Source organism: Candidatus Phytoplasma solani, assembly GCF_041729705.1.
Lineage (GTDB): Bacteria > Bacillota_I > Bacilli_A > Acholeplasmatales > Acholeplasmataceae > Phytoplasma > Phytoplasma solani.
The window spans coordinates 115344-346029 of the sequence record NZ_CP103788.1 but is presented as its reverse complement, the minus strand read 5'-3'; the positions used below and the strand labels follow the sequence as shown (position 1 = coordinate 346029).

Annotated in this window: 199 protein-coding genes, 16 tRNA genes, 3 rRNA genes and 8 pseudogenes (2 of these 226 only partly in view); 94 read left to right on the top strand and 132 right to left on the bottom strand. The window is 28.0% G+C overall.

Features of this window, described 5'->3' with window-relative positions; translation table 11 throughout:
• Nucleotides 1–280, top strand: partial view of a type I DNA topoisomerase gene (gene topA / locus psc1_RS01725; protein WP_373375757.1) — the final stretch only. It extends 1835 nt beyond the left edge of the window; the window shows 280 of its 2115 coding nt (coding positions 1836–2115); the start codon falls outside the window, past its left edge; its stop codon occupies nucleotides 278–280.
• An 88-nt stretch (nucleotides 281–368) separates the two neighbouring features.
• Here topA and psc1_RS01720 read toward each other — a convergent pair whose 3' ends face one another.
• On the bottom strand, nucleotides 369–1919 hold the full coding sequence (locus tag psc1_RS01720; protein WP_122225309.1) for a multidrug transporter: 1551 nt from the start codon (nucleotides 1917–1919) through the stop codon (nucleotides 369–371).
• A gap of 689 nt (nucleotides 1920–2608) precedes the next feature.
• On the opposite strand from psc1_RS01720, the gene psc1_RS01715 reads away from it, so the two are divergent.
• The 13 genes from psc1_RS01715 to psc1_RS01655 all read left to right on the top strand — a co-directional run bounded on the left by psc1_RS01715 (nucleotide 2609) and on the right by psc1_RS01655 (nucleotide 20351).
• Nucleotides 2609–3541, top strand: coding sequence for an ATP-dependent 6-phosphofructokinase (locus psc1_RS01715; RefSeq protein WP_122225310.1), 933 nt, complete (start codon nucleotides 2609–2611; stop codon nucleotides 3539–3541).
• Nucleotides 3542–3640: 99 nt separating this feature from the next.
• Nucleotides 3641–5086, top strand: a complete 1446-nt coding sequence (locus tag psc1_RS01710) for an MATE family efflux transporter (RefSeq protein ID WP_122225311.1) — start codon at nucleotides 3641–3643, stop codon at nucleotides 5084–5086.
• 35 nt (nucleotides 5087–5121) lie between these two features.
• The gene (locus tag psc1_RS01705; RefSeq protein ID WP_122225312.1) at nucleotides 5122–6405 is read left to right on the top strand and encodes a glucose-6-phosphate isomerase; all 1284 of its coding nucleotides are present in this window, start codon (nucleotides 5122–5124) and stop codon (nucleotides 6403–6405) included.
• Between the two features lie 256 nt (nucleotides 6406–6661).
• On the top strand, nucleotides 6662–8371 hold the full coding sequence (locus tag psc1_RS01700; protein ID WP_373375756.1) for a hypothetical protein: 1710 nt from the start codon (nucleotides 6662–6664) through the stop codon (nucleotides 8369–8371).
• 557 nt (nucleotides 8372–8928) lie between these two features.
• Nucleotides 8929–9069, top strand: a complete 141-nt coding sequence (locus tag psc1_RS01695) for a hypothetical protein (RefSeq protein ID WP_373400993.1) — start codon at nucleotides 8929–8931, stop codon at nucleotides 9067–9069.
• Complete coding sequence (locus psc1_RS01690; RefSeq protein WP_373400992.1) at nucleotides 9066–9257, top strand: hypothetical protein; 192 nt, start codon at nucleotides 9066–9068, stop codon at nucleotides 9255–9257. Before psc1_RS01695 ends, psc1_RS01690 begins: the two co-directional genes overlap by 4 nt.
• 557 nt (nucleotides 9258–9814) lie before the next feature.
• Nucleotides 9815–13396, top strand: a complete 3582-nt coding sequence (locus tag psc1_RS01685) for an AAA family ATPase (protein ID WP_373400991.1) — start codon at nucleotides 9815–9817, stop codon at nucleotides 13394–13396.
• An 831-nt stretch (nucleotides 13397–14227) separates the two neighbouring features.
• Nucleotides 14228–16042 (top strand): DNA polymerase III subunit gamma/tau, encoded by a 1815-nt coding sequence (dnaX, locus tag psc1_RS01680; RefSeq protein WP_373375754.1) that lies wholly within the window; start codon nucleotides 14228–14230, stop codon nucleotides 16040–16042.
• Between the two features lie 26 nt (nucleotides 16043–16068).
• Nucleotides 16069–16353 (top strand): YbaB/EbfC family nucleoid-associated protein, encoded by a 285-nt coding sequence (locus tag psc1_RS01675; protein WP_023161411.1) that lies wholly within the window; start codon nucleotides 16069–16071, stop codon nucleotides 16351–16353.
• A gap of 49 nt (nucleotides 16354–16402) precedes the next feature.
• A complete protein-coding gene (locus tag psc1_RS01670; protein ID WP_023161412.1) occupies nucleotides 16403–16912 on the top strand; it encodes a DNA-directed RNA polymerase subunit delta in 510 nt (169 codons plus the stop codon).
• Nucleotides 16913–17073: 161 nt separating this feature from the next.
• On the top strand, nucleotides 17074–17778 hold the full coding sequence (locus tag psc1_RS01665; protein WP_373375753.1) for a phosphatidylcholine/phosphatidylserine synthase: 705 nt from the start codon (nucleotides 17074–17076) through the stop codon (nucleotides 17776–17778).
• An 11-nt stretch (nucleotides 17779–17789) separates the two neighbouring features.
• Nucleotides 17790–18659, top strand: a complete 870-nt coding sequence (locus psc1_RS01660; RefSeq protein WP_373375752.1) for a phosphatidylserine decarboxylase — start codon at nucleotides 17790–17792, stop codon at nucleotides 18657–18659.
• Between the two features lie 66 nt (nucleotides 18660–18725).
• Nucleotides 18726–20351 carry a CTP synthase gene (locus psc1_RS01655; RefSeq protein ID WP_023161415.1) on the top strand — a complete coding sequence of 542 codons (1626 nt, stop codon included), beginning with the start codon at nucleotides 18726–18728 and terminating at the stop codon, nucleotides 20349–20351.
• Nucleotides 20352–21464: 1113 nt separating this feature from the next.
• Here psc1_RS01655 and psc1_RS01650 read toward each other — a convergent pair.
• From psc1_RS01650 to plsX, 4 genes are all read right to left on the bottom strand, one after another.
• Nucleotides 21465–21884, bottom strand: coding sequence for a hypothetical protein (locus tag psc1_RS01650; protein ID WP_023161181.1), 420 nt, complete (start codon nucleotides 21882–21884; stop codon nucleotides 21465–21467).
• A 120-nt stretch (nucleotides 21885–22004) separates the two neighbouring features.
• Nucleotides 22005–22619 (bottom strand): DnaD domain protein, encoded by a 615-nt coding sequence (locus psc1_RS01645; protein ID WP_023161180.1) that lies wholly within the window; start codon nucleotides 22617–22619, stop codon nucleotides 22005–22007.
• A gap of 12 nt (nucleotides 22620–22631) precedes the next feature.
• A complete protein-coding gene (gene rnc / locus psc1_RS01640; protein ID WP_023161179.1) occupies nucleotides 22632–23300 on the bottom strand; it encodes a ribonuclease III in 669 nt (222 codons plus the stop codon).
• Nucleotides 23297–24310 carry a phosphate acyltransferase PlsX gene (plsX, locus tag psc1_RS01635; RefSeq protein ID WP_023161178.1) on the bottom strand — a complete coding sequence of 338 codons (1014 nt, stop codon included), beginning with the start codon at nucleotides 24308–24310 and terminating at the stop codon, nucleotides 23297–23299. The genes rnc and plsX overlap by 4 nt, the downstream gene beginning before the upstream one ends.
• Nucleotides 24311–24608: 298 nt before the next feature.
• Between plsX and psc1_RS01630 the strand changes: the two genes are divergently transcribed.
• A complete protein-coding gene (locus tag psc1_RS01630) occupies nucleotides 24609–24935 on the top strand; it encodes a hypothetical protein (protein ID WP_023161177.1) in 327 nt (108 codons plus the stop codon).
• A gap of 212 nt (nucleotides 24936–25147) precedes the next feature.
• Here psc1_RS01630 and psc1_RS01625 read toward each other — a convergent pair whose 3' ends face one another.
• The 6 genes from psc1_RS01625 to pdhA form a co-directional block, all read right to left on the bottom strand.
• Entirely contained in the window at nucleotides 25148–25918 is a 771-nt protein-coding gene (locus psc1_RS01625; protein WP_023161176.1) for a TatD family hydrolase, read from the bottom strand.
• A gap of 155 nt (nucleotides 25919–26073) precedes the next feature.
• On the bottom strand, nucleotides 26074–26415 hold the full coding sequence (locus psc1_RS01620; RefSeq protein WP_122225317.1) for a thiamine pyrophosphate-dependent enzyme: 342 nt from the start codon (nucleotides 26413–26415) through the stop codon (nucleotides 26074–26076).
• 769 nt (nucleotides 26416–27184) lie between these two features.
• The gene (lpdA, locus tag psc1_RS01615) at nucleotides 27185–28561 is read right to left on the bottom strand and encodes a dihydrolipoyl dehydrogenase (RefSeq protein WP_023161174.1); all 1377 of its coding nucleotides are present in this window, start codon (nucleotides 28559–28561) and stop codon (nucleotides 27185–27187) included.
• A 21-nt stretch (nucleotides 28562–28582) separates the two neighbouring features.
• On the bottom strand, nucleotides 28583–29833 hold the full coding sequence (locus psc1_RS01610; RefSeq protein ID WP_373375751.1) for a dihydrolipoamide acetyltransferase family protein: 1251 nt from the start codon (nucleotides 29831–29833) through the stop codon (nucleotides 28583–28585).
• Nucleotides 29834–29854: 21 nt separating this feature from the next.
• The gene (locus psc1_RS01605) at nucleotides 29855–30832 is read right to left on the bottom strand and encodes an alpha-ketoacid dehydrogenase subunit beta (RefSeq protein ID WP_023161172.1); all 978 of its coding nucleotides are present in this window, start codon (nucleotides 30830–30832) and stop codon (nucleotides 29855–29857) included.
• A gap of 2 nt (nucleotides 30833–30834) precedes the next feature.
• Nucleotides 30835–31926 carry a pyruvate dehydrogenase (acetyl-transferring) E1 component subunit alpha gene (gene pdhA, locus psc1_RS01600; RefSeq protein WP_023161171.1) on the bottom strand — a complete coding sequence of 364 codons (1092 nt, stop codon included), beginning with the start codon at nucleotides 31924–31926 and terminating at the stop codon, nucleotides 30835–30837.
• A 1592-nt stretch (nucleotides 31927–33518) separates the two neighbouring features.
• Between pdhA and psc1_RS01595 the strand changes: the two genes are divergently transcribed.
• The 4 genes from psc1_RS01595 to psc1_RS01580 are packed head-to-tail and all read left to right on the top strand — an operon-like array spanning nucleotide 33519 to nucleotide 35241.
• On the top strand, nucleotides 33519–33776 hold the full coding sequence (locus tag psc1_RS01595; RefSeq protein ID WP_373375750.1) for a hypothetical protein: 258 nt from the start codon (nucleotides 33519–33521) through the stop codon (nucleotides 33774–33776).
• On the top strand, nucleotides 33776–34105 hold the full coding sequence (locus psc1_RS01590; RefSeq protein ID WP_373375749.1) for a transporter substrate-binding domain-containing protein: 330 nt from the start codon (nucleotides 33776–33778) through the stop codon (nucleotides 34103–34105). The genes psc1_RS01595 and psc1_RS01590 overlap by 1 nt, the downstream gene beginning before the upstream one ends.
• Nucleotides 34106–34112: 7 nt before the next feature.
• A complete protein-coding gene (locus psc1_RS01585; RefSeq protein WP_373375748.1) occupies nucleotides 34113–34355 on the top strand; it encodes a hypothetical protein in 243 nt (80 codons plus the stop codon).
• Nucleotides 34330–35241 (top strand): ABC transporter permease subunit, encoded by a 912-nt coding sequence (locus psc1_RS01580; protein WP_373375747.1) that lies wholly within the window; start codon nucleotides 34330–34332, stop codon nucleotides 35239–35241. Before psc1_RS01585 ends, psc1_RS01580 begins: the two co-directional genes overlap by 26 nt.
• A 635-nt stretch (nucleotides 35242–35876) precedes the next feature.
• Here the strand turns inward: psc1_RS01580 and psc1_RS01575 are convergent.
• From psc1_RS01575 to lysS, 7 genes are all read right to left on the bottom strand, one after another.
• Nucleotides 35877–37445, bottom strand: a complete 1569-nt coding sequence (locus tag psc1_RS01575) for an ATP-binding cassette domain-containing protein (protein ID WP_373375746.1) — start codon at nucleotides 37443–37445, stop codon at nucleotides 35877–35879.
• 135 nt (nucleotides 37446–37580) lie between these two features.
• Complete coding sequence (gene pheT / locus psc1_RS01570; RefSeq protein WP_122225324.1) at nucleotides 37581–39992, bottom strand: phenylalanine--tRNA ligase subunit beta; 2412 nt, start codon at nucleotides 39990–39992, stop codon at nucleotides 37581–37583.
• The gene (gene pheS, locus psc1_RS01565; protein ID WP_373375745.1) at nucleotides 39979–41010 is read right to left on the bottom strand and encodes a phenylalanine--tRNA ligase subunit alpha; all 1032 of its coding nucleotides are present in this window, start codon (nucleotides 41008–41010) and stop codon (nucleotides 39979–39981) included. The genes pheT and pheS overlap by 14 nt, the downstream gene beginning before the upstream one ends.
• Before the next feature lie 26 nt (nucleotides 41011–41036).
• The gene (locus psc1_RS01560) at nucleotides 41037–41399 is read right to left on the bottom strand and encodes a hypothetical protein (protein ID WP_023161152.1); all 363 of its coding nucleotides are present in this window, start codon (nucleotides 41397–41399) and stop codon (nucleotides 41037–41039) included.
• Nucleotides 41400–41455: 56 nt separating this feature from the next.
• On the bottom strand, nucleotides 41456–42226 hold the full coding sequence (locus psc1_RS01555) for an HAD-IIB family hydrolase (protein ID WP_023161151.1): 771 nt from the start codon (nucleotides 42224–42226) through the stop codon (nucleotides 41456–41458).
• A gap of 58 nt (nucleotides 42227–42284) precedes the next feature.
• Nucleotides 42285–44999, bottom strand: a complete 2715-nt coding sequence (gene dnaE / locus psc1_RS01550; RefSeq protein WP_373375744.1) for a DNA polymerase III subunit alpha — start codon at nucleotides 44997–44999, stop codon at nucleotides 42285–42287.
• 21 nt (nucleotides 45000–45020) lie between these two features.
• Nucleotides 45021–46526 (bottom strand): lysine--tRNA ligase, encoded by a 1506-nt coding sequence (gene lysS, locus psc1_RS01545; RefSeq protein ID WP_023161149.1) that lies wholly within the window; start codon nucleotides 46524–46526, stop codon nucleotides 45021–45023.
• A gap of 147 nt (nucleotides 46527–46673) precedes the next feature.
• Here lysS and psc1_RS01540 point away from each other — a divergent pair, with 147 nt between their 5' ends.
• Nucleotides 46674–46943, top strand: coding sequence for a hypothetical protein (locus psc1_RS01540; RefSeq protein ID WP_373375743.1), 270 nt, complete (start codon nucleotides 46674–46676; stop codon nucleotides 46941–46943).
• Nucleotides 46944–47591: 648 nt separating this feature from the next.
• Here psc1_RS01540 and psc1_RS01535 read toward each other — a convergent pair.
• The 4 genes from psc1_RS01535 to psc1_RS01520 all read right to left on the bottom strand — a co-directional run bounded on the left by psc1_RS01535 (nucleotide 47592) and on the right by psc1_RS01520 (nucleotide 50866).
• Complete coding sequence (locus psc1_RS01535; RefSeq protein ID WP_122225337.1) at nucleotides 47592–47831, bottom strand: hypothetical protein; 240 nt, start codon at nucleotides 47829–47831, stop codon at nucleotides 47592–47594.
• An 89-nt stretch (nucleotides 47832–47920) separates the two neighbouring features.
• On the bottom strand, nucleotides 47921–48256 hold the full coding sequence (locus psc1_RS01530; RefSeq protein WP_023161246.1) for an SVM family protein: 336 nt from the start codon (nucleotides 48254–48256) through the stop codon (nucleotides 47921–47923).
• A 21-nt stretch (nucleotides 48257–48277) separates the two neighbouring features.
• Nucleotides 48278–49123, bottom strand: coding sequence for a hypothetical protein (locus psc1_RS01525; RefSeq protein WP_373375742.1), 846 nt, complete (start codon nucleotides 49121–49123; stop codon nucleotides 48278–48280).
• A 129-nt stretch (nucleotides 49124–49252) separates the two neighbouring features.
• Complete coding sequence (locus psc1_RS01520) at nucleotides 49253–50866, bottom strand: DNA double-strand break repair protein Rad50 (RefSeq protein WP_373375741.1); 1614 nt, start codon at nucleotides 50864–50866, stop codon at nucleotides 49253–49255.
• A 383-nt stretch (nucleotides 50867–51249) separates the two neighbouring features.
• Between psc1_RS01520 and psc1_RS01515 the strand changes: the two genes are divergently transcribed.
• The 15 genes and pseudogenes from psc1_RS01515 to psc1_RS01445 all read left to right on the top strand — a co-directional run bounded on the left by psc1_RS01515 (nucleotide 51250) and on the right by psc1_RS01445 (nucleotide 58154).
• Nucleotides 51250–51894, top strand: a complete 645-nt coding sequence (locus psc1_RS01515; protein WP_373375740.1) for a sigma-70 family RNA polymerase sigma factor — start codon at nucleotides 51250–51252, stop codon at nucleotides 51892–51894.
• Nucleotides 51884–52078: pseudogene (locus psc1_RS01510) on the top strand (single-stranded DNA-binding protein); the annotation flags it as partial. The gene psc1_RS01515 and the pseudogene psc1_RS01510, both read left to right, overlap by 11 nt.
• Nucleotides 52079–52899: 821 nt before the next feature.
• The gene (locus psc1_RS01505; RefSeq protein ID WP_373375761.1) at nucleotides 52900–53028 is read left to right on the top strand and encodes a single-stranded DNA-binding protein; all 129 of its coding nucleotides are present in this window, start codon (nucleotides 52900–52902) and stop codon (nucleotides 53026–53028) included.
• A gap of 89 nt (nucleotides 53029–53117) precedes the next feature.
• Nucleotides 53118–53309: a hypothetical protein gene (locus psc1_RS01500; protein WP_023161295.1), complete on the top strand. Its 192-nt coding sequence runs from the start codon at nucleotides 53118–53120 to the stop codon at nucleotides 53307–53309.
• Nucleotides 53299–53460 carry a DNA adenine methylase gene (locus tag psc1_RS01495; RefSeq protein ID WP_373375739.1) on the top strand — a complete coding sequence of 54 codons (162 nt, stop codon included), beginning with the start codon at nucleotides 53299–53301 and terminating at the stop codon, nucleotides 53458–53460. The genes psc1_RS01500 and psc1_RS01495 overlap by 11 nt, the downstream gene beginning before the upstream one ends.
• A 9-nt stretch (nucleotides 53461–53469) precedes the next feature.
• A complete protein-coding gene (locus psc1_RS01490; protein WP_373400990.1) occupies nucleotides 53470–53628 on the top strand; it encodes a hypothetical protein in 159 nt (52 codons plus the stop codon).
• A gap of 11 nt (nucleotides 53629–53639) precedes the next feature.
• A complete protein-coding gene (locus tag psc1_RS01485; RefSeq protein ID WP_373375760.1) occupies nucleotides 53640–54128 on the top strand; it encodes a DNA adenine methylase in 489 nt (162 codons plus the stop codon).
• Between the two features lie 514 nt (nucleotides 54129–54642).
• Nucleotides 54643–55248, top strand: coding sequence for a hypothetical protein (locus psc1_RS01480; RefSeq protein WP_373400989.1), 606 nt, complete (start codon nucleotides 54643–54645; stop codon nucleotides 55246–55248).
• On the top strand, nucleotides 55226–55516 hold the full coding sequence (locus tag psc1_RS01475; RefSeq protein WP_122225508.1) for an HU family DNA-binding protein: 291 nt from the start codon (nucleotides 55226–55228) through the stop codon (nucleotides 55514–55516). The genes psc1_RS01480 and psc1_RS01475 overlap by 23 nt, the downstream gene beginning before the upstream one ends.
• Nucleotides 55517–55700: 184 nt before the next feature.
• Nucleotides 55701–55913 carry a hypothetical protein gene (locus tag psc1_RS01470; protein ID WP_122225509.1) on the top strand — a complete coding sequence of 71 codons (213 nt, stop codon included), beginning with the start codon at nucleotides 55701–55703 and terminating at the stop codon, nucleotides 55911–55913.
• Entirely contained in the window at nucleotides 55906–56226 is a 321-nt protein-coding gene (locus psc1_RS01465; protein ID WP_373375737.1) for a hypothetical protein, read from the top strand. Before psc1_RS01470 ends, psc1_RS01465 begins: the two co-directional genes overlap by 8 nt.
• Before the next feature lie 32 nt (nucleotides 56227–56258).
• Complete coding sequence (locus psc1_RS01460) at nucleotides 56259–56642, top strand: DUF2963 domain-containing protein (RefSeq protein WP_373375736.1); 384 nt, start codon at nucleotides 56259–56261, stop codon at nucleotides 56640–56642.
• 151 nt (nucleotides 56643–56793) lie between these two features.
• A complete protein-coding gene (locus psc1_RS01455; protein WP_373375735.1) occupies nucleotides 56794–56982 on the top strand; it encodes a hypothetical protein in 189 nt (62 codons plus the stop codon).
• 42 nt (nucleotides 56983–57024) lie between these two features.
• A complete protein-coding gene (locus tag psc1_RS01450) occupies nucleotides 57025–57501 on the top strand; it encodes a hypothetical protein (protein WP_373375622.1) in 477 nt (158 codons plus the stop codon).
• Nucleotides 57502–57659: 158 nt separating this feature from the next.
• Complete coding sequence (locus psc1_RS01445) at nucleotides 57660–58154, top strand: hypothetical protein (protein WP_373375733.1); 495 nt, start codon at nucleotides 57660–57662, stop codon at nucleotides 58152–58154.
• A gap of 510 nt (nucleotides 58155–58664) precedes the next feature.
• On the opposite strand, the gene psc1_RS01440 is transcribed toward psc1_RS01445, so the two are convergent.
• The 6 genes from psc1_RS01440 to psc1_RS01415 form a co-directional block, all read right to left on the bottom strand.
• Nucleotides 58665–59006: a hypothetical protein gene (locus tag psc1_RS01440; protein ID WP_023161225.1), complete on the bottom strand. Its 342-nt coding sequence runs from the start codon at nucleotides 59004–59006 to the stop codon at nucleotides 58665–58667.
• A gap of 4 nt (nucleotides 59007–59010) precedes the next feature.
• Nucleotides 59011–59478, bottom strand: coding sequence for a Panacea domain-containing protein (locus psc1_RS01435; protein ID WP_122225589.1), 468 nt, complete (start codon nucleotides 59476–59478; stop codon nucleotides 59011–59013).
• A gap of 284 nt (nucleotides 59479–59762) precedes the next feature.
• Nucleotides 59763–60944, bottom strand: coding sequence for an IS3 family transposase (locus psc1_RS01430; protein WP_122225588.1), 1182 nt, complete (start codon nucleotides 60942–60944; stop codon nucleotides 59763–59765).
• A 242-nt stretch (nucleotides 60945–61186) separates the two neighbouring features.
• Complete coding sequence (locus tag psc1_RS01425) at nucleotides 61187–61564, bottom strand: SVM family protein (RefSeq protein WP_373375731.1); 378 nt, start codon at nucleotides 61562–61564, stop codon at nucleotides 61187–61189.
• A 19-nt stretch (nucleotides 61565–61583) separates the two neighbouring features.
• Nucleotides 61584–62429: a hypothetical protein gene (locus psc1_RS01420; RefSeq protein ID WP_373375730.1), complete on the bottom strand. Its 846-nt coding sequence runs from the start codon at nucleotides 62427–62429 to the stop codon at nucleotides 61584–61586.
• 87 nt (nucleotides 62430–62516) lie between these two features.
• Nucleotides 62517–64133, bottom strand: a complete 1617-nt coding sequence (locus tag psc1_RS01415; RefSeq protein WP_373400996.1) for a hypothetical protein — start codon at nucleotides 64131–64133, stop codon at nucleotides 62517–62519.
• Between the two features lie 121 nt (nucleotides 64134–64254).
• Here psc1_RS01415 and psc1_RS01410 point away from each other — a divergent pair.
• The 23 genes and pseudogenes from psc1_RS01410 to psc1_RS01300 all read left to right on the top strand — a co-directional run.
• A pseudogene (locus psc1_RS01410) lies at nucleotides 64255–64905 on the top strand (group II intron reverse transcriptase/maturase); the annotation flags it as partial.
• Nucleotides 64906–65251: 346 nt separating this feature from the next.
• Nucleotides 65252–66424 (top strand): hypothetical protein, encoded by a 1173-nt coding sequence (locus tag psc1_RS01405; RefSeq protein ID WP_373375728.1) that lies wholly within the window; start codon nucleotides 65252–65254, stop codon nucleotides 66422–66424.
• Nucleotides 66425–66811: 387 nt separating this feature from the next.
• Nucleotides 66812–67375, top strand: coding sequence for a hypothetical protein (locus psc1_RS01400; RefSeq protein WP_373375727.1), 564 nt, complete (start codon nucleotides 66812–66814; stop codon nucleotides 67373–67375).
• Between the two features lie 115 nt (nucleotides 67376–67490).
• Complete coding sequence (locus psc1_RS01395; protein WP_122225651.1) at nucleotides 67491–67706, top strand: hypothetical protein; 216 nt, start codon at nucleotides 67491–67493, stop codon at nucleotides 67704–67706.
• Between the two features lie 6 nt (nucleotides 67707–67712).
• The gene (locus psc1_RS01390) at nucleotides 67713–68606 is read left to right on the top strand and encodes a hypothetical protein (protein ID WP_122225650.1); all 894 of its coding nucleotides are present in this window, start codon (nucleotides 67713–67715) and stop codon (nucleotides 68604–68606) included.
• Nucleotides 68593–69726, top strand: coding sequence for a hypothetical protein (locus psc1_RS01385; protein ID WP_373375726.1), 1134 nt, complete (start codon nucleotides 68593–68595; stop codon nucleotides 69724–69726). The genes psc1_RS01390 and psc1_RS01385 overlap by 14 nt, the downstream gene beginning before the upstream one ends.
• A 76-nt stretch (nucleotides 69727–69802) precedes the next feature.
• Nucleotides 69803–70513 carry an effector gene (locus tag psc1_RS01380; protein WP_373375725.1) on the top strand — a complete coding sequence of 237 codons (711 nt, stop codon included), beginning with the start codon at nucleotides 69803–69805 and terminating at the stop codon, nucleotides 70511–70513.
• Between the two features lie 157 nt (nucleotides 70514–70670).
• On the top strand, nucleotides 70671–71030 hold the full coding sequence (locus tag psc1_RS01375; RefSeq protein ID WP_373375724.1) for an effector protein: 360 nt from the start codon (nucleotides 70671–70673) through the stop codon (nucleotides 71028–71030).
• Nucleotides 71031–71165: 135 nt separating this feature from the next.
• Nucleotides 71166–71384, top strand: a complete 219-nt coding sequence (locus psc1_RS01370) for a hypothetical protein (protein WP_122225648.1) — start codon at nucleotides 71166–71168, stop codon at nucleotides 71382–71384.
• 237 nt (nucleotides 71385–71621) lie between these two features.
• Nucleotides 71622–72215: a YqaJ viral recombinase family protein gene (locus psc1_RS01365; RefSeq protein WP_373375723.1), complete on the top strand. Its 594-nt coding sequence runs from the start codon at nucleotides 71622–71624 to the stop codon at nucleotides 72213–72215.
• Between the two features lie 118 nt (nucleotides 72216–72333).
• Nucleotides 72334–72888 (top strand): hypothetical protein, encoded by a 555-nt coding sequence (locus psc1_RS01360; protein ID WP_373375722.1) that lies wholly within the window; start codon nucleotides 72334–72336, stop codon nucleotides 72886–72888.
• Nucleotides 72889–72963: 75 nt separating this feature from the next.
• Nucleotides 72964–73596 carry a dTMP kinase gene (tmk, locus tag psc1_RS01355; RefSeq protein WP_373375721.1) on the top strand — a complete coding sequence of 211 codons (633 nt, stop codon included), beginning with the start codon at nucleotides 72964–72966 and terminating at the stop codon, nucleotides 73594–73596.
• 166 nt (nucleotides 73597–73762) lie between these two features.
• Nucleotides 73763–74380 carry a hypothetical protein gene (locus psc1_RS01350; protein ID WP_122225644.1) on the top strand — a complete coding sequence of 206 codons (618 nt, stop codon included), beginning with the start codon at nucleotides 73763–73765 and terminating at the stop codon, nucleotides 74378–74380.
• Between the two features lie 14 nt (nucleotides 74381–74394).
• Complete coding sequence (locus psc1_RS01345) at nucleotides 74395–75888, top strand: replicative DNA helicase (protein WP_373375720.1); 1494 nt, start codon at nucleotides 74395–74397, stop codon at nucleotides 75886–75888.
• Nucleotides 75889–75911: 23 nt separating this feature from the next.
• The gene (locus psc1_RS01340) at nucleotides 75912–76529 is read left to right on the top strand and encodes a Panacea domain-containing protein (RefSeq protein WP_373375719.1); all 618 of its coding nucleotides are present in this window, start codon (nucleotides 75912–75914) and stop codon (nucleotides 76527–76529) included.
• 19 nt (nucleotides 76530–76548) lie between these two features.
• On the top strand, nucleotides 76549–77151 hold the full coding sequence (locus psc1_RS01335; RefSeq protein ID WP_373375718.1) for a hypothetical protein: 603 nt from the start codon (nucleotides 76549–76551) through the stop codon (nucleotides 77149–77151).
• A gap of 184 nt (nucleotides 77152–77335) precedes the next feature.
• Complete coding sequence (locus psc1_RS01330; RefSeq protein ID WP_023161169.1) at nucleotides 77336–77977, top strand: Panacea domain-containing protein; 642 nt, start codon at nucleotides 77336–77338, stop codon at nucleotides 77975–77977.
• 7 nt (nucleotides 77978–77984) lie between these two features.
• Nucleotides 77985–78776 carry a hypothetical protein gene (locus tag psc1_RS01325; protein ID WP_373375717.1) on the top strand — a complete coding sequence of 264 codons (792 nt, stop codon included), beginning with the start codon at nucleotides 77985–77987 and terminating at the stop codon, nucleotides 78774–78776.
• Between the two features lie 458 nt (nucleotides 78777–79234).
• Nucleotides 79235–80560 carry a toprim domain-containing protein gene (locus psc1_RS01320; protein WP_373375716.1) on the top strand — a complete coding sequence of 442 codons (1326 nt, stop codon included), beginning with the start codon at nucleotides 79235–79237 and terminating at the stop codon, nucleotides 80558–80560.
• A gap of 155 nt (nucleotides 80561–80715) precedes the next feature.
• On the top strand, nucleotides 80716–81351 hold the full coding sequence (locus psc1_RS01315; protein ID WP_373375715.1) for a hypothetical protein: 636 nt from the start codon (nucleotides 80716–80718) through the stop codon (nucleotides 81349–81351).
• A gap of 472 nt (nucleotides 81352–81823) precedes the next feature.
• Entirely contained in the window at nucleotides 81824–82420 is a 597-nt protein-coding gene (locus tag psc1_RS01310) for a hypothetical protein (RefSeq protein ID WP_373375714.1), read from the top strand.
• A gap of 199 nt (nucleotides 82421–82619) precedes the next feature.
• Nucleotides 82620–83569, top strand: a pseudogene (locus psc1_RS01305) (IS3 family transposase).
• A gap of 238 nt (nucleotides 83570–83807) precedes the next feature.
• Nucleotides 83808–84335, top strand: a complete 528-nt coding sequence (locus psc1_RS01300; protein ID WP_373375712.1) for a hypothetical protein — start codon at nucleotides 83808–83810, stop codon at nucleotides 84333–84335.
• A gap of 48 nt (nucleotides 84336–84383) precedes the next feature.
• Here psc1_RS01300 and psc1_RS01295 read toward each other — a convergent pair whose 3' ends face one another.
• The 37 genes and pseudogenes from psc1_RS01295 to infC form a co-directional block, all read right to left on the bottom strand.
• On the bottom strand, nucleotides 84384–86177 hold the full coding sequence (locus tag psc1_RS01295; RefSeq protein WP_373375711.1) for an ABC transporter ATP-binding protein: 1794 nt from the start codon (nucleotides 86175–86177) through the stop codon (nucleotides 84384–84386).
• Nucleotides 86174–87898, bottom strand: a complete 1725-nt coding sequence (locus tag psc1_RS01290; RefSeq protein ID WP_373375710.1) for an ABC transporter ATP-binding protein — start codon at nucleotides 87896–87898, stop codon at nucleotides 86174–86176. The genes psc1_RS01295 and psc1_RS01290 overlap by 4 nt, the downstream gene beginning before the upstream one ends.
• Nucleotides 87899–88083: 185 nt before the next feature.
• Nucleotides 88084–88530 carry a large conductance mechanosensitive channel protein MscL gene (gene mscL / locus psc1_RS01285; protein WP_023161369.1) on the bottom strand — a complete coding sequence of 149 codons (447 nt, stop codon included), beginning with the start codon at nucleotides 88528–88530 and terminating at the stop codon, nucleotides 88084–88086.
• Nucleotides 88531–88741: 211 nt separating this feature from the next.
• Nucleotides 88742–89773 carry a class 1b ribonucleoside-diphosphate reductase subunit beta gene (gene nrdF, locus psc1_RS01280; RefSeq protein ID WP_023161368.1) on the bottom strand — a complete coding sequence of 344 codons (1032 nt, stop codon included), beginning with the start codon at nucleotides 89771–89773 and terminating at the stop codon, nucleotides 88742–88744.
• A 758-nt stretch (nucleotides 89774–90531) separates the two neighbouring features.
• Nucleotides 90532–90828 carry a restriction endonuclease subunit S gene (locus psc1_RS01275; protein WP_238603330.1) on the bottom strand — a complete coding sequence of 99 codons (297 nt, stop codon included), beginning with the start codon at nucleotides 90826–90828 and terminating at the stop codon, nucleotides 90532–90534.
• A 144-nt stretch (nucleotides 90829–90972) separates the two neighbouring features.
• Nucleotides 90973–91048, bottom strand: a tRNA-Phe gene (locus psc1_RS01270).
• Nucleotides 91049–91066: 18 nt separating this feature from the next.
• A tRNA-Asp gene (locus tag psc1_RS01265) sits at nucleotides 91067–91142 on the bottom strand.
• A gap of 31 nt (nucleotides 91143–91173) precedes the next feature.
• A tRNA-Met gene (locus psc1_RS01260) sits at nucleotides 91174–91250 on the bottom strand.
• Between the two features lie 18 nt (nucleotides 91251–91268).
• Nucleotides 91269–91359, bottom strand: a tRNA-Ser gene (locus tag psc1_RS01255).
• A 5-nt stretch (nucleotides 91360–91364) separates the two neighbouring features.
• Nucleotides 91365–91440: transfer RNA gene (locus psc1_RS01250), tRNA-Ile, on the bottom strand.
• A gap of 2 nt (nucleotides 91441–91442) precedes the next feature.
• Nucleotides 91443–91519, bottom strand: a tRNA-Met gene (locus psc1_RS01245).
• Between the two features lie 39 nt (nucleotides 91520–91558).
• A tRNA-Ala gene (locus psc1_RS01240) sits at nucleotides 91559–91634 on the bottom strand.
• A gap of 3 nt (nucleotides 91635–91637) precedes the next feature.
• Nucleotides 91638–91723, bottom strand: a tRNA-Leu gene (locus tag psc1_RS01235).
• Nucleotides 91724–91740: 17 nt separating this feature from the next.
• Nucleotides 91741–91816 (bottom strand) — tRNA-Lys (locus psc1_RS01230).
• A gap of 3 nt (nucleotides 91817–91819) precedes the next feature.
• Nucleotides 91820–91895, bottom strand: a tRNA-Thr gene (locus tag psc1_RS01225).
• A gap of 20 nt (nucleotides 91896–91915) precedes the next feature.
• Nucleotides 91916–91991 (bottom strand) — tRNA-Val (locus tag psc1_RS01220).
• A gap of 30 nt (nucleotides 91992–92021) precedes the next feature.
• Nucleotides 92022–92128, bottom strand: a 5S ribosomal RNA gene (rrf, locus tag psc1_RS01215).
• Between the two features lie 34 nt (nucleotides 92129–92162).
• Nucleotides 92163–95008, bottom strand: a 23S ribosomal RNA gene (locus tag psc1_RS01210).
• 56 nt (nucleotides 95009–95064) lie between these two features.
• Nucleotides 95065–95141, bottom strand: a tRNA-Ile gene (locus psc1_RS01205).
• A 65-nt stretch (nucleotides 95142–95206) separates the two neighbouring features.
• A 16S ribosomal RNA gene (locus psc1_RS01200) occupies nucleotides 95207–96739 on the bottom strand.
• The 16S, 23S and 5S rRNA genes sit together here with 12 tRNA genes alongside, the layout of an rRNA operon.
• 640 nt (nucleotides 96740–97379) lie before the next feature.
• A complete protein-coding gene (gene ltrA, locus psc1_RS01195; protein WP_373375530.1) occupies nucleotides 97380–99125 on the bottom strand; it encodes a group II intron reverse transcriptase/maturase in 1746 nt (581 codons plus the stop codon).
• A 616-nt stretch (nucleotides 99126–99741) separates the two neighbouring features.
• A pseudogene (locus psc1_RS01190) lies at nucleotides 99742–99828 on the bottom strand (single-stranded DNA-binding protein); the annotation flags it as partial.
• A 14-nt stretch (nucleotides 99829–99842) separates the two neighbouring features.
• A complete protein-coding gene (locus psc1_RS01185) occupies nucleotides 99843–100460 on the bottom strand; it encodes a sigma-70 family RNA polymerase sigma factor (RefSeq protein ID WP_373375708.1) in 618 nt (205 codons plus the stop codon).
• 141 nt (nucleotides 100461–100601) lie between these two features.
• A pseudogene (locus psc1_RS01180) lies at nucleotides 100602–100994 on the bottom strand (sigma-70 family RNA polymerase sigma factor); the annotation flags it as partial.
• Between the two features lie 88 nt (nucleotides 100995–101082).
• Nucleotides 101083–101454, bottom strand: a complete 372-nt coding sequence (locus psc1_RS01175) for a hypothetical protein (protein WP_122225400.1) — start codon at nucleotides 101452–101454, stop codon at nucleotides 101083–101085.
• A 214-nt stretch (nucleotides 101455–101668) separates the two neighbouring features.
• Nucleotides 101669–102031: a hypothetical protein gene (locus tag psc1_RS01170; protein WP_122225399.1), complete on the bottom strand. Its 363-nt coding sequence runs from the start codon at nucleotides 102029–102031 to the stop codon at nucleotides 101669–101671.
• A gap of 28 nt (nucleotides 102032–102059) precedes the next feature.
• A complete protein-coding gene (locus tag psc1_RS01165) occupies nucleotides 102060–102740 on the bottom strand; it encodes a DnaB-like helicase C-terminal domain-containing protein (protein ID WP_373375766.1) in 681 nt (226 codons plus the stop codon).
• Nucleotides 102741–103129: 389 nt separating this feature from the next.
• Entirely contained in the window at nucleotides 103130–104044 is a 915-nt protein-coding gene (gene rsmH, locus psc1_RS01160; protein ID WP_122225396.1) for a 16S rRNA (cytosine(1402)-N(4))-methyltransferase RsmH, read from the bottom strand.
• Between the two features lie 127 nt (nucleotides 104045–104171).
• Nucleotides 104172–104402, bottom strand: a complete 231-nt coding sequence (gene rpoZ, locus psc1_RS01155; RefSeq protein ID WP_023161628.1) for a DNA-directed RNA polymerase subunit omega — start codon at nucleotides 104400–104402, stop codon at nucleotides 104172–104174.
• The gene (gene gmk, locus psc1_RS01150) at nucleotides 104389–105027 is read right to left on the bottom strand and encodes a guanylate kinase (protein WP_023161629.1); all 639 of its coding nucleotides are present in this window, start codon (nucleotides 105025–105027) and stop codon (nucleotides 104389–104391) included. Before gmk ends, rpoZ begins: the two co-directional genes overlap by 14 nt.
• A 118-nt stretch (nucleotides 105028–105145) precedes the next feature.
• Nucleotides 105146–107578, bottom strand: a complete 2433-nt coding sequence (leuS, locus tag psc1_RS01145; RefSeq protein WP_373375707.1) for a leucine--tRNA ligase — start codon at nucleotides 107576–107578, stop codon at nucleotides 105146–105148.
• Nucleotides 107579–107659: 81 nt separating this feature from the next.
• Nucleotides 107660–107890, bottom strand: a complete 231-nt coding sequence (gene acpP, locus psc1_RS01140; RefSeq protein ID WP_023161631.1) for an acyl carrier protein — start codon at nucleotides 107888–107890, stop codon at nucleotides 107660–107662.
• A 221-nt stretch (nucleotides 107891–108111) separates the two neighbouring features.
• Nucleotides 108112–109128, bottom strand: coding sequence for a M42 family metallopeptidase (locus psc1_RS01135; RefSeq protein WP_023161632.1), 1017 nt, complete (start codon nucleotides 109126–109128; stop codon nucleotides 108112–108114).
• A gap of 43 nt (nucleotides 109129–109171) precedes the next feature.
• Nucleotides 109172–109795, bottom strand: coding sequence for a hypothetical protein (locus psc1_RS01130; protein WP_023161633.1), 624 nt, complete (start codon nucleotides 109793–109795; stop codon nucleotides 109172–109174).
• Nucleotides 109796–109872: 77 nt separating this feature from the next.
• A complete protein-coding gene (rplT, locus tag psc1_RS01125; RefSeq protein ID WP_373375706.1) occupies nucleotides 109873–110817 on the bottom strand; it encodes a 50S ribosomal protein L20 in 945 nt (314 codons plus the stop codon).
• Nucleotides 110818–110831: 14 nt separating this feature from the next.
• Nucleotides 110832–111029 carry a 50S ribosomal protein L35 gene (rpmI, locus tag psc1_RS01120; protein ID WP_023161637.1) on the bottom strand — a complete coding sequence of 66 codons (198 nt, stop codon included), beginning with the start codon at nucleotides 111027–111029 and terminating at the stop codon, nucleotides 110832–110834.
• Nucleotides 111030–111138: 109 nt separating this feature from the next.
• Nucleotides 111139–111741, bottom strand: a complete 603-nt coding sequence (gene infC, locus psc1_RS01115; RefSeq protein ID WP_023161636.1) for a translation initiation factor IF-3 — start codon at nucleotides 111739–111741, stop codon at nucleotides 111139–111141.
• A gap of 360 nt (nucleotides 111742–112101) precedes the next feature.
• On the opposite strand from infC, the pseudogene psc1_RS01110 reads away from it, so the two are divergent.
• The 4 genes and pseudogenes from psc1_RS01110 to psc1_RS01095 all read left to right on the top strand — a co-directional run.
• Nucleotides 112102–112332 (top strand): annotated as a pseudogene (locus psc1_RS01110) (sigma-70 family RNA polymerase sigma factor); the annotation flags it as partial.
• A 144-nt stretch (nucleotides 112333–112476) separates the two neighbouring features.
• A pseudogene (locus psc1_RS01105) lies at nucleotides 112477–113120 on the top strand (sigma-70 family RNA polymerase sigma factor).
• Nucleotides 113121–114146: 1026 nt separating this feature from the next.
• On the top strand, nucleotides 114147–114290 hold the full coding sequence (locus psc1_RS01100; RefSeq protein WP_161954756.1) for a hypothetical protein: 144 nt from the start codon (nucleotides 114147–114149) through the stop codon (nucleotides 114288–114290).
• Nucleotides 114291–114417: 127 nt separating this feature from the next.
• Nucleotides 114418–114669: a CHC2 zinc finger domain-containing protein gene (locus tag psc1_RS01095; protein ID WP_373375705.1), complete on the top strand. Its 252-nt coding sequence runs from the start codon at nucleotides 114418–114420 to the stop codon at nucleotides 114667–114669.
• Nucleotides 114670–114780: 111 nt separating this feature from the next.
• Here psc1_RS01095 and psc1_RS01090 read toward each other — a convergent pair whose 3' ends face one another.
• From psc1_RS01090 to psc1_RS01050, 9 genes are all read right to left on the bottom strand, one after another.
• The gene (locus psc1_RS01090; protein WP_147442435.1) at nucleotides 114781–115560 is read right to left on the bottom strand and encodes a hypothetical protein; all 780 of its coding nucleotides are present in this window, start codon (nucleotides 115558–115560) and stop codon (nucleotides 114781–114783) included.
• Nucleotides 115561–116123: 563 nt separating this feature from the next.
• On the bottom strand, nucleotides 116124–116729 hold the full coding sequence (locus psc1_RS01085; RefSeq protein WP_373375704.1) for a sigma-70 family RNA polymerase sigma factor: 606 nt from the start codon (nucleotides 116727–116729) through the stop codon (nucleotides 116124–116126).
• A gap of 156 nt (nucleotides 116730–116885) precedes the next feature.
• On the bottom strand, nucleotides 116886–118925 hold the full coding sequence (locus psc1_RS01080; RefSeq protein WP_023161407.1) for a heavy metal translocating P-type ATPase: 2040 nt from the start codon (nucleotides 118923–118925) through the stop codon (nucleotides 116886–116888).
• Nucleotides 118926–119055: 130 nt separating this feature from the next.
• Nucleotides 119056–119340 carry a septation regulator SpoVG gene (gene spoVG, locus psc1_RS01075; RefSeq protein WP_023161406.1) on the bottom strand — a complete coding sequence of 95 codons (285 nt, stop codon included), beginning with the start codon at nucleotides 119338–119340 and terminating at the stop codon, nucleotides 119056–119058.
• 158 nt (nucleotides 119341–119498) lie between these two features.
• Nucleotides 119499–120326, bottom strand: coding sequence for a 16S rRNA (adenine(1518)-N(6)/adenine(1519)-N(6))-dimethyltransferase RsmA (gene rsmA, locus psc1_RS01070; RefSeq protein ID WP_023161405.1), 828 nt, complete (start codon nucleotides 120324–120326; stop codon nucleotides 119499–119501).
• A 24-nt stretch (nucleotides 120327–120350) separates the two neighbouring features.
• Nucleotides 120351–121619 carry an HD domain-containing protein gene (locus psc1_RS01065; protein ID WP_122225402.1) on the bottom strand — a complete coding sequence of 423 codons (1269 nt, stop codon included), beginning with the start codon at nucleotides 121617–121619 and terminating at the stop codon, nucleotides 120351–120353.
• A 193-nt stretch (nucleotides 121620–121812) separates the two neighbouring features.
• Nucleotides 121813–122388: a phosphate propanoyltransferase gene (locus psc1_RS01060; RefSeq protein WP_023161403.1), complete on the bottom strand. Its 576-nt coding sequence runs from the start codon at nucleotides 122386–122388 to the stop codon at nucleotides 121813–121815.
• 285 nt (nucleotides 122389–122673) lie between these two features.
• A complete protein-coding gene (spx, locus tag psc1_RS01055; protein WP_023161402.1) occupies nucleotides 122674–123126 on the bottom strand; it encodes a transcriptional regulator Spx in 453 nt (150 codons plus the stop codon).
• 1387 nt (nucleotides 123127–124513) lie between these two features.
• Nucleotides 124514–126202 (bottom strand): ribonuclease J, encoded by a 1689-nt coding sequence (locus tag psc1_RS01050; protein ID WP_023161625.1) that lies wholly within the window; start codon nucleotides 126200–126202, stop codon nucleotides 124514–124516.
• 185 nt (nucleotides 126203–126387) lie between these two features.
• Between psc1_RS01050 and psc1_RS01045 the strand changes: the two genes are divergently transcribed.
• Nucleotides 126388–127185, top strand: a complete 798-nt coding sequence (locus psc1_RS01045) for an HAD family hydrolase (protein ID WP_373375703.1) — start codon at nucleotides 126388–126390, stop codon at nucleotides 127183–127185.
• 128 nt (nucleotides 127186–127313) lie between these two features.
• Here the strand turns inward: psc1_RS01045 and psc1_RS01040 are convergent.
• From psc1_RS01040 to uvrA, 15 genes are all read right to left on the bottom strand, one after another.
• Nucleotides 127314–127388: transfer RNA gene (locus psc1_RS01040), tRNA-Gly, on the bottom strand.
• Nucleotides 127389–127393: 5 nt separating this feature from the next.
• A tRNA-Pro gene (locus tag psc1_RS01035) sits at nucleotides 127394–127470 on the bottom strand.
• A 21-nt stretch (nucleotides 127471–127491) separates the two neighbouring features.
• A tRNA-Arg gene (locus psc1_RS01030) sits at nucleotides 127492–127568 on the bottom strand.
• Between the two features lie 8 nt (nucleotides 127569–127576).
• A tRNA-Glu gene (locus psc1_RS01025) sits at nucleotides 127577–127652 on the bottom strand.
• Between the two features lie 220 nt (nucleotides 127653–127872).
• Nucleotides 127873–128727, bottom strand: a complete 855-nt coding sequence (locus psc1_RS01020) for a DegV family protein (protein WP_023161623.1) — start codon at nucleotides 128725–128727, stop codon at nucleotides 127873–127875.
• A gap of 46 nt (nucleotides 128728–128773) precedes the next feature.
• Complete coding sequence (locus tag psc1_RS01015) at nucleotides 128774–130459, bottom strand: ribonuclease J (protein WP_023161622.1); 1686 nt, start codon at nucleotides 130457–130459, stop codon at nucleotides 128774–128776.
• A 522-nt stretch (nucleotides 130460–130981) separates the two neighbouring features.
• Nucleotides 130982–131143, bottom strand: coding sequence for a hypothetical protein (locus psc1_RS01010; RefSeq protein ID WP_373375702.1), 162 nt, complete (start codon nucleotides 131141–131143; stop codon nucleotides 130982–130984).
• 560 nt (nucleotides 131144–131703) lie between these two features.
• Complete coding sequence (locus tag psc1_RS01005; RefSeq protein ID WP_373375701.1) at nucleotides 131704–132582, bottom strand: hypothetical protein; 879 nt, start codon at nucleotides 132580–132582, stop codon at nucleotides 131704–131706.
• A gap of 592 nt (nucleotides 132583–133174) precedes the next feature.
• Nucleotides 133175–134050, bottom strand: coding sequence for a DUF2963 domain-containing protein (locus tag psc1_RS01000; RefSeq protein ID WP_373375700.1), 876 nt, complete (start codon nucleotides 134048–134050; stop codon nucleotides 133175–133177).
• Nucleotides 133986–134303: a hypothetical protein gene (locus psc1_RS00995; protein ID WP_373375699.1), complete on the bottom strand. Its 318-nt coding sequence runs from the start codon at nucleotides 134301–134303 to the stop codon at nucleotides 133986–133988. The genes psc1_RS01000 and psc1_RS00995 overlap by 65 nt, the downstream gene beginning before the upstream one ends.
• A 488-nt stretch (nucleotides 134304–134791) precedes the next feature.
• Entirely contained in the window at nucleotides 134792–135466 is a 675-nt protein-coding gene (locus psc1_RS00990; RefSeq protein ID WP_122225382.1) for a hypothetical protein, read from the bottom strand.
• A gap of 887 nt (nucleotides 135467–136353) precedes the next feature.
• A complete protein-coding gene (plsY, locus tag psc1_RS00985; RefSeq protein WP_122225381.1) occupies nucleotides 136354–137031 on the bottom strand; it encodes a glycerol-3-phosphate 1-O-acyltransferase PlsY in 678 nt (225 codons plus the stop codon).
• Nucleotides 137032–137226: 195 nt separating this feature from the next.
• Complete coding sequence (gene lon / locus psc1_RS00980) at nucleotides 137227–139605, bottom strand: endopeptidase La (protein ID WP_023161569.1); 2379 nt, start codon at nucleotides 139603–139605, stop codon at nucleotides 137227–137229.
• 42 nt (nucleotides 139606–139647) lie between these two features.
• Complete coding sequence (gene tig / locus psc1_RS00975; RefSeq protein ID WP_122225379.1) at nucleotides 139648–140937, bottom strand: trigger factor; 1290 nt, start codon at nucleotides 140935–140937, stop codon at nucleotides 139648–139650.
• Between the two features lie 283 nt (nucleotides 140938–141220).
• Complete coding sequence (gene uvrA, locus psc1_RS00970; RefSeq protein ID WP_023161492.1) at nucleotides 141221–144091, bottom strand: excinuclease ABC subunit UvrA; 2871 nt, start codon at nucleotides 144089–144091, stop codon at nucleotides 141221–141223.
• Between the two features lie 1479 nt (nucleotides 144092–145570).
• Between uvrA and psc1_RS00965 the strand changes: the two genes are divergently transcribed.
• The 9 genes from psc1_RS00965 (at nucleotide 145571) to psc1_RS00925 (ending at nucleotide 154131) form a co-directional block, all read left to right on the top strand.
• Nucleotides 145571–147487, top strand: a complete 1917-nt coding sequence (locus tag psc1_RS00965; protein ID WP_373375698.1) for a hypothetical protein — start codon at nucleotides 145571–145573, stop codon at nucleotides 147485–147487.
• A 503-nt stretch (nucleotides 147488–147990) separates the two neighbouring features.
• Nucleotides 147991–148152, top strand: coding sequence for a hypothetical protein (locus psc1_RS00960; RefSeq protein ID WP_161954754.1), 162 nt, complete (start codon nucleotides 147991–147993; stop codon nucleotides 148150–148152).
• Nucleotides 148153–148208: 56 nt separating this feature from the next.
• A complete protein-coding gene (ligA, locus tag psc1_RS00955) occupies nucleotides 148209–150206 on the top strand; it encodes an NAD-dependent DNA ligase LigA (RefSeq protein ID WP_023161449.1) in 1998 nt (665 codons plus the stop codon).
• Nucleotides 150207–150236: 30 nt separating this feature from the next.
• Nucleotides 150237–151166, top strand: coding sequence for a DNA-binding protein WhiA (gene whiA, locus psc1_RS00950; RefSeq protein WP_122225376.1), 930 nt, complete (start codon nucleotides 150237–150239; stop codon nucleotides 151164–151166).
• A 414-nt stretch (nucleotides 151167–151580) separates the two neighbouring features.
• On the top strand, nucleotides 151581–152036 hold the full coding sequence (locus psc1_RS00945; RefSeq protein ID WP_373375697.1) for a hypothetical protein: 456 nt from the start codon (nucleotides 151581–151583) through the stop codon (nucleotides 152034–152036).
• A complete protein-coding gene (locus tag psc1_RS00940) occupies nucleotides 152036–152575 on the top strand; it encodes a hypothetical protein (protein WP_373375696.1) in 540 nt (179 codons plus the stop codon). The genes psc1_RS00945 and psc1_RS00940 overlap by 1 nt, the downstream gene beginning before the upstream one ends.
• Nucleotides 152576–152946: 371 nt before the next feature.
• Complete coding sequence (locus psc1_RS00935) at nucleotides 152947–153264, top strand: hypothetical protein (RefSeq protein WP_373375695.1); 318 nt, start codon at nucleotides 152947–152949, stop codon at nucleotides 153262–153264.
• Between the two features lie 11 nt (nucleotides 153265–153275).
• On the top strand, nucleotides 153276–153476 hold the full coding sequence (locus psc1_RS00930; RefSeq protein ID WP_023161346.1) for a hypothetical protein: 201 nt from the start codon (nucleotides 153276–153278) through the stop codon (nucleotides 153474–153476).
• Nucleotides 153477–153828: 352 nt separating this feature from the next.
• The gene (locus psc1_RS00925; RefSeq protein WP_373375694.1) at nucleotides 153829–154131 is read left to right on the top strand and encodes a hypothetical protein; all 303 of its coding nucleotides are present in this window, start codon (nucleotides 153829–153831) and stop codon (nucleotides 154129–154131) included.
• A gap of 412 nt (nucleotides 154132–154543) precedes the next feature.
• On the opposite strand, the gene psc1_RS00920 is transcribed toward psc1_RS00925, so the two are convergent.
• From psc1_RS00920 to psc1_RS00910, 3 genes are all read right to left on the bottom strand, one after another.
• Nucleotides 154544–154909, bottom strand: coding sequence for a hypothetical protein (locus tag psc1_RS00920; RefSeq protein WP_373375693.1), 366 nt, complete (start codon nucleotides 154907–154909; stop codon nucleotides 154544–154546).
• A 110-nt stretch (nucleotides 154910–155019) separates the two neighbouring features.
• Nucleotides 155020–155472: a hypothetical protein gene (locus psc1_RS00915; protein ID WP_373375692.1), complete on the bottom strand. Its 453-nt coding sequence runs from the start codon at nucleotides 155470–155472 to the stop codon at nucleotides 155020–155022.
• On the bottom strand, nucleotides 155469–155906 hold the full coding sequence (locus psc1_RS00910; protein ID WP_023161349.1) for a hypothetical protein: 438 nt from the start codon (nucleotides 155904–155906) through the stop codon (nucleotides 155469–155471). Before psc1_RS00910 ends, psc1_RS00915 begins: the two co-directional genes overlap by 4 nt.
• A 355-nt stretch (nucleotides 155907–156261) precedes the next feature.
• Here psc1_RS00910 and acpS point away from each other — a divergent pair, with 355 nt between their 5' ends.
• The 6 genes from acpS to lepA all read left to right on the top strand — a co-directional run bounded on the left by acpS (nucleotide 156262) and on the right by lepA (nucleotide 162188).
• Nucleotides 156262–156639: a holo-ACP synthase gene (acpS, locus tag psc1_RS00905; protein WP_023161350.1), complete on the top strand. Its 378-nt coding sequence runs from the start codon at nucleotides 156262–156264 to the stop codon at nucleotides 156637–156639.
• Nucleotides 156640–156750: 111 nt separating this feature from the next.
• A complete protein-coding gene (locus tag psc1_RS00900) occupies nucleotides 156751–158106 on the top strand; it encodes an FAD-dependent oxidoreductase (protein ID WP_373375691.1) in 1356 nt (451 codons plus the stop codon).
• Between the two features lie 117 nt (nucleotides 158107–158223).
• Nucleotides 158224–158835, top strand: a complete 612-nt coding sequence (locus tag psc1_RS00895) for a superoxide dismutase (protein ID WP_023161352.1) — start codon at nucleotides 158224–158226, stop codon at nucleotides 158833–158835.
• Complete coding sequence (locus psc1_RS00890; RefSeq protein WP_023161353.1) at nucleotides 158828–159229, top strand: transcription antitermination protein NusB; 402 nt, start codon at nucleotides 158828–158830, stop codon at nucleotides 159227–159229. The genes psc1_RS00895 and psc1_RS00890 overlap by 8 nt, the downstream gene beginning before the upstream one ends.
• Before the next feature lie 326 nt (nucleotides 159230–159555).
• On the top strand, nucleotides 159556–159741 hold the full coding sequence (locus psc1_RS00885; protein ID WP_373375690.1) for a hypothetical protein: 186 nt from the start codon (nucleotides 159556–159558) through the stop codon (nucleotides 159739–159741).
• A gap of 629 nt (nucleotides 159742–160370) precedes the next feature.
• On the top strand, nucleotides 160371–162188 hold the full coding sequence (gene lepA, locus psc1_RS00880) for a translation elongation factor 4 (protein ID WP_023161355.1): 1818 nt from the start codon (nucleotides 160371–160373) through the stop codon (nucleotides 162186–162188).
• 254 nt (nucleotides 162189–162442) lie between these two features.
• Here the strand turns inward: lepA and psc1_RS00875 are convergent, their stop codons facing one another.
• The 4 genes from psc1_RS00875 to psc1_RS00860 all read right to left on the bottom strand — a co-directional run bounded on the left by psc1_RS00875 (nucleotide 162443) and on the right by psc1_RS00860 (nucleotide 166497).
• Nucleotides 162443–163135, bottom strand: coding sequence for a hypothetical protein (locus tag psc1_RS00875; protein ID WP_373375689.1), 693 nt, complete (start codon nucleotides 163133–163135; stop codon nucleotides 162443–162445).
• A gap of 128 nt (nucleotides 163136–163263) precedes the next feature.
• Nucleotides 163264–163479 carry a hypothetical protein gene (locus tag psc1_RS00870; protein WP_023161357.1) on the bottom strand — a complete coding sequence of 72 codons (216 nt, stop codon included), beginning with the start codon at nucleotides 163477–163479 and terminating at the stop codon, nucleotides 163264–163266.
• A 310-nt stretch (nucleotides 163480–163789) separates the two neighbouring features.
• Nucleotides 163790–165118 carry a TldD/PmbA family protein gene (locus psc1_RS00865; protein WP_122225371.1) on the bottom strand — a complete coding sequence of 443 codons (1329 nt, stop codon included), beginning with the start codon at nucleotides 165116–165118 and terminating at the stop codon, nucleotides 163790–163792.
• Nucleotides 165115–166497 (bottom strand): TldD/PmbA family protein, encoded by a 1383-nt coding sequence (locus psc1_RS00860; RefSeq protein WP_373375688.1) that lies wholly within the window; start codon nucleotides 166495–166497, stop codon nucleotides 165115–165117. Before psc1_RS00860 ends, psc1_RS00865 begins: the two co-directional genes overlap by 4 nt.
• A 622-nt stretch (nucleotides 166498–167119) precedes the next feature.
• Here psc1_RS00860 and psc1_RS00855 point away from each other — a divergent pair.
• From psc1_RS00855 to metG, 8 genes and pseudogenes are all read left to right on the top strand, one after another.
• Nucleotides 167120–167656 (top strand): annotated as a pseudogene (locus tag psc1_RS00855) (sucrose phosphorylase); the annotation flags it as partial.
• Between the two features lie 274 nt (nucleotides 167657–167930).
• On the top strand, nucleotides 167931–169472 hold the full coding sequence (locus psc1_RS00850) for an MATE family efflux transporter (protein WP_373375687.1): 1542 nt from the start codon (nucleotides 167931–167933) through the stop codon (nucleotides 169470–169472).
• 347 nt (nucleotides 169473–169819) lie between these two features.
• On the top strand, nucleotides 169820–170551 hold the full coding sequence (truA, locus tag psc1_RS00845; RefSeq protein ID WP_122225369.1) for a tRNA pseudouridine(38-40) synthase TruA: 732 nt from the start codon (nucleotides 169820–169822) through the stop codon (nucleotides 170549–170551).
• 85 nt (nucleotides 170552–170636) lie between these two features.
• Complete coding sequence (tmk, locus tag psc1_RS00840; protein ID WP_023161363.1) at nucleotides 170637–171266, top strand: dTMP kinase; 630 nt, start codon at nucleotides 170637–170639, stop codon at nucleotides 171264–171266.
• A complete protein-coding gene (locus tag psc1_RS00835; protein ID WP_122225368.1) occupies nucleotides 171245–172201 on the top strand; it encodes a DNA polymerase III subunit delta' in 957 nt (318 codons plus the stop codon). The genes tmk (psc1_RS00840) and psc1_RS00835 overlap by 22 nt, the downstream gene beginning before the upstream one ends.
• 55 nt (nucleotides 172202–172256) lie before the next feature.
• Nucleotides 172257–173126 (top strand): 16S rRNA (cytidine(1402)-2'-O)-methyltransferase, encoded by an 870-nt coding sequence (gene rsmI / locus psc1_RS00830; RefSeq protein ID WP_023161365.1) that lies wholly within the window; start codon nucleotides 172257–172259, stop codon nucleotides 173124–173126.
• Nucleotides 173127–173203: 77 nt separating this feature from the next.
• Nucleotides 173204–174688: a leucyl aminopeptidase gene (locus psc1_RS00825; protein ID WP_023161366.1), complete on the top strand. Its 1485-nt coding sequence runs from the start codon at nucleotides 173204–173206 to the stop codon at nucleotides 174686–174688.
• A 443-nt stretch (nucleotides 174689–175131) separates the two neighbouring features.
• Entirely contained in the window at nucleotides 175132–176676 is a 1545-nt protein-coding gene (metG, locus tag psc1_RS00820; RefSeq protein WP_023161473.1) for a methionine--tRNA ligase, read from the top strand.
• Nucleotides 176677–176806: 130 nt separating this feature from the next.
• Here metG and psc1_RS00815 read toward each other — a convergent pair whose 3' ends face one another.
• Nucleotides 176807–177142, bottom strand: a complete 336-nt coding sequence (locus psc1_RS00815; protein WP_023161474.1) for a hypothetical protein — start codon at nucleotides 177140–177142, stop codon at nucleotides 176807–176809.
• Between the two features lie 807 nt (nucleotides 177143–177949).
• Here psc1_RS00815 and rsgA point away from each other — a divergent pair.
• From rsgA to psc1_RS00790, 5 genes are all read left to right on the top strand, one after another.
• Nucleotides 177950–178870, top strand: coding sequence for a ribosome small subunit-dependent GTPase A (rsgA, locus tag psc1_RS00810; RefSeq protein ID WP_023161476.1), 921 nt, complete (start codon nucleotides 177950–177952; stop codon nucleotides 178868–178870).
• A gap of 195 nt (nucleotides 178871–179065) precedes the next feature.
• On the top strand, nucleotides 179066–180157 hold the full coding sequence (gene ychF / locus psc1_RS00805) for a redox-regulated ATPase YchF (protein ID WP_023161477.1): 1092 nt from the start codon (nucleotides 179066–179068) through the stop codon (nucleotides 180155–180157).
• 40 nt (nucleotides 180158–180197) lie between these two features.
• Nucleotides 180198–182933, top strand: a complete 2736-nt coding sequence (ileS, locus tag psc1_RS00800) for an isoleucine--tRNA ligase (protein WP_373375686.1) — start codon at nucleotides 180198–180200, stop codon at nucleotides 182931–182933.
• Nucleotides 182911–183696 (top strand): YitT family protein, encoded by a 786-nt coding sequence (locus psc1_RS00795; protein ID WP_373375685.1) that lies wholly within the window; start codon nucleotides 182911–182913, stop codon nucleotides 183694–183696. The genes ileS and psc1_RS00795 overlap by 23 nt, the downstream gene beginning before the upstream one ends.
• A 163-nt stretch (nucleotides 183697–183859) precedes the next feature.
• Entirely contained in the window at nucleotides 183860–186622 is a 2763-nt protein-coding gene (locus tag psc1_RS00790) for a cation-transporting P-type ATPase (protein ID WP_023161480.1), read from the top strand.
• Nucleotides 186623–188132: 1510 nt separating this feature from the next.
• On the opposite strand, the gene psc1_RS00785 is transcribed toward psc1_RS00790, so the two are convergent.
• From psc1_RS00785 to psc1_RS00750, 8 genes are all read right to left on the bottom strand, one after another.
• The gene (locus tag psc1_RS00785; protein ID WP_122225362.1) at nucleotides 188133–188312 is read right to left on the bottom strand and encodes a hypothetical protein; all 180 of its coding nucleotides are present in this window, start codon (nucleotides 188310–188312) and stop codon (nucleotides 188133–188135) included.
• Between the two features lie 585 nt (nucleotides 188313–188897).
• Nucleotides 188898–189149 carry a hypothetical protein gene (locus psc1_RS00780; protein ID WP_147442433.1) on the bottom strand — a complete coding sequence of 84 codons (252 nt, stop codon included), beginning with the start codon at nucleotides 189147–189149 and terminating at the stop codon, nucleotides 188898–188900.
• Between the two features lie 176 nt (nucleotides 189150–189325).
• A complete protein-coding gene (locus psc1_RS00775; RefSeq protein ID WP_373375684.1) occupies nucleotides 189326–189643 on the bottom strand; it encodes a DUF2963 domain-containing protein in 318 nt (105 codons plus the stop codon).
• A 92-nt stretch (nucleotides 189644–189735) separates the two neighbouring features.
• On the bottom strand, nucleotides 189736–190125 hold the full coding sequence (locus tag psc1_RS00770) for a hypothetical protein (protein ID WP_373375683.1): 390 nt from the start codon (nucleotides 190123–190125) through the stop codon (nucleotides 189736–189738).
• Between the two features lie 246 nt (nucleotides 190126–190371).
• Nucleotides 190372–191163, bottom strand: coding sequence for a YitT family protein (locus psc1_RS00765; RefSeq protein WP_373400988.1), 792 nt, complete (start codon nucleotides 191161–191163; stop codon nucleotides 190372–190374).
• Nucleotides 191141–192601: a class I tRNA ligase family protein gene (locus psc1_RS00760; RefSeq protein WP_373400987.1), complete on the bottom strand. Its 1461-nt coding sequence runs from the start codon at nucleotides 192599–192601 to the stop codon at nucleotides 191141–191143. The genes psc1_RS00765 and psc1_RS00760 overlap by 23 nt, the downstream gene beginning before the upstream one ends.
• Before the next feature lie 287 nt (nucleotides 192602–192888).
• Nucleotides 192889–193812, bottom strand: coding sequence for a hypothetical protein (locus psc1_RS00755; RefSeq protein ID WP_373375679.1), 924 nt, complete (start codon nucleotides 193810–193812; stop codon nucleotides 192889–192891).
• Nucleotides 193813–193830: 18 nt separating this feature from the next.
• Nucleotides 193831–194229 carry a hypothetical protein gene (locus psc1_RS00750; protein ID WP_023161384.1) on the bottom strand — a complete coding sequence of 133 codons (399 nt, stop codon included), beginning with the start codon at nucleotides 194227–194229 and terminating at the stop codon, nucleotides 193831–193833.
• Between the two features lie 886 nt (nucleotides 194230–195115).
• Between psc1_RS00750 and psc1_RS00745 the strand changes: the two genes are divergently transcribed.
• The gene (locus psc1_RS00745) at nucleotides 195116–196780 is read left to right on the top strand and encodes a DEAD/DEAH box helicase (protein WP_122225357.1); all 1665 of its coding nucleotides are present in this window, start codon (nucleotides 195116–195118) and stop codon (nucleotides 196778–196780) included.
• Between the two features lie 124 nt (nucleotides 196781–196904).
• Here psc1_RS00745 and psc1_RS00740 read toward each other — a convergent pair whose 3' ends face one another.
• Nucleotides 196905–197297, bottom strand: coding sequence for an Hsp20 family protein (locus psc1_RS00740; protein WP_023161386.1), 393 nt, complete (start codon nucleotides 197295–197297; stop codon nucleotides 196905–196907).
• Nucleotides 197298–197547: 250 nt separating this feature from the next.
• Between psc1_RS00740 and psc1_RS00735 the strand changes: the two genes are divergently transcribed.
• Nucleotides 197548–200418 (top strand): trypsin-like peptidase domain-containing protein, encoded by a 2871-nt coding sequence (locus psc1_RS00735; RefSeq protein ID WP_373375678.1) that lies wholly within the window; start codon nucleotides 197548–197550, stop codon nucleotides 200416–200418.
• A gap of 57 nt (nucleotides 200419–200475) precedes the next feature.
• Here psc1_RS00735 and psc1_RS00730 read toward each other — a convergent pair whose 3' ends face one another.
• The 5 genes from psc1_RS00730 to yihA form a co-directional block, all read right to left on the bottom strand.
• Nucleotides 200476–201312, bottom strand: a complete 837-nt coding sequence (locus psc1_RS00730; protein ID WP_373375677.1) for an energy-coupling factor transporter transmembrane protein EcfT — start codon at nucleotides 201310–201312, stop codon at nucleotides 200476–200478.
• Nucleotides 201309–203048: an ABC transporter ATP-binding protein gene (locus psc1_RS00725; RefSeq protein WP_023161389.1), complete on the bottom strand. Its 1740-nt coding sequence runs from the start codon at nucleotides 203046–203048 to the stop codon at nucleotides 201309–201311. The genes psc1_RS00730 and psc1_RS00725 overlap by 4 nt, the downstream gene beginning before the upstream one ends.
• Before the next feature lie 110 nt (nucleotides 203049–203158).
• The gene (locus psc1_RS00720; RefSeq protein WP_023161390.1) at nucleotides 203159–203704 is read right to left on the bottom strand and encodes an ECF-type riboflavin transporter substrate-binding protein; all 546 of its coding nucleotides are present in this window, start codon (nucleotides 203702–203704) and stop codon (nucleotides 203159–203161) included.
• 21 nt (nucleotides 203705–203725) lie between these two features.
• Nucleotides 203726–206329, bottom strand: a complete 2604-nt coding sequence (locus psc1_RS00715) for a valine--tRNA ligase (RefSeq protein WP_122225354.1) — start codon at nucleotides 206327–206329, stop codon at nucleotides 203726–203728.
• A 98-nt stretch (nucleotides 206330–206427) separates the two neighbouring features.
• A complete protein-coding gene (gene yihA / locus psc1_RS00710) occupies nucleotides 206428–207021 on the bottom strand; it encodes a ribosome biogenesis GTP-binding protein YihA/YsxC (protein WP_023161392.1) in 594 nt (197 codons plus the stop codon).
• A gap of 127 nt (nucleotides 207022–207148) precedes the next feature.
• Here yihA and holA point away from each other — a divergent pair, with 127 nt between their 5' ends.
• Nucleotides 207149–208135, top strand: a complete 987-nt coding sequence (gene holA, locus psc1_RS00705; RefSeq protein ID WP_023161393.1) for a DNA polymerase III subunit delta — start codon at nucleotides 207149–207151, stop codon at nucleotides 208133–208135.
• Here holA and psc1_RS00700 read toward each other — a convergent pair whose 3' ends face one another.
• The 21 genes from psc1_RS00700 to psc1_RS00600 form a co-directional block, all read right to left on the bottom strand.
• A complete protein-coding gene (locus psc1_RS00700; RefSeq protein ID WP_023161394.1) occupies nucleotides 208136–208714 on the bottom strand; it encodes an L-threonylcarbamoyladenylate synthase in 579 nt (192 codons plus the stop codon).
• Entirely contained in the window at nucleotides 208707–209771 is a 1065-nt protein-coding gene (prfA, locus tag psc1_RS00695; protein WP_023161395.1) for a peptide chain release factor 1, read from the bottom strand. The genes psc1_RS00700 and prfA overlap by 8 nt, the downstream gene beginning before the upstream one ends.
• A gap of 51 nt (nucleotides 209772–209822) precedes the next feature.
• The gene (gene dnaB, locus psc1_RS00690) at nucleotides 209823–211166 is read right to left on the bottom strand and encodes a replicative DNA helicase (RefSeq protein ID WP_122225353.1); all 1344 of its coding nucleotides are present in this window, start codon (nucleotides 211164–211166) and stop codon (nucleotides 209823–209825) included.
• Nucleotides 211163–213703 (bottom strand): 50S ribosomal protein L9, encoded by a 2541-nt coding sequence (gene rplI, locus psc1_RS00685; protein ID WP_193550444.1) that lies wholly within the window; start codon nucleotides 213701–213703, stop codon nucleotides 211163–211165. Before rplI ends, dnaB begins: the two co-directional genes overlap by 4 nt.
• A gap of 118 nt (nucleotides 213704–213821) precedes the next feature.
• Nucleotides 213822–214058, bottom strand: a complete 237-nt coding sequence (gene rpsR / locus psc1_RS00680) for a 30S ribosomal protein S18 (protein ID WP_023161398.1) — start codon at nucleotides 214056–214058, stop codon at nucleotides 213822–213824.
• Nucleotides 214059–214076: 18 nt separating this feature from the next.
• Nucleotides 214077–214475, bottom strand: coding sequence for a single-stranded DNA-binding protein (locus psc1_RS00675; protein ID WP_023161399.1), 399 nt, complete (start codon nucleotides 214473–214475; stop codon nucleotides 214077–214079).
• Nucleotides 214476–214513: 38 nt separating this feature from the next.
• Nucleotides 214514–214795, bottom strand: coding sequence for a 30S ribosomal protein S6 (gene rpsF, locus psc1_RS00670; protein WP_023161400.1), 282 nt, complete (start codon nucleotides 214793–214795; stop codon nucleotides 214514–214516).
• Between the two features lie 95 nt (nucleotides 214796–214890).
• Nucleotides 214891–216105, bottom strand: a complete 1215-nt coding sequence (locus psc1_RS00665; RefSeq protein WP_023161401.1) for a glycosyltransferase — start codon at nucleotides 216103–216105, stop codon at nucleotides 214891–214893.
• Between the two features lie 1286 nt (nucleotides 216106–217391).
• A complete protein-coding gene (locus psc1_RS00660) occupies nucleotides 217392–218057 on the bottom strand; it encodes a DUF2963 domain-containing protein (RefSeq protein ID WP_023161157.1) in 666 nt (221 codons plus the stop codon).
• A gap of 84 nt (nucleotides 218058–218141) precedes the next feature.
• The gene (locus tag psc1_RS00655) at nucleotides 218142–218600 is read right to left on the bottom strand and encodes an NUDIX hydrolase (protein ID WP_373375676.1); all 459 of its coding nucleotides are present in this window, start codon (nucleotides 218598–218600) and stop codon (nucleotides 218142–218144) included.
• Between the two features lie 798 nt (nucleotides 218601–219398).
• A complete protein-coding gene (locus tag psc1_RS00650; RefSeq protein WP_373375675.1) occupies nucleotides 219399–219911 on the bottom strand; it encodes a hypothetical protein in 513 nt (170 codons plus the stop codon).
• 43 nt (nucleotides 219912–219954) lie between these two features.
• Nucleotides 219955–220995 (bottom strand): hypothetical protein, encoded by a 1041-nt coding sequence (locus tag psc1_RS00645; RefSeq protein ID WP_373375674.1) that lies wholly within the window; start codon nucleotides 220993–220995, stop codon nucleotides 219955–219957.
• A gap of 390 nt (nucleotides 220996–221385) precedes the next feature.
• On the bottom strand, nucleotides 221386–221625 hold the full coding sequence (locus psc1_RS00640) for a hypothetical protein (RefSeq protein ID WP_373375673.1): 240 nt from the start codon (nucleotides 221623–221625) through the stop codon (nucleotides 221386–221388).
• A 219-nt stretch (nucleotides 221626–221844) separates the two neighbouring features.
• Nucleotides 221845–222279 carry a hypothetical protein gene (locus psc1_RS00635; protein WP_373400986.1) on the bottom strand — a complete coding sequence of 145 codons (435 nt, stop codon included), beginning with the start codon at nucleotides 222277–222279 and terminating at the stop codon, nucleotides 221845–221847.
• 1088 nt (nucleotides 222280–223367) lie between these two features.
• Entirely contained in the window at nucleotides 223368–223658 is a 291-nt protein-coding gene (locus psc1_RS00630; protein WP_373375671.1) for a hypothetical protein, read from the bottom strand.
• Between the two features lie 374 nt (nucleotides 223659–224032).
• Nucleotides 224033–225196 carry a hypothetical protein gene (locus psc1_RS00625; protein ID WP_373400983.1) on the bottom strand — a complete coding sequence of 388 codons (1164 nt, stop codon included), beginning with the start codon at nucleotides 225194–225196 and terminating at the stop codon, nucleotides 224033–224035.
• Entirely contained in the window at nucleotides 225193–225369 is a 177-nt protein-coding gene (locus tag psc1_RS00620) for a hypothetical protein (RefSeq protein WP_373400982.1), read from the bottom strand. Before psc1_RS00620 ends, psc1_RS00625 begins: the two co-directional genes overlap by 4 nt.
• The gene (locus tag psc1_RS00615) at nucleotides 225369–226427 is read right to left on the bottom strand and encodes a hypothetical protein (RefSeq protein WP_373375668.1); all 1059 of its coding nucleotides are present in this window, start codon (nucleotides 226425–226427) and stop codon (nucleotides 225369–225371) included. Before psc1_RS00615 ends, psc1_RS00620 begins: the two co-directional genes overlap by 1 nt.
• Before the next feature lie 592 nt (nucleotides 226428–227019).
• Nucleotides 227020–228348, bottom strand: coding sequence for a hypothetical protein (locus psc1_RS00610; protein WP_373375667.1), 1329 nt, complete (start codon nucleotides 228346–228348; stop codon nucleotides 227020–227022).
• A complete protein-coding gene (locus tag psc1_RS00605; protein ID WP_373375666.1) occupies nucleotides 228348–229505 on the bottom strand; it encodes a hypothetical protein in 1158 nt (385 codons plus the stop codon). Before psc1_RS00605 ends, psc1_RS00610 begins: the two co-directional genes overlap by 1 nt.
• 641 nt (nucleotides 229506–230146) lie before the next feature.
• Nucleotides 230147–230686 carry the final stretch of a hypothetical protein gene (locus psc1_RS00600; RefSeq protein ID WP_373375665.1) on the bottom strand. Its footprint extends 651 nt past the window's final position, so 540 of the gene's 1191 nt are visible here — the last part of the coding sequence; its start codon lies beyond the right edge, outside the window; its stop codon occupies nucleotides 230147–230149.

Genomic DNA, 230686 nt, shown 5'->3' with positions numbered 1-230686 from the left:
TCAAATATGTAATTTATGTCAAGCTCCTTTGATGATTAAAAAAAGTCGTTATGGACAATTCTTGGGTTGCAGTCGTTTCCCTGAATGCAAAAATACCGTCCCTTTGCAAACGCAAACAAACTCTCAATCAGAAAACAAAAAAGTAAAACCGATTGAAATTGATCAAATATGTAATTTATGTCAAGCTCCTTTGATGATTAAAAAAAGTCGTTATGGACAATTCTTGGGTTGCAGTCGTTTCCCTGAATGCAAAAATATTGTTAAAATGAAAAAAAAATAACCTTTGTTGCCATCGAGCCAAAAAAAAACGAAACCATCTTAAAACAAAAAAAGTCAAACCGATTATCAATTGATAAACAATTTAACTTTTAATTTATTATTCTAATGTTTTTTTGTTCTTTTTTAATTTTGATAATAAAGCGTAAGCATAAACAAAACATAAAAATTAACATAATGCAGTTTGAAAAGAAGTTAGCTGTACTATAAACATGATATTCATATTTTTCTCCAGGCTGGAATATAGAAAAAAAATTCCTAAACAAACAAAGAAAAGGGATTCTAAAAAGATAAACTCGTCCGAAATTTAAAAATAAATCATATTTTGGCTGTTTCGCTGCGATCAAAAAAGTAGATATAATTTCTAATTGAGTCGTTATTAAACTAGTTGTTAAAAGCCCTCCAATTAAAAATTCTGAAAAACCAGGAGGAATTTTTTTAGTAATTTGATTTTCTGCTTTTCCTAAATTTTTGAAAAATAAGTATATTTTATCTCCTAAACCAAAACCCATATAATTGTTAGGTGCACAAATTAAATATGTGAAAACGAAAACAAAAAAAACAAAAATAGAAGTAATAATTAAAGTTTTTATTGCTCTTTTAATGTTTTTGTTTCCTAAATTTTCTGAAACAATCATTAATTGCCCTTCTTTTAAGGAAAAAGAAATTTGCGTAAACAAACTAATTACTGCATCAGCGGCTCCTATTTTACTTAATGTTCCTTTTTCAAATCCTTGAAAAAATAAAAAAGGTTCGTCTTTACTGCTATCTATCATCCATAAAGTTAATAACCGACCAAATTCATAAAACATTTTCCCTAACATCAAAGGAAGAGCCAGTTTAAGGATATTTTTAATTATTTTTTTATTTTCCCAAAAGTTTTTCCAACAAAAATCTTTAATGCTTAAATAAAAAGGATTTTTTTGGTTCAAAAGGGTAATGAAAGCTACTATCGTAATACAAGCATAAGATAATATTGAAGCTATCTCCAATCCTAAAGGATTTTTTTGGTTGAATGTATAATAAATTAAACAACTTAAACCGATTTTAAAAGTCATCATTAGACAATTTAAAACTAATATTTTTTTGAGTTTTCCTAAAATTCTTTCAGTTCCTAAGAAAAACACGTTAATGGCTAACAAAATGACTCCCAACATTTTTAATCTAAAAGCCCAAATACAACTTTGATTAATTTCTTCCTCTAATGTGTTGTATTTTTTTAATCCCATGATGTTGTTGCAAAATGGTTCAGCCAAGATAATCATTATCAAAGCTACTAAAATACTGACACCAATCAATAAAACAAAAACCGAAGAAGCTATTTGACGAGCTTTTGGGTTATATATATCTTTGCTTTTGCCAATTTCTCTTGCAATTAAAGTAATCCCTGCAATCCCTAAACAAGCACCGATAGAATCAACAATGGTTTGAATAGACTTAGAATATTGAATAAAATCACCGATAACATCTTTATTAATACTAGAAACGGCGAATAAAGCATCAATGTTACCAAATAAAGCCTTAAAAATATTAAAAACAATAATAGGGAAAGAAACAATCAATAAAGATTTTAGCAAATTTCCTTCCAAAACCAAATTACTTAATTTTTCTTTTTTGCTAACGATGTGCTCCCTTTTGTTCATTGAATCATTTCCTTTCGCTTCTTTAATTAATTTGTTATTTTAAATAAATTTTTTAATATTATTATTTTAGCTACTTTAGTATAACATATAAAAAAATAATTGTCAATTTTCTTATTTACTATTTTCACCTGAAACACTAAATAAATTATTTTTTTATCCTTAACATTTTTTTGCGGTAAAAGAATGTTTTTTTGGTGAAAAAAAATAATAATAAATGCTTTTTGGTTGCAATATTGCTTTTTTTTTATAAAATTAGAATGTAGCCGGTTATTAACTTGAAATAGTCACATTAATTTTATTGAGCTTTTTTCAATTAAAAATGATTTTAAAACATATAAAAATATTAAATATTTTGTTTTTAATTAATCATAAATAAAACTAAATTTAGGAAATAACTTTTATGTTTTTAACAGTTATTTTAAGAAAATGTTATAATTGGAGGTGTTTGATATGTAAACATTTTATGTAAATTTGTTTTAATATGGTATTTTTTATTTTTATACAAATATGAAATTAATGTTTTTGCTCTAAATGATTATTTTGTTATTTAATTGCTATATTTAATTACTATTTTGATATTTAATAATTAAGTTTTAATGAACGAAAAATAAAAGTTATTTTTTGAACAATAATTTTTAAAGTTAATAAATAATTAATAAAATAATCATAAAAGAGGGTTTATATTGAAGATGAAAAACAAAAAAGAAATTAAAAAAATTGCTGTTTTAACTTCCGGAGGGGATGCTCCCGGCATGAATGCTGCCATTAGGGCAGTTGTTTTAGAAGGAAATAAACAAGGGTTTGAAGTTTATGGAGTTAAGGATGGCTATTTAGGGTTATATAAAAACGAAATTCAACTTTTAGAACCAAATTCCCTTCCTCGCATTATTAATATCTCAGGAACCTTTTTAGGGACTTCTCGTTTTATCCCCTTTCAACAAGATTTATCGATTCGTCAACAATGTGCAAATAATTTAAAAAAATTAGGTATTGAAAAATTAGTTGTTATTGGTGGCGATGGTTCTTATAGGGGGGCGATGAGGTTAGAAGAAATAGGAATTAAATGCGTTGGTTTACCAGCTACCATTGATAATGATATTAATGAGACCGATTTTACAATTGGTTTTAGTACTGCTTTAAGCAACGTTGTTGATGCAATTGAAAAATTACGTGATACTTCTATTTCTCATCGCAGATGTAGCATTATTGAAGTCATGGGACGTCACAAAGGGGATTTAGCTCTATATGGAGGAGTGGCTGCTGGAGTGGATTTAATTATAACTCCTGAAAACTTTTTAGACAAACAAAAAATCTTTGACAAAATTAAAGAACTAAACGAAAAAAAACAAAGACATGCAATTGTAGTTGTAACTGAGCATCTTTTTGATGTCTTTAGTTTGGCCAAAGAAGTTGAACTAAATAGCGGCTTTGAAACTAGAGCTCAAATTTTAGGACATATTCAAAGAGGCGGAAAACCAACTGCTGAAGATTTGGTATTAGCGGCTAGAATGGGTAGTTTTGCTGTTCAATTATTACAAAAAAATATTTCTAATTGCGGAGTTTGTTTAAAAGGATTAAAATTACTTGATGTTGATTTTAAAGAAATTTTTAACAGCAAATAAAAAAATATAATTTATTTTCCACAGTATCAAATTTATTATCTAATTTAATTTTAGATTTAGAGACAATATTTAAATATAATAAAAAGAAGGTCTTTTTCAATGAATATTCATCATACTCGTCAAATTGCAAAAAAAAATAATTTTTCTCATCCCCCAAAACCAAACACTTTTAAAGGTCCTATTTGGAAAAATCTAATTATTCTTACTTTCCCAATTGCTATTTATTTACTTTTTCAACATTTAAGCACTTCTATTGATTACTTCATTATTGGAAATCCAAAAAAAATAGCTAATGTAGATTCAACTATTACTTACATGAAACAAATCAAAAAGATACTGCAAAGCATAGCAATTTCTTTAGGAGGGGCTGGAGTAGTTTTAGTAGCGCGCGAATATAAAAAGGAAAATAAAGAAAAATCCAAACAATATGCTACTTTAGCTTTTTTATTGGCTGTAGGTATTTCTTTGTTTTTTTTAACTGTCTTAGCTTTAGGAGTATTTTTGCCTAAACCTTTAGGAGATTTGTTTTTAAAAGATAATTACCATGGAGATGGTGGTCTTTTATATTATCAACTTTCTTTAATAACTTTTGTTTTTATTACTATTAATTCTGTTTTTATTGGGTTAGAACGTTCTAAAGACAAAACTAAATTTATTTTAATCTTAAATGTTTTTTTAATCATTACAAGAATTATTATTTCTTTTATTTATAAATTTGCTAAAGAAAAAGATACAGTAACAGTTAATGATTTAGCTTTAGCCGATTTATTATCAAATTTATTAATTACTTTTATTGCTTTTTATTGTATGTTTAGTCCTAAAAACCCGTTTCAATTGCAATTTAAAGGGTTAACTTTCCCGAAAAAGATAATTTTGGAAATGCTTAAATTATCAGGGATTTTAATTATTGGAAAAGTTACTTATGAAATTGGTAAAAAAATTATCCTTGATATGGCTACTAATTATTATGGTAAAGAATTAGTCGCCATTTCAGGTTTGGTTGCAGTTGTTAATGGTATTTGTTATGCCATTTCTCAATCTTTTGAAGATTCACAATCTGCGATGGTAGCGCAAAGTGTTGCTTGCGAAAGTGACAAAAAAACTTTTCAAATCTTTAAAAATGTTTTTGTTATTACTTTAATTATTGGTATTATTGGTTTTTTAACTAATCATTTTTGTGGAGACAATTTGTTGCGCGCTTTAAAACCAGGTAAAACTTTTACTAATACGGAAAGTGAAAATTTTAAAATAATTTTATTTTGGGAAGGAACTTCTTTGTTTACTTCTATTTGGGCTTCAATGATGATGGGCTATATTTTATCTTACAAAAAAAGTGCTAACCTGATTTTTTGGATGAACCTTTTAAGAGTAACTTTAAGAATAGCTATTTTATTTTGTTTACATTATTGCAGCAAAATCTCTTCTGCTCAGCAATTTGGTTTAAGCACTTTCGGTAGCAATGTAACTGTTTTAATAGTAACAGCAATCATTTTTATTTCTTTTTTAAGAAAAAACAAAATACATTCACTTAAAACCCAAAAGTAATTAAATTAAAATATACAAAAAATAAGGAGCTCTAAATGAGTTTAAAATTAAATCTTAATGGAATTCAAACATTTTTAAATTGGGAGCAAGAAATACCCACTTATCTTCCTCAAATAAAGGCTATTCATCATAAATTACATCACGATGAAAACATCAAAAACCAATATTTAGGATGGTTAGATTTACCTTTGAATTATGATCGCCAAGAACTTGAAAGAATAAAACAATTGCGAAAACAAAATCTTGATTTAGATGTTTTAGTAGTTGTTGGAATTGGAGGTTCTTATTTAGGCGCTAAAGCTGGAATTGAATTTCTTCAAATTCCTTTTGCAAAAAATAAACCTGAAATAATTTTTGCAGGTCATCAAGTATCAGGAAATTATTTAACTAATCTTTTAAAATATTTAGAAAATAAAAATTGGGCTATCAATGTTATTTCTAAATCCGGAACAACTTTGGAACCAGCTTTAGCTTTTAGAATTCTTAAAGAAGCAATTGAAAAACAATACGGAAAAGAAAACTCCAAAAAACGTATTTTTGCTACCACAGATAAACAAAAAGGAAATTTATTTAATTTATCCAAAGAAGAAGGTTATGAAATGTTTGTAATTCCTGATTCTGTTGGTGGAAGGTTTAGTGTTTTAACTAGTGTAGGCCTTCTTCCTTTTGTTTTTGCTAACTTAGATGTAGATGCTATGTTTCAAGGGGCTTTACAGGCCTTAAAAGACACTTCTTCAGATAATTTGATTCAAAATCAAGCTTATCAATATGCTTTAGCTAGATATTTAATGTATACTAAAATGGATAAAAAAGTAGAGTTATTAGTTACTTATGAACCTAATTTAGTGTTTTTTTCCGAATGGTGGAAACAATTATTTGCTGAATCAGAAGGAAAAGACAACAAAGGACTTTTTGTAGGTTCTATCAGTAATTCTACTGATCTTCATTCCTTAGGACAATTCATTCAAGAAGGTAAAAAAATTATTTTTGAAACTATTTTAAATATAACTTCTACAAAAAATGATTGTTTTGTACCTAAAATAAGCAATGATTTAGACAATCTTAATTATATAGCTCATAAATCTTATTCAGAAATTAATCAAAAAATCCTTCAAGCAACTAAACAAGCTCACATCGAAGGTGAAGTTCCTAATTTAGAAATTGTTATTCCTAAATTAGATGAATTTTATTTTGGTTATTTAGCTTATTTTTTTCAAAAAGCTTGTGCTATGTCAGGGTATTTATTAGGAGTTAATCCTTTTAATCAACCTGGAGTAGAAATATACAAGAAAAAAATGTTTGCTTTGTTAAAAAAATAAAAAAAGAGAGAAATGATTAAATTTCTCTCTTTTTGTTTTATTTCTAATAAATTTAAATTTTTTTAACTACAAAATAATTTAATTATAATAAATCAAATTGATTTCAATTTATTTTTATGATACAATTTATACGATTTATAAAATAACATAATTATTCTTTTTTTCTAAATAATTTTATTTAGATTAAAAAAAAAAATTAAATTTTATATTTCAAATTTCATTGTTAGAAGGGTGTTTTAAAAAATTAATATACACAATGAAAAACAAAATAAAAAAAACCTTTTATTTTCTTTTTATTTTGTTATTTTTATTTGCAATTACAACTCAAATTTTTACTTTAAATGCTTTCAAAGAAAATAATGGAAATAATAAAGAAATCTATTTTAATGATTATGAATTTGTTAAAAAAATAAAAAAACTTTCTCCAAAATTTGAAAATAATAATCAATTATTAGAAAAAATATTAGAATACATTGTTGAAGAAATTAAATTTATTTTTGGTAATTTTATTAATCAACCTAATTTAAAAGAACAATTAGATTTTATAGAAAAATATAATATTATTAGTGAATTCAACTATTCAGTTCAACAAACTGTTTCTGATATAGATAAATTTATTTTAGTTTTACCCGGAAATACAACGGAATTTAGAAATTTTGACAATTATTTAATGGCTAAAAATAATAAATTTCATGGTTCAAAAAATTATTCATGGAGTATGTGGTCTCCTTCTAATTTTTTTTTCCTTTCTAAACATTATATTAGTTTTTTAATTGAAAACTTTTCAAAATTACAAGAACAAGAAAAAAAAATTAAAGAAAAAGAATTAGAAATTCAAAAATTAACTAATATCTCTCAAAGTGAAAAAGAAAAATTACAAAAAGAGATTAATCGACAAAAAAAATCACTAAAATTAGAACGAAATAAAATTTTGTCTCAAGCTAAAATAATTGAAAAACAAGAACATGAAATTCAGAGACAAAAAAACCAAATTAAAAGTCAAGAAGAAGAAATTGAAAAACAAATTAACGAAGTAAAAACATTAAAAAAAGATATTGAAAAAAAACAAAACGAATTAAATTCTAATCAAAAATTATCAGAGCAAGAAAAAGAAAAATTACAAAAAAAAATTTCTACTTTGCAAAGGCAATTTGAATCATATCGAAATAAAAACAATTTTTTACAAAAAGATATTGACCAAATTAAAAGTAATTTAGAAACCAAAGAATTAGAAATTCAAAAATTAACTAATATCTCTCAAAGTGAAAAAGACAAATTACAAAAAGAGATTAATCAACAAAAAGAATCACTAAATTCAAATCAAGAACAAATATCTTTTCAAGCTCGAACAATTGAAGCACAAGAAAACCAAATTAAGAGTCAAAAAGAAGAAATTGAAAAACAAAAAAACCAAATTAAAAGTCAAGAAGAAGAAATTAAAAATCAAAAATCAGAAATACAAGCAAAAAATGTTCAAACTAACCAATTAAAACAAGAAATAAGCAATAAACAAAATGAATTAGATTCCAATAAAAATTTTTCTCAACAACAACAAACTCAATTAAAACAAGAAATTAACGCCTTACGACAAAATATTAACAACAATCAAATCCAAATTGAACTTTTGCAACAAAAAATGCAAGCAACTCAAAATTCATTGCACGAAAAAGAGTTAGAAATTCAACAATTAACTAATATTTCACAAATTGAAAAAAACGAATTACAACAAAAAATCGATGCTCAAAAATTATTAGCTGCAGAAAATCAAAAAAATTTGAATCAATTAAAACAAGAAAACAATGATTTCAAAAATCAAATTGCACAAAAAGATGTCACAATTAAGAGTCAAAAAGAAGAAATTGAAAATCAAAAAAACCAAATTAAAAGTCAAGAAGAAGAAATTGAAAAACAAATTAACGAAGTAAAAACATTAAAAAAAGATATTGAAAAAAACAAAACGAATTAAATTCTAATCAAAAATTATCAGAGCAAGAAAAAGAAAAATTACAAAAAGAAATTTCTACTTTACAAAGGCAATTTGAATCATATCGAAATAAAAACAATTTTTTACAAAAAGATATTGACCAAATTAAAAGTAATTTAGAAACCAAAGAATTAGAAATTCAAAAATTAACTAATATCTCTCAAAGTGAAAAAGACGAATTACAAAAAGAGATTAATCAACAAAAAGAATCACTAAATTCAAATCAAGAACAAATATCTTTTCAAGCTCGAACAATTGAAGCACAAGAAAACCAAATTAAGAGTCAAAAAGAAGAAATTGAAAAACAAAAAAACCAAATTAAAAGTCAAGAAGAAGAAATTAAAAATCAAAAATCAGAAATACAAGCAAAAAATGTTCAAACTAACCAATTAAAACAAGAAATAAGCAATAAACAAAATGAATTAGATACCAATAAAAATTTATCTCAACAACAACAAACTCAACTAAAACAAGAAATTAACGCCTTACGACAAAATATTAACAACAATCAAATCCAAATTGAACTTTTGCAACAAAAAATGCAAGCAACTCAAAATTCATTGCACGAAAAAGAGTTAGAAATTCAACAATTAACTAATATTTCACAAATTGAAAAAAACGAATTACAACAAAAAATCGATGCTCAAAAATTATTAGCTGCAGAAAATCAAAAAATTTGAATCAATTAAAACAAGAAAACAATGATTTCAAAAATCAAATTGCACAAAAAGATGTCACAATTAAGAGTCAAAAAGAAGAAATTGAAAATCAAAAAAACCAAATTAAAAGTCAAGAAGAAGAAATTGAAAAACAAATTAACGAAGTAAAAACATTAAAAAAAGATATTGAAAAAAACAAAACGAATTAAATTCTAATCAAAAATTATCAGAGCAAGAAAAAGAAAAATTACAAAAAGAAATTTCTACTTTACAAAGGCAATTTGAATCATATCGAAATAAAAACAATTTTTTACAAAAAGATATTGACCAAATTAAAAGTAATTTAGAAACCAAAGAATTAGAAATTCAAAAATTAACTAATATCTCTCAAAGTGAAAAAGACGAATTACAAAAAGAGATTAATCAACAAAAAGAATCACTAAATTCAAATCAAGAACAAATATCTTTTCAAGCTCGAACAATTGAAGCACAAGAAAACCAAATTAAGAGTCAAAAAGAAGAAATTGAAAAACAAAAAAACCAAATTAAAAGTCAAGAAGAAGAAATTAAAAATCAAAAATCAGAAATACAAGCAAAAAATGTTCAAACTAACCAATTAAAACAAGAAATAAGCAATAAACAAAATGAATTAGATACCAATAAAAATTTATCTCAACAACAACAAACTCAACTAAAACAAGAAATTAACGCCTTACGACAAAATATTAACAACAATCAAATCCAAATTGAACTTTTGCAACAAAAAATGCAAGCAACTCAAAATTCATTGCACGAAAAAGAGTTAGAAATTCAACAATTAACTAATATTTCACAAATTGAAAAAAACGAATTACAACAAAAAATCGATGCTCAAAAATTATTAGCTGCAGAAAATCAAAAAAATTTGAATCAATTAAAACAAGAAAACAATGATTTCAAAAATCAAATTGCACAAAAAGATGTCACAATTAAGAGTCAAAAAGAAGAAATTGAAAATCAAAAAAACCAAATTAAAAGTCAAGAAGAAGAAATTGAAAAACAAATTAACGAAGTAAAAACATTAAAAAAAGATATTGAAAAAAAACAAAACGAATTAAATTCTAATCAAAAATTATCAGAGCAAGAAAAAGAAAAATTACAAAAAGAAATTTCTACTTTACAAAGGCAATTTGAATCATATCGAAATAAAAACAATTTTTTACAAAAAGATATTGACCAAATTAAAAGTAATTTAGAAACCAAAGAATTAGAAATTCAAAAATTAACTAATATCTCTCAAAGTGAAAAAGACGAATTACAAAAAGAGATTAATCAACAAAAAGAATCACTAAATTCAAATCAAGAACAAATATCTTTTCAAGCTCGAACAATTGAAGCACAAGAAAACCAAATTAAGAGTCAAAAAGAAGAAATTGAAAAACAAAAAAACCAAATTAAAAGTCAAGAAGAAGAAATTAAAAATCAAAAATCAGAAATACAAGCAAAAAATGTTCAAACTAACCAATTAAAACAAGAAATAAGCAATAAACAAAATGAATTAGATTCCAATAAAAATTTATCTCAACAACAACAAACTCAACTAAAACAAGAAATTAACGCCTTACGACAAAATATTAACAACAATCAAATCCAAATTGAACTTTTGCAACAAAAAATGCAAGCAACTCAAAATTCATTGCACGAAAAAGAGTTAGAAATTCAACAATTAACTAATATTTCACAAATTGAAAAAAACGAATTACAACAAAAAATCGATGCTCAAAAATTATTAGCTGCAGAAAATCAAAAAAATTTGAATCAATTAAAACAAGAAAACAATGATTTCAAAAATCAAATTGCACAAAAAGATGTCACAATTAAGAGTCAAAAAGAAGAAATTGAAAATCAAAATATTTCAATAAGTAATTTACATGATAAAGTTATATCTGCAATTGAGAAAAATAGTGAAAAAACAAATCACTTGTTTGAAATAACCAATCAGCAAATCAGCAAGTTAAACGAAAAATCAGAACAAGAAGAAAAAAATAAATTATTAAACTCTTTGGATAATTTCCAAAAATTCAAAGTGCAATTATCACAAATGCCTAGCGCTAAAGATATTATTGGTTTCAAAAAGGAAATAGAACAATTACAAGAGTTTTTTCATTATTTAAAAAATCCACACAAATATAAAGATATTGGGGTGCAAAAACCTCCTAAAGGAGTTTTACTGTATGGTCCACCTGGAACTGGGAAAACATTTTTAGCAAAATTTATAGCTCGTGAAGTTAATTTACCTTTTTTTGCTCTAGATTCTAGTCATTTTTCTAAAACATATGTTGGCGAAGGCCCGAAGTTAATAAACGATATTTTCGAACAAGCCCGCAAAGAATCTCCTAGCATTATATTTATTGATGAATGCGAAACAGTTTTTAGAAGTCGTGCTAGTGATAAACCGTCTAATTCTGATCATGATAACCTTATATCTGCTTTTTTAAGTCAAACTGAAGGATTTGAAACAAATTACCAAAAACCAATTTTCCTTATTGGCGCCACAAATTATAAGGATCAAATTGATCCAGCTATTTTAAGCCGTTTTAGCAGTCAAATAGAAATCAATTTGTTAAGCAAAGAAGATAGAAAAAAGTTTATAAAAAAATTAGCTAAAAAATATCAAATAGACATTAGAGGTTATCAATATTTAGATCAACTTAATGATATTTTAGAAGAGCAATCAGATATATCTTTGAAATCACAAAGAAAATTAACAGATATATTAGATCAAGCCGCTATTAAAGCGGTATTAAAACATGATCACCTAAATATATTACCTATTGATTTACAGATGTCTTTATTTAGGCAGATAGGCGTCGATTTTAATTGGGAAAATCACGAGCATAATGCATATTCATTAAGAGAATTAGAAAATTTAAAAGAGTATAAAGGAATTGAAATTAAACACCTTTATAAAGATACTCAAAAATTTGACACTGCCAAAGAGCAAAGTTATTTTCAAAAAATTTCTTATTATTCGGCTTTAAATCAACAAAAAGTATATAATTATAATAATTATGAAATTAAAAATATCAACTTTTCGAAAGAACCAAACAAAATTCAACAATATTATGGCACTCTTAATTTTTTACCTAAAGAATTGCTAGGTTTTTATTTTGTGGGCAAAAAAAATATCAAAAATATTGACATTCCTGTTGTTAACACTTTAGAAGAGGTTTTGTTTATACACAAACAAAACATCAAAACTATTTATTTTATTTGGGATATTAATAAAATCAAAGCCAATATTAATTTTTCTGACAATTTAATTAATTTAAATAGAAAAAGATATCCTTTTTTGAGTTTTTTAGAAATTTTACCAAAAATTGATATTTTGGTTCAACAAAAAAACACTAATGAAACAGATATTAAACAAATTATAACCCAATATATCCCTGAAACTAAAAAAAAAATTATAGCAGAAACGTTAAAAGAAGCGACTTCAAAAAATAATTGGTTTTCGTCAGAGGAAACACAAAAAATAATTAGCGAAATCACAGAAGAACAATATGATCAAAATCATATTTCTTGGCATTCATTAAAAAGCGTTATTTTAAAAGATTTTAATACCAAAATATATCACAATCAACAAGAATTTATTCAAAAATACTTTAAAGAATCTATTGATAAAATCAACATTAATCATCCTCTTTTTGATAATGAAGCAATTACCAATATTAAACAAATAATCAAAAATAAAATCAATCAATTATATTTAAAGTCGTACCAATTAGCAAATATCAATCGAAAAAAAATGGAAGAAACCTTTACCAACATAAAAAACGATAATATCTATCAAATGATAGGCGATCAACTTCAAAATAAGATGAATGAATGCCGCTTCAATTATGCCGTTATTACCAAAAGCGAAATTAAAAATCAAATCGTTAATCAAATTAAAACTCAATTATTTCAACCTCAACTTAGCTTAGAAGAGTTTACAAAAACACTACAATCTACAATCGAAGAGCAAGAAACAAAAATTTTTAATCACTTAACGGAAGAGACCCTTGAAAATGTTATTAACTCGGTTTTGTTAAAAAACAATTTTGAAAAATCGTTGGAATTGCAGGAAATAGCCGAAATCAAAGCAAAAACTATCTTTTTTCTGAAAAAAGAATTAAAAATTCCTAACATCAATAAAAATAAATTTAAACAACATCTCAAAGCTTTTATCCAAAATTACCCATTTCAAAGGGATAATGGTGTTTTGGATTATGTTAAAAAAAACACCACAATGATTGCATCAATTGCTCTTATTCCTTCAACTTTGATTATTTTATTCGGTAAAAAGATAAAAAAACTAATAATTTAAATTACATACATTTTTTTATTTTTAAATAATAATTTTTTTTATATAATAACCAAAACTTTAGACTATCTGAAAAGATAGTTTTTTAATTTTTGTAAAATCAATAATTTATAGTTATAAAACATTATTAAACTAAATTAAAAAGATAGAATGTTTGCAAAAAATTTTATAATGTTAATATACTTTTTTTAATATTGATACAAAAAAATGAGAATCAACAATATGAAAAAATTAAACATAAACATTATCCAAATGAGCAAATTGAAGAAAAAAAGAGTATGACAATATAGGGTAATTTAATTCAAACAAATTTTTATAATGAAAATAGAAAAATGTTTCTCTTAGAAAAAGGTGCTGAATCGTTTATTTATGATGAAAATAGTATTCTTAAAGTTGTTGAAATATATGATGATCTTAACCTAGTTAAAATAGTTTACTATAACAAAAATAAAAAAATTAAAAATGTCGAAAAAAAGGGAAGTTTTTGCGAAAGATACCAAAATAACTATTTATAATGGCAACGAAATAATGGAATATATTAAAGAATATGATGTAAATGGATGCCTTAATTAAAAAAACTTATTATTATCCTGATGGTGCTATTAAATTTGTTGAAAATCATTAATAAATCAAAGATTTATTTTTTCCAAATCAAAAAATATAAGAGACTCTCAATAATTATAAGAATCTTTTTTTTATTTTTTAAAAATAACACTTTTTAATTGTTATTGGAAAAAATTATATTTATTTTTATTAAATAATGTGTTATAATAATTGAGAGATTTTTTTATTTTTAATATTTTGTTAGATTGTTTCAATAAAAAGGAGTTGATAGTGTCTTATTTAGTTTTATATAGAAAATATCGACCTCAAACCTTTCAAAATGTTGTTGGTCAAAAAATCATTATTCAAACTTTAAAAAACGCCATTAGATATCAAAAAATTAATCATTGTTATCTTTTTAGCGGCAATAAGGGCACTGGCAAAACCACTTTAGCCAAAATCTTTTCTAAAGCCATTAATTGTCTAAACCCACAAGCAGGAGACGTTTGTAATCAATGTCAAATATGTAAACAAAACCTTCAAGCAAGTGTTGATATTATTGAAATTGATGGCGCTTCTTATAATGGTGTTGATGAAATAAGAGAATTGCAAGATAAAGCCCAATATAAAGCTCATACAGGCAAATATAAGGTTTATATTATCGATGAAGTACATGTTTTAACTGTCAACGCTTTTAACGCTTTATTAAAAATTTTAGAAGATCCTCCTAAACATGTCGTTTTTCTTTTGATAACTACCGAAATATATAAAATTCCTGAAACTATTTTATCTCGCTCTCAGAGTTTTTCTTTTGAAAATTTAAACCTTGAAAATATAATTTTTCAATTAAAAAACATCGCTACTTTAGAAAATATTTTTATTTCTGATGATGCCATCAAAACTATTGCCAGTTATTCTGATGGCAGCATGCGCAATGCTTTAAGTTTATTAGATCAAATTAGCTCTTATCAAAATAGTTTAATTACCGCAGAAGATGTTGCAGAGATAAAAGGGTTGGTTTCAGGCAGTTTTTTAAAAAAAATGCTGCATTCTCTAATAGTTAAAAATCACCTTAAAGCTTTGGAATTACTTCATCAGGCCTTTGAAGTGGGTAAAAATCTTGATTTATTAGTTTTAGATTTAATTGTGGCTTTTAAAAATTATTTATTAGAACAAATTAAATCTTTAAAAACTAAATCCACTTCAAAAAATAAAGATTCTAAACAAATAAATGCATCAAATGAGCAATCATTTCATCTCGATTTTGTTTTAAAAACTTTAATCAAATTACAACAAGATTTAAAAAAAAGCGACCAAAAACATGTTTTGATAGAAATTGCTTTTTTGCAGATATGTTCTTTTTCAAGTCATAATCATAACTTAAATTTAATTCCGCAATTTAACCATCCAAAACCATTTCAACATCCCGATAAACCTCATAAAGATAATATTGAAAATAACTCTTTGATAGATGTTTCCTTAGATAAAACACTAAACCTAAATACAACCAAAATATCTCAAATAGAACTTTTTCCTATCTCCACTAAGTCCCTTTCAAAAACAGTGAAAAAAAAATTATCAAATGATAAAAAAAATCCTTATTTTTCAATTTCTTCTTTAAAAGATTTAGCCATGATTGCTTTTGATATTTTATCGCATCAAGATGAAACCAAAAGAAATATCATTGCTAACGCTTGGCAGAAATTAAAAAGCAATTATCAATCTTCTTCTAATAAAACCGCAGCTGAGCTTTTATATAAAGGTCAAATCACAGCTCTTAGTCAAAACAAAGAAATGATTTTAGTTTATCGAGATAATATCGCTTGTCAACAGATGTTAAAAAACAATATCAAAGAGTCAATTTTAAAGATTTTAAATGGTAAAAGTGAACTTATCAAAGATTATGTTTGTTTTTTAGATAAAGATTGGCAAACTTTAATAACTTTTTTTAAAGATAATGACTTGCCTTCGTTAGAATCTTTTTTAAAAATTTGTAATTGGAATTTAGAATTTTACCAAACACAAACTTCAACCAATAATCATCCTTTGATTGTTCAATTAGCTTATGATTTTTTTGATAAAAATATAGTAGAAATAATCAATTAATAACTAGGGGTTAATAAATAAAAAACATGAACACTCAAACCAATATATTAGAAAAATTAAAAAAAATGCAAGAAGACGTTGAAAATGCTCAAAAACAATTAGAATTGCAAGAATTTATAGGCAAAGCTGGCGACGTGACTATTATTTTGCAAGGAACCAAACAAGTAATAGATGTCATTATTAAAAAAAACAACAACATAGAAATTTTGCAAGAAAGCATTTTATTGGCTTTTAACACCGCTTTGCGAAAGTTAGAAAAAACTTCTAAAAAAATTATGGGTCAAGTATCAGGTGGTTTATCAGAATTTTAAAACGATATCAAAAATTAAGGTTAAAAAATTAAAAAGGGGGCAAAACTTTATGAAGACAACAAAAAGTGCAAAATCATTTTTAGAGACAGCTTATGAAATTACTAAAAAACAATGTAAACCTATTTTTATTTATGATTTGTTAAAACAAACATGTAAAAAACATCAAATTACGCATTTTAATGATTTTAATCAAATTAATCAGCTTTATTTAGATATTGTTTTGAGCGGCCAATTTGTTTTTTGCGACGATCAACATTTAATGATTAAAGAAAACAATAGAGAATTTTGGGATAAGGATTTTTTTGAAAAACCTCATACCGATCAAACTGATGATTTAGCTGATGATTTGGATTTTAAAGATTTCCTTTTGGAAGAAACAGAAAATCAAGATATCAAAGATAAGAATATTGATTCAGAATTAGAAGATGATTTGTTAGATAGTGAAAAAAATCCCCAGGAAAATAAAAAAAAGAACTCTGATGAAACTTTAGATGACAACGATAAACTTGATGACGATGAAGAAACATTAGATGAATATGAATATCTTTATGATAAATAAGTTTTTTTGATAAATTTATTTTCACTTTTCTTTTTATTCTTTAATTCAGTTTGGGTAAGGGATTTTTATTTTTTCATTACTGAAAATTTTAAGTCTTTTATAAAAGAAAATTTAAAAATATCAAAAATATTTTAAAAAAATGTTAGTAAAAGAGATTCAATATGTTTTTAGGCTTATACAATTACACTACTTATTTAACTTATCTTAATTTATTAAGTGGTTTTTGCGGCATCGGTTTTGCTGTTTATGGCAAATATATCTATTCTTTAATTTTTCTTTTATTATCAGGTATTTGTGATATGTTTGATGGTTTAATTAGTCGAATGAAAAAAAATCGCACTCTTATTGAAAAAAGATATGGCGTGCAAATTGATTCTTTAGCTGATATGATCAGTTTTGGTTTTTTACCTATTTTTATCAATCATTCTTTAACCTGGAACAAAGACAAATCACAATTTATATTATTACAAAAATTTGAAAATGAACCCTATTTTATTTTTTTAATTGGTTTTTTTTGGAGTTTATACCTTTTAGCCGCTTTAATTAGGTTAGCTTATTATAATGTTTTAACTGAAAGTAATAATATAAAAACTAAAAAGTTTATCGGCGTACCTGTGACAACGGCAGCCATTATTTTCCCTTTTTTAGGGTTTTTGAAAGAAAATAGTTTTATTACTAAGCAAAATGATTGGTTTTGGTTTTGGATACATTTTATTTGCATGACCTTGTTAACTTTCTTGTTTCTTTGCAACAAAATTACTTTAAAAAAACCCAAAGCCAAAAAAACTATTATTTTGATTGGTCTTGTTGGTTTTGTTTGGGTAGTTTTTCTTCTTTGTAGTAATTATATAACCACACAGAAATAGGTATTAATTAAATGAAAATCGTTAATTTAGAAGGTAAAATCATTAAACTAAATTCAGCTTCTGTTATTCAGAAATTTTTATATACCAACCTTGAAAAAAACTTCTTTAAAAGGCTACTTTTAAAAATACTTATCATAAGACCCATTTCTTGGGTAGTGACTTTGTATTGGTATACCCCTTGGTCACGTAGATACGCAAGAAAAATTATTAAAATACATCAAATCGCTTTAAAATCTTTTGAAAAAACAGAATTTAATTCTTATAATGATTTTTTTACAAGAAAATATAAGCAAATCCCAATTTCTCACAATAACTATAATTTTATAAGTCCTTGTGAAGGTAAATTAAGCATTTATCCGATTCAAAACAACTCTTTTTATCGCATCAAAGATACTAATTATAGTTTGGGTGATTTATTGAAGAATAAACATTTAGCTAGTGAATATCAAGGTGGTTTTTTACTTGTTTTTCGTTTAGAACCACACGATTATCATCGTTATCTATTTGTTGATGAAGGCAAATTTGTGTTTCAACCGCAAAAAATCAAAGGTAAATTGCACACTGTTAATCCGATCGCTTTTGCAAGTTTTAATGTTTTTAAAGAAAACACAAGAGAATATAGCGTTTTGCAAACTAAAAATTTTGGTCAGATAGTCCAAATCGAAGTTGGAGCTTTATTGGTTGGTAAAATTAAAAATCATCCTTGTCAAACTTTCAAAAAAGGACAAGAAAAAGGTTATTTTGAATGTGGTGGATCCACTATTGTTGTTTTGGTGAAAAAAAACGTTGTTGCTTTTGATAAACGCATTATAAAACACACACAACAAAATTATGAAACCCAAATTAAAATTGCCGAAGTTATTGGAACAAAAATTCACTAAAACTTTTTTTGAAGAAGTAATTATTAAAAATATTTTATTGTATCAACAAGAAAGGACAAAAACGTTTTGAATAATAAATGCTTAAACGCAAAATTTATTTTTATTACCGGAGGGGTTGTTTCTAGTTTAGGTAAGGGGATTACTGCCGCTTCAATCGGACAAATTTTGAAAAATCGTGGCTTAAAAGTTAGTATTCAAAAATTAGACCCTTATATTAACATCGATCCTGGCACTATGAGCCCTTATCAGCATGGAGAAGTTTTTGTTACCGATGATGGCGCCGAAACAGATCTTGATTTAGGGCATTATGAAAGGTTTTTAGATGAAAACATGTCTAAAAATTCCAACATTACATCAGGTCAAATTTATCAAAGCGTCATCAACAAAGAAAGACAAGGCAAATATTTAGGCAAAACCGTTCAAGTGATTCCCCATATCACCGAAGAAATCAAACAAAAGTTAGTCCAAGCTACTTTATTTCATCAATCTGATGTTGTTATCGTTGAAATTGGTGGCACTGTTGGTGATATGGAGTCAGCTCCTTTTTTAGAAGCCATTAGGCAATTTCGTCATGAATTTGGATATCATAATGTGTTGTATTTGCACACCACTTTAATCCCTTATTTAAAAAAAGCTAAAGAAATCAAGACCAAACCAACCCAACACAGCGTCAAAGAATTACGTTCTTTAGGGATACAACCTCAAATTTTGGTTTTAAGAAGTGAAATCCCCATCAATCAAGAAACCAAAAACAAAATCGCTTCTTTATGTGATATCGATCCAAAAGCTATTTTTGAAGCTTTAGATGTTGATGTTTTATATCAAATCATTATCAATTTAGCCGAACAAGGGATCGATGATTTTATTTTAAATCATTTTCAACTACCAACCCCCTTCAAAGCCAATTTGCAGGAATGGCGAACTTTGATCACTCGCATTCAAAACTTAAAAAAAAAAATAGTGATTGGTTTAGTTGGTAAATATGTTATTTTGCACGATGCTTATTTATCAATTTCCGAAGCTTTAAAACATGCCGCTTATCATTGTGATTGTGATATTGAAATTAAATGGATCGATTCTGAACAATTAAATAAAAACAATCTCGATTTTTGGTTAAGTGGATGTGATGGCATTTTAGTTCCTCATGGTTTTGGCGCTCGCGCGGTGGAAGGAAAAATTTTAGCAATCCAATATGTCCGCGAGAAAAAGATTCCTTTTTTTGGTATTTGTTTCGGAATGCAGTTAGCAGTAATCGAATATGCCCGTCATATCTTGTTATTAGATGGAGCTAATTCAACTGAAATTGATGAATTAACCATTCATCCAGTGATTACTAAAAAAACAACAGATACTAATTTAGGCGGCACTTTGAGATTAGGTTCTTATCAATGTGACCTGAAAGAAGATAGTAAAAGTAAAGCTATTTATCAACAAAAAACGATTTACGAAAGACACCGCCATCGCTTTGAAATGAATTATAATTATGTCTCTTTATTTGAAAAAAATAATGATTTTGTGGTAGCGGGTTTTAATCCTGAACAAAACCTACCAGAAATAATTGAGTTAAAAAATCATCCCTGGTTTATAGCAGTTCAATTTCACCCAGAATTTTTATCACGCCCTTTAAAACCGCATCCTTTGTTTCAAAGTTTTATTGAAGCTTCTTTGTTAAATAAAAAAACATTTGAGTAAAAAATAACTTAAAAATTGATAAGCAATTATAAACTATTTTATTCTTTAAGTTAAAAAATTAAATACTTATAAAAGCAATCTTAAATGATAATCTTTTTGTTTTTGGGTTTGGCTTAATTTTTCTGATGTTTTTGATGATGATTTAGCAACATTATTTAATAATTTAATATAAAAAAATCCCCTTTGTTAAAAGGGGGATTTTGATTTTATTGATTATGCACTGTTATAAAAAAGTGTAAATGAATTAATTTTTAATACCTAAATAGGCTAGTTTTTGCAACTAGTCTTTTTGTGTTTTTAAGAAAAAAAAGGCATTTTAAATGAATGATTTTTCAACAATCACCCAAAACTCTATCAAAAATTTTTTAACACAGCTTCGTAAAAAAATGAAAAAAATTGGTAACCTTTTAGGAAATATTGTGCCTTATAATATGAAAGTAATAATTGTTTTATCTTTTTTCGCCCCAACTTATTGAATTTTTGTTTAAAAAAAATAAAAAAATAAAAATAGCCTGTTAAAAATGCGTCTAAAACATTTACACTTTTTTATAACACCCCAACCTTTCTTTTCTTTCCTGACTATCGGTGAAATTTCAGGTTTTTTCAACAGATAACTAACCAAGATAAAACTACAATCTTGTTAGACGCTTTTCTTTCGGGAGTTTTTTTTGGTAGCTTTACCCAGTAGGCTATATTATTTTACATATCTACTTTGTCTTCTTAGGTCATTGCAGGCTTTTATCTGTGAAACAATTTGGTCACAAAATCCTCTTGGCTAACTGATTTGGTCTTAATCTACTTTTATGAATTGCTGTAAGCCGTTATTCTTTCAAATAACTAACCAACTATATCTACTCAAAGAAAAGGGTTTGATCGGGTTTTCTGGCTATTTTGGTTTTTAGGCCTCTTTGGTGGACTAATAGAATAATTGAAAATTCTTTATCCAATTATTTTAATTTATTTTTATGTTCAAGGATTCAAAATGACAGTCATTGGGCATATTTATTTTTTAAATCAACCAATAAATTATCGAAAGCGAACCAAAAAATATATTATCACCTTTAAAATTAAAAAACCCTTTTTATTGAATAGAGTTTTTTTCTTTCGAACTTACTATTCGTTGAATAAATTATCAATCGCCTCTTTAAGTTCTTGAGCGTTTTTGACAGTTATGTTGTCTGTTTTGGAATTATTATTGAGAAACGACGTTTTGTAAGCATCATTCACAGAATTAAAATTTTTCTTATATCTTGATTCATTTTGATAACGTTGGATAACAAGAATCTTGATTTTATTTAACTGATTTTTAATTTCTTTTTTTTTATGTTTTTTTTTATTTTGATCTTTTTCTTCATCGAACTCTTTAACTAAAATCAACAAGCTTTCTCCAGATTCTTTTGCCCAAGTTTGTTGGGGAGAAAGCCAATTTATCGGATTAAAAGAAATCCAAAAACCTAAACCTAAATAAAGAGTAGTTATAATAAAAGCAGCTCCAACAATGATTTTTGTTTTTTTAGTAGCTATAAATTTCATTTTTATTACATTTTACCTTCCTTATTGTGTTACAACATCCCTAAATGATAATTTTATATCTTTTAATTATTTTACCAGCAAAATTACATTCTAAATACCAGTTTTAATTGAACTATTGTTTTATTTTACTTTTTTAAAAAGTTTTTGCAAGATTTTATCAGCGTTTTCATCAGGCTCTATTTGGGTTATTTTTTTTTTATGCAATATTTTATCAATATAAAAAACCGATGTTTTTTTGTAATGCAATGCTTCTTCAATAGTGGCTTTAATATCTTGATGACTAAAATCTGTGCTTTGATACCAACCTTTAACAACATCGAGTTCATAAGACACTAATTCTTGACCTTTGTTTTTTTCTAACCAATCAATAGTTTCTTGAATCAAAGAAGTGACAGCGGCATCTTTAATTTTCTTGATTCTTTCTAAATAAACCTTTTCTAATTTTTTAAAGGTCAAACTAAGAGAAAAAACTTCAATTATTTTATGACTTTTAGTTTCTTGCAGAAGTTCAAAAAAACCTTTCGCAAGCAATTGTTCTAAAATATTTTCAACTTCATTTTTGCTAATGCCTGCTTTTTTAGCTAAAGCATTGGAAGAAAAAATTCTTTTTTTGGAAAAATCCAATAAAAACAGCAAAATAGTTAATTCTGGGTAAGTTAATCCTAATTTTTGATATTCTTGGATTAATATTTTTTCAGTTAACAAAAAACCATCTTCATGCAGTTTTTTAAACATATAACACCTTTTTTAAATTTTAGCAACCTTAGATAACGCTTCTTGAGCTGCTTTTTGTTCAGCTGCTTTTTTGGTCGTCCCCTCGCCACTACCTAATAATTTTTTTTCTAAATAAACTTCAGCCACAAATTTTTTAGCATGCGCCGGTCCTTGTTCGGATACTATTTTATATTGAATTGTTTTTTTATCCGATTGGACTATTTCTTGTAATTGGGTTTTAAAGTCTATAACATCAATTACCTTTGATAAATGAGGAATAACTAATTTTTGAAAAACTTTTTTAGCAAAAAGATATCCTAAATCTAGATAAATTGCTCCAAATAAAGCCTCAAAAGCATCAGCCATAATACTTTTGGTATTAAAATCTTTGTTTTTTTCGCCCCTGCCTAAAAAAAGATAATTTTGTAAGTTAATATTTTGAGCATAAATAGTCAAAGATCTTTCGCAGACAGCTTGAGCTCTTTTTTTGGTCATAATCCCTTCATCTTCTTTATTTTTTTGATATAAATGATCAGCCATTAAAAGTCCGATGATAGCATCACCTAAAAACTCTAATCTTTCGTTATCTTCTTGCGAAAGAAATTTTTCATTCGAATAAGAACTGTGTGTTAAAGCTTTTTTATATAAAGCCATATTGTTAGGTACAATATCAATCTTTTTTAAAAATTCTTGAATATTCATAATTCTTGATTTTTCAATATTTTAGTAATTTTTTGATTTATCTTGGCTGAAATCAATTTTTGCGCTTGTAAAATGGCTTGACAGAAGGGATAAGCTTGAGAAGAGCCATGAGCTTTAATGACGACTTTATTCAATCCTAAAAGCATAGCACCACCAATTTCACGTGGGTCTACTTGTTTTTGTAATTTCTGTAATTCTTTTTGAAAACATAATTTAGTAATGATTTTTTTGGTCAAACTTTTAGTCATAATTTGTTTGATGTTTTTCATAAAGTTTAAAACTGTTCCTTCGTAAGTTTTTAAAGCAATATTAGCAGTAAATCCATCGCTTAATAAAATATCAGCCGAGGTATTTAACATGTTTTGCGGTTCTTCGTTTCCACCGAAATTAATATATTTAGCTTGGCTTAATAGTGAATAAGTTTCTAATTCGACTGATCGCCCTTTGTTAAACTCTTTTCCGATATTTAAAAGTTTTACTTGCGGATTTTTAATAGCTAAAATTTCATAAGCAACGATGGTAGCATAATGAGCAAACGTTAATAAATGTTGTGGTTTTAATTCTACATTAGCCCCTGCATCTAGCAAAATCCGAATCCGATTATCAAATGATTTAAACATAGGAGCGATTGCAATTCTTTGCATCAAAGGCATTTTTTTTAAAATTAAATGACCTGCCAAAACTAAAGCTTGCGTCGCTCCTGCAGAAACTACCCCTTCTACTTCATCATTTAAAGCCCCTTGGAATGCCAAAAATAAAGAAGCATTCGGTTTTGTCTTTAATTGATCTCTAATGTTTTTATCATCCATTGTTAAAAAATGAGGGGTGTGTTTGATTGTGATTTGTTGGTTTAAAAAAAAACTATTTTTTTCAAGAATAGGATTAATTAGGTTTTTATCGCCATATAAAACGATTTGAAGTGAAGGGTTATTTTCTAAAGCCAAACAACACCCTTTGATAATTTCTAAAGGAGCAAAATCGCCTCCCATAGCATCTACTGCTATTTTCATCCAAAACAACACTCCTTTTAATTAAGTTATAATTCGAAATATTAATATTTTTTTGGTTAAAAATATAATGTTTGATTAGTTTTTTTGATGTATAATCTAATACATCAAAAATAAGTTAATTGATTTTATTAAATTAAAATTTGTTATAATTTGTTATAATATTAAATGAAATTATTAATTAAAAAATTGTTTCGTTCTTTAAACAATTCAGTACTATTTTATCATATTATTGAAGTATTACTTTATTATAAGTTTTCAAAAAAAGCAATCAAAAACAAGGTAGGTTTAAATTAAAAATATGAATGACGTTCAAAAAGTGATGAAAGTTAAAGATGTTTACGTAGAAATGCAAGTTAAGTATTTAAAAACAGCCGATGGCAACAAAAGACAATGGTTTGCTTCTGACGTTTCAGTAAATCTTGATGATAAGCAAACAAAATATGACCAAATAATAATTGAATTTAGTCATATCGATGCCGATAATCCTGAATTTTTTTTACAACCAGGACAATTAATTAAGGTCTTAAATGGTGAAATTAGAACATCCCAAACGGGGGTCTTTTTCAATATCAATAGTTTTAGACAAACCAATGACGAGGAAAGAAATACAATCAACCACATATAATGAAGGTTGATTTTTTTTTTATTTTATAACAGTTTTATTTGCTATTTTTTTACCGACTATATAACTTTCTTTTAGACAATTACTAATAAACTAAAAAAATGAGGTTAAATTGGTTTATTTTTGCTTGGTTAAGTTTTTTTGAAAATGAAAAAAATTAGCTCAAACTAGCAAAGATATTCCAAATATTAATTCTCTAAAGTTGTAATAATGCATTATTGAAGGTTTTTTCGTTTTAAAAACAATTCATTAACATTATTACTCGTTTGGGTTGCGACTTTTTGCAAAGAAATGTTTCTTAATTGAGCAATTTTGTCAGCAATAAGTTTAATATGTGCCGGTTCATTTCTTTCTTTTTGGAAAGGAAAAGGAGTTAAAAAGGGGGCGTCTGTTTCTAATAAAATTCTATCTAAAGGAGTATTTTTGGCAATTTGGTGAGTCACTTTAGCGTTTTCAAAAGTTACCACTCCGCCAATACCAACATAAAATCCTAATTCAAGAGCCATCTTAACTTCCCTTTCGCTAAACACCAAACAATGAAAAACCCCTCTGATTTGTCCTTTATAAGGAAGCAATAATTGATAAATTTCTTCAAAAGATTTACGAGCGTGAATGATAACCGGTAATCTAAATTTGATTGCAATTTCTATTTGCACTTGAAAAAACTTTTTTTGTATTTCTAAATTATCTTGTCTATGATGCAAATCTAATCCGATTTCTCCAACAGCAACTGTTTGCGGGTGGTTTAAGTATTTTACAATACTTTCTGGAGTTTCTTGCGAAAAATCTGAACAAGGATGAATACCGAAAGATACCATCATGTCTGGATATTTATTAGCTATTTCAAAAGTTTTTTGGTTGCTTTTTTCATCCATTCCGACTACAATCATTTTTTTGATATCATTTTGAAATGCCCTTTTTAAAACTTCATCAAAATCTTTTTCATAGGTTTTTAGGTTTAGGTGGGCGTGGGTATCTATTAACATATCATTTGACATCCTTTTTTTAGTTTGAAAAACTATTTTTCTTTTTTTGTTATTATTTTTAAAAAAACTTGTGCCACTTGATATCGTTTTTCTAATTGAAGAGTCATTTTAACATAAATATGTTCATAAGTTTTTTTATTACAATATTATTTTCATTATATTTTTTTACTTTTTAATATACTAAAAATAATATCTTTTTCTGTTTTTTCTTTGATTTGCTTAATGTTTTCTAAATTCAAATCTCCTTTTTTGATTAAATATTTTTCAAATCGTAAAATCGGATCTTTTTTTGCTCCATATTTTTTTCCTTGGGTGTGATAAATAAAAGGTTGGTCATCGATAGAATGACCTTTTAATCGATAAGAAAAATTTTTAATCAAAGTAGGACTTTTACCTTCTTTTGTTCGTTGTAAAACTTCAGTTATAGCTACGTAAATTGCTAAAACATCGGCGCTATCAACTTGAATCTCTCTGAAAAAATACCGAAAACATAGCATTTTTGCTCCAAGATGAGTGTTTTTGAAATTTTGTGACAAGAATTAGAAATTGCATATTAATTATATTTGGACAAGGATCATCAAAGGTAATTGAAATATAGCTGCGTAATTTGGATCTGCGTTAAACTCTTAGCGCACAACTCTACTATCGCCAATAGTTGCAATGATAGCTTCTTTTTGTGTTTTGCAATTTGCCGGTAAAAGATAAACCAGATTCTAAATTAATACTAGAACCAATGATAACGTTGACCGAAAAAATACAACTTTTATGATCTAGTTTTAAACCTTTTTGGTTACCGTTTTGATAAAAATAATTTTTTTTAAAGGAATATAACGATAAAGAAAAATATTAAGATCATAATAATAAAGGCAAGAGATTTCCCAATTTAAGAATGGTTTTAAAAGTTTCAGCAGCCTCGATTTGAATGGTTATTTTTAACTAGAATTAAATAAAAAAATGGTTATTTTTCCTTGTTTAAAACATTGCCTACCGTCTAATTGCCTTGTCTTCTTAAAATCATAATTTGATACATTTTGAATAAAATATTTTTAGATAACTTGAGCTTTATAATTTGGGATAGATAATATTTCTTTGAAGATCAAGAAATTTTAATTGCTTTCCTTTTAAGGGATCATATGTGTTAGTTAATGTTAAGAAATGATGTTTCATTCATTTTACTTTATTTTAAAATTAATAAATAAAAAAGACTAACATACAAAGTCAGTCTTTTTTTGTTAGTTATTTGTGTAGTTTTTTTTGATTAGAAATTTATAAGTGAATTGGTTTATCAATTGCCCCTAAAAGAGTTTCGAAAGTTAATTCTGATAAAGTCGGATGAGGATGAATTGCTTGTGATAATTCATAAGCTGTCCCCTCCAATTCCATCCCAACCGAAATTTCACTAATCAATTCAGTCGCATTATAAGCATAAATATGCATCCCGATGATTTCTAAATGTTTTTTATCAACAATCATCTTAGCAAAACCTTCTTTTTCGCCATCAGCTAAAGCTTTGCCGATTGCAGAAAGAGGGACTTTAGAAACTTTATATTCAATTTTAGCTTCTTGAGCTTCTTTTTCAGTCATCCCAATGGCTGCAATTTCAGGAAAACCATAAATACAAGAAGGAATGCGAGTGTAATTTATTCCATGGTTTTCTCCAAGTCCTAAAGCGTGCATAACAGCAACAATTCCTTCATGACTGGCTACGTGAGCTAACATATGCTTTCCGTTAACATCGCCAATAGCATAAACTCCAGGGACAGAAGTTTGTAAAAAGGCATCAGTAACAATGCTATTACGTGTTAATTCTAAATTAAGATTTTCTAATCCTGCTAAATTCGGTTTGGTTCCTGCCGCCATCAAAATTACTTCTGATTCTTTCGTATTTTTAACACCTTGATGAGTATAAGTAATTTGGTGGTCTTGAATAGAGTTAATCTCTACGTTAGTTAAAATGTTGATTCCATCAGCCTTTAATCTTTTAGTATAAGCATCAACGATATCACTATCTGAACCATTTAAAATACTAGCTTGTCTTTCTAAAATAGTTACATCAGCACCAAATACTCTATGAATGGTAGCAAACTCCACCCCGATGACTCCGCCACCGATAATAGTAATGTTTTTAGGATGTTTATCTAATTGTAATAATTCTTTGCTCGTTTTTAAAACACCTTTTTGATAAGCTTTGTGTGCGCCTGGAATAGGGGGGATAAAAGCAGTTGCTCCTGTTGCGATAATTAAGTTTTTAGTTCGCAAAGTTTCTTTTTCGACTTGTACTTCTTGAGGGGAAATAACAGTTGCAAACCCATTGAAAACATCAATCTTGTTTTTTTTCAACAAAAAACTAATTCCGCTAGTTAATTGATCAACAATTTTATTTTTGCGTTGTAAGATCGAAAGCCAATTAAAAGTGGGAGCTTCTTTGATTGTGATGCCAAAATCAGCTGCTTTTTGGATGGTTTGATATACTTTAGCACTTTTTAAATAGGTTTTGGTAGGGATGCATCCATAATTAAGACAAATCCCTCCTAGCTTATGTTTTTCAACTATCGCTACTTTAGCGCCTAATTGAGCCGCTTTGATGGCAGCAACATATCCTCCCGGTCCTCCGCCGATTACTAAAATATCATAATTTTTCATAGTTATTTGACACTTTCTTATTTAGGATAAAAGTAATAAAGTAGGCAAAGATAACAATTCTTTAATACGTTTTAAAAATCTTCCTCCATCAGCGCCATCGATAATACGGTGGTCAATCGCTAGTGAAAGCGGCAACATATCGGCAATAATAATTTGATTATTTTCTACAATCGGTTTTTTAGAAATTTTACCAACCCCTAAAATAGCTAATTCTGGATAATTAATCACAGGCGTGCCATAACTAATATCTAAAGAGCCGAAATTAGTGATTGTAAAAGTACCGTTTTGGAGCGCGTCTAATTGAACTTTTCTTTCGATAGTCGCTTGGGCTGCTTCTTGTAATTTTTTCGCCAATTCTAAAAGATTGAATTTATTAGCGTTTTTAACATTAGGAACAATCAAGCCGTCTTTGGTATCAACAGCAATTCCTAGATTGATGAATTTTTTTAAAATAATTTCGTCTCTTGCATCGTCAAAACTGGCATTAAAAACTGGGAATTCTTCCAAGGCAATAGCGACTGCTTTCATGATGAAAGCCATAAAAGTTAATTTAATTCCTTGTTTTTCAGCTTGTACTTTGGCTTGCTTTCTTAAAGCCACTAAAGCAGTGATGTTAACTTCATCGATTAAAGTTGTTTCTGGAATCGTGCTTTTAGCAAGAACCATTTTTTGTGCAATTGCTTTTCTTAAACGTGAAATTTTAATAATTTCTGTTTGAGCCGAGTCGTTAATGCTCGCTTTTAAAGGAGCTGGTTGAGAAACAAAAGAGTTAGTTGTGCTAGTTGAAGTTTTTTGTTGAAATTGGATAATATCTTCTTTTAAGATTTTTCCATCAATCCCAGTTCCTTTGATTGTAGCTAAGTCAATTCCTAATTCTTTAGCTAAACAACGGACTAAGGGAGTTGCTAATATTTTTGTCTGTGTTATAGTTGCAGTTGGAAAACTTGCTTGTGCACTTGGGGAATGTTGTTGACTTGTGGGTGAAACAGTAGGACTACCAGAATTTAACGTCTGTTTTACTACCGCATCAGAGTCGCCTGGTTCTTTAATCAAAACTAATGTCTCTCCTACATTTATCACATCACCTTCTTTATGAGTCATATTCAAAATTGTCCCTGTTACAGGTGAAGTTAATTCGACATCAAGTTTATCTGTTTCGACTTTGACTAAGATATCACCTTCTTTGATTGAGTCACCAATTTTAAAAAACCATCTAGTAATAGTACCTTGATGAATGCCTTCGCCGACATCAGCAAATTTAAATTCAAACATATTTTTCTCCTTTAGTTATTGTTATTCTTCCAAAGCTACTTTGCGAATAGCAGCAGCTATTTTTTCAGGACTTAAAAATTGAAAATGTTCTGCTTTGGCTAAAGGCATGGTAATATCGTTACCAGTAACACGCGCTGGAGCAGCTTCTAAATACATAAACGCTGATTCATTGACTAAAGTTATTAATTCTCCAGCCGGTCCATAAGTTTTAGTAGCTTCATGCACTACCAAAAAGCGTCCGGTTTTTTTTACAGAAGTAATAACAGTTTCACGGTCAATCGGGTTAATAGTTCGTAAATCGATTAATTCAACCGAAATTTCATCATTTAATTGTTTGATGGCTAATTGAGTTTCAATTACCATCGCTCCCCAAGCAACTACTGTAATATCTGAGCCTTGTTGAACTATTTTTGCTTTACTAATTTCTACTTCATAGTCATGTTCTGGAACTTCTTGTTTAAAACCGCGATAAATCCTTTTTGGTTCCATAAAAATAACCGGATCAGGGTCATTGATAGCTGCAGTCAATAGCCCTTTAGCGTCGTAAGGGTTTGATGGAATTACAACTTTTAAACCAGGAACAGAACCTAAAATAACTTCTAAACTCTCGGAGTGATGTTCTAAAGATTTAACTCCACCACCAACCGGAACTCTGACTACCATAGGAACCGTACGAGTGCCACGACTACGATTACGCATACGTGCTCCATGAGCAAATAAATCTTCTAAACCAACGAAAATAAAGCCATCAAATTGAATTTCTGCCACCGGTTTTAAGCCGTTGATTGCCATCCCGATAGCACTGCCGATAATCGCTGATTCAGCGATCGGAGTATTAAAAACTCGATTTTCGCCATATTTATCTTGTAAGCCTTGAGTAACGCGGAAAACTCCTCCCAATTTACCTACATCTTGCCCGAAAACAACAATATTGGGGTCTTTTTTTAATTGACTATCTAAAGTTTGATTAATTGCTTGTAGCAATGTCATTAAAGCCATTGTTATTTACCTTCCTTTGTTTGCAAAAAAGCTTGACATTCTTCAAACTGTTCTTCTAATTGCGGAGTCATTTTTTCATAAGTGTGTTCAAAAATTTCTCTTAAAGGCATTTGAGTCCCTGTTTGCTCTACTTTTTGGTGAGAGGCAACTATTTCTTCTTGTGCGTCTTTTTCGATTTGTGCTGCTTGTTCTAAACTTAAGAAACCTTTTTTAATTAAATATGCTTGGAAACGGATAATTGGATCTTTTTTTCTCCATTCATCTTCCTCTTTTTTGCTACGATAAACAGAAGCGTTATCGTTAGTGGAGTGAGCTTCCAAACGGTAAGCAATGTTTTCAATCAAAATAGGTCCTTGTCCTTCTCTAGCACGAGTTATAGCTTCTTTGACTGCCACATAAACCGCCAAAACATCATTGCCATCAACTTGCATACCTGGAATACCAAAAGCATAACATTTTTGAGCCAAAGTTGGAGCTTGAGAAACTTTTGCCCGAGGATTAGAAATAGAATATTGATTGTTTTGAATTAAAACAACTAAAGGCACTCTAAAAACAGCTGCATAATTTAACCCTGCGTTAAATTCTTCGTGTGCAGTCCCGCCATCACCGATAGTTGCGATCGTCACTTCTTTTTTATTTTGGTATTTGCTAGCGAAAGCCAAGCCAGCACCTAAATTAACACTGGAGCCAATAATTATATTAGCTGGTAAAATACGTAATTTGGGATCTATTTTAGAACCGTTTTCGTTGCCATACCAATAAAGATAAAATTGTTCCAAAGAAACGCCACGATAAAGATAAATCCCGGCATCACGGTAATAAGGGGATACCCAATCTTGTGGTTCTAAAGCAGCAACAGCGCCGACTTGAGAAGCTTCTTGTCCGGAATTCAGTAAATAATTACCCATCCTTCCTTGACGTTGATATTTTAAAGCTGCTAAATCTGCTTGTCTACTTAAAATCATGGTTTTATACATTTTTAACAAAACATCTTTGGCAATTTTGGGTTCTAATTCAGGTTTAACTAAATTTCCTTGGGCATCAAGAATTTCTAATTTTTGTCCTTTTAAAGGGTCATAAACATTAGTTAGCATTTTATATTCTCCTTATTTTATCTTGGTTTTTCTAGAGTTAAATATATTTTCTTAACATTAATTCATCAATTTATATTAAGTATCAAATAATTTTTTAATCTTTAACACAGTAAATGAATATTTTTAGATAATGATACATCTACATATAAATTGTACTCCAAATTATGCCTTTTATCAAAAAAAAGAATGTTTATGAGTATCTTTTTTTGCAAGTAGTGGTTTTAAAAAACCATTGTAAGTCCAGATATGTTATAATTATTTAAGTTTTACTACACAAAAGGATGAAAAATAACCTAATATAAATTAAATTAACTTAAAAAAAAGATTAGTTTTTTTATCAAAAAAAGCATTAAAAAAGACATTAAAAATAGGTTAAAAGTTGGATAAATTAATATTGTACCGGTACCCATCAAATATTTTTTCAAACCAAACTATAAGAATCACACACTTATCATCTTTATTATTAGAACTAACCAAGATAGAAACGATTTTAAAAGATTCTCAAGGATAATTTAAAACATTTTTTATAGCTTTTAACGCTATTATTGCATAATTTGCTAAACAATTCAATAAATAAGTTTTTAAACCCTCTAACTACCACTCGAAACGACAATAACGATAAAAAAACTTTTTATAAACTACTTAAATTTATTATTTTCTACTTGAAATTTAAATCTTAAATCAAAACAAAGACAGCTAAACTAGTAAAAGAACTAAAAATAATACAATACTACCCAGATAGTAAAAAAATCGCTTTATCGAAAAATACAATAAGAAAGGATAATCAATATGACAACCAAAAAGCCAAATTCATTTTAAAAATACTCATAAAAAACCAACAAAAACAAGCTAAATTAATTTTACTCATGATAAAACTTAATTTTTTTTTATTTTTTGATATATAATTATAGATATAGTATTTTTTTGTTTTAATGAAATTGCTATAGTGTTAATTATTAAAAAATAGTGTCCTTTAGTATTATTAGCAGTTAACATTTCATAGTAGAAAAATAATTTTTTATTCTAACAAATTAATTGTGCCCCAAACCAAATTTAAAATATCAAAGATGCTGTTATTATCTAATTAATACCAAAACAGCAAATTTTTTTATTTTTTTACAAATTTTTATTAATTTGCCATTTCATTTAGGTCAAAAGCGCATGCTAGTCTTAAAAAAAATTTATTCACCTAATTCAAACATTTTAATAACAAGTAAATAAAAACAACACAAATTATTATTTATGGCAAGTTATAATGTGTTTTTATCTATACAAAATTCTTATCATCATTTACTAACTCTTAAATTAATTACATTCTTAAAACAATAAAAATAAAATAATTCTTTTAATTAAGAACAAATTACAAAAATTTTGTTGCCTTTTTAAATGAACAAATTAATCAAAAAAATAATTTTAATCAAAACCCCAAACAAAAAATTAAATTTGGTTCTGATACGAGAAACTAAGACGCAAAACTTGGAAAATAAAACACAATTAATCTATTCGTATTATATTTATTACAAACAAAAATTTATTATTTTATCACAATTATAAACTTTTTGCTTACCTACTTTTTAGCATTTTGTTGTTAAATGAAACTAACAAAAGAAGAATGGAGTTTTTTTATGATTAAAAAAATAAATATTAAAATTATCTTTTTATGTTTTTTGTTCAGTATTTTAATTTATCTACATTACTATCTTTTTAAAAAACCCCAAAAAAACAACGTTAGTGAAGATAATTTAGTATTAGCAACAGTCACTTGCGCTCCTCCTTTAGCTTTTGGTGGTCATAAAGATATTCAAAATAGCCTTCTAACAACCGATAGTACATATATTTTTAGGTTCTGATGTTCTTTTTTTGCAAAGATATTGCTGAAAACATAAATAAACAAATAAAAATAAAAGCTTTCGGTACTTTCGAAGGAGCTCTTAACGCCGTTAAATCAGGCAATGCAGATTTTTATATTGGTTCTTTAAGTGCAACAAATTCCAGAGAAACATATTTTGATATAATTAAATATTATACCACTTGTGCCAGTATTTTAGTTAAAACCGATAATGAAAAATTTTTTAATATCTCTAACACTGAAGAACCAATACAATTAGATAATGATCAATTCTGTAATAAAAAATTAAGATTAACTACACACAACTTCTTGTTTCAAAGAAAATATTGATAATTATATGAATAATGAAGCAAATAAAAAGAATAATTTTTTAGAACAAAATGATGGAACAAATAGTTTTTTAAGAAATAGTACTTCTGAATGTTTTCTTTTGGTAAAAGATAAAATAGTAGATGGTTTTATTACAGATGATCTTATTATAAAAGCTTTATTTCAAAAACATAACCAAGAATTTAAAAAATTTAAATTAACATTGCAAGAAACAATTCCTCCTTATGGTATTTTTATTAAAAAAAAATAATAAGTCTGTAAAAGAACTAATTGAAAAAGGAATTAAAACTGCTATACAAGAAAATCAAGAAAAACTAGATGATATAAACTCAAATATAGAACAAATAACTGATTATTATGAAAAAAACTTTGTCCCACCAGCTTTTGGTGATTATATACAAATAAATGAAAAATTAGAAACTACAAATAAAACAAATTTAGATGATAAAATTCAAAAAATCTTAAAAACTTTTCCCTCTTATGCTAAAAGCTTTGTTAATTCTTTAGTTGTAGCGATAGATAGTGTTGTTTTGGGTTTTCTTTTATCTTTATTATTAGTGAAAGCTAAAATATTAGTAAATTATTATCGTCAAACTCAAAAAAAAGCACTTATGAAAATGTATCAAACTTTTTCTTTTGTAATTGATCGTTTTGTTAGCTTTTTAAATGCTATTCCTATTTCTATACAATCTTTATTAGTGTTTAATTTTATTACTACAATAGAATCATTTAAAAATATTAAAATAGCTTTTTCTGCATCTTTGATTGTTTTATTACTTAATACTATTGCCAATTTAATTCAAATTATGATGCATAATATTAATTTATTAGATAAAGGCCAAATTGAAGCTGGTTATGCTTTAGGAATGACTCAAAAACAAGTTTTTAATTGCATCATTTTTGAACAAAGCATTAAAAAAACTTATCCTGCAGTAGGAAAACAATTTATCACTAACATTAAAGATACTTCGTTGTTTTCAATTATTGGTTTTTCAAGTCTTTTATGGCAGGCTCAGAGTAACGCGTCTGTTGATTTGGATATATGGACTCCTTATATTATAGTTTGTTGTGTTTATTTAATTATTGTCTTTATTACTAATTTTATTTTAAAAATCTTAAACAGGAACAAAATCTAAGAAGATAGTTAGTTACAACTAGGTGTACTTTTATAAAAAATTGTAAATAAATGCATTTTTAATACCTAAATAGGCTAGTTTTTATAACTAGTCTTTTTTTTGTTTTTAAGAAAAGAAGAATTTTAAATGAATGGTTTTTGTCACCAAAGAGGTCTAAATATTGTAGCTATTTAACCAACACCCAGAGCTTCGAAACGTTAAATGGATATAGTTATTTAGTTATTTGAAAAAATAACAAATTACAAGCAACTTATAAAAGTAAATTGAAATTAAAATATGTTTTGGCTTTTGGAATTACTAAAACTAAAAGCAAAATTAAGGTTCAAAAAAACAGAAATTAAAAGTTTAAAATGGTTGGAAAAAAAGATTTACCAATAGAACAAATGATAGCAATTGACAAAATATTTTTAAAAGAATTTATAAAAAAGAAAAACAAGTTAAATTAAAGTAATTTTTGTTAAACATTTAAATTAAGAAAATTTTTTTATCAAAAAAAATGATAAAAGTTTTGAATTTAAGTTATTTTTGAATATAAAAAAAGACTATCTTTTAAAAAGATAGTCTTGATTATCGACATAAAATAATATTAATTGTAGTAGTTTCAAATAAGAATTTATTGAAAAAATTTTTTAAGATTATTTATTTAATAAAACATCAATTGGTTTTTTGCGAGATAATCTTGTAATTGGAAAAACAACGGAAAGGAAAACGATAAAAAAGACATAAAAAAATTGAGTAACTAAACCGAAATAAAATCTAGGAGAAGTAAACGCCGCTTTGAATATAGCTGATGGTTCCATTGTAAACACAAAATGCCCTATCAGAAAAATTCTTAAAAGATTACAAATAATAACAAATACATTAATAATGTTAGCATAAACAAAACCTTCACAAAAAAAAATTTTAGCGACGGTTGAGCCTTTAGCTCCTAAAGCTCTCAAAGTGCCAATTTCTCTTTGTTTTAACTTAATACTAGCATTAAAATACATATAAATAATAAAGAAAGCTATTAAACTAAAAATAGCTATAGTTATTAATGTTGCATTTGCAATTTTGCGTCTCCATGCAACTTCACGTTCAATGATGTGTTTGGTTTCTTGTTTTACTTCGTCGATCATTTCTTTTTTTTTTGCTTCTGTATAAAATGGGTTGTTTTGACAATAACCTATTTTACGATCGCGAGATTCATATGCCTCTTGTTCTATTTCCTTGATTTCATCTTGGAAAAAAACCAAAGTTTGCAAAGCAATAGAAAACAAAAAAGACATTAATGCTGTTATTAAGACAGAAAAAACTAACAAAATCTTTTTATTTTTTAAAGCACTCGCGCCCATTTTCAAAGATTTACCTAAAGGTAATTGACTTTTAATTTGTTTAAATGGAGTTGGTTGGGCATCGAGTAAAACCTCTTTGGTTGGTTCAAAGTTTTCTTTCAAAGGGTTTTTTTGTTGTGTTTGAATTATTTTAATCATTTCTTCAGTCAAAACTTGACCTTTAGCGAATTGAGGTTTTTTAGTTTTAGTAGAGTTTCGACTTCTACTTATATCTTCTACAATAGTGCCATCTTTGAATTCAATTACTCGGTCAGCAAATTGATAAGCACTTTCTTGGTCGTGTGAAACAACAACTACTAAATGGTCTTGCGACAATTGCTTTAAAATACTTAATACCTGTTGGCTAGTTTGAGAATCAAGATTACCTGTTGGTTCATCAGCTAAAATAATTTCTGGATTTTTAATTAAAGCTCTGACAATAGCAACACGCTGTTTTTGTCCGCCAGATAACTCATTGATTTTGCGATTTTGGAATTGTTGCATCCCTACTCTTGCCAAAAAATCAGAAATTACTTGATGTTCAGGAGTTTGTCCTTGCAATTCCAAGACTAAGGCGATATTTTCGTGTACACTCATTGTTTCGATTAAATTAAAATCTTGAAAAATAAAACCAACTGTTCCATTGCGATAAGTATCTAAATCACTTTGTTTAAAAGAACGTGTCGAATAACCTTTAATAGTTATATTACCTTGGTCGTAAGTATCAAGACCCCCTAAAAGATTTAATAAAGTCGATTTACCACTACCTGATTTTCCCAAAATAAAAACTAATCCTTTTTGTGGTAATTTTAAAGAAACATCATTTAAGGCTAAGGTGCGAAAACCAGTTTTAGTAATAAAAGATTTACTAACTTTTTGAATATTAAACATATAACACTCCTTTTCTTAATTTATTTATTAATAATTAAAAAAACAAACTCCTTTTTTTATTATAACATATGAACGAAAATGTTAATTGTTTTTTGTTTAGAAGCTATTGACTCTCAAATAAGCTAAAAAATTAATTTATCTAATCGTAATTTGATAATTTTGGATTAAAGTTGTAATAATTTGAGCTAAATTTTTATCAATTTCAGCATTTTGTAAGTTTTTGTAGGGATTTGAAAAAGTAAATCTTAATGCTAAAGAAAGTTGTTGCTCTTCATTGGTTTGATAAACATCGAATAATTGACAGTCAACCAAATCAAAAGATAAGTTACTTTTAATTGTTTGAATGATATCAAAAAAATGATATTTTTTTTCGATCAAAAAAGATAAGTCGCGAGTGATAACCGGAAATTTACTGATTGGTTGATACAAAACTTGGTTTTTTTGTGTTAAAAAGTCATTCAATAACAAGAATTCACAAAGAAAACTATCTTTTAAGTGATGCTTTTCGTTTAATAAGGGGTGAGTTTTTCCTATCATCCCGATAACTTGGTTGTTGTATAAAATTTTGGCCTGAATGCCTGGATGAAGATTCGAATTATCAGTACTTTTTTGAAAGGTCAGTTGAATTCCTAAAAAGGTACTAATTTTTTCTATCAGTCCTTTTAAAACAAAAAACGAATTATTGACATCTTGTTTTAACCAACCGCTATTTAAAAATTTACCACTTAAAGCAAGTCCCAAACTTAGTATTTCTTCTTGTAGATAATAGACTTTACTGATCTCAAAAAAAGCATTATCAAAAGCTTGTCTTTTGTGTTGCTGACTTAAAACCTCGACTAAACTACTTAACAAACTTTGTCTTAAAATAACTTTATCTTGTGATAAAGGATTCGTTATTTTGATTCTTTCTTTTTGGTAACTAAAAGCTTCAAACATTTCAGCGCTGATTAAACTATAAGTGACAGTTTCATAAAAACCTAAATTAACTAATATTTTTTTCAGTTCTCTGATATTTTTTTGTTTTAAAGTCATTTGAGCTTGTGGGCTTTTAGTTGTTTTGATGTTAATAACGTTGTGATAACCATAAAGACGAACTAAATCAGCAACAACATTTTCTTTGATTTTAATATCATATCGACGCAAAGGGGCAGATAGTTTTAAATTATCTGATTTAGTTGATAAAACTTGATAATCTAAGTTTGATAACCAGTTTTGAGTTTGGGTAAGCGAAAAGGCAATTCCAGTTTTGCTTTTCACAAAAGCTAGATTCAAATCAAGAACTTTTGGTTTTAAAACTTGTTTTTTTTGTCTAATCGGTTGACTAGTAATTTTGGCATCAGCTAAAGAGACTAAAAGATCGCATGCATGCATCAAAGCTAAAGGAATTAAATCAGGGTCAATCCCTCTTTCAAAACGTAAAGAACTTTGAGTTTTGATTTTTAACTTTTGACTAGTTTTGGCAATGGTTACTGGTAAAAAGTAAGCCGCTTCTAAAATAATTTTTTGAGTGTTTTCTTTGATGCCACTTTCTAAAAGACCCACAATCCCAGCTAAAGCGATTGGTTTGATACCGTCTGTGATAACTAAATCATTTTGATCTAATTGAAAGACATTTTGGTTTAATGTTGTAATTATTTCTTGATTAAAGGCTTGTCTAACTTTAATTTCTTTGATCTTTTGTGAGTCAAAAGCATGCAAAGGGATGCCGTATTTAAGCAAAATTAAATTAGTGATATCAACTACATTATTAATCGGTTTGATATCTGATTGTAAAAGGGTATTTCTGAGCCATAAAGGTGAGGGTTTGATTTTGATATTTTCTAACATACAAGCGTTGTATTCATAGCAAGCTTTACTTTCAATTACAACCGAAAAACACACTTTTGGTAAAGTTAACAAAGAGTTAAAAAATTTTTTTGTTTGCGGCTCTTCAAATACTTTTGTTTGGTCGTCTTGGTAGCAAGGATTACTTTTTAAAACAGCTTTTAGATCTTTGGCAAAACCAAAATAAGATAAAAGATCTGCCCGATTGGGAGTTACACCTAATTCTAAAATAAATCCATCCATTCCTAAAGGAATTAAAGCATCACTACCAAGTGGGATTCTGTCATCAGGATCTTCAAAAAGAAAAATTCCTGCTTTTTCTTCTTCTGTTAAAATACTTGGATCAAAACCTAATTCATCTAAAGCACAAATCATTCCTTCAGAAAAAATACCACAAATGGTTTTATTTTGGAGAATTGAATTTAGTCCTGCCAAAAATGAACCTTGCGAAGAGACAATGACTTTACGGTTTTTGGCTAAATTATTAGCTCCACAGACAATTTTTACAATTTTTTTACCTAGATCAACGGTGACTAAGTTTAGTTTTTTTGAGTTAGGAACTTTTTGAAAGTTTAATATTTTTCCCACTACTAAATTAGTATTTTTAGATATTGGAGTAAGAGTTTTAACTTCGCTAATATAATTATTGATTAAGTCAAAAAAACGCTTGGAAGATGGGATATTGCTTAAATGTTTTTTTAAAATTGGTTCAAGAATTTTCATGCTTTTTCTCCTTGGCAAATTGGCACAAAAAACGAATGTCATTTTGATAAAAATAGCGAATATTTTCGATTTGATATTTAATCATAGCAACTCTTTCAATCCCGATGCCAAAAGCAAAACCTTGGTATTTTTCCGGATCGTAATTGGCATTAATTAACACTTGAGGATGCACTAAACCAGCTCCTAAAATTTCTAAATATTCTTTGCTGTTGTCTTGTTTTGTCATTACTAAATCTACTTCGACACTTGGTTCGGTAAAAGGAAAATAAGAAGGTCTTAAATTAATTTCTTGCGATATACCAAACAATTCTTGGATGATTGTCAAAAGGGTTTGTTTTAAATCTAAAAAATTAATGTTTTTATCAATTACCAAACCTTCTAATTGCATAAATTGGTGGCTATGGGTATCATCATCATCATCTTTGCGAAAAACTTTGCCCGATGAAATGATTTTTAAAGGTTTTCCTTGATGTTTTAACATTTCTTTGACTTGAATATTAGAAGTGTGTGTTCTTAACAACTTTTCCGGATTGATATAAAAAGAGTCTTGCATTGCTCGTGCTGGATGATCTTTACCAATATTTAACATTTCAAAATTAAAAAAATCGGTTTCAATTTCGTTGCCATCTTTAATTTGATATCCCAAAGATAAAAATAAATCTTCTAATTGCTCAATAATTTGATAAAGAGGGTGAATGCTTCCTTGTTTAAAATTAAAACCTGGCAAACTAATGTCAACATCTTCTTGCATTAATTCTAAATTAAGTGCCTGTTGTTTTAAACGATTTTTTTCTTGTTGTAAAGATGCAATAATAGTTTGTTTCAAATGGTTAATTAACTTTCCTGCCGCAGGCTTTTGATCGTAGGATATGCTTTTGAACTGTTGGTTTAATTCTTGGAAAAGACCTTTTTTGCCTAAAAATTTTTGTTCTAAAGCAAGCAAAGCTTCTAAGTTGTTTTTATCTTGTTCGAATAATTTTTCAAATTGTTCTTTTAAAAGCTGAATTTTATTTTTCATAAACCATTTTCCTTCCTTTTTTATTGCTACTGCATCATCCAACTAATGATATTACCACCAGTTGCCAAAGATAACCACATCCCTAAAGTTGCTCCCAAAAAGACTCCTAACGAAATACCGAAAGAACCTTTTTTCAAACCCAAAATAAGACCACCTAAAAACATGCCTGAAAACATCACTGTTAGATGAAGTTGTGTTTCTTTTGCAGGTGATTCTTGTGCGGCGTATTTGTCTCTAAAAATATAGATGAGCATCAAATTAACAATCAAAGTGACACAAATTAAACCAAGATGAAACAATTTGTTTTGCAACAATCCTTGATAAGGGTTGTGTTTATTGGGGGTAAAATTGTTTTTTTTAATAACTGCTTTTTTAGGAAAAGAATTCATATTGCAATATCCTTTCTTGTTGATAAATAAATTGATTTTTATCGTTTTAAAATAACCTAAATTAGATTATGTTTTTGAAAAAATTCATATAAAGAGTCGTTTTGGATGTCAGGAGCTACTAAGTTAGCTATTTTTTTTAAATAATCATATTTAGTATTTGCCATGACAATAGATAAGTGAGCTGCTTGAAACATTTCAACATCATTACAACCATCACCTATACAAATTAATTTATGTTCGGGGTAGTTTTTTTGAATCACTTGAATGCCGTAAGCTTTATTAACTTGTTTAGCACTTAGACTTGTAACCCCACTTTTCCAAAAATAAGTGTTAAATTGTTGAAATTCTTTCATGAAATCAACTACTATTTGAGGATTATCGTGAAATAAATTAATTTTGTAGATCGGATATTCAATATTTTGAACTATTTTTTGCATATTTTGGGCATCCATAAACATTTTTGAATCAGGGTCATCTTGAAAAGGAATGCTTTTTGGTTGTAACATAGTGTTAATAATTTTAATTCCGTTAGTTATGGCTTTTTGGTTAATTTGTAAAACATCATCTTTGGGGATAGGTGTTTGTTGAATAATTTCTTCCCCTTTGAAGGTAATAGCTCCGTTTAAAACTACAAAATATTGAAATAAATCTTTTAATTTTTCTAAAACTCTAAGCCCGTTTTGGCTTCTACCAGTTGCAATCCCTAAAATATTATTAGGGTTTTGTGACAATTGGTATAATAGCTTTTTGGTTTGAGGAAAAATGGTTTTTGTATCATTATCATATAAAGTATGATCGATATCAAAAAAAAATAATTTTTTTTGCATAATTAATTATTTATATCCAATTTCTAAAATATAAGTTAAAAAATAATACTTATTATAGTTAATTTTTATTTATACAAGCATTTATGTCGAAACCAAAAACTTTAGTCTCCTCTGATTTTAGCTGATGTAGTAAAAATTCTTGGTGTAAAGTAAGGTTGTAATGTTCTAAAAAACGATAATATCTTACTTCGTTTAAATCTTGATTATAGAATAAAGTTTTTCTGTTAAAACCCATTTGATCAAGAGCACCACTCAAAATTAAGTTAGTCAAAATGATTGGATTCAAAGAGGTAAACAATCTTTGTTTAAAATCTTTGAAAGACATAAATTTTTGTTTGTGACGTTCTTTGAATAATTCGTGGCAAAAATTACGACTTACTCCTTTGATCATATTTAAAGGCAAAAACAGTTGATTATTTTCAAAATAATAATAATCTAAGCTGGTAAAAACATTTGGTTTAATTATCGTAATATTAGCTTGTGCTACTTCTTTTAATAAAACACTAGTTTGCGAAGAATCATTTATAGAATCATTTAATAAAGCGATCATAAAATGAATAAAATAATTAGTTTTAAGATAAGCCATACGGTAACTGATTAAAGAATAAGCAACACTATGGCTTTTGTTAAAACCATAATTGGCAAATTTCAAAATATAATCATAAATTTTATTAGCTAAAAATGTATCATGACCTTCTTGTTGGCTTTTGGTAAGGAAATGTGTTTTTTCTTGTAGCAAAATATTTTTGTCTTTTTTACTAATGGCTCTTCGAAATAAATCCGCTTCATTTAAGGTATATTTAGCAAAAACAGCGACTATTTGCATAATTTGTTCTTGATAAAGAATGACGCCATAAGTTGGACGGAGAATATCGTCAATTAGAGGATGAAAATAAGTTTTATGCGTTCCTTTAAGTTTTCGGTTTTGCAAAAACAAATCAAAAGAATCGATTGGACCTGGACGGTTTAAAGCTAATAAAGCAATCAAATCTTCAAAAGTTTGAGGTTTCATTTTTTGCAAAAACATTTTTGCTTTCAAAGATTCTAATTGAAAAATGCCCACGGTTTTGCCGGTTTGTAAAAGTTGAAAAGTTTTTTGGTCGTTTAATGGGATTGTCAAAAGATCAAAACTAAGATGATCTTTCTTAATTGCTTCTATTATTTGTTCGATGATGTTAAGACTGCGAAGTCCTAAAAAATCAATTTTTAATAAACCAATTGCTTCTAAATCTGAGGCTTCCCATTGAGTTTGGAATAAATTAAGATAATTTGATTTTTGTAAAGGGATACTTTGGGATAATTCATCTTGACTTAAAATGACTCCGGCAGCGTGAGTTCCGGTAAAACGCGGCATCCCCTCTAAAAAAGTTGCCATTTGTAACAAATCTTTTATTTTATCATCTAAAATTTTGGGGTCTTGGGATTGAGAATTATCTAAAAAATCAAAAAGATACTTTACTTGAAAAGGTTTTATTTTTTTAAATTTAATCAATTCTTTAATGATAGCTTTTTTGGTCACAAAACGTCCAAAAGTAATAATATTAGCTACACGAGATAAGCCGTATTTTTGACAAATATATTCAATTACTTTTTCTCTTTTGTTATCAGGGAAATCAAGGTCAATATCAGGCATGGTTTTTCTTTGTGAGTTTAAAAACCTTTCAAAAATAAGATCATATTTTAAAGGGTCAATTTCTGTAATTTCAAGACAGAAACATACTAAAGAACCAGAAGAAGAACCACGACCAGGGCCGACTAAAATATCGTTTTTTTTGGCATATTTAACTAAATCACTGACAATTAAAAAATAATTTTGATAATTAAGATCATTGATGATAGTCAATTCTTGGTTTAATCTTTTTTTATATTTATCGTATGCTAAATCTTTTGGTTTGATAAACTTTTTTAACCCTTGAGTAGCAATTTTTTTTAAATATTGCTTAGAATTTTTTCTATTCGGAATTGCTTCTTGATTTTCTAAAAAATCTAGATAAGAAGGTAATTGGAATTTATTTGGAAAAAAAGTTTGATAATTAATTTTAGTAATCAATTCTTTGGTCTGTTCGATAATTTGTGGATACTTTTGATAAATGCGATCAAACTCATTTTTAGTTAAAAAAGATAAATCTAGTTCAGAATCGAGAGGTTTATTTTCCATTTTAGCTAAAATTTGATGTGTTTCTTTGGCTTTGGGAGTTTCATAATTAGTTTTGTGAACAGGTAGACAAGGAATTTTGAAGTGTGAACCAAAATCAAAGATATTATCGTTTAGTTGTTCTAAAAAAAAACTTTGAAAAGAGATTCCTAAAAAAACTTCAGTAAAAACACTTTTTAATTGTTGTAACAATTGACTAAAATAATCTTTTTGGTCACTGACAAAAATTTTTTCAAACAAAGGAGAAAAACCGGTAACAATGATAAACAAATTTTTACCTAAAGCTTTGATTTTGTCTAAAGAAATGTTGTTTTGTTCTTCTAATTTAACAAAAGTGGCTAATTGGATTAAATTTTTAATTCCTTTGTCATTTTGGGCATAAACTAAAAGTTCTCCTACTTTATTATCCCATAACAAATTGATTTTAATGCCTAAAATAGGTTTTATTTGGTGCTTTTGACACAAATGTATGAAAGAAAGCATGCCGTATAAATTAGATTCATCGCTTAGAGCTACAAAATCATAATTATTTTCTTTGGCTGTAATAACTAGTTTTTCTACAGAATTTAGACTTTGTAACAAGGAATAAAAACTTTGTAAATAAAAAACACCTCGCATAACTACATCACCTTGCCGTTCTTATTTTTTATGAGTCTCTTTTAAAATATTTTTATTTTTGAAATGGGGGAATAAAATCACATCTCGAATGTTGGCAGTATCCGTTAAAAGCATTACTATACGATCGATTCCCATCCCTAAACCACCAGTTGGAGGCATCCCATAACTTAAAGCGTTTAGGAAATCATAATCCATCTCATTGGCTTCATCGTTGCCTAGTTCTTTTTGTTTCAATTGATTTAAAAAACGTTGTTCTTGTTCGATCGGATCATTTAATTCACTAAAAGCGTTAGCAAATTCTTTTCCGGCAATAAAAAGTTCAAAGCGATCGGTAAAGCGTGGGTCTTGTTCGTTGGTTTTAGCTAAAGGACTGATTTCAACAGGATGACCGAAAATAAAAGTTGGTTGAATTAACGTTTTTTCGACGTATTTTTCAAAAAAAGCTTCGATAATATGGCCTTGACTAAAATGAGACATGATTTTTATTTGATGTTCTTTGGCTAACAAAAAACAAGTTTCTAAAGAAAATTTTTGTTTGAAATCAATGCCAGTTTTAGCTTTAATAGCATCTATCATGCTGATTTTATGAAAAGTCTGAAAACTGATTTTTTTATTTTGATAATTAATCTCTAAGGTTTTTAACACCTTTTGACAAATATATTGAAAACATTTTTGAGTTAATTCCATAATATCAGACATATCAGCAAAAGCTTGATAAGCTTCGATCGTGCTAAATTCAGGATTATGAGTGGCATCAGTGCCTTCATTGCGAAAAAGACGTCCGATTTCATAAACTTTTTTCATCCCACCAACGATTAATTTTTTCAAAGGTAATTCGGTTGCTATTCTTAAATAAAAATTAGAATCTAAGGCATTATGGGAAGTAATAAAAGGTTTTGCTGCTGCTCCACCCAAAGTAGCTTGCAAAATAGGAGTTTCTACTTCTAAAAAACCTTCATGATCAAAAAAATTGCGAATAGCTTTAATAATCAGACTCCGAGTGATAAACACTTGTCTACTTTTTTCATTAACAATAAGATCAACATAACGTTGTTTTCTCATTTCTTCACGATTTTGCAAACCATGAAACTTATCTGGCAACGGTTTTAAAGCTTTACTAAGGTGAATAAATTCTAATGCTTTTATAGTTAGTTCTTGAGTTTTGGTTTTAAACAAAAAACCTTTGATACCGATAATATCACCTAAATCACAATTTTGATAAAGACTAAAGGCAAAATCGCCTAATAAATCAAGTCTTAGATAAATTTGGATTCTAAAATCAAAATCTTGTAAATGCAAAAAGCCGGCTTTTCCTTGCCCTCTTTTTAAAACGATTCTACCAGCTACAGCAACATCGATTCTTTCTTGTTCTAAAGTCATTTGGTCTTTGGTTTGATAATTTAAAACAATGTTTTTGATTGTTGTCGAACAGATAAATTTTTTGCCAAAAGGATTAATTTTTAACTTTTTCAACTCCTTGATTTTTTGATATCTAATCGTTTCTTGTTCTGTCATTTTTTTATTCATTTCATCGTCTCCTAATGTCATTTTACTTTCTAACATTAACCTTAATTATACCAAAAAAAGAGTCTTTTTTTTAACTTATCTTTTTTATTGCATCATTTTTAAAATAGCAAAAAACGATTAATTTGTTTCAAAAAGTATAATGTTAATATGAATTTATTATTGTTTAAAAAAACAAAAAAATCAAAACAACCACCCCAACCCTACAACAACAAACACCAACCCCCCCAACAAGATTCACCAACCCCAACCAAAGGCAAAACCATCAAAGACACCACCCCAAACACAAACGACACCACCCACACACCTCACACACCCACCACGCACGGCACCTCAGCCCTCAAATCAGAAAAAAGTGAAGAAGAATTAGATGAAACCAAAACAGAAGAACCCCAAGATGGCCTAATTACTTTTGTGTGATTGGTTATTTGATTTGATATTAAATATTTGTTAATAGCTTCTTCTTTAGATTGGCCTACATAAATATCTTGTGCTATTAAATGGATTTTGGGGGGGTTGGTTGGTGTGATGACATTGGCATCCCAAAATACAAATGCTTCTTCGATGGCGATTTCGTATTTTAAAAGGTCGTCAAGGGTGTATTGATGGTTTGTGCCATAATAACCCTTTTCTTTAAAAGGGCTGGTTCTTGGTTTGATATAACAACATTTTAATCCTTGAGGGGGGTCTTTTAGCCACCAAAAACCATTATAACCATTTCCATAATTAGGTTCGTTGTAGTAAATGGGGTCGTTGAGGGTTTCATCCAGATATGCTGCGTTTTGAATATTACAATAAGTTAATATTTTAGGTGCTTCTTTGTTGGTTAGGATGTTGAAATTATGAACTTTTATGGGGGGTTGGGTTTTTAACCATTCTTGTTGGAGAGTTTGGTTGTCAGATAATTTAATGGTTGATTTTATTTGACGATGAAAGTAAGAATGAGCTGAGATAGAAGAAGATAAGTTAAAAAGAATGATGGATAAAATAATGATTAAATATTTAGATAAAGGGAATTTTAGTTGTTTTTGTCATGAAAGTACCTCCTTTCTTTTGGGTTTTAGTGGTTTATTTAAATGACAACTGGATTTTTTCACGATCTATATGATTAGATAATTCTCTAAATATGATTGTAATTAAAAGCAAAATTATAACATCTTTTTGGGTAAATGGGTTAAAAAATGAACTAGATTTAATCATATCTATAATTCCTAAAAACAAAGTAGTGATTGTAAACATTCCTAAAAGTAGAAATCCAAAAAGATCTACTTCGTTTTTGATTAGTTTTTTAGATAATTTTTTTAACATGTTTTGTCTCCTTTCTTTTGGTTTGTTTGTTATCAATATAAAAAAAAGACCCTGAGGAGGGTCTTTATAAATAATAAATTTTATATAAATTATTTGTGGCAATTATCAGGCTGTCTAGAAGAAGAACCTTTTTCCTGTTTTTTTTCTTCTTCAATTTTTTCTTTTAATTTTTTTATTATTTCTGGATTCGATAACATTTGAATAATTTTACTTCTATCTTCTTCTGAATAATTTTCAAGAGTATTATATAATTCATAAAAATTTTTTACATCTTTTTTAGCTTCTTCTTTTGATGAAATTATATCTTTTCCATGATTTTTTTTAGGTGTAGCCATAATGGAATTATTATTAGTAATTAAAAATAAACTTAAACCAATAAATAAAAATACATTTAAAAATAATAAATTATTTTTGATTTTAAACATTTAATAAATACTCCTTTGATTTTACTCCTCAGCAGAGGTGATTTGGTAGAGGGCGTTAAGTTTAGAGTCAATGTGATTTTGATATTGTATAGTCGAATCTTTATATTGTTCTTCCAATATTTTTTTGAACCTTTCGGCTCGTGATAACATATTTTCATACATTGTTTGTTTTGATTTTAATTTGCCTATTTGAACATTAATTTTACCAATTTCGCCAACTATTTCAAGTCGTTCGTCTTGTAATTTAGAGATTTCGGCTTTTAGTCTAATTTTATCATCAGGTGAGGCGAGTTTTTTTTCTTCTTGTTTTTTGGCAATTTCTTTGTCTTTTTCAGCTTTTTCTTGTTCTTTTTCTTTTAGTTGTTCTTTTAATGAAGGAAATTTATTTTGAATTTCTTTAATTTGGCGATTATAATCATCGCATTTGTTATTTTCTTCATCAATTGGATTTTGTTCTTCTTTTAACGATGATTTCCAACTGTTTTTTATTTCTTCAATTTTATTTTTTTCTTGTTCAAAAAGATCATTGGGTAATAAAGATTTGTCATCGGTTTCTGAAAATATATATTCTTTTACTTTGTCAAAATTAGCTTGTGTGATTGTGAATTTTGGTTGGGTTGATTGGTCTTGGGTTTCTTCTTTTTTAGTTTCGTCTAATTCTTCTTCACCTTTTTCTGGTTTGTGGGCTGAGGTGCCGTGCGTGGGGTGTGTGTGAGGTGTGTTTGGGTTTGGTCTGGGTTGCTGGGTGGTTTGTGGGGTTTCGGGTTTTGGTGTTTGGTTCATCCAAAAATAAAAACCAACGCCACTACTAATTATTAAAATTAATAAAATTATAATGATTGGTGCTGAACTTTTTTTGTTATTCATTTTTTAATTCTCCTTTTTTTAATTATATTGTTATTATACCTCAAAAAAAAAAAAAAACAAGTTTTATGCTTAAAAATGGTTTTTTAATTGTCTTTTTCTAAGACATTAACTTGCTTTTTTTGTTAAAAATTATTTTTTGGTAATCGGTTGAAAAAATTTAGCATGTTGGGTTTGAGTTTGTTTTTCTTTTAATCTTTGTTGAGCGCGATTGTAGTTTGGAGATTTATTTTTTAATTCTTCTTTTGTGTTTTCGATTTCTACGTTTAAATCTTTGAGTTTTTCTTCTAATTCAGATTTTTTTAGACACAAATTCCCAGTATCTGAAACTTCTTCATGTTTAGCTGTTAATTCGTCGGTGATTTTTTGATATTCATCGATTATGGATTCTTCCCTTCTTGCGATGTTTTTAACTAATTCTCTTGATTGGCCATATTCCTTGATGGTTTTGTCGGATTCTAAATTATTTTTATATTCTTCTTTTTTCTTTTCGTAGTCTTTGTAGTCAGCATCTAGTTTGTCTTTATCACGTTCAATACGAGCGCAAATAGAATCATAAGTTTCTTTTGACATCATTTTAGGGGTGTTATCTTCGTTAAAAAATAATTCTTTACCTAAATTAACTACTCGATGAATTTCGTGAATTGCTAATCCTGCTTTGGCAATGGTGCCAGCTACTTCTTTGGTCACCCCACCACCTATGGCTTTTAAGAAACCACGTCCTCCAAAAGCATCCATATAAAGTTCTGCACCTTGAAAAAGCGCATCGCGGAGGTTACCAAAACTAAATTCGTGTTTTTTATCCCAGTCATCTAAAGCAGTTTTGGATGCGTCTGCTGCTTGGCGTAAAATTTCTAATTGTTTTCTTTCTGCGCCGATAGTTATCATTTTGGCATTAATTTCGTCGATGTTTTTTTGGATTTCGGCTTTGCGTTCTTCCACAGATTTGATTTGTTTGAATAATGATTTTTCTCCTTCTGTTAAATCATTACATTGTTCTTCCAATATTTTTTTGAACCTTTCGGCTCGTGATAACATATTTTCATACATTGTTTGTTTTGATTTTAATTTGCCTATTTGAACATTAATTTTACCAATTTCGCCAACTATTTCATGTCGTTCGGCTTGTAATTTAGAGATTTCGGCTTTTAGTCTAATTTTATCATCAGGTGAGGCGAGTTTTTCTTCTTCTTGTTTTTTGGCAATTTCTTTGTCTTTTTCAGCTTTTTCTTGTTCTTTTTCTTTTAGTTGTTCTTTTAAAATATTAATATTATTTTCAGTTTCTTGTTTTTGAGTTTTGATATCAGTTATTTTTAATTCGGTTTGATCTAAAAGTTTTTTGATTTTTTCTTTTTGTTCTTGGTTGATTTCTTGTTTTTCGTATAATGTTTTTAATTCTTCTTCACATTTCTTTAATTCACCTTCCCAATCGGATTTGAGTCCTTTATAATCGTTGATGGTTTGATCGTATTTGTCAATAGCTTTGTCGATTTCACCAATTAATTGTCCGTAATATTTAGATGATGGTTCTTGTGGTTTATAAAAGAAACATAAGTAACCAAAACCTAAAATACTCATAATAATTAAAAAATAAATTAAATAGCCTTTCCAAGTGTTGTTATTTGTGTGATAATTTTTCCTTTTGATGAAAAGAAAACCACCAAAAAGAATACTAGCTAACAAAAACCAAGTGAAATAAGATTTAAAAGAAAAATAACTTTTAAATAAGTCTAAGGGCGATAACATTATTTATCACCTCCTTTATTATGGTTTTCAATTTTATCTAATACTTCTGTGTCTTGTGAAATTATCATTTTGTAGGCTTGTTTTAAGTCTTCTTTATTGATTTCATTTCTTCTAGTTTCACCTTGTCCTCTATCTCAATATTCACAAAATCTTAGATAAATAATTTATTTAAAATATTTAACCTTGAAAAAAGGTTACTTTTTTACGCATTTTTTTCAAAAAACAACATAATTGCGTAAAAAAATTGAGGTGTTCCAAAAGTTTAGACACTTTTTGTTTTTTAAAAATTCTTTAAGACTAACTATTAAGTTAGTCTTTTTTTCTTTTCCAAGACTAAAATAATTTTCATATCTTTTCTAAAAACGTTTTTAGAAAGGATTCTAATGTTAAGACAAAAATTATTTAAAGATTTTTTAAAAAATAAAAAGAATTTAGAAATTCGTAATCAATTAATCGAACTTCATTTACCTTTAGTCAAAAAACTAACTTATCAATTTAAATATTATACTCGAGTTTTAACCAAAGAAGATTTATACCAGGAAGGGATTTTAGGATTAATCAAAGCCCTCAATAATTACCAAGATTTAGGTTATGACTTCATTTCTTACGCAACTCCAACCATCAAATCAGAAATTAGAGAACTAGTAAGAAAAAGCCACTCACCTTCAATACCCCAAAAAACAACCAAACCAAATAATATCAGCTTTAAAGAAGAAAAATACAAACAACCTAATTGGGATAAAATCCTTAATCCACATCAATTATGGTTAAAACAAGTAAACCATGAAGTATTCTTAAAATTACTAAGAAAAAAACTAAGCAAAAACGAATTTAATATTATTTGTTTAAGTTTCGGAGTTACTTTGGGCGACATCAACGAAACTCACCAACCAACTTTAACCAACCACGAAATCGCCCAAAAACTAAATTTAACTTTTAAACAAATTGAAACATTAAAAAAACATGCCATTCAAAAACTAACCCCAAATAACAAAAAATCAAAGGAGAAACCAAAAAATGTTAAATAAAGTGCAACTAATTGGCAATATCGCCCATGACCTAGAAAAACAATATATCAACAGTAACAATGACCAAATCCCTAAAATAGATTTCAATTTAGCAATCAACAATAAAGATAAAGTTCAGTATATCCCTTGTGTAGTATTCCGTAATCAAGCCGAAAACTGCCACAAATACCTACATAAAGGTTCGGGCGCCAAAGAGGCCTAAATATCGAGCTATCTAACCAATAGCCAGTGCCGATAAACACTGAATGGATATGGTCGGTCCGTTAAACGAAAGAATAATGGATTACAGCAGACCATAAAAGCGGATTGAGACGAAGTAGTTAGTCAAGAGGATACCGCCACCAAATTGTCCCATGGATAAGCCTGAAATGGTCTAAGAAGGAAAGCAGATGTAATCTTAGAACCTAATACGCAAACTACTGAAGCCGTATAGTCCAGAGTCTAACAGGATATATTATTTGTCTTGGTTAGTTTATCTAATTAACAGAAAGCCTGGAATCTCACCGACAGTCAGGAAAGACGTTAAAACATAAGCGGTTACTTCACCTAAAGGACAAAGGTAGATATTTAGAGTAACTTGGAGAATCCTAAAAGCTAGTTATTTAATTAACAAGTCAAGGAATAAATGCCGAGACGCTCAAGGATAAAGAAGCTATTTAATAGTCGTGGATAATTCAAAGTTAACATTGGAATATGCTAACAAAATGACCCACCAGGGCGAAGGTTAATAACCTTTACAAGGCGAAAGTAGCTAGTAATTTACTATTTATTCACTGTAATCAAGGAAGGAGTTGATAAATATGTCAACAACTGTTTCAAATGAAACTAAGCTTTCGCGAACATTGAATAAGATCCTATATTGGCCGTAAGGCAAAATTAGTTCTCGAAAGAGAGTAAATTATGGAAAGCCGTATGCTTGGAAACTTGCTCGTACGGTTTGGACGGGGGCTGATTGTAATACATACAATGGAAATGCAAATCCCATTGTTGAAACGCAATTAATCTATCCGTATAAAAATATATGTAGAAGGCACCCTTTCCATCCAAAAATATACTACAAACGAAGGACAAACACGAACCAATACCAAAGTAATCATCCAAAATGTCATTTTTTTAAACAACAAACCCAAATAATATTCACAACATTAAGTCCCAAAAAGGGACTTTTTTTATACCTAAATTCAACATAACATTTATCAAAAATTAAATTAAGGAGTAAGTAAATGAACTTAAAACCTAGAAATATTTTAATTATATTAACTTTAACATATATCGGTTTTATAATTACAAACCTTATGACGTTATTTTTTGATTTTAATTTAGGAATCAAAGCTAACACAACAATAAGCCTTTTTTCTGATATAGTTTTTTTAATTTATATTTGGTTAAAGGAGCAACGAAAAAATGAAAATTAACTGGATCGGTTGTAAGAAACAACTTTTACCACAAATTATTTCCCATTTACCTTCTAAATTTAAAACCTATTATGAACCATTTTTAGGAAGCGGTGTTGTTTATTTTCATTTAAAACCTAAAAAAGCTATTTTAAATGATAACGATTCCTAATTAATCACTATGTGGAAACAAAGTCTCCAAAATCCCCATCATTTTGTTAACAAAGTCAAAGCCATGGAAAATTATATTTATCAATATCACGACCAAAAGAACCAAAAACAAGCTTACAAAAATTTACTAAACCAATATAACCAAAATACCAAAAAAAAAAAAAATTAACCAGGTCAGCTATCTTTTATGTTTTAAAAAAATACGCTTTTCGCGGTATTACTCGTTATGATAATCAAATTAATTTAAAAACAAATTTTGGCTACAAGCCCAAACAAAAAATTCCCATCATCAATTTAAACGAATTAGTTACATTCCAAAGACATTTCCAAAAGAAAAAACATGTTTTATATTGTATGGATTTTCGTCAAGTTATCGCCAATAGTCAAAAAGGCGATTTTCTTTTTATCGATCCGCCATATTACTATGAAGGAATTAAAGACAAAGACTTTTACCAAAAACCATTTTCTTTTGCAGATCATCAACAATTAGCCTTGGGATTACACCAAGCAACCAAAAAGGGCGTCAAATGGTTATACACCAATTATGAAACAACCCCAATTTGTAATTTGTTCCAAGAATGCAACATCATTAAAACGAAAACGACTACCAGTCACTGTTTAACCAATAAAAACATCAATCAAGAAATCATTATTAAAAATTATAATTAGGGTTAAAATTTTTACCATTGTTTTACATCATGAAATTGGATATGAAACTTTATTTTGATTAAAAAAGGAGAAAAAATCAATGATGAAAAATAAAATTAACGCGTTAAAAAAAATTAACTAAATTAAAATGCAAAAACATTGAAATTATTCAAAATAATGAAAGTAAAATTAAAGAAATTAATTTTGATTTCAAAGGAATATATGCGGATAGTTTACAATTTTTACAAATTGAATTTTATCCAAATGCTAATTTAAAGCTAATTCAATGTTTTTGTTGTAGGACGGATATTGAAGATAAAGATTTTACTTATGATTTTTATGATGAAAATAATCCTAAAGCAATTAAAGTTTGTTCTTTTACTTTAGTTCCAAAAGTTTTTAAATATTTAAAAGCAATTGGCAATATTTTACAACATGAATATTTTATCCCTATTATGGATGTTGATGAAGAAATAACTTATAATTTAATGTCAACTAAAACTTTATATACAAAATTAACCAAAGGAGAAATAAAATGAAAAAATTTAAAGAAATCGAAAACCAAATCAAAAAATTAAAATCAAAAGTCAAAGAGTATGAAAAATGGTCCCAAGAATGCACATCAGCAGTACCACGATATAAAGCAACAGCCCAATATCTAAAAACTGTAATTCAAGCAAACCTAGTAGAAGCGCAAGAACATGAATCCCAAGCTCAAAAACTCACATCAAAAGTCCAAGAAATGAAAGAAAAAATCCAACAACTCAAAAACAAAATATCAAAGGAGAACCCAAAAAATGGATACTTTAAAAATCGCATCATTGAGTTTTGTAATGCAAATAATTACATTTCTAACATGTGGACTAATTATGCGTTACCAACCAACTTTAGAAATGCTTATTATTTTAACAACAAACACATTAACAATGTTTTTGTTTGTTGTTGGTTTTCCACTTATTTTAAACAAAAAAGAAAAAACCAAAATAAAAGGAGAATAAAAAAACATATGAGCGACGCCATGACTGAAATTAACCGCGGGACTTACTTCAAGGACCGCAGCAAATTAAAACCCAAAACTAAAAATAATAATAAATCAAACAAAAAGGAGAAAACCAAATATGACAAAAAAAGAATTAATTAAAAAAATAGCTAAGGCAAACAAAACCTCAATAACCCAAACCGAAGAATTTTACAACTCATTCGAGAATGCAATAATTAAAGCAATCACTACTAACGAAGAAGTAGTTTTATCACCTCAAATTGGCAAATTCATCTTAAAATCAAGAAAAGCCCAAATCGGCCACAACCCACAAACTGGGGAAAAAATCCAAATCCCCGCCAAAACAGTAGTAACTTTCAAACCATCTAAAACCATCAAAGATAAAGTCAAAAAATTAAAATTAAAATAAAAGGAGAATAAAACTATGAGTGATGGAATAACCGAAGCATATCGTGGAACCTATCAAGACCGTTCCCAAACAACCAAAAAGAAAAAGATAATCAAAACCAAATAACTTTAAAACAATTAAGTCCCCAAAAGGGACTTTTTTATACCCAACATTAACAAAATTAACCAAAGGAGAACCCAAAAAAATGGATACTTTAAAAATCGCATTATTTAGTTTATTAATGCCAATAATTACACTTCTAACATGTGGACTAATTATGTGTTACCAACCAACTTTAGAAATGCTTATTATTTTAACAACAAACACATTAACAATGATTTTGTTTGTTGTTGGTTTTCTACTTATTTTAAACAAAAAAGAAAAAAACCAAATAAAAGGAGAATTAAAAAATGAATAACAAAAAAAGTTCAGCACCAAGCATTATAATTTTATTAATTTTAATAATTATTGCTGATGTTGGTTTTTATTTTTGGATGAACCAAACACCAAAACCCGAAACCCCACAAACCACCCAGCAACCCAGACCAAACCCAAACACACCTCACACCACGCACGGCATCTCAGCCCACAAACCAGAAAAAATAGACCAAGGCCCACAAGGTCCAAAAGGCCACAAAGGTGACACAGGAGACAAAGGTGACACAGGACCACAAGGACCACAAGGACCAACAGGACCACAAGGACCGCAGCAAATTAAAACCCAAAACTAAAAACAATAAATAATCAAAGGAGAATTAAAAAAATGCAAAAAGCAAAAGAATATCAAACAATTAATTACCGATCCGACGGAACAATTAAATCTATAATTGAATTTAACCCAACCACCCGCAAACAAGTTAAAGCCACTATTTTTCAACAAGATGGAACAACTGTTGATTCTATAATTGAATTTAACCCATCCACTGGCAAAAAAGTTAAAACAACTTATTACCAATCCGACGGAAAAACTATTAATTATATAAATGAACTTAACCCATCCACTGGCAAAATAATTAAACAAACTCATTACCAACAAGACGGAACAACAATTAAATTTATATATGAATATGATAAAGACACTGGCAAACCAGTTAAAAAAACTTTTTACCAATCCGACGGAACAATTATTGATATCTTTAACTTTTAAACCCAACCAAACCCCATACCTAGACTCCCTCACACGGTCGGAATGGGGTTAACCGTAAATAAAAAAATGACACAAAAAAACCAAAAATATTGACCTAAACAAGTCACAAAACTGTTTCAACTAAATAAATCATCAGAAAGGAGAATAAAAAATGCCAAAAAACCAGATATACGCCTTCACAGCGGTTGTTGTCGTTTCAGTAATCATAGCTGCTTCAATTTGGTTCTTCCAACCATTCAAATCAAAAGAAGCATCACAAACCAATTCAACTCCAACAGTTGAAAAATCAGACTCAACTAAAAAAGATGAAAAATCTAACGAAAACAATCAAAACAAATAAAAATAGTATCACCTAAACCAAACCAAGAAAGGAGGCGACTTGGTGCAAACTCAAGAAACCCAACCAACCAAACCCCACTTTACATTTATTTCTAATTTTATAGAAACAATTTATCTAATTTCAATCCAAGTTTTTATAATTTATTTAATCAAAATAACTTACCCAAATTTCAAAATAGAGGAATTAAAAAATTTAAAATTAGAAATAATCCCTTTTGTTTCAATTATCGCAATCGTTTATTTCCAATTAAATGTTGTTTTTAAACTTACTAAATTATTCCAAGTTTCAAAAACCAAATCAGAAGCATTCAAAGAAATAAGAAAACAATATTTCCAACAATTAATTAAAAATTTTGAAAATAACGAAGCTCATAAAAATCAAATAGCAAGTGAAGAAATGAAAAAAGTTAATAAAATATTATTACAAAAAAACAACGAACTAAATGAAAATTATAAAAAAATAACTAAATTAAACGAAGAAATAGCAAAATCAAAACTTCAATTAGAAACCAAAAAGTAAGAAAACAAAAAATGAAAACAACCAACTAACCAAAGAAACCTAATACTACCCCTACAGCAAAACAATCGACTATATCTACGAATATAGCCCACAACCAGAAGGACCTAATAAAGTCACAAAACTATTTTATAAAATCAAATTGATGAAAGGAAATAAAAATGTTTCAATTAATTAAAAGGTTTTTTATGATAATTTTTTTAGTCACATCAATTATCGGCCAAGTTTTATTGTTCAATTTATATCAAAAATTTAAAATCAATAATCCTGAAATCGAAATTCAAGCAATTAAATTTTTTGGGTTGGTAGTTGGCGAAATTATGCTTTTTTGGATTTGTTTTTATAGTTTTAAACATGTTCTTGACATTTTTAAAGCACAATCAACAACTGAAAAAGATTTATTCGCATTTGAAAAACAATATCAATTACAAGCAAAATCAATGGAGTTGCAAAGTAGATTAAATAATCAAGTACACCAACTAAATATTGAAAAAAAAAAGCAAAAGCAATTGGAAGAAAAAAACCAAAAAGTGATAAGCTCCACGAAAATAGAACCAGTTGAGAGCAACAATTTTATCGAAAAAAAATATGATTTTTTTCGAAAAACCAAATTGCTTATTAATTACTATTATTATATCATGAAAATAGTTTTTTAAACAACAAAACGAAAATAAAACAATAATATTTATTATTTTTTAAATTTTATATCAAATGACAAGTTTTATTTTATAATAGTATAATATATGTATATATATAATATAAGAAGAAATAAAACTTTTAAAGAGTTTTATTTCTTCTTATATATTTAACTCATATATATTATACTATTAAAATAATATACTTGTAACACTAAAATACAAATAAAATTATTTTTTTACGTAATTATATAAGAAATACTATTTTTATAATATTAAAATCAAAATAATAGCTTTTAAAGAGATTGAAAATTATTATTTGAAGGGCCACCCCATACAAACACACCCCAAAACGTCATATAGGGACAAAATAATGTGTTTTAAGGGTATTTGAGGTTTTGTTTTGTGATAAATAGTTAAATAAGGAAAGCGACGTTGAACGTCGCTGGGGAAATGGTTTTTTTATTTAAAAATAAAAAAAAGACCCTCGATTAAATGAGGGTCTTAATTTTTTTAGATTTATTAAATAAATTAATATAATTCATGTTTAGGATCAAAACCCAGAATATAAAAAATATTATTTAATTTTAAACCTAATAAACGACTTTGTTTTGTAGTTTTTAATTGATAAACTGTTTCACCTTCTGCAAGTTTTGCAATTTTTTTAAAACCTTCGTTAATAAGTTTATGTTCTTTAACTTCATGAAAATGAAAATCGCTATTTATGACGCTTTGAAAACTATCATGTTGTATAGGTTTGTCTAAAGGATAAAGAATATCTTCAAAAAATTGTAAAATTTTAAAACGTTTAAAATTTTTATAAGGTGCATATTTTTTAACAAAGGAATAACGAAATTTAGTTTTTGAACTCATCAGATTACTTTATTTTTTTGAAATTTTTTGTAAAATAATTTTTTATTATTTCGTTTTTAATAACATTTTTAGACCAATCTTCGTTATTATCCCAAGCCGATCGCCAAGGAGCTTCTTGATGCGTCAAATTAGATAAACTAGTAGCTGCTTTATTTCCATATAATTCTATTATTCTATCGATTAAAACACGATGATTGTTTGTTAAGTGTTTTTCTTCTCCTTTTTTAGCTCCGCGACAAATTGGTTTATAGGTATAACGTTTAAATTCATTATATAAATTAGGAAAAACAGGCCCGTGAAGCCATGCTTCGATTGGTTCATTAAAAATTGGTTGATTATTTTCAACTAAATATTTAGCATATGTATAATAAGTTAATTTTTGTAATTTCATATTTGTGATGGCACTCTTATTTTTTTTAATAATATAATTGGCGACATCAAAAATAGTGATTTCATTATTTTGATTATTCATAATTTTCTCCTTTTTAAAATGAATTTATCTACTGTTAGTATATCATGAAAATATTTTATTGCAACATTAAAAATAAAAAAGAATTAAAATAATTGTTTTTAAGGTGTTTCAAATTTATTGTTTGAAGTTAAACCTCAAAAAAATATATAAAACGTCATTAAGGGGCAAAATAATTCGTTTTAGAACTATTTTGGTTCCAAATTAAATAACCAAAATAGTTTAGTTATAAAAAAACTACACAAATTGCCCTTTCTAATGAAGGGCGCTAAACAATATTATTTTAATTATTTTTGATAACACTTGTTTTTATATTCCAAAGGTGATAAATAATTTAATACTTTCATTTTACGATAAATATTATAATACTTGATATAATCAGTAATTATTTCTTTAATTTGTAATTCATTTAATTTTTGCATCTTTTCATAATGGATGGTTTCGCGTTTCATATTAGACCAAAATGATTCCATACATGCATTATCAGTTGGCATACCTTTTGCCGAATAACTAGCAATCAAATTATTTTCTTTTAAATTAGTTTGATATTTCTTGGAAGTATAAACACTTCCCCTATCACAATGGATAATACAAGGTTCTTTTAATTTGGGAAGATATGTTAAAGTATTAATCACAAAATCAACATCAGCAAACTTAGAAATATTAAACCCTATAATTTCGCGGTTATGTAAATCCATAATCGCTGAAACAAATAATTTTTTATTTTTAGGCCCAAAAGTAATATAAGTAATATCGGTACATAATTTTTCAAAAGGTATTGTTGATTTAAAATTATTTTGAATTAAATTTTTTAAATTATTTTCTTTTTGAACTGATAAATCATAATAATATTGAGGTTTTCGTTGAATCCTTTGTGATAATAAACCAAATTTATGCATCATTTTTAAAACAGTTTTAGGATTAATTTTAAATTTAAGTTCAATTAATTTTTGATGAACTATCCGATACCCAAGCCGTCTTTTTCTTTTGCCATCGGTAGTAATATATGAATTTTGTTTGCATATTTGAAACAAGGCTTTTTCTAATTCATTGTGCGGCCTAGGATTACTACTTTGTTCTATCCACCTATAATAACTATTTTTAGAAATACTTAACCATTTAATTAATTGATTCAATGAAATATCATCTTTATATTCATTAATAATTTCTAAATACAATTTTCTATTTTTTTTCAAACTATTAGCAATTTTTTTATTAATTGCTGTTTTTATTATATTAATTTCTTCTGTTGTCTCTATTTGTGTATTTTTTCCTTTAATTAGTGGTTCAAATCCTTCTGCTCCTAGTTTTTCATACATTTTAACCCATTTATAAATTTGACTACGATTTTTAATTTTAAATTTTTCTTGAATTTCTTTACATTTTTTCCCTTCCTGTTTCAAAACAACAGCCTTTAATTTAGTATCCAAAGAATATGATTTTAATTTCTTCTCCATTTCTAAGCTCATTTCTGTTTTGTTAACATATCCTTAATTTTTAAGTCACTATTGTTAAAAAAACTGTTTATTTGTTATTTATATTGATAAAAAAAACAACAATAAAATCTTTTTAAGAAGATTTATTGTTGTTTTAAAGAAGTTTATTTATTTTTTTGTGTTATGGTTTTTTTGTTATAAAAATAAAAACCCCCTAGAAAAAACCTCTGCTAAATTAATAATGTATTTTTTTATATTAATAAAATTATTTACAATTAATCTTCTATAATTTTAATTAATGGTTTTAAATTGAAGGTTACTTTTGACATTTTTGATATTTTTTTGTAAATTTCTGATATTTTTGAATTAAGTTCATTATGTTCTATTTCTAATTTTAAAGCTATATCTCTTTCATAACAATTTACTTGTTTTTTGTTTCTAAAATCATGAATTTTATCTTCTAATTCTTTTTTATTTTTTAAAAGATTAAATAATTCATTTTTTATATCTGTTGATTTTTTTTTATTTTTTATATAATGTTTTTCATTTTCCATCGCCATAACTTGATTATTAGTGATTAAAAATATTCCTAAAAAACTAAATAAAACTATTGGTAATAAAAATAATTGTTTTTTTAATCTAAAAATTAACATTTTTTTCTCTTTTCTTTTTTTATTTATTTTCTTCATTCTTTGTGTTATGTTTTTGGGTGTATAGGGTTATATAACCTTGTTTGGGGTTGAAGTGGAGGTAGTAGGTTTTGTTGATGAAGTTGATATTATTTTCATCTCTTTTGTTTGAAATGCAGTTTACTTCATCCATGAAAAAGTCTTTGTCTTCTTCGAGTAACCATTTAGGGCCTTTGTAGTTAAGTTCTATGTAGTGATTTGATGGATCTACAAGCATATGATTATCAAATTGTGAATCGTTATGATGGCGTTTTGTGTGGAAACGAACAAACTTATCTACTGTTATATTTCCATCATACCAATTGTCGAATGGATTTTGGACGAATGGCGCGAGGTCGGTTGGTTCGTGTGAGTAGTGGTTTCCGCGTCCAAGGCCGTTTAATCCGTAGAAGGTGTAAGTTCTTTCGATTTTGTGCTCACCTTTGATTGTATCTTTTGAGTTTTTATATAAATACCAAGTTTTACCATCACTACCAAGATATGGTTCTTCATCTAATGGATATTCTTTGGGATTGTATTCTCCTAAGGGTGTGTGTATGCTTTCGCCATAAAAATATTCTTTTTTTGTTTCTATTTTGGTGTTGGGGATAGGGTAAATTTTTGGTTTTGTTTTGGTGATATCATATTTTATATCTAAAAACAAAAACACTCCAAAAGCAAGAACTATAATAGACATCATGACATAATAAACAATCAAAGCTGTCTTTATATTGACTTTTTTAATCCTATTTGTATTTTCTCGTTTTTGAATAAACCAAATCCATAAGGGGATTAATCCAAAAATAATACCCAAAATACCTATAATAGTTAATATCTTAAATAACTCCATTCTAATCTTGATTCCTTTTTTTATTATTTTAACTTATTATCATTTTAACACAAATATAACAATAATGCAAAAAAATATGCATTATTGTTACCACCCAAACCATTTAGAGAATGTAGACCATTTTGATGCAACAGCTGTTGCACCACCTAAAGCTGCACCAGCAAGTCCACCAACAACAGTTCCAACAGGGCCTAAAACAGAACCAACTGAGGCACCAAAAACAGCCCCTGATTTAACTGCAACTGTTGTTGAAATAACTGCTCCTGTTCTTTCTACTCCTTCTTGCCAAGCGCTTTGTTTGGTTTCTAGTTGTTGGGAGTTGTTGGTTAATTTTAGCTTATCAGCTTCTAATTCACGGATTTGTTCTTCTAATGTTTCTTTCGTTGTTGTGTGTGCGTCTTGTTCGGCTTTCAATTGTGCTTTTAGTTTTTCAATTTCATGTCTTAATTCTTTGTTTTCGAATCTTAATGAACCGCTAGCACCTTCAAGTCCTGCAATTGCTCCTTCTAGTTGTTGGATTTTGATTGCTTGTTGTTTGAAGGTTTCCATGTTGGTTTCAATTTCAGCAGTTAGTTTCATAATTTGTTCTGCTTGTTCTTGGATGGTTTGTTGTAGTTGGGCTATTTCTTCATCTTTTTGTTTGATTATTTCTTGGAGTTGGGTTTCGTTGGCTTCTAGAGTGTTGATTTTACTTTTTAAGTCTTTGATTTGAGTTTGTTTATTGTTTAATTGATTAACTAATGATTTGTTTTCATTACCGTTTTTAACCAATTCACCTTGAATTTCTTTGATTTCTTTTTCTAGTTGTTCGTTTTCGATTTTAGATGTGTTTAGTTGTTCTTGAATTTTGTTTAAATCGTTAGTATATTTTTCTTTTAGGTTTTTGTTTTCCAATTTTAAAGTATCTATTTCATTTCTAAATCCTTGTTCTTTAATTTCTAGTTGTTGGATTTCGTTTTTAAAGACTTTGATGTGAGTTTCTTTGTTGTTTAATTCTTGTTGTAGTTTATTTGCATTTTCGTTGTTTTTTGCAATTTGTTCTTTTAGGTTTTTGGTTTCTTTTTCAAATTCCAAAACCATTTTTTTGTGATTATCTATTTGTTTTTGAATTTCTTCCAAAGTTTTTACGTGTTGTTCTCTTAGACTTGTTGTTTCATTTTGTTTTTGGCTTAGTTGTTGTTTAAGGTTATCTTCATTTTGTTTTAATTGGGCTATTTCTTCTTCTTTGAGTGCTAGTTGAGCTTCGAAATTAACCTTTTCTTGGTTGATATCAGTTTTTAAGTTATTGATTTCTGAATTTAGTTGCTGTTTTTCTTCGTTTGATAAATTAATTTGCTCGTTTAATTGTTGTTCTTTTTTTTGTAATTCTTCTTCTTTTTGGTTAATTTGTTGTTGGAGTTTTTCTAAGTCTTGTTTATTTGAAGATAATTGGTTTTCTAATTGTGATTTTTGAGTTTGTAATTGTTCGATTTCTTTGTGTTTGTTTTCGGTATTTTTAACTTGATTAGCTAAATTAGTTTTAATATCTTTAATTTCTTGAGTTAATTGTTTCTCTTTTTCTTCACTGGATTTTTGAGTTTGTGTTAATTTTTCTTCTTGTTCTTTAATAACTTTGTTTAACTCCTTTTGGGTTGTTTTTTCTTGTTCTAATTTTTGATTTACATTCTTTAATTCTTCATTTTTAGAAGTTAAATTAGTTTGAATACCTTGAATTTCTTGAGTTAATTTTTGTTTTTCTTCATCTGATAGGTTTTTTTGTTCTTTCAATTGATTTTCTTTTTGTTTTAATGTTTCTTGTTCTTGTTTAATTGCGTTATTTAATTCAATCCAAGTTCCCAAAGCAAAAGCCAAGGAATATGGATATGAATACAATTGGTTAAGAAGAGGAAAGGTTAAGCATGATGAAACATTAGCAAATAGGGACGAATTAGAAATAATACGCACTTATAAGACAATCGTACGTGGAATCATCCAATACTTTTGTTTAGCTAACAATCTAAATGCATTAACCCATCTAACCTATCTAGCTGAGTATAGTTGTTTGAAAACTTTGGCAAGGAAACACAAAACGGCAATTGCCAAAGTGCGAAAAAAGTTTAATCGTAGCACAACTTGGTCAATTCCTTATTTAAACAAAGGGAAAACCAGATATGAGTCATGGATTGTTTACCCTTGGGATAAGATTAAGAAAATGCGTAGTTGTAAGAAAAATCCCGATATCATCATCAATCCTTATCTATTCCAAGGTCGTACGAATCTAACAGACCGCCTTAAAGCGGAAATATGTGAGAAATGCGGCAAAACAACCCAACTTCAAATCCATCACATTGGTACGGTTCGCAATGAAAACCGCAAAAGCGTGATGAATAAGAGTACAAAAGTGTTATGCATAGATTGTCATAGAAATATTACGAACCAACAAATGCATGATATCAGATTAAATAACAAAAGTAAAAGAACAAAAAAGAATAAATAGCTAATCAGCCGTAAGGCAAAATTAGTTCTCGAAAGAGAGTAAATTATGGAAAGCCGTATGCTTGGAAACTTGCTCGTACGGTTTGGACGGGGGCTGATTGTAAATAAAACAGCAAACGCAAATCGCTGAATAAGACGCAATTAATCTATCCGTATAAAACCCTAATTACGCTCGCGCTCAACAACGTCTTAAAGACAAACGTCGTGGTAAAATCCCTGAAATTGTTATGATCCCTAATAAATAAAACTTTTTTTAAACAATTTAATTCATAAAAATGTATAATAGTGATATATTCATATTTTAATATTTGATAATAATCACTATTATCAGAAAGGGAATGAAATTTATGAATAATAATAATAATAATTTTTTTCAAAAAAATTTAGAAATTATAATCATTATTATAGCAGTTATTATTGGTATTGGTTTTTATTATAAATCCAACAATTCTTTAAAACAAGAACAACAAGGAGAACAAGAACCTAAATCAGATGAACTTGAAAATTTCGATAAAAATGTTCAAAATGAAATAAATTTAACAGATAAAAAAATTAAAGATTTTCAAAATCAGTTAGTTTTATTAAAAAAAGAACTAGAACCCAAACTTATTAATTCTTCTCAATATTTTAAAAAAACAGTGAAACAAGATGAAATTCATGATTTAAAAGAAATAAATGAAATTGTAAAAAAAGATTTTAATTGGATTATATCTCAAATTGAAAACGAAATTGAAAGTTACCAAAAATACCAACGGAAAGGTTATTTGTTTAATATTAAACAAAATATGAGAAAACAACTCATAGATAATTCTAAAAATAGAATAAAAAATAATTTATTAGAAATTGAAACAAAATTAAATAAACTAAAAAATAATATTGATGAAATTAAACCTAAATTTAAAACTAATTCAGAAAATTTTCAAAAAATCAAATCTTATGTTTATTCAACAAAAAATGATAAAAGCTTATTACCTTCTAATCTTACCGAAGAAGAAAAAAAATGTTGTGAAGAAATAAAAAATAGTTGGAAATCATCGTTGGGTTATTTAAAACAAGATCAATCCGTAATTAATGAATATCTAAATATAATCAACGAACACCACAATAAAATTAACTCAATAAAATCCCAATATCAATCATTAAAATCTCAAAAAGAACAATTAGAACAACAATTAGAAGTTAAAAACAAAGAAATAGATAAATTAAAATTAGAAGCACAAACAAAAAAATCACAATTACAAACTCAAGGAAAACCAATTTATAAAAATAATGAATTAACTAAAATTCAAGAAGAAATCTCCAAACTCCAAGACGAGGCTATAGAATTAGTGGGACAAATTTCACATCTTAATTCTCAAATAAAAATATTAGAATCTTCCCAAAGAAAGTATGAAGATATGTTATCAAGCGCCGTAGATTACAAAAAAACATTAGAAGAACGATATAAAGACACCGAAAAACAATATCAAGATAATATCTTATCTAAATTAAATTCCCTCTACCAAATCGCCTCAAATTAAAAATAAATAAATAAAAGGAGTTTACGTTTAAATAAATTTATCTAAAAAAGGAAAATAAAGAAAATAAATAAAAACATTAGAAAAAAACAAAAGTCTTATTCTTTTTTTGATACTAAAATAAAATATGTTATTTTAAACTTCACATTGACAAATAATAATTAAATATTTTTAATAAATTAAAATTTCCTATAAAAAATACAATAACTTATTACCTTTACTTCAATCAAAAACAATGATATATTGCCTTATATAAAAAGGAAATGAATATAAAAGAATAAAAAGAAAGAAAAATAATGAAATTAAAATATCAAAATATAAAAACGTTAATTTCTGAATTAATTGTCAATAAAAATAATTATAGACATATTCCACTAAAGAACGAACAAGATGCAATTAATAAATTTTGTACAAGAATTAGTCACTTTAAACCAAACACCTGAGAAATACGAACAAACCATTAAAGATAAAAATCAAGAAATTATCGATATTAAAACTAAAATTAAAACTTTTCAAACCAAAGAAGAAAGATTAAGAAAAGAATTAAAGCTGGTCGAAAATCGCCTCGAAACCCAAAAAGAACCTTCAAACCTCGCCAACTACATCAAAGACCGTTATTCTTTCAACTGTTGGAATAACAAAGGGCTAACTTATGATGCGACCACAGCAAACGGATTTAAATTTTCTCGTTTCGACATAACAAATGATAGTCAATTATTTGTATATGTCGACTTAGAAAAACAACTCAACGAAGGCCCAGGTGGTAACTATTTAATCGTTAAATACAAAGGCCCTAAACACTTCTTAGACGACGACAAGGACTATTACCTTGGTAGCGCACATGTTTCCGACTCTAACTTTGAATTAACTAATTTTCACCTCCACTTTAATCCTGTCCGTAACACTTTATCCCTTTACCAAGATAAACATCATCCAAAACCTCAAAAACAATAATCAAAAATAATTTTACCAACATTAAAAGACTCTAAATTAGAGTCTTTTTTATTTTACACACAATAATGGTAAGGCCATTAAAACGAATAAAAAAACCAAAAAAGGAGAAAACAAAATGGAAATTATTCAAAAATATTCACCTTATATTTGTTTAATAATTTTTACTTTAACAACAATCATAATCTGTAATTTCATTAATCATAATTTAAAACAAAAAATTAATCTTATTGAAAAAGAAATAGATACATTCCGACAAGACACAAAAAGTAATTTTAAAAAAATTAATGAAAAAATAGATAAATTAATAAATCAAAATAAAGAAAGCGAGTAAAAACATATGTCAAAAAAAATAATTAAAACCAAAAAAACCAAACCAAAGGCGATAACTTCTAAAAAAGTTATCCCTCGAAAAAACAAAAAACCAAAAAAAACAGTTAAAAAAACAACCCAAAAAACTACAAAACCAATTACCAAAACCACCCCCCCACAACCTACAAAAATAATTGTAGAAACTCAACAAAAACAAGATAATTGGTTTGTAAAAATAATTAAAATATTAGGAAAAGCAATTATTGTATTATTACCTATCTTATTAATTGGAGGTGGTATTTATTGGGTTCTTTTTAAATTCTTTCCTGAAATATTTACCCAAATCAACGCTTTTACAGGAGACGCCGCAGCTAAAACCAAATCGTTATACGATAAAGCCACTCAACCAATTTACAATTTTATTAAACATATCCATAATAAAATAACAGGAAACGATAAAGATCCCAATCACACTCCTTCACCCCAAAATAAATTAGGTTATTATCTAGCAACTACCTTAAGCGTCATCGGTATTTGTTTGGGAATTGGTAAAATCGGTAATTGGTTAAAAGGTGGCGCGAAAAAAGCTATTCGAAAAGGAACTAAAAAAACAATTCAAAAAAAAGCTACTTCCAAAATAGCTAATGTTGGCAGTAAAATATGTAAAATTGGTGGTAAAGTTTTATTTTGGGTTTCTTTAGCTTTAACTGCTTACGAACTTTACCAATTTTATCAAGAAGAGACTCAAAATCCAAATCCACCTCAACAATTAACCCATAAAATGGAAAATCCCCCAACACCAATCTTCCAAGCACCATCTATTCAACAACAACCAAACAATGAATTATCAACTATAGTTAATCCAATTCAAGAAGATACAAATCAAGAAGAAAGAATAACTGGTAACCTTGACAATCCCTGATCATGGTTCAGTTGAATCAACAACTGAACCTACCTTATTGCAACAAGAACAACTCCAACACACACCAACACTTGGCGAGGAATTAAAAGAAACTATCAAAAACAATGAAACACAACAACTAACACCTGAAGAAATCATCAAAGCCAAAAACTTATTAGAAATTAAACTCCAACAAGAAAAAATTAATAGTTTAACTTTAGAAACTCAAAAAGCTAATTTAGAACATGATTTAACTCAAAAACAAGAAGAATTAGAAAATAATCAAAAACTAACCGAACAAGAAAAACAAGAACTTCAAAAGGAAATCAATCAACAAACTGATAAAATCCGTTCTAAAGAAAATGAAATCTTTACCCAAGATCAAAAGATTAATCAATTAGAAACTGATCTTCACCAAGAAAAAACCATCAACACCGAAAAAGAAAAACAAATTAATGAATTAATCAATCAAATCAACGAACAAAACCAAATGACTGAACAACTCCAAAACCAACTCCAAGAACAAAAATCCTTAATTGAAACGAAAAATCAAGAATTAATCACCAATCAAGCTTTATCTGAACAAGAAAAACAAGCACTCCAACAGGAAATCAATCAATTAATTACTAATTTTCAACAAAAAGAAAAAGAATATCAAGCAACTATCTACCAAAAAGACCAAGAAATAACCGAACTAAACCAAATCATCAACGAACAAGCTAATGAAATTAACTGTTTAAGTGAGGAATTAGAACAACAAATCGATAAATGGGCACAACAAGGTCTACATATTCAAGCTCTAGAAGGAACAATTAAGGCTTTAGAAAACGCCTCTGGTAAATATATAGAAGAAAACGCCGAACTCCGTCATGAAATCAATAAACTCAAAGAACAAATAAAAGACGAACAAAAAGCCCATGAAGAAACTAAAGTAGAACTAAACAAAAACAAAGATCTATTAGTACAAAAAACAGAAGAATTAAGAAAAATAGATTTAATGATTAAAGCACAAGAAAACACCTATAGTGGCGCAATTCAACCTTTAATTACAAAAACCGCAAACGACCTAGTTAAAACAACTAAAACTATAACTGAAAATGTAACTTATTGTTTCAAAAAACTTTTTTGGTGGCAACAATAATGCATATTTTTTTGCATTATTGTTATATTTGTGTTAAAATGTTGGTATGTTATAAATTACCCGAAAGGAATTAATCATGTTTAATATTAAAAAAATCATTAAGTGGTTTTTTATCGTATTAGGGATACTTCTTTTTTTAATTATCGTTTTTATTGGTTTTATTGTTTTAACCGAAAAAAAAATCAAGAAATTACCGAAAGAACAAATCCCTATTTTAAAAGAAACCGCATTCGAAAAGTTTGATGAATGGTATGACGATAATAAAAAATGTACAATGATCAAAGCCAAATATACTTTTGATGGCCTTAATGGAATTGGTTATTATCAACAACAACTTCAAGAAAAAAAAGGTAGTCATAACGATATTTCAATCGCTCAAGACCGCCTCGAAACCCAAAAAGAACCCTCTAACTTAGCTTATTACATCGAAGACCGTTACCCCTTCGACCTTTGGAAGGAAAACTCAGCGAACGGATTTAAATTTTCTCGTTTCGACATAAAAAATGATAGTCAATTATTTATATATGTTGATTTAGAAAAACAATTCAAAGAAGACTCAAGCGGTAACTATTTAATCGTTAAATACAAAGGCCCTAAACACTTCTTAGACGACGACAAGGACTATTACCTTGGTAGCGCACATGTTTCCGACTCTAACTTTGAATTAACTAATTTTCACCTCCACTTTAATCCTGTCCGTAACACTTTATCCCTTTACCAAGATAAACACAATAACGATAAAGCCAAAGAAGACGCATATAATAAAAGAACCAGCGATGACTGGTGATAAAGAATAAGTTTTGATTTAAAAAAATAGTAAATCTATATTAGAAAGTTTATTCAAAAAAATGAATTTAAATTTAAAAAACATCAACTATACTTCAATTTTTTTATTTATAATATTTTTATTTTTCATATTTATAAATTATTTTATAAAATCTAATTTGGTTTATGCTGGTCAAGTTTATTCAGAAATTAAAAAAACAGATTCTTCGGAACAATTATTTGATTCTTCAGAAACAAAAATTGAGTTTTTAAGATCTAAAATAGATGATTTATCGAGAAAAAGAAATTCCATATTAAAAGAAATTAATAGAATAGAAGAAACATTATCATTTCATTTAAAAATCAGAAGTAAGAAAAATCCTAACGTTTCAGAAAGAAATTCAAGTTTTTTAAAATTTCAAATATCTTTTTTGAAAGAAAAAAAATCTTTTCTTAAAAAAAATTTAGAACAAATAAATTTAGAACAAATAGATTTAGAAATTCAATTAAGAAAAAAAATATATTCTCTTAAAAAATAACTTGTCTGCAACAAAATATATTAATTTAAAATATAAATTAAATGAATTTAATAATTTTTTAATTATAAACCAGACCCCCTTTAAAGGGGTCTTTTTTATTTCGCAACACACATACTTGGAAAGGAAACAAAAACTATGTTAATTAAAAAAATCTTTTCATCTTTACCGAGTAATCTTATCTTGTTCATCATTACCCTACTTTCATTTCTTCCAATTATCACCATTTATTATGTCATTAAATTCTATCTTTTCACCGTCAAACTAAGTATTAACCAACTAAAACAAGGAATCGTGTTGCAATTTTATCAATATTTAACCATGAAGCAACCCAATCATCATGTGGCATTTCATTAATACTTGGTTAACTAAGTTAAATAATGTTCTTAATACTATTAGTCATTATTTCTTCACTTATCAAAATCAATGGTTAAACTTAGGTTTATTAATAATTATTTTATTATTTCTTCCTCATCTTTTATATCTAATTGATTTTCTTTTTAAATGTCTTTATCATATAATTAAATTTATTTATTATTTAGGAAAATATCTTTTTTCATTATTAAAGAAAATTTTTAAGAAAGGTAAATAACCATGCAAATCAAACTATCACAACGCACCAAATTATGGTATCAACATCGAAAAAAATACATCAACGCTTCCGAAATCGCTTCCATTACGGGGTTAGATCCCTTTCGTTCCATGGAACAATTAGTCCATGATAAACTCTTTGGCACCACTTTTACCGCCAATCAATATACGCTTCATGGACAAAAGATGGAACCTATCGCTCGGCAGTTTTTCATAAAAAAAACCAATTTAATTTTCGAAGACACCATTTTTACTGATGATCAAGTTAACCTTTTTTCCGCCTCTTTAGATGGATACAACGAACAACATCAAGCCGTTTTAGAAATTAAATGCCCGTTTGTTAATGAAAACCAAACAACATCAAAAACATGGGAAACATTTTTAAGCCAACCGCATTCAAACAATATACCACGTTATTATTGGGCCCAAGTTCAATGTCAACTCTATTGTAGCCAAGCGAACTTCGCTTACTTTTTAGTCTATTTTCATGACCAAAACTATCATGTTGTTCGGATTTATAAAGATAATAATTTTATTTCTAAAATGATTAAAGATAGTCAAAAATATTTAGAATTACTACACAAAGCCAAAGAATAACTAGCTAAAACCACTTATTTAAAACAGTTAAGTAAAATTAAATAATTAATTAATACTTTTAGACCTTCAATTTGAAGGTCTTTTTTTATATCCAAAATAAAATTAAAGGAGAATTAAAATGGATAAAAATAGAATAAAAATAGTTAACAAAAATTTTAAACATTTTCATAATATTTTCAATCGCCTCATTTCGAAATATTATTATAGAAACGCCAAAACATTACAAAAAATGGAAAATATAGCTTTAATTGATGTATTTATTAACAGTTTAGAGTTAATATACTCTCAAACCCCAAAAAAACAATTATTTTTCATTTATAAAAATTGGGACGAAAGTTATTCCACGTTCAGTTTTGACATTTACGATAATAATTTCATCATTCGTGGGAAAATGGCAGTTTTTTATTTAGAAGATAAAGAAGACATTATTCCCATAATTGAATTAAGCCAACAAGAAATTGGTTTTTTTACTGATTTTAATATACTTATTTTTTTAGATCGAACTGAAAAATTTTGGGACGCAAACTTGAATACAACCATTCAAGAATTAAACAAAGGAGAACAACTTTTGACTCAATCAATCGGAAGTGATGCTGTAATTTTAAAATATGACTCATCCCCCAATTTTAAAACATTAATTTATTCCTTGCATTTCCCTATTTTTAAAAACTAAAACAAACCCTAATTTAGACCTTCAATTTGAAGGTCTTTTTTTATATCCAAATTAAGATTAAAAGGAGAAATAATCATGAAATTAATTATATTCGAAGGACTTGACGGCAGTGGAAAAACAAGTTTAATAAAAAGCGTTAAACGTGAATTAAAAAAACAAGGCAAAGAAGTGATTGTTATTCGCGGATTAGGAAGTTCAACAATTGGCGAATCTATACGTGAAACGTTTTTAACACACAACAAATTACACAATTTAACTAGATATTTTTTAAGTTTTGCTAACATGATTCAAACCCAAGAAGAACTCATCAAACCCCACTTAAAAACCCCTAAAATTATTTTAGTTGATCGTTGGTTAGGCTCTAATTTTGCATATCGTGTATATCCTAATCAAATTGATAAAAAATATTATCTTTTTAACAATTTAACTAAATTTTTTATCAAACCAAATTTGACTGTTTATTTAAAAATCAACCCACAAATAGGGTTAAACCGCAAAGTAAATCAAACTAATCACACACTCGATGTCATTGAATCAAGCCCATTGTCATATTTTCATCAAGTAGAAAAGGGTTATCAGGAATTTTTAAAACGAAAAAACCTAGGTCCTCAAATTGTTTTAAAAGCGATGGAAGCTAAAAATTCCAACTTCAACACAAACCAAATAATCAAAAAAATAGGAGAAATACCAAATGCCAATAGTCATTAAGAAACAATGCCAAAACGGCAATCTATATATCCATTATAGCAACGGTAAAATAAAAACTATTAAAAAAGATGGAACCATCCGATGGCGTACCAAAAAAATTAAATTTAAAACCCCAAAAAGACTCTTTAATTAGGGTCTTTTTTTATTAAGAAAGGAAATTAATCAAATGAAACAATTAACTAATTTACATTTCAAAAATATTAATGTTTTTAATCACCAAACTTCATGTGTTAACATCACTAAACAAATAATCCAACCCTCTTTATTCAACAAACCATTTAACGAATACATGATAAAAACCCACAACCTCCTAAACGAATATCTAGATAAAAACCAACACAACTCCCAAAGTAAAAAAGTAATCCGCGGTAAAATCAATGAATATCTTATTTTACTCTATTTTCAAAATAAAGGAATCATCAATTTATACCCCCAGGCTTACTTGTTTTTCATCCCCGACAACAAATTCGATTTGGTTTTATTCACTAAAACCAAGCGCATAATCGCCTTCAACTTCAAAACATGCCTGCGCGACCGATACAAACAAACAATTGTCGAAGCCCAACAATTAAAAAAACTCGATACGCGTTTTGAATTTTATTTATTAACTAATAACACTGTGGAAGCTCAAAGATTAAACAAGAAAATCAAACAAGGGAAAATCTTAGGAATTAACCAAGTGATCGATTGTTTTTTACCCCAAGCGAACATCTTTTTACAAACATTACTGACTAACCAATTCCTCCCTTTTAGCGATATTAACATGATTAAAAATAAAAAATAAGGAGTTAATATAAAATGTTAACCAACCAACAAAAAGCGTTACAACAACTAATAAAATATAGCGCACAAGGCCAATGGGAAAAGGTAAACCTTTATTGCCAAATCATCAACCCCCAAACCCTACTTGACCCCAACAACACAAAAATATTTACAGCTTTAAAATATTTATTTTTAGAAAAACAAACATCTCATCCTTGGGATAAAATCAAATCTCAAACGGAGATAATCCAAGAATTAATCACCTATCTTCAAACCCATTTTCCCCAAGATAACTTTACGAAAGAATCACTATCTTTTTTAAGTGATGATATTAATGAAGAAAATAACCTTGATTTCTTAGATAACTTAAAACATACCTATACCCAAGAAAAACTGTTCCAACAACTCTTAAAAATTATTAGTCCTTCTTTTGAAAATAAAGATCCTTATCATAAACATCTATACTACCAAGAAATCTTTGATAAATTAAGAAAATTTATGGCTTTTATTCCTCACAAAAATGATAAAACACTCTTTAATTTAAATCAAATGGTTTCTTGTCATCCTGAATTTTTTGAGTCCAATCAACAAGCCAAACAAAAAATTCAAGAAGAATATTACCGCCTATCAGAAACTTTCAAAGGATTAAATCAAGCCACAAAAGGCTTTAAAAAAGGTCAAATTATCACCATTGGGGGCTATACTGGTTTAGGAAAAACCACTTTTGTCTACAACCTTTTAATAGACATTTCAAAAACCAAACACCAAGAAACAAACAAACATCCAAATATGTTGGTATTTTCTTATGAAATGACCTTAGAAGAAAATTTAAGTCGTTTATTAGCCCACCAAACTCAAATTCCTTTAGATATTATTTTAGATAAAAGTTTTGAAGACTCAAACATCACACACACACACTACACGGAAAGGATGAACCAAGCCAAACAATTTTTTGTTAACATTAACTTATCATTCAGTTACGATAAAGGCAAAAATATTGATTACGTCATTGATTTAGTTTATCGCCTCCATTTAGAAAAAAAGGCTGAAATTATCGTTATCGACCATCTCCAAATAACCAAATCGACTAATCATTTAGAAAATGATCGATTAGCCATTGACGAAATAATGACGAAACTCAAACAATTAGCCATTGAATTAAATATTGTAATTATCATTTTATCTCAATTTTCAAGAGATACATACAACAATTATCAAGGAAAATCCCCTGAAATCACCGCTTTAAAAGGAAGTGGCGGCATCGAAACTAACTCCGATATTGTCTTAATGATGACTGAATTCCAACCTAAACTATCCAAAGAAAAAGAAAAACCATTGAATATCTATAATCAAAATTGTAATCAATTATATTTAGAATCAAAAAACAACGAAAATCAAAAAATAATCGAAATATGCATCAAAAAAAATCGTAGCGGAACTAAAAAAACTTTAATTTATCACTTCGAACTAACCACCCAAACCTTCCAAGAAATCGGTTATGTTTTACCTTATCAAATAGAAACTTATTAAAAACTAAACAAAGGAGAAAAAAAATGACAAACAAATTCAATCAAATTATAAAAAACATTAAAAAAATCGAAAAACAAATTACTAAATTAAACAAAAAATTTGAAATTTTAAAAGAAAAATGTTATAATGTTAATAATCGAAGTAATTTTCAAAAGGGGTTAATTATGGAAAATCTAGAGAAAGTTAATGTTTTTGACGTTGCTAAATATCTTTTAAATAACTGTCCTCAAAAATATGGCACTGGCATTACGCAAATGCAAAAATTATTATATTATGCTCAAGGAGAACATTTAATTCGTTATCAACAACCATTATTTACTGAAGAAATTCAAGCTTGGCCATTAGGACCAGTAGTTGCTCATGTTTATTATCAATTTGTGAAATGTCGCTCGGAAAAGAAAGATTTTTTTGAATACAATTGTAGTAAAAAAATATTAACCAAAAAAATTCTTGATATTTTGGATTTAGTTTTAAAAAAACATGGTTATAAAGAACCGCAAACTTTAATCGAACAAACACATAACGAAGATCCTTGGAAGAATACTTATCATCCTAATAAAAAATTTTCAAATTCTGTTATTTCACATGAAAAAATTTATCTTTTTTTCAAAATCAAAAATAATTATTTTAATTTTTATTAATTAAAAGAAAGTGGAGATAATGCATTCTTTTTTTGAAACAAATAAAAAAAAGACAAAATGGGACGAAACCACTTTTAACGAAATTATTATTTATATTCATAAAATAGCTTCCAAATTTTGTAAAGAATACGATATTATTAAAACTTATTTTGGTGCACAAAACAAAGAAAATTTTTTAACAACTTTTATAAAAACATTTTTAGAAGAAAATTTTGGAAAAGCAGTTGCTAGAGAAGCTATTAATGGTCATGGTAAGGTTGATATAATGTTATTTTTTAAAAATAATATTCAACATCCTATTGAATGTAAAAGATATGATGGCGAACGTTCATTAGAAATGTTGTATCAACAAATTAATAGACATACTACTGTTGATAATAAAACTGTTTCCATGATTATTTATTGTGAGAGCAAAAATTTTACTCAATCAATTATAAATATTATAAAATGGATGAATTATAATATTAGTTTTATTAAACCGCCAATTTTAAATTTTAATAATTATTCTAATGTCTTTAAAGGTAAATTTAAACATGATTATGGCCACATTATGATATTACATTGTGCTTTTTATCATTTATATTTTGACCAAGATCATGCAAAACGAAAACCAAAAAAATAAAACAATTAAATAAAAATACAACTAAGATCTTCAAATCGAAGGTCTTTTTTTATACCCATTTCCATAGCCACTTTCAAGTGGCTTTTTTTATTTCAAAACAACAAAATAACAACACACAACCTACAAACGGTCTTAGCCAATCTATTAGAAAAAAATAAAAAAAATAAACCCAAAGGAGAAAAAAATGAACAATAAAACCCAAAATAAAACCGTAAACTTAAAAACCCAAATCAAAAAACTAAAACAACAAATAGCCAAACTAAACAAAAAACTTGCAACATATGAACAAAAATGTTATAATTTTGTTATAGAAAGAAAGGGGACAAAAGCAATGAATATGGAAAATCAAAAAAACAAAATTAACGTTTTTGATGTTGTTGATTTTTTCTTAAAAAAAGATAAAAAACTTAATAAAACCAAAATTCAAAAATTACTTTATTATTCACAAGGTTATTACATAGCTAAATATGATAATGTTTTATTTCCTGAAAGAATCGAAGCATGGCCATACGGCCCTGTTGTTCCTGATGTTTATGCAGAAGCTCTTAGACAAGAAATTCAACCATTTTTTAAATATTTTGATTTTGAAAACGAAAAAAGTAATTTGCCATTAACTATAGAACAAAAAGAAATTTTGGAACAAGTTTTTAATAAATTTGGTTATATGACAGCTTCTCAACTTACTAAATTAACACACAAAGAAGAGCCTTGGAAAAAAACTTATGATCCAGAAAAGTTATATTCTTCTTGTGTTATTGAACCAAATATTTTGTGTGATTTTTTTTGTAATAAAAAAACGTTAAAAAAAATAAAAAAAACAAGATAAACTACATATGTTAATAAAAAATATTTTAAAAAATAAAAAATATTTAAAAATAATTAAAAAAATAGATCAAACTATGACTAGTTTTGAAGGACATCATAAATTATTGAAAACTTTTCATATGACAAAATTTTCTGAAAATTACATTAATGCACATTTGTGTAGTGAATTGGAAGGAATCGGAAAATCTACATTAACAGAAGCTATCAAAGGACACGGAAAAGTTGATGTTTTAGTTAATTTGGGGAAAAATTTGCAATATGTGATTGAGGCTAAAAATTATTCTAATATTGACAATTTAGAGTTTGTTTATAAACAAGTATTACATAGAATACATCATCGTTTTCTTTGTGCCTCAATTATTTTATTAGTTAATGGTTCGCAAAAAGATAAGTTTAAAACAATTATAGAACAAATCAACCAATGGGTTAAGGGAAAAAAAGCTGAAAAACAAAATATAATTATTAATAAACTAAACATAAAATTTTATGATAATTTTTTTGTTATAAAAATAAAAAATCCAAATACTGGTTATGACATGCTTATTAATCTTGCTTGTTATCATTTGGAATTCAATGTTAATCATGCAATAGAAAATAAAAATATTAGAATTTCAGAAGAGGAAGAATTTAATAAAAAAAGAAGAAATTTTTTAACTTTACTAGATAAAATAAATACATTTGATTTAGAAAAAACAAAAGAAGAGCATGTTGATGTACTAAAAAAAGAATTTATTGATATTATGGAATTTTGTCAACAATATAATAGAGAATTTTTAATACCCCTAAAAGAAAAAAAATAAAAAAATAAAACCTAAAAACCGTTCAAAAAAACTAAACCCATCAAAGACACTCATTTTCCGAGTGTCTTTTTTTATACCCAATTAAGAACAAAAAAACACTGAAATTTTTGTATGTTTTTGTAATTAACTAAATAAAACAAAAAGTACTAAATAAAAAACAAACAACAAATAATTTCAACTAAACCTTCATCCTGAGGGTCTTTTTTTACACCAAAGAGCCACTTTCCAAAGTGGCTTTTAATTTCAAAATAACACAACAACAACCACACAACCCCACGCACGGCAACTCAACCAACAACAAGGACGTCAAAAAAACAAAAAAACAAATAAATAAAAATAAATAATTTAATTTCAAGACCCTCATCTCAAGGTCTTTTTTTTACACCCAAATTATAAACCCAATCAGCCACTTTCCAAGTGGCTTTTTTTGTATAAAAAATCACATAGGAGTAAAATAAATGAATTATCAAGAAAAAATAAAACACATCCAAACACAATTTCCCATGTCAGTTTTATTAAAAAAACTAAACATTATATCCCCAAACTTCAACATCAAATATCGTTTCCCCTGCCCTATCCATCAAGGCCAAAACCCAACTTGTTGTCATTTAACTTCAGATAATAAAATTCATTGTTGGAAATGTTGTAAAGATTACGATATTGTTGATGTTTATATGGAAATAAGAGGAACTAGTTCTTTTGAAGAAGCTATTAAAAGAATTTTGAATTTCATGAAAACCGAAGAGTTCAAAAAATTAACCCAGAAACAAAATTCAATAATTAATACATCAACAATCCCCCTCAAATATCAACACCACCCTAAAAATACATTGAACCCCATCGACGAAAAAGAAATTAATGCCAAAAAAACACGATTATTTAAAGAAATATCACCTTTATTCAACCAAATTAGAGATTATTATAACTATTTATTAACCGCCAACCGCAACAATGAATCTCACCTAGGATTAAAATATTTAACGCAAAAAAGAAAATTAACCCCCCAAACTATCACAGAATTTAAACTTGGTTACGCCCCATTATCTGATAAACCCTTATCTTTTCGATTTGTAAATTATTGCAAAAAGAAAAACATTGATACAACAAAACTAGTTGAATATGGCTTTATTAAAGAAAAAATCAATCAAAAAGGCACTAAATACTATCACGATACTTTCCATGGTTCCATAATTATCCCTATCGAAAACGGATATAACAAAACATTCCATTTTTATCAAAATAATTTTCGCGAAGTTTCTTATTTCCAACCCAAATATCAAGCTTTAACTAATTTTAGTCAAACTCCGACCTTTCATTTCAGCTATCGTTTTTTTGAAGCGTTACCATATATTAAAAAAACTAAAATAATTATCATTCATGAAGGTTTTTTTGATGTCATTAGTTGTTGGCAAAACAATATTAAAAACACGGTCGGTCTAATTTGCGTCACTCAATTACTTTCTCAATCTCAACTAGAAATTCTCAAAAAAGAAAATATCAAAGTAGTTATCGCTTTAGATAACGACGAAATAGGACAAAAACGCAGCGAATCCTTAGGAGAACAACTTAAAGAAGCAAATATTTTATACGAAATTAGACGAATTTTACCACCTTACGACAAAACTTGCAAAGATGTAGATGATTTATTAAGACAATTTGGGAAACAAGCCTATCAAAAATGTTTTTTAGACCCCTATATCACCTATGAAGAGGCCAAAAAGAAAATCATAGTCGATTTAGCCATTCATTTTTTCGGACAAGACAAAGTTGAAGTAATTAATTAAATTATTACTTTTTTTACACCATATACCACACCTACACATATAAACATATTAACACGCCCCTATAAACGCGTATATACCCCCTAAATTTCGCGATTTTATTTTAGCAAATTAGGGGTTATTTATTTTTATAACAAAAAAAACAAAGGAGAAAAGAAATGAAAAACGACACAAACCAAGAAATTAGAATCGGAGGTTGGGAAACAAAATCAACCCCCGACGACTTAGTTCAAATTAAAAACTTTTTACAAGCATTAAAACAAGAATTATTAAATATTACAATTATTTCTCATTCAAAAAAGAAAAATTCCTATCAACAAGCAAACTACCGCCCCAAAAACCAAACTCTCTTTGTCGACCCTCAAATCTTAGAAGAAATCAAAAAGTATAGAATAGAAATCATTAAATCTCACTCCCCCGAAAATGATAACAACATAATAACCCTAACCAACCCCACAACGCCCCTTAAAAGCCAAAATAATACCCTTAAAACACATTTCCCCATCTTCCAAATTAATTATCACAACAAACAAAAAGACTACATTAAAGAATTGATAGGCAAAATAAACGTAGACAAACTAGACACTTTAAAATTATATAAATTAGATACCAAAAAACTAGATAAATATAACAATCCTATAAAAACAAACTATAAAAAAGGCCTAAATATTATTTATTATCAATTAGAAGATTTTAAACACATCAAATTATTTTTAACCAAATCAAAACAGGGCTATCGGGTTAAAAAGATGCGCCCTGATTATAAAAGATATTTAACAAAAGAAAAATCATAAAAATTTATTTTAACTCATCATTTTATCATCATTCACTCATCATTTTATCATCATTCACTCATCGTTTTATCATCATTCACTCATCATTTTATCATCATTTGCCTCATCTAATTTCCTTGTAACAAACAAACATTTTTAAGGAGTGATATTTTATATATTATATCGATAATAATAATTATACTCGATATTTGATATTATCGTTGTATTATTTTTATCATTATTATTTATCGATATATAAATAACTCCCCATTTTCCCTTTCCGTTATTGAAAAGAGGTGTTTTAATTAAAAACCAAACCAAAAGCCCTCAACGCGCTGAAGCGCTAACAAAAATCATAAGTACATACAAATAAAAGAAGACGAAAAAGAAAGAGCCCCCCATTTCCGCGCGACCCCCTTTTTTTTATAAATATAATCATTTAGAGTTATAATAGATAATATATAGAAAATATAAAAGGAAATAATATTTTAATATGAAAAATGAAAAAATAAATCACCAAATTAAATTATTGCAAACCGCAATTAAAGAAATCCACAAAAATGATAAAACAAAAATTTTGAAAATGGTTGATGAACTTAAAAAGGAAGACTTCAATTTAACCACCGCTTTAAAAATGCTCGACATAAAAAGAAGCACTTATTATTATTGGTTGAAAAAAAAGAAAATAGAAATCATTAAACCACATTCATCCGAAAACGATAATAATAATCCAACCCTAACCAACCCCACAACACCCCTTAAAAGCCAAAATAATACCCTTAAAACGCATTTTCCTATATTCCAAATTAATTATCACAACAAACAAAAAGACTACATTAAAGAATTAATAGGTATTAAAATAAAGGTAGATAGGTTAGATACTTTAAAATTATACAAATTAAATTCCAAAAAACTAGATAAATACAACAACCCCACCAAAACAAATTATAATTGGGGATTAAATACCGTTTATTATCGATTAGAAGATTTAAAACACATTAAATCATTTTTATTCAAAAGAAAAGTGGGTTATTGGGTAAAAAAACCACATCCTGATTATAAAAAGAATTTAACCAAAGATAAAACATGAAATAAATAAACTTATTTTTAATTTTTTTATCCTTATTTATTTTTTAATTTTGATATTATCGTTGTATCTTTTATTTATCGATATGTAAATAATTACTTGTTTCCCTTTTTTAAAATAAATTAAAACATTAAGACAAATTTTTTAATTGTAATTATTAAGAATTATAATAAATAATAAGAAAAGGAAATAATATTGTGATATGAAAAATAAAAAACTCAAATACCAAGTTAAATTATTGCAAAACTTCATGCAAATTGTTTACAAGAATGATAAAAAAGCTATTTTTAATTTAGTCAAAGAATTTAAAAATGAATTAAATTTAACAACCATTTTAAAAACCATCCAAATAAAACGTAGCACTTATTATTATTGGTTGAAAACGAAAGATAAACTAAAAGAAAAAGAAGAAAAAAACCTTTTACAGCAAAAAAGAATTAATGCTTTATGTATAAATAATCAATATTTTTACGGCCATCGTAAAATCACTGATTTATACCAAAAACCTTTAACGAATTCATCACCAAGAAAAAAGTTTATACTATTATGAAAGAAAATGGCATTTGCTGTCGCTTAAGAATTAAAAAAAATAAATATAGTTATAAAAACAATTTAAAACCTAAATTAAAAGTAGTAGATAATTTAATCAATCAAGATTTTATAGCTACTAAACCTCTTCAAAAACTATTCACCGACATCACTTATTTCAAAACTAATCAAGGATTTTTATATTTTTCTTGTATTATCGACTCTTTTAACAACCAAATAATTGCTTCACATGTTTCAAACCAACAAAATAAAGATTTAGTTTTAAATACTATTAAAAAACTTTCAAAATTAAAAGAACCATGCATCATTCACTCCGACCAAGGCACAGTTTATCAATCACTCAAAATTCAACAAACTTTAACAAAAAAAGGGTTTTTAATCAGTATGTCGCGTAAAGCCAATCCAAGGGACAACGCTGTAATTGAAAACTTTTTCGGCCAAATGAAAAGTATATTACAATACCAACATCCATTTTTATTTCAAAAACCAACCGAAAAAGTTAAAAAAATAATCAATTATTTTCCTAAATTTTGGAATACTAAATGGCTTTTAGCTAAATTAAATCATTCATCTCCTTCTCAATATTCACAAAATATTAGATAAATAATTTATTTAAAATATTTAACCTTGAAAAAAGGTTACTTTTTTACGCATTTTTTTCAAAAAACAACATAATTGCGTAAAAAAATAATTTTAATTTCATTTTCTTAACGGAATTTTAACTTTTTTTCCCTAGCTAGTTAGTGTAAGGATAAAATATTAAAAAAAATATCTTTTGAAACTAACGAATTATTAAAAAAGTTTAGACACTTTTTGATTTTTAAAAAAATATTTCCTTAGTTTGAAAAGATATGAAATTATTACCTTTTTTTTAGTCTTAAAGAACAATTTTAAAATAAAAAATTGTCTAAAAAAACGAAACAGCGCAAAAGTTCAAAAAATTACTATTATTCCTCGTGGCTCAGCTGGTGGTTATAATTTAGTATTACCAGAAAAAGAATTATTTTTTCATTCCAAAAAAAGATTTAAAGCAGAAATTATTTCTTATTTAGGCGGAAGAGCGGCCGAAGAATTAGTTTTTGGGTCAGATAACGCAAGTAGTGGTTGTTATGATGATTTTAAACAAGCTACACGCATCGCGCGTTTAATGGTTACTTATGGTATGAGTGATTTAGGAGTGGTGCAAGATTCAGAATTTTCTGATAAGAAGGCCATTGATCGAGAAATTAAAAAAATCATTGATCAATGTTTTGTAGAAGCACAAACAATTATGAAAGACAATAGAGCTTTATTAGATAAAATCGCTAACTTATTATTAGAACAAGAAACTATTACTAAAGAAGAAATCGATAAATTAGTTGAAATTTAACAAAAAAAGACTATCTTAAAAGATAGTCTTTTTTTTATTTTTAAAAAATTATTTTTGAAATTGACTTTGATAAAGGCGATAATAAAAATTTTTATTAGCTAAAAGTTCTTGATGTGTTCCTTGTTCAACAATAACGCCCCGATTAAGAACTAAAATTTGATCAGCATTAACAATCGTAGACAAACGATGAGCAATAATGAAAGCAGTCTTATTTTTTAATAATTCTTTAATTGCTTTTTGTAATAATACTTCTACTCTAGTATCAACATTAGAAGTAGCTTCATCTAAAATTAAAATTTTAGGATTACTTAAAAAAGTACGAGCAATAGTAATGAGTTGTTTTTCTCCTTGCGACAAATTATCAGCTTCTTCATTGATCACCATTTGATATTCTGAAGGTTTACTTTTAATAAAATAATTAATTTGCGACTGTTGACAAACTTTTAAAATTTGTTCATCAGAAGCATTTCTATCGCCATATTTAATATTATTCCAAATAGTATCTTTAAAAAACCAAGTTTCTTGCAACACCATTCCAAAAATTTTTCTTAAATTATCTTTTTTTAAATTACGTATATCAACGCCATCAACTTTAATAGAACCTGAATTAATATCATAAAATCTCATTAAAAGATTAATTAAAGTTGATTTACCAGAACCAGTAGGACCAACAATAGCTATAGTTTGGCCTTTTTTTGCAACAAAATTAATATTTTTTAAAAGCATATCTTTATTATTATAACTAAAAAAAACATTTTCAAAAACAACTTTTCCGTCGGGTTTGTTTAAAACAATCGGATTAGTCACTTCTGGAGCTTCTTCGATTTCGTTTAAGAAAGAAAAAACTCTTTTTGAAGCGGCATTGGCAGATTGTAAGAGGACTGACATATGCCCTAATTCAACAATCGGATTTCCTAAACGCCACACATATTGCAAAAAAGTCCGGAAAAGTCCGATTTTAATAGTTGCTAGACCTAATTTAGTAAAAAACTCAGGAAGGGTAATGGAGGATGATGTTAAAAAAAAGCCCATCATACTTACCGCCACCAAAGTTAAATAAGTAAAAAGATTAACGATAGGAGATGATAAGCCAGATAAAAAATTAGACTTAAAAACTAATTTTTGCAAATCTTCGTTATATGTTTTAAATTCTTGAATAGTATTTTGTTGTTGGTTATAAAGAGTGATTTCTTTATAACCGGTATATTTTTCTTGCAAAAACCCATTGTAAATCCCTGAACTTTCAAACCTTTGAATAAAAATTTGTTGCGAACTTTTAAAGATGCGATAAGTACTGTAAAAAGATAAGGGGATCATAGTAAATACAATGATAGCCAAAAACCAATGCAAAGTAAACATGAAAGTAATAATCATCAAGATCAACAAAAAAGCGGCGATCATAATCGAAAAAGATTGTTGCAAACAGTTAGAAATAACTTCAATATCTTGTGTTAAACGACTCATGATATTACCTAAAGTATTTCTATCGAAATACTTAATCGGCAAACGATGAATCTTTTTTTGTACATCTTGCCTTAAATCACACATACCTTGGTGAATCGATTGAATCAAGAGTTTATTAAAGATCAAACGACAAATAATGACAAATAAATAAAGTAATAAAGTTAAGCTCAAGGTAATCAGTATGTCAAAGAAGAAGGCATTATTGCTATTTTTAACATCTGCTGGCGCTGGAATAAACTCATCTTTAATCTTACTAGTAATAAATTTTCCTTCCAAAAAAGGAATAAAACAACTGATAGTAGAAACAACAAAAATTAGCAAAATGCTAATTAAAATTTTAGTTTTGAAAGGTTTTAAATATCTTAAAATACGTTTCATGCAACTATCTCTAAATTTTGTGATTTGGCAATTTCTTGGTAAAGAAGACAACTTGCCATTAGTTGTTCGTGCGTTCCTGAGGCAATCATACGACCATCTTCTAAGACAACAATTTTATCAGCAGTTAAAATTGAAGTTAATCTTTGAGCGACAATAAATACTAAAGCTTGCTCTTTCATTTGAAAAAAAGCCTTTCTAATTTCGTATTCCGTTTTATAATCGAGAGCTGAAAAAGAATCATCAAAAATATAAATATCAGGCTTTTTGATAAAAGCACGTGCCATCGACAGTCGCTGTTTTTGACCGCCAGAAAAATTAGCCCCAAGTTCATTAACTCTTTCTTGAAATTGATGATTTTGATTTTGAATGATGTTTTGTGCTTGGGCAAGTTGTAAAGCCGCTAACATTTGTTCTTTGGAAGGATTTGCCTGACCAAAAGATAAATTACTGGCAATAGTGCCTTTAAACAAAACATTTTTTTGCGAAACGAAACTAATTTTGTTTCTTAAATAACGAAGATCATATTCTTTAATATCGATATCATTGATTTTAATCACTCCTTCGCTAGCATCATAAAAACGCGGGATTAAACCGATTAAAGTTGATTTGCCAGACCCAGTGGCCCCAACAAAGGCAATAATTTCTCCTTGGTTAACAGTAAAACTAATATTGCTTAAAGCTGGTTTAGAAGCATCAGGATAAGCAAAAGTAACGTTTTCAAAAGATAATTTTTGCAGTGGTTTGAGGGGTTTTAAGGCGTGATTAAGATTTTTAATAACAGGTGTTACGGTTAAAATTTCTTCAATTCTTTTGACAGAAACTAAAGTTTTTGGAAACATCATAAAAAGCAGCAAAAACTCTAAAATAGAGGCTAAAACGTGGAATTGATAATCGATACAAGATAATAATTTACCAAGAGTAAAATTGAAATCATCAGATCTTGTAAGTATATAAGTTCCCACGCCAAAATTAATTAAAATAGAAAAATTAAGAAAAAAATAAAAAATAGGATCGATAGAAACCATGAAACTAAATAATTTAATAGAAAAGATGCTGTATTTTTTATTAACTTTGGCAAAGCGGTTAGTTTCGTATTCACTTTGACGAAAAGCTCGAATAGATTTAATGCCGATTAAATTTTCGCGTGTAATAATGTTTAATGCATCTAACTGTTTTTGTTTTTCTTGCGACAAACGGTAAGATTTTTTAATAATGATGACTAAAACTAAAATTAAAAAAGGAAAGATAAAAAGTACGCCAAAAAGCAAAACAGAAGCGACATAAAAAATAGCAATTGCACTAATAATTAACATAATCGGCGAAACAACTGCGGTACGATAAAAAACAGCGATAAAATTCATAATTTGATTGATATCATAAGTGGTGCGAGTTAAAATAGAAGAAATACCAAATTGTTTCATTTCAGTAGGAGAAAAAGTTTGAACTTTACTAAAAACATCACCACTTAAATCACGAAACAAAAGTGCAGATACTTTTGAAGAACAATAATTAAGAATTAAATTGCCGATAAATCCACAAACAGCAAAGAGAGTTAAAATAAGAAAAAGTTGTAATGGGGTTATATGATTACTTCGATCAACAATAAATTTTCCAATAATAAAAGGGATCCCTAACTCACTACAACAGACAAATAAAACGGCGATAAAATTTAACAAAAGTAAGGCTTTATATTTTATTAAATATTTCCAAATAATTTTCATAATAAAGTTATAATTCCTTTTTTTTGATTTTTAAAGACGCACTACTTCACAGAGAAACTTCACAAAAATACTGTTACAAAGCAAAAAACATTAAGATAATAATAATAATTAACAATTAAAAAAAGACTATTCAAAATAGTCCTTTTTAATTATTTTATTTAGTTTCAGACCAACAAAAGACTGTTTTAGGATTTATTATGTGTTTGCGTTAAAATGGTTTTCATTTCTTCTAACAAAACTATTTCTTTGTTTAAACTTTCCAAAATAAGTGTAAGTTCGCTTTTAGGTTTGATTTTTTCTTTCGTTTGGTAATGGGAAAACACAGTTAAAATAGCATAAATCACAAAAGCAAGAATAAAAAATTCTAAAATGTTTTGCAAAAAAAGACCATAATTCATATAAATATTGTCTTTGATCTGCCATTTCCAATCTTTTAAAGTGTTAGTCCGATGAAATAATAAAGAAAAGGGGGGCATAATGATATCAGCTACCAAAGAACTGACGATTTTAGAAAAAAGTTGACCGATGACAACTGCAACCGCTAAATTTAAAACATTGCCACGAGCAATAAAATTTTTAAAACCCTGAACAAATGATAAAGATTTAGCAGTTAAATTATGAGTGTTAATCAATAAAATAACTCCTTTAACTTGATAAAATAACTGTCAAATTTTGCCAGAAAAAAGCAAATGAGTTGAATTAAATATTTTTTCAATAACTTATTGTATTTTTTTGCAATGTTAAAACAAATTAACCTAAATCAACTATTAATGTATTTTGACGCCTTTATTATAACATTTTTCGTAAATATTACAAGCGCTTTAAATTAAAAAATTAATTGTTTTAAAAATAAAAATCTTCATCTTTTAAAGTTTCGGAACGCATTTTTTGATAACCGTTGCCCTTCATAGAAAAATTATCCATCGTCTTAGTTTCAGTATTCAGACCATTAATAATGACTGGATTAACTTCTTCGGAGGGAAAAAAAGCATCAAAACCTAAATTCATCAAAGCTTTATTGGCGTTATAACGGACAAATTTATTTACATCTTCTTCTAAATTTAACTTAGCATAAACTACTTGGACTAACAAAAGTTGTTCTTGATATAATTGTTGCATCAAATCATCTAACCATTTTTTTAACTCTTTTTGGGTTTGTCCATCAAAAAGATTATACAATTCCAAAGCTAAACGACCAACATAAACACCGTGCACACTTTCATCACGGATAATTAAATTAATAATTTCGCCCGCTTGCATCAATTGACCTTGACCGTAAAAATATAAAGAATAATAAAAACCGCTGTAAAAGAGCCAAGTTTCTAAAAAAACCGATATTGCCATAGCTTGCCATTGTTTTTGTTGAAATTCTAATGGATTGAATTGAGAGGAATGAATTTTTTTTAAATAAATTTGATCTTCTAAGTCTTCATAAACTTTGACAATTGCTTGAATAATGTTTTGCAAATTGACTTGTGATTCGCCCCAAGCAAAAAGTTGACTAATCTCTTTATTGCTTAAATAACTCATAAAAATATTAGAATAACTCTTAGCATGAACCGCATTTTCCATCGCTCCCATAAAATTAAGGGTTGCTTTTTTTTGGTGCTGATCTTCATCCAAAGAGCGAGCAATCACAGGCATACCTAAATCACCTTGATAAGTATCTAAAAAGGTTAAAACCAACAAATTACGAGCATAAGCAATTTTTTCTTCGACAGTCAAATGATTCCAAGTTGCCAAATCTCCTTGTAGACTGATATCTTCTGGACGCCAAAATTGACTTAAATTTTGTTCATAAAAAAAATGAGTGTAATCATCTTCTAATTGATTCCAATTAGCGCCTTGATAAATTTTAGAAAGTTGGTTTTTCATTTTTTCTCCTTAATCCTGATTTTTCAAAACAAACCCTTAAAATTAAACCAAATTTAGAGCTAAATGCATTGATCAACTTACTATTATTATAACATAAAAAAACAAAGGGATAAAAAAAATAACTTTTTTTGATAAACCTAAGAGTTAATGGTTTTTAAAAATTATAAGGTAATTGTCAATTAAAAACCTTACTGAAATAATTTCATCAGCCAAACCATTACCGATAATATAGAATTGAAATTTTCAAAATCGCACAATTTTTATATTTATATTTCTAAATAAATTGAAGGGTCAAAAAAAGACCGGTTTTAAATTGGTCTTGGGATAATTTGTTTAGTTTTGAAATATTGATTTTTTGAGGTTTTATAGTTGCTTTGGAAAAAATATTTGATTTTTTTGATGTTTAAAAATTATATATGTTATATTGGTTGCAGCAATATTTAGTTAAGTTTAGTTAGTTGCCTAAAGCACTTCCACAAGTTTAATGCTCAAAATAACGGCAAAACATTACTGCATGAAAACAAATATGTGAATTAAAATGCTATTTACTAATAAAAAATAATTAACTTAAAAAAATTAAGCTAAACTGTTTGTTAGTTTAGCTTTTTTGTTTTCTAAATTTTAAAAAGATTTCATAATGTTAAAAATTAAATAGTTTAATATTATTAACTGTTATTATATAAAAAATTATTTTATATTTAAATCAATATATTTATTACTTCAATAAAAAAATCAAATATTTAAAGTTATTGTATTTTTTAATCTTTTAAATTAACATTATAAGGTAAAGATTTAATATAATTTTCCATAAAAAACCAATCAGGTTTTCCTTGACTATCTATTGGTAACATTATTTTATGTTTTTTCATTCTATAAAGCAACCATGCTCTGCCATAACTAAATTTCATTTTTTCTTTTTCTATTAAACTAATAATAAAAAGAGCATTATAAGAATTAATATGATCATTATTTAAAACAGTCACACTAGTAGCTGCATAAAAATCTTTCTTTTGATAAAAACTAGACCCGACAGAACCACCATAACTATTTGCAATACTATTAATGATTTTACATCAAAATTTAGAATTTATATAAAAAATGGAAATCTTAGAAAAATATATAAAAAAAGTAGCCCAAAGGCTACTGTTTGTTGGCTTAAGAAAGATATAGTTAAAAAAACAAAATCAGAAAATAATATATGGTGGCTCCGGACAGAATCGAACTGTCGACACGAGGCTCTTCAGGCCACTGCTCTACCGACTGAGCTACAGAGCCTACATCATTTCTAATTGATGGCGGTCCGGACGGGACTTGAACCCGCGATCTCCTGCGTGACAGGCAAGCATGTTAACCACTACACCACCGGACCTTTTTTTGTTTCATTAAATTTTTAATTTTTTTGGTTGCGGGGATAGGATTCGAACCTATGACCTTCGGATTATGAGCCCGACGAGCTACCAAACTGCTCTACCCCGCGGTCTATAAAATTATTAAATGGCGGAGGAAGAGGGATTCGAACCCCCGCGTCCTTGCGGACCTCTCAGTTTTCAAGACTGACCCCTTCAACCGGACTTGGGTATTCCTCCACAAATGGTGGACCCGGTAGGATTCGAACCTACGACCAACCGGTTATGAGCCGGTAGCTCTGCCGACTGAGCTACAGGTCCATTGGTAGCGGCAGAGGGATTCGAACCCTCGACCCCACGGGTATGAACCGTGTACTCTTGCCAGCTGAGCTACACCGCCATTTAAAAAAGAAAATAAATATTAATATTAATTTTACATTGGTGGAGCTTAGCGGGATCGAACCGCTGACCTTCTGTGTGCAAGACAGATGCTCTTCCAGCTGAGCTAAAGCCCCTAATGGTACCTGGAGTCGGACTTGAACCGACACGGCTATAAACCATGGGATTTTAAGTCCCACGTGTCTACCGATTCCACCATCCAGGCATTAATTCGTTAATTAATGGTATCCCGTGAAGGATTCGAACCTTCGACACCTTGATTAAAAGTCAAGTGCTCTACCAACTGAGCTAACGGGACACATGGTGCCAAAAACAGGAATCGAACCCGCAACCTACTGATTACAAATCAGTTGCTCTACCGATTGAGCTATTTTGGCAAAAAAACAATAAAAAAACATGGTAGAGGATGAGGGATTCGAACCCCCGACATTCTGCTTGTAAGGCAGACGCTCTCCCAGCTGAGCTAATCCTCTTTTTTTTTATTCTTTTTTTTCTAAAGCAAACCTTGGCACTCCCTATCTTCGCTCGTAAGAACTATTGTCGGTACTAAGGACTTAACTGCTGTGTTCGGGATGGGAACAGGTGTTGCCCCTTAGTTTTATGCACCAAGGATATTTCTCTCAAAACTAGATAAACGGGTTAAAAAATTAAAGTCAATGGATCTATTAGTACTAGTCAGCTGAAAAGATCACTCTTCTTACACCTCTAGCCTATCAACCTGATCGTCTTTCAGGGATCTCATAGGGAAATCTCATCTTAAGGGAGGCTTCACACTTAGATGCTTTCAGTGTTTATCCCTTCTATACATAGCTACTCAGCTGTGGCCCTGGCGGACCAACTGAAACACCAGCGGTATATCCATCCCGGTCTTCTCATACTAGGGACAGTTCCTTTCAAATTTCCAACGCCCACGACGGATAGAGACCGAACTGTCTCACGACGTTCTGAACCCAGCTCGCGTATCACTTTAATGGGCGAACAGCCCAACCCTTGGAACCTTCTCCAGCTCCAGGATGTGATGAGCCGACATCGAGGTGCCAAACCGCTTCGTCGCTGTGAACGCTTGGAAGCGATAAGCCTGTTATCCCCAGGGTAGCTTTTATCCGTTGAGTCACGGCCCTTCCATTCGGTACCGTAAGATCACTAAGTCCGACTTTCGTCCCTGCTCGACTTGTAAGTCTCGCAGTCAAGCTCCCTTATGCCTTTATGCTCTACAAATGATTTCCAACCATTTTGAGGGAACCTTCGAACGCCTCCGTTACTCTTTAGGAGGCGACCGCCCCAGTCAAACTGCCCACCAAACACTGTCCCTTGCAATCCACTTGCACAGGTTAGAAAATAAAAATAACAAGGGTGGTATCCCAAGGTTGACTCCCAAAAAACTAGCGTCTTTTGTTCACAGTCTCCCACCTATCCTGTACATATTATTTTCAATTTCAATATTAAGTTGCAGTAAAGCTCCATGGGGTCTTTTCGTCCTGTCGCGGGTAACCGGCATTTTCACCGGTAATTTGATTTCACCGAGGCTCTTGTTGAGACAGCGCCCAAATCGTTATGCCTTTCGTGCGGGTCGGAACTTACCCGACAAGGAATTTCGCTACCTTAGGACCGTTATAGTTACGGCCGCCGTTTACTGGGACTTCAATTCAATGCTTCGTTTCCTGACATTTCCTTTTAATCTTCCAGCACCGGGCAGGCATCAGCCCCTATACATCACCTTACGGTTTAGCAGAGACCTATGTTTTTGATAAACAGTCGCTTGGGCCTATTCTCTGCGGCTTTTAGTTTTAATAAAAGCTCTCCTTATCCCGAAGTTACGGAGTCATTTTGCCGAGTTCCTTAACAAGAGTTTGCTCGCGCGTCTTAGTATACTCTACCTTCCCACCTGTGTCGGTTTACGGTACGGGTAGTTAATCAATTAGCCCTAGAAGCTTTTCTTGAAAGTCTGACGTCAATCACTTTACTTTCAAACCTTATCTTTAAACAAGAAAACGGATTTGCCTATCTTCTCAGACTTAGTTTTTCTACCCCAATCCAATAAGGGGTGTGTCTAGCCTACTTTGTCCCTCCATCAGTTGATTAACTAGTGCAGGAATCTCAGCCTGCTTGCCATCGGCTACAAATTTCTTTCTCACCTTAGGACCCGACTAACCCAGGGAGGACGAACCTGGCCCTGGAAACCTTGGGTTTTTGACGGATAGGATTCTCACCTATCTTTTCGTTACTTACACCGGCATTCTCACTTCTGACCTCTCCACCACTGCTTCCGCTATGGCTTCACTGATGTCAGAACGCTTCCCTACCATTTAAATAACTCGAAAGTTATTTTAATCCGTAGCTTCGGTATGATGTTTTAGCCCCGATACATTTTCGGCGCAGAGTCATTCGACTAGTGAGCTATTACGCACTCTTTAAAGGATGGCTGCTTCTAAGCCAACCTCCTAGTTGTTTAAACGTCTTCACTTCCTTTGCCACTTAACATCAATTTGGGGACCTTAGCTGACGGTCTGGGCTCTTTCCCTTTTGACCATGGACCTTATCACCCACAGTCTGACTGCTGATTTTATTTGATAACATTCGGAGTTTGATTGAGTTCGGTACCCCGAGGTGGAGCCCTTACTCATTCAGTGCTCTACCTTCACCAAATAACCAAATCAACGCTAGCCCTAAAGCTATTTCGGGGAGAACCAGCTATCTCTGAGTTCGATTGGAATTTCACCTCTAGCCACAAGTCATCCAAACACTTTTCAACGTGTCCTGGTTCGGTCCTCCATTTAGTTTTACCTAAATTTCAACCTGCTCATGGCTAGCTCACTTCAGTTTCGGGTCTATGACATGCAACTTAACGCCCTATTAAGACTCGCTTTCGCTGCGGCTCCGTTCCTTCAAACTTAACCTTGCTCCATATCATAACTCGCCGGTTCATTCTGCAAAAGGCAAGCCATCACTCATTAACGAGCTTTGACTAATTGTAGGCACACAGTTTCAGGATCTATTTCACTCCCCTTTCGGGGTTCTTTTCACCTTTCCCTCACGGTACTAGTTCACTATCGGTCACTAAGTAGTATTTAGCCTTAGGAGATGGTCCTCCCATCTTCCGACAAGATTTCTCGTGTCTCGCCGTACTTATCGATGCTCTAGGTCTTTGCTTACGTTTACAGGACTGTCACCTTCTATGGTGCTTCTTTCCAAAAGCTTCTACTTGACAAAAACTTGGTAACTAGAAATAGCATCAGGCTCTTCCGGGTTCGCTCGTCACTACTACCAGAATCGTTATTACTTTCTTTTCCTACAGTTACTTAGATATTTCAGTTCACTGCGTTTCCTTCCTTTTTCAAGGATGATGCATCTTCAATGCAACGGGTTGTCCCATTCGGAAATCCACGGATCTCCACTTATTTACAGCTCCCCGTGGCGTATCGCCGTTAATTGCGTCCTTCATCGGCTCTTAGTGCCAAGGCATCCACTGTGCGCCCTTAGTTCCTTTAATTTTCTAACCTTTGTTTATCTACTTTTCAAAGAGCTTTTTTAAGATGTGACCTATTTTGGTGGGCCTAAATGGACTTGAACCACCGACCTCACGCTTATCAGGCGTGTGCTCTAACCAGCTGAGCTATAGGCCCGAATCTTAAAAAATGAAAAACTTTCTTAAGTCTCTCAAAACTGAAGATGATAACTTTATCCTTAGAAAGGAGGTGATCCATCCCCACCTTCCGGTAGGGATACCTTGTTACGACTTAACCCCAATCATCAACCCTACCTTAGACGGCTCCTTCTTGATTGCTCAAGTTAGGCCACCGGCTTTGGGTATTGCCAACTTTCGTGGTTTGACGGGCGGTGTGTACAAACCCCGAGAACGTATTCACCGCGACATGCTGATTCGCGATTACTAGCGATTCCAACTTCATGAAGTCGAGTTGCAGACTTCAATCCGAACTGAGACTGCTTTTTTGAGATTCGCCAGAAGCTTACGCTTTAGCTACCCTTTGTAACAGCCATTGTATCACGTTTGTAGCCCAGGTCATAAGGGGCATGATGATTTGACGTCGTCCCCACCTTCCTCCAATTTATCATTGGCAGTCTTGCTAAAGTCCCCAACTTAATGATGGCAATTAACAACAAGGGTTGCGCTCGTTGCGGGACTTAACCCAACATCTCACGACACGAGCTGACGACAACCATGCACCACCTGTGCTTCTGATAACCTCCACTGTATTTCTACAGCTTTGCAAAAGCATGTCAAGACCTGGTGAGGTTTTTCGGGTACCTTCGAATTAAACAACATGATCCACCGCTTGTGCGGAGTCCCGTCAATTCCTTTAAGTTTCATACTTGCGTACGTACTACTCAGGCGGAGTACTTAATGTGTTAACTTCAACACTGGTTTTATCCAACGTTTAGTACTCATCGTTTAGGGCGTGGACTACCAGGGTATCTAATCCTGTTTGCTCCCCACGCTTTCGTGCCTCAGCGTCAGTTAAGACCCAGCAAGCCGCCTTCGCTTCTGGTGTTCCTCCGTATATTTACGCATTTTACCACTACACACGGAATTCCACTTGCCTCTATCCAACTCTAGCTAAACAGTTTTTATAGCATCACAACGTTGAGCGTTGCACTTAGACCATAAACTTATTTAACCGCCTACGCACCCTTTACGCCCAATAATTCCGGATAACGCTTGCCCCCTATGTATTACCGCGGCTGCTGGCACATAGTTAGCCGGGGCTTATTCATTAGGTACCGTCATAATGGTTTTTCCACCATCTTTTCTTCCCTAATAAAAGAACTTTACGTACCGAAATACTTCATCGTTCACGCGGCATTGCTCGGTCAGAGTTTCCTCCATTGCCGAAAATTCCTTACTGCTGCCTCCCGTAGGAGTTTGGGCCGTGTCTCAGTCCCAATGTGGCCGTTCGACCTCTCAGCCCGGCTACACATCATCGTCTTGGTAGGCCATTACCCCACCAACTAACTAATGTGACGCAAGCTCTTCCCTAAGCATACCTATTGCTAGGTCTTTTAAAAATAAAAAGATGCCTTCTTATCTCCTATCCAGTCTTAGCAGTCGTTTCCAACTGTTATCCTCGTCTTAGGGGCAGATTGCTTACGCGTTACTCACCCGTTCGCCACTAAAGTTTAATTGCTTAAACTTCCGTTCGACTTGCATGTATTAGGCATGCCGCCAGCGTTAATCCTGAGCCAGGATCAAACTCTTCGTATGTTTGTATTTTTTACAACCAAACTAGTTGATTGAAAAAATTTTAATTAAATTAAAAAATTAATAAGTATCATCTTCAGTTTTCAAAGATCAAAAAAGTTAAAATAATATATTAAATGGCTAAATAAATATTTTAATTTAATGGTTGTAATTAAAAAATTTTTAATGTAATACGACTTTAAAAACATTAAAAAGGACTGTTTTTGGGTCCTTTAAATTCATAACTAAACTAATAATATTTAACAAAGCTCTTTTATTATATCATAGAAAAAAAAAAATGTCAAATATTTGAATTTTTTTTAATAATTTCAAATATAATAAAAATATAATTTAATATGATTGTAAATATATTAAAAAGGACTAATTTGTAGTTCCTTTAATGATTAATATATTTTACAAAACTTTTTTATTATATCATATATAAAAAATAATGTCAAGGGATATACTGAACTTTATCTTTATTGTTGATTGCTAAATTAAAATCTATTTATACGGATAGATTAATTGCGTTTCAACAATGGGATTTGCGTTTCCATTGTATGTATTACAATCAGCCCCCGTCCAAACCGTACGAGCAAGTTTCCAAGCATACGGCTTTCCATAATTTACTCCCTTTCGAGAACTAATTTTGCCTTACGGCTGATTAGCTATTTATTCTTTTTTGTTCTTTTATTTTGTTATTTAATCTGATATCATGCATTTGTTGGTTCGTAATATTTCTATGACAATCTATGCATAACACTTTTGTACTCTTATTCATCACGCTTTTGCGGTTTTCATTGCGAACCGTACCAATGTGATGGATTTGAAGTTGGGTTGTTTTGCCGCATTTCTCACATATTTCCGCTTTAAGGCGGTCTGTTAGATTCGTACGACCTTGGAATAGATAAGGATTGATGATGATATCGGGATTTTTCTTACAACTACGCATTTTCTTAATCTTATCCCAAGGGTAAACAATCCATGACTCATATCTGGTTTTCCCTTTGTTTAAATAAGGAATTGACCAAGTTGTGCTACGATTAAACTTTTTTCGCACTTTGGCAATTGCCGTTTTGTGTTTCCTTGCCAAAGTTTTCAAACAACTATACTCAGCTAGATAGGTTAGATGGGTTAATGCATTTAGATTGTTAGCTAAACAAAAGTATTGGATGATTCCACGTACGATTGTCTTATAAGTGCGTATTATTTCTAATTCGTCCCTATTTGCTAATGTTTCATCATGCTTAACCTTTCCTCTTCTTAACCAATTGTATTCATATCCATATTCCTTGGCTTTTGCTTTGGGAACTTGGATTTGTACCCGACCGTTTAGGGATTTTTTGTGGGTTTTTTCGGTGAGTTTACTACTGGTTGGATTTACCCTAATCATGTAGGATAGAAACCTTGTGCCCTTATTGGCTTTTACAATTTTTGATTTATCTTTACTAACTGTCAGTTTTAAATCTTGTTCTAGCCATTGAGTCACTTGGTTTTTAATAGTTTCAGCTTTGTCATATTTCCCTTTAATTCCTATGATAAAATCATCGGCATATCGGATATATTCAACTCTTGTTTTTGGATTTAGGTTAATTTGACTATCAATCCCCAATTTATGATGCATTCCCTGACGGTATGTTTTTCCATATCCTGGGTTTGCTTTCCTTATTGGTGTTCCTTCTTTAATTAGTTCGTCCATTTTGATGTCAATGTAATGTAAATATACATTGGCAAGTAATGGGGAGATGATTCCTCCTTGTGGAGAACCAGATAAAGATTCGTATTTGATGCCATCTTTCATGAACCCAGCTTTTAACCACTTGTTAATGGTTGAAAGAGTTTTATTCTTGCGTATAAACTTCGTCAAGGTTTTCATAAGAGTTTCATGATTGATTGTGTCAAAATAACCTTTAAGGTCAATTTTGATGATATAATCAATTCCCTTAAATCTCTGTTTGACGCGTTTGATTGCATCAAGACAGGATTTTTTGGTTCTAAATCCAAAACTCCATTCTAAGAATTGATTTTCAAGATAAGGAGTTAAGAGTTGTTCAAGGCTTCTTTGGACTATTCTATCTTTTATGGTAGGTATTCCAAGAGGTCTAACCTTATCGTTGTCTTTGGGAATGAATATTCTTTTAACAGGCTTTGGATTGTACTTGTTACTGATGTATTCCTTGTGATATCTTTCTAATTTTTTAAGATTGAGACTGTCAATTGTATTACCATCAATTCCAGGTGTACCCGCACCTTTGTTGGTTGCAATTTTGTTAAATGCAATTAACGTGTTATGTAGATTATTCATTCCTTGCTGTAATTCTCTTTTTAGAGGATAGTTATTTGTAGAACAATATAGGATCTTATTCAATGTTCGCGAAAGCTTAGTTTCATTTGAAACAGTTGTTGACATATTTATCAACTCCTTCCTTGATTACAGTGAATAAATAGTAAATTACTAGCTACTTTCGCCTTGTAAAGGTTATTAACCTTCGCCCTGGTGGGTCATTGTGTTAGCATATTCCAATGTTAACTTTGAATTATCCACGACTATTAAATAGCTTCTTTATCCTTGAGCGTCTCGGCATTTATTCCTTGACTTGTTAATTAAATAACTAGCTTTTAGGATTCTCCAAGTTACTCTAAATATCTACCTTTGTCCTTTAGGTGAAGTAACCGCTTATGTTTTAACGTCTTTCCTGACTGTCGGTGAGATTCCAGGCTTTCTGTTAATTAGATAAACTAACCAAGACAAATAATATATCCTGTTAGACTCTGGACTATACGGCTTCAGTAGTTTGCGTATTAGGTTCTAAGATTACATCTGCTTTCCTTCTTAGACCATTTCAGGCTTATCCATGGGACAATTTGGTGGCGGTATCCTCTTGACTAACTACTTCGTCTCAATCCGCTTTTATGGTCTGCTGTAATCCATTATTCTTTCGTTTAACGGACCGACCATATCCATTCAGTGTTTATCGGCACTGGCATATTGGTTAGATAACACGATATTTAGGCATCTTTGGCGCCCTAGGGATTTGTTCGTTGGTGGTGTTGATATATTGTTTTTCTAAGTCGTGGGCGATATTGCCGATTAGTTGAACTTTATTTAACATTTTTTGGTTTCTCCTTATTTTTTGTTATTTGGACTTAGTTTTTGTATTGCTATGTTTTTTGTTGTTTCTACTTGTCTTAAAGTTAAATTTAGTTTTTGGGCGATTTCGTGGTTGGTTAAAGTTGGTTGGTTAGTTTCGTTGATGTCGCCCAAAGTAACTCCGAAACTTAAACAAATAATATTAAATTCGTTTTTGCTTAGTTTTTTTCTTAGTAATTTTAAGAATACTTCATGGTTTACTTGTTTTAACCATAATTGATGCGGATTAAGGATTTTATCCCAATTAGGTTGTTTGTATTTTTCTTCTTTAAAGCTGATATTATTTGGTTTGGTTGTTTTTTGGGGTATTGAAGGTGAGTGGCTTTTTCTTACTAGTTCTCTAATTTCTGATTTGATGGTTGGGGTTGCGTAAGAAATGAAGTCATAACCTAAATCTTCGTAATTATCCAGGGCTTTGATTAATCCTAAAATCCCTTCCTGGTATAAATCTTCTTTGGTTAAAACTCGAGGATAATATTTAAATTGATAAGTTAGTTTTTTGACTAAAGGTAAATGAAGTTCGATTAATTGATTACGAATTTCTAAATTCTTTTTATTTTTTAAAAAATCTTTAAATAATTCTTGTCTTAACATTTAATTCCTTTCTAAAAACGTTTTTTAGAAAAGATATGAAATTATTTTTTTAGTCTTTAAAACAAAAAAAGACTAACTTAATAGTTAGCCTTAAAGAATTTTTAAAAATCAAAAAGTGTCTAAACTTTTGGAACACCTCAGTTTTAACCATAATTGATACGGATTGGGGATTTTGTCGTAAATTGTTTGTTGTGAGTGTTGGTTTTCGTTAAAACTGATATTTCTTGGTTTGGTGGTTTTTTGGGGGATTGAAGGGGAATGGCTTTTTCTTATTAGTTTGTTGATTTCCGATTTGATGGTGGGAGTAGCGTAGGCGATAAAGTCGTAACCTAAGTCATGGTAATTATTTAGGGCTTTGATTAAACCTAAAATCCCTTCCTGGTATAAATCCTCTTTAGTCAAAACTCGCGGATAGAAATTAAATTTGTTTGATAATTTTTTTGCTAACGGATAATGAAGTTCAATTAATTGATTGCGGGCCTCTAAATTCTTTTTATTTTTTAAAAAATCTTTAAATAATTTTTGTCTTAACATTTTAATCCTTTCTAAAAACGTTTTTAGAAAAGATATGAAATTATTTTTTAGTCTTTAAAACAAAAAAAGACTAACTTAATAGTTAGTCTTAAAGAATTTTTAAAAAATAAAAAGTGTCTAAAGTTTTGGAACAGTGCACACCATCAAATAAAGTATTCATTTGTTTAAGTTTGTTTTCAAACTCAATTTTTTTATTTTTACAAGTAGGTTGATAAATAAGCTGTAAGTGAGGTGTTTTTTGGAGTTTTAGGCGATAACCGTTTTCATCTTCTTTATCTTTGTTTTTGTAATAAAAATAATAAGTGGAAAAAGATTCATCAGTAATTTTTTCATCTTTTTTCATTGTTCCATCTTTTACAAGTGTTTTTTTGATTTCTTTTTTTAAAGGTTCTAGTTGGGTGTCTATATCAAAGTTTTTTTCTTCTAATTCTTCTAAAAAATTTATAATTTTTTTTGCCATAACTTCATTCCTTTATATCCGTTAATAATAAATACATTCAACATCTTTTTAAAACGCCATTAAAGGGACATATTTTGCGTTTTTATTTTTTTGTTTTCCATGAAATGGTACCGTCTGGTTTAATAGTTAAGATTTTACCGTTGGGAAAATAACGATAAATATTACCGTTTTTACATTTTTTTTGAATAAACTTTGACATTATATTTCACAATTTTCATATTTTTAGCTCCATTTCTACTTTAAAGTTGTTTTCTTGATTATTGATAAAAAGATGATATTTTTCTAAAATTAAGTTTTTAACTTTGTTTTTGATTTGACTTTTATTAATGTTTGTAAAATAGTAATAATCATATTTATAACAGTTTTTATCTTTCCAGTAAGGAAAAAGCACAAATAAAATAGTTTTGTCCCCTAATCTTTGCTGTCTAATTTTGATTCTTCTTAAAACTAACATTTCATCAAGCGTTAAAATACACCACGCTAAATCTTTAATTTGATATTTATTGATAATTTTTGATTCAATTTTTTGATCCTTGTTGATTTCAATTTTGTCAAAAAATATATTTGTAATTTTCATATTCTTTTTATATCCTTTTTGTTTATATTTATTCATTTTCTATATCTGTATTTTTAAGTTTAATTTCACTAAATTTTTGTATAGCGCCATCAAACCTTAAATAATAGCTTTTATTGTTAATGCCATTACGGTTTTTGATTAATAATAACTCTATTATTTCTTTTTGTTTGGTAGGATGTAAAAACATCACCATATCAGCGTCTTGTTCGATGGTGCCTGTGTCTCTTAAATCTGATAATTGCGGTTTTCTTTTTTTAAAGCTTTTTTCAACATCACGACTTAATTGAGCCAAACACAAAATAGGAATATTGAGTTCTTTTGCGATTATTTTTAACTGTGAAGAAATTGTTTTTACTGGCCTATCTGGTAATAATTGCAGATAATCAATTAAAATAATATCTATTTTGTTGTTTTTGCAGATAGTTTTAATGTCTTTTAAACTGCAAGCGCTGTTATCGTTGGTAGCTAAAAATAATTTTTTAAGGTTAATTGTTTCTTCTTCAACCTTTTTCATTTCTTCTTGGCTTAAATCCCCTAAAACAATCTTTTTAAGAGGTACTCTTGAAGCTTGACTTAAACACCTTAAATATAATTGTTCGTAAGTCATTTCCAAACTAAAAATAGCTACTTTTTTGTTCTTTTTTGCCATTACAACAGCAACATTCATCATAAAAGCGGTTTTGCCTACACCCGGACGAGCTCCTAAAATAATTAACTCTTTTTTTTAAATCCTAAGGAAATAATTGTCTAAGATTATTTTAATTAAAAATATAAATTTTTCATATACACAAAAATAATGATAGAAATTGTTTTTTTAAGATATATTACACCCTCCAAAAAGAAGCTACCAAAAGATAATTAGAGAATAAAAAAACAACAAATAAACTTAAAAACAAAAAAATCGAAAAAATCATATATTTTGTCAGACAACCAATTTTTAAGTGGAAAAAATACACAACAACACAATATCTAAAAAATAATAATTAAGGCTAACCTCAAATTTAGTCTTTTTTATTTTAAAGGTTGACTTAGTTAGAAACAACACCTATCATCCATTTTATTTCTAAAATAATATTGTTCCAAATAAAACAAAAAAAGTTAAAAATTTTTGATAGCAACCCTTAATTTGGCCGAGATACTGCGAGAATTATGTTTCATTTCATCTGCAGAAGGCAAAATAGCTCTTTTAGTAAGAATGCTTAAAGGAGGTAGCGGATATTCAAATTGTTTAATTGGTAGTTTTTGTGGTATTTCCAAAATACTATTTTTTTTAAAAAAATGTTTAACAATCCGATCTTCTAAAGAATGAAAACTAATCACAACCATACGTCCTTCTTTTTTTAACAAATTTAGACTTTGGCTTAAAACTTTTTGTAAGACTTCTAATTCTTGGTTCACTTCAATCCGTAAAGCTTGAAAAATCTTTTTTGCACTATGTCCTTTGTGATAGCGATAAAAAATATCAGTAATGGCAACCAAATCATGTGACATATGCAAAGGTCTTCTGTTAATAATTTCTTGGGCAATCAAAGCGGCTTTTTTTTCTTCACCATAAAGTTTGAAAATCTTTTTTAATTTTTCAAAAGAATAATCATTGACAATATCTTGAGCGGTCGTTGTTTGAGTTGTTGTGTCAAACCTCATATCTAAAGAGACGTTTTGCAAATAACTAAAGCCTCTTTGAGGATCATCGATTTGTTCAGAAGATAGTCCTAAATCAAATAAAATACCATCGATTTGAAAAACATTTCTTTTCGCTAATTCTTCTTTTAAATTGACAAAATTACTATGAATAATCTCTATTGGCATTTCAGAAGATATTCTTGTTTGCATATTGCAACAAGCACTGAAATCTTGGTCAAAAGAATATAAAAAACCATCTTTTAAATGGTTTAAAATAGCTAAACTATGCCCTCCCTGCCCTAAAGTGGCATCAACATAAATGCCGTCAGATTTTAGTTGTAAAAAAGAAATAGCTTCTTCTTTTAAAACTGAAATATGTTCAAAATTCACTTATAACTCCTTATCAAGAGCATCTTTGCCAAAAAAACAGTCTCAAGTTATAATAATATAAAAAATAATTAAATTATACTTTAAAATGATAACTTAACTAATTTATCAATATACAAATGTAAAAAAATTAGTTTTGTTTAAAAACAAATTTAACTTTATTGTTAATAATTTCTTCTAAAGCTTTACCAATTACTTTATTACAAATCAACTCAGGAAGTGGTTTTTTTTTCGTTTCTATTACATGAGCTATTTTACTAGCCACATGGACTAATTTGTATTTAGAATTGATTTTATCTAAAAGTTTATCGATAGAAGGATAACTTAACCCATCTTTATTTATTTTTTTACTGTTCAGCATAACCATCCTCTTCTAAAATTTTTAAATAATTACGCATACTACGTTTAGTTTTTGCGTGTTCTGCCCTAATGATTGCAATAATGCGATCAGCTGCATTATTGACGTCATCATTAACGACGATATAATCATATTTATAGGCTAAAGGGAATTCTTTGTTGGCTTTTTTAATACGTTTGACAATGTTGTCATATTTTTCTGTGCCTCTTTTTTTTAATCGTTCATAAAGGGCTTTTTTGCGCGGGGGGACTAAAAAAATAAAAACAGCATTGGGTATCCTTTTTTTTCTTAAATGAGTTGCCCCCTCAACTTCAATTTCTAAAAAAACTTCTTTCCCCATTTTTAAACAATCTTGAATTTGTTTTTTCGGTGTACCATAATAATGATCGATAAACTGAGCCCATTCTAAAAATTGATTATTTTTAATTCCTAATTCAAATTCTTCTTTGGTGAGAAAATAATAATCCTTTCCTTCTTCTTCGCCTGGACGTGGAGACCTTGTGGTAGCTGAAATAGAATAAACAAAATTGTGATTTGTCATTTCAAATAAAGCCTTTCTCACTGTCGCTTTGCCAACTCCCGAAGGACCAGAAAGAACTATTAAAAGACCTTTTTGGTTTAATTTCACATTCACATACCTTTTTTCTCCAAAATTTTTGATGTCATATTTGCTTATGTTTAAAAATAGTCATAATTTACCAAAAAATCTAATAATTAAAAGTTAAATGTTTAAATCGCCAACATAATTAAACAACAATATTTAACAACTTATTCGGAACAAAAATAACTTTTTGAACTGTTTTTTGAAAAATAAATTTATGCACTTTTGGGTCTTTCAAAGCTAAGGTTTTAATTTGTTCTGAAGAAAGATTAACCGATAATTCTAAAATAGATCGCATTTTGCCATTCACTTGAACAATGATTTTAACTAATGAAGTTTCTAAGTGTTTCGGATTAAACGAAGGCCAGGACATATTAACTAATGTTTCTTTATTTTTTAAAATTATAGCATTTAATTCTTCAGTAAAATGAGGGGCAATTGGATTTAACATTTGTAAAAAAATTTGAGCTTGTTCTTTGGCTAGTTTTTGATATTTATAAACTTGATTGACAAAAATCATCAATTGACTAATCACTGTATTAAACTTTAATTTTTCATAATCTTGAGTGACTGTGTTTATGGTTTGATGAAGTAATTTTTCTAACATAGGGTCTTTTTGAATAGTCATTTCAAAAGAAAACATTTGATAAATTCTATTGAAAAAACGTTGTATTCCTTTGAAACCTAATTCATGCCAACTTTTAATATCTTCTAAAGGACCCATAAACATAATATACGTTCTTAAAACATCAGCCCCATATTTTTCCAACATTAAAGAAGCACTTACACCATTACCCTTAGATTTAGACATTTTAGTATGATCATGACCCAAAATAATACCTTGATTGACTAACTTTTGAAAAGGTTCTTTTTGGGAAACTAAACCTAGATCATATAAAAATTTATGCCAAAAACGAGCATATAATAAATGCCCGACTGCATGTTCTGCTCCACCAATGTATAAATCAACAGGCAAAAAATAATCTAATAATTGTTTAGCCTCGGGTTTGTTTAAAGGAATTAACCCCAAATAATTTTTTAAAATATAACCAATATAATACCAAGAACTCCCTGCTAATTGGGTCATGGTATTAGAATCTCTGCGATATTTTTTACCTTCTTTTTCGAAATATAACCAAAAATGAGCTTTCGATAAAGGCGATTGCCCCGTTCCTGAAGGTTGAATTTTATCTAAAACAGGTAATTCTAAAGGTAAAAAAGCATCATCAATAGTATGGATATCGTTATTTTCATCGTAGAAAATAGGTATCGGTTCACCCCAATATCTTTGACGCGAAAAAACCCAATCATGAAATTTATAAGTACGATAAGAATGACCACAACCTTTTTCTTCCAAAAATTGCATTATTTTTTTGTGGGCTTGACGATTATCTAAACCATTTAAAAAATCACTATTAATGTGAATGCCATCGCCTATAAATGCTTCTAATTGGGGGTTTTCAATGGATACATTAGGTTGAATAACTTGAATCATTTCTAAATTGTGTTTGCGGGCAAATTCAAAATCTCTTTGATCATGGCTAGGAACACCCATTAAAACACCTGTCCCAAAATGCAACAACACATAATCAGCAATCCAAATAGGAATTTTTTGACCATTACAAGGATTAATGGCATAACTACCAGTAAAAACACCACTTTTATCCTTATTAATATCTCTTTCTAAATCTTTTTTTTGTTTAGTTAATTCTAGATAAGCTAAAACTTGTTTTTGCTGTTGACTAGTAGTCAGTTGCGACACTAACTCATGTTCAGGAGCTACCAATAAAAAAGTAACGCCAAAGATGGTATCAGGGCGAGTTGTAAAAGCTTTCAAAGTGATATCTTGGTTCACAAGAGCAAAAGAAACATTGGCTCCTTCGGTTTTACCGATCCAATTGATTTGCATTTCTTTTAAATTATCAGACCAATCAACTAAATCTAAATCCGCTAAAAGTCTTTCAGCATAATCAGTAATTTTTAAAACCCATTGTTTCATCTTTTTTTTAATAACAGGGTAATTGCCTCTTTCAGAAAAAAGACCTTTTTCGTTTGAAATAACTTCTTCGTTGGCAAGAGCTGTCCCTAGCTTAGGACAAAAATTAACTTCTATATCTTTTAAAACTGCTAATTTTTTTTCATACAGTTTTTTAAAAATCCATTGAGTCCAACTATAAAAAGAAGGGTCAGAAGTTGATAATTCTTTATCCCAATCAACTCCTTTACCCAACATTTTTATTTGTTTTTTAAAATTATTTATATTTTCGTAAGTAAAATATTTAGGATTTTTACCTGTTTTTAAAGCATATTGTTCAGAAGGTAATCCAAAAGAATCCCAACCAAAAGGGTGCAAAACATTATATCCTTGCATTCTTTTGAATCTATTAACTATATCACTAGCAGTATAACCTTCAATATGACCAATATGCAATCCAGAAGAAGAAGGATAAGGGAACATATCTAAACAATAAAATTTTTTTTTATTAAAATTATAACTTGTTTTAAAAATTTTATTGTTATTCCAATAATTTTGCCATTTATTTTCTATTTTTTTAAAATCATAATTTAATTTAGCCATGATTGCAAACCTTCTACATTATTTTTTACTTTAAAAATCAGCATTTAGGATTTTCTTGTTAATACTGAAAAATAAAATTTATTAGGAAAGATTTTTTTCGATGTATAAAACTATATCTTCTACTTTTTTAAAATTTTGCATCGTTATATCGCTAATACTAATATTAAATATTTTTTCTACTTCCGTGATTAATTCCAAAGCATCCAACGAATCTAGCCCCAAATCTTCTTTGAAACGAGTCTTTAAGGTGATTGAACTTTGATCTAAGGATAATTGGGAAGCTATTAAAGCTTTGATTTTTGCTAAAACCATAATAATATTTAATTATCTCCTTTAAAAAGTAATTATTACTTAATAATATTATACTCTAAAAAAATTTTTTTAACGCAAGACAATCAAGCAAAACCAAAAAATAAATAATGTTTACTTATCAACAAAAACTAGATAAAATAACATTAAAAAGAAACAAACTAAATATTTATTATCATAATTTAACTTGCTTTTGACAATGATTTAGTTTTGAAAATATATTTTTATTGAAACAAGATTTCTTGCACTTTGGCTTCATCTAGTTGATTCAATAACAAAGTTAAAAGTTTGATAGTGTTTTGAATATCTTGTTTATGTACGATAGAAGTGTGAGCGTGAATATAACGCACAGGAACGCCCAACGATAAAGCTGCTGCCCCTTCGCGAGCTAAATGTATACTTCCAGCATCAGTACTGCCACCGCTTTCACCTACTTCTTGAATAGGAATTTTGTGTTCTTGAGCGATATCTAAAACCAATTGACGTAATCCTCGGTGAGCTACTAACCCACCATCATAAACTAAAACTTGCGGACCTTTACCTAAAGTGTGACCTTCTTTGTCGCCACCTGGAACATCATTGGCAATCCCAGTATCAACTGCAATAGCAATCTGAGGATGAATTTTGTGAGCACTAGTTTTAGCGCCACGCAAACCAACTTCTTCTTGAACAGTAAAGGCTCCAAAAAATTGATTGTTAACTGATTGGGTGTTTTGTAAAAGTTGCATTACAATAGCAACTCCTACCCGATTATCTAAACCTTTGCCTAATAAATAATCTGAATTGCCTAAAGTGCTAAATTCGGTATAAGGAGTAACCATATCACCAATGCGAACGCCTAAATTAATGGCTTCTTCTTTACTGGAAACACCGATATCTAGATACATAGTAGTAATATCAACAATACGGTTTCTTTCGGTATAAGTCATAACATGGGGGGGTTTACAACCAGTAATTGCTTTTAATATACCTTTGGAAGTCCGAATTTGCCAAACTTGGGCTAACATGACTTGCGAAAACCAACCACCAATAGTTTTAAATTTTAAAAAACCATCGGCAGTAATTTGAGTCACGATTAAACCAATTTCATCGAGATGACCTGCAAACATAATGCGAGGTCCAATAGAACCTTTGCGAGCAATTACAGTACCTAAATTATCATATTCAATTGCATCGACATTATCTTTAATATGATTAACTACAAATTTCGAAACTTCTTTTTTCTTGTCCAGCAATACCATTTAGCATCGATAATTCTTTTAATAAAGTCACTAATTCCATGTTTTATTCTCCCTTGGATGATGTTTTAGCATTATTATTAGATATTTTTTTTTTAATACCTACAAAAGCAAGATAAAAGAATTGTAAAAAAGATAAAATAGCTATTGTTTTTAAAATAATGTCTCTTGCATTGCCAAAGACATCTCTGGCAACACCAAAACAGCCTACACCAAACATGAAAAGATATAAAGTAAAAATGATTGAATTTTCTTTTTGAAAATATTTAATATGTAATTCAATAAAACTATGCAATAACAAAAGAAACGCCAAACAATAATTAAATTCTAAAAATCGACCAATAAAACGATATCTTGTACTAAATGCTTCAACTGAAAATAATCCTAACCCCGGCAATAAAAAACCTATAATAATAATTATTACAAACAAAAGAACTTCAAAAGCAAAAATAAAACGAACTTTAGAACGTGTTTTTTTATATTTTTTAAAAACTACCAAATACGTAAATAAAAGTAAAAGAAATCCTAAAAAAATATTTCCTAATTGAACTTTTAATTGTCCAATTGTAAATGATTTGTCTAAAAAACAAAATATCGCAATCATAAGAAAAAAAACACTTAAAAATATAGTTCCTAAACCTTGAATATTTCTTTTTTGGATTTGACTCATATCATATACTCCTTATTTTTTTAAAAATATAAAAACAGTTCCGTGACTGATCTTTGAGTAATTAACAAATGTGAATTTTATTTAGTAAACATTTCAATTAAAAGAGCAACTATCTCCGCTTTTTTAAGTTTATAGACGCCAGGAATATGATATTCTTTAGCTAATTGTTTTAATTCAGGCAATAACATATGATTTATTTCGGAGACAGAAACTTGAGGCAAGGTTGATGATAATTGAACAAGGGAGGCAGGTTTTTGTTCTTTTTGTTCTTTTTGTTCTTTTTGTTCTTTTTGTTCTTTTTGTTCTTTTTGTTCTTTTTGTTCTTTTTGTTCTTTTTGTTCTTTTTGTTCTTTTTGTTCTTTTTGTTCTTTTTGTTCTTTTTGTTCTTTTTGTTCTTTTTGTTCTTTTTGTTCTTTTTGTTCTTTTTGTTCTTTTTGTTCTGTTGGTTGTGATAATTGTGATGATTGTGATGATTTTACTGGAGTTGTTTTGCTAGGGGTAATAAGTTGTTGTTCATGTTTAATTATTTTTTCTTGTTTGACTGGAGCTGGAGCTATTTTATTCGATTTGACAATTTTTTGATCTTTTTTAACTATTGGAGTAGTTAGTTGAGTTGGCGTTGTTTCAAATGATGATCTTTGTTGAACTTTTAGTTCTGCGTGGAATTGTTCCAAAGTAACTTTAGCTAATTGAACATAATCAGCAAAAACTTCAGGTTGTTGATGAGCCAAGTCAGCTAAAACTTTACGATTGACATCGACTTTAGCCAAAACAAGACCATGCATCAAACGAGAATATTGTATTCCTAACGCCGTAGCGCCGGCGTTAATGCGGGAAATCCATAATTTACGAAAATCTCTTTTCCTTTGTTTACGATCTCTATAAGCATATTTCAAAGAACGCATAACTTGTTCGTGAGCGGTTTTGTAAAGAGTACTTTTTGAACCAAAATAACCTTTAGCCATTTTTAAAACTTTTTTGCGACGTTTATGTCTTGCGGGTACAAAACTAATTTTAGCCATTTTCTTTTCCCTTTCTATAATCCTCTAATAAGAGTTTTAATTCTTTTATAATCGGTACTATCAACACATGTCATGCCTCTTAATTGTCTGTTTTGTTTAGTGGTTTTAGAAGCTGCAAGATGGTTTTTAAAAGCGTGACCTCTTAATAATTTTTTCTTTTTAGTAACTTTTATACGTTTTTTCAGTCCACTATGAAATTTTTTTTTAATCATTATGCTAATTTCCTTTCCTCTTTTGTTCTTAGGCTATTTGAAATAACTCCTAAAAATTAAAAATACAAAAACTTTTTTTAACTAATAAAACAATCATTTTTAGAACAATTTATTTTGAAGGAGTTAAAACAGCAGTAAATTGGTTTCCTTGTAATTTCAAAGGGTTTTCAATTTGAGCAACGCTAGTTAAATCTTGAATAATTTGTTTTAAAACCGTTTCTCCTAATTTATAATTATTAATCATACGACCACGAAAACGCATACTAATTTTAACTTTATTGCCTTGCTTTAGAAATTTATGCACTTGTTTTAATTTAGTATTTAAATCGTGAGTATTAATAGTTGGACTAAGGCGAATTTCTTTTAAAACACTAACTTGAGCTTTTTTTTTGGTTTCGCGATTTTTCTTTTGTTGGTTATAACGATGTTTTTGATAATCCATTAAACGAGCAACCATTGGATTAGAATCAGCATTAACAATAACAATGTCAATTTCTTTTTCCTCTGATAATTTTAAAGCTTCTGTTCGATTGAAAATGCCTAACTTTTGCCCTTTTTCATCAATAATTAAATATGAACCTTGAGGGATTCTGTCGTTATATAAATCTTTATTATTAGGGCTTTTCTTTGTTTTAAATAATTTAATGTCTAAAACCTCCTTTAGTTTAACATAAATGTTTAAGAAAAATATTTCTATAAAAAAGAGAAACACTTACCATAAAAGTATTTCTCTTAAATTTAATAGCATGGAAACTATAAAATAGTTTCTCATTGAAAAAATTAAATGTTTGCGTGCTATTTGCCCAAAAACCATTTTGCAGGTTCATCAGGCGAGAGAAATACTCTTCTTTTCACATATAAAATTAAAGACTATAAAATTCTTAAACATTTATAATCTCGATAAAAATATAACTTACCTTTCTAATTATACAACAAAAAAAGTTAATTTGTCAATTAATTTCATCATATAATCCAATCATTACCTTTTATTGGGTTTTTTCGATATGTCCCTCATTTAAAATAAGGTAAATACGACCAAAAAACCCAAAAAAAGTTTTTAGAAAGGAATTAAATGTTAAGAGAAGAATTATTTAAAGAATTTTTAAAAAATCAAAAGAATTTAGAAATTCGTAATCAATTAATCACACTTCATTTACCTTTAGTAAAAAAACTAGTTTATCAGTTTAAATATTACCCTAAATTGTTAACCAAAGAGGATTTATACCAGGAAGGGATTTTAGGATTAATCAAAGCCCTCAATAATTACCAAGATTTAGGTTATGACTTCATTTCTTACGCAACTCTGAGGTGTTCCAAAAGTTTAGACACTTTTTATTTTTTAAAAATTCTTTAAGACTAACTATTAAGTTAGTCTTTTTTTCTTTTCCAAGACTAAAAAAATAATTTCATATCTTTTCTAAAAAAACGTTTTTTAGAAAGGAATTAAATGTTAAGACAAGAATTATTTAAAGATTTTTTAAAAATAAAAAGAATTTAGAAATACGAGAACAATTAATTGAACTTCATTTACCTTTGGTAAAAAAACTAGTTTATCAATTTAAATATTATCCTCGAGTTTTAACCAAAGAAGATTTATATCAAGAAGGGATTTTAGGATTAATCAAAGCCCTGGATAATTACGAAGATTTAGGTTATGACTTCATTTCTTACGCCACGCCAACTATCAAATCAGAAATTAGAGAACTAGTAAGAAAAAGTCATTCTCCTTCAATCCCCCAAAAAACAACCAAACCAAATAATATCAGCTTTAAAGAAGAAAAATACAAACAACCTAATTGGGATAAAATCCCCAATCCGCATCAATTATGGTTAAAACAAGTAAAACATGAATTATTAATCAAAAAATTAAAAACCAAACTAAGTAAAAATGAATTCAACGTTATTTGTTTAAGTTTCGGAGTTACTTTGAGCGACATCAACGAAACTAACCAACCAACTTTAACCAACCACGAAATCGCCCAAAAACTAAAATTAAAACTCTCACAAATTGAAACATTAAAAAAACATGCCATTCAAAAACTAACCCCAAATAACAAAAAATCAAAGGAGAAACCAAAAAATGTTAAATAAAGTTCAACTAATCGGTAATATCGCTCACAACCTAGAAAAACAATATATTAACAGCAACGGGCGCCAAAGAGGCCTGAATATCGTGTTATCTAACCAATAACCAGTGCGATAAACACTGAATGGATATGGTCGGTCCGTTAAACGAAAGAATAATGGATTACAGCAGACCATAAAAGCGGATTGAGACGAAGTAGTTAGTCAAGATGATACCGCCACCAAATTGTCCCATGGATAAACCTGAAATGGTCTAAGAAGAAAAGCAGATGTAATTTATTAACCTAATACGCAAACTACTGAAGCCGTATAGTCCAGAGTCTAACAAGATATTGTTGCTGTCTTGGTTAGTTTATCTAGTTAACAGAAAACCTGGAATCTCACCGACAGTCAGGAAAGACGTTAAAACATAAGCGGTTACTTCACCTAAAGGACAAAGGTAGATATTTAGAGTAACTTGGAGAATCCTAAAAGCTAGTTATTTGATTAACAAGTCAAGGAATAAATGCCAAGACGCTCAAGGATAAAGAAGCTATTTAATAGTCGTGGATAATTCAAAGTTAGCATTGGAATATGCTAACACAATGACCCACCAGGGCGAAGGTTAATAACCTTTACAAGGCGAAAGTAGCTAGTAATTTACTATTATTCACTGTAATCAAGGAAGGAGTTGATAAATATGTCAACATCTGTTTCAAATGAAACTAAGCTTTCGCGAACATTGAGTAAGATTCTATATTGGAGAACAAAAAAGAATAAATAGCTAATCAGCCGTAAGGCAAAATTAGTTCTCGAAAGAGAGTAAATTATGGAAAGCCGTATGCTTGGAAACTTGCTCGTACGGTTTGGACGGGGGCTGATTGTAATACATACAATGGAAACGCAAATCCCATTGTTGAAACGCAATTAATCTATCCGTATTCTTAAAGAGTCATTTTAAAATAAAAAGTTGTATGAAAAAACGGAACACCGCAAATTTATAAACAAGATATTTATAAGTTTTTAAATGAATTAAACGAAATAGATGGATTTATGGATGATGACATAGTAGATGATGATAACAAGATTGAGGTTAATTTTGTGCCTGCTACTCCTATAACGCCAGAAAAACGCAATGAAAAGTTAAAAGCATTAGTGGATAAAATAAAAAAGGAGTCTAAAGATGACCCTTTTTAAAAAAACAAGTTAAAGGTTATTATCAAACAAACAAAAATAAATTAAGGGATTATTATAGGCAAAATAAAGACACCAATTCGCTTTGGTGTATTGGTTTTTATGTAGTTATAATTATGAAAGAAATAAAATGAATCAAACATTAACAAGAGAAAAAATAGAATATGTAAAAAAAAATACTCCTGTTTTGTCTTTAATTCAAGAGTTGTTGCCTAATTTACAAATCAAAAGAAAGGGAAAAAATTATTTTTCGTTTTGTCCTTTTCATAGTGAAAAAATCGCTTCATTTTGTATTTCGGTTGAGAAAAATATAGCAGTTTGTATGAGTTATAAGGTAGGGGGAGATTCAATTACAATATTACAAAAAATAAAAAAAGACTAACTTAATAGTTAGTCTTAAAAAATTTTTAAAAATAAAAAAGTGTCTAAACTTTTGGAACACCTCAATTTTATCATAAAATTACCAACATTCACCACATTGAATCACAATGATTTATTCTATTGTGTTTACAAAAGTACAAAGTTTTACATCATAATTATTAAAATCTGAAATCTCTGAAAATTCTTGTTTTTTGTTGTATGAAATATAAGATTTTTTTATTTCTTCTGGTAAAAGAAAATCATTATATTTTACAATTTTTTCTAATTGATAATCGCTGTTGTATGTAAATTTATATAAACATTTGAATTCCTCTTGAAAGCTATATTTTTTTATACAAAATAATAAATTTTCATTACTGTAAAAAGGAATACAAATATCACCTTTAAAACCTAAAAAAAATTCCTGAATTTTTATCAATTTACCTTCATCATTGTGAGTGTTTACAAATTTAAAATATGGTTCTTCATCTTCTTCTGGAAGATATATATTAATAACTTGTAATTTTTTTTCATCGTATACATAAACAAATTTATATTTTAACGAACCATCAGGATTATATTGTTGCATAGTTATTAATCTTCCTTCAATATCATAATTATGAATAAATTTATAATCATAATCATAAATATCATTACTTTGTTTAAATCCTACATAATCCAGAGTGTTAAATTGATTGACAAAAAAGGATGGCATTGGAATATCATCATCCAAAAAAGTTGTCATAATGGGATTCATTTTTAGAATTAGTTCTTTTGATAAATTTTTATTTTCTAGTTTTTGTATTTCTGTAACAGCAAAAACAAAATTATTGAACGATAAAATACAAGGTAATAAAACAATAATTATAAATAACAATTTAAATTTTATTTTTATTTTGTTATTTCTCATCATAAATAAAACTTCTCCTTATTTTTAGTTTTTATAAGAAAACCCATTTAAATGTTATTAACAAGCAAAATCACCAAAATATATTATATTAAAAATTATTTTCTTACATATATATTATAACATATCTAATTAATGTTAATGTACACATCTTGAAGTTACGAAGTTTTTAGATAAAAAAGTAATTGATAAAGAAATTAAAAAAATAATTGATAAATGTTATTTAGAAGTGCAAATAATTATTAAATAAAACAAAGATTTATTAGATAAAATTACACATATGCTTTTAGAAAAAAACAATTACCAAAGAAGAAATTGATAAATTAGTTTAAATTTAATTTCAAACAAAATATTGAATTATTATTAAATATTTCAAAGACTATCTAAAATGATAGTCTTTTTTTATTTTTATAAGATAATCAAAAACTTTTTTATAAAAATAAAAAATATAACAAAAAACAATTAAAAAACTTATGAAATACAATATTTTCAATCGTAAAACTTGTTTTTTTTGATGTGTAATTATAATTAACAATAGTATTTTTATTTAAATGCCCTGTTCCAAAAGTTTAGACACTTTTTTTGAATGAAAACAATATTTCTTTAGTTTGAAAAGATATGAAATTATCAATTAATTTTTTAGTCTTAAAGAGTAATTTTAAAATTAAAAGTTGTATGAAAAAACGGAACAGCTCAGAGATGCCAAAACTTAAACAAATAACGTTGAATTCATTTTTACTTAGTTTGGTTTTTAATTTTTTGATTAATAATTCATGTTTTACTTGTTTTAAACATAATTGATGCGGATTGGGGATTTTATCCCAATTAGGTTGTTTGTATTTTTCTTCTTTAAAGCTGATATTATTTGGTTTGGTTGTTTTTTGGGGGATTGAAGGAGAATGACTTTTTCTTACTAGTTCTCTAATTTCTGATTTGATAGTTGGCGTGGCGTAAGAAATGAAGTCATAACCTAAATCTTGGTAATTATTGAGGGCTTTGATTAATCCTAAAACGCCTTCTTGGTATAAATCTTCTTTGGTTAAAACTCGAGGATAATATTTAAATTGATAAGTTAGTTTTTTGACTAAAGGTAAATGAAGTTCGATTAATTGATTACGAATTTCTAAATTCTTTTTATTTTTTAAAAAATCTTTAAATAATTCTTGTCTTAACATTTAATTCCTTTCTAAAAACGTTTTTAGAAAAGATATGAAATTATTTTTTTAATCTTTAAAACAAAAAAAGACTAACTTAATAGTTAGCCTTAAAGAATTTTTAAAAAGTAAAAAGTGTCTAAACTTTTGGAACACCTCAGATGAATTAAAAATCCTTTATATCTTTATTTTTTTCGTATGATTGTTTTCTTTATGACTTTTTAACATTCTTAAACCATTTAAAATCACTAATAAAGTGCTTCCTTCATGACAAAAAACTGCTACAGGCAAGGGAATATTGTTGCCATGTGTATGTAATGATGGAAAAATATAATTAATCCAATTTAAACCAATAAGATTAATTAGATTCAAGATCAAAACCACAGCCATAGCGAAAATAATGTTTTGCCAAATAATTTTTTTAAGCTTCACAGCTATTTGGTGGGTATAAATAATTTTGGATAAATCGTTTTTCATCAAAACTGCGTCTGCAACGTCAATCGAGACATCAGTCCCATTTTGCATCGCAATCCCAACATGAGCAGAAGTTAGAGCGGGAGCATCATTGACTCCGTCTCCTACCATAATAGTAGTACCGTATCTTTTTTGTAAATAAGTGATTTTATCGACTTTTTCGGCAGGCAAATTATTGCCCCAAGCTTTTTTTAAATGCAATTCGTCTTTAAGGAAAAGTGCGCTTTGTTTGGTATCGCCTGTAATAACGGCAGTATAAATATGTTTTTGGTTAAAATAATCAATCAACTCAAAAGCTTGCGGACGGACTTTATCCAAAAAAGCTAAAATCATAATCACTTGATCGTTACTGATAAAATAAATGACGGTTTTACCTTGTGATAAAAATTTTTTTGTTTTATGGGCTATTTCTTCAGAAACTTGTTGGGATACAATCGCTTTGGTAATGCGATAATGATTGTTTTGATAAACCGCCTCCAAGCCAATTCCAACTGAGTTAGTAATTTCAATTGGTAATTGAGAAGTTTGATTAAAATGATGTTTGATGGCTGTAGCCAAGGGGTGGTTTGATTTTTGTTCCATCCCTAACAATATTTCTAAGTAATGTTGGTATTTAGTTTTAGAAATATGAGGAACAGTATAAATGTCAGTGACTTCTGGGTTGCCTTCAGTTAAGGTACCTGTTTTGTCACAAGCAAAAGCTTTGATATCTGCCATGATTTCTAATGATTTAACGTTTTTGAATAAAACTCCTTTTTTAGCTAAGTTTGAAATAGCCGAAAGAGTGGCAGGAATATCAGCTGCCGCCAAGGCACAAGGAGAAGAAACGGTTAAAAAAACCATCGTTTTATAAAACCAGTTTTCAAAAGAAAAATTGCTAATTCCAAAATGGCCACCCTTAATTTGAATTAAAGTTGCAACAGCTAAAATTAAAGCTACTGCTGCCATAATAATTTTGACATAAATTGGTTCTAGTTTTTTAATGAAAGTTGCAGTTTTAGAAAAGTTATTTTTGGTTTGACTGACTAATGCAACAATTTGGGCAAAAACAGTTGATTCATTGGTATTGACTACCCTCATAACAAAAGTATTACTACCGTTAATAGTGCTGCCGTAGACAAAATCACCAGGTTTTTTTTCAGTAGGAATGCCTTCGCCGGTAATATTAGATTCATCAATATTGGGGTTGCCTGAAACAATAATACCATCGGCAGGTATTTGGTCGCCTTGCAAAATTAACACTAGATCTTTAATTTTCAAAGTTTTGGCAGCAACAATTTCAGTTTTTCCATCTTCTTTTAACAAACGAGCTTCTGTGGTGTGTAATTTTAATAAACTTTTAATTTCTTTTTGGCTTTTGTTTTCGACATATTCTTCCAAAAAAGAAGCCCCAGAAAAAATTAAAATCAACAAAATTGCATCGTCATACTCTTTTAAACATAAAGAACCTATAGATGCCAAAGTCATTAAAATATGAATATTCGGAGTAAATTTTTTATTTTTTTTACTATCTTGATAAGTGTCAATAAAGCCTTCTAAAATAACATGATAACCTAACAAAAACAAAATAATTAACGAAATTGATAACAATATAAATTCATTTGTTAGAAAATCTTTATTAAAATTAAAGCTTTTCAAAGAAAAAAATACTAAATAAAAAAAGATACCTATCAAAAAACAAATTAATGGTTTTCGATCTTTTTTTTCTTCGTTTGGTGACGAAGTGTAATTACAACAACTCAATATTGATTGCACCTTTCTATTGATTTTTGAGATTTTAAATGATTCAAATTTTGAGAGGTTATAAAAAAATTCCAAAAAAATCTGGAATTTTTAAGAGGGATAATGATTAATTTAAATTAGTTGCAGAAATTTATTTTTCGTGTTCTTCTTCAACAGGATTATCTAATAAATCTTGATATTTTACTTTAATACACTCTTCAATTATTTGGCGAGTTTCTGTATTAACTGGGTGTGCAATATCTCTAAAAGTACCTTTAGTAGTTTTTCTACTTGGCATCGCAATAAAAATACCTCTTGCGCCTTCTATAACTCTAATATCGTTTACTACAAAACTGTTATCGAAAGTAATGGAAGCAACGCCTCTTAATCTACTTTCTCCACTAATTTTTCTAATTTTTACGTCAGTAACTTGCATTTCTTAAGCCTCCATATTTTTGCTTCATTTTTTCTGAAATTGTTTTTATCTTTTTAATAATTTAATAGCGATAAAACGCTTTTAAACTACTAGTAATTTTAACATAAACCAACCTTAATTTGAAATATTTTTTGTTTAAATTAACTTAATAATTTCATTTATAGGGTGTTAGATAGTGTTTTTAAAAAAAGAAACCATTGAATACTAATTTTTTGAAATTCTTCTAATGTTATTTGTTCAGCTCTAATTTGGGAAGAAAGTTGTTGTTGGTGAAAAAAAAGAATAATTGTTTCTTTCGGGATTGAAAATTGATTTGATAAATTATTTAATAAAATTTTTCTTTTTTGTTTAAAAGCAGCTTTGACAAAGGTAATAAAATTTTGTTTTAAAACAGGCGATAAAAAAGAAGGGTGATCTTGTTTTCGCTCTAATTTTAAAATAACGCTATCAACTTTGGGTTGAGGAAAAAACATATGTCTTTTGACTGCTTGGTTTTTTTGAACACGAAAAAGAAATTGAATAATCACAGATAAAGCATTATAGTTTTTGTTGTTAGGTATCGCTACCAAACGCAAAGCTACTTCTTTTTGCATCATGATAGTAGCTTCTATAATTTGTGGGTTTTGGATAATTTTAAAAAGAATGGGGGAAGTAATATAATAAGGTAAGTTACCAATTAGACTAACTGGAACGTTTGGGGGAAAATAAAGCAAAAAATCTTTGAATAAATCTCTTCGCAAAAAATCATCATAAATAACGTTGATATTGGTTTCATCAAAATTTAAAAAAGGTTTTAAAGTGTCATCTATTTCATAAGCTAAAACATGTTTTGCTTCTTTGATAATAAAACGAGTTAAAGCTCCTTTTCCAGGACCAACTTCTAACACATATTTACCTTTTAAAGACGCTTTGGTAACAATTTTTTTTAATAAATTAGGGTCGTTTAAAAAATTTTGACCATATTTTTGTTTGCTGCGGTGTTGCATGGATTTGTCCTTAAATCAAACATGTTATGATTGTTTAATGTATTCCAAAGGGCGATAAAAAAATTTATTATCTATTTTTAAGCTATTTTTAATTAAATTTTTTATCATCGGTGATTCTTCTTTCAGGCTTTTTAATTGATTGTTAGTTTTGATTAAAATATTTTCACCAAAGGTTTTGTTATTTTCAGAATAAGCACTTTTACCAACTTGATTACTAGTGATATAATAATTAAGATATGCTGGATTTTGCTCTTGATATTTGCTTTTGATCTCGTTTATTTTGGCTTTATTTTCCTCATTATCATCTAAAATGTGCCAAATATGGCGATTTAAAAAATCAAGACATAAATTTTTTAAAATAATATCCGAACTATCTTTTAATTGCAAGATTAAACCATTCATATAATAATCATCGATGGCTAAGTAATTGTCTAAATTAGTCTTATCTGCAATAAAAGTCGCAAAAATGTTCATATAAGAATCAAAAGGATAGTTATTTTTCAATAAATCGTTTATCCGTTTGCAAATTTTTTCTAAAATAACATTGTAAGCTCTGACTTTGGGGTGATAATAAACTTGCCAAAACATATGGTAACGATTGATTAAATAATTTTCCACTGCAAAAACTCCACTTTGTCGAAAAGCAATGCAATTTTGTTGTGTTTTGGAGTTAACCTCAATTGTCATACTACGCATTAAACGCTCTGAGTCGATATGTCCGTAAACAGCCCCAGTAAAATAAGAGTCTCTTTCAAGATAATCTAGTCGATCGATATCAATTTGACTACTTAAAATTTGTTCTATGAGAAGAAATTTTTTAGTTTTAGCAATCACACTTGCCACATCGTGTTTAAAGTTTGGACTGATTTGATCTAATATATGACTAATTTCTGGATTATGTTTGATAATAAGAGCACTTTGATGTTCGTGATTTAAATGAAATAATGTTTCAAAAGTGTGAGAATACGCACCATGCCCTATATCGTGTAACAAAGCCGATATTAACAACAACAACTTTTGGTATTCATCAAAGTGGATGGCGATATTTTTAATTTTTAAAAAACGTCTTGCCAGCTCATAAACTCCTAAACTGTGTGTAAAACGTGAATGTTCTGCACTATGAAAAATAATATTAGCCCCACTTAGTTGCTTGATTCTTCGCAATCTTTGAAAAATTGAAGTATCGATTAATTTTTCAATGATTTGATATTCTAAGTAAATATAACCATAAATCGGATCGCGAAAAACTTCAGATCTTAAAAATTTAGGAAAACTCTTTATGAATGCTGGCATTGTTGTTTTGGGATAATCTATACTGTTTGATTGTGTTAGTTTCAATATTTTTTATCTTTACCCTTTTTTTGACCTCCTTGTATTTTAGAAAATTTATGAAAAAAGCTTTTATTGAGTGAAAGACACAAATAAATAAATTTATGCCTTTCGTTCAATAAAAAATTATTTTTTACAATAAGTAAAATTTGTTTCCTTATTTAAGTAAGACAACATCATCGCCAGTTTTTAATAAAAAAGCACTGCCATCATCTGTATCTAAGTGACATTCTAATTTAAAATTAGGATGCACACGACATAAAACTTCTTCTAAAATGCCTGGTTTAATCCCGCCAATTTTAATCTTTACCAACTGTCTATCTTTAATACCGAAACGATTAGCATCTTCGTTAGATAAATGAATATGTCTATTAGCAATAATAACACCTTCTGTAATATCAACTTGTCCCTTAGGACCTATTAAAGTAGCACTGCCTGAACCTTGGATATCTCCTGATGATCTAACAGGAGCGTTAAATTGGTGCCTTAAAGCATCGCTTTGACTAATTTCAACTTGGTCTAAATCACGCGCTGGTCCTAAAATGCGCACTTGTGAAAGTATTTTACCTGCGGGACTTAAAATATCAATTTTTTCTTGAGCTGCAAATTGACCGGTTTGTTTTAAAGCTTTAAAAAAAGTTAATTGATAGTTGAGTTGACCAAATAAAATATCTAAAGTTTTTTGTGATAAGTGGACATGTCTACCAGAAATTCCAATTGGTATTAAAAACATTTTTGCCTCCATTTAATTTTATATTACAATTTTATTATAACATGTATTAACTTTTTAAATAATTATTTTAGCATTAGAAGGATAATTTGTTGTCTTTAGAAAATCCAAAAAATTATTAATATTAATTCAAAAACACCTAGAAACTGCTCATGTATATATTAAAAAGACTATCTAATAGATGATAGTCTTTGTTTGTGGTTCAAAAATATTTAGTTATATATTAAAAAAACTTAATAACTTTATTTTCTTAAATAAATCTTTATTCTAATGAGCCAATTTGATTTTTTATTTATTAGTTTTAAAAAAGTTTTTTAATAAAACTTCATATTTTTTATTTTCTTTATAAAAGGTAGTATCGTTTTGAAGAAGATAATTACGTAATTTTATAGGCATAAAAATGCGAATATCTTCTTTGTTGTAGCCAATTTGTATTTTTTGATCTTCTATCATAATCGGTCTTTTTAAAATCCCTCGGTTTTCCATAATACTTTTTTTCATAGAAGTTGTATTTAAATTTTTAAAATTGATATTACTTTCTTTATAAACTTTAGACCGTTTGGAAATAATATCATCAAAACCGTGGATGCATCTTTTTAAAATTAAATCTAGATCTGTTTGTTGAAATTTATCACTAAATAAATTCTTTTCTTTGTAAGCTACTCCATGCTTTTTTAGCCATTTTTTAGCTTTTTGACAAGAAGCGCAACTAAAACTAGTGTAAATAATTACTATACTCATTTATTTTTAATCCTCCTTTTTTATAAAAATAAATATGAATAGATAAATCGTGCCTCACCGATTTTTTAGGTATACTACAATTAGTCTTTATCCAAACATAGTGGGCAAGTTTCTAAGCACACGGTTTTCTACAACTCCTTAATTTTTGTCTGCCAACCTTTAAACCTTTAAACGCTTAGGTTTTATTGCGAATGAATTGATTTCACTCGCCCAGACTATGGTTTACCTATTAAAATTTTTTATTTTGGAACCTTTAGTTTAACATCATTTCGGATGTGTTAGGTTTATTTTACTGCCTCCATATTAGTTCCTTTTTTTCAGAATTAATATTTGTTGAAGGATGCCTGCGTCTATAATCTATTTTGCTTATCGAAAAATTCGCTGATTTCTTTTGCCTTATAAAGGTTGTTAACTTTCGTCCTATGATGTCAATTATCCTGATTATTCCAAACGAGGTTTTAATTTTTTGACTACTAAAAAATCACTTTATCTTTAAGCGATAAGGTTTTTAACCTTCATTTTGTTAATTTAATAGCTACTTTTAGGATTACCTAAGTTACTCTAAATATCTACCTAATCTGTTAGGCAAACTGACCGCTTACTTTTTTCTATGATGCCAATGATATATATAAATTGTCCATCAAGTGTTTCTGTGTTTTTCCTGTCTTTTTTGAGTTTCGACAAAATTCAAGGTTTTTTTCAATAGATAACTAACCAAGACAAAGATATTATCTTGTTAGACTTTGGATTTTCGGGAGTTTTTTTTGGTAGCTTTACCCGATAGGCTACATTATTACAGCCTGTTTTGTCTTTTTGGGTCATTACAGGCTTATCTATTAGACAATTTGGTTGTAAAATTATTTTGACTAACTATTTTGTCTGAATCTAATTTTATAAGTTGTTTGTAATTTGTTATTCTTTTGTTTAACGAACCACTCATATCCAATTTTCAGTGTTTATCGGCGCTTGCTATTGATTTAAATAGCTACGATATTAAAGCCTCTTTGGTGCCCTGAATAATGATATAAATATTATTTAGCAAATGCATATATTAAAAATAATATACTCTTTTTACTTTGAAAATATCAATAATTAATTAAAAAACTAAACAATTGTTAATATTAGAAAATAATAATGATAAATAGATAATAATATAATTTTTATGTTTGAAAAATAGTCATAAAAATTATTAATTAGTGTCTTATTAAGTCTAAAAATAGTTAAAAAAAAAACCATTTTATTTTTCAAAAAAGTATTTATTGTAAAAACAAATATATTTTTAATAATAAAAATGGTATTAATAGTTATAAACTAAAATTAGGAAAAGACAAATAGTTAGATGAATCATTTTTGTAAAAAACAAGAAATTTTGATAATGATAAAATGTTTATAAAGTCAAAATAATCGGGATAATGATAGGATTTCTTAAAGTTATTTCATGTATTTTAGCAGCAAGATGATTGATGATAATTTTATATAAAACTTTTTTGTCTATTGGATTGCTTTTGATAGCGTTTTCAACACTATTTTTGATATCATAAGAAATTTTTTTAATCATGTCTTGGTTGCCTTTCATATAAATAAAGCCACGTGACACAATGGTTGGTAAATTAAGGACTTTTTTTCTTTTAACATCAATACTCATGACTACTGAAAATAAGCCTTCTTGACTTAAATTACGGCGTTCTTTTAAAATAGTTGTTCCCAGATCATCAACCCCAGAAGCATCGATAAAAATATCTTCCATAGAAAGTTGTTCAGTGACTTCAGCTTTATCAGGCGTTAAAGAAATCATTTGACCGTTTGCTAAGATAAAAATATGGTCTTCTGGAATGCCACATTCTAAAGCTAACTGTTTGTGAGCCATCAACATGCGATGTTCGCCATGGACAGGAATAAAGTATTTTGGTTTAACTAAACTTAATATTAATTTTAAATCATTTTGATTGCCATGCCCTGACACGTGAGTGTGGACTAAAGGGCCATGAGTGATTACATTAACATCTTTTTTAAAAAGTAGATCAAAAATTTTATTAATGTTTTCTTGGTTGCCAGGAATTGGTGAAGAAGAAAAAATAATAGTATCTTTGGAGTTGAGTTTAATTTGTTTGTGGGTGTGGTTTACAATGCGACTTAAAGCTGCTAGCGGTTCACCTTGTGAGCCTGTACATAACAAAATAATATCTCGATATTTATGAATACTATGATTAGGGATTAAAGTCCCTGCAGGAATGTTTAAATAACCGTTTTTTTGCCCAATTTCTAAAGCTTTTTCCATACTGCGACCAAAAACAGCAATTTTTCTTTTCGTTAAAATAGTAGCTTCAACAATTTGTTTGATGCGATAAAAATTAGAAGCAAAAGTAACTATGATAATTCTATCAGGAATTTTAACAAATAATTCATTGATAGAGTGTCCGATGGTACTTTCTGAAGGCACTATTCCTTCTTGTTCGGCGTTAGTTGAATCCGAAAGCAAAAGTAAGACACCTTCTTGTTTGATTTTAACTAATTTATCATATTCAGCTTCAGGACCAACCGGAGTATAATCGATTTTAAAATCGCCAGTGTAAAAAATATTACCGTATGCAGTTTTGACAACAATCCCGAAAGTATCAGGAATAGAATGGTTAACTCTGATAAAAGAAACAGTGGCATGTTTAAATTCAAAACAAGAGTCGGCATTATATTGTTCAATTTTAGGCAAATTTCTGATATCTTTGTGTTCTGATAGTTTATATTCTATCAAATGGTATGCAATCCCAGAAACAAAAATTTTCGGAATACGGACTTTTTTTAATAAATAAGGAATCCCTCCGATATGATCTTCATGACCGTGGGTAATAAAAAGTCCTACAATTCGGTCTTCGTTTTCTTTTAAATACTTATAATCAGGAATAACATAATTAATTCCTAATAAAAAATTATCTGAAAATAAAATCCCTGAATCAATGATAAAAATTTGACGTTGTATTTCTAATACATACATATTTTTACCAACTTCACCTAGACCTCCTAAAGCAAAAAAAGAAATATCTAAGTTGTTGTTAGATAAATTTGGGGCAATAATATTCATAAAAACATTCTCCTTGGGTAAAATTAACATATTAAATCGTATTTTGACGATTATTACTATCTATATTATAGTATAATATAAGCAATAATTATAATTAATTATTTATAATATTACGTTTGTAGATAAAAAAATGAAAAATTTATAACAAATAATCTTAAATAAAAGAAAATAGGTGATCATATTTTATGAAAAAATTAATTTTTTTTGATATTGACGGTACTTTAAGAAGTAATGAAAAAAAAGCCATCCCCAATCAAACCAAAAAATTAATTCAAAAACTAGCACAAGATCCTGATGTCAAATTAGGAATTGCTACTGGTAGAAATTATGGCAGATTAGATGTTTTGCAAGAGATTATACATTTATTTAAATATTTTGTTTTATCTAATGGCGCTTTAACTATGATTGGTGATCAAGTTATTGATGAAGTTTGTTTTGATCAAAAAAGCATTATCAAAGTGCAAAGAGAAATACAAAAAGATGCAACAATCACTATGACCCTTTTTGGTTTTGAAAAAGCTTTTACAGTCGGTAATCAAACAAACGATAATCTTGATAATATTAATGATTTTGAAATCGAAAACCCAATCACCTTAACTAAAGATTTTTTTTTGTTACATAAAATCTATCAAATGACTTTATTATATCAAAAAGACTTCCAAAAAATAAAAATTCAACATTTTTTAACCAAAATGAAGGAGTTGAAAGCTTATTTTTGGGAAGGGGGATATGTAGATTTGATGTATCAAAAAGTTGATAAATCTTATGGCATTAAACAAATTAAAAAACTATACCCTAATCATCAATTAATTTGTATGGGGGACGGACCCAACGATTTTGAAATGTTAAAATTAGCCGATATATCAATTACTATGGGCAATACTAAAATACAAGAATTAAAAAGTATTGCTAATCTGGTCAGTCCTCATATTGATGAAGATTTGATTTATGATTTTTTTAAACAAGCAAGGTTAATTAAATAAAAAAATTATCAATTGTATAAAGTGATTTTTTAATGAAAAAAAGTCAAACTAACTTATTTTTGAAGATAAGTGGTTTGACTTTTATTTTATATATACACTAAATATTAATTTAAATTAATAAAAATAAATGGAGCGGGCGATGGGAATCGAACCCACGTCTTTAGCTTGGAAGGCTAAGGTAATGGCCATTATACGACGCCCGCTTCAATGGTCGGGAAGGCAGGATTTGAACCCGCGACCTCCTGGTCCCAAACCAGGCGCTATGCCAAGCTAAGCTACTTCCCGTAAGTTTATTTTTTGTTTTAATGGCACACCCAAGAGGATTTGAACCCCTAACCTTCTGATCCGTAGTCAGACGCTCTATCCAATTGAACTATGGGTGCTCTTTATTTGGTGACCCGTACGGGATTTGAACCCGTGAATGCATGCGTGAAAGGCATGTGAGTTAACCGTTTCTCCAACGGGCCCATTGTTTTACACTTATCATTTGTTTTATGAAAAAAGAAACAATAAGTAAAATAATCTCTTAGAGCAGACAATAAAACAAAATAACAAGCACAAAGATTACTTTTAAATTTTATCAAGATTTATAATAAAAGTCAAGCTCAAACAATATTTTATTACGAACTTTGGTTTTTAATGTTGTCAACAAAAACAATATTGACAACAAAAAAACACAAAAAAAGATTAATTTATTTTTTTAATGATCCCTATCCCAATTGCACTATTGCCGACATGACAACCAATCACAGGGGTCAAAGGTATTTCTAACAAATTTTTTAAACCTAAATGAGTTGCTAAAACTTTTTTAAAATCATCTTTTAATTCTGGATATCCGGTAAAAATTAAATGAGCTTCGTAGCTTTGATTTTGAGTATAAGCTTTAATTTTATTGACGATAGATAAAAAAGCTTTCTTAGTGTTAAGGGTTTTTTGGATTAAAGCAATTTGCCCATTGGATTGGACTTGTAAAATTGGTTTGACTCTCAAAAGTCTGCCAAAAAAACTTTTAGACCCAGTTAGTCTTCCGTTTTTGATTAATTGTGTTAGTTTTTGGGTCATAAAAAAAATAGTATTATTATTACGAATTTGGTCTAAATGTTGCCAAACTTCTTGGATATTTTTACCTTGTTGGAATAATTGATAAGCTATGATGGAGAAATAACCTTCACAAAAGCAAACAGTTTTGGTGTCGTAACAGTGTACTTCAATTTTATCTATGACCGTTTTTGCAGCTTGAATAATGGCGTTATAAGTGCCACTTAAAGCAGAAGATAGGGTAGTAATAAAAACAGATTGATAACCTTGATCAATTAACTTTTCAAAATATAAAACCATTTCTCCAACTGATACCTGCGAAGTTTTAGGAACAAAATTAGAATTTTTTTGAAACATTTCATAAAACGGCTTATATTTCATAGTATCTCCATCAAGATATGCCACATCATCGATTAATATTTTAATTCTAATAATATCGATATCATAATTATGAGAATAATAATCAAGACAACTAGTTGAAGTTGCAGCAACTTTTATTTTCATATCATCTTTTCCTTTAATTTTTGCCGTTACTCAAATTAAACGGATCTTATTCGTTTTTAACACTAATAAAAATAGGAATTATAATCGGTCTTTTTTTAGTTTCTTTAAATAAAAATTTTACTAAAGATTCTCTAATGTGTTTTTTAAAATCATTCCATTTGATATATTTTTTTTGTAGAAAAAAAGCACTTTTGTTGTCAAAGACAGCTTTTAACTTAGGAAAGATATGCTCAGTTTCTGTTTGTCCTAAAAAACCTTTGCTCACTATTTGAGGTTCGCCTACAATTTTTTTATATTTAGCGTTAACGTTAGCAACTACAATTACAACTCCATCAGCTGCTAAAAGTTCGCGGTCTTTCATAATGAAATTTTGTCCATCTATAACAGGAGTGCCATCAATTAAAATTTCGCCCAAAGTCATGGCTTTGTGTTCAACAAAAGGTTCTTTGCAAGCGGGGCAATGCCAAATGGAACCATTTTCTAACAAAAAGACTTGAGACGACTTAAAACCTATTTTTTGAGCTATTTTTTTAACTTGAAATTGATGACGATATTCTCCCATCACAGGAATAATATAATTAGGTTTTAATAAATTTAAAATAATTTTTAAATTTTGTTCGTAATTGCTTTCATAAGTCGATAAATCTTTGACCACCACATGAGCTTTAATATTGTGACGCGACAAAAGATCTAAAGTTTGAGATTGCATCTTTGAAATTCCTGCTATTTCTTTTGACATCAATAAAACTAAATCTTGAGAATTTAAGTGTATTGTTCGATCAACGTGTTTTCCCATTTTTTGTAAACGTTGTAAAGTGTCAAAATGCTTACCGAAAAGAAAAACTACTAATTGATGATGTTTGCGATGTTCTTCGAAAGTGTTTAATTCAACCAAATTGGAAGGAGGAATTTTTAAAAAAGCTTTTTTTAAGGCAACTTCAATAATTTTTTCTTTTTTATATCCTAAAAAAGCTACTTTTAAGTTTAATCGACAAGCTAAATTAAGTGCTATTTGTGTTTTTAAAATATCAGGCATTAAAGAAGCAATAACCATAATACCTTTTGGGTTTAAAGAGTAATTAATGAGGTAATTATTGATTTTATGCTCAAAATTATTTTCATTATGATCATAAGAATTATTAAAAGCCTCTTGGGAAGATGGTAGTAAAGCTAAAACTTTTTGTTGAGTAATTTGTGATAGTTTGTTAAAATTGGTTTGAAAAAATTTAGAATTCGTTTCTAACGATTTTAAATCGCCAAGGTATACAATGGCTCCCCTTTGAGTTCGAAAAGAAAAACCTAAGGTTTCTGGGATAGATTGTGAAGTGGCAAAAAAAGATACTTCAACATCTTCGAAATGAAGCACTTCATCGACTTTAACAATGTTTAAATTAAAATCTTTATAATTGATTTTATGACTTTGGAAATGAGCTTTTAACACTTGCAAAGTGAAATAAGAAGTATAAATGGGTAAATTTAAATCTTTGATTAAATAAGGTAAAGCTCCTAAATTAGTTTCAAAAGCTGAGGACAAAAATATCCCTTTAATTTGATCTTGAATGTTTTCTAATTTATAGTAATCAGCTATCATTGAATCTATCCCATATAAGGAAATATTAGGGTATTTTAAGCCTGCATCAATAATAAAATAAGATTCATTAATTTGTAAAAGGTAAAAATTTTTGCCATTTTCACCTAACCCACCTAAAGCAAAAAAATTAATGTCATTCACGTATAACCTCCAGATTATGATGTCTCTTTTTTATTTTATATTATCTTCAAAATATGATTATTGCATTTATTATTTGAAGTTAAACAATAAAAAAATCTACATTTTTTTAAATTTTTAAATAACTTGAGAAATATTAAAAGTCGAAAAAAAGTTAGTTTCAAAAATAAATTAAATCATTGTTAAAATATGAATTTAATCAAAAAAAGGATTTATTGTTAATCAAAGTTAAAAAGTTAGTTTAAAACACATATTTTTCTAGTGCTAGTTAATAAAATTTTATATTTTTTAACTTAATAATTTAGAAATAATTATTGGACAAATTGGAATGTATTTTTCAAATATAATTAATAAGATCAAAATACTATCTAATATACTTATATTATACTAAAAAAATATTTTTTAAAAACAAATTTGTGAGCTAAATATATTTTTTGTTTTTATTATTGGCATGAAAGTGTTAATTTCTGCAAAAAAAGATATTTTAATTTTGATAGATTAGGGTGTCCAGCATCTTTTAATTCTTTAGCCGGTATGTCCAGCATTTTTTAATTCGGCAGCAGAGTGCATCCAAGGTTTCAATTTTAATTTGTTTCTAATTGAAAAAAATACTAAACCAACTAAAATTAAGATAAACGTAACAGTAATAGCAATAATCGTACCGGTACCGATTCTATTTTTTTTCATAAAAGCTCCTTTCCTATATTCCAGCGGTAGAATGAATAAAATAAAACTATAAAACTACTATTAATTATAATTATACATCAAAAAAAAAGTTTAACGCTTGCCAAAAATCAATTTAATAAGGTTATTGCCTTCTTATGATATTTTTTTATTTTCAAAATTATTAGTTTTTAGGTCTTTGAAATATCTTTTTGTTAATTTTAAGTGTCATATAAAAAAAGACTATCGGGTCTGCCGGGTGTGCTTCATTAAAACGATAGTCTTTTTTTATTATGATTAATATGTTTTATTATGATTAATATGTTTTTACTTCTTTAATAGTTTCGTCGGGGTTGCAATAAGTGTCTTTAAATAGTTCAGTGTTTTTATCAAATCCATTTATAAATTGAATTTTTTTATCAGATCAGTAATTAGTTGATTTAATTTCTTTATCGGTACTTGAATAAATAAAAAAACTAGTTTTTATAATAGAAATAAATAAAAATATATCCCACTTTACCTAATTTTTTTTAATTTTGCTGGTTGTTAAAATTATGATAATAAATATGATTATTATTTGGATATTAATTGTTATATGGTAGATTCATAGGATTATTATCTTTATTTTCTCCTAACAAAATAAACAAACCGCCTAAAGCAGTACCTAAAGAAAATAATAATAAATTACGTGAACTTGAACAACAAAATAAAATACCCATCAAAATTCCTAATATCCCAAATAATATTCTTTGTGTATTACTAGCTTTTCCTCGAAAAATTTTTACATAAAAATAAATAAACAACGAAAATATTGTTGTAATAAACAATAATGATGCTAAAAATACTGAAAAATTAGGATCCTTACTACTATAGTTACCACCAAAACCCAAAAGACCAATAATTATCTCCAGTGTAAAATCAATGATACAAAGTACACACCCTATTTTAACCAACAAATTTTTGTTATTTGAATATCGTTGGTTATTATATAGTGGATTCATAGAATTGTTATTTGGAGGATATTGTTGGTTATTATATGGTAGATTCATAGGATTGTTGTTTGGATATTGTTGATTATTATATGGTTGATTTGCAGGATTATTATTTGGATTTTGTGGTGGATATGGATTTTGTGGTGGATTTATAGGATTGTTGTTTGGATATTGTTGGTTATTATATGGTTGATTTACAGGATTGTTGTTACTATAAAGATTTCCTTTGTTTTGATTTATTGCAGAAATTTCAAAAAATTCTTTTATAATATGTTCTACATTCTTTATTTCTATTTCTATATTATTAAGTAAAACTTCCATTTTAACTTTTTCTTCTGCAGACAATATATTTTTGTCAATTACCTTGATTTTAGTAATTAAATTATTTAATAATCTTAGTTTGTTGTCATCATCTTCTTTTTTTTTAATTTGGAAAAAAATTTTTTCGTATTCTGTAGATAAAAAAGACATAATAAAGACCTTCTTTCATAATAATTTTGTTTTTTTATTAAAAATAAATATTTAACAGTTTGATACCAAATTATATTTTTTTTATATCACTTTTAATATAAACTACCCATAGTTGTTATGTCATCTTGATTTTCACTACAAATTAATCTCAACGTGAAACTAATAATATTTTTGCGTTTTTTATCATTTATCATTTTTTATAACACTTCAGTAATCAATAAATAAAACCCCCATTTCTTATATTCTAGTGATAGCAATTAATAAAAATAAAACCACCATTAATTATAATTATACCTCAAAAAAACAAGTTTAACGCTTGGAAAAACTTCATTTAATAAGGTTTTTACTTTTTTTTAATATATTTTTTTATTTTCAAAATTATTAGTTTTTAGAACTTTGAAATAACTTTTTGTTAATTTGAAGTGTCATATAAAAAAACTATCGAATCTGCCGAGTGTGCTTCATTAAAACGATAGTCTTTTTTTTATTATGATTGTAATGTTAATATTTTAATGCTATTCTATATAATCAATAGTTCCGTCGAGTTTGTAATAAATTGTATAATCAATAGTTCCGTCGGGTTTGTAATAATTTATAAACCAAATTTTTTTTCGTCGGGAAAGAAATAAGTTGTTTTAACTGGTTCGCCAGTGTCTTTATCAAATTCCTCAATATAATCAATAGTTTTTCCGTTGGAACGGTATGTAGTTTCTTTAACTTTTTTTTCAGTTTCTTGATCGTATTTCTCTATAAAATAAATTGTTTTTCCGTCGGATTTATAATTAGTTCGTTCAACTAGTTTGCCGGTTTTTTTATCGTGTTTACTTATATATCGAATTGTTCGATCATCTCGGTAATGAGTTTGTTTAATTATTTTGCCAGTGGTTTGATCATATTGAATTTCAACTGTATAATCAATAGTAGTTTCTGCGTAGCAGTATTTGTAATCAGTTTTTTTAACTAGTTTTTCGGTGTCTTTATCAAATTCCTCAATATAATCAATAATGTTTTTATTGTATTTATTATATCTGTATTCAATGTATTTAACTTTTTTACCAGTGTCTTTATCATATTCTTCAATATAATCAATGATGTTTTCATTGTGTTTGTTGTATTTGTATTTAATGTATTTAACTGTTTGGCCAGTGTTTTTATCAACTTCACTTATATAATTAATAATTGTTCCGTTATTTTTGTATTTAGTTGTTTTGGTATTACCAGTGTCTTTAACAATTTCAATTTCACGATCAATAGTTTTTTCGTCATAATTGTAGTAAGTTGTTTTCATTAGTTGGCCATCGTCTTTATCGTATTCATTTATATAATCAATAGTTTCCCCATCGTATTTGTATTTAATGTATTTAATTTTTTTGCCGGTGGTTTTATCCAATTCTTCTATATAATCAATCGTTTTTTTTGTTGGAACGATAATAAGTTTTTTTAAATAGTTTGTCAGTGTCTTGATCATATTCGGTTTTAGTTTTAATTGTTTCTTCGTTATCTTGGTAATCATTTTTTTTAACTTTTTCATTATTGGCTTCACTGTATTTATTTATATACGGAATAATTTTTCCGTTGGATTGATAATCATTTTTTTTAACTGTTTTTTCGGTAGTGTTATTAGTAGTGTTGTTGATTTTATTATAGTGAATAAAAACAATAAAAATTAAAAATATAATTGAAACGCCAATAATAATATTTTTGCGTTTTTTATCATTCATCATTTTTTATAACATTTTTTTATCGATCATCATAATCAATAAAATCCCCCCTTTTTAATATTCCAGTGGTAGAATGAATAAAATAAAACTATAAAACTACCATTAATTATAATTATACATCAAAAAAAAAAAAAACAAGTTTAACGCTTGGAAAAACTCCATTTAATAATGTTTTTGCTTGTTTTTTATGATATTTTTTTATTTTTTGAAATTATTAGTTTTTAGGTCTTTGAAATATCTTATAAAAATAAAAAAAGACTATCCCAAAAGATAATCTTTTTTTTATTATGATTAATATGTTAATGTTTCTTTAATAGTTCCGTCGTTTTGATGCTTAGTTTGCCAGTGACTTGATCAAATCCATTTATAAATTGAATTTTTGTTTTGTTAGATCAGTAATTAGTTGATTTAATTTCTTTATCGGTACTTGAATAAATAAAAAAACTAGTTTTTATAATAGAAATAAAAATTAATTTTTGATTTTATTATTAATATTCCGAGCATAAAATCAAAACCCCCGGAATTATGCCAGCAAAGATTAGTGCCCAAATTCCTGCTAATGTTTTAGATTCTGCTTTTCCATTCCGAATATTATTACACATTATAATACCTGGAATAGTAAATACTAAAGGAATAATAAGAATTGAAAGCAAAACATAAGATATAATAGCTAATATACAACCTACTTGGCCTAATGTACTTAATATTTTTTCATTTCGTTGCTGGTGATAAAAATTATGATGATAAATATGATTATTATTTGGATATTGTTGATTGTTATATGGTGGATTTACAGGATTGTTGTTTGGATATTGTGGTGGATATGGATTTTGTGGTGGATTTATAGGATTGTTATTTGGATATTGTTGATTGTTATATGGTTGATTTACAGGATTGTTATTACTATAAAGATTTCCTTTGTTTTGATTTATTGCAGAAATTTCAAAAAATTCTTTTATAATATGTTCTACATTCTTTATTTCTATTTCTATATTATTAAGTAAAACTTCCATTTTAACTTTTTCTTCTGCAGACAATATATTTTTGTCAATTACCTTGATTTTAGTAATTAAATTATTTAATAATCTTAGTTTGTTGTCATCATCTTCTTTTTTTTTAATTTGGAAAAAAATTTTTTCGTATTCTGTAGATAAAAAAGACATAATAAAGACCTTCTTTCATAATAATTTTGTTTTTTTTGATACCAAATTATATTTTAATTTTTATATCACTTTTAATCATAGTTGTTATTTCATCTTGATTTTCACTACAAATTAATCTCAACGTGAAACTAATAATATTTTTGCGTTTTTTATCATTTATCATTTTTTATAATACTTTAGTAATCAATAAATAAAACCCCATTTCCTATATTCTAGTGATAGCAATTAATAAAAATAAAACTACCATTAATTATAATTATACCTCAAAAAAAAAAAAAACAAGTTTAACGCTTGGAAAAATTCCATTTAATGAGGTTTTTACTTGTTTTTTTATGATATTTTTTATTTTTTAAAATTATTAGTTTTTAGGTCTTTGAAATATCTTATCAAAACAAAAAAAGACTATCTTTTAGGATAGTCTTTTTTTTCATTATGGTTGCAATATTAATATTTCTTTAATAGTTCTATCGGGGTTGTAATGGTTATCTTTATCAAATCCATTTATAAATTGAATTTTTTTTATCAGATCAGTAATTAGTTGATTTAATTTCTTTATCAATATCTTAAATAAATAAAAAAATTAGTTTTTATCATAGAAATAAAAATGAATTTTTGATTTTATTATTAATATATATAATAGATACTAAAAATAAATTAAATTATTATAAAATATCTAATTCTTATATTTGTTTTTTTCTTTTATTTTGCTTTTCTTTTTTAAAAAAACTTTTTTTGTTGTAATTAATTTTTTTCGTGTTCAAATGTAAATAATTTAATAAACACATATCTAGATCACAAATTTGTTTTCATGTAGTAATGTTTTGACACACCAGCACCACACTTTTGTTTGTAGGTCTTGCATTTCGTCGTCCTTTTAGCTTTATTTATTACTTCTTTTTATTTTGAAAATGAAATTTATTTTCCGTACCTTGCCAAAGGCGAATAATGTTTGGATAGTGTTTAGCGATGACTAAAAAAGTGATTAATCCGATACAAAGATAAAGGGGAAGAATGGAAATGTTATCGTCTTTGTTGCCCTTTAACAACAACAACCAAAGCAATAGGTTAACTAATAAAGTAGCAATAATCGAAGCTAAAGAAGCATAACCAGATAACCTTAAAATAATCAGAAAAAAGACAATCCCCAAAAGACCGATGTAAGGATTAATAGCAGTAATAACTCCAACCGAAGAGGCAATGGCTTTCCCGCCTTTAAAGCCGTTGAAAACGGAAAACATATGCCCTAAAATAGCTGCGATACATAAAAGCGATATAAAAATATCTTTATTAATAAGTAGACTACAAATATTTTTAATTTTTTCATTTTTTAAGCAAACAACGGCGGGAATAAAACCTTTTAAAAAATCGCATAAAAAAACTAAAAGACCCCATTTTTTGCCTAAAATCCTAGAAGCATTGGTAGCTCCAATATTCCCAGATCCAACAATACGTAAGTCTTTTTTTTGCACCCATTTACCAATTATTAAACCAACCGGAATAGAACCTATAAGATAAAATAAAAAAAATAAAGCGATAAAAAATAAAGCATCAGAATCAAAATACATGATAGTTCCTTTGTTGTTGACGGTTAATAAAAATAATCACTAATATTTTATCATAAGTATTTTTACTTGCTACTGGGAAATATCTAAGAAATAAAACAGATGGATCAAAAACTTTAATTAAAGATTTGATTCTTTTCTTTATCTAAACAATAAAAGGTTTAATGGTAAATACAAAATGGTAACAAAAAAACCACCTTAAAAGGTGGTAGAAAATACTTGTGAAAAAATTTCACAAATATCTGAAACAGGGATAATCTTTAATTGAGTTCTTACTTCTTCAGGAATATCATCAACGTCTCTTAAGTTTTGTTGCGGAATGAAGATAGTATCAAGTCCACTACGATTAGCTGCAATCGCTTTTTCTTTTAAGCCACCAATCGGCAAAACATCACCTCTTAAAGAGATTTCGCCGGTCATACCTAAACCTTTTTTGATGTATTTTTGAGTAATGGCAGAAAAAAGGGAAGTTGCAATAGTAATGCCAGCAGAGGGGCCATCTTTTGGAACTCCGCCTTCTGGAAGGTGAATGTGAAAATCATTTTCGGCAAAAATATTAGAATCAATACCTAACTTTTGAGCATTAGCTTTGATGAAACTTAAAGCCGTATAAGCGCTTTCCTTCAAGACATCGCCTAATTTTCCGGTTAAAAATAATTGTCCTTTGCCTTTATAATAAGTCACTTCAACTTTAAGCAAATCGCCACCAAAATAAGTGTAAGCTAACCCATTAGTTGTACCGATTTGTTCTTTTTCATCTGCTAAAAGATGTAAAAATTTTTCTTTGCCAAGATAATGAGCTACATTGTGAGGGGTGATTGTGATTTGCTCTTTTTCATCAATTAAAATTTCTTTGATAGTTTTGCGAGCTAACTCAGCTAAGATACGATCTAATTCTCTGACTCCAGCTTCTTTGGTGTAATGACGAATTAAATAAAGAAAGGTTTCTTCTTGAATCATTAAGTTTTTGGCTGTAATGCCGTGGTTGATTAATTGTTTTGGTAAAAGATATCTCGAAGCAATTTCGACCTTATCTTTTTCAGTATAAGAGTTAATTTCGATAATTTCCATTCGGTCTCTTAAAGGTTCTGGCACATTGTCTAAATAATTAGCAGTAGTAACAAAAAGAACTTGTGATAAATCAAATGGTTCTGATAAAAAATGATCCATAAAAGTTTTATTTTGATTAGGATCTAAAACTTCTAACAAAGCCGAAGCAGGGTCAAAATTATAATTGGCAATCAATTTATCGATTTCATCCAATAAAAAAACTGGGTTTATTGTTTGCGCTTCTTTGATGCCTGCCAAAATACGACCTGGCATAGCTCCGATATAAGTTTTACGGTGTCCTCTAATTTCTGATTCTTCTTTCATCCCACCCAAAGACTGTCTGACAAATTTACGTCCCAAAGCTTTAGCGATCGAAGCAGCTAAAGAGGTTTTCCCCACTCCCGGCGGTCCTACCAAACACAAGATATTTTGCGGATTTTTCTTAGTCATGATCTTAACTGCTGCATATTCTAAAATACGCTCTTTAACTTTAATTAACCCATAATGGTTTTCGTTTAGAGATTGTTCGATTTTACTTAAATCATTGATATCTGGGCTGGTTTTACCCCAAGGTAATTCTAGTAAAAAATCAAGATAATTTTTGATCACAAAAGATTCTGCCATCAAAGATGAAGAGGATTGATAACGCGACAACTCTTGCAAAGCTTTCGTCTTGATATCAGCAGGAAGAGGGATAGTTTGGATTTTTTTTCTTAAATCAGCAATTTCTTCTTCCTTTTTAACTTTATCACCCAATTCGTTTTGAATAGCTTTCATTTTTTCTCTTAAATAAAACTCTTTTTGGTTTTCATCAATACTTTTTTTTACTTTTTCATTAATTTTGTGTTCTAGATTAATACCAATCGTCAAAATATCAATATCTCTTAAAATATTAAAAAGTCTTTTGTTCAAGTCAGGTTCTTTTAAGTATTTATATTTTTCCAAATCATCGATTCGTAAATTAAAAATAATAATATCGGTGATTTTTTCAGTATCATGTTCGGTTTGAATCATGTCTAAAAAATTGCCAGTATTTTGGTTGAGCAACGGAAAAGGATTTTTCATAATGGTGTCGATAATAAGTTTAATTAAAGCTCTTTCTTCGCCAACATTACCTAACACAGTGGGAATATTGGTACAAATTACTTTTAAAAAAGGTTCTTTTTGCAAAAATTTTTGAATTTTAACTCTTTGTAAAATTCGTAATCTTACTTTAAAATTGCCATTTGGGAGTTTAATCTTAGTAATAATTTGGGCTACAACACCATAACGATGAAGATCAGTAATTCTTACTTTTCCTTGTTTGTTTCGCATATGGATTAAAACAACAATAAAAGATTTGGCATGAGCAGTTGATTCTTTTAAGGCTTGAATGTATTGTTTTTCTGAGATTTCAATCCGAAAATCAACACTAGGCATAGGCACTATTTCACTAATCGCTAAAGCTGGTAGTTGATTGAGTTTTTGTTCTTCTGGTTGCGATTCTAAATAAAGATCAAATTTAGCTTTTTTAATTTTAGTTTGCATTTTATCTCCCCTTTTCTATATTTTTATATTTATTTTGTTTGATTAGTCAACAAAAATAACACTTTTAACAACTAACTTAAATGCTTCATCCATCAATAAAGAGTTTGTTAAAGATTGTTGATTTAAATGATGTTTGATATGTGCAACAGGTCTGTTATGTATTTGACTTAAATTTTGGTAAGCCTCTTCGATTTGTTCTGGTGAAATAGTAATCTTTTGTTCTTCGGCAATTTTTTCCATGATCAATTGATATTCTAATTCTTTTTTGGCTTGTTCTAGCCACTCGGCTTCCATTTTTTCTTTTGTAATACCTAAATATTGTTGATATTGTTCTAAAGTTAAGTTTTGGTTTTTTAATTGCAATTCGAACTCATTTTGTAGACGTTTTTTTTCTTGATTAATAATGTCTTGCGGAATTTGAAGTTTAGTTGTTGCAATGATTTGTTCGGTTACTTGTTTGGAAACATTTTGATCGTGGATTTTAGTTTTTTGTTCCAATAACTCTTCTTTGATTTTATTTTGCAAATCTTGTAAAGTGTGGACTGCACTCATTTGCAAAGAAGCAATAAAATCAAGAGTTAACTCAGGTTTTTGTTTACTTTTAATTTCATGTAGAGTTACTTTAAAATTAGTTTTTTGGTTGGCTAAATCTTTTTGATGATATTCGCTTGGAAAAATAACTTCTAAATCTTTAGTTTCTCCTTTTTTCATCCCTTTCATCTGTTCTTCAAAACCAGGGATAAACTGACCAGAGCCGATTTCTAAACTAAAATTTTTAGCATTACCCCCTGCGAAAGGTTTTCCATCGATCGTTCCTTCAAAATCAAAAATAGCAGTATCGCCAAGTTCTAATAAATCGGTTGTTTTTGGTTCTAAAGTAGCTTTGCTATCCAACAAAGCATCAATTTTAGCCGTTATTTCTTCTTCTTTAATTTCTAAATCTGCTTTTTTAACTTTAAGTCCTAAATAAGAACCCAAAGTTACAGTCGGTTTAACAATAAATTCCAAGGCAAAAGTAAAAGCTTGTTTGTCTTTGAATTTTTTTTCTTCTAAATTGACTACTTGAGGGATACCGATGCTTTCAAAATCTTTTTTATTTATTGTTTCTTCATATTTTTGCTCAACGATCGCCTTTAAAGCATTAGCATATAGTTCATTTTTACCAAAACGAGCTTCAAAAATCTTTCTCGGAACATGTCCTTTTCTAAAACCTTTCAACTCAACTTTAGGCTGAAGTTTTTCATAAGCAACAGTCAGGTTTTTTTCTAATTCGACAGGTAAAACCTCAAAACAATATTGTATCTTATCTTCATTAACTTTTTTTATTTCCATTTTTCAATACCTTTTTCTAAATTTTTGTAGTAATTCTTTGTTTTTAGTTTAGTGCCCAAAACTTTTTAATTGGCAGAAAATGCAGTAAAAACTTTGAAATATCAAAATTAAATTATCTTTCTTTCAATTAATATTATAACATTAAAAACTACATCTTTTTTATTAAAAATCTGATTTTTAACACATTACAAAACACAAAAAGTTATTGAAATACTAAAATTATTTTCCTCAAGACTTTTGACAAAATACATAACAAAACTAACAAAAATGACTTCTGCTAGTTTTATTCTGCCAAGATCTTTTTTAAATATTGTCCTGTATAACTATTTTTATTTTTACTAACTTCCTCAGGAGTTCCTTGTGCCACAATAAAACCTCCTTTAGCTCCTCCCTCAGGTCCTAAATCAATAATATAATCAGCATTTTTAATCACATCTAAATTATGTTCAATGATAATAATAGTAGCTTTTTGATCTACCATTTGATGCAAAACAGCAATTAATTGTTTAACATCTTCTGAATGCAAGCCAGTAGTTGGTTCATCTAAGACATATAAAGCCCCAGGAATAACTTTTTTATTCAATTCACTCGCTAATTTAACCCTTTGGGCTTCTCCGCCTGATAAAGTGGATGAGGATTGACCTAATTTAATATAACCTAAACCCACATTTTGCAAGATTTCTAATTGAAATTTAATTTTAGGATGATTTTGAAAAAAAATGACCCCTTCATCGACACTTAAAGCAAGCACTTCGGCAATGTTTTTATTTTTGTACTTAATACTTAAGGTTTCTTTTTGATACCTTGTGCCTTGGCAACTTTGGCAAACGACATAAACATCTGGCAAAAAATGCATTGAAATTTTTTTAACTCCATCGCCAGTACAAGCCTCACATCGACCACCTTTCACATTGAAAGAAAAGCGTCCCTTTTGATAACCTCTGATTTTAGCTTCTTGAGTTTGAGCATATAAATCTCTTATTTGGTCAAAAATACCTGTATAGGTTAAAGGGTTGCTTCTAGGAGTTTTTCCAATCGATGATTGTGAAATTTCTACTACTTTTTTCACACAATTAAAATCAAAAACAAAAGGACAACAATCTTTTTGACTATTTTTTTTGTTTTTAAGGTTGCATTTATCTTGCAAACTACGCAACAAAACATCATTGACTAAAGTTGATTTGCCAGATCCTGAAACCCCTGTTACTACAGTTAATGTTTCCATTGGAAAAACAACATTAATGTTTTTTAAATTGTTTTTTGCAGCCTTTTTAACTAAAATGCTTTTTTTATTACCACTTCTTCTTTTGGCAGGAACACTAATTTGAATGGCTTTCGATAAATACTTACCAGTTAAACTATTCGGGTTTTGCATGACTTCTTGTGGAGTGCCTGCTGCTATCAAATTACCTCCTAAAAGTCCTGCTTTTGGTCCAATATCGATTAAATAATCAGCCGCTAACATAGTATCATGATCATGTTCGACAACAATTAAAGAATTACCTAAATCTCGCATTTTTTTCAAAGAATTAATTAACAAATCATTATCTTTTTGATGCAAACCAATAGAAGGCTCATCTAAAACATATAAAACCCCTGATAATTTAGACCCAATTTGGGTCGCTAAACGAATCCTTTGAGCCTCTCCGCCTGACAAAGTCGAACCTCCTCTAGCTAAAGTTAAATAACCTAAACCAATTTCTTGTAAAAAAGTCAGACGATAAATAATTTCTTGTAAAGCTAGATGAATAATTTTTTGTTCTTCTGTTTTGAAAGTCAATCCTTGAATGAATTGCAACATCTCATCAATAGATAAACTAGTTAATTCATAAATATTTTTGCCATTAATTTTAAACAGTAAAGCTCCTTTATTTAGCCTTTGCCCTTGGCAAGAATGACAAGTTTGTTCGATCATATAATTAAAAAGTAATTTTTTGAACCATTCGCTATTAGTCTCTTCATAACGTCTTTTAAGGGTAGTTAAGATACCTTCAAAAAAATGATGTTTATAAAAAAGTTTTTTTTGGGACAACTTACCACTTATTGAAGGTTTTTCTGATGTACCGTAAAGTATAAGCTTTAATTTTTGTGGTTCTAGTTGTTTTAAAGGAGTATTTTCATCAATTTGATAATAACTGCAAACATTTTTTAACTCTTGTTGCTGTTGGGAAAAGTTATTATATTCGCCATTATTTTTATAAATCAAAATAGCTCCCTCATTAAGAGATTTATCAAAATCGACTACCATATTTTCATCGATTTGAGCTTTAATGCCAATCCCTTTGCAACTAGGGCAAGCTCCTACAGGCGTGTTGAAAGAAAAAAGCCTATTTTCTCGCACTGGAACATCAAAATCAGCTCCTTCTAAATGATAATTACGATTTAATTTCAAAAAACGAGGTTTTTTGTTGGTAGAATGGGCATCATAATGCATGATAAAAACTTTGCTTTGAGTTAATTGTAAAGCTTGTTCTAAAGCTTCAAAAAGTCTTGTTTGGTTGACTTCATTAACTTCTAAACGATCAACGACGACATAAATGCTATGATTTTTATTTTGTTCTAAAACAGGAATATCATCGATTAAATAAATCATATCATCAACTATCACCCGCCCAAAACCATCACTGGCAAGTTTTTGCAAGGTTTTTTGGTGAGTCCCTTTTTGTCTTTCAATCACAGGAGCTAAAACTAAAATCAACTTAGATAAAAAAGATTGGTTAATGATTTGAATCATTTGTTCAATGGTTTGTTTTTCTAAAGCAATATTTTTGGTAGGATGAAAAGGGACGCTGACGTTTGCATAAACCAGTCTTAAATAATCATAAATTTCTGTAATAGTGCCAACAGTTGAACGAGGATTATGGGAAGTTGTTTTTTGATCAATACTGATAGAAGGACTTAGACCTTCAATACTATCAACATCAGGTTTTTCAAAATTGCCTAAAAATTGTCTAGCATATGCACTTAATGATTCAACATATCTTCTTTTTCCTTCCTGATATAAGGTGTCAAAAGCTAAAGAAGATTTCCCAGAACCAGACAAACCAGTGATAACAACTAATTTATATTTGGGGATATCGATGTTGATATTTTTTAAGTTATTTTCGCGCGCCCCACGCACTTTGATAAATTGATTATTAGTTTTATGATTCATTTTTTGATTTCCTTTAATTGATATTAAAAATTGAGCTGTTTTGGTTAAATAGATGACTTTTTTTTGGATAAAAGATACAAGTCAAAACAAATTTTCTTATATAGGAATTATAACAAAAAAGCTAACCAAAAGAATAAGCAAATAACATTTTAATAAAATCACTAGATAAAAACAAAGGTAAAAAGATTTCCCAAGCACAAAACTTGTTCTTTTGAGTATATAATGATTTTTAGTATGCAATAACTCATAATAAACTAAAGTCATTAATTGCTTGTTTGAAACACAAAGTGTTATTTGAACAATATTTTTGCTTTCTTTCATCTTTCTTTTTATATTTTATATTAATTTTTATATTAATTTTTAACACATACTTAGAAAAAATATATTTACAAAATTATAAATACGAAGCATTTAGCACGTTTAACTTTTAAAAAAGTAGTTGTTTTTTCAACGTTTTTTAAACTTGATAATAAACTTTATGATTATAATTAAATGTCTAGAAGTATTAGGCTGCTCCCTTATCTTATTTTAATTTGGTCACAAAAACTAAAAAACTTCAATACAACAAAATCAATTAAATGCAGCGAATCAAATTATTTAGCAACAGCGGTAAGAAAAACAATAGAAATTAAAAAATAAACTTAAAAAAAGGCAAAAAATTAAATAAAACCGATAGAAAAGTGGAAAAAATAAAAGAACAATTAACAACAACAAATACAAAAAAACACAAACATCGGAGGTTAATTAAAAACATTAACTGAGCAAAATAAAACATTACGAAATAAGTGAAATGTGTTGACAGTCATATACAACAATACAAAACAAAACAGAATCAAACATAATATGTACAAACAACATCCAATTTAGACGATATAACAAACACAACAAAAAAACAAAAACTTAACTACCCGAAACCAAACACTTACAAATCAACTAACTAATAAAATCCCCATTAATAATAGAAAAACATGATAATGACTAATTGGCACAACCCTAGTAATTATCACCTGTTTTAGCATTATTATTAAATATTGATCTTCAAAACTTAATAAATTATATAAGTTATCTTATTAGGGCGTTTATATATAAACTTAACGCATAACGCATAAAAAGACATAACTAATGATATTTTTTTGTTTTTTGGTGGTATAATAAAATTAATAGTGATATCTAGATAAAATAGTTACTATAGAAAGTCGCTATGTAAAATTAATGATTCGACTTTAATAATAATTTTTATTAAATGAAATTTTTCAATAAAAAATAATGTACATATTTTTCATCATCGATTTCATTAAGAAAGGAGGTTGTTTTTGTAAATTAGTTTCTTTTTCATCAAGCATTAAAGTTGTATATTATTAAGTCTAAGAGTTATTTTGATCATTTTTTCCACCTAAGAAAGACTTTTTTATTAAAGAAAGGTTAAAAAATTAACAAATTATGATATGTAAAAAAATCAAAAAGGTTGTAAAATCTTTTATGTGTAAGAAATTAATCGCTTTCTTAGTTTTTAGTTTTATAATAATTAATTTCTCAATTTTTTCAAATAATGTCACAGGGAAACAGACAGAAAATAATCCAAACTCATCAACTTCAGAAGTTCGATCATCAGATGATTCAACTATCTTAAACAATAAAAAAACTCATATTCAAAATTTTTTAAAACATAATTCAACCAAAATTACTTTAACAGCTGAAGAAGTTCTAAACGTTCATCAACAATCAGTCTTAGATAAAATTCTAAAACCTAATCAAACAACATTGTCATTAAACAATGTCGTTTTGACTTTCGCTTCAACTAAACATTTGGTAGCTGCAGCCAGTACAACTGCTTCTAATTTGGAAGGAACAGTAACATATAATAACACCACCCCAACCATAGCACAATTAAATAGTTTGTTAAAATCAACAAATACAGCGATTATTTTAACTAGTGAAGAAAGCAGAAACCCTAATCATCAATCAGTTTTAAATAAAGTTTTAAACCCTGGCCAAAATTTATCTTCAGAGATGGTTAATATTAGTTTTAACAGCAGCACTTCTGAATTAAAAATAGCAGTGGCAAGCAGTTGTTGTACAATAACAGGCTCAGAAGTTGTTTTTAACCAAATATCAGTCACCCAAGATTTAAGCACTTTCACAAAAACTCCAACAGATCAAGCAATTACTGTTACACAAGCAGAATCTACAAATCCAACCCAAGGGACTGTAAATAAGTTCTTACAAACAGCTGGTTCATTGACTGTAGGTACTGATGTAACAATTACATTTAACGCTAACGAAAGAAAAGCAACCCTTGCTGTTGTTGCAAATTCTACTAGAGCACAAGGTGATAATGTTGTATTTACTAATGTAACAGTAACAGTAGAAAAACAAGATTTAAGCACTTTCACACACGATAATAAAAATAAAGCAATTACTATTACACAAGCAGAATCTACAACTCCAACTCAAGACACTTTAAATAAATTCTTACAAACAGCTGGTTCATTGACTGTAGGTACTGATGTAACATTTACATTTAATGCTAACGAAAGAAAAGCAACCCTTGCTTCGGCTCCAGATTCTACTAAAGTACAAGGTAGTGTTGTATTTACTAATGTAACAGTAGAAAAACAAGATTTAAGCACTTTCACAAAACCTACAACTGAAACAATTACTGTTACACAAGCAGAATCTACAAATCCAACCCAAGCGACTGTAAATAAGTTATTACAAACAGATGGTTCATTGAATGTAGGTACTGATGTAACAATTACATTTAACGCTAACGAAAGAAAAGCAACCCTTGCTTCGGCTCCAAATTCTACTAAAGTACAAGGTAGTGTTGTATTTACTAATGTAACAGTAGAAAAACCAGCATTAAACGCAACATTAACAGTAAAAGAGTTAGGTCAAATAAATGCAAGAACTCAAGCTGCAGTTAAAGCTGCAATGTTAAGTAAAAATACTAATTTACAAAATGTAGACCAAAATAGATTTACAATTACTTTAGATACTGATGCTAGCAAAAACAAAGCAACAGTAACGCATCCAGATTTTGCTTATGCAGTAGAAGTTTCATTTAGCGTTCAACTTAAATTAGAATCTATCTTGATTTCAACCCAAAGGGATTTAGGGAAGTTGCCTGAAAGAAGTGTTGATGCAGTCCGAAAAGCATTGTTAACTAAAAAAATTATCTCATCATTGACGCCCGAACAACAACAACACCTCAAAATAGAATTAATCGAAAATAAAAACGAAGCAGATATTTCATCTTCTGATTTTAGTGGTACTATCAGAATCACTTTTAGCGTGCAATCATATACAGGTTTAATATTTTTTGTTGTGACAGTATTATCGTTGATAATCATCATGTTTGTGATCACTATCAAAAGAATCAAAGAAGTCAAATAATGAAAAGCCATCCGCAAGGATGGTGTTTTCTCTTTTTGGCAAACACATCAAATAAATGTTATAATATGATTGAAAGTTGATAGTTATTTTGAAATTTGAAATGATGATATTTATTTTTAAAATACCCAAAAGAGTTATTTATGTCTATCAATTATTTAAAATTAGAATAGATATTAAAAAAATCGACAATTTAGAAAATATTTTAAATTTGTTAAGTTGAAATATTGCTTGTAATATTCCAATGGGGGCATAAGTAGTTGCGACCAAAAAATTTCAGTTTGAAGCAAAATGATTAGAGAAAATATTAATCGTTTCAGCCATTCAAACTAATAAACCCAGATGAAAACAAAAATAAATGCATTCGATATACGGCAACAAGTTAATTTACGCAAAATTAAGACAAAAAAATCCAAAATGCCATTATCATCCCGAAAAAACTAAACAATAACTTACTATTAACTACATCAATACTAGGTTAATTTGGAGTCAAACTAAACAAAATAATGATTATCACCAATATCAAACCTTATTTACAAAAAGCACTTGATGACGTCAAACAAAAAAACTCATTTAAGGACTCAAAAGTTAGGACTGTCACCTTAGGAAATACTTTAATTTCGGAATATAATTACAGCATGACCGCTCAACAAATTAGGAAAAATTAGTACCGATACAAACTAGTTAATAACCAAAAAATACTAAATTAAAATAAGGGAGCGACATGGAAACAACAGCAATCAAAAAAATTAAATCTTTGGTAAAACTACTCAATGAAGCTAATTATCAGTATTATAATTTAAGTAACCCTAAAATCAACGATCAACAATACGACGCTTTATTAAAAGAGTTAATTATTTTAGAAACTAATTATCCACAACACAGACTCCCTTATAGTCCGACTTTAAAAATAGGTGGTTTTGTCGAAAAAAAATTTAAAAATTTCCACCACACCATCCCGATGATGTCTTTGGATAACGCTTTTAACATTGAAGAATTAAAAAACTTTTACGATCGGATTGTTAAAATCAACCCTTCTTTTAGTTTATTGACTGAATTAAAGATCGATGGGGTAGCGATTAATTTAAAATATAAAAAAGGTATTTTAACACAAGCTTTAACTAGAGGAAACGGTATTTTAGGCGAAGATATTACTAAAAATGTGCAAACTATCAAAACTGTTCCTTTGAAACTATCCCAACCAATCGATATAGAAGTAAGGGGCGAAATTTATCTTTCTTATCCGGCTTTTGAAAAACTAAACCAAAAACAAAAAGAAAACAACAAAACCCCATTCGCTAACCCCAGAAATGCCGCTTCCGGAACTTTAAGACAACTAAACTCCAAAATAGTTGCACAAAGAAATTTATCTATTTTTATTTATAATATCGCTTCTCCTTATTTGATCAAACCGACCCAATTAGCAAGCTTAGAATTTTTAATTCAACTTGGTTTTACAGTCAACCCTCATTATAATTTGGCTTTGACTTTTGAAGATTTATTAGTTAAAATACAAAATTATAAAGTCATCAAAGATACACAACCATACGATACTGATGGAGTTGTGATTAAAGTCAACGAACTGGCTTTGCATGCCTTAATTGGGGCGACTTCTAAAGCACCAAAATGGGCGATAGCTTACAAATTCCCAGCGAAAACTAGTCAAAGTATTGTCACTGATATTATTTTCCAATTAGGAAGAACAGGCATGATTACTCCTATTTGCCAAATTATGCCAGTGTTAGTAGATGGTAGTTTGATTTCAAAAGTAGTTTTACACAATTATGATTTTATTAGCAAAAAAGATATCCGTATAGGTGATTGTGTCACAGTTCACAAAGCAGGATCTGTCATTCCTGAAATTTTAGAAGTTGTTGCAAGCAAAAGAACAAACCAAAAAAAAACGATGATGATTTTACAATGCCCTTATTGTAAAAGTAATTTGGTTAAAAAAGAGGGCAAAGTTGATTATTTCTGCTTAAATGATGATTGTTACTGGCAAAAAATTCAAAGATTGATTCATTTTGTCTCCAAAAAAGCAATGGATATTAACGTTTTAGGAGAAAAGACAATAATTACTTTGTTTAACCAACATTTAATCCAAAAACCATCGGATTTATATTTGTTACATACCCATTTAAACATTTTACAAACTTTGCCTAGTTTTGGACAAAAAAAAATTAATAATATTTTAAAAGCAATTGAACAAAGCAAGACCAAACCTTTGGAACGTGTTTTATTTGGTTTAGGAATTAAACACGTGGGAGAAAAAATCTCACAAGTATTGGTAAAAAACAATTTATCCCTAGAAAAACTGGCAACTATTAAACTTGAAGCCTTAACTGCTATTCCTGAAATAGGTGATAAAATTGCCAAAAGTATTAACATATTTTTTAACAATCCTCGTAATATAGCAGAAATTCAAAAATTGCAACAATTAGGAGTTTCTTTCCAAAACACCATCAACCAAACTGTCGTAAAAAAAACTTTTTTTAGCGATAAAAAAATTGTTTTAACAGGAACACTACAAAATTATACTCGTCTTGAATTAACCCAAATTCTAAAACAAATGGGGGCTAATATCAGTAGTTCTCTTTCTGCTAAAACTGATTTTTTGATTGCTGGCACTAATGCTGGTTCTAAATTAACCAAGGCACAAAAATTAAAAATAAGTATCATCGAAGAAGCACAATTAGAAAAATGGATCAAACAAACCGATTAGCCATTTTAAAAAAAGATTAAAGAGGGCATCATGTCTTTTACCGTTAAAATCAAAGAAGAAATCGCTTTGCAAAATTTCTCGATGTTAGAAAATTTTTTTGAACTAACAGCTTTATTGCATTTTGGTGGAACATTAGAAAAAAACTACCAAAAAACTATCTTATGGTTCAAAACTAAAAACCTTAAAATCGCTAGAAGATTCTTGATTTTGATCAAAACCTTTTATGATGTCAAATCTTTTTTGATGACTAGCAAAGAATATAATTTACCTCATTCAAAAAGTATTTACATCGGGATTGAAAAACATATACCTTTGATTTTGGAAAAACATCATTTTTTATTGACCGACAAAAAAGGGCTCTTTTGGCAATTTAAAAAAAATATCAAAATTAAACAAGCATATCTCAGGGGGGCTTTCTTTTGTGTAGGACACGTAGCTGATCCAAAAAAAAACAACAATCATTTAGAATTATTTCATAAAGACTTCGAAAAAATTAACTTAATTCAACAATTAATGTTTGAATTCAACCTTAAAGCCAAACAGATAATCCATAAAAAGGGTTTTTTGGTCTATTTAAAAAAATCACAGATGATTATTGATTTTTTAAGGTTAATTGGCGCTTTAGAGATCGTTTTTCAATACGAAAAAACTAATATTCAAAAAGATTTGAACCAAATAATTAAATCAACTATTAACTTTGAAATATCGAACGAAAAAAAAATCCTTGACACCGCCCATCAGCAATTACAATCCATTAACTTATTAGAAAAAAATACCCTTAAAGCTAAAATTATCAACAAAAACCAAAAAATGAAACAAATTATAAATTTAAGAAAAAAATACCCTGATTTAAGTTTAAAAGAACTGACTAAAAAATATTATCAACAATATCGCACCAAAATTACTAAATCGGGTCTAAATTATTATTTTCAAAAGATCAAAAAAATGAATAAAGAATAAATTGAAAAAACTAATAAAACTCTATAGTTGCTAGTTTTTGGTTAATTAAAAAAATATTTAACAAATTAAAACAGTCAATTAATAAAAATTAAACAAATCAAACTAAACAAAAAGACTCTAATAATTAGGGTCTTTTTCTTTGATTTAAACTGTTAAACAACTTGGAAAAAGTACAAATTTTGCCATTAATTGTGTTTTTTTTTTTTTTGATGTATAATGTAAGTATAATTATATGTTTTTTTCATGGAGATATCTATGATGTTTAAAAAAGATATAAGGTTATTTGTATCAAATCAAAACCTAGTTTTAAAAAAAATAGATAATATTGTGAATAGGATTTATTAATATGCATCTAAATAAAAAATAATAACTCATTTAGAAATCCTTTTAGGACTATTTTTAGCTTCTTTTGGTTTGTTTTTTCTAATTTTTCCTAGTGTTAATCATGTTGATATCAAAGATAAAAATGTTGAAGGGGCATGTATTATTTCTGACAGTACCAACGAAATAGCGATTTTGTTAAATAAATATTTACCCTTTAAAAAACCGTTATCTTTAATTATTATTTTCATTATTCTTTCTTGGTTTTGTCTTTTGATCGCTAGTTTTTTCTTAAAAACAAAAATAATAAAAAAATCATTTCTCGCAACTTTAATCTTATCACTTTTTTTAATCTTTTTTTGTTTGGTTTTTTCTAAAAATCAACAACAAGTTTTTAATACTTTTACTGTAGCTAAATATAATATTAAGGAATTTTCAGAATATCAAGATTATCGTTTAAAAGATTGGTTTTTTAACGGAGACGGTGGTTTGTTTTTTCAAACCGCTTTCTTTGGGGTGGTTTTTTTGGATTTTCAGCTTATTTATTGATGGTACGCAATCAAATTTATTTAGGTATCAATATTTTAATCAAAGCCCTTGTTACCAAATTAAAAAAAAATCATAATAAATGGTTATTATTTGGGTTAATTTTGGGAACTGATATTATTATTTTGCTAATATCTTTTTTTACTTTTAAAATCATTAATGTAGATGGTTATATTGTTTCTTATGATAGTAAAGATGTTTTTTTAAGTTTAAATTGGTATATCTTAGGAAATTGTTCTGTTTATTATCTGATATTCAAAAATGCCTTAATAATTGATATCATATTATATGATAAAGAATCAAAAAATACTAAATTTTATAAAATTACATGGTGGTTTATCTTGTTTGGTGTCATCGTTCATGCATTCTCTTTTCTATCTTTTGTATACCAAAAAAAACTTTCCAATCAATCGTATACATCAGATACAGATATAATGTTTTTTGTGTTTTTTATGGTCTGTATGTTTTTAATTCCTTTGTTTTTCATTCCTAAAATTCTCAAAAAAAAGCAAGCTACCCCTAAAAAAGACTCTAATAATTAGGGTCTTTTTTTTGATTTAAACCGTTAAACAACTTAGAAAAAGTATAAACTTTGCCATTAATTGTTTTTTTTGATGTATAATATAAGTATAATTATATGTTTTTTTCATAATGATATCTATGATGTTAAAAAAGATATAAGGTGGTTCAATACCAAACCACAACCTAGTTTTAATAATATTAGTGATGGCGAGTAAATCATAAAGGTGAAGTATCTGAATTCTAATGAAGAAAATAATTAGAAAGGAAATAAGTCTTAATGTTGCCAAAAAAATCTCATAAAAATGATCAAAATAAAAAAATATATTTTTTTGTTATGTCGCTTGGAGTGATTTTAGTTTTGTGTTTGATTTGCTTGTTTTGCTATACAAATATGTTTCAAGTAGAATATATTAATGGCAAATATGGTAAAACGAATTATTGGGGGTTGCTTTTTCAAATAACTTTATATTGGTTTATCTTGAAAACATTACATGATTTATTTAAAAAACAAAAACAAGAAGAAAAATTTTTTTTACCGAGTTGGAGTCGTCTTTCTCCTCTTTCTGCGGTATTCAATCATCAATTATCAAATAATCCTAAAATTCGCGTTCAACAAGAAAAACTTATTAAACAAAAAAAATATTCAAATAGCAAGACATATAACGGCAATTATAACAATTTTTTACTTTGTTATACATTGAATTGCTGAATTATAAAATTTTGCGACAATGGTGGTCATCTCCTTTTACTTATAAAGATTGGTGTAATTTAGGTTGCTCTTCGTTTCTTTTTTATTTACTTATATCTTTAAACATAAAATTATATCGGGTTTGCAAAAACAAAGAAGCTTTAGATGAAGAAGATAAAATCATTCAAAACCAAGAACAAATTAAAATTAATCAAAAAGACTCTAATAATTAGGGTCTTTTTTTGGTTTAAACCGTTAAACAACTTAGAAAAAATATAAACTTTGCCATTAATTGTTTTTTTGATGTATAATTTAAGTGTAATTATATGTTTTTTTCATGGTGATATCTATGATGTTTAAAAAAAGATATAAGGTGTTTTGTATCAAACCACAACCAAAAACTAGTTATATAAAAGACATATAATTAAATAAAGGGAAGTAAAGAAGGTGGTTAAAAAAATTAAATTTTAGTTATTGATGGAATAAATAAATTTTTTAGACCTTGGTAGTAATTTTTAACTTTATTTAAAAAAAATCTTTTTTTAAATTATGTCTTATTTATCAAGAAAGGAAATAAATATTAAAATGAATAACAATTCAATAAAATTAGATAAAAACACAATTAAATATCGTAAATGGTCTTTAATTCATTGGACATTATTTTTAGCTAGTGTTATTTTTTTCATTATCTTTTCCATTTGTCATTTCTGTAATGTACCAAATGACAATGTTTATTTAATTTTAGCTACTATTTTTATAACTTTATGGTTTGCTTCTGATGTTATATTTCAAATTACTGAAACAGGGCAGTATAGTTGCTATTTTTTCACTTTAATTAAAAAAATCTTTAAAAATAAAAAAAATTCTAAAATAACCAAAGATAAATAATTTTAAACTAATCAAAAAGACTCTAATAATTAGGGGTCTTTTTTTTGTTGATTTATCTTAAAAACATAACTTTATAAATCAAATAATCATGTTATAATATAAAGAAACTTAACGACTTAGAACCCAATAAATGAATATCCAATTAATTCAGATTAAAAAGATTCAAAAATTGACTGCAAGAATTTTATCTAATCAAGAAAAAAAGTTTTTCAAACTTTTTGCCATCTCGAAAGACAATTAACTTTACAATTTGAAAATGAAATATTTAATGTTTTAAAGTTTAAAAGCAAAAAAAAGACCAACTATAAAAGTTGATCTTAAATGTTATTTTTGACTTTTGTATTTTTATGTGATAATGGAAAGAGTCATGTGGTCTTTGTGAAAAATATTTTCACAAAACATGAGATTTATTTTAAATTAAAATTGGGTGTTTTCGATTTGGTTCAAGTTTATAATTGCTCTTTATGGTTCCGTCATAGTTATAGTCAGTTATGCTTTTGCCTCGAAAAACAGTATAATGAGCATCTTTGGAAGAATTAGGGCTATAATGAGTGACAGTATCTACGATCCCGGTGTTGACACAAAATTTAGCCACTATATAAATGCGATAAGGCATTATAAGACAAGTTGATTGAAAACGTTTGCCGTTAGCATCGAAATAATCTACAATCCCTTCCTTAGATATATTGACAGTGTTTGGAAAACCTGTTTTTGGTCTTTTATCATCTTTTCCATAAATATTAAGTCTTGTAGTTTTAACTTCTCTTTTTATAGTCATTATTAGCTCCTTTGGTTATTTTTTTAATAATCTTGCAAATAATCATCTAATACAACAACTAAAACTTGAAAACTCCTAAATTAGTGTTATAATTTAAATTTTTTAATAAATTATTCATCGACTTCAATTTCTTTTTCTTTGAAGTGACGATTAATAATTGTTTCTCGATCTTCATCGACTTCAATTTCTTTTTCTTTGAAGTGACGATCTGGATCTTCTTCACTTTCTTTGAAGTCATGATTAATTGTTCCATCATAGTTATAAAACTTTAGTTCTGTTCCTTTAATAACAGAATAAGATGAATTTCCATACATAGTGATAGTATCTACAATCCCTGTATCCGCAAAATATTTACATACTACATATTCGCGAAAAGGTATATGAATTAAAGTACTTTGAAAACGTTTACCGTTAGCATCAAAATGGTCAACAATCCCATTGTCAAATACAGTGATAGCGTTAGGTAAGCCCGTTTGTGGTCTTTTATTGTTGTCTCCAAAAGCATAATCAAAACTTAAATGAAAAACAGGACCCAAACATTTAACTATTTTTTTCTTCTTCATTGTTTTACTCCTTTGATTAAATTTTTATAATCTTGAAAATATTTTACATTAACTGTTTTTTTGCTATATTTAATAATATATTTATCAATAAATTTACCAGTTTTAGCATCATAAATATAAAGCCAAACATTGCCTTTAGAATCTGTAAATTCTTCTGTTATTACATTACGATATATAGCAATTAATTTACCAGTTTCATAATCATATACATATAACCACATTTCACCGTTAACAAATTCTTTTACTATGTCCACTTCTTTATCGTATTTAGGCGAAGATGCTTGTAACACTAAAGGATGTTTTTGACTTTGAACCCACCAAAATGGACTAACTGAATTTAGTCTTGTTAATGCATCTCTTCGAATTTGCAAAACTTCACTAACTTGATTTGGATCCAACAATGTTGCATCAACTTGAGGTCTTACCAAACTCATTGTTTGAGCTAAGACCGAATGAGAACCAAAACTAAAAATAATAATTATAAATATGAAGCAAAATACTTGATATATGCGTTTTGTGTAGCTATACTTAGTTTTTTTGATTATTTTTAATAATCATTACTTCCTTCCTTTGTTTTTTTCTAATTCTTCACACTACCCAACAAAAACCGAATCACCAACACCACCAATAGTATGTTTATTATTATAACATAAAATAAGATAAATAATTTTAAATTTATTTTATACATCAAATAACAGTTTTTTAAAATAATGAAGTTCAAGCAAACTTTAATAAAAAATAAGTAAAAACCTTTTCAAAAGTCAAAATAAAAAAGAAGAAAGAAACTATATGAATATCCAAAATATCGGCATCGATTTAGTCGAAATCAAAAAGATTCAAAATATTGGCATTGAAAAACTGGCTGCAAGAGTTTTATCTGATCAAGAAAAAAAAGTTTTTCAAACTTTTTGCCATCTCGAAAGACAATTAACTTTTTTAGCCGGCAGATGGGCAGCCAAAGAAGCCCTTTTCAAAGCCTTCCAAACACAAGCTAAACTCAATTATAGCAAAACCAATTATTGCGATTGGTCTATTTTAAATGATCAAAATGGCGTTCCTTATTTAGCAGATGATCGTTTTAAAAACCAAGTTTTGCTTTCTCTTTCGCATACATCTAATTATGCTGTGGCAATTGTTGTTGTCTTGCTAAAAGAAATAAAAAAATAAAGAAATAAATTTTTTTGCCTTATTTGATAATTTTAGTTGTATAATTAAAAGTGTATAGGAAAAAATCTTGAAACAAAAAAAATATTGTAAAAAAAGAGGTGATAACATTTTATGAAAGTTATCGTTATTGGTTGTACTCATGCAGGCACTGCCGCAGCAAAAACTATTAAAAAATTTCAACCCCAAACTGATATTTTAGTTTACGAAAGAAATGACAACATTTCTTTTCTTTCTTGTGGGATTGCTTTGTATGTTGGAGGAGTTGTTAAAGACAATCGTGGTCTTTTTTATTCTAACCCAGATGAATTAATCAGCATGGGCATTAACACGAAATTAAAACATGAAGTTTTAAAAGTGGATTTTGCCAAAAAAGAAATTTTAGTCAAAAATTTAGAAACCAAAAAAGAATTTACCGATAATTACGATAAATTAGTAATTGCTGCCGGTTCTTGGCCTGTTATTCCACCGATTCCAGGAATTAACAGTAAAAACGTTTTATTATCTAAAAATTTTAGTCATGCCAAAGAAATTATTGCTTACAGCAAAAAAGTGAAAAAAATAACTGTCGTTGGCGCTGGATATATCGGCATTGAATTAGCTGAAGCTTTTGCTTTGCAAAAAAAAGAAGTTGTTTTGATCGATGGCGAACAACGTATCATGTCTAAATATTTAGATCAAGAATTTACTGATTTAGCCCAACAAGAATTAATCAATCATGGCACTACCTTAGCTTTAGGACAAAAAATAGCTGGGTTTGAAGTCAAAGATAATTTAGTAACTCATGTTAAAACCGATAAGGTTTCTTTTGAAACTGAAATGGTAATTATGTGTATTAGTTTTAGACCAAATACCCAATTATTTGCTAACGATTTAAAAACTTCTTTCAACGGAGCTTTAGTAGTTAACGAATATATGCAAACTTCTGACCCTGATGTTTATGCTTGTGGCGATTGTGTTAATGTTTATTATAATCCCAATCAAGAAGTCAAATACATGCCTTTAGCAACCAATGCTATACGAATGGGAACTTTAGTAGGTTTAAATATTAGTGAACAAAAAATCAAATACTTAGGCACTCAGGGTACTAGTGGTATCAAAATTATTGATTTAAATATTTCTTCGACTGGTTTGACAGAAACAGTAGCTAAAGATTTAGGTAAAAACTATGACGTTGTTACCATTAAAGATGCAAATCGACCGGAATTTATGCCTGAATTTGAAACAGTGACTTTAAAACTTGTTTTTGATAAAGATACTCGCAAGATTTTAGGCGGACAAATTGTTTCTCGCTTGGATTTAACCGAAAAAATAAATACTTTAAGTGTTTGCATCCAAAATGAAATGACAGTCGAACAATTAGCTTTTGTTGATTTTTTCTTCCAACCTCATTTCAACAAACCTTGGGGATTACTCAATTTAGCTGGTTTAAAAGCTTTAGAAAACAGCCCTGCTACAAGTCAACAATAAAATTAAAAAATCAAATTAAAATTTCATTTTAAAGCATTGTTTGTTTCTCTTACGGACTCAGGCAATGTTTTTTTATTGAAATCTTACCAAACAAATTAAAAAAGGGGTATATTACCGATGCAATTTAGTTTACCTAAACTTAATTTTAAATACGACGCTTTAGAACCGTTTTTTGATGCCAAAACAATGGAAATCCACCACACCAAACACCATCAAACATATATCAACAATTTAAATGACGCTTTAAAACAACATCAACAAATTAATTTAACTTTAGAACAAATGCTAACTAATTTATCTTTGCTTCCAAAAGACATTAGACAAATAGTGCGTAATAACGGTGGCGGTCATTTTAATCATACTTTTTTTTGGACTCTTCTGAAATTAAACCATGGCATCTTACCCCAAGGTTTATTAGAAGAATTGATTAACCGTGATTTCGGTTCATTAGAAGGGTTTAAAAATGCTTTTGCCAACATTGCTAAAACTATCTTTGGTAGTGGTTGGGCTTGGATGATAATAAATCCAAAAGGTCATTTAGAAGTAACTTCAACCCCTAATCAAGATGTAGTCTTAGACCAAGGCATCCCTCTAATTGGTTTGGATGTCTGGGAACATGCTTATTATTTAAATTATCAAAATCGCAGAATTGATTATATTGAAGCTTTTTTCAATGTTTTAGATTGGCAGCAAGTAGCAACTAATCTAAAAAATAATTACCATGTGTAAGCCAAAAACTAATAAAAAAGCACGTTTATTAAGGATTGAAGTGATTAAATTATTGTATCAATATGATTTTTATGATTCTAATTTTGATCCTTTATCTGGGCGCATCAAAACCATCGATCCTTGTTTTAATCAAATTATTAATAAACTGCAATCGATCGATGAAATTATAATCAAAAACCTGTTTAATTACAAACTAAATCGTTTAAATAAAATTGATAAAGCCATTATTCGTTGGGCTACTTTTGAATTGTTAGAAAAAACTACCCCCCATGCAATCATTATTGACGAAGCAGTCGAATTAACTAAGCAATTTTGCAATTTAAACGACGAAAAACAACATAAATTTAATAATAAATTACTAGATAAAATCCGCTTACAATTGCAAGGAAAATAGAATAATATCAAAAAGAGATTTTTAAAAGTCTCTTTTTTTTATTTTCTAACAAAGCATTTATTGCAAAAAAGCTCCTCTTTTTTTGTTATAATATCTTTGAATCGATGATTTTTTTATTATCAATGATGCTAAACATCCCAATCAAAAGGAGAATCAAAAATATTTTTACTAAAAAATCTTGAAAAACTATCGAAGAGCAAAAATGAGAACAAACACAAATAATTAAGACCAAAAAAAATATTGCTACTTATAAGCAAATTATTCAAAAACATGAGCTTTAATTTTATTTTTTCTTTCAATTTTGCTCCTTTTGTTTTGTATAATGCATGCAGTTTAAAATCAATCCACCAACAAACCAAACCATCAATGATAAAACTCAAGCAATCATTAATTCAGCAAATCAAAACATCTTTTGGCAAGCTTTAGAAATTACTGTATTAAATGTCATTATCTCAGACATGTTGTCATGCTTTGCTTTGAAAACTAGCTCGTTTTACAGTTATTCTTTTTAATCTTTTTTAGGTAGTTTTTATGATATATTTAAATTTCAATTCTAAAACTAATAAAGTAAACATAAATCCATATGATATATTTATTAGCATCAGTCTTTTTATTTTCTTTTTAATAAGTAATTTTTTTTATCATTATTTTCCTTTGTTATAAAAAATTTCGCAAACAAAAAAACACTTGTTTATAAAATCGCTTTTGTCAGTTTTAATTTTTGTATCTTTACTGTCTTTTATTTGTTTTTATTTGGAATTATTGTAGCAATAGTTAATTCAGAAAATATCAAAATTTTTAAAAATGTTTGGGTTGTTATTAATTTATTAATTTTTAGTGGTTTTATTGTTGGAAGCTCTATTTTTATTGTCAAAATTTTACATCCTTTTAGATATGCTTTTGCAAAGACGAATAGATGCCAAATACGAAGTTACTTTATCTTTTTTTGTTTTATTTGTGTTTGTAATCTATCCGATTTTTAAAACATTTATTGCAACGTTTAACAAAAAAAATAATAACTTTTCATTTAAAAATAAACAAAAGGTTAATTTTTGTTGTCTTACAAAAGCCGTCAAAACTTACCACCAAAACAATTACTAACAAAAAATCTCAAAAATCAAAAACCAAAGGAATGCAACGCATGGATATAACTAAAATAAAAGAAAGACAAACTCGTATTCGTAATTTTTCTATTATCGCTCACATCGACCACGGAAAATCTACCTTAGCTGACCGCATCTTAGAACTGACAGGAACCATTGACAAAAGAGCGATGCAAAATCAAATTCTTGATTCAATGGATTTAGAACGAGAAAGAGGGATCACAATTAAATTAAATGCTGTCGAAATTATGTATCATGCTAAAAATGGCAAAGATTATATTATGCATTTAATCGATACCCCCGGTCATGTTGATTTTAGTTATGAAGTTTCGCGTTCTTTGGCTGCTTGCGAAGGGGCGCTTTTGGTAATTGATGCAGCTCAAGGCATCCAAGCCCAGACTTTAGCTAATGTTTACTTAGCAAAAGATAATCATTTAACCATCCTTCCTGTACTTAACAAAGTCGATCTCCCCAGCGCCGATGTACCAAAAGTCAAAGCAGAAATCAAAGAAACATTAGGGTTTGATCCAACCAACACCCTTTTAGCTAGTGGCAAAACAGGCTTAGGTGTAATTGAAATTTTAGAACAAATTGTAGCTGTCATCAACCCCCCACAAGGAGATTCCCAAAGTCCTTTGCAAGCGTTAATCTTTGATTCTTATTTTGACCCTTACAAAGGAGTCGTTCCTTCGATTCGACTAATTAATGGTACAGTGAAAAAAGGCGATCAAATTCGTTTTATGGCAAGTAAACAAGTTTATGAAGTCGTAGAAGTAGGAGTTTATAACCCGAAGCAAATTGTTAAAGATTTTTTAGCCCCCGGAGATGTTGGTTATCTAACTGCCGCTATTAAAAGTATTGATCATGTAAGAGTAGGTGACACCATTACTACTCAACAAAATCCCACATTACGACCTTTACCTGGTTACAAACAAATGAATTCGGTAGTTTTTTGTGGTCTTTATCCAGTCGAAATTAATAAATATGAAGCTTTAAAAGATGCTTTGGAAAAATTAAAATTAAATGATTCGTCTTTGATGTTTGAACCCGAAAGCTCTTCAGCGTTAGGACTTGGATTTCGAACTGGCTTTTTAGGACTTTTACATATGGAAATCATTCAAGAACGCATTAGTCGTGAATTTGGTGTTGAAGTTATTGCCACCGCTCCTTCAGTGATTTATCATGTCTACACTCTCAAAGGACAAAAACTTTTAGTCGATAACCCTTCTAAATTGCCACCTGCTCAAATGATCCAAAGAATCGAAGAACCCTTTATCAAAGCAACTATCATCTGTCCTGAAATTTATATCGGCAAGGTTATGGAATTATCACAAAATAAAAGAGGTAGTTTACAAAACATTGCATACATCGACCAACAAAGAACTCAAATTAGTTATTTATTGCCTTTTTCTGAGATTATTTATAATTATTTTGATAAATTAAAATCTTTAACCAAAGGTTATGCTTCCTTTGATTATGAAATTGATCAATATCGTGTTTCTAAATTGCAAAAAATGGATATTTTGTTAAACTCAGAAGTAATTGATGCCTTATCTTTGATTGTGCATCAAGATTTTGCTTACGAAAGAGGGAAAGTTATTTGTGAGGCTTTAAAAGAGTTTATTCCCAAGCAGATGTTTGAAATTCCTATTCAAGCCGCTTTGGGTAAAAAAATTATTGCCCGCGAGACCATCAAAGCAATGCGTAAAGATGTCACCGCTAAACTTTATGGAGGAGATGTAACTAGGAAAAAGAAACTTTTAGAAAAACAAAAAAAAGGGAAAAAGAAAATGAAAACTTTAGGTAAAGTCCAATTACCGCAAAAAGCCTTTTTAGCAATTCTTTCAACCAAATAATGCCCTTAAAAAACTGACTTTTTAATTTAGATTCATCTACTGCTTTTTTTGGATAAAGATTGAATATAATAAAAAAGTCTAAAAACATCAATGATATTCTTAAAAAAACTAAATTAAAGAAGTTTTTTCTTGAAATATAAAAACAACCACCCTTTAAGAGTGGTTATTTTTATATATATTATTGAAAAAAGTATCAAATTATAATAAAAAAGAACATTTCAATAATGTTCTTTTTTTGTTAGATAAATTAGTTGCTAAAATGTCCAATTACCCCACCAAAAAGATTGAGTTTTTCTAAACCAACACTTATTTCTAATATCATAGAATAACTTTCTCTTACGACCATCAAACTCATAATGATTATCATTATTTTTGATTTGGTTCCAATTTTGTTGCACATAATTTATTTCTTGAGTTGAGGCTTTTTCTTGCATAAATCTATCTTTATAAATAATATTTGGTGCACCGCTATTATTATTATTTGAGGTTGAAGTTGGTTTGTTGTTAGTTCCTTGTTGTGATTGTCCGTCAGTAGTTGGAGTTGTTGGAGTTGTTGGAGTTGGAGCGTTAGCACCTTGTGTTTTTCCGTTAGTAGCTAGCGGTGGTGTTGGTGTTTCTGTGTTAGTTTCTTCAGCTGGTTGTTCTGAATAATCTTCTATCACTATTTTTTCTTTATAATAACTTGCCATTAGTTCGTTAGCAAATGTTTTATTATTAAATGTATCGAAAGTGTTTTTTGCAAAAGGAAAAGGATACCAAAATCCACCTAAAGTAACGATAATCAAACAATTGCCTAAAATTAAAAAAGCTTTTTTAAGATTGTGTTTATTGCTGAATTCTTCTTTAATAAAAGTAATTCCTAAAACACTTGGGGTCACCGGTAAAAATAAAAAACCAATTTTTAAGATATTGAAAATAAAACCTTGTGGAGTGAAAAAATTTTTCAAATAATTTTCTTCTTGTTGCCCGTTGTTTTTTAAAAAAGATAAACTACTTAATAGTTGGATTCCTACAATATAAATTAAAGGATAGACAAAAAATAATTAATATACTTCTTTTTTTAGAAAGAGTATTTTTATCTAAGAAAATATAAAAAATTAAAAAATAATGATGGTAAAATGATTTTATGTAAACGAAAAAAATAATTAAAAATATCATCTTTATTTATTAACAAATCAACGTTAGAAGCCATTTCTGAAGAAGCAAAAATTAAAGTAATAACAGCAGAAATTAAAGCAGTCAAACAAACCCAATAATAAACTTTATTATCTGTTTGTTTGGCAAGATTCATAAAAAGAATAACAATAATTAAAATATTAGTAATATTAGGATGAGAAAAATAAAAGGAGTTTGAAAGCCTGTAGCATGAAATGCACCTAATATAACATAAAAGATAGTTATAAAACTAACAACAGAAGTGCCAATAAAAAATAATAATTTAATAAGATTATCGATATTTATTTTTGCATTAACTGATTTTGACATATGTTTTTTATATTCTTTCTAAATGATTTGGTGAAAATATTTTAAAAAAATTAAGAAAAAAAGAGGCATTATTTAATAAAAAAGACATTTAAACAAAAGAATTTTACAAAACTCATCTATTTTTCGCCACCAACACTTAATTCTTTAACATAAACACTAGCACTACCAAAGCCTGAAGGATGAAATTCAAAATCATTCGCAATGTCTTCGATGTTTTTTAAAACTTCAAAAAAATTTCCTGAAATAACAATCATTTTAACAGGGGTTGTAATTTTGCCTTTTTCAATTTTAAAACCACTAGCTTGAAGGCTAAAATCTCCACTAAAAGTCTTAATCCCTGCATGCATTCCAATTAAATCAGTAATATAGACTCCTAATTCAATCTTAGAAATCATTTTTTCAAAAGAATTAGTGCCTGGAACTAAATAGCAATTAACCATTGCAATACTACCACCAAAACTATTGCCAGTTGGTGTTTGGTTAAAAATGTGAGCTGTTTTCAAATCATGAATAAAACCTTTAAAAACTCCTTGCGAAACGATGGCTTTAGTTTGACAAGCCACCCCTTCTTCATCGAATTTTTCTTTAAAATAAGCATCTTTGTGTAAAGGGTCATCGATGATATTTACTTTCGGAGAGGCAATTAAGTGCTTGACTTTGTTTTTTAATTTGGTTAAATTACGATAAGCATTATTACCAGAAAAGATTTCACTAAAATTTGCTAGAATATAAGCAAACATTTTATTCGAAAATACTATCTGATATTTATCGGATGGCAAAGATTTGCCTCCCAATTGCTTTTCTGCTTCCTTGACTACTTGTCTAGCTTGCTTGATTGGATCAAACGCGCTAAATTCTTTTGCTAAGACACTTTTACCATGGCTTTCGATGTCTTGATCTTTTTGAAAAACCCCTGCTACATATAAAGAAGCATAACTATTTTGGTGAGTTAAATTGATGCCCTTAGAATTTAATAAAGTCTTTTTATAATAATTTTCTGAATAAAAAATGTTATTAGCTGTTTGCAAATAAGCACTTTTTTTGAGTTGTTTTTCTGCTTTTAATAATAATTGTCGTTTCGCTTGGAAAGGGATTTGACTAAAATCAAAGTTATTTTCTAAAACTTCCGGATAGCTGGGTGAACCTTCAAAAATAATGGCCGGTTCACAAGTAGTAATAGTTTGACAATTTTCTTTTAATTTAATTAAAGCATCTCTAAAAGTTTTATCATCAATTTTTTCAAAAAAAAGAGAAGCTTCTTTGTTATTAAAAATTCCTCTTAAAATAACAGTAGTATTATCGTTATAAATAGTATTATCGATTTGACTTTTATCTAAAGTTAACTCAAAACCTTTGTTTTCTTCGATAAGTATTTCCAAACCTTCAAAGCCTTGTTCTAAACTTTGATTAATCCATTTTTGATAATTGATTGCTTTTGAAGTCATTTGGTCTTTGTTCCTCCTACAATCATCTCTTTTACTCTAATAGTAGGCTGACCGACATCAACTGGAATAGAACCAGAAAGTGAACCGCACATCCCTTGACCCAAAACTAAATCATTGGCAACACGATCAATTTTTTGTAAGATATCAGCGCCATGACCGATTAACATCGCCCCTTTGACGTGGGTCGTTAATTTCCCGTTTTCGATCAGATAACCTTCGTTGACAACAAAATTAAATTCTCCAGTAGCAGGTATCACTGTTCCTCCACCTAAACTTTTGGCATATAGACCGTAAGGAGTATCTTTGATAATTTGTTCAGGCGTTTCGTTGCCTTTTTCAATGTAAGTTGAATTCATCCGAGAAGTAGGAGAATATTTATAAGATTGTCTGCGTGAAGAACCCGTAGCTTGTGTTTTCATTTTGCGACCGTTGCGATAATCGACTAAATATCCTTTTAAAATGCCTTTTTCAATCAAAAGATTTTTTTGGGTCTTGTGTCCTTCATCATCAAAATTAAGGCTCCCCCAAGCTCCTTCAATCGTACCATCATCATAAGCACTAACCACTTCGGAAGCAACTTTTTGGTTAAGTTTGTTGTTAAAAGGCGACAAACCTTTAGCAATCGCAGTAGCCTCTAAAGGATGACCACAAGCTTCATGAAAAATTACTCCACCAAAGCCGTGATTAATTACAACAGGCATTGTTTGCGGCTGCAAAGATGAAGCTTGCAATAATGAAACTGCTTGACTAGCAGCACTAATAGCTAAACTTTCTAAATCAATTTGATCAAAAAATTCTAAACCCATAGATCTACCTAGTGCTTGACTGCCTTCTTGCATTTCTTCGTTTTCTTGAGCGAAAGCCGACATGGAGCAACGAATATAATTTCTTGTATCTTTTTGATAAACCCCTAAACTATTTGCAATTAAAACATGTTGTTCTTTTTCGTTAAGAGTAACTATTGATTGAATAATACTAGCATCATAATCTTTTATTATTTTTGATAGTTTTAATAAAATTTGTGCTTTTTGGAGTTTAGACATGGAGTTAAAGTGTTTTTGCGTAGAATTGGGTATCTTTTGCGATTCTTTCAAAGGGATAGCCAAAGTGGCTTTACCTTGAAAAGATTGTCTCATCTTTAAAACCAAAGATAAAATACTATCATAATCTGTTTGGTTGGTATAACCATAAACTTCATCTAAACCTTGTAATAAACGGATACCTACTCCAAAAATATTGCTATACTTGGCACCTACTACTTTATCTCCTATGATCTTAAGAAAATCAGAGTTAGTATTTTCAAAAAATAATTCAGCAAAATCTGCGCCTTGCTGTAACGATAAGTTTAAAATCTTTTGAATTTCTTCTTTACTTATCATTAAATTTTACTACCTCCTTGCTATCTATAATCTAATTTATTCTATCATTTTTTTTAATAAATTGCAATCAATATGATGTTTGGAAATAATTTGGTGTTATTATGTGTTGTTATTTAGATTGATTTTAATTTTTTATTACTGTCCTTTTTAAAAGATAAGTTCATATCTTCATTTCCAAATTTAAAACTTTCATATCATAAACATTGAAATTCTTGCAAAACTAAAACTAACTCATAAATTATCAAAAATTGTAATTAAAATCCTTAGTGATGGCCTAATGATTTTGGTCATCTCTTTTTTTTGGCAATAAAATAAAAATAAAATAAAATTAACAACAAGTATGTTATAATTAAATTAATAATATTTTTGTAATGAAAATATTATGTTTGTAAAATGTTTTAAATAAATTAAATAAAAAAAAGTAAAGGTAGGAAGTTATGTATAATTATCCAAAAAAATAATAAGTTTAAAGTAAAAGTAAAGACTTTTTTTAATTCTATTTGACAATTTTTAAGCAAAAACCCAGTTCGAAACTCTTTTTGTGCCGTTTTTGTAGTAGTTTTAGTTTTATTACATCTCTATATTTTCCGTTTTTTTAACAATTCAGAACAACAACAATACTTCCAAAAAGTTATATCAAATTGGTGCCAACGTTAAAAAAACCTACTCTTCAGCTTCTTACAATAATTTAGATATTTATCAAATTAATTCAACTTATTATTCGGCTTTAGGTAATGATGATAATGCTTATTTATTGAGCCGAGTTTTCCAAGTTTTTGCACCAGGCATTCCACAAGTTTATTATGTTGGTCTTTTAGCTGGTTTAAACGATATTGAATTATTAGAAAAAACAAAAGAAGGTCGTAATATCAACCGTCATTATTATTCGCTTCAAGAAATCGAAAAAGAAGTAAAACGCCTTGTTGTCCAAAAATTATTGCACCTACTTACATGGCGCAATCAATTTGCTGCTTTTGATTTGGATGGTTCTATCGAAATTACAACCCCCACACAAACAACTATTAAAATTATCCGTCAAGATCGTACTAAAACCAATATTGCTGTTTTAAAAGCCGATGCTTTGGCTAAAACTTTTAGTATTACAGCTAATGGTATTTTGATTATGTCGCAATTCAACGACGATAAAAAAATTGTCTAAAAATTGATTTTTATAAAAATAAATGCCGCTTATTGCAAGCAGCATTTTTTTTTAAAATATCTCCTCATAACTTAAAAAAAACTAAAAAAATCTTATTTTTCTTAAAGTTACTAAACTTTACAAATTTTAAAATCAAAACTTTTTTTACTAAGAACTGTGATTAACTTTTTTTTGACTTAATTGTAGTTATTAATTCATCATTAAGCCTTTAATCCCTCTTTTGAGTTGGTTTGTTTCCGTGTTTAAAAAGACATTTTTTTTGATAAAATATATAATGTTATTAGTATTTTTTTTTACATTATCACCAAAACAAACAATCATTGGAGGTTTTATGATAGTTCAAAAAAAACAGCAATTAGCTAAAGAAAAATTTAGAATCGCTGAAGAAAATCAAAGAAAGTTTTTTTTAGAAGGCAACTTATGGAAAGTCATTTTATATGTCACTTTTCCTATTATGCTTTATTTAGTTTTCCAAACTTTCTTTAACGCTTATGATATTGTAGTCGTTAATAGAAATCAAACACAAAATCTCTATTCAGATAATTTTTTATCGTCTATGAATCGGGTGCACATCGTTAAAGAAATTTTAATGCCTTTTGGGGCTTCAATCGCCACTGCCGGCGTTATTTTAGTTGGTCGAACTTTTGGACGCAAAAATACCGAAAAAATGCGTCTTTATTTAGCTCAAACCTTTGTGGTATCAATTATTATAGGAGTTATTGTTACTTTTTTATGTACTGTAGTTTTTAAAAACATTATTTTACATCAATTTGTTGATTTATCTAAGATCAGCGACCAAAAACAACAAAATGAATTAACCAATTATTATCTTATTATTATTGCTTCTCTGGTTTGCATTATCATTAATATCGTTTTTTTAGCTTTAGAACGAGCTAAAGGTAATAATAAAATGGTTTTATGGACAACTTTAGTCAATGTTGTTGTTAAAATCATTTTATCTTTGGTTTTTTGGCACTTCGGAGAAAATATCACTTCTTTAGCTTGGGCAACTTTGGCTGCTCATGCTATCATCACTTTATTTGTTTTTTGGTTTTTGTTTTTCAACCAAAACAATCATTTAAAAATTATTTTGAAAAAATTTCGTTTTGACAAAGCTTTTTTAAAAAACCTTTTTATCTTAGCTACTCCTGTTTGTGCTAGTATTATGACTTGTAGTATTGGTCGAATGGTTATTAGTATGATTATTAAAAATAATTATGATAACGGAGCGGGGATTGATGCTCAATTAATTTTAGTAGTTACTGTTAATAATATTTTTTTAAATATTATTAATGCCTTTGCTGATTCCCAGAATGCTATTATTTCTCCAAATTTAGGTCAAAATAACATGACTCGTGTTTTTGATACCTTCAAAAAGATTCTTATTGCTATCTTTGTGTTAGCGATCATCGGTAGTTTAGTTAATATTTTTTGTTATCCAACTATTTTGTCTTGGTTAACTGGCAAAGACAATTTAACTACCGAGAACTCTCCTGAATCATGTACTTTTAAAATATTATTGTATTTCGAAACAACAGCCTTATTTTTAACTTGTACTTCTATCATTTTATTTAGTTTTTTTACCTGCTTTAAAAAAACCAAAGTTTCTTTAAGTATGAATTTAGTAAGAATTATTGTTGGTATTTTTTTTCTACTACTTTTTAAAGAGGCTCATATTTTTAAAATGGATGATGATGCCACTAAAGTTGGTTTAAGTCTTTTGTTAGGTAATTTATTCTGTCTGATTGCCACTTTAGCCTTATTCATTCCTTTTTATTGCCGACTTAAAAAAGAAAATATTATTTTAGAAGATTAATTTTTGCAGTTTTTTTTCTTTTAAAACTTATTCAATTTTCAAAAGACTCTAATTATTAGGGTCTTTTTTTGCTTTAATTAAAAGTTGTATGTTAAAAAAATTACTCAGTCATTTTACTTTAGTTATGTTATCCTAAATTTTTAAAAAAATATTATTGCAAAATTTACTTTTACCGTCAATAATGTTTTTTGTTAACTAGTTAACTTTCTTTGGCTCACTGGTTTTGTGATATAATAATAGTTAGTTCATCAATATTTTCTTCTTTTTTGCTTTTTTTGCACTGGTACTTTTTGATTGACCGTCTTTTCGACCCCTTAACTTTAAAATTCTTTAACTAGGAGGTTAATTTGCGACATTATTTTTATAAATTGATTTTAAGTTATGATGGTACTCTTTATCATGGCTACCAAAAACAACCCAACACTAAGACCATTCAACAAACCTTAGAAGATACTTTAAAATTAATGACTAATTGCATAATTAATACAATTGCAGCTAGTAGAACCGATAAAGGAGTGCACGCCCAAGGTCAAACACTCCATTTTAAAACTCCTTTTTACATCATCGCTCAACAATTTAAAACAACTTTGAATCACCTTTTACCCCCAGATATTAGAGTCAAACAAATGCAAATAGTCCCTTCTACCTTTCATGCTCGTTATTTAGTCAAATCAAAAACCTATCATTATTTTTTTGCCAAAACACCCCTAAATGCTTTTAATTATCGTTTTCAAGTTTTTTATGCCAACCTTGATTTTGCTAAAATGAAACTAGCTCTCAGCTTGATTGTAGGTAAACATGATTTTACTTCTTTTACCAACGAAAAACAAAACAAAAAATTTATCAAAAATATTTTCCATGCTTTTTTCAAAGAAACTTCTCAACAATATATTTTAATCATCCATGCCGATGGTTTTCTAAGATATATGGTTCGTTTTTTGGTAGGAAGTTTAATTGAAATTGGCAAAAATAGACTGTCTTTAGAACTTTTCCAAGCTATGTTATGGCGTCAAACTAAGCAAAAAGCCACTTTTTTAGCGCCAGCTAAAGGTTTGCTTTTGAAAAAAATTTTTTATTGAACTTTTCTTAGTTTAGTTTTTGTCTTTATCAACATAAAAATTTTTAAGTTCAATTCATCAAAAAAAAGGAGAATTTATAATCATTATGTTTATTACTTTTGAAGGCGGCGAAGCGGCAGGAAAAACAACTTTAGCGCGCATTTTAGCTAAAAAATTAAAAAAAGACAATTATGAAGTACTTTTAACAAAACAACCAGGCGGGTACCCATCTTTTAGTTTCATCAGACAAACCCTTTTAAACCCTGAGATGCCAGCGATATCTTTACAAACCGAAGCTTTACTTTATGCAGCCGATCGGATCGAACATTTAAATCATATAATCCTTCCAGCTTTACAAAATAAAAATATCGTTATTTGTGATCGTTATGTTGATTCTTCTTTTGTTTATCAAGGATATGCCAGGCAATTAGGCAAAGATTATATCGCCCAAATTAATGATTTTGCTTTAAAACACCCCCCAAACATCACTTTTTATCTCGATTTAGATCCTGAGATTGCCAAAAGAAGATTAGCTTTTTTTCGTTCTGGTACACAAAATCGTCTTGATTTAGAAAAAGTGCAATTTCATCAAAAAATCCGCGAAGGTTATTTACAATTAGCTAAACAAGAGCCCAACCGCATTATCACTATTAACGCCGATGATTCTTTAGCTAAAATATCATTTGTGATTTATCGAAAAGTAAAAGCTTTATTATGTCGACTAAACCATTGTTAAAACAATTTTTAAAAATAATTTATAACAACAAATTATCTCATCTTTATTTAATCACTGGTCAAACACTAGCACAAAGAAAAGAATTTGTCTTTGAATTATCTTATCAAATTTTTAAATTTAAAGAACCCCAAAATGAGCATCTTTTTACCAAGCAAGCTTTAATCAAGGGCATAAATACTAATTTTTATTACCTAAACAAAGACAATCAGCTTTTAAAAAAAGAGCAAATATTACAATTACAAAAAGTTTTCCACCAAGCTCCTTTGTTTGGTCAAGAAAGAATTTATGTTATAGAAAAGATTGAAAAAACCACCTTGGCGGCTGCCAATTCTTTGCTTCATTTTTTAGAAAATGCTCCCAAACACACAATAGGTTTTTTGTTGACTAGTAATTTAGAACAAGTTTTGCCAACCATTGTCTCTCGTTGTCAAATTATTAACCTTAATAACTCTAAATTCGATTTGCTATTAGATGAAAAAAAAACAAGTGATTCTTTTGATTTGAGCCTCAGTGCTTTAATTAATCCCAATCCTAACCAACAAACACTTTTTATTGAAAGTCAATATTATCAACATTTTAAAAGTTTTTTTCTCTTTTTTATTAACAATTGGCAAGCGTCTGCAAGTTTAAAATTAGCTATTGTCACTTTTCCTTTTCCTCCTGCAATTATCAATATTTTCGCTGATTTTTTGACTGATTTTATCTCCGTTTTATTAAGATGGTTTTTAGATTTGATGTATGAAAAAAACAAATTACCTCTTTATTTTAGAAATCAAATCAACCTTAAAACCTCTTTTCAAACTTTGACTTTGCAACAAAACATCAATATTTTAGAAATCATCAAAAGATATCACCAAAAAATAAATCATGTAGTCAATCCGCAAAATATGTTATTTGCTTTGATGATCGAACTAGAAGAACAAAGGGGTTTTTAAATTTATACCCCCCAAACAATATTAATCCGTATTTGGACATAAGGTAAAAAAAAATATGTTATTTAAGCAAAAAAGTTTTTCCAACAATCAAGCCACTTTATATTTGGTAGCAACTCCAATTGGCAATTTAGAAGATATCACCTTTCGAGCAGTCAATATTTTAAAAAAAGTTGCTTTGATTTTAGCAGAAGATACCAGAACAGCTACAACACTTTTATCCAAATATCAAATTAAAGCCCCTTTGCTTTCTTATTATCAATATAACCAAAAAAGTAGATTATCTCAAATTTTAGAGTTCCTGTTGCAAGGTAAAAACTTAGCTTTAATCAGTGATGCTGGCACTCCTTTAATTAGTGATCCTGGTTTTGATTTGGTTGAAAAAATACAAAAAGCAGGCTTTAACGTAGTTGCCATCCCCGGAGCCTCAGCCTTTTTAACCGCCTTTGTCACCTCTAACTTACCCGCCCCTTTTATTTTTTTATCGTTTTTATCACGTTTTCGTCAAACTTTAGAAAAACAATTATTAAAATATAAATATGCCACCGAAACTTTGATCATTTATGAATCACCTCATCGTATCAAAAAAACTTTATCATTGATTTATCAAATTTTCGGCAACCGCAAAATCTCTTTAGCACGTGAATTGACTAAAAAATTTGAAACTATCATCAATTGTGATCTTGCATCAATCATACATGAAACTCTCAATCATAAAGGCGAATATGTTTTATTGGTGCAAGGGAATCCCAATCCTTATCAACATCTGCTTTTATTAAACATATCTGAACATGTCCTTTTTTATGTTAAATTAGGTTTAAGCCAAAAAGAGGCTTTATCAAAAGTTGCCAAAGACCGAAAAACGAATAAAAAAGAGATTTATCGCATTTATAATAATATTGAATCGACAAGTAAAATCAAACAATAAGTAAGATCATTTATTTTTTACAAGAAATAAAAAAATTAATATTTACTTAAAAATCCAAAGAAACAAGGTTATAATTTATGAAAATTTATTTTAAAAAAAATTATTCATCATCAATCGAAGCTGATACAGCTATCGTTTTACAAGTCCAAAATGTAAAAAATTCTTTCGGTTTAACAGAAGTTGATCCAAAAGGGATTGCTACAAAAAGTTATGTCAGAGAAAATTTTCAAGGAGCTTTTGGTTCACAAATAAAATTATTATATCCAGAAGGCTCTCCGGTCGCTTGTTTAAAAGTAATTGGCTTAGGGAAAAAAACCAACCTTAACGATGAAATTTTTTTAAAAGTTGGCGGTCTTTGTTTGTCTAATATCACCAAAACTTCTAAAATAATTGTTTTTATTGATGCTTCTGTTTCGCACATCATGCATTTTGTTTTAGGTATGTTATTAAAAAATTATTCTTTTAACCGTTATCACACCCGCAAAAATAATGCAAACTCAGCTAACTTAACAAAAACAGAAGTTACTTTTATCACTGAAAATGCCTATATTTGTCAACAAGAATTGCAACAAGTTACATCGCTTTGTCGAGGGGTGAATTTAACCAAAGAATTAGTCAATGAACCAGCTAACGTTTTAGGAACTTGTGAATTTGTAGAAAAAATTAAACAACTAAGACAGTTAGGTGTAGAAGTTGAAATCTTAGAAAAAGAAGCATTAGAACAATTAGGCGCAAATGCTTTATTAGGAGTAGCACAAGGTGCTGCCAGACCTCCTTATTTAGCAATTATGAAATGGCATGGAGACAAAGACGCAACCTTACAACCCATAGCTTTTGTTGGTAAAGGTGTTGTTTTTGACACTGGTGGAATTTCGATTAAACCTTCTTTAAATATGGAAAATATGAAATCTGATATGGCAGGCGCTGCTGCCGTTGTAGGTTTGATGCATACCTTAGCAGATAGAAAAGCCAAAGTTAATGTGGTCGGAGTAGTTGGTTTGGTTGAAAATATGCCAAGTTCTAATGCTTTACGTCCCGGCGATATTATTAAATCTATGTCTGGACAAACTATCGAAGTGATTAATACCGATGCCGAAGGAAGGTTAGTTTTAGCAGATGCTTTATGGTATTGCAAAACTCAACTAAAACCTAAATTTATGATCGATTTAGCGACTTTAACTGGGGCGATCGTAGTTTCTTTAGGTTCACAATATGCAGGTCTTTTTGCCAATGATGACCAATTAGCTCAACAGTTAATCCATTCAGGCCAAGCTACAGCAGAAAAGGTTTGGCAAATGCCTTTATCACAAGAATACGATCAATTAATCAATTCTCGCTTTGCTGATATGCGAAATTCTGTAAGCAATTATGGGGCAGGTTCAATTACTGCTGCCCAATTTTTAAAACGTTTTGTAGGCGAGGATATCCCTTGGGCACATATAGATATCGCTGGTGTTGCTGCGGGCAAAACATTTAATGAATTTAATACCTCTTGGGCATCAGGTTTTGGAGTGCGTCTTTTAAATCATTTAATACAAACTTATTACGAAAAAAATAAATGACTGTTGTTTTAAAATAGTTATAACATTAAGAAAGCATCTTTAGGGGGGTGTTATAAAAAAGTGTAAATGTTTTAGACGCATTTTTAACAGGCTATTTTTATTTTTTTATTTTTTTTAAACAAAAATTCAATAAGTTGGGGGTGAAAAAAAGATAAAACAATTATTACTTTCATATTATAAGGCACAATATTTCCTAAAAGGTTGCCAAATTTTTTTCATTTTTTACACAACTGTGTTAAAAAATTTTTGATAGAGTTTTGGATGATTGTTGAAAAATCATTTATTTAAAATGCATTTTTTTTCTTAAAAACACTAAAAAGACTAGTTGCAAAAACTAGCCTATTTAGGTATTAAAAATTAATTCATTTACACTTTTTTATAACAGTGCATTAGTGAAGTGCTTTTTGACAAATATACCACAATAACATTATTAAGGAGTTTCTATGAAATCCAAACCTAAATTTTATCTTTCTACCTCAATTGCTTATGCTTCCGGTATTCCTCATATCGGTAACGTTTATGAAGTTATTTTGACTGATGCGATTGCTCGTTTTAAACGTCTCGATGGTTATGATGTTTTTTTTCAAACCGGAACCGATGAACACGGACAAAAAATTGAACAAATGGCTCTCAAACAAGCCAAAAAACCGCAAGCATATGTCAACCATATTTCTTCCGAAATCAAAAGAATTTATGATTTAATGCAAGTTAGTTACGATTACTTTATTAAAACGACCGATAAGGCTCATCAAGCCTCAGTGCAAGCTATTTTTGATAAGTTGCATCAACAAGGAGATATTTATTTAGGACAATATCAAGGTTTATATTCAGTCGCCGAAGAAGCTTATATTTCAGAAAAAGATTTAGTTGATGGAAAAACTTTTAACGGCGAAACTCCCATTTTAATAACCGAAAAGACTTATTTTTTTAAACTATCCAAATATCAAAGTAAACTTTTAGACTATTTAGAAAGCAATCCTGATTTAATCAAACCAAAAACCCAAAGAAAAGAACTTTTAAACCTTTTAAAAGAACCTTTAGATGATTTATCTATTTCTAGAACTTCTTTTAAATGGGGTATTCCTGTTTCTTTTGAACCAAAACATGTTATTTATGTTTGGATTGATGCTTTAAGTAATTATTTGACGGGTTTAGGTTATCATCCGAATGAAACATCGCAACAATTTCTTCATTATTGGCCTTGCGATTTACATGTAATTGGCAAAGATATTTTAAGATTCCATCTTATTTATTGGCCTATTTTGTTAATGGCGCTTAAAATTAAATTACCTAAACAATTTTTAATTCACCCTTGGATTTTATTTGATAAAAATAAAATGTCAAAATCAAAAGGAAATGTTTTATATGTTGATGATTTACTAAAAATTTTTTCCGTTGATACTATTCGTTATTTTGTTTTACACGAAATCCCTTATGCAAATGATGGCAATATTACTTATGAATTGTTAGCAGAAAGACATAATAGTGATTTGGTCAACCTTTTTGGCAATTTAGTCCACCGTGTTTTTGGGATGTTAAAAAGTTATCGCAATTATCAATTAACTCAAGTTTTAGTCTCGCCCGAACAATTACAAGAATTTGATTTGTCGCAAAAATCATTGTCAGTATTACCTTTGATCCGTCAAAAAATCAAAGACTGTAAAATCGGTGAAGCTTTGGAAGAAATTATTCAATTAGTGCGATTTACTAATAAATATATTGATCTTATCGAACCTTGGAAATTGGTTAAAATACCAGAAAAACAAGCCTTTTTAGATTATGTCTTGTATTCTTTAACAGAAACATTAAGGTTTTTAGGTGTTTTATTAAAACCTTTTTTGCCTCAAACAGCCGAAAAAATTCTTTCTCAAATTAAAGCTCAAGATGTTACTTTTGAAAGTTTAAAAACTTTTGGTTTGCTACCGACTCAAAAATTAATGCCAAATGAAATGTTATTTCAACGTATAGATCTAGATTCTGTTTTTTAATTAAAATAATTTTTGTTTGTTTTCCTTGTAAAGTTTAGAAATAAAAAGAAAAAAAGCTAAATTGTTTATTTTTTTCATAAACAGTTTAGCTTTAATATTTTAAAACAATAAATTTAATTTTTTAAGCTTTTTATGAGATGTCTAAATTATCCATTTTATAGCATACTTTATAACGATTAATAAGATTTAAAATATATGCGATAAAAAACAAAATTGACGCTAAAAATACCCCTAAAAGAATATTTAGCCCAGCAGCTGATAAAATATCTTGTATTTTTGAAATATCTAAATTAGTTTTATCAATAATTTTTAAATCTATTTGAAGTTTTGAAATTAAAGAAAATAAGGGAAAAATTATAACAAGGAAAGAAACGAATCCTAAAACAAGGGTCCAAATAAAACGACTATAAAAATTATTAGGAATTACTTGTTGATCTTTTTCTAGCTTATCTAAAAATTGATACATTGATCCTTTATTGATAATATCTATAAAAAAACTTATGATATAACTTATAATACCAAGAATAACTAATAATCCAATAATTTGTGAATTAAAATTTTTTAAAAAAATAAAAATTATAAAACCTAATTTTAAAGAAATTGAAATAAACCATTTATTTAAAAAAACATTTATGATTTTGGTTATATAAATGATGAGCAATCTTTCCTGTTTTTTCAAAAATTTTGTATTCATTGAAAAAAAACAAGAGACAATAAATAATTGATAAATAAATACTAATTCTACTAATGAAACTTAAAACAAAAGTGATCCAAAAAAGAGTAACAAAATAACTTTTTTCTTTTTTTGGTGGTAAATTAGGATTAGAAAAATTTTGCATTTGCATTTAGATGCCTCTCTTTCAATAATTTCTATAAATTCTTAATAATTCTTAATATTACAATGAATAAAAAGTTATTATTCACAAAAAAAATTATATCATTTTTTTTAATAAAAAAATCGAAATTTAATGATAAAGATAAGCAAAAAGCAATTAAAAAGTATAATAAAAAAAATTCAAATAAATTATTTAAAAGACATACTCAAAGTTTTTAAATTAGAAAGATTTTTTTAAAAAAAGTTAAAAAATAATTTTTTTTGAAATATTTATTTTTTTTATAAATTAAGATGATGTTTACATGATATAATAACATTAATTAGTGTTTTTTTTAACTCTAATAAACTATAACAAATACAATCTAATTTTTTTATAGAAAAAATAAAATGTATGTTTTACAAAACCGTTAGCACAAAAAAAGAAAAAGGAGATATGGTTTGACAAAAGCCTTAGTTATCAGATTTTTAGCTGGTATTTATTACATCCAAGATTTAAAAACCCAAACCATTTTGGAAGCTAAAAAAAGAGGCACTTTAAAAAATGCTAATTTGAGTCAAAATAATCAGTCCAAAAATAATCGCCATGAGGAAAACATTAAAGTCGGTGATATTGTCGTTTATGAGTTTTGTCATGATAAGTATTTCATTCATACTATTTTACCACGCAAAAATAAATTAAAAAGGCCTAATATTGCAAACATCGACCAAGTATTGTTAGTTTTTTCTTTGGTTAAACCAAATTTTCAAACACTTTTATTAGATAAATTTTTATTGATTTTAGCCCAACAGCAATTAAATTTAATCTTGGTTTTTTCGAAAATCGATTTACTTGACAAAAACACTTTAACCCAAATCAAAAAACAAATTAATTATTATAATCAATTTTACCTTTGTTATTATGTCAATTCAAAGCAATTGATTGGTATTGATGTTTTAAAAAATATTTTTAAAAAAAAAATTACTGTTTTAGCAGGTCAAACAGGGGTCGGAAAATCAACTTTATTGAAGGCTTTAATCCCTGATGCTTATTTAAAAACCCAAGAAATTTCCGAAAGTCTAGGCAGAGGCAAACATACTACCAAAAATGCTCAATTATACCCTTTTAATCATGGGTTTATCGTTGATACTCCTGGATTTTCGAAATTAGATTTAAGTGGTTTTGTTTATCAAGATTTAAAAAATTTTTATTTTGATTTTGTTCCATATACTCAAAATTGTTTTTTTGGTAATAATTGCCTCCATTTGCAAGAAGAAAAATGCGGTGTTAAAACAGCCTTAGCAAATGGCAAAATCATGGCTTCACGATATACTAACTATCTTTATTTTGTAAATGAAATCAAAAAAAAAAGAAAAAGATGATCTTAAAACACTTCTCTTGCAATATTTTTATTAATTCTTTTGTTCTTTGAAGACATCTACAATAAATTCATCTTTTCATCCCTTATATTTATTAATTTTAAGGTTTGATCATAAAAACTACAAAAATTATTGCATGAAGTGTTAAATTTTAAAAGTAATAAATTACTGGTACAACCACATAAAGGAGAAACAACTATGAAAATAGGTATTATCGGTTTACCGAACGTCGGAAAATCAACTTTATTTAACGCTTTAACCAAACTACAAGTTTTAGAAGCTAATTACCCTTTCGCCACAATCGAACCAAACGTAGGAACAGTCGAGGTTATAGATCCACGTTTAAAAGTTTTATCCAAAATTTTTCATTCTAAAAAAACTATTGCCGCTTTAATAGAGTTCAGAGATATCGCTGGTTTAGTAGCTGGCGCTTCACAAGGTGAAGGACTAGGGAATCAATTCTTAAGTCATATTCGTCATGTCGATGCTATTTGTCATGTTGTAAAATGTTTTGAAGACCCCAATATCGCTCATGTTATGGATAAGAGCGATCCTTTGGAAGAAATTAAAATTATCGAAACCGAATTGGCTTTATCCGATTTAGAGCAAATTGAAAAGCGTTTACAAAAAATAGCTAAACAAAAAAAGAAAGGCGACAAAGATTTAATTATCGAACACGCTCTTTTGACTAAAATCAAAAATCACTTAACTAACGAAATAGCAGAAAAATTGGTTTTAAGTGATGAAGAGTTAAAAATGGTCAAAAACTTTAATTTATTATTTCTAAAACCCTCTCTTTATCTAGCTAACATTAAAGAACGTGATTTAATTAATATAAATGCTAACCCTTTTTTGCAAAAAGTCTTAGCTTATGCACAACAAAAAGGCAAAAAAGTAATTCCTCTATGTCTACAATTAGAAAAAGAATTATCTTTCTTAAAAACCCAAGATAAAGCGATTTTTTTGCAAGATTATGGCTTAACTCAAACAGCCTTTACTAGATTAATTCAAGAAAGTTATCAGCTTTTAGGTTTACAAACTTATTTTACCGCCGGCCCGCAAGAAGTCCATGCTTGGGCTTTTACAAAGGGTTTAAAAGCACCTGAATGTGCTAAAATTATTCACACCGATTTTCAAAAAGGTTTCATCAAAGCCGAAGTACTCGCTTATCAAGATTTAATTGAAGCTCAAACTTTCCAAAAAAGCAAAGAAAAAGGCAAAGTTAGAATCGAAGGCAAAGATTACTTTGTCCAAGATGGAGATATTATTACTTTTAGATTTAACGTTTAAATAACCTAACGATCGAAATAGAAGGAAATGAAATAAGAATATGCAAAATTATAAAAACACTTTATTAATGCCTAAAACTGATTTTCCAATGAAAGGTAATTTAGGCATCAAAGAAGTTGATATTCAAAACAAGTGGCAAAAACTTAATTTATACCAAAAAAAATTACAACAAAACCAAGGATTGCCTTCTTTTGTATTGCACGATGGACCTCCTTATGCTAACGGCAATATTCATATTGGGCATGCTTTAAATAAAATTTTAAAAGATTTTATTATTCGTTTCAAAAATATGACAGGCAAATATGCTCCTTATATTCCTGGTTGGGATACTCATGGTTTACCTATTGAAGCCGCAGTGCTTAAAAAATTAGACTCTAAAAAGCAAATGACCAGAAAAGAATTTTTGCAAAAATGCCAAACGTTTGCTTTAGAAAATGTGGAGAATCAAAAAAAACAATTCCAAAGATTAGGTATTTTAGGTGACTGGAATAATCCTTATTTAACTCTAAACCACAGTTTTGTTGCTGATCAAGTCCGTATTTTTGGCCAAATGCTTCAAAAAGGTTTAATTTTTAAAGCTTTAAAGCCAATTCATTGGTCTCCTACCTTACAATCAGCATTGGCAGAAGCTGAATTAGAATATCATAATCACATCTCGCCTTCTATTTATGTCGCTTTTCCGATAGAAAAATCTAATTTATTCAAAAATACTTCTTTAGTTATTTGGACAACCACTCCTTGGACTTTGCCGGCAAATATGGCAATAGCAGTTAATCCCAAACAAACATATCAATTAGTTGAAGTGGCAAAAAAAAGTTATTTAGTTGGCAAAAACACCTTAGCTAAGCTTCAACAAATCTTAGCTTGGGATAAAAACGAAACTAAAATTATTAAAACTTTCCAAGGGACAGATTTAGAACACCTGCAATACCGCAATCCTGTTGTTCCTAATGTAGGTCAAATCATTTTATCAGATCATGTTTTAGATAACGAAGGTACAGGTTTAGTTCACATTGCTCCCGGTCATGGCTTAGACGATTTTATTGCTGGGCAAAAATATAATTTAACAGTTGTTTGCAGTATCGATCAAAAAGGATCAATGACTCAATGTGCCGGCAAATATGAAGGCTTATTTTACACCAAAGCTAATGATGCTATTATCGCCGATTTGAAATTAAACTCCCATTTGTTAAAAGATGATGTAATCACGCACTCCTGCCCTCATGATTGGAGAACCAAAAAACCAGTCATTTCTTTGGCTCTTCCTCAATGGTTCGTTTCTATTAAAAAAATTAAAAAAACTTTATTGGAAGAAATCAAAAAAGTCAATTGGGTGCCTCAATGGGGTAAACTAAAAATGACTAATATGATTAAAGATCGTAAAGATTGGAATATTAGTCGTCAAAGAACTTGGGGAGTACCAATTCCTATTTTTTACTCCGAAAATAACCAGCCTATTTTAGATTTGCAATTAATCAATCATGTCGCTGATTTATTTGAAAAACATGGTATTGAAATTTGGTATGAGTGGGATTGTAAGCGACTTTTACCTCCTAATTATAACCACCCTGAAAGCCCAAATGGTATTTTTACAAAAGAACTTGATATTATGGATGTTTGGTTTGACTCAGGGACATCTTATAGCATTTTACCTCAAATTAAAGACGTTTATTTAGAAGGTACAGATCAATATCGAGGCTGGTTTAATTCTTCTTTAATTACTTCGGTTGCTGCCTTTCAAAAAGCCCCTTATAAAACAGTGATTACACATGGCTTTGTTTTTGATGGACAAGGTAAAAAAATGTCTAAATCTTTAGGTAATGTGATCGATCCTTTAGTAATTGCCTCCCAAAAAGGAGCCGATATTATTCGGTTGTGGGTTGCAAACACTAATTATAATTTGGATGTCCGAATTAATGCTTCTATTTTAAATCAAATCGAAGATATGTATCGTAAAATCAGAAATACCTTTCGTTTTATGCTTGGTAATTTAAATCTTTTTGATAAAAGTAAGCATTATCTTGCTTTTGAAAAACGAACCCCAATTCATCAAGCAGTGATAATGGATTTAGAAGAAGTGTTAAAACATGTAACACACGCTTATGAAACTTATAATTTTGAAGCCATTTTAAGACACTTATTCCCTTTTATCACCAATAAAATTAGTGCTTTTTACTTTGATTTTATCAAAGATATTTTATATATCGAAACACAAGATCATTTAGAAAGACGCATGATACAATCAACTATCTATGATTTGTTATTGGCGTTTTTACAAATTTTAACTCCCATTATTCCGCACACCACCTCAGAAGTTTATAGTTTTTGTTCTTTTTTTGACAAAGAAGATGTTTATTTAGAATCTATTCCGCAATTAAAAAATTATGACAACTCATCGATTTTATTAGAATATCATAATTTTTTATCTTTACGTAAAAATGTTTTGCAAGCTTTAGAGCAAGCTAGACAAAATAATATTATCAACGCTTCTTTGCAAGCCCACATCAACTTATCTTTAACTGAGGCACAAATGCATACTTTAGCTGTATTACAAATTAAAGAACAATTACATCAACTTTTTATTGTTTCAAAAGTGACCTTAACCCAAAAGGCAGTTTTTGCTGTAAAAGTAATAAAAACAGAAGGTTTTGCTTGTAAACGTTGCTGGAATGTAATAATTGATGAACAACAACAAAATCTATGTCCACGTTGTCAAAGAATTTTACAACAAAAAAAGGAAACTATTTTAATTTATGAAAAACAAGAAAAAACTTGAAATCAATTATAAGCAAGAAATTAAAAAATTATTAATTATTTTTGCTTGTTTAATTGGTTATGACTTAATTAGCATTTGGGCTTTTAATTGTACCGGATCAAAAGCATATGAAACTGATCTTTATCCTGGCGGCATTCATGGTTTAGGTGATTTAATTGGTAAAATTTTAAACAAGGCAAATTATTTAGCAAACGATAATATTACTACTTTTGCGATGATTTTTTATCTCATTATTAATGTTTTGCTTCTTGGGTTTATCGCTTTTCGTTATTTAGATTCTTATTTTACAATTACAACCGCTGCTGCTGCATTATTCTTGCCTTTGATGGGAGTTTTTTTGCAATGGCAAGTTAAAGAAGGATTTTTAAGTGAAACTGAACGTTTTTTTTACATTTTTAAAACAGAAAGTAATTTTTTAAGTGATTCACTAAGAGCAATTTTTGCTGGTTTATTTACCGGAGTTTTTAATGGAATTGTTATTAAAATTGGTTCTTCGACCGGCGGAATTGATATTGTAGGTAAATATTTATTGGTTTATAAAAGAAAAAATATTGCTTCAGTGATTCAAATTTTTAGTTATATAATTGTTTTTATTGGTATTTGCGCTAGTTTTTTTTACTTCAATTCGCTGCTATTAGATCAACTTTTACCAGGAATTTTTTGTGCTCTTTTAAGAATTCAATTAACTGTTTTTGTAATAGGTTTAATGAATCCTATCGACTCAAAAAATAAAAAATTATGTACTCAAATTCAGCCAAACTGATTTTTACTAGTTTGGTTTTTTTATTTCTAAAAATTAATATTTTTCAAAGTTTGTCAAAAAAAGCACAATATCTCATTCATTATATTGAGACAATAATTCTTGCGCTTTAACAATAATTTTTTAACTTATTACTTTTTTCTTAATTTAAATAAAAGGATTTTTAATGAATAATATATTTAGTCAACAAACACTTGACGAATTACAAGTGTTTTTGAAAACAGACCTTACCAAAGGACTAACCAATCAACAAGTGGCACAAAGATTATCAATTCATGGTTTTAACCAAATCAAATCACCAAACAAACCAACATTATTACAACAATTAAAAAAACAATTCCAAGATTTTTTAGTCATTGTTTTATTATTGGCAACAACTATTAATTTTTCGATTGGTATTTGGCAAGGACACAAAGAAGAAATTTTTGAAGGTTGTTTTATTTTAGTAATTGTTCTAAGTAATGCTTTTTTAAGCATCTATTATGAAAATAAAACCCAAAAGGTTTTATCGTTGATTGAAAAAATCACTGCCTTAAAAGTCAAAGTCATAAGACAAGGCAAACATTGTTTAATCTCTGTGACTCATTTAGTGCCAGGCGATCTTGTAATCTTAGAGGCAGGTGATGTGGTAGCAGCTGATATCAGATTAATTAAAACATGGAATTTATCTGTCGATGAATCACTTTTAACAGGTGAATCGCAAGCTGTTTTAAAAAATGCTCAACATATGACAAACAATAATTACCAAAAAAAAGCAGCTGCCTTAAATATAGTTTTTATGAATAGTATTATTTTGAAAGGAAGAGCCGAAGGGATAGTGGTTGCCACCGGAATGAATTCAGAAATTGGCAAAATTACTGCTTTTGTTTCTCAACCTTTGACCCAAAAAACTCCTCTAGAAAAAAAATTATCAAAATTAATCAAAACTCTAACTTTACTGATCGCCATTATTATTATTTTTAATGTCGCTTGGATGTTGTTAAAAAGTATTTGGCATAATTGCTTTAAATTAGTTAATGTGCAAAGCATTTTTTTAGATGCTATTGCTTTGGCTGTAGCTGCCATTCCTGAAGGATTGTTAATCATTATGACTTTAATTTTGGCTTTAGGGATGAAAAAATTAACCACTCATAAAGCGATTATCAAAAATTTAAAAACATTAGAAACCCTCGGGGCTATAAATGTTATTTGTACTGATAAAACTGGTACTTTAACACAAAATAAAATGACAGTTAAACAAATTATTTTGTCCGATGTATGTATCAAAGTTCCCTGCGTGCCAAAAGAAGCAGACACTCACCCAAACACCAGTTTAGAAAAATTACTCCTTTTTGGGGTTTTATGCAACGATGCTTTAATTAACCCTAGACAGTCAACGACAACACACAATAACACCAGTTTAGAAATCTTTGCTGATCCAACCGAAAAAGCCTTAATTGATTTAGCTTCACTATATCAAATGGATGTCCTAAAAAATAAACAAAAATATCTCCGCTTGCAAGAAATCCCTTTTGATGCAAAAAGAAAAATGATGACAACTTTTTGCCATGATCTAAAAAATAACATTGTTTATCAAATCACCAAAGGAGCTCCTGAAGTGATTTTACAAAGATGTAATCAAGTCGAATATCAAAAAAAAATTATTAGAAAAGATGAGCAAATTAATTATAAATTAAAGAATGCAATTAATCAATTAACAAAACAATCTCTAAGAGTGTTAGCTATATCTTATAATATTTGTCCTCCTGATTGGCAAAATAATTTATCAACAAGTGAACAAAATTTAATTTTTTTAGGAGCGGTAGCTATGGAAGATTCTATCCGAATAGATGCTCCTCAAGCAATTGAAAAATGCCAACAAGCTTGCGTCACTCCCATTATGATTACAGGCGACCACTTACAAACTGCCACTGTGATTGCTAAAAAATTAAATATTTTAACCAATTCAACCGATTTAGCTATCACAGGAACAACCTTAAATCAGATGTCAAACAAAGACTTTTTACAAAATTTAGAGCATATTAAAGTTTATGCCAGAACCAATCCTGAACACAAATTAAAAATAGTAAAAGCATGGCAACAAAAAGGATTTATCGTTGCTATGACAGGAGATGGAGTCAATGATGCTTTAAGCATTAAGCAAGCTGATGTTGGGATTGCGATGGGAATTACAGGCACTCACGTTGCCAAAATGGCAGCAGATATGATTTTGACAGATGATAATTTTTCGACCATTGTTACTTCCTTAGAAGAAGGACGCAATATTTTTTACAACATCAAAAAAAGTTTGGTTTTTCTTCTGAGTTGTAATGTGGGCGAAATTATGCTGATTTTGATTAGTAATTTTGTAGGAATCTTCTTTTTTGAAGATAATTTCAAAATTATAACAGCTTTTCAAATTTTGTGGGTTAATTTAGTTACCGATTCTTTAGTGGCTATGGCTTTAGGGTTAGAGCCGCAAGAAAAAAATTTAATGACAAAAATTCCTCGCTCCATGAATGAAAATTTATTACATTATCGCACTTATCAAAAAATTATAATTGAAGGAATAATGATTGCTAGTTTAACTTTTTTAGCTTCTTTGTTAGGATATCACTTACATCATGACAAAAACCCTCAAATCCAAAACCAATACGCTCAAACTTTTGCTTTTATGGTTTTAGCTTTATCGCAATTGATGCATGTGTGGAATTTACGTAGTTTTAAAACTTCTATTTTTAAATTAAAAATCAATCCTTTTTTAATCAAAGCTTTTTCCATCAGTCTTTTATTGCAATTAATGATTGTCACAATTACACCTATCAGAACATTATTTCAACTTATGCCCCTATCTTGCCTAGATTTTGCTATCATCTTCTTTTTTTCTTGCCTACCTATAATTTTGATAGAAACACAAAAGTTAATTTTAGGCACGCGTAAAGATCAATGATTAAATTATTTTTGGATGATAGCATGTTTAAATTTTGCCTTAATTGCAACATTTTATCTTTTTATACGTTGTTAAAACTTATATATGGTAAAATGATGACTGTGTCTTTTCAGTTAATCAATGCTATTTTTGCTTTTATTGTGGATTTTATGTAGATAAATTACACCTCAACAGCTAGAATTGTTATAAACGAGCCATACTGTGTTATCTATACTACAATCAGTCCCCACCCAAACATAGCGGGAAAGTTTCGAAACACACAGCTTTTTACAAACTTGGCAGACTTTCGTTTATCAACATTAAATCTTCAAAGTCTTTAAGGGTTATCAGAATCACTTTGTTTCATCCCCCAAATTGCAGTTTTTTATTTTGAAACCCATTTTGTAGATCTACTTTGCTGCTTTTTGCACTATCGTCTCTTTGTTGCATCTAGGTTTGTTGAAGATATCAGCATCCATTATCTATTTTGTTTGTTAGTAATTCGCTGACTTCTTTTTGTTCTATAAAGATTGTTAACCTTTCATCCTGAAAAGTTGATTATCTTTATTGTTTCAAATAAGGTTTTACTTCTCCGACTACTAAATAACTTCTTTATTTTTAAGTGATAAAGCTTTTAATATTTTTCTTAAGACTAACATTTCATCAAGAAAATAGAGATTTATTTGATAAAATAGCATATATTCTTTGAAAAAACAATTAAAAGATAAAGACAATTGATAAATTAGTTTTAAATTTAATTTCACACAAAATATTGAATTATTTTTTGAATACTTAAAAAGAGATAGTTTTTTTATTTTTATCAGATAAATTAAATTTAATAAAAAAACTAAAAAGAAACAAAAATATTATTAAATTAAATTTTTGCAAGCGTTAAACTTGTTTTTTTGATGTATAATTATAAGTTATAGTGTTATATAAAAAAGTGTAAATGTTTTAGACGCATTTTTAATAGACTATTTTTTTGTTTTTATTTATTTGAAACAAAATTTCAATAAGTTAGGGCAAAAAAAGATAAAACAATTATTACTTTCATATTATAAGGCACAATATTTCCTAAAAGATTGCCAAATTTTTTTCATTTTTTTTACACAACTGTGTCAAAAAAAATCTGATAGAGTTTTGGATGATTATTGAAAAAATTATTCATTTAAAAATCATCTTTTCTTAAAAACAAAAAAAAGACTAGTTGCAAAAACTAGCCTATTTAGGTATTAAAAATGAATTTATTTACAATTTTTTATAACAGAGCACACATACTACAAACTGGGTAATAAAATAACTAAACATTTTGAAGATTTAATGTTAATAAACAAAAGTTTGTAGAGATTGTAAAAAACGTAGTACTTCGAAACTTGCTCGCTACGTTTTGATGGGAGCAAATCGTAGTATAGACAAAAAGATGAACCCAAACCTGTTAAGGCGCGATTCATCTATCCGCACAAAAGACTAACTAAAAAGTTAGCCTTTTAATTAAAAAATTACCAAAATCAGTATTGATACGCTATTAATTTCACTTCTTAATCAGCAAAGATTTAATAAAGGAACTGACTTGAAAACAATCATCTAAAATACAAAAAATAAAAGGCAGATAGCCCACTAAAACAGTAAAAGTAACAAAATAGACTACATTAGAAACATTATCAGGATTTTTTTCTAAAAGTATTTGCCAAAAATTATATTTTCCATTCATAATTCCGCTTTTGCCTTTCTAATTTGATGATTTCAAACTTGCATAATGATTACTAAAAAAACCTTTTTTAAGTCTTCTAAAAGCTATTTTATAGCTCAAAATAACTAATAAAAAGAACATCAAAAAAAGCACTTTTAAAATAAATTTCACGATTGTACTTATACTTAGACTTATACCATTGTCTTTTAACATAAATCATACCCCTTTTTAAATTTTTTTAGGTAAATATACGTTTGAAGATTAAAAAAATATAATGAAATACTTTCAAAACAAAAAAGAAAATTGAAGCAACAAAAGGATAACACAACAAACACAACCATAAAGTAAACACTTTAGAGACAATGTCTTGATGTTCTTCTAATAAAATATGATTCCAAAAATATTGTCTGAAAAAAGTATTAATTTTTTCCAAACCAGGTATTTTATAAACGTAATAGAAAAAATATTTATCAAACCGCTCAACTATTATTCTTATATTAATAAAAAAATTTTCTAAAATCATTCCATTATCCTACCTAAAAATAATTTTTATCAATATTTATTATTTTATATTTTAAATTAATCCATTCGAAAGATATTAGCAAATTAATCCATTTTTTTAGATATTTTTCTAACTTCTTCGATAGTTATTTTACGATTATTAAAATTATCATCTATATTCATAATAAATTCTAATACTTCTTTTGAAGTTGTATTATTTTTAAAAAACTTGGGCGCCATACACAAACAACACAAAATACTAGTAATAGCTGTTGCTCCAAACAAATAAAAACATGCATCATATTTAACTACTTTATTATATTTTGTAAAAGCAGCCAACCCGAATAAAATTGTCAAAACCAAAAGCAATGCAACCACTTGTTTAAGACTAATTTTATTTTCACTAACTAATTTTTTTGAATTTAAATTATTATTTTGTTCTATTTTTTATATCCTTATATTAATTTTTTTAAATATTGAAATCATAAAAATTATATTTAGTTTTTTTAACTATAAATTAATTTAAACCTAAATTAAAAGTTTTTCACTTCTTTGATACTACCATTTTTGTTATAAATTATTTGTTTAATCGGTATTTCATTTTTAAATTCAATAACAAAATTTATATTTCCGTTAGAATAGTAAATTGTTTCTCTAACTTTATAACTTTCTTTATCTAAACTACAACAATCCTTATATTCGGTATATTTAATCTTGTTGCCGGTTTCAGGATTAAAATCAAGCACTTTTGCTAATGCTCCTGTGCTATAATATTGTATTATTTTTACAAGCCTTCTTTGTTCATCATATTTTTTTTCTTTATTAAAAAATAATTTACTTAAAAAACCCATATTTTAATTCTTTCTTTTTATTATTATCTTATTACTTTGGTGCAATTTTTATTATATTTTTGAATAATAAATCGTTAAATATTTATTTAAACTTAATATCTTGGTGGATATTGTAACGGATATGGATTTTGTGGTGGATACGGAGGTGCTTGTGTAAAGACAAATTTTGGCTCTTTTTTACCTGAAAAACAAATATAACCAGGAACAAAAATACAAGCTAAAAAAGAAATTATTAAATAGATGGTATTTTTTTTAAAAAATTGTACACGAAGCTCGTGTTCTTTTATAACAGCATCTATAAGAAATTTTTCATCATAAACACGATTACTTATTTGATTCTGCACTTCAGTTACTACTTTTTCGTATAATTTAGACATTTCAGGAGTTGAATTACAAATACACACAACCACAACAAGCCATATTATCAAAAACAATAAACTTAAAAAAATAAAACTTATCACACGTCCAATAGAAAACTGCATAATATTCTAATACTCCTCTTTAAATGTATACTATAATAATTTAAACTAAAAAGAAAACTTTTTTGAGATTGTATTTTAGGTTTTTGTTTTAACACAAAAATAAACATTTTAGTGGCTTTGCCACCCATTTTTCCCAATTGTTTTCAAGCACAACCAAAGGTCAAACTTCACATTTTCCGCCTTGAAAATAAACACCTAACAGCCCTTTTGGTGGGCCTTTAATAGGTTAAATAATTGGAATTGCAACTATAAGGTTGTGTTTTTTTTAATCGAAACCCTTTTTTTATTTTTTGAGTTGATAGGGTTCATTAAATCTATTACCAAAACAGTTAATTGAATTCTTAAAAGAGCATAAAAAATTCCTTGTAAAGGCGAATAAATGTCTTTTGATGGCGAGAAGTAAAAACTAGCACAAATACCAATAAAAACAAGTATATAACTAAAAATTTGAATCACTGAAGCAATATTTTTTCTTTTATAAACCAATAAATATTTACCTACAATATCAATTCCGCCGGTCGAAGAACCAATTTTAATAACAATTCCATTAAAAACTCCGGTAAATAAACCAGCAAAAATTGCTCTTAGTGAATCACTTAAAAAATTACTTTCTGTTTTAAAAATGTAAAAAAAACGTTCAGTTTCACTTAAAAATCCTTCTTTAACTTGCCATTGCAAAAAAACTCCCATCAAAGGCAAGAATAATGCAGCAGCAGCGGTTGTAATTGTAAAATAAGAATCTAAATAACGAAAAGCGATAAACCCAAGAAGCAAAACATTAATAATGAGATAAAAAATCATCGCAAAAGTAGTAATATTATCGTTTGCTAAATAATTTGCCTTGTTTAAAATTTTACCAATTAAATCACCTAAACCATGAATGCCGCCAGGATAAAGATCAGTTTCATATGCTTTTGATCCGGTACAATTAAAAGCCCAAATGCTAATTAAGTCATAACCAATTAAACAAGCAAAAATAATTAATAATTTTTTAATTTCTTGCTTATAATTGATTTCAAGTTTTTTCTTGTTTTTCATAAATTAAAATAGTTTCCTTTTTTTGTTGTAAAATTCTTTGACAACGTGGACATAGATTTTGTTGTTGTTCATCAATTATTACATTCCAGCAACGTTTACAAGCAAAACCTTCTGTTTTTATTACTTTTACAGCAAAAACTGCCTTTTGGGTTAAGGTCACTTTTGAAACAATAAAAAGTTGATGTAATTGTTCTTTAATTTGTAATACAGCTAAAGTATGCATTTGTGCCTCAGTTAAAGATAAGTTGATGTGGGCTTGCAAAGAAGCGTTGATAATATTATTTTGTCTAGCTTGCTCTAAAGCTTGCAAAACATTTTTACGTAAAGATAAAAAATTATGATATTCTAATAAAATCGATGAGTTGTCATAATTTTTTAATTGCGGAATAGATTCTAAATAAACATCTTCTTTGTCAAAAAAAGAACAAAAACTATAAACTTCTGAGGTGGTGTGCGGAATAATGGGAGTTAAAATTTGTAAAAACGCCAATAACAAATCATAGATAGTTGATTGTATCATGCGTCTTTCTAAATGATCTTGTGTTTCGATATATAAAATATCTTTGATAAAATCAAAGTAAAAAGCACTAATTTTATTGGTGATAAAAGGGAATAAGTGTCTTAAAATGGCTTCAAAATTATAAGTTTCATAAGCGTGTGTTACATGTTTTAACACTTCTTCTAAATCCATTATCACTGCTTGATGAATTGGGGTTCGTTTTTCAAAAGCAAGATAATGCTTACTTTTATCAAAAAGATTTAAATTACCAAGCATAAAACGAAAGGTATTTCTGATTTTACGATACATATCTTCGATTTGATTTAAAATAGAAGCATTAATTCGGACATCCAAATTATAATTAGTGTTTGCAACCCACAACCGAATAATATCGGCTCCTTTTTGGGAGGCAATTACTAAAGGATCGATCACATTACCTAAAGATTTAGACATTTTTTTACCTTGTCCATCAAAAACAAAGCCATGTGTAATCACTGTTTTATAAGGGGCTTTTTGAAAGGCAGCAACCGAAGTAATTAAAGAAGAATTAAACCAGCCTCGATATTGATCTGTACCTTCTAAATAAACGTCTTTAATTTGAGGTAAAATGCTATAAGATGTCCCTGAGTCAAACCAAACATCCATAATATCAAGTTCTTTTGTAAAAATACCATTTGGGCTTTCAGGGTGGTTATAATTAGGAGGTAAAAGTCGCTTACAATCCCACTCATACCAAATTTCAATACCATGTTTTTCAAATAAATCAGCGACATGATTGATTAATTGCAAATCTAAAATAGGCTGGTTATTTTCGGAGTAAAAAATAGGAATTGGCGCTCCCCAAGTTCTTTGACGACTAATATTCCAATCTTTACGATCTTTAATCATATTAGTCATTTTTAGTTTACCCCATAATGTTTCTTGAAAAAATTTTTCCATAAGTTGCATTCCAACATTATCAAAAATTATTTTTTGAATTTCTATAACATTTTATTTTTTTAATTTTTTTTAATCTTAATCAAGTTTGTGTTTTTTTAAATGTGCATTTATCAACTAAAGACTCATAATAAGCAACTAATTTTTATTTATTAAAACACACAATAAAGCATCTTCTATTTTATTAGAATGTACTTGTATTTCATTAAGATAGTTTTTAGTATTCGTTTTTTTATCTATCATTTTATTTTTATCGTTTGAACGTCATTGTATTTTTATCAGTCTACTTATTATACATATTTTTTATCAATTAAATGAATTTTATCAAGAACATGAATTTTTAATTGTTTTAAAAACCCATCATATTTTCCTTCTTCAAAAAATATTCCAAAAAAATCTTGTGAATTTTTCTCATAAAGGGTTTTCGTTAAGTTAGAAAAGTTTTCTCTTTTTGCCTTGTCAGTTTTTAAATATTCTTCAATTGTAGATATTTCTAAGATATCATGCCGCATCAATGGTATAAATATTTCTTTTTTTAAAGAATTTTTCATTTCTTCAATTTCTCTTTTAGAAAAGTCTATTAATTTTCTCAACCATTCTTTAATACATTCAATATCTATTATTTTCTTTAATACTTCTGTTTTTCTAATTCTATCAAATATTTCTCCTTCTTTTTTTTGTCGTAGTTTCATTACTTGCTCTGGATCTTCTTGAGAACCAACTGATTTATTAATTTTAGCAATTAAGTTTTCAAAAGCTTTTATAATGTTATCTAAATTAATAATTTCTACAATAATAAGTTCTCCTTTCGGTGTTGCTAGTTGATTTAAATCCAAACATAATCTTTTATAATTTTGAAATTCTTCGTTGTCAATATTACTTTTTCTGTATGCAATTTGCATTTCTCTAATCATTTCAGGAATTTCTTTTTTTAATTCTTCTCTTTGCTTTGAAACATAGTTTTTGAAATAAGAGAAAAAAAAGACTAGTGATGATATTATAAAACTTACAAACGGAAGCAGAAAAAGAAAAATAAATTTAATTATTAAATGTGATTCAAATTTTTGAACAAAAGACAATATACCAAATCCTAAAAATTGTAATCCAAAAGATATTAATGCAACTAGTAGCCAAATTACATATCTTTTAAACCTTTTATTTTTTTGGAATTCCGATTTAATTTTTTGGAATTCCGATTTAAAATTTGTAGACACCATTATCTCCCTTCTTTATTAATTTTTATTTGCAATATTTTTGAAAGTTTTAGTAATATTAAAAATAATAATAAAAACCATATATAACAAAAAAAACCATCTATAAAACAAAATACAAAAACCAAAAGATTTAAAAGCATCATCATAACGAACTGTTTTAAACAAGAAATCAAAAAAAATAGAATTAGAAATTAGTGTGTTTCCCTCAGTATTTTTTGTAGTAGATATTAAAATGTTTATGGTTTCATTACATAAAAAAACTGTTAAAAAAAATAATAATGGGGTAATAAAAAAATTTAACAACAATAATTTAACTAAATGATGAATCTTGTTTTCATTTGAGTCTTGAGAAGGTGTTTTAGCGACAGTAGCTTTTTTACGAACGGTAGTTGTAGTAGAAGTACCACGAACAGGCATTGAATGCTCCTTTATATTTTTGAATTTTTTTTAATAAAAATCGATCCTAAAACAAATAAGATGGCAAGAAATTAATTTAATAAAGAAAATACCACTAGAAACATTTTTGGCAATCTTTTTTTGTTTAATAAGAAATTCCACCTCCCATCTTTTTAGTTAATCTCAAAAAATAATAGTAATTTTAAAAAATAAAACTACTATTTATTAATTATTATACATCAAAAAATATAAAATAGCAACTTTTATGCTCAAATATTTACTTTATTAAGTCTTTTTGGATGTAATAAACTAATTAGAATCAAATCACTAAGATAAATTATTACTTCAAATGATAAAGAAACATACCAAAAAGGAAATAAAATAATTAAAAAGATAAAAAAAGGGTTGTGTTTTTGCGCTTTTCAAAGTATAATATTAAAGATACAGTAAAAAATTATGAAATATTATGAAATGTTGAAATCAAAAAAACTATTATAAAAAAAGTGCAATTATTTTACCAATTTCTAAATTGTTTTATAAATTAAAAATAACTAATATTTTTTAGTAAATATCGATTAATAGAAAAATATAAAAAATATTTATTTATGGTTTTAGACCAAAAATTGGTTCAAAATGTAGGTTTATTGGAGAAAAAATATTTCTTCAAATAACTCTTTAATTCTCAAGAAAACGTTTTAAAAACAAATTAAAAATAATTGTTTAGATAATTATTCTTTCTTGTTTGAAAATTCTTGACAAATTACTAATAAAATCTAACCAATCTTATCTGGCGATTAAAAGTTCTTAAAATAACTTTTAAGTGTTTTTTCGCAAAACATTTTATATTTTTACTTGTATAAATTATATGATTTTTAAAAAATCAAAAAAAGAAAGAAATGAGGAAATTATGAATACTTTATTTGAACAATTACCTATTTTGGAACAAACCAAAAAAGCTTTAAGAGAACTTAATTTTATCGAAGCAACCCCGATCCAAGCCTTAGTGATTCCAGAAATTATTCAAGGACGTGACGTCATTGGACAAGCCCAAACAGGAACCGGGAAAACGTTTGCTTTTGGAATCCCCATTATTGAAAAAATCGATCATAAACTAGCTAAAACTCAAAGTTTAATTTTATGTCCGACTCGTGAATTAACTTTACAAGTATACGAAGAATTAAAAAAATTGCTCCGTTTTTATCCAGAAATTAGAATTGCTGTTGTCTTTGGGGGCGAATCTTACACTAAACAATTCAGAGCCTTAGAAAATAGACCACATTTAATCATTGCTACTCCCGGAAGAGCAATTGATCATATAGAAAGAGGCAAAATTGATTTATCTGCTTTAAAAATTTTAACTTTAGATGAAGCTGATGAAATGTTAAAAATGGGCTTTCAAGAAGCTTTAGAAACCATTTTAAAACAAATTCCTGCAGAAAGACAAACAGTTTTATTTTCCGCTACTTTACCGCCTTTTATCAAAAAAATAGCTAGTAAATATCAAAAAGACACTAAAATTTTAAAAGTTCCTGTTCAAAATATTGCTGTTAACGCGATTGAACAATTTTATTTCTTAGTAAAGGAAGTTGACAAAAATAAATTATTAGTCCGCTTATTAGATTTAAAAAAAGATCATTCTGCTATTTTATTTGCTAATACTAAAAAAGATGTTGATGAAATCACTGCTTATTTGCAAGACAAAGGCTTTTTAGCAGATGCTGTGCACGGAGATTTAAAACAAAACCAAAGACAATATGTGATGAATAACTTCCGCAAAGGCAAAATTCAAATTTTAATTGCAACTGATGTGGCCGCTAGAGGAATAGATATTTCTGATATTAAAATGGTTATTAACTATGATTTGCCTCACGAAGATGAAGTTTATGTGCACAGAATCGGAAGAACTGGACGCGCTGGCAAAAAAGGTTTAGCTTATAGCTTGATCAGCCCTAGAAAAATGAGTCAACTAAAAAAATTAGAATATTATTTGAAAGAAAAAATTAATTTGCTAGATATCCCTTCTGTAGATGGCATTAAAAAACAAATTTTAAAAAATTTTGAAAAAAAAATCTTAGATATCGTTGAAAAAAATACTCAAGAAAGCATTAATTATCCTATTATCGAAGAATTATTGCAAAAATTTTCTGCTGAACAAATTATTCAAGGGTTATTAACACATATTTCACCAAAAGAAAGAAATTATTCTGATATTTTTCCACCAAGAGTAAGTTTTAGCAATAACTCTTTTGTTCCTAGAAGATTTGGAGAAAGTCGTTTCTACGAACCACGTTTTAGTAATTCCCGCTTTCATGATTCTAAAGCGAGCTCTTATAGTAGAAGTGATTTTGTTGAAGTTGTAATCAATCTTGGCAAAAAAGACAACATTAACCCACCAGCATTAATTAAACTGTTAAAAGAAGAATTCCAAATTTATAGTAAAAATATTGGCAATATTAAGCATTTAACTCATGAAACTATTTTTGAAGTGGCAAGTCGTTTTTTGTATCAATTCAAAAATAAATCTAATGTTCGTTTCCAAAACAAAACTGTAATCATCAATAAAAAAGATTAAAACCGTTAAACCCAAAACTAGCTTATATATTATAAGTTGGTTTTTTTTATTTTAAATTATATTTTTGTCCAAAAACAAAAAAGACTAACTTTCAAAAAGTTAGTCTTTTTACATATATTGATGATTATTTTAATTCTAAATAACGTTTTTCTTCAATTTCTTTTTTTTCTTTTTTAGTAATAGCTAATTTTAATAACCCTTCTTCTAAAGTTCCTTTAACATCTTCTAAAGTAAAACCTTCTCCTAAATAAAAATTACGTCTAAAAAGTCCTTGTAATCGTTCTTTTCTTAAAAAATTATTTTCTTTTTCTTCGTTTTCTTGAGCGGTTTTAGCTTCAACTATTAAATAGCCTTTTTGTAAAGCAACTTTAACATCTTCTTTTTTAAAACCTGGTAATTCAATAGTTATTAAATATTGATTGTCTTTTTCTTGCACATCAGTTTTCATAATAGATTTAGTTTCAAAAAATAAATCATCAAATAAATCTTTTTCTTGATTAATTAAATTAAATAACATTCTTATACACTCCTTTATTATACTTTGAAATAAAAAATTTCTAAAAACATTTTATTTTACTAAACTTAAAGATTTTCTTTAAGCTCAATCTTATTTTAACAAAAAAAATTGGCACTGTCAACTATTGAGTGCTATTTTTTATAAGATCATTAAATAAGATTTTAAGGTAAAATATTAATGAAAGAAAATATTAAAAAACAAAAAAGTTTTTATTATGTTCAAAAATAAAAAGAAAAGAGTATAAATTTAATTGAAAAGAATTAGTTATTATCGCAAATTTATTCTTTTTTTTGGTATTTGTGTTTTTTTTGCCATCGGTTTGATTCAATTACAAAATTATCAACAAAAAACTCATACTCACCACAACGTTTTGCCAATTAAAAATCTCGGAAGCACTTTAAACGATGTTCAAGAAAAAGAAGAAGCAATTAACCAACAAACAAATACTTTTGAGCGAAACAAAAGAAAAGCAAAAAAAGAGTTACAACTCCAGCAACAAAAAAAATCAGACCAAATTACACAAAGCAAAAAACAGTTATGTCTTTTGCAAACATCTGAGCATAAAAAAGCTTTAGGAGTTATTATCGGAAAACAAAAAATACCTAACAATACTAAAAAAAAATATTGGATTTTAACCCCTAAAACAAACACATCAACCCAAAATAATGACATTATGATTAAAACATCAAATAACTATGAAAAAGGGGTAATAATTCAAAATCTTGATTTAAAAGAATTTGATATTATTGAATTTAAGTCAAAAGCTGATTATCAAACTATTTCTTTAAATGACAAAACCAGCAATCAATATTATCAAGGACAAATTTTGTATTCTTTTGCCATCTTGCAATCAGAAGAAATAGCTTTTCAAGAAAGCTATATTAGTGAAAATGTTTCCTTGGATAATCAAAACAATCAAATACCTGTTTCTAGTCGCGCCAACTCCTTCAATCAACAAACTATTTTTTTTACCGAAAAAGGTCAGGTAGTCGGTTTTTTAATTCCTGCTCAAAATAAAAATGAAAAAGGGATTAAATATGTGAAAATGATTCATCCTTTAACTATTACTTCCGGCTTAGAACCAGTAATTCAAACTCAAAAAGTTTCGATCACCGAAGATGCAGAAGATAAGCAAGATTTTAAAACATTAATCAAAAACTTAAATCAAATAACAGTCTTAGTAGATACTGGTTATAGTTTAGGTACCGGCATTATTATCCAAAAAGAAAAAAACCAATATTATGTTTTGACTAATCGTCATGTAATAAAAACTTACTTTTCTAAATCACAAATTGAACCAAATACCAAATCAATCGCCCTAGAAAACAAAGCAATAGGGATGAACGCCATCAAAGCTCAACTTTATGCCTTTATTGATAATGATCGCGAATATGATGATATCGCTATTTTAACTTTTCAAATTAATGAAGAAATAAATACACAAGCCATCGATCAAAGCATTCAGAAATATGTGAATTTTGAGAACAATAAAAAAGAAATACCTATTACACAAGGAAATATAGTGTATGCTTTAGGTTGTCAAAAAGGGTTGCAAGAAACAAGACAAACTGTTTCTTTTATTGAATGGTATTTCAATTTGCCTCTTACACAACGTCCTCAATATAAAAAAAACTTATTCAAACAAGGGATTATTTCTTATTTTAACGAAAGAGAAATTAATTCTGATATGACTTTAGACCCAGGTAATAGCGGTGGTCCTCTTTTTGATGCACAAGGACAACTAATCGGAATGAATAAAAGCTATTATAAAGACGTGCGGATATCTCAATCTATTAATATCAATTACATCAAAAAACAATTTTATGCTATATTAGAAGAAAAACAAAAAGAATCTTTTCCATATCGTCGTTTGATTGCTCTTAATTCGCCCGAACAAGACAATTTTATTACTAAAACCAAAATTACAAGTTTGCAAGAAGCACTATCAACATCACAAACAAAAGAAGACATAAACATTCAAATCACTTTAGAAGATCTCTTTCTTTCAGGAAAAAAACCAATTATCTTTAAAAGAGGGACACAAGAAAACAAACTTTTAACCATCCAACTGCACGGATTAGAATCGTTGCAATTTGTCACTTGTAATTTTGACAATTATGATCGCTTAGAAATAAGTTGGGAATATGATAAAAAAACAGAAATTTATGCGTTAACTAGTCAACTTTTTGCCAAAAAAGACCCCCATAAAACAACTTATTCAGAAACTATTAATATCAAAAAAGAAAATATTAGTAAATTGTTTTTCCTGTTTAAGATCCAAGATTTTTCTTATGTTAACTTTTTAACCAAGCAAGAAAAAGTTTTAGAACAAAAAAACATAAAATTAACTGACAAAAAAGACATTAATGCTGTTATTAAGCAAGAAATCTTACAAACTTTAGTTTTGTGTCAAAGCGATCAAACAACAAATTTAGGAGTTATAATTGATAAAACTCGACAAGATGAAAATCGTTTTTTATATACCGTACTATTGCAACAAAATAACGATGATTTTACTAACTTTATCGATAATATCGTTAGTTCAAAAATCAAAATCACCATTAAAACTCCTTATGGTTTGCAAGATGAAAAAGGCACTTATCAATATGTCACAACCCCCCTTAACCTCTTTAACCAAATTACTTTTATTTCTGACAAAGATTATCAAGTAGCACAACAAAGATTAAATGCTGACCTTTTGTTAGGAGAAACTCTTTATTTAATTAGCGATTGTAATGATGTTTCTGATCAAGCCTTGACTCCGCATATTTTTCAAAGTCATCTCGCAAATGAAATGAACGCAGAACAACATAAAATCATGGTAGATACCACCTTTTTAAAAGAAAGTTTAGACCCTTATTCAAATCCACATTATAATAATTGGTTTATTTTTAACTCACAAGGAGAATTGATTAATGTTTGTTCCAAGCGAGATATTATGAATTTTTGCCCACAAGAATTTCCTTTCATCATTTTTCCCAAAATAGACATTATCCCTAATCAGTTTTTTAAGATTTATCTAGTTAAAATTTATCTTTTTGGATTTTGGACTTTGATATGTGTCATAATTTTCCTTATTATCGATTATCAAAACCTTAAAAAAGGTCAATATTATTTGTAAATAATTTAACTATAAAAATAAAGCCCCCCAACTATTGAAAAGGGGGGTTTTGTTTATTTAAAAAGGATAATAAAATCTGCCATGAATGTTTAGCAAATAAATACTTAGTAATAACAAAGTTAATCCTAAGATGAGAGTTAAAGAATCACCAAAACGAAAAAATGTTTGATAATACCAAGTTCTTTTTTTGTTTTTACCAAAACGTCTTAATTCTAAAGCATTAGCAATAGTATCAATTTTTTCTAAATTTAAAAAAATCAAAGGCACAATCACTTGAGCTATTTTTTTGATTTTTTGGCACATTTTAACTATAAAATTCTTTTTTTTAAGACTCGTCAAAACGCGTGCTTGTTGGAATGCCTTAATATTGTTAAAATCCATTTGTATTTCAGGAATATAACGAATAGTCAAAGCTAAAGCATAACTGATTTTATAACTAACACCCCATTTATTTAAACTAGATGCTAATTCACTAGGATTAGTAGTTAAAATAAAAATTAAAAACAAAGGAATAATGCAAAAATACTTTAAAATTAAATTTAATTGATAAAAGAGTTGTTCTCTAGTGATAATAATAATGGAACTTTTAAAAAGAGGAGTGTAAGAATTATATAAAACAGCACCATGTTTTGGAAAAAAGAAAAAAATAATAAAATTATTAATTAATAAATAAAAGAAGAAACCTTTTAAAACCCCAGAAACTTGATTCCATTTAATTTGAGAAAAGAAAAGCAAAAGCAAAGATAAAAAAGCAATTAATAATAAAAACCAAACATGATAAACTACCATACAGGCAATGGAGGTCAAAAGCAAAAAAAATAATTTTGTTGCACCTTGGATTTGATGAATAAAAGTAGTTTGCTTTTGAGAGCCAAAAATAAAATTTTGATTCATTTGAAACAATGCTCCTTATTAAATTCTATTATCCATCGGATAAAATTAATTTTTTGCAGTGATTTTAAGTGAGTTTGATTAATCATAGTAACAAGACTAAGTGCTTTTAATTCGGCTTTTTGCATCAATAAATTATCGGTTAAAATCGAGACTGGATCACCTTGGGCAATAATTTTTCCTTGTGATAAAACTAATGTTTTTGGAGTGTATTTCAAAATTAATGAAGTATCGTGAGTGATGATAACTACAGTTGTCCCTGTTTGATTTAATTTTTGTAAAAATAACATTACTTTAGTATAATGATAAAAATCTTGTCCTGCGGTTGGATCATCTAAAATAATGATTTGTGGTTGCAACACTAAAACAGAAGCAATGGCAAGTCTTTTTTTTTGTCCAAAACTAAGGGCATAGACAGTCCAATCAGCTAAAGCAGTTAAACTACAAATTTCTAAAATTGGCATAATCCGTTTAGTTATTTCTAAATGCGAAAGTTTTTGCCAACGTAAACCTAAAGCCACTTCTTCAAAAACAGTTTTTTGGGAAAGCATATGATGTGGGTTTTGGGTAACAAAAGCAACTTGAGGGGTTAATTTATCTGATAATGATTTGTTAACATGTTTTTCTGGCCATTTGATGATCCCTTTTTGAGGAGTTAATAAGCCAGCTATAATTTTTCCTAAAGTTGATTTACCCGAACCGTTTGCACCAATAATACTAACCATCTGCCCCGCGGACAAAGTTAAAGAAAGATCATCTAAAAGATGGTGGTTGTAGTTAGAATAGGGGTTTTGATATACAATATTTCTTAATTCCAATAATTTGGGTTGCTCTTCTAAAAAAGGCGTTTTAATAGATGGTGTTTTTAATGGTAAATTAGCAAAGGGCTCTAATTCTTTGGTCAAATATTTGCTCGAAATTTGCTCTAAATTTAATAAATGGTCAATAGTTGATAAATTATTAATATTAGCACATCTTAAAGCATTAATATAAGTTGGTTCTTGTATGCCTTGTTGAATTAATGTTTTAGTCGTAATAATTTGTTCACCAGTCATATCAGCAATTATTCTGCCCTTATCAAAAACTATTACCCGGTCAAAAGAATCATCTAATATATCGTCTAAATGATGTTCAATCATTAAAATGGTGTTTTTGTTTTCTTGATGCAATTGTTTAATTAAGGTCATAATGTGGCTACGTATTTTAGGATCTAGATTAGATAAAGATTCATCAAATAACAAAATAGAAGGGTTATAAATCAAAACACCAGCCATGGCTACTAATTGCTTAATGCCTTCTGATAATGATTGTGGCCTGTCTGCTAAAAATGTCTCTAAATTTAATTTTTTTGCCCATTGGTTAACTTGTTGATGTATTTCTGAAGACAAGATAGCATCATTTTCTAAAGCAAAAGCAATATCTTCTGCAACAGTTGCTCCCACAAATTGATTATCTGTATCTTGCATGACAGTAGCAACTTCCAAAGATAAATCAAAAATACTCGTTTTTACTAAATTCTTATTTGCAATTGTTGCACTTCCTGTAATTTTGCCAGGATAACTATGTGGAATTAAGCCGTTGATGCATTTGAGAAAAGTTGATTTACCGCTACCATTTTTGCCAATAATTAAAACTTTTTGCCCTTCGTAAATAGTAATATTAAGATTAGTTAAGGTAGTTGTTTTTTGACTATAATATTGAAAACTAAAATCTTGAAAAATAATTAATGGTTTTTTCATAAATTCCCTTTTTTTATATGTTTTAAAACATTAACAAAAATTAATTAATAAATAACACAAATTAATTTTTCGTATTATTTTTTTGTCATTAGTTTTGATTAACAAAAAAATTATGAGCTTAAAGTTTCTTTTTTGGCATAATTATTAGAATACTTAAACATTAACAAAACACCAAAAAAACTATAAGAAATAACATTAGAAATAGCAACTAAAAAACCTTGCAAAAAAACTAACTCTTTAGGTTGTGCATAAATCCATAAATCAGAAATAGGAGCAATGAAACCAAAAAGCAAAAAATTAACAAATGCTTGATATAACCAAAAAGCAAAAATTTTTTTACGATTAAAAATTTGGTATTTTAAATTAATTGTTTTTTGAGTCAAACCATAAAGAAAACCAAGAATGCCAGAAAAAATAACCCAATTAAAATAAACATTACCAAAAAGCAAAAAATCTTTAATAATATGACCTAAAAAACCCACATAAAAACCAACTATAGGACCAAATAAAACCGATATAAAAGCTAAAAAAGGCGAAGAAGTTTCTAAAACGACATTAGGTCCTAAAGGAATGGAAGCAAAACAACTTAAAATCACATAAACAGCAGCACCAATAGCAATAGTAACAGTTTGTTTAACAGAAATAGTTTTTTTCATTTTTTTCTTTTTCTTAATTTATTAAGATTTTGTCTTTTCTAATAATTTTTGATATTGTTGAAGATAAGATTGATATTTATTTTTTTCAATAGCAATTTTTTGCAGTGAAGCTTTAGTTAAAAATAATGGATTGTTTAAAATAGTTTCACTTCTTTTAATTTCTGCTAAAAGAATGTTTTTTTGTTTTAAAAAATTAGAATCTAATTTATTTTTTTGATTTTTATTTAAATTTTGCAAGACTTTTTGATCAATATAAAGATTTATTTTTTTGCCTATAAATAAAATTGTTTTACAAGTATTTGTTACTTTATCAGTTATATTAAAACAATTAGCTTTCAACATTTTTTTTAACACAATGTCTAAATCAAGCCATTTTTTCTTTTTGTCAGAAGCTACTTCTAGCTCAACGTCTAATAAAGTTTGATTATCTAATTTGTATTCATTTCTAAAATGACGCATTTTGACAATTAAGCTTTTTAATTCTTCAAATTCTTGCAAATCTTGTATATTTAAATAATTAATTTCTGATAATAAAGTTTGAGTTATATTTTTTTTGTTATCAAAGATTTGATATAAAGTATCAGTGACAAAAGGAATAAAAGGGTGAAGTAGTTGTAAAATATATTTTATCACATAAATTAAAAATTTTTGTGTATTTTGTTGTTTAGAGTCCTTATTTAAATCATATTTCGCAATTTCTAAATGCCAATTGGCAAAATCTTCCCAAACAAAATGATATAAAATTTGCCCAATTTCTTTTAATTCGTATTTGGGATATAAATTATTAATTTTTGTCATAACCGCAGATAATTGAGTTAAAAGAGCTGCTTGATGCAAGGATAACTTATCAACATTAAAATTAGTTTCTAATGTATTAGTGTTTAGTTTAATAAAACGGCTAATATTCCATAATTTATTAATAAAATTCCAAGCCGCTTTGACTTTACTTTCATCATAAAATAAATCAAATCCAGGAGCGGCACTAGTAGTTAAAAACCAACGCAAAGAATCGCAGCCGAATTGATCAATCACATCCAAAGGATCAACACCGTTACCTTTTGATTTAGACATTTTTTGTCCTTGACTATCTCTAACTAGGCCATGCAATAAGACGTCTTTAAAAGGATCTTTTTGAGTTAATAAAACACTTTGAAAAACCATTTTTGAAACCCAAAACGTTAAAATATCATACCCTGTCACTAACACATCAACCGGAAAACGTTTGTGAAAAAAAGGAGTTTCGTTTGGCCAACCTAAAGTACTAAAAGGCCATAAAGCTGAAGAAAACCAAGTGTCTAATACATCACTATCAGGGCTCCAACCTGCTCCAGGACTATTAATTTGGACTTTGATTTCTTTTCCTTTATACCAAACAGGAATGGAATGACCCCACCATAACTGACGCGAAATACACCAATCTTCAATGTTTTTTAACCAATTATTAAAAATATTTAAAAAACGTTGAGGATAAAAATTTATTTTATTACTTTTTAAAGCTTCCTGAGCAATATCTTTAGTTTTTAAAAACCATTGTAAAGAAAGTTTTGGCTCAATAATTGCTCCTGATATGCTAGAATAACCTATTTGATGTAAGTGATTTTTGATTTTGGTAATAATTTGTTTTTGTTTTAAATCATGGATTAGATTTTGACGGCAAACAAAACGATTTAACCCTTGGTATTGTTGGGCTAATTCGTTCATAGTGCCATCTTCTTTCATACAAAGTAAAGATAATAATTGATGTCTTTGTCCCACTTCAAAGTCATTTGCATCATGTCCCGGAGTAACTTTGACAACACCAGTGCCAAATTGAGGGTCTACGTAAGCATCACTGATAATAGGAATTTGAATGTTAGTTTCAGGAATAAACACTTTTTTTCCGATAAAAGTTTGATAACGTTTATCATCTGGATGCACCATTAAAGCTTGGTCAGCAAACATCGTTTCAGGTCTGGTAGTGGCAACTTCTAAAAAATTATTTTTTTGATCTTGTAAAAATGAATCCAAAGAAGGAACTAAAAAATATTTTAAATAATATAATTTGCCTTCTGTTTCTTGATAATTGACCTCTACATTAGACAAAGCTGTCTTAGTTTCTGGATCCCAATTAATAATTTTATAATCACGATAAATAAGTCCTTGATGATATAACTTAATAAAAACATCTTGAACTGTTTTGCTTAAATCAGAATCAAGGGTAAATTTTTCAAAATTATAATCTAAATGTAATCCTAAAGCTTGCCACTGATCTCTAATATTTTTAGCATATTTTTCTTTCCATTGCCAAGCATATTTTAAAAAAGTGTCTTTATCTAAATTATTATTTAAAAGCCCTTCTTGTTTTAAGTGTTCTTTGACTTTATTTTGGGTAGCAATACCTGCATGATCCATGCCCGGCAAAAAAAGAACATCAAAACCTTGCATTTTTTTAAAACGTATAATAATATCTTGAATGGTGTTATTCCAAGCGTGTCCTAAATGCAGTTTTCCTGTAACATTGGGTGGCGGAATAACAACAGTAAAGGTTTTAGGATTGTTGTTGTTCACAGATGAAAAATATTTTTTTTTTAACCACGTTTGATACTTTTGTTTTTCAACTTCTTTAAAATCATATTTCTTTTGCATAAAAATTATCCCTTGTTTTAGTTGTTTTATTTAAAAATATTTTATTTTGTTTTATTTTAGTAAATAATTACAATGATAACCATATTTACTAAAAACGATCAATTAGAATCAGTGTCTTTTTTCATTAAAAAAGCAAGAAAATTTTTTAAATCTTGCATCCCTTCTTGTTTGATTGAAGATACTAAAAAAAAATGCTTGATATGAGAAAAATGGTGCATTAATTTCTTTAATTGTGCCTGTTGTAAAGTTTTTTTGACTTTATTTTTTTTAACAAAAATTAAAATAACTTCAAACTTAGCTTCTAAAAGGGATTGATGAATACTATCGTCTTCTTTGGTAGCGCCCACTTTAAAATCAATCAATTGAAAAATAGCTTTTAAATTGTTACTATTTTCCAAAAAAGCTACAATCATGGGTAATAATCGCTGTTGAATGGTTTTACTAGCTTTGGTATAACCATAACCTGGTGTATCAATTAAATAAAATTCATTGTTAATATTATAATAATTCAAAGTAAGAGTTTTGCCTGGTGTTTGAGAGGTTTTAGCCAATTTTTTTCTTTGTGTTAAAGCGTTAATAAAAGTGCTTTTGCCAACATTGCTTCTGCCCATCAAAATGATTTCAGGATAGCTTTCTAAAGGAGCATCTTTGATGTCAGTAATACTGCGAATAAAAGTGGCTTTTTTAATCATATTGTTGCTTCCTTTTGGTTGATAAAATGGTTTTTTATTTATCAACTTATTTTAATACTTTATGTTTTTGTTATCTTATTTGATAAAATAATTAATAGATAATAACTTGAGAAAAGAGGTTTATTAAATGTTAGATCAGAAAATATATTTGATTTTAGGAAAACAAAGGTTTTTTTTAGAAAAAAAAATAAAAAAATTAATTAATGATAGTCAAAAAAAATCTTACGATGTTATTTATTATCAAATGAAAAAAGATCTTTACTCAAATTTAGCCAAAGAATTGCAAACCTCTTCTTTGATTAGTTCAACAATGCATAAAATCATCGTTGTAGATTATAGTGAGATATTGTTGCAAGCCAAAAGTGAAGAAATAGCGTTTTTAAAATCTTATTTTCAAAAGCCTCATCCAGAAATTTCTTTATATTTTTTTGCAGAAAAAAACTTTTACAACGCTCAAACTAACAAATTATTTCAAAAATATTGTCATTGCCAAACCATAGCTTTTTTAGAAAAAAAAGATTTTTTTGATTATGTTCTAAAAAAATTTGAAAAAGATGGCTTTCAAATTGAAAAAAAAGCTATTTTATATTTAATCAAACAAACAGGCTATAATCTTTATTTTTTAGAACAAGAAATACAAAAATTAAAATTATGTCAATTAGAAGACAAAACAATAACTTATCAATTGGTCAAAAAATTAAGTGTTTTTAACAAAGAAGATAATATTTTTACTTTGATTCATTTTTTTTTAAATAACGATCGAATTGAAACTTATGAATTATACCAAAAATTAAAAGCACAAAAAGTCAGTGATTTTCAAATCATGTATCAATTAATTAACCAAATCAAAGATTTATTATTGGTTAAAGATATTACAAATGCAACCAACAACCAAACAAAATTAGCCCAAATTTTAAAATGTTCCCCTGCCAAAGCGTTTATTTTAAACAAAGAAGCTAAAACTTTACAAGCGCATCAAGATTTAAAAAATTGTTTTTTAGCTTTAATCGAATTAGAATATCAAGCCAAAACAGGAGTTATCAACTTAAATATCGGTTTAGAATTGTTTTTTTTAGGAAAAAATAACATTTTACAAGATCAAAATCTATTATAATCAAGATTGGATAATTTTTTGAACTTCAGCTTGAGTGATTGTTCCTTGCCTTAAAATAACTAATTTAGAATTGGTAGCATCTACAATGGTAGAAGATACTGTAGAAATTAAACAGTCATTAGGATAAATCAATTTCACTTTTTGATGATATATTTGATAAATTGTATTGTAATCGTTTAAAGGAGGCTTTCCGTTAATATTTACAGAAGTAGTTTGTAAAGGGCCATATTTATTTAAAAGTTTCAAAGCTAAAGGATGTTTAGGGATTCTTATGCCTAAACTTATCTTACCTGTTTTTTGAAAATAACTAGTTGTAGTTTTCAAAATCAAAGTCAAAGGACCAGGCCAAAAAAATGAAGCTAATTTATAGATAGTTTTGTTAAATTCTACCAACAATTTAGCTTGCTCTAAATTTGCACACAAAACTACAATCGCTTTATTGTGAGGTCTTTTTTTGATTTGATAAATCAATTGCAAACCAACTTCATCATATATTGGCACCCCCATGCCATAAACTGTATCTGTGGGAAAAATAATGATGTTGTTTGAGTTAGTTTTTAATGCCCATTCTTTATTCATATTGAGTTAATTTTTCTTTTTGAGCGGCATCATTTAAAGGTTCAATCAATAAATCTAATTTACCTTCCATGATGATATCTAATTTTTGCAAGGTCAAGCCAATACGATGATCTGTTATTCGGTTTTGAGGATAATTATAAGTTCTAATTTTTTCACTCCGGTCGCCTGTGCCGATCAAAGATTTACGATGTTTGGTTTGTTCTGCTTGTTGGGCAGATAGTATTTGATTATAAATACGGGATTTAAGCAAGGTGAAAGCTTTTTCTTTGTTTTCGTGTTGACTCTTTCCTTCTTGGCAGGCAACACTAACACCTGAAGGTAAATGAGAAAGCCTAACGGCTGATTTGGTGGTATTAACGGATTGTCCGCCTGGTCCGCTCGAATTAAAAGTATCAACTCTGATATCGTTCCAATCAATTTTAATTTCTAGTTCTTCGGCTTCAGGAATAACTAAAACAATCGCAGTTGAAGTATGAATGCGTCCTTGCACTTCAGTAACAGGCACTCGTTGGACTCGATGAACTCCTGATTCGTATTTTAAAAAAGAATAAATATTTTGACCAGAAATTAATAATTCGACCGAAGATATCCCCCCTTTAACGCTGGGATGTAAATTAAGGATTTCTACTTTCCATTTTTTACTTTCGGCGTATTTAACATAAGTTCTTAGCAAATCAGCAGCAAAAAGATTAGCTTCGTTGCCTCCCACAGCGCCTTTGATTTCCAAAATCACGTTTTTTTTATCTCGCGAATCTTGTGGAAGCAATAAAATACGCAATTGATCCCAAATATCTTTTTTTTGGCAAACAAGGAGATCTTTTTCTTGTTGAACTAACTCTAACATTTCTTTATCATCTGTTTGATTTTGGTTTAAAACAACTTCTATTTGTGTTAATTGTTTTTCTACAACTAAATATTTCCGATAAAGATCTACAATTGGTTCTAATTTGCTTAAATTTTTTAAAATTTCAATTTTATTAGCAACACTTTGATTTTGTAACAAAAGAGATTGCCAGGTTTCATATTTTTGATAAATGGTCTTTAATCTTGTTAGCATATTGTATCTTTACCTCTTTTTGAACCAAATTTTAATATATTTAAATAATAATTAATTTTCGCTAACATAAGGTTCGATTTCTGAAAAATACATAAAATCGAAGTTTAGATGAAACTCACGAATGCCAATTGCACCTTGACGATTTTTGGCGATAATCACTTGAGTTTTACCTGGGCTTGTTTTTTTGTCTTTTTGATAATAATCTTCTCGATATAAAAACATCACAATATCGGCATCTTGCTCGATTGAACCAGAATCTCTTAAATCTGCTAAAATAGGTCTTTTATCTTCTCTTTTTTCGACATCCCTTGATAATTGTGACAAAGCAATCACAGGTATTTTTAATTCACGCGCCATTTGTTTTAAACTTTGAGAAATTTCTGCCACTTCTTCTTGACGGTTATTTTTTTTAGTTTTTCTAATTAACTGTAAATAATCAATCATGACAATATCTAGTTTGTTTTGGCTTTTTAATTTGCGACATTTAGCTTTGATATCTAAAATATTAACTGCAGCTGAATCATCAAAATAAATATTTAATGAATTCATTTTATCAATAGCCATCTCTAAAAGCATTTTTTCTTCTTTATCTACGCCACTTAATTGAATTTTTTTATGTTCAATCTTAGCAACAGAACTTAACATTCGCATCGCTAATTGTTCGTTGGACATCTCCAAACTAAAAATAGCAATATGAGGATTGTTTGGATTATAATTAGCATTGGCGACATTTAAAGCTAAATTAAGCATAAAAGTACTTTTCCCCATTGAAGGACGAGCTGCTATAATGATAAATTCTTCGGGTTTAAAACCTAAAGTGATATTGTTAAGGTTGGCAAAGCCAGTTGAAAGGCCTACTAAATATTTTTTCCGTTGAGCTTGGATGTTTTTGGTTTTGATTTCTTTTAATAAATTTTTTAATTCTAATAATTCATTAGTTTTTTTTCTTTGAGTTAAATTAAAGATTTTTTCTTCGGCTTCATCTAAATAGCTTTGGACATCGATATCTTCATAACCTTTTTCAATCAAATAAGCTGAAGCTTCAATGATTTCTCTTTTGAGGGCGTTTTCTTTAATTAAATCAATATATGTTTCTAAATATTGACTAGAAGGCGTCATTTCGACTAATTCAATTAAATAATCGATATTGCCAACTTTACCTAATAATTGTTCGTTTTCTAAAACAGAACCAACAGAAGAATAGTCAATTTTGTGTTCACTTTCATGCAATTTTTGCATCGCTTTAAAAATATATTGATGTTTGATATCATAAAAAGCAAATTCATTAATCATATCAAGAGTAAAAGCAATTTTTTCTGGGTTTAACAATAAAACCCCGATTAAAGCACGTTCGGCTTCGGGACTAAAAGGTTTATTTTTACGATATTGACTCATTTAGTTTTTCTTTCAACCACATTAAGAAAAAAAGTAGCTTTGATTTTTTCTGTCAAAACCACATCCACAGGATAAATGCCGATAGAAGTAATCTCGTTTTCTAAAGTGATTTTTTTGCGATCAATGGTAATATGATGAACTTTTTTAAATTCATCTGCAATTTGTTTTAAAGTGATTTTACCATAAATTTTTCCTTTAGGCCCTAATTGAATATCTAAAGAAATATTTTTATTATCGATTTCAGTTTTTAACTTATGCATTAAAAGTTCATAATTATGTTGTTTTTCTTGTTCTAAAATTTGATTTTGTTTAATTTGGGATAAGTTTTTTTTATCCGCTAAAAGGGCTTTGTGGCTTTGAATTAAAAAATTACCATAACCATTATTAACTTTAATAATATCGTGTTTTTTACCTTTATTTGGGATATCAGTTAATAAAATAATTTCCATATTCTCCTCACCTGTTTCATATTCTAATTTTAAAAAATGTTTTAAATTATCAATCACTATTTGAATATCAGTTCCTTCGATTTGGGTAGCAGCGCTATTTAAATGACCGCCACCTTCCATTTGTTCCATAATAGTTTGGACATTAATTTGATTATAAGAACGAGCACTAATAGCTATTTTGTTATCAGCAATTTTGGCAATCATAAAAGCTGCATCAATATCGTTAATATTTAAAACATTTTCTGCTACTTGAGCCAAAAAAGAACGATTATCATAAATTTTATCACTTTTAATGATAGCAAAACGTTCCATAAAAATTTCCATCTTCGACACTAATTCATTAATTTCTAACACATTAGAAAAATTTTTACGCAACCAACTTTTAACTTCAACAGCATCAGCTTCCCAATCTTTTAATTTAGAAGCCACTTCAAAAGTACGCGAACTAGTGCGATAAACAAAAGCGTTAGTGTCAATTAAAATACCAGCATACATAATGCTAGCCTCAAAGGGAGTAATTTTTACTTCTTGTTCTAAAAAACCCATGATTTCAACTAATAATTCGACCGTAGAAGAGGCAGAAGATTCAACATAAGAAAAAATGGAAGCAATTATTTCTTCGGTCGCACGATGATGATCAATAATAATAACATTAGTAGTTAAAGATAATAATTCCGGACTATTAACCATATCTTTAGTTTGGGTGTCAACAACTACAATAACATCACTAGGATTAATCATTTTAGCGGCTGTTTGAGTGGTAATAATATTAATAGAAGAATTTTTTTCTTGTTCAAGTAATTGTTTGTAAACCGGAATCAAACTTTTATCTAATTTTTCTTCATCTATGATAATATAATGGTTAGCATCTGGTTTAAGACAAGCAGCTATTTTATTAAAAGCAATCATAGAACCTAAAGAATCAAGGTCAGTGTATTGATGACCCATGATAAAACAATGAGAATGATTTTTGATTAGATCAACTAAAGATTGAGCATTAACTCGCACACTTACTTTTGACTGCTTACTTAAAGAAGCACTTTTGGCACCAAAATACTTAATTTTTTCGTTTTCAATATTAACTACAACCTGATCCCCGCCTCTTTTTTGGGCTAATTCAATTGCATTTTGACTATAAATTGATAGTTTATCATAAGAGATGTTCCAACAAGCAATTCCCATTGAAAGAGTGACTTTTAATTGGTATTTGTGAGAGATATTTCTGACCGTATCTAAAATACTAAACTTATTTTCTAACATTTTATCTAAATTTTGACGATTCAAAAGCAATAAAAAACGATCATCAACTAACTGTTTTAAATAACCTTCATAAGGTTCGATAAAATCAGATAAAGCACTTAAATATTCGCCTTGAATTTGAGATTGATCTGATAAATCATAACGAATTAATGACTCTTCTAAATTATCAAAAGTAATCATAGCTAACGCCAAAGCTTTTTCGGAAAATAATTGCTTAATTGCTTCTTTTTCGGTTGCATCAAATAAATAAAAAACATTTAATTCTTTGTTGTAAAAGCATTCAAATTTTTTTTGTTCTAAAGCAATAATGGTTTTTTCATCTTGGGTTTCTGTCAACAACAACATTGATTCATTGATTTTTCCCAAAGGAGTATTAATTTCGGGATGTTTCAAAATAAAGTTAGCATAAGGATTTAACCATTGAATTTCTTTAGTATTTACATCAATTAAAACAATTCCAATCGGCAGTTCGTTTAAAACTTCTTCACCAACTTGACTAACGTGAAAAGATAATTTGGACCATAAAGCTAATTTTTCTTTAAAACGCTTAATTTGATTATTTTTTTTAAGATGTAGCAAAAAACTAATAATAAAAGCTACTAAAGTGATTTTGCCGAAAAAACGAAAGATAAAAAAAATAAGTCTATTTTTGAGAGTACCATTATTATCTTCTGGCAAGGCTCGATTTTCTGCGGGATTAGTTAAATCTTCAATTGATGTTATAATTTTTTGTATGTGCCAAAAATCATAACAAAAACCTAGAAAAAAGAAAACAATAATCGAAATAATGATGATCCATTTTATATTATGTTTGTTTTTAAGAAACATAAACATTCTTTCCTTCGTTGATATTATTTAATTGATCTTTGCAAGATTCAATTATTTTTGAAAAAAGGTTTTAAAATACCCAACCAATATTAATAAAAAAAACAGGATCGCACCTGTTTTATTGTTGGATAAAAGGAATTAAAGCCATATGACGAGCTCTTTTGATAGCAATTGCTAAAGGACGTTGCCATTTAGCTGAAGTATTAGTGATTCGGCGGGAAATAATTTTTCCACGATCAGTAATAAATCTTTGCAAAAGTTCGATGTCTTTAAAATCAATTTTAGTAAATTTATTTTCTGTAAAATAACAAACTTTGCGATGTTTTTTGAAAGTATTTCTTTTAATATTTTTCATTTTTTTCTCCTCCTGATTTTAAAAAGGACTATTATCTAGTGTTTCTTCTTGGTGAAATTGATTATGTGATGACGTTTCGTCATATTCTGAACTAGTGCTTTTTTTTGATTCTAAAAAGTGAATGTTAGTGCAACTAATTTCTGTTGACCAGTTAGTTTTGCCATCTTTTTCCCATTTTTCAACACGCACACTGCCTTCAACCCCTAACAAACTACCTTTAGAAATATATCGGCTTAAATTTTCTGCTTGTTTACGCCAAACAACGCAATTAATGAAATCAGTTTTTTTGTTTTCATCTTGACTACTAAAAGACCTATTGACAGCCAAAGTAAATTTAACGTAATTATTGTCGCCGTGATAAGATTTTAATTCGGGATCTTTGGTGATTCTTCCAACCAAAATAACTTTATTAATCATATTAATGATGTATCTCCTTTAATGTTATTATTTGATATTTACTCTTTAATTATGATAAAACGAATAATTTCTTCAGTAATTTTAATGATACGATTAAATTCTAACACTGATTCATTGTTGGTTTGTGTTCTAAACCAACGATAATAACCTTTATTGTGATTATTAATTGGATAAGCCAAATCTTTTAAGCCAATATCTTTTTTTTCTAAAATTTGACTCGGATTTTGTGTAAAAACATTTTCTAAATGATCACTAATTTTTTTGACATCGTTACTGTCTAAATTAGGTCTTAAAATATACATAATTTCGTATTTTTTCATATTTTTCTCCTCGTGGCCTACGCGGTCTTTGATTTATAACAAAGACAAGGAATAAGCATTTATTTATAATTTTAACTTTTTATAAGACATTAATATTATAACAAATTTTTTAATTTAAAATTGTTTTTATTTATTAAATGTGTAAAAATCTTTAAAATAGTTTTACCAAAAATAGCTTGATTGAAATGAGCAACTGACTTTAAGGCTGCACGGGATAGTGTTTGGCAATAATTCGGATGGTTGTATAAATGAATTAGTTTGGTAATTAATTCTTGTTGATTGTGATAAAAAAGTCCATTTTGACCGTCTTGAATCACTCCTGTCAAACAAACATCATAACGAACTAAAACAGGTAATCCAGCCGATAAAGCCTCGATATAAGTGAGTCCTTGGGTTTCAAACAAAGAAGCGTTAAGAAAAACATCACCTAATTGGTAATATAAACCTAACCTATCATAATGAATAAAACCTAAAAAAATTACTTTATCAGTTAATTTTAATTTAGCAACTTGTTTTTTTAAATTTTGTTGGTCTGGTCCATCGCCAATAATCAAAAATTTACTTTGTTGATGATGTTGATTAAAAAGAGCGAAAGCTTTGATTAAATAATTAATTTCTTTTTCTGCAGAAACCCTACCAACATAAAGACAGACAAAATAATCTTTGAGGTTTAATTCGTTTTTAAGGTTATCAACATCTTGAAAAGAATGTTTTTGGGGGTAAAAATGATCTAAATTAAGCCCAGTAGGAACAATTTCATAATGAAGCTTGTTGGCTTTAATTTCAATTTGATAGCGTTTGTCTACAAAATCTAGCGCTTTTTGGGTTGGAAAAATAACAAAATCAGCATTAATGAGACATCTTTTTACAATTCTATCAGCATATCTGATCATTAAAGGACGAAAAGTTTTAATAAACAAAGAGTTATTGGTTTGAAAAAAAGAAACATACATGGTATGCATAGTATAAACTAAAGGTAAATTTAATTGCTGTTTAGCATAAATACCTAATAAACCTAAACCAAACTCGGTATGGATATGGATGATATCTAAATTGAGGGCTTTAATTTTGGGTAAATGACTTTTATATTTTAAAATCCAACGATAATTTTTAAAAACTTTAAAGGGCAAAGGAACTCCTTTAAATCTAATAACATAAGGATCTTTTTCTTCTTTGATGTGGGGAGAATTGGTAGTGATGATATACACTTCGTGTCCTAAATTTTGTAAAACAGTTCTTAAAGAATCAACTGACACCACCACTCCACTGATTAAAGGACGATAAGCGTCTGTAAAAATGCCTATTCTCAACTAAAAAACCCCCTTTTTGTATACATTAATTGAAATTTAGAATGATTTTTTTTATTCACAAAAATAGTTATTTTAAGACCCCCAAAAAGGCCTAAATATCACGTTATCTAACTAATATCGAGCGCCAATAAACTCTGTTTGTATGGATATAGTCAGTTAGTTATTCGAAAGAATAACAAATTACAGCAACTCATAAAAGCTATTAAAGCAAAGTAGTTAATTAAAAAACGCAACTAAATGTCCCATAAATAACTTGCAACACCTAAAAGGACAAAAAAGCAGATGTAATAACGTCGTAGCTTATCGGGTAAAACTACCAAAAAACCCGAAAGAAAAGCGTCTAACAAAATTGTAGTTTTGTCTTAGTTAGTTTATCAATTATTAGCAGAAACCTAAAATCTTGGCGAGCATCAAAAAAACAAGAAAAACTCAAACACTCCCAACAAACACCTATATATCAAAGACATCATAAAAAAACATAAACAGTCAGTTTGGCTAAAAGACAAGGTAAATATTTAGAGCAACTTGGGGTCATCCTAAAAGTAGTTATTAAATTAACAAGATAGAAATTAGACAGCAAAAATTCAGAAAGAAACTATTTTAGTTGCGCTTTTTTTTGCCTACCAGTAAAACAAAAACTATTATAAATACAAATATTACTATTTTAAAAACATTAACAAAAGCACAAATCAAAAACAAAGTTAAAAATTTGATTTTAGAAAAATATCATCTTTTTGATTAATATTCAAGAAAATCATTTTAAAGTATAAAATTGATAAACTTTACTAAAATAAAACCATTTAAGAGCAACAATTATTTCGAAAAAAATATAATTTCTATATATAGCAGGCAAGATAGAATAAAAAAATAATTTGTCGAAAACCAAATTGCTTTAGTCTTGTTTTATTCCTTTAAAGTCATAATCTATTTTACTTAATGGATTTTAAAGATTAAGAACTTAAAGAAGTAATTCATTAATTTTTCCTCCCTCAAATGCTTCAAATATTTCTCATTTTATCCCTCTGACTCATAAATTACTACTAAAATTTTATCGCAATTTTGATAATTATATTAGAGTAAAACTGTTAAATTCAATCTAACAACTAAAAATCAAACCAAACTAAATAAAAAAATAACTTCTTTATTGCTGAATACGATCAAAAAACTAGAAACCAAACTAACTTACTTTCAACTCCATTAACAATTAAACAATTCCAAAGCCCAACCTAAAAATTGGTCTTTTTTTCATACTTATCCTCAACTAAGAAACCTAAAAACTAGTTTTTTTAATTTAATAAATTATTTTTACATTCAATGATTATATATTTAATAGTTTGTATCTTTTCTTCGTTATCGTTGTATTGATCGATATAATCTATTGTCATGCCATTTGCGTCATATTGAATTTGTTGTATTTTTTTGCCATTTTGAGGATTATATTTGGCTATATTGCTAATTGTTACCCCATCTGATTGATGATAAGTGATTTTGGTAATGTATTTAGTTATAGGATCAAATTTCATAACACAAAATAAAGTACCATTATGATTATAATAATTAATTTGCGTGCAATTTTGAGTTAATAAATCATATTTTTCAATATAATTAATAGTTTTGTTGTCGGGATAAAAAAACCTTTTTTCATGGCAGCAAGTTTTAATATGTTTAGATTGGCTTTGATTTTTGAAAGTTTTTTTACTAATATTGATTGATGGTTTAATGGTTGTTTGACAGCTTTTATCTTTGACAATCAATTTATCAGCTTTAAAAGTATCTTCTTTTATGGTTAAAGGTAAAGGTTGTGTAACTACCAAAAATTCTTTTGAGAAATACACTTTATAATAAACAACGACCAAAAATAAACAAAACATAAAAATGATCACAAGCCAAAATAATTTCCAAATAATAAGCATATTTTTTAGATGAAATTCTTTGATTTTGGAAAAACACATGATAATTATTTTAAGCCGTACCTTTGTTAATTTTTGACCCAATAGTTCAATTTATGACGCAAACAACTTAAAAAATTAACTTGTTTATTGTTGATTTTTATGTGCGATAAATTCGGTTAAAAAAGTTTTATCAATTGCCATCATCTTATCTATCGGCAAATCTTTTTCGTCAAACCACTTTAATCTTTTGACTTCTTCTTTTTGAGCTTTTAATTTACCCTCGGTTTTGGTCACTACAAAAGCCATTACAATAGGATAAACAATATCGCCGTTAGGATAGGTGATTTTGATCTTTTCGCCTACATAAGTCTTAAAAAAATACATTTCTAAAATATTTAAATTAGTTTCTTCCTTTAATTCTCTTAAAGCGACTTGTTCACCAGTTTCGCCTAAATTCATCGCTCCACCGTGCAGACCCCAAACTTTAAAATCATTTCTAAATTGCAGTAAATATTTGTTATTTTCGTAAACAATAATAGAAGCTCCTGGTGAAAATATAGGTTCACGTCCTATTTTGTGACGTAGTTTTTCAATATAACTCATTTTTTGAAAAATCTCTTTTCCATTGATTTTTAGACTCTTGATGAATTTTATTAATTTTTTTAATTACACAAAACAAAGCATAAAAATTAATTTTCAAATATATCTAATAATTTTAAATTTTAACTCATAGTCTTAACTAAATTTGCTAAAAAATTAATAAACAATTGATTAAAATATTTTAACAACAAACAAATGTTAACTCAAAAAACATCAGTAGTATTGATGATTTTGGCTCTCTTTGGGACAAAAACCAGAAACAAAAAAGAAAAAATTATTTCTACTACCACTTTATTTTAGCAAATTTTATTAAATTAAAACTTTTTTACTAATGTTGAATTTGTTTTTTTTCGCAAATACTGACAATTAATTATTATTAAAACAAATTACAAAAAAGAACTCAAAAAAATAATTTTTAAGAAAATAAAAATTACCAATTCACTTTGAAAATGAATAAAAACGCCACCGGACCAAACAACTTCTTAAAAATAATATCTGTGAGGTCATATGCAATTTAGGTATTGAAAATATTAGAACTAAATACTTACTATTAATTAATAGCCTTAATCATATATATTTCATTTTCATTATTTTTTTGAATTAAATCACGACTTTTTTATACTACAATTAAGTCTACACCCATATTATACAACTAATTTCATACTTGTCAAGAATGATAAGTGTTAAATTTATGTTGTTGATAATTTTTTAAAACAACCACATTAATGTATCTATCTTGTTAATAAATATTTTTGCTTGTGATATAAAAAAAGCTAAACAAGTTACTGTTTAGCTAATTTTTTAGATTTTTTTTTGTTTTTCATAATAACTAACACTAATAGGAAAATAATTATGAGAATTAATAGTTTTATTAAAATCTTTTTCTAAAAAAGTAAAAACACCTAATAATTGAAAAAATTTAACATAATAACACCAAAAAGAAGAAGATATACTGAAGAAAAAAGGTGATGGTAAATCTTTAGAATAATTCATAAATTTATTACTCTTACTAGTTATTGCAGACAATCCAGGCACAGGTAAACAACTTCCAGGGAAAGATTCTCCAAAATCAAGATTATTCAATGCTTTTGGTTTGTTAGGATCTTTATAAATAAAAAACTTGCCTTTAGTAATTTTAAAAGTAATATAACAGTAAATTCCTAACAATATGAAAGATGGAAAAAGATATAAATGTAGCGTTATTTTTTCATGAGAGGGGTTATCATTAATTATTATAAAAACAAGAGGAGCAACAAAAGCAAAAACTAAAATCAAAAAAGCGATGATGTCTTTAATGAGTTGTTTTCGTTTCATCAATATTTCCTCCTTTCTTCTTTATTTGTGATGAAAAAATATTTCATTTAAACCACCCAAAAAACTTCTTAAAAGTATCTTTAACGCCATATTCAATATCTTTGGCTGTATTTACAGTCGCTGTAGCAACGCCTTCAGCCGCTGCCAATGGTGCTCTTATAATAATATTTTCTATAATAATATTTTCTACTTCTGCAAAATCTAATATAAGAGGATTTTCTATTTTTTTATAATTGTTGGTGTTTGAAACATTTTTAATCACTTCTTTAAAAACATTAACGGGATAACTAGTGGCTTTGCCAACAGTTTTAAAACCTTCAAGTACACCTCTGGCCATGTCTCTAACTACAGGAATGTCATCAACTACATCTACTGCTCCCATTACCATATCTTCTACATTACTAATAACTTTGCTTGCCACCTCTAAAGCATTAGGATTTAGTTCTAAAATATCAGCTACTGCATCAACTAATTTTTCTCTAGCCAATCCTGCAGCTCCAACAATTAAAAAATTACCAAAAGATATTGTTTTTATTGTTTTATTAGTTACTTCTTTAGCTATTTCTTTAAAAATCTCTTTTAATGCTAATTTTTTAATTAATGCAGGCTTACCCATGATAACATTATTATGTTCTAAAACATTTACGCCCTCTATTTTCCAAAAACAATACATATGAGGAGAGCCATTACCTAGCCATCTTAAATCAATAAAATCATAATTTCCATCTCTTTTCTCACGAGAACCACCATCAAAATAAACAGCTAATAAACCATTTTCACTACCTTTAATATACCAATGAATAGAACCATTGCGATCACTATTATAAGATGGAGTACTACTTACAGAACCATCAAATTGAGGATTAATATTTTGCTTAATGTAATTGAGAACAGAATTAGCGTTAGCATTTGGTTCTAAAGCAACATGCATAATTGGAGTGCCTCTAATAGTTCTTTCATAAAATTCATTTTCTCGCGACAAAGAACTGTCAGCAGCAAAAATTATATTTTGAAAAATAACTAAAAAGAAAAGAAACGATAATAAAATAATTTTTTTAGAAAAAGAAAATTTCTTTTGAAACATAATTATAAATGTAAAACCTCCCTTTAATCTTTTTTTATTTTATTTTTCATTTTTTTTGCTTAGTGATGATTTTCTTAGGTATTGAAAATATTAGAACTAAATACTTATTATTAATTAATAAATTAATAGCCTTAATCATATATATTTCATTTTCATTAGTTTTTTTCATTAAATCACGACTTTTTTTACTACAATTAAATCTACACCTATATTATACAACTAATTTCATACTTGTCAAGAATGATAATTGTTAAATTTATGTTGTTGATAATTTTTAAAACAACCACATTAATGTATGTGTCTTGTTAATAAATATTTTTGCTTGTAATATAAAAAAAGCTAAACTGTTTCTTTTGAAACAACAATTTAGCTTTTTTCTTAAATATTTTTTTATTTCTGATTTAATGTTAACATCCTTATAATGGTTAAAATGATATTAAATATAGAGGTAAAAACTTGAATTAATGCTAAAAATAAAACACTGATTAAAATCCATTCATATTTTTTAGGTATTTTTTGTTCAACAAATAAATCAACATTGTTTAATGTTATTACCCACATTAAGGTACCAACTATTAATTGAGCAATGTTAAATAGCAAAATAACAGTAAGTCCTAATAATAACTTCAAATCTTTAAGGTGTATATCTTTAGTAAATAATTTAAATAATAATATAAATAAACCAAACAAATAAGTAAAAAAAACAAAGTTTCACAGTAAAATTACGCACTTGAGGTGTAATTAAAAATTTTTTAGCATAATACAAACAAGATATCACAATAATGATAAAAATAGTAGTCAGTGAAGTGATGGTAGATATTAAAGATATGAATGGTGCTATTTTTCCGCCTAACAATCTAAATAGTGAAAGAGAAAAACCAAAAAAACACCCGAAAAAAAACTCAAAATAAACGTAGCAAACTTTAAAAAAGGATTATATAAATAAAAACCTATAGCCCAACTACTACCAGCTAAAATAGCACTGATTAATAAGGCCAACAACAAATAATCAGTCACTAATGTTCTTTGATAATCTTCTGAATGCTTTGACTCATAATCAGGTAAATTATATTTTTTAATAAATTTAAATATACTTTCAATTGAATCCAGTTTATAATAAATGATAAAAGCCATTAAAAAAGCAATTGTTGTAATAATAAAAAACTTAATAAAGACACTTTGATAAGTAGTAGCTGTTCCAATTTCATTTTTAGTTTGCAAAGATTTGATTTTTTTTCCTAATGCATAACCTAAATCATCATTTCTCTTTTTAGGTTTTAACATATGTTTTACTCTTTTAGAAGGATTTAATAAAAAATCAAACAACTTAGTTAATATTTTCATTTCAACTTGCCACAATAAATATTTAGACCTTGATTATTTTTAGTTTTTAAAACGTTGATTAACATATGATCAGAATCCGAAATATTTATCCTTTCTACTAATGTATAATTTTTGTCTTAATTCATAAATTTCTAACTGATTTTCGAAAACAAAATGAAATTTTGACAAAGTAGCAACATATGTTATCAAAAGCAATTAAATTTTGGAAAGTTAATTAATAAAATAAGATCAATAAGTTACTTTTTAATTCCTAACAAATACCTTAAAATAATTTTTAGTTGGTTAATGTATGGGGTGTTATAAAAAAGTGTAAATATTTTGAGCGCATTTTTAATAGGCTGTCTTTTTTGTTTTTATATTTTGTTTTAAAATATAATTTGGTAAAAATAGTTTGTAAAAAAAAGATGAAATATTTTTTCTTTTCATATTACTAGACACAATTTTTTTAAAAAAGTAAACTGTTTTTTTTGGCTTGTGGTTTTGTGTGAGTTTTTGGATTTGATAGAAAAAATGTTGTAAATAATTTTTCCCTACATATTACTACACTCCAAAAGGGGGTAAAAGGTTACGTAGTTTTTTTTGGCTTGTATTTTCTTAGTGATTTTAGGTTTGTGTGTTTTTTTTAAAATAGTTTAAAAAAAGATGAAATATTTTTTTCCGTTCGTGTTACTAGACAGAATTTTTTTCAAAAAACCTACCCTGTTTTTTTCATTTTTTTACGGAGTTGTGTAAAAAAAATTTTTGTTTAAAATATTGATGTTTTTGATTTTGATGGAAAAAATGTTGTAAATAATTTTTCCTTACATAATACTACACTCCAAAAAGGGGTGAAAGGTAAACTGTTTTTTTTGGCTTGTGGTTTTGTGTGAGTTTTTGGATTTGATAGAAAAAATGTTGTAAATAATTTTTCCTTACATAATACTACACTCCAAAAAGGGGTGAAAGGTAAACTGTTTTTTTGGCTTGTATTTTTTTTAGTGATTTTAAAGTTAATTATAAAAAAAAACATAAAATACTATTTCCAACTATTATGCGAATGTGTTATGTGTGTCATAACGTGTTGCTATTTTTAAATATAACGGATCACCGAGTTCAATTCCGTTTGGGTTAAAAATTGCTTTGTGGTCGATGGTGATTAAATGTGCATATTTGTTTTTATTTAAATTAGGGATTGGGATTGGCAAAAGGGTTTTTTCGGTGTTGTTGCCACCCGTACGTTCAACTTCGAAAATTGGTATTTCGTTTGCTAATTGGATTGGTTCTGTTTTTCTTTTAGAAAAATAATTTGTAATCGCAACCAAAGAACCAAGTACAAACAACGAACAGATAAAAATCAGTAAAAATAATTAATAACTTATTTTTGGTTTTGTGTTGCATGTTTTTTTCACCTCCTTTTTTTATTAATTGTTTTTTTTATATATAAAAAAAACCCAGAAAGGGTTGTTAGCAGTTTAATGACTTACTTAGGTCATTTTGATAAAGTTTTTTTCGTTTTGTGTTTGTTTAAAAAATCTCTTTTTTCATAAAAACAAAAAAGACTAGTTATGAAAACTAGCCTTATTTACTTATAAAAAATGATTTAATTTACGTTTTTTTATAACAGTGCACTTTTTTTAAACAATTCTATTTTAACAAAGCACAACCTTTGGAAGCACTTGTTTTTAAAAAAACAGGCAGTACTAGACTCAAATAATTATAAGTAATTATAATATGGTTTGAAAAGATCTTTTTTAACTCTTTGTTTAACTACATTATGGATGAGCAATGGTACCACAATAAAAGGAGTAACAAAAAAAACTAAACCTAATACACTTAAAATCCAAATTTTATAATAGGTAAAATTTTGCGATGACATAAAAAGATGAATAAAGTAAAGAGAAAGCGGAATCCAAAAAATATTTAAGAAAGTTTCCATCGTTGTTGTTAAATCTAAATTAAAATAAGTGCTAGCTTTAAAAATAGGAACTAGTTGGTTAGCTTTAAAACCTATTTTTTGTAAACAACGGAGTTTTTTTTCATTCAGAACAACTTCATTTTTATTTTCAAATCGATATGCCAAACAAAAACCATAAAATAATAAAAATATGAATAAAGGTAATATTAATAAAAATAATAAAAATAATATTATACTATTATGATGATGATAAATGGCAAAACATGTAATAATTGAAAACAATAAATTATAGATCAGCGCAATTGAGTTCATTGGCATTCGTAAACCATAAGCTAAAAAATGTAATTTTAAAGGTAAAGGACGAGTTGTAAACAAATCAAAAGTCAAAGTTTCGACTAAAAAATTATTAGCTTTAGTCGGTATATGAAGATATTTTTGTTTCGTGATTTCAAAATCAAAACAATTCATTTTTATAACTTCTTTGGGATTATGGACATATAAGCTTTTATCTATTTCAAAACCATTGTTTTGGATTATTAATTTTTGATACGATAAGGAATTCGTCGTATCAATATTGTTGCTAAAAACAAGTACTAATTTAGTTTGAGCCAGTTGTTGAAAATAGGTTAAAAAAGCAGGTTGGGGCTCAAAAGCTACAATAATATGACAATCTTTTAACATTAAAATAGCTAACATTAATTTTTCTTTTTGTTGATCAGTTAACTCATTTACTAAACTATCTAACTCAATTTCATCTAATAAATCAACATTTTGTAAAATAGTTTTGGTTAATTTGGTATTAAAAGTTTTATTTTGGATTTCTAAATAAATTAAAATATTATCTTTAACAGTTAAAGTGTCAATTAAAAAAAAGTCTTGAGACGAAAAAATCCCCAAAACCCAATTATAACAAAAAGCAATATCTTCATGAGTAAATGATTTAGTGTTTTTGTTACCAATCAAAATCTCGCCAACTGGTGGTTTTTTTGATAAGTTAAAAAGTTAAATAAATGTTTTTGGTCTTGTTGGTTGCCTTCAATTACAAATAAACCTTGATTAGGAAATACAAAAGATAAATTACTAAAACCTTCTTGTTGTGAAGGTGTAATTGTTTTCAGTTTGTTAATTGTTAACATCATTTCGCTCCATAAAATTTAATAGGATTATCATTTTCATTTTGTAAAATGTGAATTAAAACATGCGAACAATTGTCTAAATTTGTTTTTCCTAACAAATGAAATTTTTTGACACCATTAATTTCTGTAATAGTATATAAAGAAACATCTTTGTCAGACTCAAAATAAAAACAAAATCCTAATGTTTTTTCATAGCTATCATTTTTAACACGAAAACTAAAAATATCTTTAAGATATTTAGTACTTTCTACTTGAGCATCATATTTATCTTTAGCAATAAAAGCAGCGTTAACTCCAAAACCAACAAATCTTCCAAAAAATTTACCTAACTTACTAGCTTTCGAAGCTACTGCTTTAGCTGCTGCTTCTTTAGCTTTTTTATTTGTAATTTTTTCTAAACTTTTTTGTTGAATTTTATTATATATTTTTTTAGTTATTTCTTTAGTGAACTTAAACCTATCAACTTTTTCTAATGTTTTGTTTAACATCATTTCTACATTCACACTCTCTGTATAAGTATCGCAATCACAAAAAGATATTTTAACTTCTTTTATATCACTTAATTGATTGTGATCGAAAAAGAAAAAACCTTTTCCTGGGTTTTCTAACAATCTTAAATAAATAAAATCTGTTAAACTAGCTATTTGTTGTTTATTTTCATTAATAAATTGATCTGTTAAACCAGATACATCAGAAACATCTGAAATAGCACCAACTATCCCGCCAACAACAGGGATCCAACTAGTAGCAATATTAATAGTGTCTTTAGTTGCTTGTTTAGCATTTAACCATTTTTGATAAGAACAACAAGGGATTTCTTTTACTCCTTCAAAACCATAAAAATTAAAGTTTTCTGAACAAAAAAATTTCCCATCAGCTTTTTTAAAACCAAGATAAGGATGAATGCTAGAAACATCTTTTTGATAATTTGACCAATCTTTTTCAGGATCAAAAGCATAAACTTTAGGTTTATAACAAAAACTAAATAAAAAAAGAATAGTTATAAAAAATATTAATAATTTGAAATGTTTGTGAAAATAAGTTTGTTTTTGAAACATGAAAATTTTAATACCTCCTAACTAATTTTTTTCTTTAAAAAAAGAAAGAAACTAAAAGAAATACCAAAAAAAATATCTTTTTAAAAGATTAATTTGGATTTAGTCCTTTTTCTTATTTAATATAATTATATGTTTTTTTATACAACTATTTTTTTATCAATTGTATTTTTTTCATAATCAAGCCTCATCTGTGAAAAAAATATAATTATACTTTTATTATACTACTAAGTTTAATTTTAATTTTAAAATTAATTTTATATTTGGAGTTTTTAGCACTTTTGAATGTTATTCATTTTAAATAAAAATATCAGAATTAATCATTGTTCTTTTAACATATGATCTTTTTAAAAAGGTTTTTAGAAAAGAGAGAAATTATTTTTTTAAGTCTTTTAAATAAAAAAGACTAACTTAATAGTTAATCTTAAATAATTATTAAAAAATAAAAGTGTTTAAAATCAGAAAATAACTCAACATAACACTACCAAAATGGAATTATTTTAAGAATCTTTTTTTTAAACAGTTCTATTTTAACAAAATAAAACCTTTGGAAGCACTTGTTTTTAAAAAAACAGGCAGTACTAGACTCAAATAATTATAAGTAATTATAATATTGTTTGAAAAGATCTTTTTTAACTCTTTGTTTGACTACATTATTGATGAGCAATGGCACCACAATAAAAAGAATAACAAAAAAACTAAACCTAATACACTTAAAATCCAAAATTTTATAATCGGTAGACTTTTGCGATAACATAAAAAGATGGATAAAAAGAGACAGTAGAATCAAAAAAATATTTAAGGTTGTTAAATCTAAATTATAATAAGTGCTAGCTTTAAAAATAGGAACTAGTTGGTTAGCTTTAAAACCTATTTTTTGTAAATAACGAAATTTTTTTTTATCCAAAACAACTTCATTTTTGTTTTCAAATCGATATGCCAAAGAAAAGCCATAAAAAAAGCCATAAAATAAGAAAAAAATGGCCAAAAACAATATTAACAATAATAAAAATAATATCATACCATTACAATAATTATAAATACCAGAAAGTGTGAGAATTGAAAACAATAAATTATAGATCAGCGCAATTGAGTTCATTGGCATTCGTAAACCACAAGCTAAAAAATGTAATTTCAAAGGTAAAGAACGAATTTTGAACAAAACAAAAGTTAAAGTTTCAACTAAAAATTTAGTAGCTTTAGTTTTAATATGAAGATATTTTTGTTTCGTGATTTCAAAATCAAAACAATTCATTTTTATAACTTCTTTGGGATTATGGACATATAAGCTTTTATCTATTTCAAAACCATTGTTTTGGATTATTAATTTTTGATACGATAAGGAATTCGTCGTATCAATATTGTTGCTAAAAACAAGTACTAATTTAGTTTGAGCCAGTTGTTGAAAATAGGTTAAAAAAGCAGGTTGGGGCTCAAAAGCTACAATAATATGACAATCTTTTAACATTAAAATAGCTAACATTAATTTTTCTTTTTGTTGATCAGTTAACTCATTTACTAAACTATCTAACTCAATTTCATCTAATAAATCAACATTTTGTAAAATAGTTTTGGTTAATTTGGTATTAAAAGTTTTATTTTGGATTTCTAAATAAATTAAAATATTATCTTTAACAGTTAAAGTGTCAATTAAAAAAAAGTCTTGAGACGAAAAAATCCCCAAAACCCAATTATAACAAAAAGCAATATCTTCATGAGTAAATGATTTAGTGTTTTTGTTACCAATCAAAATCTCGCCAACTGGTGGTTTTTTTTGATAAGTTAAAAAGTTAAATAAATGTTTTTGGTCTTGTTGGTTGCCTTCAATTACAAATAAACCTTGATTAGGAAATACAAAAGATAAATTACTAAAACCTTCTTGTTGTGAAGGTGTAATTGTTTTCAGTTTGTTAATTGTTAACATCATTTCGCTCCATAAAATTTAATAGGATTATCATTTTCATTTTGTAAAATGTGAATTAAAACATGCGAACAATTGTCTAAATTTGTTTTTCCTAACAAATGAAATTTTTTGACACCATTAATTTCTGTAATAGTATATAAAGAAACATCTTTGTCAGACTCAAAATAAAAACAAAATCCTAATGTTTTTTCATAGCTATCATTTTTAACACGAAAACTAAAAATATCTTTAAGATATTTAGTACTTTCTACTTGAGCATCATATTTATCTTTAGCAATAAAAGCAGCGTTAACTCCAAAACCAACAAATCTTCCAAAAAATTTACCTAACTTACTAGCTTTCGAAGCTACTGCTTTAGCTGCTGCTTCTTTAGCTTTTTTATTTGTAATTTTTTCTAAACTTTTTTGTTGAATTTTATTATATATCTTTTTAGTTAACCCAGAAACTAGTTTTGTTGCTAATTCTTCTGCTTTTGTTTGAAGCCAACTTTGAGCGCTTAAAGGAGGCAAAGAAGAAGTTCCTTTGTTTATTTTTTCCATCCACATTAATGAACGATGCCAATCTTGTTCTTGTATTTTTTCTAACATCATTTCTACATTCACATTCTCTGTATAAGTATCACAATCACAAAAAGATATTTTAACTTCTTTTATATCACTTAATTGATTGTGATCAAAAAAGAAAAAACCTTTTCCTGGGTTTTCTAACAATCTTAAATAAATAAAATCTGTTAAACTAGCTATTTGTTGTTTATTTTCATTAATCAATTGATCTGTTAAACTAGATACATCAGAAACATCTGAAATAGCACCAACTATCCCGCCAACAACAGGGATCCAACTAGTAGCAATATTAATAGTGTCTTTAGTTGCTTGTTTAGCATTTAACCATTCTTGATAAGAACAACAAGGGATTTCTTTTACTCCTTCAAAACCATAAAAATTAAAGTTTTCTGAACAAAAAAATTTCCCATCAGCTTTTTTAAAACCAAGATAAGGATGAATGCTAGAAACATCTTTTTGATAATTTGACCAATCTTTTTCAGGATCAAAAGCATAAACTTTAGGTTTATAACAAAAACTAAATAAAAAAAGAATAGTTATAAAAAATATTAATAATTTGAAATGTTTGCGAAAATAAGTTTGTTTTTGCATCATGAAAATTTTAATACCTCCTAACTAATTTTTTTCTTTAAAAAAAGAAAGAAACTAAAAGAAATACCAAAAAAAATATCTTTTTAAAAGATTAATTTGGATTTAGTCCTTTTTCTTATTTAATATAATTATATGTTTTTTTATACAACTATTTTTTTATCAATTGTATTTTTTTCATAATCAAGCCTCATCTGTGAAAAAAATATAATTATACTTTTATTATACTACTAAGTTTAATTTTAATTTTAAAATTAATTTTATATTTGGAGTTTTTAGCACTTTTGAATGTTATTCATTTTAAATAAAAATATCAGAATTAATCATTGTTCTCTTAACATATGATCTTTTGAAAAAGGTTTTTAGAAAAGAGAGAAATCATTAAATTAGTCTTTAAAATAAAAAAGACTAACTTAAAAGCTAACCTTTAAAAAATTTAAAATTTATGTAATTTGATTTTTTGAATTTACTTAATTTCTTTAATTTTAAAATTAATTTCATATTTATTTTTCTTTTAGCTTTACTAACTTTTTTATACATTATAACTCATGCAAAAATCTATTTGGGAAACAAAAAAGACCCTTGAAAAAAAGAGTCTTTTTTTAAAAATACTATATAATAATTTTGTTAATTGTGCAAAAAAACTACTAAGAACCAAAAATTTCTTCTGCGATAATCTTTGTTTTTAAGCGACCTTCACTATCGTTAATAAAATTATAATGCCAACCATTGCCTTGTTTTTTATTTTCATCATAAATAAAATTAAGATTATCTTTTTCGTATTTAACCGATTGTAATTTTCCGGTTGAATCATAAGTTTCTATGATGCCATCATCAAATTGATGTTTATACGAACCGTCATCATGTTGACACTTTGTATATTTAAAATCTGAAGGAATGTTTTCTAATTTTTCTATTTTATCACAATTATATAATTTAAAACTATTTATTCTATCTAATGAATTAAAAAGATCTGGATTGTCGTTAAATAATTTTAAAATGCTTCCTTTTTCTGCAATTTTAATTGTTATTTGTTGTGGTTGATAATGATCTATTATGTCTACAACATCTTGGGCTTGAAGTTTTTGATATATTTCTTTTTGCAGCTCGGTTTTTTCTAAACTTGAATTTATAGAATATTTTTGTATGATATCATTGTTTTTTTCAACATCAATTCGATCAAAAGG

Coding starts and splice junctions, on each gene's coding strand:
- psc1_RS01720 (WP_122225309.1), bottom strand. CDS start 1,919: ATGAACAAAAGGGAGCACATCGTTAGCAAAAAAGAAAAATTAAGTAAT.
- psc1_RS01715 (WP_122225310.1), top strand. CDS start 2,609: ATGAAAAACAAAAAAGAAATTAAAAAAATTGCTGTTTTAACTTCCGGA.
- psc1_RS01710 (WP_122225311.1), top strand. CDS start 3,641: ATGAATATTCATCATACTCGTCAAATTGCAAAAAAAAATAATTTTTCT.
- psc1_RS01705 (WP_122225312.1), top strand. CDS start 5,122: ATGAGTTTAAAATTAAATCTTAATGGAATTCAAACATTTTTAAATTGG.
- psc1_RS01700 (WP_373375756.1), top strand. CDS start 6,662: ATGAAAAACAAAATAAAAAAAACCTTTTATTTTCTTTTTATTTTGTTA.
- psc1_RS01695 (WP_373400993.1), top strand. CDS start 8,929: ATGCAAGCAACTCAAAATTCATTGCACGAAAAAGAGTTAGAAATTCAA.
- psc1_RS01685 (WP_373400991.1), top strand. CDS start 9,815: ATGCAAGCAACTCAAAATTCATTGCACGAAAAAGAGTTAGAAATTCAA.
- psc1_RS01675 (WP_023161411.1), top strand. CDS start 16,069: ATGAACACTCAAACCAATATATTAGAAAAATTAAAAAAAATGCAAGAA.
- psc1_RS01670 (WP_023161412.1), top strand. CDS start 16,403: ATGAAGACAACAAAAAGTGCAAAATCATTTTTAGAGACAGCTTATGAA.
- psc1_RS01665 (WP_373375753.1), top strand. CDS start 17,074: ATGTTTTTAGGCTTATACAATTACACTACTTATTTAACTTATCTTAAT.
- psc1_RS01660 (WP_373375752.1), top strand. CDS start 17,790: ATGAAAATCGTTAATTTAGAAGGTAAAATCATTAAACTAAATTCAGCT.
- psc1_RS01650 (WP_023161181.1), bottom strand. CDS start 21,884: ATGAAATTTATAGCTACTAAAAAAACAAAAATCATTGTTGGAGCTGCT.
- psc1_RS01645 (WP_023161180.1), bottom strand. CDS start 22,619: ATGTTTAAAAAACTGCATGAAGATGGTTTTTTGTTAACTGAAAAAATA.
- rnc (WP_023161179.1), bottom strand. CDS start 23,300: ATGAATATTCAAGAATTTTTAAAAAAGATTGATATTGTACCTAACAAT.
- plsX (WP_023161178.1), bottom strand. CDS start 24,310: ATGAAAATAGCAGTAGATGCTATGGGAGGCGATTTTGCTCCTTTAGAA.
- psc1_RS01630 (WP_023161177.1), top strand. CDS start 24,609: ATGAATGACGTTCAAAAAGTGATGAAAGTTAAAGATGTTTACGTAGAA.
- psc1_RS01625 (WP_023161176.1), bottom strand. CDS start 25,918: ATGTTAATAGATACCCACGCCCACCTAAACCTAAAAACCTATGAAAAA.
- psc1_RS01620 (WP_122225317.1), bottom strand. CDS start 26,415: ATGCTATGTTTTCGGTATTTTTTCAGAGAGATTCAAGTTGATAGCGCC.
- lpdA (WP_023161174.1), bottom strand. CDS start 28,561: ATGAAAAATTATGATATTTTAGTAATCGGCGGAGGACCGGGAGGATAT.
- psc1_RS01610 (WP_373375751.1), bottom strand. CDS start 29,833: ATGTTTGAATTTAAATTTGCTGATGTCGGCGAAGGCATTCATCAAGGT.
- psc1_RS01605 (WP_023161172.1), bottom strand. CDS start 30,832: ATGGCTTTAATGACATTGCTACAAGCAATTAATCAAACTTTAGATAGT.
- pdhA (WP_023161171.1), bottom strand. CDS start 31,926: ATGCTAACTAATGTTTATGACCCTTTAAAAGGACAAAAATTAGAAATT.
- psc1_RS01595 (WP_373375750.1), top strand. CDS start 33,519: ATGAAACTAACAAAAGAAGAATGGAGTTTTTTTATGATTAAAAAAATA.
- psc1_RS01590 (WP_373375749.1), top strand. CDS start 33,776: ATGTTCTTTTTTTGCAAAGATATTGCTGAAAACATAAATAAACAAATA.
- psc1_RS01585 (WP_373375748.1), top strand. CDS start 34,113: ATGAATAATGAAGCAAATAAAAAGAATAATTTTTTAGAACAAAATGAT.
- psc1_RS01580 (WP_373375747.1), top strand. CDS start 34,330: ATGGTATTTTTATTAAAAAAAAATAATAAGTCTGTAAAAGAACTAATT.
- psc1_RS01575 (WP_373375746.1), bottom strand. CDS start 37,445: ATGTTTAATATTCAAAAAGTTAGTAAATCTTTTATTACTAAAACTGGT.
- pheT (WP_122225324.1), bottom strand. CDS start 39,992: ATGAAAATTCTTGAACCAATTTTAAAAAAACATTTAAGCAATATCCCA.
- pheS (WP_373375745.1), bottom strand. CDS start 41,010: ATGAAAAATAAAATTCAGCTTTTAAAAGAACAATTTGAAAAATTATTC.
- psc1_RS01560 (WP_023161152.1), bottom strand. CDS start 41,399: ATGAATTCTTTTCCTAAAAAAGCAGTTATTAAAAAAAACAATTTTACC.
- psc1_RS01555 (WP_023161151.1), bottom strand. CDS start 42,226: ATGCAAAAAAAATTATTTTTTTTTGATATCGATCATACTTTATATGAT.
- dnaE (WP_373375744.1), bottom strand. CDS start 44,999: ATGCGAGGTGTTTTTTATTTACAAAGTTTTTATTCCTTGTTACAAAGT.
- lysS (WP_023161149.1), bottom strand. CDS start 46,526: ATGAATAAAAAAATGACAGAACAAGAAACGATTAGATATCAAAAAATC.
- psc1_RS01540 (WP_373375743.1), top strand. CDS start 46,674: ATGAATTTATTATTGTTTAAAAAAACAAAAAAATCAAAACAACCACCC.
- psc1_RS01535 (WP_122225337.1), bottom strand. CDS start 47,831: ATGTTAAAAAAATTATCTAAAAAACTAATCAAAAACGAAGTAGATCTT.
- psc1_RS01530 (WP_023161246.1), bottom strand. CDS start 48,256: ATGTTTAAAATCAAAAATAATTTATTATTTTTAAATGTATTTTTATTT.
- psc1_RS01525 (WP_373375742.1), bottom strand. CDS start 49,123: ATGAATAACAAAAAAAGTTCAGCACCAATCATTATAATTTTATTAATT.
- psc1_RS01520 (WP_373375741.1), bottom strand. CDS start 50,866: ATGTTATCGCCCTTAGACTTATTTAAAAGTTATTTTTCTTTTAAATCT.
- psc1_RS01515 (WP_373375740.1), top strand. CDS start 51,250: ATGTTAAGACAAAAATTATTTAAAGATTTTTTAAAAAATAAAAAGAAT.
- psc1_RS01500 (WP_023161295.1), top strand. CDS start 53,118: ATGAACTTAAAACCTAGAAATATTTTAATTATATTAACTTTAACATAT.
- psc1_RS01495 (WP_373375739.1), top strand. CDS start 53,299: ATGAAAATTAACTGGATCGGTTGTAAGAAACAACTTTTACCACAAATT.
- psc1_RS01490 (WP_373400990.1), top strand. CDS start 53,470: ATGTGGAAACAAAGTCTCCAAAATCCCCATCATTTTGTTAACAAAGTC.
- psc1_RS01480 (WP_373400989.1), top strand. CDS start 54,643: ATGAAAAAATTTAAAGAAATCGAAAACCAAATCAAAAAATTAAAATCA.
- psc1_RS01475 (WP_122225508.1), top strand. CDS start 55,226: ATGACAAAAAAAGAATTAATTAAAAAAATAGCTAAGGCAAACAAAACC.
- psc1_RS01470 (WP_122225509.1), top strand. CDS start 55,701: ATGGATACTTTAAAAATCGCATTATTTAGTTTATTAATGCCAATAATT.
- psc1_RS01465 (WP_373375737.1), top strand. CDS start 55,906: ATGAATAACAAAAAAAGTTCAGCACCAAGCATTATAATTTTATTAATT.
- psc1_RS01460 (WP_373375736.1), top strand. CDS start 56,259: ATGCAAAAAGCAAAAGAATATCAAACAATTAATTACCGATCCGACGGA.
- psc1_RS01455 (WP_373375735.1), top strand. CDS start 56,794: ATGCCAAAAAACCAGATATACGCCTTCACAGCGGTTGTTGTCGTTTCA.
- psc1_RS01445 (WP_373375733.1), top strand. CDS start 57,660: ATGTTTCAATTAATTAAAAGGTTTTTTATGATAATTTTTTTAGTCACA.
- psc1_RS01440 (WP_023161225.1), bottom strand. CDS start 59,006: ATGAGTTCAAAAACTAAATTTCGTTATTCCTTTGTTAAAAAATATGCA.
- psc1_RS01435 (WP_122225589.1), bottom strand. CDS start 59,478: ATGAATAATCAAAATAATGAAATCACTATTTTTGATGTCGCCAATTAT.
- psc1_RS01430 (WP_122225588.1), bottom strand. CDS start 60,944: ATGAGCTTAGAAATGGAGAAGAAATTAAAATCATATTCTTTGGATACT.
- psc1_RS01425 (WP_373375731.1), bottom strand. CDS start 61,564: ATGTTAATTTTTAGATTAAAAAAACAATTATTTTTATTACCAATAGTT.
- psc1_RS01420 (WP_373375730.1), bottom strand. CDS start 62,429: ATGGAGTTATTTAAGATATTAACTATTATAGGTATTTTGGGTATTATT.
- psc1_RS01405 (WP_373375728.1), top strand. CDS start 65,252: ATGAATAATAATAATAATAATTTTTTTCAAAAAAATTTAGAAATTATA.
- psc1_RS01400 (WP_373375727.1), top strand. CDS start 66,812: ATGCAATTAATAAATTTTGTACAAGAATTAGTCACTTTAAACCAAACA.
- psc1_RS01395 (WP_122225651.1), top strand. CDS start 67,491: ATGGAAATTATTCAAAAATATTCACCTTATATTTGTTTAATAATTTTT.
- psc1_RS01390 (WP_122225650.1), top strand. CDS start 67,713: ATGTCAAAAAAAATAATTAAAACCAAAAAAACCAAACCAAAGGCGATA.
- psc1_RS01380 (WP_373375725.1), top strand. CDS start 69,803: ATGTTTAATATTAAAAAAATCATTAAGTGGTTTTTTATCGTATTAGGG.
- psc1_RS01370 (WP_122225648.1), top strand. CDS start 71,166: ATGTTAATTAAAAAAATCTTTTCATCTTTACCGAGTAATCTTATCTTG.
- psc1_RS01365 (WP_373375723.1), top strand. CDS start 71,622: ATGCAAATCAAACTATCACAACGCACCAAATTATGGTATCAACATCGA.
- psc1_RS01360 (WP_373375722.1), top strand. CDS start 72,334: ATGGATAAAAATAGAATAAAAATAGTTAACAAAAATTTTAAACATTTT.
- tmk (WP_373375721.1), top strand. CDS start 72,964: ATGAAATTAATTATATTCGAAGGACTTGACGGCAGTGGAAAAACAAGT.
- psc1_RS01350 (WP_122225644.1), top strand. CDS start 73,763: ATGAAACAATTAACTAATTTACATTTCAAAAATATTAATGTTTTTAAT.
- psc1_RS01345 (WP_373375720.1), top strand. CDS start 74,395: ATGTTAACCAACCAACAAAAAGCGTTACAACAACTAATAAAATATAGC.
- psc1_RS01340 (WP_373375719.1), top strand. CDS start 75,912: ATGACAAACAAATTCAATCAAATTATAAAAAACATTAAAAAAATCGAA.
- psc1_RS01335 (WP_373375718.1), top strand. CDS start 76,549: ATGCATTCTTTTTTTGAAACAAATAAAAAAAAGACAAAATGGGACGAA.
- psc1_RS01330 (WP_023161169.1), top strand. CDS start 77,336: ATGAACAATAAAACCCAAAATAAAACCGTAAACTTAAAAACCCAAATC.
- psc1_RS01325 (WP_373375717.1), top strand. CDS start 77,985: ATGTTAATAAAAAATATTTTAAAAAATAAAAAATATTTAAAAATAATT.
- psc1_RS01320 (WP_373375716.1), top strand. CDS start 79,235: ATGAATTATCAAGAAAAAATAAAACACATCCAAACACAATTTCCCATG.
- psc1_RS01315 (WP_373375715.1), top strand. CDS start 80,716: ATGAAAAACGACACAAACCAAGAAATTAGAATCGGAGGTTGGGAAACA.
- psc1_RS01310 (WP_373375714.1), top strand. CDS start 81,824: ATGAAAAATGAAAAAATAAATCACCAAATTAAATTATTGCAAACCGCA.
- psc1_RS01295 (WP_373375711.1), bottom strand. CDS start 86,177: ATGAAACGTATTTTAAGATATTTAAAACCTTTCAAAACTAAAATTTTA.
- psc1_RS01290 (WP_373375710.1), bottom strand. CDS start 87,898: ATGAAAATTATTTGGAAATATTTAATAAAATATAAAGCCTTACTTTTG.
- nrdF (WP_023161368.1), bottom strand. CDS start 89,773: ATGAAAAACCAACTTTCTAAAATTTATCAAGGCGCTAATTGGAATCAA.
- ltrA (WP_373375530.1), bottom strand. CDS start 99,125: ATGTCAACAACTGTTTCAAATGAAACTAAGCTTTCGCGAACATTGAAT.
- psc1_RS01185 (WP_373375708.1), bottom strand. CDS start 100,460: ATGTTAAGACAAGAATTATTTAAAGATTTTTTAAAAAATAAAAAGAAT.
- psc1_RS01175 (WP_122225400.1), bottom strand. CDS start 101,454: ATGGCAAAAAAAATTATAAATTTTTTAGAAGAATTAGAAGAAAAAAAC.
- psc1_RS01170 (WP_122225399.1), bottom strand. CDS start 102,031: ATGAAAATTACAAATATATTTTTTGACAAAATTGAAATCAACAAGGAT.
- rpoZ (WP_023161628.1), bottom strand. CDS start 104,402: ATGCTGAACAGTAAAAAAATAAATAAAGATGGGTTAAGTTATCCTTCT.
- leuS (WP_373375707.1), bottom strand. CDS start 107,578: ATGGCTAAATTAAATTATGATTTTAAAAAAATAGAAAATAAATGGCAA.
- acpP (WP_023161631.1), bottom strand. CDS start 107,890: ATGGTTTTAGCAAAAATCAAAGCTTTAATAGCTTCCCAATTATCCTTA.
- psc1_RS01135 (WP_023161632.1), bottom strand. CDS start 109,128: ATGGTATTGCTGGACAAGAAAAAAGAAGTTTCGAAATTTGTAGTTAAT.
- psc1_RS01130 (WP_023161633.1), bottom strand. CDS start 109,795: ATGAGTCAAATCCAAAAAAGAAATATTCAAGGTTTAGGAACTATATTT.
- rplT (WP_373375706.1), bottom strand. CDS start 110,817: ATGGCTAAAATTAGTTTTGTACCCGCAAGACATAAACGTCGCAAAAAA.
- rpmI (WP_023161637.1), bottom strand. CDS start 111,029: ATGATTAAAAAAAAATTTCATAGTGGACTGAAAAAACGTATAAAAGTT.
- psc1_RS01100 (WP_161954756.1), top strand. CDS start 114,147: ATGGATGATGACATAGTAGATGATGATAACAAGATTGAGGTTAATTTT.
- psc1_RS01095 (WP_373375705.1), top strand. CDS start 114,418: ATGAATCAAACATTAACAAGAGAAAAAATAGAATATGTAAAAAAAAAT.
- psc1_RS01090 (WP_147442435.1), bottom strand. CDS start 115,560: ATGATGAGAAATAACAAAATAAAAATAAAATTTAAATTGTTATTTATA.
- psc1_RS01085 (WP_373375704.1), bottom strand. CDS start 116,729: ATGTTAAGACAAGAATTATTTAAAGATTTTTTAAAAAATAAAAAGAAT.
- spoVG (WP_023161406.1), bottom strand. CDS start 119,340: ATGCAAGTTACTGACGTAAAAATTAGAAAAATTAGTGGAGAAAGTAGA.
- rsmA (WP_023161405.1), bottom strand. CDS start 120,326: ATGCAACACCGCAGCAAACAAAAATATGGTCAAAATTTTTTAAACGAC.
- psc1_RS01065 (WP_122225402.1), bottom strand. CDS start 121,619: ATGCCAGCATTCATAAAGAGTTTTCCTAAATTTTTAAGATCTGAAGTT.
- psc1_RS01060 (WP_023161403.1), bottom strand. CDS start 122,388: ATGTTTTTAATACCAATTGGAATTTCTGGTAGACATGTCCACTTATCA.
- spx (WP_023161402.1), bottom strand. CDS start 123,126: ATGAGTATAGTAATTATTTACACTAGTTTTAGTTGCGCTTCTTGTCAA.
- psc1_RS01050 (WP_023161625.1), bottom strand. CDS start 126,202: ATGAATATTATTGCCCCAAATTTATCTAACAACAACTTAGATATTTCT.
- psc1_RS01045 (WP_373375703.1), top strand. CDS start 126,388: ATGAAAAAATTAATTTTTTTTGATATTGACGGTACTTTAAGAAGTAAT.
- psc1_RS01020 (WP_023161623.1), bottom strand. CDS start 128,727: ATGAAAATAAAAGTTGCTGCAACTTCAACTAGTTGTCTTGATTATTAT.
- psc1_RS01010 (WP_373375702.1), bottom strand. CDS start 131,143: ATGAAAAAAAATAGAATCGGTACCGGTACGATTATTGCTATTACTGTT.
- psc1_RS01005 (WP_373375701.1), bottom strand. CDS start 132,582: ATGTCTTTTTTATCTACAGAATACGAAAAAATTTTTTTCCAAATTAAA.
- psc1_RS01000 (WP_373375700.1), bottom strand. CDS start 134,050: ATGATCAAGACACTGACAAACTATTTAAAAAAACTTATTATCGTTCCA.
- psc1_RS00995 (WP_373375699.1), bottom strand. CDS start 134,303: ATGAATGATAAAAAACGCAAAAATATTATTATTGGCGTTTCAATTATA.
- psc1_RS00990 (WP_122225382.1), bottom strand. CDS start 135,466: ATGTCTTTTTTATCTACAGAATACGAAAAAATTTTTTTCCAAATTAAA.
- plsY (WP_122225381.1), bottom strand. CDS start 137,031: ATGTATTTTGATTCTGATGCTTTATTTTTTATCGCTTTATTTTTTTTA.
- lon (WP_023161569.1), bottom strand. CDS start 139,605: ATGCAAACTAAAATTAAAAAAGCTAAATTTGATCTTTATTTAGAATCG.
- tig (WP_122225379.1), bottom strand. CDS start 140,937: ATGGAAATAAAAAAAGTTAATGAAGATAAGATACAATATTGTTTTGAG.
- uvrA (WP_023161492.1), bottom strand. CDS start 144,091: ATGAATCATAAAACTAATAATCAATTTATCAAAGTGCGTGGGGCGCGC.
- psc1_RS00965 (WP_373375698.1), top strand. CDS start 145,571: ATGTGTAAGAAATTAATCGCTTTCTTAGTTTTTAGTTTTATAATAATT.
- psc1_RS00960 (WP_161954754.1), top strand. CDS start 147,991: ATGATTATCACCAATATCAAACCTTATTTACAAAAAGCACTTGATGAC.
- ligA (WP_023161449.1), top strand. CDS start 148,209: ATGGAAACAACAGCAATCAAAAAAATTAAATCTTTGGTAAAACTACTC.
- whiA (WP_122225376.1), top strand. CDS start 150,237: ATGTCTTTTACCGTTAAAATCAAAGAAGAAATCGCTTTGCAAAATTTC.
- psc1_RS00940 (WP_373375696.1), top strand. CDS start 152,036: ATGGTACGCAATCAAATTTATTTAGGTATCAATATTTTAATCAAAGCC.
- psc1_RS00935 (WP_373375695.1), top strand. CDS start 152,947: ATGTTTCAAGTAGAATATATTAATGGCAAATATGGTAAAACGAATTAT.
- psc1_RS00925 (WP_373375694.1), top strand. CDS start 153,829: ATGAATAACAATTCAATAAAATTAGATAAAAACACAATTAAATATCGT.
- psc1_RS00920 (WP_373375693.1), bottom strand. CDS start 154,909: ATGACTATAAAAAGAGAAGTTAAAACTACAAGACTTAATATTTATGGA.
- psc1_RS00915 (WP_373375692.1), bottom strand. CDS start 155,472: ATGAAGAAGAAAAAAATAGTTAAATGTTTGGGTCCTGTTTTTCATTTA.
- psc1_RS00910 (WP_023161349.1), bottom strand. CDS start 155,906: ATGAGTTTGGTAAGACCTCAAGTTGATGCAACATTGTTGGATCCAAAT.
- acpS (WP_023161350.1), top strand. CDS start 156,262: ATGAATATCCAAAATATCGGCATCGATTTAGTCGAAATCAAAAAGATT.
- psc1_RS00900 (WP_373375691.1), top strand. CDS start 156,751: ATGAAAGTTATCGTTATTGGTTGTACTCATGCAGGCACTGCCGCAGCA.
- psc1_RS00895 (WP_023161352.1), top strand. CDS start 158,224: ATGCAATTTAGTTTACCTAAACTTAATTTTAAATACGACGCTTTAGAA.
- psc1_RS00890 (WP_023161353.1), top strand. CDS start 158,828: ATGTGTAAGCCAAAAACTAATAAAAAAGCACGTTTATTAAGGATTGAA.
- psc1_RS00885 (WP_373375690.1), top strand. CDS start 159,556: ATGCAGTTTAAAATCAATCCACCAACAAACCAAACCATCAATGATAAA.
- lepA (WP_023161355.1), top strand. CDS start 160,371: ATGGATATAACTAAAATAAAAGAAAGACAAACTCGTATTCGTAATTTT.
- psc1_RS00870 (WP_023161357.1), bottom strand. CDS start 163,479: ATGAATCTTGCCAAACAAACAGATAATAAAGTTTATTATTGGGTTTGT.
- psc1_RS00865 (WP_122225371.1), bottom strand. CDS start 165,118: ATGACTTCAAAAGCAATCAATTATCAAAAATGGATTAATCAAAGTTTA.
- psc1_RS00860 (WP_373375688.1), bottom strand. CDS start 166,497: ATGATAAGTAAAGAAGAAATTCAAAAGATTTTAAACTTATCGTTACAG.
- psc1_RS00850 (WP_373375687.1), top strand. CDS start 167,931: ATGTTATTAGTATTTTTTTTTACATTATCACCAAAACAAACAATCATT.
- tmk (WP_023161363.1), top strand. CDS start 170,637: ATGTTTATTACTTTTGAAGGCGGCGAAGCGGCAGGAAAAACAACTTTA.
- psc1_RS00835 (WP_122225368.1), top strand. CDS start 171,245: ATGTCGACTAAACCATTGTTAAAACAATTTTTAAAAATAATTTATAAC.
- rsmI (WP_023161365.1), top strand. CDS start 172,257: ATGTTATTTAAGCAAAAAAGTTTTTCCAACAATCAAGCCACTTTATAT.
- psc1_RS00825 (WP_023161366.1), top strand. CDS start 173,204: ATGAAAATTTATTTTAAAAAAAATTATTCATCATCAATCGAAGCTGAT.
- metG (WP_023161473.1), top strand. CDS start 175,132: ATGAAATCCAAACCTAAATTTTATCTTTCTACCTCAATTGCTTATGCT.
- psc1_RS00815 (WP_023161474.1), bottom strand. CDS start 177,142: ATGTATCAATTTTTAGATAAGCTAGAAAAAGATCAACAAGTAATTCCT.
- ychF (WP_023161477.1), top strand. CDS start 179,066: ATGAAAATAGGTATTATCGGTTTACCGAACGTCGGAAAATCAACTTTA.
- ileS (WP_373375686.1), top strand. CDS start 180,198: ATGCAAAATTATAAAAACACTTTATTAATGCCTAAAACTGATTTTCCA.
- psc1_RS00795 (WP_373375685.1), top strand. CDS start 182,911: ATGAAAAACAAGAAAAAACTTGAAATCAATTATAAGCAAGAAATTAAA.
- psc1_RS00790 (WP_023161480.1), top strand. CDS start 183,860: ATGAATAATATATTTAGTCAACAAACACTTGACGAATTACAAGTGTTT.
- psc1_RS00785 (WP_122225362.1), bottom strand. CDS start 188,312: ATGAATGGAAAATATAATTTTTGGCAAATACTTTTAGAAAAAAATCCT.
- psc1_RS00775 (WP_373375684.1), bottom strand. CDS start 189,643: ATGGGTTTTTTAAGTAAATTATTTTTTAATAAAGAAAAAAAATATGAT.
- psc1_RS00770 (WP_373375683.1), bottom strand. CDS start 190,125: ATGCAGTTTTCTATTGGACGTGTGATAAGTTTTATTTTTTTAAGTTTA.
- psc1_RS00765 (WP_373400988.1), bottom strand. CDS start 191,163: ATGAAAAACAAGAAAAAACTTGAAATCAATTATAAGCAAGAAATTAAA.
- psc1_RS00760 (WP_373400987.1), bottom strand. CDS start 192,601: ATGGAAAAATTTTTTCAAGAAACATTATGGGGTAAACTAAAAATGACT.
- psc1_RS00750 (WP_023161384.1), bottom strand. CDS start 194,229: ATGCCTGTTCGTGGTACTTCTACTACAACTACCGTTCGTAAAAAAGCT.
- psc1_RS00745 (WP_122225357.1), top strand. CDS start 195,116: ATGAATACTTTATTTGAACAATTACCTATTTTGGAACAAACCAAAAAA.
- psc1_RS00740 (WP_023161386.1), bottom strand. CDS start 197,297: ATGTTATTTAATTTAATTAATCAAGAAAAAGATTTATTTGATGATTTA.
- psc1_RS00730 (WP_373375677.1), bottom strand. CDS start 201,312: ATGAATCAAAATTTTATTTTTGGCTCTCAAAAGCAAACTACTTTTATT.
- psc1_RS00725 (WP_023161389.1), bottom strand. CDS start 203,048: ATGAAAAAACCATTAATTATTTTTCAAGATTTTAGTTTTCAATATTAT.
- psc1_RS00720 (WP_023161390.1), bottom strand. CDS start 203,704: ATGAAAAAAACTATTTCTGTTAAACAAACTGTTACTATTGCTATTGGT.
- psc1_RS00715 (WP_122225354.1), bottom strand. CDS start 206,329: ATGCAAAAGAAATATGATTTTAAAGAAGTTGAAAAACAAAAGTATCAA.
- yihA (WP_023161392.1), bottom strand. CDS start 207,021: ATGATTAAAAAAGCCACTTTTATTCGCAGTATTACTGACATCAAAGAT.
- holA (WP_023161393.1), top strand. CDS start 207,149: ATGTTAGATCAGAAAATATATTTGATTTTAGGAAAACAAAGGTTTTTT.
- psc1_RS00700 (WP_023161394.1), bottom strand. CDS start 208,714: ATGAATAAAGAATGGGCATTAAAAACTAACTCAAACAACATCATTATT.
- prfA (WP_023161395.1), bottom strand. CDS start 209,771: ATGCTAACAAGATTAAAGACCATTTATCAAAAATATGAAACCTGGCAA.
- dnaB (WP_122225353.1), bottom strand. CDS start 211,166: ATGAGTCAATATCGTAAAAATAAACCTTTTAGTCCCGAAGCCGAACGT.
- rplI (WP_193550444.1), bottom strand. CDS start 213,703: ATGTTTCTTAAAAACAAACATAATATAAAATGGATCATCATTATTTCG.
- rpsR (WP_023161398.1), bottom strand. CDS start 214,058: ATGAAAAATATTAAAAGAAATACTTTCAAAAAACATCGCAAAGTTTGT.
- psc1_RS00675 (WP_023161399.1), bottom strand. CDS start 214,475: ATGATTAATAAAGTTATTTTGGTTGGAAGAATCACCAAAGATCCCGAA.
- rpsF (WP_023161400.1), bottom strand. CDS start 214,795: ATGAAAAAATACGAAATTATGTATATTTTAAGACCTAATTTAGACAGT.
- psc1_RS00660 (WP_023161157.1), bottom strand. CDS start 218,057: ATGTGTTTTTCCAAAATCAAAGAATTTCATCTAAAAAATATGCTTATT.
- psc1_RS00655 (WP_373375676.1), bottom strand. CDS start 218,600: ATGAGTTATATTGAAAAACTACGTCACAAAATAGGACGTGAACCTATA.
- psc1_RS00650 (WP_373375675.1), bottom strand. CDS start 219,911: ATGAAACGAAAACAACTCATTAAAGACATCATCGCTTTTTTGATTTTA.
- psc1_RS00645 (WP_373375674.1), bottom strand. CDS start 220,995: ATGTTTCAAAAGAAATTTTCTTTTTCTAAAAAAATTATTTTATTATCG.
- psc1_RS00635 (WP_373400986.1), bottom strand. CDS start 222,279: ATGTTAAAACCTAAAAAGAGAAATGATGATTTAGGTTATGCATTAGGA.
- psc1_RS00620 (WP_373400982.1), bottom strand. CDS start 225,369: ATGTTAACAATTAACAAACTGAAAACAATTACACCTTCACAACAAGAA.
- psc1_RS00615 (WP_373375668.1), bottom strand. CDS start 226,427: ATGTTTCAAAAACAAACTTATTTTCACAAACATTTCAAATTATTAATA.
- psc1_RS00610 (WP_373375667.1), bottom strand. CDS start 228,348: ATGTTAACAATTAACAAACTGAAAACAATTACACCTTCACAACAAGAA.
- psc1_RS00605 (WP_373375666.1), bottom strand. CDS start 229,505: ATGATGCAAAAACAAACTTATTTTCGCAAACATTTCAAATTATTAATA.